The 211,959-nt window shown below is 57.6% G+C and carries 195 protein-coding genes and 1 pseudogene; 103 read left to right on the top strand and 93 right to left on the bottom strand.

The window, feature by feature from the left end; all coding sequences use genetic code 11:
• Positions 1-66: 66 nt before the first annotated feature.
• The 7 genes from C7H09_RS12300 (at position 67) to C7H09_RS12270 (ending at position 9,714) form a co-directional block, all read left to right on the top strand.
• Positions 67-1,485 carry an IS1380-like element ISPsp9 family transposase gene (locus C7H09_RS12300; protein WP_076611315.1) on the top strand — a complete coding sequence of 473 codons (1,419 nt, stop codon included), beginning with the start codon at positions 67-69 and terminating at the stop codon, positions 1,483-1,485.
• A 265-nt stretch (positions 1,486-1,750) separates the two neighbouring features.
• A complete protein-coding gene (locus C7H09_RS12295) occupies positions 1,751-2,602 on the top strand; it encodes an SIR2 family protein (protein WP_106763087.1) in 852 nt (283 codons plus the stop codon).
• A gap of 1 nt (position 2,603) precedes the next feature.
• Positions 2,604-4,352, top strand: a complete 1,749-nt coding sequence (locus C7H09_RS12290) for an ATP-binding protein (RefSeq protein WP_106763084.1) — start codon at positions 2,604-2,606, stop codon at positions 4,350-4,352.
• Positions 4,353-4,500: 148 nt separating this feature from the next.
• On the top strand, positions 4,501-4,905 hold the full coding sequence (gene rhuM / locus C7H09_RS12285) for a RhuM family protein (protein WP_240616576.1): 405 nt from the start codon (positions 4,501-4,503) through the stop codon (positions 4,903-4,905).
• Positions 4,906-5,101: 196 nt separating this feature from the next.
• The gene (locus C7H09_RS12280) at positions 5,102-5,467 is read left to right on the top strand and encodes an RNA-binding domain-containing protein (protein ID WP_240616575.1); all 366 of its coding nucleotides are present in this window, start codon (positions 5,102-5,104) and stop codon (positions 5,465-5,467) included.
• A gap of 147 nt (positions 5,468-5,614) precedes the next feature.
• Positions 5,615-8,938, top strand: coding sequence for a type I restriction endonuclease subunit R (locus C7H09_RS12275; RefSeq protein WP_106763081.1), 3,324 nt, complete (start codon positions 5,615-5,617; stop codon positions 8,936-8,938).
• Positions 8,939-8,997: 59 nt separating this feature from the next.
• Positions 8,998-9,714, top strand: coding sequence for a M48 family metallopeptidase (locus C7H09_RS12270; protein ID WP_206074318.1), 717 nt, complete (start codon positions 8,998-9,000; stop codon positions 9,712-9,714).
• Between the two features lie 58 nt (positions 9,715-9,772).
• Here the strand turns inward: C7H09_RS12270 and C7H09_RS12265 are convergent, their stop codons facing one another.
• On the bottom strand, positions 9,773-10,051 hold the full coding sequence (locus C7H09_RS12265) for a peptidylprolyl isomerase (RefSeq protein WP_106763117.1): 279 nt from the start codon (positions 10,049-10,051) through the stop codon (positions 9,773-9,775).
• A 181-nt stretch (positions 10,052-10,232) separates the two neighbouring features.
• On the opposite strand from C7H09_RS12265, the gene C7H09_RS12260 reads away from it, so the two are divergent.
• The 3 genes from C7H09_RS12260 to C7H09_RS12250 all read left to right on the top strand — a co-directional run bounded on the left by C7H09_RS12260 (position 10,233) and on the right by C7H09_RS12250 (position 13,265).
• A complete protein-coding gene (locus tag C7H09_RS12260; protein WP_106763115.1) occupies positions 10,233-11,819 on the top strand; it encodes an ABC-F family ATPase in 1,587 nt (528 codons plus the stop codon).
• A gap of 61 nt (positions 11,820-11,880) precedes the next feature.
• Entirely contained in the window at positions 11,881-12,438 is a 558-nt protein-coding gene (locus C7H09_RS12255) for a DUF1415 domain-containing protein (RefSeq protein ID WP_106763076.1), read from the top strand.
• 44 nt (positions 12,439-12,482) lie between these two features.
• Positions 12,483-13,265 (top strand): TSUP family transporter, encoded by a 783-nt coding sequence (locus C7H09_RS12250; protein ID WP_106763073.1) that lies wholly within the window; start codon positions 12,483-12,485, stop codon positions 13,263-13,265.
• Positions 13,266-13,305: 40 nt separating this feature from the next.
• Here C7H09_RS12250 and C7H09_RS12245 read toward each other — a convergent pair whose 3' ends face one another.
• Both C7H09_RS12245 and C7H09_RS12240 read right to left on the bottom strand, forming a co-directional pair.
• The gene (locus C7H09_RS12245) at positions 13,306-14,718 is read right to left on the bottom strand and encodes a sodium-dependent transporter (RefSeq protein WP_106763071.1); all 1,413 of its coding nucleotides are present in this window, start codon (positions 14,716-14,718) and stop codon (positions 13,306-13,308) included.
• 90 nt (positions 14,719-14,808) lie between these two features.
• Entirely contained in the window at positions 14,809-15,906 is a 1,098-nt protein-coding gene (locus C7H09_RS12240) for a Leu/Phe/Val dehydrogenase (RefSeq protein ID WP_106763068.1), read from the bottom strand.
• On the opposite strand from C7H09_RS12240, the gene C7H09_RS19770 reads away from it, so the two are divergent.
• From C7H09_RS19770 to C7H09_RS12220, 5 genes are all read left to right on the top strand, one after another.
• Positions 15,874-16,185, top strand: a complete 312-nt coding sequence (locus C7H09_RS19770) for a hypothetical protein (protein ID WP_133166231.1) — start codon at positions 15,874-15,876, stop codon at positions 16,183-16,185. The two genes, C7H09_RS12240 and C7H09_RS19770, sit on opposite strands and share 33 nt — an antisense overlap.
• A 9-nt stretch (positions 16,186-16,194) precedes the next feature.
• Complete coding sequence (locus C7H09_RS12235) at positions 16,195-16,938, top strand: AzlC family ABC transporter permease (RefSeq protein ID WP_106763065.1); 744 nt, start codon at positions 16,195-16,197, stop codon at positions 16,936-16,938.
• Positions 16,928-17,239, top strand: coding sequence for an AzlD family protein (locus tag C7H09_RS12230; RefSeq protein WP_106763062.1), 312 nt, complete (start codon positions 16,928-16,930; stop codon positions 17,237-17,239). The genes C7H09_RS12235 and C7H09_RS12230 overlap by 11 nt, the downstream gene beginning before the upstream one ends.
• An 80-nt stretch (positions 17,240-17,319) precedes the next feature.
• Complete coding sequence (locus C7H09_RS12225) at positions 17,320-18,630, top strand: hypothetical protein (RefSeq protein WP_106763060.1); 1,311 nt, start codon at positions 17,320-17,322, stop codon at positions 18,628-18,630.
• Between the two features lie 49 nt (positions 18,631-18,679).
• Positions 18,680-18,895 carry a dodecin gene (locus C7H09_RS12220; RefSeq protein ID WP_106763057.1) on the top strand — a complete coding sequence of 72 codons (216 nt, stop codon included), beginning with the start codon at positions 18,680-18,682 and terminating at the stop codon, positions 18,893-18,895.
• Here the strand turns inward: C7H09_RS12220 and C7H09_RS12215 are convergent.
• The 3 genes from C7H09_RS12215 to C7H09_RS12205 are packed head-to-tail and all read right to left on the bottom strand — an operon-like array spanning position 18,892 to position 21,181.
• The gene (locus C7H09_RS12215; RefSeq protein ID WP_106763055.1) at positions 18,892-19,551 is read right to left on the bottom strand and encodes a hypothetical protein; all 660 of its coding nucleotides are present in this window, start codon (positions 19,549-19,551) and stop codon (positions 18,892-18,894) included. The two genes, C7H09_RS12220 and C7H09_RS12215, sit on opposite strands and share 4 nt — an antisense overlap.
• A gap of 45 nt (positions 19,552-19,596) precedes the next feature.
• Positions 19,597-20,763 carry a GNAT family N-acetyltransferase gene (locus C7H09_RS12210; RefSeq protein ID WP_106763053.1) on the bottom strand — a complete coding sequence of 389 codons (1,167 nt, stop codon included), beginning with the start codon at positions 20,761-20,763 and terminating at the stop codon, positions 19,597-19,599.
• A gap of 58 nt (positions 20,764-20,821) precedes the next feature.
• Positions 20,822-21,181 (bottom strand): hypothetical protein, encoded by a 360-nt coding sequence (locus tag C7H09_RS12205; protein ID WP_106763050.1) that lies wholly within the window; start codon positions 21,179-21,181, stop codon positions 20,822-20,824.
• Positions 21,182-21,345: 164 nt separating this feature from the next.
• On the opposite strand from C7H09_RS12205, the gene C7H09_RS12200 reads away from it, so the two are divergent.
• The 5 genes from C7H09_RS12200 to C7H09_RS12180 all read left to right on the top strand — a co-directional run bounded on the left by C7H09_RS12200 (position 21,346) and on the right by C7H09_RS12180 (position 25,744).
• On the top strand, positions 21,346-22,035 hold the full coding sequence (locus C7H09_RS12200; protein ID WP_106763047.1) for a response regulator transcription factor: 690 nt from the start codon (positions 21,346-21,348) through the stop codon (positions 22,033-22,035).
• A complete protein-coding gene (locus tag C7H09_RS12195; RefSeq protein ID WP_106763044.1) occupies positions 22,032-23,348 on the top strand; it encodes a sensor histidine kinase in 1,317 nt (438 codons plus the stop codon). The genes C7H09_RS12200 and C7H09_RS12195 overlap by 4 nt, the downstream gene beginning before the upstream one ends.
• A gap of 29 nt (positions 23,349-23,377) precedes the next feature.
• Positions 23,378-23,983, top strand: a complete 606-nt coding sequence (locus C7H09_RS12190) for a YigZ family protein (RefSeq protein WP_106763041.1) — start codon at positions 23,378-23,380, stop codon at positions 23,981-23,983.
• 102 nt (positions 23,984-24,085) lie between these two features.
• On the top strand, positions 24,086-24,445 hold the full coding sequence (locus C7H09_RS12185) for a translation initiation factor Sui1 (RefSeq protein ID WP_106763038.1): 360 nt from the start codon (positions 24,086-24,088) through the stop codon (positions 24,443-24,445).
• Positions 24,446-24,490: 45 nt separating this feature from the next.
• Positions 24,491-25,744, top strand: coding sequence for a D-amino acid dehydrogenase (locus C7H09_RS12180; RefSeq protein ID WP_106763035.1), 1,254 nt, complete (start codon positions 24,491-24,493; stop codon positions 25,742-25,744).
• 63 nt (positions 25,745-25,807) lie between these two features.
• On the opposite strand, the gene C7H09_RS12175 is transcribed toward C7H09_RS12180, so the two are convergent.
• The 15 genes from C7H09_RS12175 to C7H09_RS19890 form a co-directional block, all read right to left on the bottom strand.
• Entirely contained in the window at positions 25,808-27,454 is a 1,647-nt protein-coding gene (locus C7H09_RS12175; protein ID WP_106763033.1) for a fatty acid--CoA ligase, read from the bottom strand.
• A 182-nt stretch (positions 27,455-27,636) separates the two neighbouring features.
• Positions 27,637-28,005, bottom strand: a complete 369-nt coding sequence (gene mnhG / locus C7H09_RS12170; RefSeq protein WP_106763030.1) for a monovalent cation/H(+) antiporter subunit G — start codon at positions 28,003-28,005, stop codon at positions 27,637-27,639.
• Positions 27,998-28,270, bottom strand: a complete 273-nt coding sequence (locus C7H09_RS12165) for an MrpF/PhaF family protein (RefSeq protein ID WP_106763028.1) — start codon at positions 28,268-28,270, stop codon at positions 27,998-28,000. The genes mnhG and C7H09_RS12165 overlap by 8 nt, the downstream gene beginning before the upstream one ends.
• A 10-nt stretch (positions 28,271-28,280) precedes the next feature.
• Positions 28,281-28,754, bottom strand: a complete 474-nt coding sequence (locus C7H09_RS12160) for a Na+/H+ antiporter subunit E (RefSeq protein WP_106763025.1) — start codon at positions 28,752-28,754, stop codon at positions 28,281-28,283.
• The gene (locus C7H09_RS12155) at positions 28,751-30,265 is read right to left on the bottom strand and encodes a Na+/H+ antiporter subunit D (protein ID WP_106763023.1); all 1,515 of its coding nucleotides are present in this window, start codon (positions 30,263-30,265) and stop codon (positions 28,751-28,753) included. Before C7H09_RS12155 ends, C7H09_RS12160 begins: the two co-directional genes overlap by 4 nt.
• Positions 30,262-30,609 (bottom strand): Na+/H+ antiporter subunit C, encoded by a 348-nt coding sequence (locus tag C7H09_RS12150; RefSeq protein WP_106763021.1) that lies wholly within the window; start codon positions 30,607-30,609, stop codon positions 30,262-30,264. The genes C7H09_RS12155 and C7H09_RS12150 overlap by 4 nt, the downstream gene beginning before the upstream one ends.
• A 35-nt stretch (positions 30,610-30,644) precedes the next feature.
• Complete coding sequence (locus C7H09_RS12145; RefSeq protein WP_106763019.1) at positions 30,645-31,070, bottom strand: Na+/H+ antiporter subunit B; 426 nt, start codon at positions 31,068-31,070, stop codon at positions 30,645-30,647.
• Positions 31,067-33,376 carry a putative monovalent cation/H+ antiporter subunit A gene (locus C7H09_RS12140; protein ID WP_106763017.1) on the bottom strand — a complete coding sequence of 770 codons (2,310 nt, stop codon included), beginning with the start codon at positions 33,374-33,376 and terminating at the stop codon, positions 31,067-31,069. Before C7H09_RS12140 ends, C7H09_RS12145 begins: the two co-directional genes overlap by 4 nt.
• A gap of 123 nt (positions 33,377-33,499) precedes the next feature.
• Entirely contained in the window at positions 33,500-33,832 is a 333-nt protein-coding gene (locus tag C7H09_RS12135) for a Na+/H+ antiporter subunit G (RefSeq protein WP_106763014.1), read from the bottom strand.
• A gap of 14 nt (positions 33,833-33,846) precedes the next feature.
• Positions 33,847-34,116 (bottom strand): K+/H+ antiporter subunit F, encoded by a 270-nt coding sequence (locus C7H09_RS12130; protein WP_106763011.1) that lies wholly within the window; start codon positions 34,114-34,116, stop codon positions 33,847-33,849.
• Positions 34,113-34,601 carry a Na+/H+ antiporter subunit E gene (locus C7H09_RS12125; protein WP_106763009.1) on the bottom strand — a complete coding sequence of 163 codons (489 nt, stop codon included), beginning with the start codon at positions 34,599-34,601 and terminating at the stop codon, positions 34,113-34,115. Before C7H09_RS12125 ends, C7H09_RS12130 begins: the two co-directional genes overlap by 4 nt.
• Positions 34,601-36,118, bottom strand: coding sequence for a monovalent cation/H+ antiporter subunit D (locus tag C7H09_RS12120; RefSeq protein WP_106763006.1), 1,518 nt, complete (start codon positions 36,116-36,118; stop codon positions 34,601-34,603). The genes C7H09_RS12125 and C7H09_RS12120 overlap by 1 nt, the downstream gene beginning before the upstream one ends.
• Positions 36,115-36,483, bottom strand: coding sequence for a Na+/H+ antiporter subunit C (locus C7H09_RS12115; RefSeq protein WP_106763004.1), 369 nt, complete (start codon positions 36,481-36,483; stop codon positions 36,115-36,117). Before C7H09_RS12115 ends, C7H09_RS12120 begins: the two co-directional genes overlap by 4 nt.
• Positions 36,483-39,284: a monovalent cation/H+ antiporter subunit A gene (locus C7H09_RS12110; protein ID WP_106763001.1), complete on the bottom strand. Its 2,802-nt coding sequence runs from the start codon at positions 39,282-39,284 to the stop codon at positions 36,483-36,485. The genes C7H09_RS12115 and C7H09_RS12110 overlap by 1 nt, the downstream gene beginning before the upstream one ends.
• A 380-nt stretch (positions 39,285-39,664) precedes the next feature.
• Positions 39,665-39,817, bottom strand: a complete 153-nt coding sequence (locus C7H09_RS19890) for a hypothetical protein (RefSeq protein WP_165794819.1) — start codon at positions 39,815-39,817, stop codon at positions 39,665-39,667.
• Between the two features lie 249 nt (positions 39,818-40,066).
• Between C7H09_RS19890 and C7H09_RS12105 the strand changes: the two genes are divergently transcribed.
• The 5 genes from C7H09_RS12105 to C7H09_RS12085 all read left to right on the top strand — a co-directional run bounded on the left by C7H09_RS12105 (position 40,067) and on the right by C7H09_RS12085 (position 44,879).
• The gene (locus C7H09_RS12105; RefSeq protein ID WP_106762999.1) at positions 40,067-41,869 is read left to right on the top strand and encodes an acyl-CoA dehydrogenase; all 1,803 of its coding nucleotides are present in this window, start codon (positions 40,067-40,069) and stop codon (positions 41,867-41,869) included.
• Positions 41,870-41,981: 112 nt separating this feature from the next.
• Positions 41,982-42,233 carry a hypothetical protein gene (locus C7H09_RS12100; protein WP_106762996.1) on the top strand — a complete coding sequence of 84 codons (252 nt, stop codon included), beginning with the start codon at positions 41,982-41,984 and terminating at the stop codon, positions 42,231-42,233.
• 79 nt (positions 42,234-42,312) lie between these two features.
• Positions 42,313-42,603 (top strand): hypothetical protein, encoded by a 291-nt coding sequence (locus tag C7H09_RS12095; RefSeq protein WP_106762994.1) that lies wholly within the window; start codon positions 42,313-42,315, stop codon positions 42,601-42,603.
• 224 nt (positions 42,604-42,827) lie between these two features.
• A complete protein-coding gene (locus tag C7H09_RS12090) occupies positions 42,828-44,468 on the top strand; it encodes a methyl-accepting chemotaxis protein (RefSeq protein WP_106762991.1) in 1,641 nt (546 codons plus the stop codon).
• A gap of 51 nt (positions 44,469-44,519) precedes the next feature.
• Complete coding sequence (locus C7H09_RS12085; RefSeq protein WP_106762988.1) at positions 44,520-44,879, top strand: DUF4870 family protein; 360 nt, start codon at positions 44,520-44,522, stop codon at positions 44,877-44,879.
• A gap of 9 nt (positions 44,880-44,888) precedes the next feature.
• On the opposite strand, the gene C7H09_RS12080 is transcribed toward C7H09_RS12085, so the two are convergent.
• The 5 genes from C7H09_RS12080 to C7H09_RS12060 all read right to left on the bottom strand — a co-directional run bounded on the left by C7H09_RS12080 (position 44,889) and on the right by C7H09_RS12060 (position 51,268).
• Positions 44,889-46,202: an MFS transporter gene (locus C7H09_RS12080; protein WP_106762986.1), complete on the bottom strand. Its 1,314-nt coding sequence runs from the start codon at positions 46,200-46,202 to the stop codon at positions 44,889-44,891.
• Between the two features lie 79 nt (positions 46,203-46,281).
• Entirely contained in the window at positions 46,282-47,376 is a 1,095-nt protein-coding gene (locus C7H09_RS12075; RefSeq protein ID WP_106762984.1) for a DUF1513 domain-containing protein, read from the bottom strand.
• A gap of 11 nt (positions 47,377-47,387) precedes the next feature.
• Positions 47,388-48,422: an imelysin family protein gene (locus C7H09_RS12070; RefSeq protein WP_106762982.1), complete on the bottom strand. Its 1,035-nt coding sequence runs from the start codon at positions 48,420-48,422 to the stop codon at positions 47,388-47,390.
• A gap of 9 nt (positions 48,423-48,431) precedes the next feature.
• A complete protein-coding gene (locus C7H09_RS12065; RefSeq protein ID WP_106763113.1) occupies positions 48,432-49,841 on the bottom strand; it encodes a di-heme oxidoreductase family protein in 1,410 nt (469 codons plus the stop codon).
• Between the two features lie 131 nt (positions 49,842-49,972).
• Positions 49,973-51,268, bottom strand: coding sequence for an imelysin family protein (locus C7H09_RS12060; protein ID WP_106762980.1), 1,296 nt, complete (start codon positions 51,266-51,268; stop codon positions 49,973-49,975).
• Positions 51,269-51,452: 184 nt separating this feature from the next.
• On the opposite strand from C7H09_RS12060, the gene C7H09_RS12055 reads away from it, so the two are divergent.
• The 5 genes from C7H09_RS12055 to C7H09_RS12035 are packed head-to-tail and all read left to right on the top strand — an operon-like array spanning position 51,453 to position 55,553.
• A complete protein-coding gene (locus C7H09_RS12055) occupies positions 51,453-52,301 on the top strand; it encodes a 23S rRNA (adenine(2030)-N(6))-methyltransferase RlmJ (protein ID WP_106762978.1) in 849 nt (282 codons plus the stop codon).
• Between the two features lie 15 nt (positions 52,302-52,316).
• Positions 52,317-53,525, top strand: a complete 1,209-nt coding sequence (locus C7H09_RS12050; protein WP_106762975.1) for a hypothetical protein — start codon at positions 52,317-52,319, stop codon at positions 53,523-53,525.
• Positions 53,526-53,537: 12 nt separating this feature from the next.
• Positions 53,538-54,338, top strand: a complete 801-nt coding sequence (locus tag C7H09_RS12045) for a mechanosensitive ion channel family protein (RefSeq protein ID WP_106763110.1) — start codon at positions 53,538-53,540, stop codon at positions 54,336-54,338.
• Positions 54,339-54,376: 38 nt separating this feature from the next.
• On the top strand, positions 54,377-55,282 hold the full coding sequence (locus C7H09_RS12040; RefSeq protein ID WP_106762973.1) for a DMT family transporter: 906 nt from the start codon (positions 54,377-54,379) through the stop codon (positions 55,280-55,282).
• A complete protein-coding gene (locus C7H09_RS12035; RefSeq protein WP_165794822.1) occupies positions 55,269-55,553 on the top strand; it encodes a GIY-YIG nuclease family protein in 285 nt (94 codons plus the stop codon). The genes C7H09_RS12040 and C7H09_RS12035 overlap by 14 nt, the downstream gene beginning before the upstream one ends.
• On the opposite strand, the gene C7H09_RS12030 is transcribed toward C7H09_RS12035, so the two are convergent.
• Positions 55,531-56,424, bottom strand: a complete 894-nt coding sequence (locus tag C7H09_RS12030) for an alpha/beta hydrolase (RefSeq protein ID WP_106762971.1) — start codon at positions 56,422-56,424, stop codon at positions 55,531-55,533. The genes C7H09_RS12035 and C7H09_RS12030 overlap by 23 nt on opposite strands.
• Positions 56,425-56,494: 70 nt before the next feature.
• On the opposite strand from C7H09_RS12030, the gene C7H09_RS12025 reads away from it, so the two are divergent.
• Entirely contained in the window at positions 56,495-57,484 is a 990-nt protein-coding gene (locus tag C7H09_RS12025; RefSeq protein ID WP_106762968.1) for an alpha/beta hydrolase, read from the top strand.
• Between the two features lie 55 nt (positions 57,485-57,539).
• The gene (locus C7H09_RS12020) at positions 57,540-58,199 is read left to right on the top strand and encodes a YiaD family glycine zipper/OmpA-like lipoprotein (protein WP_106762965.1); all 660 of its coding nucleotides are present in this window, start codon (positions 57,540-57,542) and stop codon (positions 58,197-58,199) included.
• A 76-nt stretch (positions 58,200-58,275) separates the two neighbouring features.
• Here the strand turns inward: C7H09_RS12020 and serA are convergent, their stop codons facing one another.
• Positions 58,276-59,505 carry a phosphoglycerate dehydrogenase gene (serA, locus tag C7H09_RS12015; RefSeq protein WP_106762963.1) on the bottom strand — a complete coding sequence of 410 codons (1,230 nt, stop codon included), beginning with the start codon at positions 59,503-59,505 and terminating at the stop codon, positions 58,276-58,278.
• Positions 59,506-59,697: 192 nt separating this feature from the next.
• On the opposite strand from serA, the gene C7H09_RS12010 reads away from it, so the two are divergent.
• Both C7H09_RS12010 and C7H09_RS12005 read left to right on the top strand, forming a co-directional pair.
• Positions 59,698-61,101: an FAD-binding oxidoreductase gene (locus C7H09_RS12010; RefSeq protein WP_106762961.1), complete on the top strand. Its 1,404-nt coding sequence runs from the start codon at positions 59,698-59,700 to the stop codon at positions 61,099-61,101.
• Positions 61,101-61,778 (top strand): SIR2 family NAD-dependent protein deacylase, encoded by a 678-nt coding sequence (locus tag C7H09_RS12005; protein ID WP_106762958.1) that lies wholly within the window; start codon positions 61,101-61,103, stop codon positions 61,776-61,778. The genes C7H09_RS12010 and C7H09_RS12005 overlap by 1 nt, the downstream gene beginning before the upstream one ends.
• A gap of 141 nt (positions 61,779-61,919) precedes the next feature.
• Here C7H09_RS12005 and C7H09_RS12000 read toward each other — a convergent pair whose 3' ends face one another.
• The 5 genes from C7H09_RS12000 to C7H09_RS11980 form a co-directional block, all read right to left on the bottom strand.
• Positions 61,920-63,224, bottom strand: coding sequence for an ABC1 kinase family protein (locus C7H09_RS12000; RefSeq protein WP_106762956.1), 1,305 nt, complete (start codon positions 63,222-63,224; stop codon positions 61,920-61,922).
• Between the two features lie 60 nt (positions 63,225-63,284).
• Complete coding sequence (locus tag C7H09_RS11995; protein ID WP_106762954.1) at positions 63,285-63,947, bottom strand: fumarylacetoacetate hydrolase family protein; 663 nt, start codon at positions 63,945-63,947, stop codon at positions 63,285-63,287.
• A 14-nt stretch (positions 63,948-63,961) separates the two neighbouring features.
• Positions 63,962-64,504, bottom strand: coding sequence for an adenine phosphoribosyltransferase (locus C7H09_RS11990; RefSeq protein WP_106762952.1), 543 nt, complete (start codon positions 64,502-64,504; stop codon positions 63,962-63,964).
• A 30-nt stretch (positions 64,505-64,534) separates the two neighbouring features.
• Entirely contained in the window at positions 64,535-65,833 is a 1,299-nt protein-coding gene (locus tag C7H09_RS11985) for an NCS2 family permease (protein ID WP_106762949.1), read from the bottom strand.
• Between the two features lie 131 nt (positions 65,834-65,964).
• Positions 65,965-66,582, bottom strand: a complete 618-nt coding sequence (locus tag C7H09_RS11980) for a trimeric intracellular cation channel family protein (RefSeq protein ID WP_106762947.1) — start codon at positions 66,580-66,582, stop codon at positions 65,965-65,967.
• 334 nt (positions 66,583-66,916) lie between these two features.
• Between C7H09_RS11980 and C7H09_RS11975 the strand changes: the two genes are divergently transcribed.
• From C7H09_RS11975 to C7H09_RS11930, 10 genes are all read left to right on the top strand, one after another.
• Positions 66,917-67,537: a TetR/AcrR family transcriptional regulator gene (locus tag C7H09_RS11975; RefSeq protein WP_106762945.1), complete on the top strand. Its 621-nt coding sequence runs from the start codon at positions 66,917-66,919 to the stop codon at positions 67,535-67,537.
• A 207-nt stretch (positions 67,538-67,744) separates the two neighbouring features.
• Entirely contained in the window at positions 67,745-68,809 is a 1,065-nt protein-coding gene (locus tag C7H09_RS11970; RefSeq protein ID WP_106762943.1) for a hypothetical protein, read from the top strand.
• A gap of 74 nt (positions 68,810-68,883) precedes the next feature.
• Positions 68,884-69,894, top strand: a complete 1,011-nt coding sequence (locus C7H09_RS11965; protein WP_106762941.1) for a putative solute-binding protein — start codon at positions 68,884-68,886, stop codon at positions 69,892-69,894.
• Between the two features lie 12 nt (positions 69,895-69,906).
• Positions 69,907-71,958: a TRAP transporter large permease subunit gene (locus C7H09_RS11960; protein ID WP_106762939.1), complete on the top strand. Its 2,052-nt coding sequence runs from the start codon at positions 69,907-69,909 to the stop codon at positions 71,956-71,958.
• A 91-nt stretch (positions 71,959-72,049) separates the two neighbouring features.
• Positions 72,050-74,668 carry a S8 family serine peptidase gene (locus tag C7H09_RS11955; protein ID WP_106763106.1) on the top strand — a complete coding sequence of 873 codons (2,619 nt, stop codon included), beginning with the start codon at positions 72,050-72,052 and terminating at the stop codon, positions 74,666-74,668.
• Positions 74,665-75,162, top strand: a complete 498-nt coding sequence (locus tag C7H09_RS11950; RefSeq protein ID WP_106762936.1) for a protease complex subunit PrcB family protein — start codon at positions 74,665-74,667, stop codon at positions 75,160-75,162. Before C7H09_RS11955 ends, C7H09_RS11950 begins: the two co-directional genes overlap by 4 nt.
• Before the next feature lie 94 nt (positions 75,163-75,256).
• Positions 75,257-77,152: a DNA topoisomerase IV subunit B gene (gene parE / locus C7H09_RS11945; RefSeq protein WP_106762934.1), complete on the top strand. Its 1,896-nt coding sequence runs from the start codon at positions 75,257-75,259 to the stop codon at positions 77,150-77,152.
• Between the two features lie 96 nt (positions 77,153-77,248).
• Positions 77,249-79,015 (top strand): SLC13 family permease, encoded by a 1,767-nt coding sequence (locus tag C7H09_RS11940; RefSeq protein WP_106762931.1) that lies wholly within the window; start codon positions 77,249-77,251, stop codon positions 79,013-79,015.
• A gap of 356 nt (positions 79,016-79,371) precedes the next feature.
• A complete protein-coding gene (locus tag C7H09_RS11935) occupies positions 79,372-79,920 on the top strand; it encodes a cytochrome b (RefSeq protein WP_106762928.1) in 549 nt (182 codons plus the stop codon).
• A 55-nt stretch (positions 79,921-79,975) separates the two neighbouring features.
• Positions 79,976-80,557, top strand: a complete 582-nt coding sequence (locus C7H09_RS11930) for a YceI family protein (protein ID WP_106762925.1) — start codon at positions 79,976-79,978, stop codon at positions 80,555-80,557.
• 148 nt (positions 80,558-80,705) lie between these two features.
• On the opposite strand, the gene C7H09_RS11925 is transcribed toward C7H09_RS11930, so the two are convergent.
• Positions 80,706-80,960, bottom strand: a complete 255-nt coding sequence (locus C7H09_RS11925) for a hypothetical protein (RefSeq protein ID WP_106762922.1) — start codon at positions 80,958-80,960, stop codon at positions 80,706-80,708.
• A 173-nt stretch (positions 80,961-81,133) separates the two neighbouring features.
• Between C7H09_RS11925 and parC the strand changes: the two genes are divergently transcribed.
• Complete coding sequence (parC, locus tag C7H09_RS11920; RefSeq protein ID WP_106762920.1) at positions 81,134-83,428, top strand: DNA topoisomerase IV subunit A; 2,295 nt, start codon at positions 81,134-81,136, stop codon at positions 83,426-83,428.
• Positions 83,421-84,653, top strand: coding sequence for a phosphoserine phosphatase SerB (gene serB, locus C7H09_RS11915; protein ID WP_106762917.1), 1,233 nt, complete (start codon positions 83,421-83,423; stop codon positions 84,651-84,653). Before parC ends, serB begins: the two co-directional genes overlap by 8 nt.
• Before the next feature lie 71 nt (positions 84,654-84,724).
• Here serB and C7H09_RS11910 read toward each other — a convergent pair whose 3' ends face one another.
• The 3 genes from C7H09_RS11910 to epmB form a co-directional block, all read right to left on the bottom strand.
• A complete protein-coding gene (locus tag C7H09_RS11910; RefSeq protein ID WP_106762914.1) occupies positions 84,725-86,809 on the bottom strand; it encodes an EAL domain-containing response regulator in 2,085 nt (694 codons plus the stop codon).
• 124 nt (positions 86,810-86,933) lie between these two features.
• Positions 86,934-88,745, bottom strand: coding sequence for a GTPase (locus tag C7H09_RS11905; protein WP_106762911.1), 1,812 nt, complete (start codon positions 88,743-88,745; stop codon positions 86,934-86,936).
• 165 nt (positions 88,746-88,910) lie between these two features.
• Complete coding sequence (gene epmB, locus C7H09_RS11900; RefSeq protein WP_106762908.1) at positions 88,911-89,981, bottom strand: EF-P beta-lysylation protein EpmB; 1,071 nt, start codon at positions 89,979-89,981, stop codon at positions 88,911-88,913.
• Between the two features lie 45 nt (positions 89,982-90,026).
• Here epmB and efp point away from each other — a divergent pair, with 45 nt between their 5' ends.
• Both efp and epmA read left to right on the top strand, forming a co-directional pair.
• A complete protein-coding gene (efp, locus tag C7H09_RS11895) occupies positions 90,027-90,602 on the top strand; it encodes an elongation factor P (RefSeq protein WP_106762905.1) in 576 nt (191 codons plus the stop codon).
• A 6-nt stretch (positions 90,603-90,608) separates the two neighbouring features.
• Entirely contained in the window at positions 90,609-91,580 is a 972-nt protein-coding gene (gene epmA, locus C7H09_RS11890; RefSeq protein ID WP_240616574.1) for an EF-P lysine aminoacylase EpmA, read from the top strand.
• Here epmA and asd read toward each other — a convergent pair.
• On the bottom strand, positions 91,544-92,458 hold the full coding sequence (gene asd / locus C7H09_RS11885; protein WP_106762903.1) for an archaetidylserine decarboxylase: 915 nt from the start codon (positions 92,456-92,458) through the stop codon (positions 91,544-91,546). The genes epmA and asd overlap by 37 nt on opposite strands.
• A gap of 180 nt (positions 92,459-92,638) precedes the next feature.
• Between asd and motA the strand changes: the two genes are divergently transcribed.
• Positions 92,639-93,490, top strand: coding sequence for a flagellar motor stator protein MotA (gene motA, locus C7H09_RS11880; RefSeq protein WP_106762901.1), 852 nt, complete (start codon positions 92,639-92,641; stop codon positions 93,488-93,490).
• A gap of 30 nt (positions 93,491-93,520) precedes the next feature.
• The gene (gene motB / locus C7H09_RS11875) at positions 93,521-94,480 is read left to right on the top strand and encodes a flagellar motor protein MotB (RefSeq protein WP_106762899.1); all 960 of its coding nucleotides are present in this window, start codon (positions 93,521-93,523) and stop codon (positions 94,478-94,480) included.
• Between the two features lie 17 nt (positions 94,481-94,497).
• Here motB and rsgA read toward each other — a convergent pair whose 3' ends face one another.
• On the bottom strand, positions 94,498-95,553 hold the full coding sequence (gene rsgA, locus C7H09_RS11870; protein ID WP_106762897.1) for a small ribosomal subunit biogenesis GTPase RsgA: 1,056 nt from the start codon (positions 95,551-95,553) through the stop codon (positions 94,498-94,500).
• A 110-nt stretch (positions 95,554-95,663) separates the two neighbouring features.
• Between rsgA and orn the strand changes: the two genes are divergently transcribed.
• Positions 95,664-96,206, top strand: coding sequence for an oligoribonuclease (orn, locus tag C7H09_RS11865; RefSeq protein ID WP_106762895.1), 543 nt, complete (start codon positions 95,664-95,666; stop codon positions 96,204-96,206).
• Here the strand turns inward: orn and queG are convergent.
• Entirely contained in the window at positions 96,201-97,289 is a 1,089-nt protein-coding gene (gene queG / locus C7H09_RS11860; RefSeq protein ID WP_106762893.1) for a tRNA epoxyqueuosine(34) reductase QueG, read from the bottom strand. The two genes, orn and queG, sit on opposite strands and share 6 nt — an antisense overlap.
• A gap of 135 nt (positions 97,290-97,424) precedes the next feature.
• Here queG and C7H09_RS11855 point away from each other — a divergent pair, with 135 nt between their 5' ends.
• The 11 genes from C7H09_RS11855 to C7H09_RS11805 all read left to right on the top strand — a co-directional run bounded on the left by C7H09_RS11855 (position 97,425) and on the right by C7H09_RS11805 (position 110,349).
• A complete protein-coding gene (locus C7H09_RS11855) occupies positions 97,425-98,987 on the top strand; it encodes an NAD(P)H-hydrate dehydratase (RefSeq protein WP_106762890.1) in 1,563 nt (520 codons plus the stop codon).
• Entirely contained in the window at positions 98,984-99,481 is a 498-nt protein-coding gene (gene tsaE, locus C7H09_RS11850) for a tRNA (adenosine(37)-N6)-threonylcarbamoyltransferase complex ATPase subunit type 1 TsaE (protein ID WP_106762888.1), read from the top strand. Before C7H09_RS11855 ends, tsaE begins: the two co-directional genes overlap by 4 nt.
• Entirely contained in the window at positions 99,478-100,812 is a 1,335-nt protein-coding gene (locus C7H09_RS11845; protein ID WP_106762886.1) for an N-acetylmuramoyl-L-alanine amidase, read from the top strand. The genes tsaE and C7H09_RS11845 overlap by 4 nt, the downstream gene beginning before the upstream one ends.
• A 21-nt stretch (positions 100,813-100,833) precedes the next feature.
• Positions 100,834-102,717: a DNA mismatch repair endonuclease MutL gene (gene mutL, locus C7H09_RS11840; protein WP_106762883.1), complete on the top strand. Its 1,884-nt coding sequence runs from the start codon at positions 100,834-100,836 to the stop codon at positions 102,715-102,717.
• Between the two features lie 6 nt (positions 102,718-102,723).
• Entirely contained in the window at positions 102,724-103,767 is a 1,044-nt protein-coding gene (gene miaA / locus C7H09_RS11835; protein ID WP_106762880.1) for a tRNA (adenosine(37)-N6)-dimethylallyltransferase MiaA, read from the top strand.
• A 32-nt stretch (positions 103,768-103,799) separates the two neighbouring features.
• Entirely contained in the window at positions 103,800-104,051 is a 252-nt protein-coding gene (gene hfq / locus C7H09_RS11830) for an RNA chaperone Hfq (RefSeq protein ID WP_106762878.1), read from the top strand.
• 93 nt (positions 104,052-104,144) lie between these two features.
• Positions 104,145-105,446, top strand: coding sequence for a ribosome rescue GTPase HflX (gene hflX, locus C7H09_RS11825; protein ID WP_240616577.1), 1,302 nt, complete (start codon positions 104,145-104,147; stop codon positions 105,444-105,446).
• Positions 105,447-105,523: 77 nt separating this feature from the next.
• Positions 105,524-106,708, top strand: a complete 1,185-nt coding sequence (gene hflK / locus C7H09_RS11820; protein WP_106762872.1) for an FtsH protease activity modulator HflK — start codon at positions 105,524-105,526, stop codon at positions 106,706-106,708.
• A gap of 2 nt (positions 106,709-106,710) precedes the next feature.
• Positions 106,711-107,589, top strand: a complete 879-nt coding sequence (gene hflC / locus C7H09_RS11815) for a protease modulator HflC (RefSeq protein ID WP_106762870.1) — start codon at positions 106,711-106,713, stop codon at positions 107,587-107,589.
• 212 nt (positions 107,590-107,801) lie between these two features.
• On the top strand, positions 107,802-108,983 hold the full coding sequence (locus tag C7H09_RS11810; protein ID WP_106762867.1) for an ATP phosphoribosyltransferase regulatory subunit: 1,182 nt from the start codon (positions 107,802-107,804) through the stop codon (positions 108,981-108,983).
• 70 nt (positions 108,984-109,053) lie between these two features.
• Complete coding sequence (locus C7H09_RS11805) at positions 109,054-110,349, top strand: adenylosuccinate synthase (RefSeq protein ID WP_106762865.1); 1,296 nt, start codon at positions 109,054-109,056, stop codon at positions 110,347-110,349.
• Positions 110,350-110,437: 88 nt separating this feature from the next.
• Here C7H09_RS11805 and cmoB read toward each other — a convergent pair whose 3' ends face one another.
• The 5 genes from cmoB to C7H09_RS11780 are packed head-to-tail and all read right to left on the bottom strand — an operon-like array spanning position 110,438 to position 114,056.
• Positions 110,438-111,430 carry a tRNA 5-methoxyuridine(34)/uridine 5-oxyacetic acid(34) synthase CmoB gene (gene cmoB, locus C7H09_RS11800; RefSeq protein WP_106762863.1) on the bottom strand — a complete coding sequence of 331 codons (993 nt, stop codon included), beginning with the start codon at positions 111,428-111,430 and terminating at the stop codon, positions 110,438-110,440.
• Positions 111,431-111,460: 30 nt separating this feature from the next.
• Positions 111,461-112,219 carry a carboxy-S-adenosyl-L-methionine synthase CmoA gene (gene cmoA, locus C7H09_RS11795; protein ID WP_106762861.1) on the bottom strand — a complete coding sequence of 253 codons (759 nt, stop codon included), beginning with the start codon at positions 112,217-112,219 and terminating at the stop codon, positions 111,461-111,463.
• A complete protein-coding gene (locus C7H09_RS11790) occupies positions 112,212-112,592 on the bottom strand; it encodes a PA3694 family proteiin (protein WP_106762859.1) in 381 nt (126 codons plus the stop codon). Before C7H09_RS11790 ends, cmoA begins: the two co-directional genes overlap by 8 nt.
• An 18-nt stretch (positions 112,593-112,610) precedes the next feature.
• Positions 112,611-113,627 carry a serine/threonine protein kinase gene (locus C7H09_RS11785; RefSeq protein ID WP_106762857.1) on the bottom strand — a complete coding sequence of 339 codons (1,017 nt, stop codon included), beginning with the start codon at positions 113,625-113,627 and terminating at the stop codon, positions 112,611-112,613.
• Positions 113,628-113,633: 6 nt separating this feature from the next.
• Entirely contained in the window at positions 113,634-114,056 is a 423-nt protein-coding gene (locus C7H09_RS11780; protein WP_106763101.1) for a hypothetical protein, read from the bottom strand.
• Positions 114,057-114,180: 124 nt separating this feature from the next.
• On the opposite strand from C7H09_RS11780, the gene C7H09_RS11775 reads away from it, so the two are divergent.
• Positions 114,181-115,290 (top strand): NAD(P)/FAD-dependent oxidoreductase, encoded by a 1,110-nt coding sequence (locus C7H09_RS11775; protein ID WP_106762855.1) that lies wholly within the window; start codon positions 114,181-114,183, stop codon positions 115,288-115,290.
• Positions 115,291-115,329: 39 nt separating this feature from the next.
• Here the strand turns inward: C7H09_RS11775 and C7H09_RS20255 are convergent, their stop codons facing one another.
• The gene (locus C7H09_RS20255; protein ID WP_240616573.1) at positions 115,330-115,779 is read right to left on the bottom strand and encodes a ComF family protein; all 450 of its coding nucleotides are present in this window, start codon (positions 115,777-115,779) and stop codon (positions 115,330-115,332) included.
• Positions 115,780-116,109: 330 nt separating this feature from the next.
• Between C7H09_RS20255 and bioB the strand changes: the two genes are divergently transcribed.
• The 8 genes from bioB to C7H09_RS11730 all read left to right on the top strand — a co-directional run bounded on the left by bioB (position 116,110) and on the right by C7H09_RS11730 (position 125,338).
• A complete protein-coding gene (gene bioB / locus C7H09_RS11765) occupies positions 116,110-117,168 on the top strand; it encodes a biotin synthase BioB (protein WP_106762850.1) in 1,059 nt (352 codons plus the stop codon).
• A gap of 175 nt (positions 117,169-117,343) precedes the next feature.
• Positions 117,344-118,528 (top strand): 8-amino-7-oxononanoate synthase, encoded by a 1,185-nt coding sequence (gene bioF / locus C7H09_RS11760; RefSeq protein WP_106762848.1) that lies wholly within the window; start codon positions 117,344-117,346, stop codon positions 118,526-118,528.
• Positions 118,525-119,349 (top strand): malonyl-ACP O-methyltransferase BioC, encoded by an 825-nt coding sequence (gene bioC / locus C7H09_RS11755; RefSeq protein ID WP_106762846.1) that lies wholly within the window; start codon positions 118,525-118,527, stop codon positions 119,347-119,349. Before bioF ends, bioC begins: the two co-directional genes overlap by 4 nt.
• Positions 119,350-119,547: 198 nt before the next feature.
• Positions 119,548-120,252, top strand: coding sequence for a dethiobiotin synthase (bioD, locus tag C7H09_RS11750; protein WP_106762843.1), 705 nt, complete (start codon positions 119,548-119,550; stop codon positions 120,250-120,252).
• A 51-nt stretch (positions 120,253-120,303) separates the two neighbouring features.
• A complete protein-coding gene (locus C7H09_RS11745; protein WP_106762840.1) occupies positions 120,304-120,549 on the top strand; it encodes a flagellar biosynthesis protein FlgE in 246 nt (81 codons plus the stop codon).
• Positions 120,550-120,560: 11 nt separating this feature from the next.
• The gene (locus tag C7H09_RS11740) at positions 120,561-121,307 is read left to right on the top strand and encodes a putative metalloprotease CJM1_0395 family protein (protein ID WP_240616572.1); all 747 of its coding nucleotides are present in this window, start codon (positions 120,561-120,563) and stop codon (positions 121,305-121,307) included.
• Positions 121,308-121,525: 218 nt separating this feature from the next.
• Positions 121,526-123,325 (top strand): acyl-CoA dehydrogenase C-terminal domain-containing protein, encoded by a 1,800-nt coding sequence (locus C7H09_RS11735; RefSeq protein ID WP_106762837.1) that lies wholly within the window; start codon positions 121,526-121,528, stop codon positions 123,323-123,325.
• Positions 123,326-123,547: 222 nt separating this feature from the next.
• Positions 123,548-125,338: an acyl-CoA dehydrogenase C-terminal domain-containing protein gene (locus C7H09_RS11730; RefSeq protein WP_106762834.1), complete on the top strand. Its 1,791-nt coding sequence runs from the start codon at positions 123,548-123,550 to the stop codon at positions 125,336-125,338.
• Between the two features lie 78 nt (positions 125,339-125,416).
• Here the strand turns inward: C7H09_RS11730 and C7H09_RS11725 are convergent, their stop codons facing one another.
• From C7H09_RS11725 to leuS, 4 genes are all read right to left on the bottom strand, one after another.
• Complete coding sequence (locus C7H09_RS11725; RefSeq protein WP_106762832.1) at positions 125,417-125,680, bottom strand: hypothetical protein; 264 nt, start codon at positions 125,678-125,680, stop codon at positions 125,417-125,419.
• Between the two features lie 147 nt (positions 125,681-125,827).
• Positions 125,828-126,832 (bottom strand): DNA polymerase III subunit delta, encoded by a 1,005-nt coding sequence (gene holA / locus C7H09_RS11720; protein WP_106762830.1) that lies wholly within the window; start codon positions 126,830-126,832, stop codon positions 125,828-125,830.
• Positions 126,829-127,407: an LPS-assembly lipoprotein LptE gene (locus C7H09_RS11715; protein ID WP_106762828.1), complete on the bottom strand. Its 579-nt coding sequence runs from the start codon at positions 127,405-127,407 to the stop codon at positions 126,829-126,831. The genes holA and C7H09_RS11715 overlap by 4 nt, the downstream gene beginning before the upstream one ends.
• 2 nt (positions 127,408-127,409) lie before the next feature.
• Positions 127,410-129,998, bottom strand: coding sequence for a leucine--tRNA ligase (gene leuS, locus C7H09_RS11710; protein WP_106763097.1), 2,589 nt, complete (start codon positions 129,996-129,998; stop codon positions 127,410-127,412).
• Positions 129,999-130,420: 422 nt separating this feature from the next.
• Here leuS and C7H09_RS11705 point away from each other — a divergent pair, with 422 nt between their 5' ends.
• Positions 130,421-130,969, top strand: a complete 549-nt coding sequence (locus C7H09_RS11705) for a zinc ribbon-containing protein (RefSeq protein WP_106762826.1) — start codon at positions 130,421-130,423, stop codon at positions 130,967-130,969.
• A gap of 14 nt (positions 130,970-130,983) precedes the next feature.
• Here C7H09_RS11705 and lnt read toward each other — a convergent pair whose 3' ends face one another.
• The 5 genes from lnt to miaB are packed head-to-tail and all read right to left on the bottom strand — an operon-like array spanning position 130,984 to position 136,179.
• Positions 130,984-132,528 (bottom strand): apolipoprotein N-acyltransferase, encoded by a 1,545-nt coding sequence (gene lnt / locus C7H09_RS11700; RefSeq protein WP_106762824.1) that lies wholly within the window; start codon positions 132,526-132,528, stop codon positions 130,984-130,986.
• Positions 132,518-133,363 carry an HlyC/CorC family transporter gene (locus C7H09_RS11695; protein WP_106762822.1) on the bottom strand — a complete coding sequence of 282 codons (846 nt, stop codon included), beginning with the start codon at positions 133,361-133,363 and terminating at the stop codon, positions 132,518-132,520. The genes lnt and C7H09_RS11695 overlap by 11 nt, the downstream gene beginning before the upstream one ends.
• The gene (ybeY, locus tag C7H09_RS11690; RefSeq protein WP_106762819.1) at positions 133,360-133,833 is read right to left on the bottom strand and encodes an rRNA maturation RNase YbeY; all 474 of its coding nucleotides are present in this window, start codon (positions 133,831-133,833) and stop codon (positions 133,360-133,362) included. The genes C7H09_RS11695 and ybeY overlap by 4 nt, the downstream gene beginning before the upstream one ends.
• Positions 133,830-134,810: a PhoH family protein gene (locus C7H09_RS11685; protein ID WP_106762817.1), complete on the bottom strand. Its 981-nt coding sequence runs from the start codon at positions 134,808-134,810 to the stop codon at positions 133,830-133,832. Before C7H09_RS11685 ends, ybeY begins: the two co-directional genes overlap by 4 nt.
• Before the next feature lie 22 nt (positions 134,811-134,832).
• Positions 134,833-136,179 carry a tRNA (N6-isopentenyl adenosine(37)-C2)-methylthiotransferase MiaB gene (gene miaB, locus C7H09_RS11680; protein WP_106762814.1) on the bottom strand — a complete coding sequence of 449 codons (1,347 nt, stop codon included), beginning with the start codon at positions 136,177-136,179 and terminating at the stop codon, positions 134,833-134,835.
• Positions 136,180-136,518: 339 nt separating this feature from the next.
• On the opposite strand from miaB, the gene trmH reads away from it, so the two are divergent.
• Complete coding sequence (gene trmH, locus C7H09_RS11670) at positions 136,519-137,253, top strand: tRNA (guanosine(18)-2'-O)-methyltransferase TrmH (protein WP_106762809.1); 735 nt, start codon at positions 136,519-136,521, stop codon at positions 137,251-137,253.
• A 49-nt stretch (positions 137,254-137,302) separates the two neighbouring features.
• Here the strand turns inward: trmH and C7H09_RS11665 are convergent, their stop codons facing one another.
• The gene (locus C7H09_RS11665) at positions 137,303-137,554 is read right to left on the bottom strand and encodes an ankyrin repeat domain-containing protein (RefSeq protein ID WP_165794821.1); all 252 of its coding nucleotides are present in this window, start codon (positions 137,552-137,554) and stop codon (positions 137,303-137,305) included.
• A gap of 81 nt (positions 137,555-137,635) precedes the next feature.
• Between C7H09_RS11665 and C7H09_RS11660 the strand changes: the two genes are divergently transcribed.
• The 5 genes from C7H09_RS11660 (at position 137,636) to C7H09_RS11640 (ending at position 144,301) form a co-directional block, all read left to right on the top strand.
• Positions 137,636-139,798 carry an McrB family protein gene (locus C7H09_RS11660; RefSeq protein WP_106762804.1) on the top strand — a complete coding sequence of 721 codons (2,163 nt, stop codon included), beginning with the start codon at positions 137,636-137,638 and terminating at the stop codon, positions 139,796-139,798.
• Positions 139,798-142,371: a DUF2357 domain-containing protein gene (locus tag C7H09_RS11655; protein WP_106762801.1), complete on the top strand. Its 2,574-nt coding sequence runs from the start codon at positions 139,798-139,800 to the stop codon at positions 142,369-142,371. The genes C7H09_RS11660 and C7H09_RS11655 overlap by 1 nt, the downstream gene beginning before the upstream one ends.
• Positions 142,372-142,920: 549 nt before the next feature.
• On the top strand, positions 142,921-143,598 hold the full coding sequence (locus tag C7H09_RS11650; RefSeq protein ID WP_106762799.1) for a hypothetical protein: 678 nt from the start codon (positions 142,921-142,923) through the stop codon (positions 143,596-143,598).
• Positions 143,598-143,879, top strand: coding sequence for a hypothetical protein (locus C7H09_RS11645; RefSeq protein WP_106762796.1), 282 nt, complete (start codon positions 143,598-143,600; stop codon positions 143,877-143,879). The genes C7H09_RS11650 and C7H09_RS11645 overlap by 1 nt, the downstream gene beginning before the upstream one ends.
• Entirely contained in the window at positions 143,876-144,301 is a 426-nt protein-coding gene (locus C7H09_RS11640; RefSeq protein WP_106762794.1) for a hypothetical protein, read from the top strand. Before C7H09_RS11645 ends, C7H09_RS11640 begins: the two co-directional genes overlap by 4 nt.
• Positions 144,302-144,586: 285 nt before the next feature.
• Here the strand turns inward: C7H09_RS11640 and C7H09_RS11630 are convergent, their stop codons facing one another.
• From C7H09_RS11630 to C7H09_RS11615, 4 genes are all read right to left on the bottom strand, one after another.
• The gene (locus C7H09_RS11630) at positions 144,587-145,606 is read right to left on the bottom strand and encodes a nucleoid-associated protein (protein WP_106762789.1); all 1,020 of its coding nucleotides are present in this window, start codon (positions 145,604-145,606) and stop codon (positions 144,587-144,589) included.
• A 124-nt stretch (positions 145,607-145,730) separates the two neighbouring features.
• Complete coding sequence (gene cysN, locus C7H09_RS11625; protein ID WP_106762786.1) at positions 145,731-147,389, bottom strand: sulfate adenylyltransferase subunit CysN; 1,659 nt, start codon at positions 147,387-147,389, stop codon at positions 145,731-145,733.
• A gap of 1 nt (position 147,390) precedes the next feature.
• Positions 147,391-148,305 (bottom strand): sulfate adenylyltransferase subunit CysD, encoded by a 915-nt coding sequence (cysD, locus tag C7H09_RS11620; protein WP_338064041.1) that lies wholly within the window; start codon positions 148,303-148,305, stop codon positions 147,391-147,393.
• A 163-nt stretch (positions 148,306-148,468) separates the two neighbouring features.
• Positions 148,469-148,891, bottom strand: coding sequence for a PilZ domain-containing protein (locus tag C7H09_RS11615; RefSeq protein WP_106762784.1), 423 nt, complete (start codon positions 148,889-148,891; stop codon positions 148,469-148,471).
• Between the two features lie 303 nt (positions 148,892-149,194).
• Here C7H09_RS11615 and rimO point away from each other — a divergent pair, with 303 nt between their 5' ends.
• Complete coding sequence (gene rimO, locus C7H09_RS11610; RefSeq protein ID WP_106762782.1) at positions 149,195-150,535, top strand: 30S ribosomal protein S12 methylthiotransferase RimO; 1,341 nt, start codon at positions 149,195-149,197, stop codon at positions 150,533-150,535.
• 68 nt (positions 150,536-150,603) lie between these two features.
• Here the strand turns inward: rimO and C7H09_RS11605 are convergent, their stop codons facing one another.
• From C7H09_RS11605 to C7H09_RS11595, 3 genes are read right to left on the bottom strand one after another with little or no spacing between them, the layout of a single operon-like run.
• Positions 150,604-151,275 carry a carbonic anhydrase gene (locus tag C7H09_RS11605; RefSeq protein WP_106762779.1) on the bottom strand — a complete coding sequence of 224 codons (672 nt, stop codon included), beginning with the start codon at positions 151,273-151,275 and terminating at the stop codon, positions 150,604-150,606.
• Between the two features lie 19 nt (positions 151,276-151,294).
• Positions 151,295-153,103, bottom strand: a complete 1,809-nt coding sequence (gene oadA, locus C7H09_RS11600; protein ID WP_106762777.1) for a sodium-extruding oxaloacetate decarboxylase subunit alpha — start codon at positions 153,101-153,103, stop codon at positions 151,295-151,297.
• Positions 153,104-153,121: 18 nt separating this feature from the next.
• Positions 153,122-154,537, bottom strand: a complete 1,416-nt coding sequence (locus C7H09_RS11595; protein ID WP_106762774.1) for an acetyl-CoA carboxylase biotin carboxylase subunit — start codon at positions 154,535-154,537, stop codon at positions 153,122-153,124.
• Positions 154,538-154,671: 134 nt separating this feature from the next.
• Between C7H09_RS11595 and C7H09_RS11590 the strand changes: the two genes are divergently transcribed.
• Positions 154,672-155,619, top strand: a complete 948-nt coding sequence (locus C7H09_RS11590; protein ID WP_106762771.1) for a LysR family transcriptional regulator — start codon at positions 154,672-154,674, stop codon at positions 155,617-155,619.
• A 392-nt stretch (positions 155,620-156,011) separates the two neighbouring features.
• Here the strand turns inward: C7H09_RS11590 and gatB are convergent, their stop codons facing one another.
• From gatB to gatC, 3 genes are read right to left on the bottom strand one after another with little or no spacing between them, the layout of a single operon-like run.
• The gene (gene gatB / locus C7H09_RS11585; protein ID WP_106762768.1) at positions 156,012-157,463 is read right to left on the bottom strand and encodes an Asp-tRNA(Asn)/Glu-tRNA(Gln) amidotransferase subunit GatB; all 1,452 of its coding nucleotides are present in this window, start codon (positions 157,461-157,463) and stop codon (positions 156,012-156,014) included.
• Between the two features lie 22 nt (positions 157,464-157,485).
• Positions 157,486-158,943: an Asp-tRNA(Asn)/Glu-tRNA(Gln) amidotransferase subunit GatA gene (gatA, locus tag C7H09_RS11580; RefSeq protein WP_106762766.1), complete on the bottom strand. Its 1,458-nt coding sequence runs from the start codon at positions 158,941-158,943 to the stop codon at positions 157,486-157,488.
• Between the two features lie 33 nt (positions 158,944-158,976).
• Positions 158,977-159,264, bottom strand: a complete 288-nt coding sequence (gene gatC / locus C7H09_RS11575) for an Asp-tRNA(Asn)/Glu-tRNA(Gln) amidotransferase subunit GatC (protein WP_106762763.1) — start codon at positions 159,262-159,264, stop codon at positions 158,977-158,979.
• Positions 159,265-159,621: 357 nt separating this feature from the next.
• On the opposite strand from gatC, the gene C7H09_RS11570 reads away from it, so the two are divergent.
• The 7 genes and pseudogenes from C7H09_RS11570 to C7H09_RS20535 form a co-directional block, all read left to right on the top strand.
• Complete coding sequence (locus tag C7H09_RS11570; protein ID WP_106762761.1) at positions 159,622-160,665, top strand: rod shape-determining protein; 1,044 nt, start codon at positions 159,622-159,624, stop codon at positions 160,663-160,665.
• Positions 160,666-160,695: 30 nt separating this feature from the next.
• Positions 160,696-161,574, top strand: coding sequence for a rod shape-determining protein MreC (gene mreC, locus C7H09_RS11565; RefSeq protein WP_106762758.1), 879 nt, complete (start codon positions 160,696-160,698; stop codon positions 161,572-161,574).
• The gene (gene mreD / locus C7H09_RS11560) at positions 161,574-162,059 is read left to right on the top strand and encodes a rod shape-determining protein MreD (protein WP_106762755.1); all 486 of its coding nucleotides are present in this window, start codon (positions 161,574-161,576) and stop codon (positions 162,057-162,059) included. The genes mreC and mreD overlap by 1 nt, the downstream gene beginning before the upstream one ends.
• Positions 162,056-162,661: a Maf family protein gene (locus C7H09_RS11555; RefSeq protein WP_106762753.1), complete on the top strand. Its 606-nt coding sequence runs from the start codon at positions 162,056-162,058 to the stop codon at positions 162,659-162,661. Before mreD ends, C7H09_RS11555 begins: the two co-directional genes overlap by 4 nt.
• Positions 162,658-164,142 (top strand): ribonuclease G, encoded by a 1,485-nt coding sequence (gene rng / locus C7H09_RS11550; protein ID WP_106762749.1) that lies wholly within the window; start codon positions 162,658-162,660, stop codon positions 164,140-164,142. The genes C7H09_RS11555 and rng overlap by 4 nt, the downstream gene beginning before the upstream one ends.
• Before the next feature lie 33 nt (positions 164,143-164,175).
• Complete coding sequence (locus C7H09_RS20540; protein WP_106762747.1) at positions 164,176-167,901, top strand: YhdP family phospholipid transporter; 3,726 nt, start codon at positions 164,176-164,178, stop codon at positions 167,899-167,901.
• A 3-nt stretch (positions 167,902-167,904) separates the two neighbouring features.
• Positions 167,905-168,024 (top strand): annotated as a pseudogene (locus C7H09_RS20535) (carbon-nitrogen hydrolase family protein); the annotation flags it as partial.
• A 41-nt stretch (positions 168,025-168,065) separates the two neighbouring features.
• Here C7H09_RS20535 and yjgA read toward each other — a convergent pair.
• The 12 genes from yjgA to C7H09_RS11480 all read right to left on the bottom strand — a co-directional run bounded on the left by yjgA (position 168,066) and on the right by C7H09_RS11480 (position 177,308).
• The gene (yjgA, locus tag C7H09_RS11535; protein WP_106762745.1) at positions 168,066-168,593 is read right to left on the bottom strand and encodes a ribosome biogenesis factor YjgA; all 528 of its coding nucleotides are present in this window, start codon (positions 168,591-168,593) and stop codon (positions 168,066-168,068) included.
• Positions 168,594-168,602: 9 nt separating this feature from the next.
• Complete coding sequence (mgtE, locus tag C7H09_RS11530) at positions 168,603-169,964, bottom strand: magnesium transporter (protein WP_106762743.1); 1,362 nt, start codon at positions 169,962-169,964, stop codon at positions 168,603-168,605.
• Between the two features lie 89 nt (positions 169,965-170,053).
• Entirely contained in the window at positions 170,054-170,323 is a 270-nt protein-coding gene (locus C7H09_RS11525; protein WP_106762740.1) for an HPr family phosphocarrier protein, read from the bottom strand.
• Between the two features lie 5 nt (positions 170,324-170,328).
• Positions 170,329-171,213 carry an RNase adapter RapZ gene (gene rapZ / locus C7H09_RS11520; RefSeq protein WP_106762738.1) on the bottom strand — a complete coding sequence of 295 codons (885 nt, stop codon included), beginning with the start codon at positions 171,211-171,213 and terminating at the stop codon, positions 170,329-170,331.
• 25 nt (positions 171,214-171,238) lie between these two features.
• A complete protein-coding gene (gene ptsN, locus C7H09_RS11515; RefSeq protein ID WP_106762735.1) occupies positions 171,239-171,709 on the bottom strand; it encodes a PTS IIA-like nitrogen regulatory protein PtsN in 471 nt (156 codons plus the stop codon).
• Positions 171,710-171,800: 91 nt separating this feature from the next.
• A complete protein-coding gene (gene hpf / locus C7H09_RS11510) occupies positions 171,801-172,109 on the bottom strand; it encodes a ribosome hibernation promoting factor (protein WP_106762732.1) in 309 nt (102 codons plus the stop codon).
• A 70-nt stretch (positions 172,110-172,179) separates the two neighbouring features.
• Positions 172,180-173,712 carry an RNA polymerase factor sigma-54 gene (locus tag C7H09_RS11505; RefSeq protein ID WP_240616570.1) on the bottom strand — a complete coding sequence of 511 codons (1,533 nt, stop codon included), beginning with the start codon at positions 173,710-173,712 and terminating at the stop codon, positions 172,180-172,182.
• A gap of 185 nt (positions 173,713-173,897) precedes the next feature.
• Complete coding sequence (gene lptB / locus C7H09_RS11500; RefSeq protein ID WP_106762729.1) at positions 173,898-174,623, bottom strand: LPS export ABC transporter ATP-binding protein; 726 nt, start codon at positions 174,621-174,623, stop codon at positions 173,898-173,900.
• A complete protein-coding gene (gene lptA, locus C7H09_RS11495) occupies positions 174,601-175,167 on the bottom strand; it encodes a lipopolysaccharide transport periplasmic protein LptA (protein WP_106762726.1) in 567 nt (188 codons plus the stop codon). The genes lptB and lptA overlap by 23 nt, the downstream gene beginning before the upstream one ends.
• A complete protein-coding gene (lptC, locus tag C7H09_RS11490; protein ID WP_106762723.1) occupies positions 175,151-175,750 on the bottom strand; it encodes an LPS export ABC transporter periplasmic protein LptC in 600 nt (199 codons plus the stop codon). The genes lptA and lptC overlap by 17 nt, the downstream gene beginning before the upstream one ends.
• Positions 175,747-176,319: a KdsC family phosphatase gene (locus C7H09_RS11485; RefSeq protein WP_106762721.1), complete on the bottom strand. Its 573-nt coding sequence runs from the start codon at positions 176,317-176,319 to the stop codon at positions 175,747-175,749. Before C7H09_RS11485 ends, lptC begins: the two co-directional genes overlap by 4 nt.
• The gene (locus C7H09_RS11480) at positions 176,319-177,308 is read right to left on the bottom strand and encodes a KpsF/GutQ family sugar-phosphate isomerase (protein WP_106762718.1); all 990 of its coding nucleotides are present in this window, start codon (positions 177,306-177,308) and stop codon (positions 176,319-176,321) included. Before C7H09_RS11480 ends, C7H09_RS11485 begins: the two co-directional genes overlap by 1 nt.
• 216 nt (positions 177,309-177,524) lie before the next feature.
• Between C7H09_RS11480 and C7H09_RS11475 the strand changes: the two genes are divergently transcribed.
• From C7H09_RS11475 to C7H09_RS11425, 11 genes are all read left to right on the top strand, one after another.
• On the top strand, positions 177,525-178,337 hold the full coding sequence (locus C7H09_RS11475) for an ATP-binding cassette domain-containing protein (RefSeq protein ID WP_106762716.1): 813 nt from the start codon (positions 177,525-177,527) through the stop codon (positions 178,335-178,337).
• The gene (gene mlaE, locus C7H09_RS11470; protein WP_106762713.1) at positions 178,334-179,116 is read left to right on the top strand and encodes a lipid asymmetry maintenance ABC transporter permease subunit MlaE; all 783 of its coding nucleotides are present in this window, start codon (positions 178,334-178,336) and stop codon (positions 179,114-179,116) included. The genes C7H09_RS11475 and mlaE overlap by 4 nt, the downstream gene beginning before the upstream one ends.
• Before the next feature lie 19 nt (positions 179,117-179,135).
• A complete protein-coding gene (gene mlaD / locus C7H09_RS11465; protein WP_106762711.1) occupies positions 179,136-179,585 on the top strand; it encodes an outer membrane lipid asymmetry maintenance protein MlaD in 450 nt (149 codons plus the stop codon).
• A 25-nt stretch (positions 179,586-179,610) separates the two neighbouring features.
• Entirely contained in the window at positions 179,611-180,264 is a 654-nt protein-coding gene (locus C7H09_RS11460) for an MlaC/ttg2D family ABC transporter substrate-binding protein (protein ID WP_106762708.1), read from the top strand.
• Positions 180,261-180,578: an STAS domain-containing protein gene (locus C7H09_RS11455; RefSeq protein WP_106762705.1), complete on the top strand. Its 318-nt coding sequence runs from the start codon at positions 180,261-180,263 to the stop codon at positions 180,576-180,578. The genes C7H09_RS11460 and C7H09_RS11455 overlap by 4 nt, the downstream gene beginning before the upstream one ends.
• 61 nt (positions 180,579-180,639) lie before the next feature.
• The gene (locus C7H09_RS11450; protein WP_106762703.1) at positions 180,640-180,882 is read left to right on the top strand and encodes a BolA family protein; all 243 of its coding nucleotides are present in this window, start codon (positions 180,640-180,642) and stop codon (positions 180,880-180,882) included.
• Positions 180,883-180,913: 31 nt separating this feature from the next.
• Positions 180,914-182,176: a UDP-N-acetylglucosamine 1-carboxyvinyltransferase gene (gene murA / locus C7H09_RS11445; protein WP_106762701.1), complete on the top strand. Its 1,263-nt coding sequence runs from the start codon at positions 180,914-180,916 to the stop codon at positions 182,174-182,176.
• A 27-nt stretch (positions 182,177-182,203) separates the two neighbouring features.
• A complete protein-coding gene (gene hisG, locus C7H09_RS11440) occupies positions 182,204-182,842 on the top strand; it encodes an ATP phosphoribosyltransferase (protein WP_106762698.1) in 639 nt (212 codons plus the stop codon).
• A gap of 255 nt (positions 182,843-183,097) precedes the next feature.
• Positions 183,098-184,402: a histidinol dehydrogenase gene (hisD, locus tag C7H09_RS11435; protein ID WP_106762696.1), complete on the top strand. Its 1,305-nt coding sequence runs from the start codon at positions 183,098-183,100 to the stop codon at positions 184,400-184,402.
• Positions 184,395-185,465 carry a histidinol-phosphate transaminase gene (hisC, locus tag C7H09_RS11430; protein ID WP_106762694.1) on the top strand — a complete coding sequence of 357 codons (1,071 nt, stop codon included), beginning with the start codon at positions 184,395-184,397 and terminating at the stop codon, positions 185,463-185,465. The genes hisD and hisC overlap by 8 nt, the downstream gene beginning before the upstream one ends.
• A 1-nt stretch (position 185,466) precedes the next feature.
• Positions 185,467-186,210 carry a Nif3-like dinuclear metal center hexameric protein gene (locus tag C7H09_RS11425; protein WP_106762691.1) on the top strand — a complete coding sequence of 248 codons (744 nt, stop codon included), beginning with the start codon at positions 185,467-185,469 and terminating at the stop codon, positions 186,208-186,210.
• A gap of 29 nt (positions 186,211-186,239) precedes the next feature.
• On the opposite strand, the gene C7H09_RS11420 is transcribed toward C7H09_RS11425, so the two are convergent.
• The gene (locus C7H09_RS11420; protein WP_106762689.1) at positions 186,240-186,677 is read right to left on the bottom strand and encodes a Z-ring associated ZapG family protein; all 438 of its coding nucleotides are present in this window, start codon (positions 186,675-186,677) and stop codon (positions 186,240-186,242) included.
• A gap of 200 nt (positions 186,678-186,877) precedes the next feature.
• Between C7H09_RS11420 and zapE the strand changes: the two genes are divergently transcribed.
• The 5 genes from zapE to C7H09_RS11395 all read left to right on the top strand — a co-directional run bounded on the left by zapE (position 186,878) and on the right by C7H09_RS11395 (position 195,769).
• Entirely contained in the window at positions 186,878-188,011 is a 1,134-nt protein-coding gene (gene zapE, locus C7H09_RS11415; protein WP_106762686.1) for a cell division protein ZapE, read from the top strand.
• Between the two features lie 80 nt (positions 188,012-188,091).
• The gene (locus tag C7H09_RS11410; protein WP_106762683.1) at positions 188,092-189,276 is read left to right on the top strand and encodes a thiolase family protein; all 1,185 of its coding nucleotides are present in this window, start codon (positions 188,092-188,094) and stop codon (positions 189,274-189,276) included.
• Positions 189,277-189,495: 219 nt separating this feature from the next.
• Positions 189,496-191,391 carry a DUF1302 domain-containing protein gene (locus tag C7H09_RS11405; RefSeq protein ID WP_106762681.1) on the top strand — a complete coding sequence of 632 codons (1,896 nt, stop codon included), beginning with the start codon at positions 189,496-189,498 and terminating at the stop codon, positions 191,389-191,391.
• A gap of 33 nt (positions 191,392-191,424) precedes the next feature.
• A complete protein-coding gene (locus C7H09_RS11400) occupies positions 191,425-192,786 on the top strand; it encodes a DUF1329 domain-containing protein (protein WP_106762679.1) in 1,362 nt (453 codons plus the stop codon).
• Between the two features lie 307 nt (positions 192,787-193,093).
• Positions 193,094-195,769: a LuxR C-terminal-related transcriptional regulator gene (locus tag C7H09_RS11395; RefSeq protein WP_106762676.1), complete on the top strand. Its 2,676-nt coding sequence runs from the start codon at positions 193,094-193,096 to the stop codon at positions 195,767-195,769.
• A 35-nt stretch (positions 195,770-195,804) separates the two neighbouring features.
• Here the strand turns inward: C7H09_RS11395 and C7H09_RS11390 are convergent, their stop codons facing one another.
• The 14 genes from C7H09_RS11390 to C7H09_RS11325 all read right to left on the bottom strand — a co-directional run bounded on the left by C7H09_RS11390 (position 195,805) and on the right by C7H09_RS11325 (position 211,801).
• Positions 195,805-196,701, bottom strand: a complete 897-nt coding sequence (locus C7H09_RS11390; RefSeq protein WP_106762674.1) for an acyltransferase — start codon at positions 196,699-196,701, stop codon at positions 195,805-195,807.
• A 31-nt stretch (positions 196,702-196,732) separates the two neighbouring features.
• Positions 196,733-197,665 (bottom strand): glucosaminidase domain-containing protein, encoded by a 933-nt coding sequence (locus C7H09_RS11385; RefSeq protein WP_106762672.1) that lies wholly within the window; start codon positions 197,663-197,665, stop codon positions 196,733-196,735.
• Positions 197,666-197,731: 66 nt separating this feature from the next.
• Positions 197,732-199,966, bottom strand: a complete 2,235-nt coding sequence (locus C7H09_RS11380) for a hypothetical protein (RefSeq protein WP_106762670.1) — start codon at positions 199,964-199,966, stop codon at positions 197,732-197,734.
• Between the two features lie 131 nt (positions 199,967-200,097).
• On the bottom strand, positions 200,098-200,658 hold the full coding sequence (locus tag C7H09_RS11375) for a YfaZ family outer membrane protein (protein WP_106762668.1): 561 nt from the start codon (positions 200,656-200,658) through the stop codon (positions 200,098-200,100).
• 163 nt (positions 200,659-200,821) lie between these two features.
• A complete protein-coding gene (gene yacG / locus C7H09_RS11370; protein WP_106762665.1) occupies positions 200,822-201,010 on the bottom strand; it encodes a DNA gyrase inhibitor YacG in 189 nt (62 codons plus the stop codon).
• A gap of 31 nt (positions 201,011-201,041) precedes the next feature.
• On the bottom strand, positions 201,042-203,399 hold the full coding sequence (locus C7H09_RS11365; protein ID WP_106762663.1) for a response regulator: 2,358 nt from the start codon (positions 203,397-203,399) through the stop codon (positions 201,042-201,044).
• A gap of 54 nt (positions 203,400-203,453) precedes the next feature.
• Complete coding sequence (tsaA, locus tag C7H09_RS11360; RefSeq protein WP_106762661.1) at positions 203,454-204,200, bottom strand: tRNA (N6-threonylcarbamoyladenosine(37)-N6)-methyltransferase TrmO; 747 nt, start codon at positions 204,198-204,200, stop codon at positions 203,454-203,456.
• A gap of 67 nt (positions 204,201-204,267) precedes the next feature.
• Entirely contained in the window at positions 204,268-205,356 is a 1,089-nt protein-coding gene (locus C7H09_RS11355) for a hypothetical protein (RefSeq protein ID WP_106762659.1), read from the bottom strand.
• Positions 205,357-205,405: 49 nt separating this feature from the next.
• On the bottom strand, positions 205,406-206,068 hold the full coding sequence (coaE, locus tag C7H09_RS11350) for a dephospho-CoA kinase (protein WP_106762656.1): 663 nt from the start codon (positions 206,066-206,068) through the stop codon (positions 205,406-205,408).
• Between the two features lies 1 nt (position 206,069).
• Positions 206,070-206,951 carry a prepilin peptidase gene (locus C7H09_RS11345; RefSeq protein ID WP_106762654.1) on the bottom strand — a complete coding sequence of 294 codons (882 nt, stop codon included), beginning with the start codon at positions 206,949-206,951 and terminating at the stop codon, positions 206,070-206,072.
• A 101-nt stretch (positions 206,952-207,052) separates the two neighbouring features.
• Positions 207,053-208,273, bottom strand: coding sequence for a type II secretion system F family protein (locus C7H09_RS11340; protein ID WP_106762652.1), 1,221 nt, complete (start codon positions 208,271-208,273; stop codon positions 207,053-207,055).
• 2 nt (positions 208,274-208,275) lie between these two features.
• Positions 208,276-209,991 (bottom strand): type IV-A pilus assembly ATPase PilB, encoded by a 1,716-nt coding sequence (pilB, locus tag C7H09_RS11335; RefSeq protein ID WP_106762650.1) that lies wholly within the window; start codon positions 209,989-209,991, stop codon positions 208,276-208,278.
• A 235-nt stretch (positions 209,992-210,226) separates the two neighbouring features.
• Complete coding sequence (locus tag C7H09_RS20415; protein ID WP_420844191.1) at positions 210,227-210,649, bottom strand: pilin; 423 nt, start codon at positions 210,647-210,649, stop codon at positions 210,227-210,229.
• A 609-nt stretch (positions 210,650-211,258) separates the two neighbouring features.
• Positions 211,259-211,801: a hypothetical protein gene (locus C7H09_RS11325; RefSeq protein WP_240616569.1), complete on the bottom strand. Its 543-nt coding sequence runs from the start codon at positions 211,799-211,801 to the stop codon at positions 211,259-211,261.
• Between the last annotated feature and the right edge of the window lie 158 nt (positions 211,802-211,959).

The raw sequence follows: 211,959 nt of genomic DNA, 5'->3' as shown, positions 1-211,959 counted from the left end.
CCCGGCTTATTCATGAGGCCGACCTGAAAACGAAGATGGCGAGAGGTTTTCTCTTGTAGAATCAGGATGTTCCTGCCAGAACACGATTCAAGAGGACCACTCGCCATGGGTGAAAGCCTATCCACCTGGACGCCCTCATGCAACGGCTCTGTCCGTGTTGAGCTGAGCGGCCAGCGCACCACCAGCGACAGCGGCGCCCTGCTGCTGCGTGAAGCCCTCGACAACAGCGGCGTGATCGAGGCGCTGGAAGACAATCTGGTCGATCGACGCCACCCGCTGCGCATCCGTCATTCGCTGGCCAGCCAGTTGCGTACCTTGGTGCTGCAGCGTGCGATGGGCTGGATCGATCTCAGCGATACCGACACGCTGCGCCGTGACCCGCTTTGGCAGTTGGCCTGCAGCGATGCACGCGGCATGACACCCCTGGTCCAGGACCGGCCGTCTCAAGCCACGCTGTCGCGGCTGCTGAGCTGCCTCGGTCGTAACGACAATATCGATGCCGTGCACGAAGGCCTGTTGCGGCTGGTGGTCTGGCGCCTGACCTCGCTGCAGAACGGTGAACGTCCCAAACAGCTGACGCTGGACATCGATGGCCTGCCGATCGAGGTGCATGGCCATCAGGGCGGGTCGGCCTATCATGGCCTTTACGGGGCCCGCATCTACTCGCCGCTGGTCGCATCGTTGGCGGAGACCGGCGACATGGTGGGCGGCCTGCTGCGCGAGGGCAACGCCGGCCCGGCAGAGAACGCCGACACCTGGATCCCGCATCTGGTACGACGACTCAACGAGAGCACCGGGGCACAGGTTCGTGTGCGCATCGACGCCGGTTTTACCGATAACGCGACGCTGGAGGCCCTGGAGGATCGGGAGATCGAATACCTGGGCCGGTTGCGCAGTCACACCGGTCTACAGAAGCTGGCAGCACCGCTCCTGAAGCGGCCACCCGGCCGGCCACCCGAGCAGCCTCGCGAGTGGTGCCACGATCTGGAGTACCAAGCCGGCTCCTGGTCGGCACCGCGGCGCGTAGTGCTGGTGGTGCAGGAACGCCCCGATGACCTGCTGCTGCATGCCTTCTTCCTGGTCACCAACCTCAGCAAGTTCGACTGGCCGCCAGAGAAGGTCCTAGCACTCTATCGCAAGCGCGGCAGCGCCGAGGCGCACATGGGCGAGGTGAAATCAGCACTCGACGTGCATCTCTCCTCGACCGACCGCGGCGCTTCCACCGTTCAAGAGGTGATGGCCCGCAACGAAGTGAGTCTGCTACTGAGTCTCTACGCCTACCAGGTCCTGCATGGCCTGCGCTGCCTGCTGGAGCGGCAGACCCGGCAAGGCTGGAGCCTCAGCCGGATGCGCGAGCAGGTGCTGAAGGTCGCCGCCACGCTGAGGCTGCACGCTCGGCGAATCACCGTTCATCTGGGGGCCGCCGCCGACAAGTGGTGGCCGACGCTGCTGAAGGGGCTGCCGAAGCTGACCGCACTGAGCTGACGCTCCTGCGAGACCACCACAGCATCAGAAAGCGAGCGACCGGAGCGGCGGTCGGCGATCACGGCTGCTTGGACGGTCGCAATTGATTCCAAAGAGCTATAAGTAAGTAGGAAAAGGGCTGCGTTCTGGCATTACTCAACAGCCACTCGCGCTGAAGATGCGAATCCTGATAAGCAATGCCAACAGCCAGTACCTTCAGACCGCTCAATCAGCGCCCTCGTGAATAAGGCGGGTTAATGTTGGTAGTCATGATTTTGAATCTGCAATGGACTTCATCAAAGATGAGGTTCTGACCAACCAAATAGTCGAACTTACTGCCAGCTTTGTTGCGTACCACGATAATGCTTACGCCCACTCAATTATGTCTGGCTCATGCGATTGGCCTGCTGGCTCGCTATTGAAAAAGCTGGTTGAAGCTTTGCCGCAGGCTGATAAACAACTTCACGTCGCTACGCCAAATTACGATTTGCTGGCTGAATACGCCTTAATTCGGCACAAGATTCCCTACATTACCGGATTTCACGGTGGGTTCCTTCGTCGCTACGATTGGGGTGAAGCAAAAAAGTCAGTTCAATCCATTCAGAAAGGTCTTGGCAGACCGAGGCAGCCACCAAGAGTTGTTGAATGTAAACATGTTCGCTTACACAAGCCGCACGGTTCGTTAAATACATTTGAATGGGAAGCCCAGCTTATTGAATGTAACAGCTGGATACTCAACAAACCTAGTGGCGTTGTTCGAGCCATGATCACTCCAGGTACGGCCAAATATCAACGATTACACAAGGACAGAGCACAGTTAGCCGAGTACGACATAGCTGTCGGAAACCATACTAGCTTCCTATTTTTAGGGTTTGGCTTTAACGATTCCCAGCTTGTTAACAACGCATTTAGGCAAAAGCTTGAACAAGACCAATGCCGTGCTTTGGTGATTACTCGGGATTCAAACCCGAGAATTGAAGAGTGGCTAGGCAAATGTCCGAACATGTGGCTCATCTGCAAACAGGCTGACTCAGACAAAAGTAGGATCTACAACTCAAAGTATGAAAACTGGCTACATATTGATGATAAGGAATTATGGCGTTTTGACGCTTTTACCAACGAATTTTTAGGGGGGTAACATGGCACTTTTTACTTTCAATGATGACAGCTACACACTTGGCAACATCCGTGAAGTTGACACCCGAAAAGTAACCATTCTGGTTAACAGTGATAAAGATCTACGTAAAGCCAGAGTTGGACAACTTGTAACCGTACAACTTAGCGGTGCAACTGAATGTTGGCTGATTGGCATGATTGATAAAGTCATCAAAGCGGTAGTCACTCAGCCACTTACACAGGAAATAGCTGAAGATGATTTTGACGAGATAGACGCTTTTGAAGATAGCGTAGTCAATACAGTTAAGATCACGCTGATGGGTGCAGCCCGCTGGGATGCAATCGTTCAAAAATATAAGTTTTCACGATCACTTGATCACGTCCCTGAAATTGACTCAACCTGTTACGTGCTTAAAGACGCTCATCTAGAAGAATTCATGCGTGTGATTTCTGAGTGTGGTGATGGAGAACACTCACTGGAACTGGGCTCTTATAAGCTTAATGAAAAAGCACGGGCTTATGTCGATGGCAATAAGCTTTTCCAGCGGCATGCCGCTTTGCTTGGCAGTACCGGCTCTGGTAAATCATGGACGGTTGCCTCTATTTTGGAAAGAAGCTCACAGCTACCTTCTTCAAACCTTGTTGTATTCGACCTGCATGGTGAGTACAAGGAACTTTCTTATGCTAAGCAGCTGAGAGTACCTGGGCCGGATGAGGTTGACGCAGATGATGACTCACTGCTCTTTCTGCCGTACTGGTTGCTTAATTCGGAAGAGATTCAATCATTATTCGTTGATCGCAGCGAGTTCAGTGCACATAACCAAGTGGTGGTTGTGCAAGATGCAATTACGGAAAATAAGAAAGCATTTTTAGAGGAAAATGGACGCAATGATTTATTAAAGTCATTCACGTTAGATAGTCCGATCCCTTTTTCAATTGAAGATGTTGTAGAAAAACTAAGGTTTCTCAATGAAGACCATAGAGTGCCTCGCGCTGATGGCAAGGGGGACAAAAGCGGGCCATTCAATGGTGAATTTTCGCGACTTTTGGTGAGAATTAGAAGCCGGCTAAGTGATCGGCGTTACGGATTCCTTTTCAAAAGCCCTCAAAAATTCAATCAATACGGTTCGTTGAGCATGATTGCTGAAAAACTGATGGGTTTTGGCAATCAAAAGCAAAGCATAAAAGTAATCGACTTCTCAGAGGTTCCTGCTGACATACTGCCAGTCATCATTGGACTGGTTGCTCGTATTATCTATCAGGTTCAATTCTGGACTGATCCGAATAGCCGCAGACCAGTTGCTTTTGTCTGCGATGAAGCTCACCTATATCTGCCAAGAAAAGAAGGTAACCCAGTTGAACGCAGAGCGGTCGAAGCATTTGAGAAGATAGCTAAGGAAGGTCGAAAATACGGCGTTGCACTCATGATTGTGAGCCAACGGCCTTCAGATGTAAGTGCCACCATTCTAAGCCAGTGTAACAACATCATTTCATTGCGTTTAACAAACGCGGATGACCAAGCAACTGTTCGAAAATTACTACCAGAAAGCCTAGAAAGCCTCTTAGAAGCATTACCCATCATGGATGTTGGCGAAGCCATGGTTGTAGGAGACTCGGTACTACTGCCGAGTAGAATAAAAATTGATCCTCCTGCTGAAAAGCCACTGAGCGCAACAATTGATTTCTGGTCTCGTTGGCAAGAAGACGCTACCAATGCCGATTTTGCATTGGCTGTAGAAAACATGCGCCGACAAAATAGAACGAAACCCTAACCTGAAGCTGCACCTCGGGTATCAGGCGTTGAAGAGAGATAACGAATGACACAATACACACCCAAATTTCAGGAAGAATGTAGTGCCAAGTGACCAGTGCTGAGGTTCCTGCTCAGACAGGGTGATAGGTACCGGCATAAAAAATGACGTGATCCTCTACACCACCGACGATGGCCAATCTCAGTTCGTACTACGCGAGCTGGGTGGCCAGGTATGGCTGACCCAGCTGGAAATGGCGGAGCTGTACCAGACCAGAAAACAGAACATCAGCAAGCATGTGAAGGGCGTTTTGTCAGACGGGGGGCTGGCTGAAGCGGCAGTTGTCAACTCCAGGTTTACAACTGCCGCTGATGGCAAAGAGTATCTGACACAGCTCTACGCGCTGCCCCTGATTATTGCCATGGGCTACTGGGTTCGCTCGACCTGTGGTACCCAATTTCGGCAGTGGGCAACACGCACCTTGGGCGATTATCTGACAAAAGGCTTTGCGATTGACGACGCGCGCCTGAAAAATCTACCTGTGGCTGCCTCAGCGGTAACGGACTATTTTTGACGAATTGCTCGAACGCATCCGAGATATCCGGGCGAGTGAGCGATGAGCGACATGCGCCTTCGGGTGCGGAAATTTTTGCACTGGCAGCCACCAAAGAAATAAAGGGCCGGAATGACTATCCAAACAGCCCCCGGATGTCAGGAAAAATACAGTGCCAGGCTTCTGGCAGTACCTATTCAGAACACAGGGGCCAGTTATGCCAAACGACTTCTCTGCGGAATCCTTACTGGAACAATTGCGCCAACTGGATGAATGCCCGCGCATTGAAGCCAAACGTGGTAGCGAGATAGGTAGCTCGGTGATGCAGACTGTGTGTGCTTTTGCTAACGAGCCCGGGCTGGGTGGTGGTTATTTGCTGCTGGGTGTAAGTGAGCCGGATGCACAGCACAACCAGTTTTATGTTTCGGGTGTTGATAACACCGATAAGCTGCTTGGTAACTTACAGGCCAACTGCAGTGAGCACGTTGAACAAACGGTACCATCTGAGGCGCTGGACGCTCTGGCCGTCCGCCACGGAAAGGGGATCTCCCCTATTTGCAGCGGAAAGCTCGAATACAGGTGACCTTGGCGCAAATACAGGTGACCCTTCTGTAAATACAGGTGAGCTGCATTCAGATACACGGGAGCTGCCAGCCGGGCCGGATTACGGCAAGCTCTGAAGGAGCTCTCTCTCAAAGCCCGCAATAGAAACAACAAGGAATTGATATTGATGGCTGAACCCCATGCCCCGAAGTTTCAGGAAGAATACAGCGCCAAGTTACCGGCGCTGACGTTGTTGACCAACCTCGGGTGGTCGTTCCTCTCCCCTGAACTCGCGTTAGCTGCCCGTGGTGGTAAAGCCGATGAAGTGGTTTTACGCCAGGTGCTGCGCGGTGAGCTTCAAAAGCGCACGTTTACCTTTGCCGGTAACAGCTACCCGCTGTCTGAAAAGGCTATCGACAACCTGATTGCCGAGGTGTGCAGCCCTGCACTTAACGAAGGCTTGTTAACGGCCAACGAACGCCTGTACAACCACCTGCTGTATGGCATCTCCGTCACTGAGTTTGTGGATGGTAAAAAGGCCAGCCCGACGGTTGCGCTGATTGATTGGCAGAACCCGGCCAACAACAGCTTTGTGTTTACCGAAGAGTTTACCGTTACCCGCTCGGGCGGCGTCGGCTCTTCATTTCAAGACAAGCGAAGACCCGATATTGTCTGCTTTGTAAACGGTATTCCTCTGGTTGTGATTGAGGCGAAGCGCCCGGATGGCAAGGCCCGGTCTGGAAAAGGGGGAGGCCCCACCATTGACGAGGGCATTTCGCAAAGCCTGCGTAACCAGCGCCATGATGAAATCCCGCTACTGTTCGCCTATAGCCAAATGCTGCTGTCCATAAACGGCAACGAAGGCCGTTATGGTACCTGCGGCACGCCCGCTAAATTCTGGGCTGCCTGGCGTGAAGAAGACATCGCAGATAGCCAGATGTACGCCATCAAAAATACAAAACTCAAAGATGAGCAGCTGGCAGGCTTATTCAGCCACCGCCCGGCAAAAGATCTGGATTGGTATCAGAGCCTGACCGCTGCGGGGGAGCTTGCGGTTACTGGCCAGGATCAAATGCTGATCAGCTTGTTAAGCCCTGCCCGGTTGCTGGAGATGACCCGTTACTTCACCTTGTTCGATAAAAAGGCTGGCAAAATCGTCGCCCGTTATCAGCAGGTATTTGGTATCAAGCGGCTGATTGAGCGCATCAATACCCGCAGCAGCACCGGAGGGCGTGAGGGCGGTGTGATTTGGCATACCACGGGTTCGGGCAAGTCATTCACGATGGTGTTTTTAAGTAAGGCACTGATCCTTCACGAGAGCCTGAAGCAATGCCGCATTGTGGTGGTGACTGACCGGGTAGACCTGGAAACCCAGCTGAGCAAAACCTTTGCCTCTGGCGGTGAGCTGGCCGGTAGGAAAGACAAAGAAGCGGCGATGGCCACCTCTGGCAAACGCCTGGCTGAACAGATTGGCAAAGGCACTGAGCGGATTATCTTCTCGCTGATCCAGAAGTTTAATACCGCCACCAAAATGCCGGAGTGTGTAAACCACAGTTCTGACATCATTGTGCTGATTGATGAAGGCCACCGCAGCCAGGGTGGTGAAAACCATATCCGCATGAAGCAGGCGCTGCCCAATGCTGCCTTTGTCGCCTTCACCGGCACACCACTGTTAAAAGACGACAAGACCACCAATAAGTTTGGCCCCATTGTGCACGCTTACACCATGCAGCGCGCCGTAGAAGACCAGACGGTGACACCACTGCTGTACGAAGAACGCATTCCCGATCTGGATGTGAATGAACGCGCCATCGACAGTTGGTTTGAGCGCATTACCGAAGGTCTTTCAGACGAGCAAAAAGCTGACTTAAAGCGCAAGTTTGCCAAAAAAGGCCAGGTATACGGTGCGGATGACCGCATTCGCTTGGTGGCACTGGATATTGCCAACCACTTCGTAAAGAACATCGACGAAGGTTTGAAAGGCCAATTGGCCTGCGACAGCAAGGCCTCTGCTATCAAGTACAAAAAGTATCTGGACGAGGCAGGCTTGTTTGAATCTGCGGTGGTGATGAGCCCGCCGGATAGCCGTGAAGGTAATACCGCTGTCGATGAGGCCACCACACCGGAAGTGACCCAGTGGTGGAAAGACAACGTGGGCGCTCTCTTTGGTTCTGGGGATGAACAGGCCTACACCAAACATATTATCGAACGCTTCGACAAAGATGATTCACTGAAGATTGTGATCGTGGTCGATAAGTTGCTCACCGGCTTCGATGAGCCGAAAAACACGGTACTGTACATCGACAAGCCACTGAAAGAGCACAATCTGATTCAGGCCATTGCGCGGGTAAATCGCCTGCACCCGAAGAAGAAATTTGGCTTGCTCATCGACTATCGCGGCATTCTGGCCGAACTGGATACCACCATTCAGAAATATCAGGATCTGGCCTCCCGTACTCAGGGCGGTTACGACATTAATGATATTGCTGGCCTCTATAACCAGATGAGTACCGAGTACAAGCGCCTGCCACAGCTCTATAAGCAGCTGTGGGCCATATTCGATGGCGTGAAAAACAAGAACGATATTGAGCAATTGCGTCAGGTGCTGGTGCCGAAGATTGAAGACAGAGAGGGCGAGCTGGTGGATGTGCACCTGAAAGTACGTGAGGACTTCTACGAAGCCCTCACGGCCTTCGCCAGCTGTTTGAAGATTGCGCTGCAATCGGCCACCTTCTTTGAAGACAAGAGCTTTAGCGACCAGGATCGTCGCCACTACAAAGAAACGGTGAAGCAGTTTTCCAGTCTGCGCCAACTGGTGCAACAAGATGCGGGCGAGAAGATTGACTACGACGAATACGCCGAACAGGTGAAAAAGCTGCTGGATAAGCATGTGGTGGGAGTTGAGGTTAAAGAGCCCGGTGGCGTGTATGAAGTAGGCAAGATGGGGCAAAAGCAACAGCCAGAAGACTGGAGCGAAGATAAAACCCGCAACGAAACCGACATTATCAAAACCCGCGTAACGCGTATGATTGAGCAGGAGCTGCGGGACGATCCCTATGCACAGGAAGCGTTTTCCAAGCTGCTGCGCCAGGCCATTGAAGAGGCCGAAAAGCTATTCGACCACCCACTGAAGCAGTACATGCTGTTCCGTGAATTTGAAGAGCAAGTTCAAGACAGGCGCTTAAACGACATACCTGATGCCTTTGCCGGTAACCGCCATGCTCAGGCCTATTTTGGTGTATTCAAAAAGGTATTGCCGGAAGCTCTTTCTGTGCTCGACCAGCAAGTTCAAGATAAGTGGGTCAAAGTGGCCTTTGACATTGACCAGGCGGTAGAAACCTCTGTCGCGGAAAACTCCATCAATCCGCAAAACATCGAAGCCGATATTCGCAAAAAGCTACTGCCGCGCATGTTCCAGGAATGCAAAGCCATTGGCGGCGGCATGGATCAGGCCAAGAAGGTTGTTGAGATGATTGTTCAGATCACTCGAGTGGGGTTAAACGGTGCTTGAACGGGTATAACCAGATGAATGTGCCGATTAAACGCCGTCCCGAAAAAACAGGCCAGACCATGAGCTTTTGCTACGGTGACGAGCAGATTACGTTTGAGCGCGTTAAGCGCCCGCAAGCCACTGGCAAGGTATTGATCAAGGTTCATCCGGACTGTCGGGTAATCGCATCCGCTCCCGAAGATGCGGACAGCGAGGCGGTTCTATCGGCTGTTAAAAAGCGTGGACGTTGGATATACGAGCAACTCAGGGACTTTCGAAAACAGCTTGAGTTCATTACACCGCGCCAGTACATCAGTGGCGAAAGCCATTACTACCTTGGGAAACGGTACCTGCTGAAAGTGATTGAAACCCCTGAGCAGGTTCAAGGCGTGAAACTGCTGCGCGGCAAGCTGGAAGTGTCAGTTCGAGTAAAGTCTACCGACAAGGTGAAAGAACGGTTGACCGACTGGTACAAAGAGCGGGCCAAAGAAACCTTTGCCAAGCGCCTTGATGCCATGCTGGAGCAGGCCCTTTGGGTGGATGAGCGCCCACCTCTGCGCATACTGACCATGCAAACCCAATGGGGCAGTTGCTCACCCAGTGGTCGAATCACTCTGAACCCGCACCTGGTTAAAGCGCCTCGTGAGTGCATTGACTATGTGATATTGCATGAGCTTTGCCACATCGCCGAGCATAATCACAGCGAACGCTTCTATCGGCTGATGAACCGGGTGATGCCCAAGTGGGAAAAGACCAAAGAGAAGCTGGACGGTATGGCGATGGCGATTACAAATTAAAGACACCTGCAAGCAAACACCGGCAAAGCCTCCCGGCCTTGCCAGTGTGTACAGGTGATCAGCTGCGGCTGGTCACTTCCAGCAGGTGATAACCGAACTGGGTCTGGATCGGGCCGATCACGGTGTTCAGTTCACCGCTGAATACGGCTTTGTCGAACTCGGGTACCATCTGGCCCGGGCCGAAGGAGCCCAGGTCGCCGCCGTTGCGGCCAGACGGGCAGCTGGAGTGCTGTTTGGCGACTTCGGCGAAGTCCTGGCCACCTTCGATGGCTTTTTTCAGTTCTTCACATTTTGCTTCGCTGTCGACCAGAATGTGGCGTGCGGTTGCTTGTGCCATGGTTTCAATCCTGTGTTGCATGAGTGGAACTTCCTGAACGGGAATGCTGCCCGCACCGCGCCCGGAGGGCAAGTGCTTTTTGTCGGTGTTTTTCCGGTCTGACAGTGTGGCGGGCAAACCTGTACAATGCCGCGTTTCTTTTGCCGGTGGCCACCGGCCTTCACTTTTGCAGGTTTCTTCCTTGATCTCTACAGCTAATCTGACCATGCAATTCGGGGTAAAGCCCCTGTTTGAAAATGTTTCTGCCAAGTTCGGCAACGGCAACCGTTACGGCCTGATCGGCGCCAATGGTTGTGGCAAATCCACGCTGATGAAAATTCTCGGGGGCGATCTGGAGCCCTCGGCTGGCCAGGTGATGCTGGAGCCCAATACCCGCTTGGGTAAGCTGCGCCAGGATCAGTTTGCCTATGAGAACTGCACGGTGATGGACACCGTGATCATGGGCCACGAGGAACTCTGGCAGGTGAAGAAAGAGCGTGACCGCATCTATTCACTGCCGGAAATGAGTGAAGAAGACGGCATGGCGGTGGCGGATCTGGAGGTACAGTTTGCCGAGATGGACGGCTACACCGCGGAATCCCGTGCCGGTGAATTGCTGCTGGGGCTGGATATCCCGCTGGAGCAGCACGAGGGGCCCATGAGTGCTCTGGCGCCGGGCTGGAAACTGCGTGTGTTGCTGGCCCAGGCGCTGTTCTCAGATCCGGACGTGTTGCTGCTGGACGAGCCCACCAACCACCTGGACATCAACACCATCCGCTGGTTGGAGAATATCCTGGTGGCCCGCAACAGCACCATGATCATCATCTCTCACGACCGGCACTTTCTGAACAGTGTCTGCACGCACATGGCCGACCTGGATTATGGCGAGCTGCGTCTGTTCCCGGGCAACTACGATGAGTATATGACCGCCGCCACCCAGGCCCGTGAGCGTATGATGGCGGACAACGCCAAGAAGAAGGCGCAGATTGCCGAACTGCAGCAGTTTGTCAGCCGCTTCTCGGCCAACGCCTCCAAGGCCAAGCAGGCGACGTCCCGGGCCCGGCAGATCGACAAGATTCAGCTGGAAGAGGTGAAGCCGTCGAGCCGGGTCAGCCCGTTTATCCGCTTCGAGCAGGGTAAAAAGCTGCACCGTCAGGCGGTGACGCTGGAGAAGCTGACCAAAGGCTTTGACGAAGGCCCCTTGTTCCGCAACCTGGATTTGCAGATTGAAGCGGGGGAGCGGGTGGCGATCATCGGGCCGAACGGGATTGGTAAAACCACGCTGCTGCAGTGTCTGGCAGGCGCGTTCACACCGGACAGCGGGCAGGTGAAGTGGACGGACAGTGCCGAGGTGGGGTATTTCGCCCAGGACCATACGGCGGATTTTGCCGCCGATGACACGCTGACCGAGTGGATGGCCCAGTGGACGACCGGCGGTGATCAGTTGGTGCGTGGCACGCTGGGGCGCATGTTGTTTTCCAGTGATGATATTGGCAAGTCGGTGAAGGTGTTGTCTGGTGGCGAGCAGGGGCGGATGCTGTTCGGCAAGCTGATTCTGCAGAAGCCGAATGTGATGCTGCTGGATGAGCCGACCAACCACCTGGATATGGAGTCGATTGAGGCGTTGAACCTGGCGCTGGAAAATTACCCGGGGACGCTGATTTTTGTCAGCCATGACCGGGAGTTTGTGTCTTCGCTGGCGACGCGGATTATTGAGTTGGGGGCGGATGGGGTGACGGATTTCAGTGGCTCCTATGATGACTATTTGCGGAGTCAGGGGTATTTGTAACCCTTGACCCGCTCCTGCGCATCAAGCCTTGGCGTGGGTTTTTGAGAGCAAGGATTAATCATTGAACGAGCATGAAGTTATTAACGCCACCCGGCACTGGGTGGAGGACGTTGTTGTAGGCTACAACCTGTGTCCCTTTGCCAAGCGTGAGTTGGTGAAGGATCGGGTGCGGTTTGTGGTGACCGGGGCCGCGACGGAGGAAGCCTTGTTGCAGGCGCTGCAGGATGAGTTGCTGCATTTGCAAGAGGCGCCGGAGGTGGAGACCACGCTGTTGATTCATCCCGGGGTGCTGCAGGATTTCGGCGCCTATAACGAGTTTCTGGATGTGGCGGATGGTTTGCTGGTCTTTCTGGATCTGGAAGGGGTGTTCCAGGTGGCGAGCTTTCATCCGGATTATCAGTTTGCCGGAACCGGGCCGGAGTCGGCGGAGAATTATACCAATCGGTCGCCATTTCCCATGCTGCATCTGCTGCGGGAGTCGAGCCTGGAGGCGGCGATTGATAATTATCCCGATGTGGACGGGATTCCGGACAGGAATATTGAGCTGATGGAGCGCCTGGGTGCCGATAAGATGCGTGCGGTGCTGGCGGGCTGTTTTCGTTCCGGCGGGGATGACTGAGCAGGGTTCCCGCCTGTTTTCTGATTTTCGATGATGTTGGTGTTATGTCTGATCTGTCTCTGATTCAGTATGTGCTGATTGCCCTGGTGTTTGTTTGGAGCGGGTTTGTGCGTTCCGGGCTGGCGTTCGGGGGAGCGGTGCTGGCGTTGCCGTTTCTGTTGCTGATTCACAACGATCCGTTGGTGTACTTGCCGATTATTTCGGTGCATTTGTTGATTTTTTCTTCGCTGACCATCTGGATGAATCATCGCAAGCAGGCGGCCCAGGCTGGCGGTGGCGACGTGTCGGGCACGGTGGACTGGCGTTATCTGGGCAAGATACTGGGCATTATGATTGTGCCCAAGATCATCGGGGTGTTCGGGTTGATTACCTTTCCTGCGGTGGTGATGAGCTCGATCATTTTCGTGATCGTGTCGGTGTATGCCATGTCGTACATTCTCAACAAGCCGTTCCGCAGTAAAAGTCCGTTTGTGGATACGGTGTTCCTGATGCTGGGAGGGTACATCAGCGGTACGTCGCTGATCGGTGCGCCGCTGGTGATTGCCGTGGTGGCTCAGCACCTGCCCCGGGAGCGGCTGCGGGATACCCTGTTCGCGCTCTGGTTTATTCTGGTGACCATCAAGATGGGCGCGTTTGTCTGGGCCGGTATTGATCTGCAGCTTGTCCACCATCTGTGGTTGCTGCCCTGTGCGGCGGTGGGCCACGTCATCGGGCTGTGGTTTCACGAGCGTATGCTTAAATCGGAGCCGACGGTGTTTTTCCGGTTTCTGGGGGTGGTTTTGCTGGTGGTGAGTTCGCTGGGGTTGTGGCGGGGGATTACCGGTTGAATGAATGCCCCGGCCTTGGCCGGGGCATTGCACAGGTGGATCAGATCAGGTTGTAGATAAACACAATGCCGACCGCCACCGGGGTAATAAACCGCACGGTGACAAACCACAGGTTGAACAAGCCCGGCGACAGCGCCAGTTCCTTTTCCATGGCCGGTCTGGACATAATCCAGCCTGCCATCACCGCCACCAGCAGGCCACCCAGTGGCAGCAGGATGTTGGCGGTGAAGAAGTCCAGCAAATCAAAGATGGTTTTGCCTTCCAGCTTCGGAATGAAGCTCAGCGGTGCCACGTCGGCCCACAGGTTGAGCGACAGGATTGAGGCGATGCCCAGCGCCCAGCAGACAATGCCGGCACCCAGGGTACTGATGGAGCGATTCAGGCCTTTTTGTTCTTCCAGCCATTCCACAATGGGTTCCAGCAGGGAAATGCCGGACGTCCAGGCGGCGAAGATCAGCAGCACGAAAAACAGGGTACCGAACAGCGAGCCCATGGGCATCTGGCCGAAGGCCAGTGGCAGGGTCTGGAAGATCAGCCCGGGGCCTGCGCCTGGCTCCAGCCCGTTGGCAAAGACAATCGGGAAGATGGCAAGGCCAGCCAACAGCGCCACGCCAGTATCGATCACCGAGACGGTGATGGAGGTCTTGGCAATGGAGATTTTCTTCGGCAGATAGGAGCCGTAGGCCATCATCACCGCCATGCCCAGGCTCAGGGTAAAGAAGGCGTGGCCGAGCGCAACCAGCACACCGGAGGTGGTGAGTTTGGAAAAGTCTGGCTGGAACAGAAAGGCGGCCGCCTGGCCGAAGTGGCCGGTGGTCATAGAGTAGCCGACCACCACCAGCAACAGCACGAACAGAGCGGGCATCAGAATACTGACGGCGCGCTCAAGGCCGGAGCGCACGCCCCGCGCCACCACCAGCATTACCATGGCCATAAACAGGGTGTGCCACAGCAGCAGGGTGCCGGGATTGCTGAGCAGGCCGGAGAAAATCTCACCCACCGCATCGGCGGTTTGCCCGGTCAACTGGCCACTGGCGGTGGTGCCCACGTAGGAAATGGCCCAGCCGCCAATCACCGAATAGAACGACAAAATCAGAAAGCCTGCCAATACACCAACAGCGCCCACCAGTTTCCAGGCCGGGTTCAGGCCATCCTGCCGGGCAATCAGGCGGATACTGTTCACCGGGCTGTGGCCGCCCCGGCGGCCGATCATTACTTCTGCCATCATGATCGGGATGCCGATGATGGCAATGCACAGCAGGTACACCAGCACAAAGGCACCGCCGCCGTTTTCACCGGTGACGTAGGGGAATTTCCAGATGTTGCCCAGGCCCACGGCGGAGCCGGTGGCGGCCAGGATGAATGCCAGCCGTGAAGACCAGAGCCCCCGCTGGGCATTGGCGCCTTCCAGGGTGCCGGAATAGGTGGCAGAGCTGTTTGATGAAACAGACATGGTTGTCTCCCGAGAGTGTTGTTTTTGTTTCAGGGGTTAAGCGCGGGAGCGCAGTCGCTGCGCTCCCTTAACAGTGTCGGCGTACCCGAATCAGTGGGTGCCAGTCGCCCGCTCTGGAGCGGGAGCACTGGCCGCCGCGTGCTTTTTGAAGCGTTCTTCCGCCAGTTGGTTGGCGATGGCGCCGGTTGGCGTGCCGGATTCATCGGAGCGGCGGAAGATTTCGGTGAGCGTGTCGCCGATGGTTTCCACGTGCTGGCGCACGGTTTGTGGGGTGGCACCGGAGCGCTCATAGAACACGTCGATAATGCCACCGGCGTTGATGGCAAAGTCCGGTGCGTAGAGGATGCCGCGCTCTTTCAGGGCGGCGTCGTGTTCCGGGCGATCCAACAGGTTATTGGCGGCTCCGGCAATAACCGCCGCCTTGATGGTAGGAATGCTGCGGTCGTTGAGAATGGCGCCCATGGCGCAGGGGGCCAGCACATCCACCGGCAGGGTGAGAATTTCCTCCGGCGCCACCGCGGTGGCGCCCAGTTCGTCCACCGCGCGCTGCAGGTTGTCCTGATGAATGTCGGTAACCCAGAGTTCGGCCCCCGCCTCTTTCAGGTGCTGCGCCAGGCGAAAGCCGACATTACCCAGGCCTTGCACGGCGACTTTCAGCCCGGTCAGATCGCCGCGACCAAGCTTGTGACGGACGGCGGCCTGCAGGCCAACGAAGGTGCCATAAGCGGTGGTGGGCGAGGGGTCGCCGTTGCTGGGTTTACCGTTAAAGGCGATGTGATCGGTAATGCCCGCCACGTGTTGGGTGTGGCGGCCCATGATTTTCAGGTCGGGTACGCTGGTGCCCGAGTCTTCGGCGCCAATGTAGCGGCCACCGAGGCTTTCCAGATGGCGGCCCATGGCTTCCAGCAGCGCTTCGGTCTTGTGTTGGCGCGGGTCGCCGATAATCACCGACTTGCCACCGCCCAGATCCAGATTGGCGAGGGCGGATTTGTAGGTCATGCCCCGGGACAGGCGCAACACATCCCGCAGGGCTTCTTCATCGTTGGCGTAGGGGAACATTCGACAGCCGCCCAGTGCCGGGCCCCGGGACGTATTATGGATGGCAACAATGGCCTTCAGGCCGGTCTCGGCATCGCAGAAAAACGACAGGTGCTCGTGATTATCAAATTCCGGGTGATTGAACAGCATGGTCAAATCCTCTCCATTGCGGCCGGATGGCGGCGGCAGGTGGTATTGTTTTTGTCCTCCGGCTTGTGGCCGGGATTTCGGTATCCGCCCGAAGGAGTGGTCGGGTTGCCCTTTTGGGGCTGGACAAAATTCAAGCTAAATGAAGTTTACGTGAACGTCAACCTCAAGTTCGGGAATTTCCGAAACCCGGGCGAAACCGTCCGGACTCTGGCAGGTGAACTCGTATTCTCGGCGATGTGGTGGTTATTACCTATTCGTGTTTGTCTCTATCCCGATTAGTTTCTGTCGATGTCTGAGACCTCTTACACCTACTCGTTTGACGCCCGCAAGGCGCGCACCGAATTCTTCCGCCTGATGCCGATATCACTGTTTGTATTGGCATTTGGGGCGGCCTTTGGTCTGGCCGCCATCCAGGAAGGCCTGTCACCCCTGCAAGCCATTTTGATGAGCACCACGGTATTTGCCGGTGCCTCTCAGTTTGCGGCGGTGGATATCTGGGGTGCGGAAGTCTCCGTGCTGCCGCTGATTGCGGTGGTGTTTGCCATTAATTCCCGGCACCTGCTGATGGGGGCCTCGCTGTACCCGATGCTGAAAACTGTGCCGCCGGGCCAGCGTTACGCCATGCTGCTGGTATTGACTGATGCCAACTGGGCGGTGTCGGCTCAGGAATACCAGGCCGGGCGACACAATCTGGAGGTGATTGTGGGGGGCGGCCTGGTGTTGTGGCTGGCGTGGATTGCCGGAACGGCGCTGGGTGTCTATTTCGGGGGGCTGCTACAAAACCCGAAAACCCTGGGGCTGGATATGGTGTTGGGATGCTTCCTGTTGGCCATGGCCCTGGGCGGTAAGAAAACACCCCGGGTATTGATGGCCTGGCTGGTGGCAGGGGCTGCCTCGCTGGCGGCCTGGAGGTGGCTGCCTCCGAATATGCACGTGGTGGCCGGTGCCATTGCCGGTGGCCTGGTGGGGCTGTTCTGGCTGGAGCCGGAAGTCAGGGCCCGAACCGCCGGGGAGGGTACTGATGACCATTGAAACTTCCACACTGGGGGTGCTGGCGCTGATTGCCATTATGGCGGTGGTTACCCTCATTACCCGTTTCGGTGGCGTGTTCGTGATGTCGTTTATTCGCATCAATGCGCGCACCGAAAGCTTTATTAACACCATGGCCAGTTCGGTGCTGATTGCTATTATTGTGCCCATGGCGGTCAGTGGCGATGCCGGGGCATTGGCGGCTCTGGTGGCCACGGCTGCGGCTATGCTGGCCATCCGTAAACCCCTGCCCGCCATTGCCATCGGGTTGATGGCGGCGGCATCGGTGCGTTATCTGGTCTGAATTGTCAAAGCTGGTTAAATCCCGCTCAAGTTTGCCGGGGGTGTGCCGTTACGTGAGGCAATGTCACGGAGGGGTGCCCGATGATTTTGTCCAGCAATATTTCTTTCGTTCAGAACAGCAGCCGTCATGAGTCGGCGTTTGACAGCTCCCAGCTGAGAATCCGCCAAAGTGGTGCTTCTTTGCCGGGCGAAGGTCAGCAACTGGATGGGCGCGAACTCTCGGTGGTTCGCCAGGCAACCTATCGCTACACCAGTCAGGAGCAGCTGGGTTTCACCAGCTCCAGTCAGGTCAGTGGTGGCGACCGAAACGGCACCTTCACCAGCGCTGAAATGCTTGAGAAATCTTCTGAAGTTTTTTTGATGGGGCAGCAGGCGCTCACGGTAAGCCGGGCCGCACTGGGTGGCGGTGCGGCTGGAGAGAGCTCCGGCAGCCTGTCGGTGTCGGCGGGCCGTTACATGTTTTATTCGCAAAGCCAGTCCCGCAGTTTTGCCTCCACCGGCAGCATTACCCTGGATAACGGCGAAACCATTGATTTTACCCTGTCGTTGCGCCAATCCCAGTCCCACAGTTACGAGTATTCCGAGTCTATCCAGATTCGTGAGCGGCCGATGACCGATCCGTTGGTGATCAATTTTGGAACCTCCACTGCGCGCCTGACCGATACCCTGTTTGAATTCGACATGACCGGCAACGGCGACACCGCGGAATTTGCCAGTCTGGGTTCCGGCAGCGGTTATCTGGTGTTCGATCGTAATGGTAACGGCACGGTGGATGATGGCTCAGAACTTTTTGGGCCCGCCAGTGGTTCCGGTTTCAGTGAACTGGCGGCCTACGATGACGATGGTAACCTGTGGATTGATGAGAACGACGCCGTGTTCGATTCCCTGTCGGTCTGGGTACAGTCGGCCGATGGCAAGCAGGAATTGAAATCCCTGAGCGAGGTGGGGGTGAAAGCCCTGTATGTCGACAATGCCGACGACCGCTTTACCATGACCAACAGCCAGGGTGTGCCATTGGGGCAGATCAAAGGCACCGGGATTTATCTGACCACCGACGGCGAGGTACGAACGCTCGAAGAGCTGGAGCTGGCGGAACAGAACACAGAAACGGTGCCACCGCTAGAAAGCTCCCTCGGGCAGAGCGGCGACGATAACGAGGTGGGTGGCGCCCTGGGCGCACGCATTGATGCCATTCGTAATGCCCTGGCAAAGCTCAACGAACTCCGGGAGAAGCAGCAGGAGTTCATTGAAGAGTCGAAGAAGCTGGGTGAACAGAAGTCGCCTCTGGATGACTACCTGAGCGTGATTGATCGGCTGCGGCTGGAGCTGCTGAACAGCCAGGACGAGAAAAAGCAGGCGGCCAGCCGCTATCTGGAATTTGCCCGGGACTGATCGGGCTTCTAGGCTGAGGGTCAGGCAAACCGAAAAAAGGAAGAGGTGTATGTCTGACCATCACGTTTACAAGAAAGTGGAAATTGTCGGCTCCTCCCGCAAGAGTGTGGAAGATGCCATCGATAACGCCATTGCCGAATGCGGCAAGAGTGTCAGCAACATGGAATGGTTTGAGGTGGTGGAAACCCGGGGCCACATTGCCAATGGTCAGGTCGGCCATTATCAGGTGGTGCTGAAGATCGGATTCCGTATCGAAAACAGTTAAGGCTTGATGGCCCGGTGGCGGATAGAGGTGACCAGCTGGTTCATCAGCTCCCGGGCTTCGCCCTCGTGCAGGCCGTGGTATTTCTCATGCAGTACCCGCCGGTCGTGGTTCGATGGTGCGGTGGCGGCGTCTTTCAGTAAGTCCAGATACTGGCAGGCGGCCAGGTGCGCCTTGATTTCGACATCAATGAATCGGGTAAGCAGCTCATCCACCAGCTCGTTGCAGAACGGCCGGTGCCGGTTCAGCAGGTTGCGGGCTTCCAGCGCGGCATTGCGGGCTTCGAGCCGCAGCTCCCCGGCGGCATCGCCCGCCTCCACGGTTCTCAGAAACATGCCCAGGCGTTCGTGCAGATGCCAGATTTGAGGCCAGATGTGGTTGTAGGCCTCCATTTCGGTCTGGTAGCGGGACTGGTCGAGAGAGCCCGTGGCCTGGGAAGGTGTTGCGTCCGAGTGATTGAACTGGGAAACCCTCAGATCGTCTACCTCCCGCCAGAGGGTTTCTGACCGCTCCCTGAGCACGGCCAGTTCGTTCTGCTGACTTTGACGGCTGCGGCCAGCCTGCCACAGCGCCATCAACGCCAGCAGCAGAGCGCCTGCGGCGAGCAGCAAGGGCAGGTCGACAGTGGCGAGCAGAGCTCCGGGCAGGCCTGAGTCCATGGTGATTGCCTGTTGATTGTCAGAATGCCACTTTCAGTATAGAAGCTAATCTCCGGTTTGCTGGCGAAATGGCAGGGCCGTTACCGCCTGTTTGAAATACCCCTGCACGTGGTCGGCCTCCTCCCGGGTAAAGTCAGCAATGGCATCGCGAAATCCCGGGTGCTGAATGCCGTGCCAGGAGTGGGTAATTACCGGTTCAAACCCACGCACCAGTTTGTGTTCGCCCTGGGCACCGGCGTCGATATGATCCAGCCCGAGCGTCAGGGCCAGTTCAATACCCTGGTAATAGCAGGTTTCAAAGTGCAGATGATCGTATTCATCAAGACATCCCCAGTAGCGCCCATACAGGGTGCTCTGGCCAGCCAGGAAAAGGGCCCCGGCAATCATTTTGCCGTCGCGCATAGCCATCACCAGATGCAGGTGTTCGGGTAGGGTGTCTCGGAGCCGGGCGAAAAAGGCGTGGTTCAGGTAGGGTTGCTGGCCCCGTTTGAAGTAGGTGGCCTGATAGAACACGAAGAAGGTGTCCAGCACCTCATCGGGCAACTGGTGGCCATCAAACCACTGGAAACTGATGCCCTGTTCGGCTACCTGGCGCCGTTCCCGGCGAATGGATTTGCGTTTGCGGGAATTGAGTGCCGCCAGGAAATCGTCAAACTGCCGGTAACCGTGGTTGTGCCAGTGAAACTGGCAGCCAATCCGGTGCAACGCCTGCGGGTGGTTTAGCAGAGCCTGGTCTCGGGCATCCGGGAACAGCAGGTGCCAGGAATGGGCGCCCTGTTGTTGCGCCAGGGTATCCAGCAAGTCTTGCAGGTGCTCGGCTGTAAGCGCGTGGCGAAGTTCGGGCTCGAGCAGCAGCCTTGGCCCTGCCGAGGGTGTGAAGGGGATCGCCATCAGCAGTTTCGGGTAGTAGGGCAAACCATAGCGCTGATAGGCCTCAGCCCACGACCAGTCGAACACATATTCGCCCCGGGAGTGGCTTTTCAGGTAAGCGGGTGCCACCCCCGCCACCCGGCCGTTCTGCACAAACACCAGGTGGCGGGGCGTCCAACCGGTCTGCGCCGAGGTACAACCGGATTCTTCCAGTGCCAGCAAAAATTCGTATCGGAGAAACGGGTTGGCTTCCCCGGCCAGTCGCTGCCAGTCCGCTTTGGCGATACGGGCGATGGACGGCCGGGTTTCCAGGGTCAGGTTGTGCAGAGCGGGTTCTGGCATGAAGCGTATCTGGTCAGTGGGTGGATTCCCCTACCATACGCCAGACACCCGCTTCTGATCACTTTTGTTTGTCGTTCTTGCGGCTTTCGCAGCGCTCCTGCATTTTTTTCTGCCACTTGTCCATGCGTTCCTGATGCCGCGCCTGCCGCTCCTGGTGGATGTCGGCCCAGATCTCGCGCTGCTCAGCCGTCAGTTGCAGGCGGTCAGCCATCTCAGCCCGCTGCTTTTCCATCTCTGCCCGGCGTTCTTCCCGGTTGAACGGGCCTTTGCCATCTCGGGCTTGTTCGCAGAGTTCCTGCTTATCCCACTTGCCACCCTGGTGATGTTTGCCATGGCGGTCGGCCAGCGCTGTGGAGCTGGCCATCAGCATGGCAGATGTCATAACGCCGGCGACAATCAGGGAAGTAGTTTTTTTCATAGTGTTGTCCTCGTTGGGTTGTTCAGTGTGAGGACCATCATAACGCTGGCAATGTCAGGTGCCGTCAGCGCAGTGTAAAGGTTCGGTAAAGGCCGGAGTCAGTTCCCGGGCGAGCGGCCGGGGCCATGCTAGACTGACGCCGGATAACCGCAGAGGGCAGACGTATGCAGAACCGGGTGTTGCTGATTGAAGATGATGACGAACTTCGGATGCTGCTGGCACGCTATCTGACCAGTCAGGGTTTTCAGGTGCGTGAGGCGGCGAATGGGCGCGATGGTCTTGCGTTGGCAACCGGGCAGGATTGCGACATTGTGGTGCTCGATATCATGCTGCCCGACATCAATGGTCTGGATGTGCTGCGGGAGTTGCGTTCCCGGGCTCACCTGCCGGTGATTTTGCTGACCGCCCGGGGAGAAGAGACCGACCGAATTGTTGGCTTTGAAGTCGGCGCCGATGACTATATCCCCAAACCCTGCAATCCCCGGGAGCTGGTGGCGCGGTTACAGGCTCTGTTGCGGCGGATTGCCTGGGATCAGCAAACCGGGGTTGAGGCGGGCCGTTGCTATGGCGATTTGAGGGTGGAGCCGGGCCAGCGCCGAATCTATCAGAATGATCAGCCACTGGATCTGACCGGTACCGAATACGAGGTGTTACAGGTGTTGCTGGCCCACGCTGGCGGCGTGGTGCGAAAAACCGACCTGATGCAGTGGGCCCTCGGCCGGCGGCTGGAAGCCCACGATCGCACTCTGGATATGCACATCAGTAACCTGCGTAAAAAGTTGGGTAATGAGCCGTCGCCGCGCATCGAGACGGTACGGGGGCTGGGCTACAGCTATCGGGTGCCGGAATCATGAAAGACTTCCGATTCCCGCTGTTCTGGCGGGTGTTCCTGTCGATCTGGCTGGCCATGGCGGTGACTCTGGTGGCCAGCAACCTGGCCTCCCGTTGGTTGCTGGATCGGGAGCGCCAGGCCATTGAGCGCGAACTCGGCCTGCAGGAGCTGGCCCGGGAGGCCTTGGCTATTCGGGAGCGGGACGGCCGTGGCCCGGCCTGGCGCTTTCTGCGGGCGGAAAGCGAACGGTTGGGTTTGCACCTGATGCTGATTGAACGGGAGGAAGGGCGCCATCGGTTGCCCCGTGTGATTCGGGAGCGCATCCAGTCTGGCTGGTATCCGCACAAACCGGCGGTGATTGAGCTGGAGCAGGGCTACCAGTTAATCGCCTGGCCCAGAATGGGCGGAGATGGCTGGCTGAACCCCCACCTGTTCCGGTTTCTGGAATGGGGTTTGGCGTTTCTTTTGATTTCGCTGGCCTGTTGGTGGCTGGCGCGGATGATTTCCCGTCCGCTCCGGCATATGGAAAGCACTGCCCGGGCGATTGCCGAGGGCAAGACCGACCTGCGGGTGGTGGCTACTATTGCCCGGCGGCGCGATGAAATTGGCCAGATGGCAACGGCTTTTAACGGCATGACCGATCGCCTGTGCCAGTTACTGGATCGCCAGCAGCAACTGCTGCGTGACATCTCCCACGATTTGCGCACCCCCCTGGCCCGGCAGCGGGTGGCCATAGAACTGGCCGCCGACAGTGGCGCCGATGCCGACTTGATGGCAAGTATCCAACGCCAGAATGAGCGGCTGGATGAAATGACCGGGCAGATTTTGCTGCTGTACCGGGTGCTGGAGCAAGGTGGCGATATCGATCGTGAACCTGTGCAATTGCGGTTGCTGTTGAACCGGGTGTTGCAGGATGCCGCCACATACGCCGAGGATCGAGGCGTGGATTGCAAACTGGTGGTGGCGGAAGGTAGCCAGGTGGTATCGGTACTGGGGGATGAGGGCCTGCTGCAACGGGCTTTTGACAATGTGCTGCAGAATGCCTTGGATCACACGCCACCCGGGCAATCGGTGTCTCTGTCGCTTGCCCTGTCCGGCCGCGACATTCTGGTGACTATTACCGATCAGGGTCCGGGCGTGCCAGCGCCCCTGTTAACCCGGATGTTCGAGCCCTTCTTCCGGGGTGATCAGTCCCGGGGCGGCCAGGGCTGGGGGCTCGGGCTGGCGATTGCCCGTGATATTATCGCCGCCCACGATGGCCGTATTCGTGCCTGCAACGGTGCCGACGGCGGCTTGGAGGTGACCATCAGTTTACCGGTATTTGTCGCTGGCTGATGCCCTGATGACAGACAACAGGAATGGCTATGAGTAAGGATTATCCGGTGCCCGCCGGGTTTCTGGAGCGGGAAACGGAAGTGAAAAAAAGCCGCTTCATTGCCCGGGTGTACCCGGTCAGCGACCGGGAGCAGGTGCGGGCTTATGTAGACCAGGCTCACCGGGATTTCCCCGATGCCCGGCATGTGTGTTGGGGTTATCAGATCGGTCGGCCGGGTTCGGCCGCCGAGGCCGCCATGAACGACGACGGTGAGCCCTCGGGTACGGCGGGCAAACCCATTCTCGGGGTGATTCAGCACAAGGATATGGGCGATGTGCTGGTGATTGTAATCCGCTATTTTGGTGGCATTAAACTGGGCGCCGGTGGCCTGGTTCGGGCCTATGCCGGGGCGGCTGAAAGTGTGCTGTCCAGTGTGGAGCGGGTGGTGCAACAGTTACGTGCCAGTGTCGAGGTAATCTGCGGGTTTGCCGATGAACAGCCTTTGCGGCACTGGTGTGAGGGCCACGAGGGACAGATCGAAGCGATCGCGTATAGCCAGCATGTCACGGTAACGGTGTCCCTGCCAGAAGCACAACTCGCCGAATTCACTCGCTTTTGCGAGGCCCACAAACTGGATTACCGTTTAGACACATAGCGGTACCAGACAAGCCGAGCGCAAGTGCGATGCGTATACTTTGACCAGAGCGTATTCGGGAGTAATAACCACGCGTGTACTGATGGTTGCAGGGGTTACATGATGGGGATGAACAAGCGTAAGGGTGGACTGGTATTTTCCACCGATCAGGGGCGGATGTGCCCCGGCTGTCGGCAGCCGGTTGACCAGTGCGAATGCGCATCAGCCAAGCGCCCGGAAGGCGATGGCGTTGTTCGTGTCAGCCGTGAAACCAAAGGCCGTAAAGGCAAGGGTGTTACTCTGGTGACCGGCATCCCGATGGATGACAAGGCACTCAAGGCCTACGCCAAGGAGCTCAAGGCCAAGTGCGGCACCGGCGGCACGGTCAAGGATGGCGTGGTGGAAATTCAGGGGGATCAGCGGGATATTCTGGTGCCATTGCTGGAACAAAAAGGCTGGACGGTCAAGCGCGCCGGTGGCTGAGCCCTGCCGAGAGGCATAACAACAAGACAGAATACAGGAGATATTATGCATATAGCGGTACTGGGTGCCGGCGTCGTGGGGGTCACTACGGCCTGGTTTCTGCAGAAACAGGGGCACCAGGTAACCGTTATCGACCGACAGAATCAGGCCGGGTTGGAAACCAGTTATGCCAACGGCGGCCAGGTGTCGGTATCCCATGCCGAGCCCTGGGCCAACCCTTCGGCACCGTTGAAGCTGGCAAAGTGGCTGCTGCGCCCCGATGCGCCCCTGTTGTACCGGCCGCGTCTTGATCCCTACCAGTGGCGCTGGGCGTTATCTTTCCTGGCCCAGTGCACATCGGCCAAGGCCGCGCATAATATCCGCCAGATGGTGAATCTGGGTACCTACAGCCGGGGCCAACTGCAACAGTTGCGAGATGAGCTGGGCCTGGACTACGATCAACAGAAACGCGGTATTCTGCACTTTTACACCAATCCCGAGGAGTTTGATGGCGCACTGGAACCCGCCAGACTGATGCGGGATCTGGGGTGTGATCGCCAGGTAATTGATGCCACCCGGGCGGTCGAGCTGGAACCGGCCCTGTCGCCGATTCGCCATCGTATCGCCGGAGCCACCTACACCGCCGACGACGAGAGTGGCGATGCCCGAAAGTTCACGCAACTGCTGGCGGAACAGTGTCGGAGCGCCGGTGTTGAGTTCCGCTACGGCACTGAAATTCTGGATTTTGAACGGGCGGGTGATCGCCTTCTCGGCGCGCTGGCGCTGACTGACGGCCAGCATCACACCATTCGGGCGGATCGCTTTGTGTTGAGTCTGGGAAGTTTCAGTGCGGTGTTGGCTCGAAGGCTGGGGCTGTTTTTGAATATCTATCCGGCCAAGGGTTACTCCATAACGGTGCCGGTGAAAGACCCGCAGGCGGCGTTCAAAGTGAGCCTGACCGATGATGAATACAAGCTGGTTTACTCCCGTTTGGGTGATCGCATCCGGGTTGCCGGTACCGCCGAGCTGAACGGTTACAGCCGGAATCTGAACTTCACCCGTTGCCGCGCGATTGTTCGCCGGGCGGCGGAGGTAATGCCCAACGCCGGTGATTGGGACAGGGCGGAGTTCTGGACAGGCCTGCGCCCGGCGACGCCCTCCAATGTCCCCTACATTGGCAGAAGCCACTTCAGTAATCTGTACCTGAACACCGGCCATGGCACCCTGGGCTGGACGCATGCCTGTGGCTCGGCGGCGGCTCTGGCAGATATTGTCGATGGTCGCAAACCCGAGGTGGATTTCGCGTTTTCGGGGGTTTAAACCCGTACAACCGACACAAAAAAGCCGACGCGTGCGCGTCGGCTTCTTCAGGTTCCGGGACGATCAGTCCTGAATCTGATCCCGTATCAGTTTTTTGTTGATCTTGCCAACACTGGTCTTGGGAATGTCCTCAACAAAGCGCATCTGGCTCGGAATGGCCCACTTGTTGATGTCCCCGCTGTCGACGAACGCCTGCAGGTGCTTCTGAATGTCTTCTTCAGAGGCGTTTTCGCCTGGCTTCAGGGTAATCAGGGCGTAAGGGCGCTCGCCCCACTTCTCATCCGGAATACCCACCACGGCAGCACCCGCAACGGCGGGATGTTGACTGATCATGTTTTCCAGGTCCAGCGATGACAGCCACTCGCCGCCGGTCTTGATCACATCCTTGATGCGATCCTTGATGGTGAGCGTGTGGTTGGGCTCCATAGAAGCCACGTCACCGGTATGCAGCCAGCCACCTTGCCACAGCTCCTCGCCCTTATCCGGTTGCTTGAAGTAGCTCTGGGTCAGCCAGGGGGCGCGGGCCACCACTTCGCCCTTGCTTTCGCCATCGTGGGGCACCGGTTTGCCGTCAGGGTCGACGATTTCCAAATCCACCATGGGCACGGCTACCCCGGTTTTTACCCGGATCGGTGTTTGTTGCTCCAGCGGCAACGTCACGTCTTGCGGAGTGAGGTGGGTCATGCTCAACAGCGGGCAGGTTTCCGACATGCCGTAACCGGTGTACAGGCGGATGCCCAGTTTAGCAGCGGCATCGCATAAGCCTTTGGTCATGGCGCTGCCGCCAATCAGGACGTGCCAGTTGCTCAGGTCGGCCGTTTTGATGGACTCGGTAGCCATCATCATCTGCATGATGGTGGGCACACAGTGTGAAAAACTGACCTTGTGGTGCTTGAGCAGATCCACCAGAAGTTCCGGTTCATACCGGCCCGGATAGACCTGCTTGATACCCAGCAAGGTGGCTGTATAGGGCACGCCCCAGGCATGTACATGGAACATGGGAGTTACCGGCATATAGACCGACGATGATCGCAACAGAGGCATTTCATCGAAGTGGCCGATGCTGCCAGCCATCGACAAAGTGTGCAGCACCAGTTGGCGGTGGCTGAAATAGACCCCTTTAGGGTTACCGGTTGTACCGGTGGTGTAAAAGGTGGTGGCGACGCTGTTTTCGTCGAAGTCCGGGAACTCGAAATGATCATCCGCTTTGGCCAGCAATGCCTCGTACTCGCCGTGGGTGTCGAACGAGACTTCACCGGCCTGGTTGGCATCGGTCAGCTGAATCCAGGTCTTGACGGTACTGACCTGATCCTTGATGCCCTCGATGATGGGCAAGAAGTCGTCGTGCACCAACACCACATCGTCTTCTGCGTGGTTCATGGTGTAGAGGATCTGTTCCGGAGACAGCCGCACGTTAACCGTATGCAGAACCGCACCCAACATGGGCACCGCAAAGAAGCATTCCAGATAGCGCGGCGTATCCCAGTCCATTACGGCGACGGTATCGCCGGGCTTCACTCCGGCGTCGGTCAGCGCATTGGCCAGGCGGTGAATGCGCTTCACCAGGTCTTTGTAGGTGTACTTGCTGCGGTTGGCATAAACAATTTCCTGCTCCGGGTTGTAACGGGGGCCGGACATGAGCAGTTGTTTGATCAGCAGTGGGTATTGGTGGGCGTTTTCAGCGGGCTTGAGAATTTTGGTATTCGCCATAACGTATCTTCTCACTGTGCTTTTGTTTGTTGTGACTTCAAGAAAGATTCGGTTGACTTGAAATCGGCCTGCTGAAGGCTGAGATGATTTGCTTGTCAACCCATCCACTATACGCAAAATTTGCAATGAGCCAATAGTAAGCCATTGGTTTTAGTCTTTTTTATCGCCAGTTTTCCGGCCGATCAGGGGCGTTTGTCATCGCGGCTTGCCAGACGTTGGCTGATCGGGCCGTAGCGTTCTCGCAGCTCATCTTTGACGGTGCCTTCCCAGAGCGTTACGCCGGTAAAGTAGCCCGCTCTGCCAATAACATGGGCGGCAATGGGGGCGGTCAGCAGGATGAACACTACGATGGCGATGGCTCTGGCAGACACCGCACTGTCGGCAAAGTAGATTGCCACCCCGCCCATGGTCAGCATTGCGCCCAGTGCGCCGGCCTTGGTAGTGGCGTGCATACGGGTGGGCAGATCCGGTAGGCGTACCACGCCGATGGCCGCCAGCAGCATGAACGACGCACCGGCCAACAGCAGTGTGCAAACAAGAAGCTCAGTCATTGCGCACGCCTCCCCTTTGGACGAAGCGGCCGAAGCCAATGGCCGCGAGAAAGCCAGTCAGGGCAATCACTATGGCCACATCCAGAAAGCTGGATACACCGGTATCGATGGCGTGTACGCCCACGTAACCCACAATCACCGAGGCGATCAACTCCAGCGCGACAACCCTGTCGGGCAGGGTCGGGCCACGGGTCAGGCGGATGAAGGCAAACAACAGCGCCAGCGACAGCATGAAGTAGACGACATCGATCACGATACTGAGCATGGCAACACTCCTAGTGGAATACCTTGAGAATCCGACGTTCCAGCTCCCGCAGTTCCGCCCGCAACTGTTCTTCATCCTGAAGAAACATGGCATGAATGAACAGAGTCTTTCTGTCATCGGAGATATCCAGGCTCAGAGTGCCCGGAGTCAGAGAAATCACACTGCTGACAAAGAGAATTTCCATGTCTGTTCTGGCCACCAGCGGAAACGCAATCACGCCAGGCTTCATATGCCAGACCGGCGTGGCGATGTCATAGGCCACTTTCAGGTTCGACTTGATCAGTTCCTTCAGGAAGTACACCAGGAACGCCGCGAACCGTGGAATTTTCCGCGAATAGCCATGCAGCGCAGGTACGTGGCGTTGCAACACCATAAGCGCCAGATAGCCAAAGGCCAGGCCTGCCAGAAGGTTCATGGCGGTAACGCTGCCAGTGAGTGTTACCCAGGCAAGGGCCAGCAGCAAATTCCAGAACAGACCGATCATTGTGGCGCTCCTCCGAGTACGGCATTGATGTACCTTTGAGGATCGAGTAACTGGGCGGCTGCGGTTTCGGCCAGCACGTAAATGGGCTGGCCATAGAGCCCGATTGCCAGGGTGCAGGCCGCCAGGCCCACCACCGGGGTATAGCAGGCCCAGGCCCCGGAGTCTTTCACATCGCTGTTCAGGCGGCTGGCATCGGTGACGTGCTCCGGCAGTTTCTTCCAGAACACTTCGGCCCATATCTTGATCATGGAATAGAGGGTCAGAAGCCCTACCAGCAGCGCGATGGCGGCCACCAGATATTCGTTGGCCTCCAGGGTTGCACGCACCACGATGAACTTGGCAAAGAAGCCGGACAGCGGCGGAATGCCCGCCAGGGACAGGGCCGGGATCAGGAATAGCAGCGCCAGCCAGGGGCGTTGGCGATAAACACCGCCGAGATCTTTCAGCTGATAGCTGCCCAGCAAGCGAAAGGTAATGCCACTGATCAGGAACAGATTGGTCTTCACGATGATGTGGTGCATGATGTAAAACACGCCGCCGATCAGGGCCAGGGGCGTGAACAGAGCCAACCCCAGCAGCATGTAGCCGATCTGGCTGACAATGTGAAACGACAGAATCCGCCGGAACTCGAACTGGGCCGCCGCCCCCAGTACGCCGGTGAGCATGGTCAGCGCGGCCACCCAGAGCAGCAGGGTGTGGGTGTAGCCAACATCCTGGGTGAACACCAGGGTGAATACCCGAAACAGCGCGTATACCCCGACTTTGGTGAGCAAGCCTGCGAACAGGGCGGAAACCGCAACCTGCGGAGTGTGGTACGAGGCAGGCAACCAGAAAAACAGCGGGAAAGCCGCCGCCTTGATGCCGAAAGACACCATGAACATCAGCGATACCACGGTAATCATGCCCGGGTCATCGATGCTGCGCACTTTCTGGGCAATATCGGCCAGATTCAGCGTGCCCACCATGCCATACAGCAAGCCCACGGCCGACAGGAAAATCGCCGAGGAAAACAGGTTCAGGGTCACGTACTTGATAGCACCTTCCATCTGGGCACGCTCACCACCCAGGGTGAGCAAGGCAAAGGACGCCAGCAGCATCACTTCGAACCAGACAAACAGATTGAAGATGTCGCCGGTCAGAAATGCCCCGGCGACGCCCGCCAGCAGCAGATGCATCAGTGGGTAATAGCCAAAGGTCTCGTGGCCGGGCGGGGTGCTGGCAAGAGAGTAGAGGGCAATGGCCAGCCCGATAATGCCAGTGAGTACAATCATGATGGCTGCCAGCATGTCCGCCACCAGTACAATGCCAAAGGGGGCAGGCCAGTTGCCCATCTCGACCACCACGAAGCCCTGGGTCAGGGTGGTATCCATCAGCCAGAGCCCGGCGATCAACAGCAGCAGAGTCGCCAACACAGCCAGGTATCGCTGCAACCTGACCGAGCGCCACAGCGCCAGTGACAGGGCGCCAGCCGTCAGTGGAATCAGAATTGGCAGAACGAGTTCCAGGTTCAAGTATCGGTATCCTTCATTTGATCCAGGTCGTCAGTACCCACTACTTCATAGGCCCGGCGGATCAGAACCACCGCAAAGGCGAGCACACTGAATGCAATAACAATGGCTGTGAGAATCAGGGCCTGTGGCAGGGGGTCGGCCACTGCGCCAGCCACGGCCTTGGCGTTGTCCGGTATCAGCGGTGGCGCACCCCGGGTCAGCCCTGATACCACAAAGATCAGCAGGTTCGCGGCGTTACTCAGTATGATCAGGCCAATCACCAGTTTGACGATGGAGCGCCTGAGCATCATGTAAATGCTGGCGGCAAACAGAATGCCCACCACCAGTGCCATCAGAGTTGCCATGGCTGGTCTTCCTCCCTATGCAGCCAGTGTCTGGATTATTGCTCGACCTCCATCAGCCCGATCACAAAGGTCATCAGGGTGCCAAGAACCGCAAGGTAAACACCGATGTCGAATATCAGCACGGTGGATAATTTCAGATAGCCTTCGCCGGGCAGTGGTAACTGCCACCAGTGCGCGGTGAGCATCGGCTGGCCCGCTATCAAGGCTGGTATGGTTGACGCCAGGCCGAGTAGCAGGCCTGCCGCCAGTAAATCCTGTGGCTTGGCACGCAGTAGCTTGCGGGTGGAGTCGGCGCCGAAGGTGAAGGCGTAGAGCACAAAGGCACTGGCGGCCACCAGCCCGCCAATAAAGCCGCCGCCGGGTTCATTGTGGCCCCGCAGCAGCAGGAATGCCGAGAACATAAGTTGCAGTGGCATGATGGCCAGGGCTGCGGTTTGCAGAATCAGGGTGCTGGTTCTCATGGCTTCTGTTGATCCTCCGCCCTCAGTTTGAGCATGGAATAAACCCCAATCGCAGCCAGCCCGAGTACAAAGATCTCTCCCAGAGTATCCAGTTGCCGGAAGTCCACCAGAATCACGTTCACGATGTTGCGGCCCTGGGCCAGGGCGTAGCTGTTCTCGATAAAGAATGTGGAAATGCTCTCAAAATACCGGACGTCCAGCACCGCAAGCATCAGCAAGGCCATCACGCTACCGGCAAAGACGGCAACCGCCAGATCGCGATAGCGTTCCCAGGGTGTGGAGAGGTTCACGAACGGTGGCAGCTTGAACAGCACCAGAACCAGCAGGATCACGGTCAGGGTTTCCACCAGTAACTGGGTAATGCCCAGATCCGGCGCACTGAAATGGATAAAGGTAAGTGCTACGCCAAACCCCAGTACACCGACGGAAGCAACCGATGCCAGGCGGGATTGGGTGATGCAGGCAAATACTGTGGCAGCCACCACCAGCAAAGCGATGCCCCACTCGTAGAAGTAGCTGTCGGCAAGATCGAAGGCCAGGTCGATGTCGTATCGAAAGAGCAGGGTGTACCCCGTCAGGCCGAAGGTCACCAGCACCAAAATCAGCAGGTAGGTGCCCAGTACCCCGTTCTGCAGGCGCCGGGTTTGCCAACTGGCAAACTGTGCCAGCCCTTGCATAAAACCGAAGTACCCGGCCTCTGGCCCGCGCCGGGCCATGGTGCTGTTGAGCCGGTGCAGCCGGGGTTGCAGTTTAGGCCACTGATGAACCAGAACAGCACCCACAACCAGGCTGGCGGCAGACAGCATCAAAGGCACGTTAATTCCGTGCCAGAGTGCCAGCTTCGTCGCCACCGGGCTGCCGACACTGGCGGAGATGGCGGCATCAAGAATAAGGCTGGCGGGCAGGGCGGGCGCAACGCCGAAAATCAACGCCAGCAGGGCCAGGACTGCAGGGCCTGCAAGCATGGCCATGGGCGCCTCGTGAGGTTGTTTAGGCATTTTAACGGTAGCGCCGAAAAATGGTTTGATTACCAGCAGGCCTGCCACCGCGACCACCAGCATGGCGGAGAACAGTGTGGCCATTAGCAGCCCGGCAGACCACAGCGGCGACTGCAACAGAGCTTCCAGTAAAAGCTCTTTGGCAACGAAGCCGAACAGTGGTGGCAAACCCGCCAGGGATAAGGTGGCAAGCCCGGTGATGGCCGCGGTTAGGGGCATACTGTGCCGCAGGCCCCCCATGCGGGTGATGTCTTTGGTGCCGGTGGCGTGATCCAGAGCTCCGGCGAGCATGAACAGTGCGCCCTTGTAGAGCGAATGGGCCACCAGGAAGCAGACAAACGCAGTCAGCGCCAGTTCGGTGCCCACGCCGATCAGCAGGGTGAGGGTACCCAGTGCCATCACCGTGGAGTAGGCCAGCAGCTTTTTGATGCCGGTGTTGCTGTAGGCCAGATAGGCGCCGGTGATCATGGTCATGGTGCCAAACGCCATCAGAGTCCCGCTCCAGAGCAGGGTGTCGCCCATGGGTTCGTTGAGCCTGGCCAGCAGATAAACGCCCGCTTTTACCATAGTGGCAGAATGCAGGTAGGCAGAGACCGGTGTGGGCGCTGCCATGGCATTGGGCAGCCAGAAGTGGAATGGCCATTGGGCCGATTTGGTGAAGGCTCCAATCAAAATGCACACCAGCGCTGCGGTGTAATAGGGATGCTGGCTGATTAGGGTGCCGGACTCCAGAAGGCCAGAGAACGAATATTCGCCGGTAATTGTGCCCAGGAGAATCAGGCCTGCCAGCAGTGCAAGCCCACCGCCAGCGGTGACAAATAAGCCCTGCAGTGCGAATTTGCGGGCGTCGGCGTCTTCGTGGTGAAAGCCGATCAACAGGTAAGAGGTAATGCTGGTCAACTCCCAGAAGACGAAAAAGGTGATCAGGTTGTCGGCCAGCACCAGGCCCAGCATGGAGGCCATGAATGACAGCAGAATGACATAGAACCGGCCGAGATCCTTGTGGCCTTTCAGGTACGCGCCCGCATAAATCAGAATGAAAACGCCGATGCCGCTGATCAGCAGTGCGAAAACCAGCGACAAACCATCTACCAGGAAGTCGAGGGAGATATTCAGCCCGGGCATCCAGGGGTATTCGAGCAATAGCCGACCGCCGTTGCTAACCTCTGGCACCAGAGAGGCGAAATAGGCGGCAAGAAGTGCGGGAACCAGAGCCAGTACCCAGCCGATGTAGCTGCCCGCTAAACGGTTCAGTAACGGCACCAGGGCCGTGACCAGAAAACCGGATAGCACAGCCAATAGCATCATGGGCGCTGGCTCCTTTCAGGTTCGACTTGATGGGTTCTAAAAATCTTCGGTGTTATCGTGTCCCGTTTGTTTATGTACGGTTTTTTCTAAAAGTAGGCTCATTCAGCCGGAAACGCGAACCGCCTATTGATCCCAGGATTGTCCCCGGGTGTTCTTCGCGGTTTTTACCTGAAGGTGCATGGCGGCCTTGGCCAGAAAGTTGGCGCTGACCGGCGCAGTCATGAACAGAAACGCGGTAATCAGGATTTCTTCGATACCGATGTCCTGGCCCAGAGTGCTGAAATACAGTACCGAGCTGATCACGATGGCACCCACGCCCACGGTGGTGGCTTTGGTGGGGCCATGGAGCCGGGTGTAGAAGTCCGGCAGGCGGGCCAGCCCGATGGCGCCGATCAGGGTAAAAACACCGCCGACAATCAGCAGGGCAGAAATGGCGTATTCGGTGAAAGGGGTCATATCGATACTCCGGATTATTCGATCACACTGCCGCGTTTGAGGTATTTCGCCATGGCGACCGTGCCCACGAATCCCATCACGGCAATCAGCAACGCTGATTCCAGGTACATACGGGTTTTCAGTGCAATACCGAGCAGAATAATCAGGGCAATGGCGTTGATGTAGAGGGTGTCGAGCGCCAGTACCCGGTCGGGAGAATCGGGGCCTTTCACCAGGCTGTACACGTTCAGCACGGTGGCCAGCGTTACCATGGCGATGGTCAGGTAGAGCGCAGTCTGCATCATTGAAACATCTCCAGCAAAGGCTTCTCGTAGCGGTTGCGAATGGCGTCGATCACCTCCTGATCGTTCTCCGCATCCAGCGCGTGAATCAGCAGCAGTTTGTTGTCATCGCTTACGTCGGCACTTACGGTGCCGGGGGTCAGAGAGATGGTACTGGCCAGAATACTGATGGCGAGTGGGTGTTCCAGCTCCAGTGGATAGCAAATGAATGCCGGGCGTGGCTGCCCCGGGCTGAGAATCAGTTTGGCCACCTCTACGCTCGCCACCACAATGTCCCAGAGCACCCTGAGTACGAATGCAGGCGCGCGCCAAGCTTTAATGAAGGCTGGCGGGTCGGGCCAGAAGCTCCGGGTCATCTGGGGTATGCCCCAGGCCAGAATCAGGCCCAGAACCAGACTGCCGCCGCTGATGCCGTCACTCAAAAACTGCCAGGTAACGAACAGGGTAAGGCTCAGCCAGGGTTGTGGAAAACGCAGTCGATCCAGCATCAGTTATCCTCCCCGATCATGGGGGTCTGCAAGATTTCAATGTAGGCGTTGGTGTTGTGAAGCTGCGCCGCTGTGGCATCGGTATAACGTGTGATCGGGCCTGCGAATGCCACAATCAGCACGGTCATGGCGGTCAGGCCACCGGCCGCCACGGAAATCCGGCCAGTCAGAGGCTCCGGGGTTTGCAGGTGGCCATCCACCGTACGCCAGAACACAATGCTGCCAGCACGACTGTACGCCACCAGGGTCAGGAAACTCCCGGTGAGCAGCACCGACCACAGCCAGGCCATGTCGGCGCCGGACTCTACGGATTTCAGAATCAGCACCTTGCCGAAAAAGCCGCTGAGTGGCGGCAAACCGGCGGCGGCTACCGCTCCTACCATGAACAGTACACTCAGGAAGGTACGATTGCGCATTTTCGGTGCGGTAATGATCCGGTCGTCGGCGGTGCCCCGTTGGTGCGCCACCAGTTCCGACGCCAGAAACAGCCCGCCCACCGTCCAGGTGGTGCTGAGTAGATAGAACAGGGCAGCCGACAGGCCCGCTTCTGAGCCCAGCGCGATGGGGGCAAGCAGTGTTCCGACCGAGATAATCACTTGCCAGGCCACCAGTGTTTTCAGGCTGCCTGCACCCAGTGCCCCGATGACGCCCATGGACAGGGTGGCCAGGGCGATGGGGAACAGCCAGTCCATGCCGAGAAAGGCCAGGGCACCCGCACTTTCCCCAAACACCAGCAGATAGACCCGCAAAATGGCGTAAATACCCACTTTGGTCATAACCGCAAACAGGGCCGCCACCGGCGCAGTGGCTTTGGCATAGGCCCGGGGCAGCCAGAAACACAGAGGCAGAATGGCAGCCTTGAGGCCGAACACCACCAGCAGCATCATGCCACCCGCCTTCACAATATTGAGGTTGTCTCCGCTGACCTGTGCCACCTTCACTGCCAGATCGGCCATGTTGAGGGTACCGGTCACGCTGTAAATCATGCCGACACTGATCAGGAACACCGCCGAGCCAATCAGGTTGAGTACCACATAGTGAAGGCCGGGAACGGTTCTGACGGTACCACCGCCATGCATCAGCAGGCCATAGGAGGCAATCAGCAGCACCTCGAAGGCGACGAACAGGTTGAACAGATCGCCGGTCAGGAAGGCAATGTTCAGGCCCATCAGCTGGAACAGGAACAGGGCATGGAACTGCCGGTTGCCCTCATCGGCGCCACCAATGGCGAACAGGTGGCAGAACAGCGCAAGCACCGCCGTCAGAATCAGCATCAGGGCAGCCAGGCGATCCAGTACCAGCACGATGCCGAACGGTGGTTGCCAGTTACCAAACGCGTAGATCCGGTAGCTGCCGTCGTCTGCCAGTATCAGCAGCACAATGGTAGACACCAGCATAAGTACGGTGGTTGCCAGGGCCAGGGTGCGGCGCAGGCTGATTGGGGCGTAACCCATCAGGGCCTGCAGAATGCCACCCAGTAGGGGGATCAGAATCGGAGCGGTAAGCCAATGGTTCATTTACCGGTAACCTCCTCTTCGTGCTCCGGTGCTGGCGATTTGTAGGGCTTTTTCCCATCCACATGGTCATCTTCGTTGTCGGCGAGGTTTCTCAGCGACATCACCACCAGGAACGCGGTCATGGCAAAGCCGATAACGATAGCAGTCAGCACCAGTGCCTGGGGCAGGGGGTCGGCATAGCCGGCAGAGCTGCCGATAATCGGTTGCTGGCCGGTGGACAGGCGGCCAGTCGCGAACAGAAACAGGTTTACTCCGTAAGACAGCAGGGTAAGCCCTACCACCACGGGAAAGGTTCGGGCCCGCAACAGCAGGTAAACGCCAGAGGCCGTCAGGGAACCTATGATCAGTGCAAAAACAAGTTCCATTATGCTGCCCCTCGTTTGCTCTTGATGGCTGAATGCGGAGACACCCGGCCGATACTGACCAGTGCCAGCAAAGTGGCACCGATGACGGTCAGATAAACGCCCAGGTCAAAGACCAGCGCTGAGGCCACCTCGAATTTGCCCACCACCGGCCAGGTCAGATATCCGAACGTGGAGGTCAGGAAGGGGTAGCCAAATGCCAGGCTGCCCGCACCGGCTACGGTTGCGAACAGCAGGCCCAGGCCAATGAGGTTATGATATTTGAACGGCACCCGATCCTGAGTCCACTCCATGCCGCTGGCGATGTACTGCAGAATCAGCGCAACCGAGGTGATCAGCCCGGCAATAAAGCCGCCGCCGGGCAGGTTGTGCCCCCGCAGGAAAATAAAGGCCGACACCATCAGGGCCAGGGGCAACATGGGCCGGGCAATCAGGCGCAGCATCAGCGGATAGGCGTCTCGCGACCAGGCATGGCCCTCGCCATCACTGGGTGGCGGAGTCAGCGGCGTATTCTTCAAAAGGGCATAGATGCCCAGCGCCGCAATGGCCAGAACCGTGATTTCGCCCAGGGTATCGAAGCCACGGAAATCCACCAGAATGACGTTAACCACGTTGGTGCCGCCACCGCCGGGTTTGCTGTTCGCCAGGAAAAACTCGGAAATGGAGCTAAATGGCTGGGTCAGCATCGCCAGGGTGATCAGTGTCATGCCGGCACCGGCGACCAGCGATAGGCTGATGTCCCGCAGTCGGCGGCGCAGTGGCGTTTCGATGGGCGTCCAGGAGGGCATGTAATACAGTGCCAGCATCAACAGAACAATAGTGACAACCTCCACCGACAACTGAGTCATCGCCAGATCCGGTGCCGAGAAGCGAGCAAACGCCAGAGCCACAATCAGCCCCACCACACTTAGCAGCACCAGCGCATAGAAGCGCTCTCGGTGCACCACAGCAGTGGCCAGCGCGCAGGCCACCAGTACCACTGCGGCGATGGCCGTGGGCCAATCCACCGGGCTAAGCCCGCGCTCACCCACAAAAATGCCAAGATCCAGCAAGGGCATGGCGGCGACCGCCAAGACACTCACCACCAGCAACATGACGTAGCGCTGTAACGAGCCGTTTTCGATCTGCGAGGTAAAGCTGTTGGCTTTCTCGACAATGCGCAGCACCACAGCCTCGAACACGGCCTTTTCATCGATTTCGCGGAACCGGGCGTGAAACGCAAAGAACTTCTTGCGCTGGCTGTACATGACCAGGCCGCCTGCAAAGGCCACGAAGCTCATAATCAGAGGCAGGTTGAAGCCATGGATGACTGCCAGCTGGAAGTCCGGCAACTCGCCCCCGAGGGTAGCGCCCGCGGCTGCATTGAGCAGGGGGCCGACGGAAATAGCCGGGAACATACCTACCATCACACAGGCAAACACCAGTATTTCCACCGGAATCTTCATGTACCGTGGCGGTTCATGGGGCGGATAGATCGGCAGGTTCTTGGGTTTGCCGTTAAAAAAGACGTCGTGAATAAACCGGGCCGAATAGGCCACCGCAAAGATACCGGCCAGAGTCGCCACAATCGGTGGCAGCCAGGCCCAGAGCCCTGGCAGGTTCAGCTCGAGCGACTCGGCAAAGAACATTTCTTTACTGAGGAAGCCGTTCAGCAGCGGTACCCCCGCCATGGACGAAGCCGCCACCATGGCCAGAGTGGCGGTATGGGGCATGTAACGCCAGAGGCCATTGATCCGGCGCATATCCCGGGTGCCGGTCTCGTGGTCGATGATCCCTGCCGCCATAAACAGCGAAGCTTTAAAGGTGGCGTGGTTAATTACATGGAACACCGCTGCCACCGCTGCCAGCTCTGTACCCATGCCAAACAGCAGGGTGATCAGCCCCAGATGACTGACCGTAGAATGCGCCAGCAGGCCTTTGAGGTCGTGCTTGAACATGGCCGTGTAGGCGCCGATCAGCAGGGTGGCCATGCCGGTAAAGCTGACCATGTAGAACCACTGCTCGGTACCCGCCAGCGCCGGGTACAAGCGGGCCATCAGGAACACGCCTGCCTTGACCATGGTGGCCGAGTGCAGGTACGCCGAGACCGGCGTAGGCGCCTGCATGGCATGGGGCAGCCAGAAATGGAACGGGAACTGGGCGGATTTGGTAAAGGCCCCCAGCAGAATCAATGACAATGCCACCGGGTACATACTGTGATTCTTGATCAGGTCACCGGCCGCCAGCACGTCGTCCAGCTCAAAACTGCCCACGATGTTGCCAACAATAAGAATGCCCGCCAGCAGCGCCAGCCCCCCACCGCCGGTAACCGCCAGTGCCATCCGGGCGCCCCGCCGGGCGTCCTGTTTATGGTTCCAGAAGCTGATCAGCAGGAAGGAGGTCAGGCTGGTGAGTTCCCAGAAAATCAGCATTAGCAGCAGGTTGCCAGACAGCACGATACCGAGCATGGAACCCTTGAAGCACAGCAGCAGGGCGTAAAATTTTCCGATGTTTTCGGCCGGTTTCAGGTAATAGCGGGCATACAGAATAATCAGCAGGCCGATCACCAGAATCAGCAGGGCAAACAACAGTGCCAGGCCGTCCAGGCGGAAGCTGAAAGAGATGCCAATGGCTGGCAGCCATTCGTAGCTGTGCAGAACGGTGCCGCCTGTGGCCAGGGTTTCCCAATGGGGGAACAGGGCGGCCAGAGCCACCAGCGCAGGCACAGACGACGCGATGGCGATGGCCGTGCGCCCACCCTGAGCGAACAGGGGCGCCGCAATAGCCCCTAAAAATGGCAGAAATACAACCAGCGGTAGCGACATCGCAACCTCGTTATCGGTGTTCTTACGGGTGATGGGTAAAGATGTTTACCCGTCAGAGTCTAGCTGTCGGACAGGGTCCGTGCATGGAACCTTTCTATGGCGAACTTGCCATGGCAGAAATGCCGGGCATCAGCCTGGGAAAGGAGGATCCGGGAAATAGGGGAGTCGCCCCCGCTGCAAGCAGATGTCAGCGGTCTGGGGCCTTGTTGGCGAGTCTTTGCAGCCGTGGGACCTTGCGGTCATGGTTGCTCCGTCAGTCAAACTTGAGAAATGATAATACGTGGCCTTCTGGCAAGGTCAAGTCAACTGGCCGATTCTGTTATCAAAAAAGTCACCCGGATGCGCGTTTTGTCACTTCCGGGCGTTGTTGTTCACTACCCTTAACGGGCGGACTTTATGGCGCTGAAAATGGCCCTAGCTTCCGCCTCCAGAACCTGGCAATGCAGGCTGTTACCCTGTTGATTGGCCTGGGCCAGCTGCTTCAGCTTCATGTTGTACAGCCGGTTCAGCATTTCTGCCTGATTCGATTTCATGGGCGCTTTCATCGAAACTACCTCCCCGAAGGGCTAAAACTGTCAATGGTTTTTACGTACTGCGGCAAAAAAACGCCTTCATAACAGTTTGATGCATAAGCCGGGCCATAGGAACGATACCAAAGGTGGAGATCAATCCCTCTTTGGATGGAATAGGGCAAAAAGAGATCCGGATCAGAAAGTTCGCAAGGGCAATTTCAACCGCCCCGCTGCTTGTGAGACGCTTGCGACAGACACAGGAGAGAATCAATGACAGACACGCTGATTGACCGCCGGGATCTCGCGTTCCAGCTTTACGAAGTGATGAATACCCAAGCTCTGATTGAACGTGCGCGTTTTAGTGAACACAGTAAAGAGACCTTTGATGCGGTGATTGAAACGGCTGACAAGATGGCTAGAGAAAAATTTGCCAGCCACAACAGTGCCGCCGACAAGAACGAGCCAGCGTTTGTCGATGGCCAGGTGGAAATGTTGCCAGAAGTCAAAGAGGCTTTTGAAGCCTACGCCGGGGCGGGCTTTCTGGCGGGCCGTTTCGATTACGAACTGGGCGGCATGCAATTGCCGGAGTCGGTGATGGCGGCCTGCAACGGCTTCTTTACCGCCGCCAATCCGGGCACAGCCGGATATCCGTTTCTTACCACCGCCGCCGCCAACCTGATCCGCGTGTTCGGCAGTGACGAGCAGCGTAACCGTTTTCTGCCGCACATGCTTAGCGGCCGTTACACCGGCACCATGGCGCTGACCGAGCCCCATGCCGGTTCCAGCCTGGCGGATATCCGCACCTCGGCGACGCCCACCGATGACGGCCATTATCTGATCAAGGGCGCGAAAATCTATATTTCCGGTGGTGAGCAGAGCATCACGGAGAACATTGTGCACATGGTACTGGCCAAGATTAAAGGTGCACCGCCCGGTGTTAAAGGTATCTCTCTGTTTATCGTTCCCAAATTCCGGGTGGACGACGAAGGCAATCCCGGTGATCGCAATGGCGTAAGCCTGGCCGGACTGATTCATAAATTGGGTTACCGGGGCACCACCAGTACCGCCCTGAGTTTTGGCGACGACGCGCCATGCCATGGCTTTCTGGTGGGCGAGCCTCATCAGGGGCTGAAATACATGTTCCAGATGATGAACGAAGCCCGCGTGGGGGTGGGTTTTGGCGCGGCGGTGATCGGCTACCGCGGCTATATGCACAGCCTGGAGTATGCCAAAGACCGGCTGCAGGGGCGTAAAACCAGCGAAAAAGACCCTGAAAGCCCGCAAGTGCCCATTATTGACCATGCCGATGTCCGTCGGATGCTGCTGGCCCAGAAAGCCTACAGCGAGGGCGGGCTGGCGCTGTGCCTGTTTGGTGCCCGGCTGATGGATGACCAGCACACTCACCCGGATGCCCAGAAGCGTTTGGAGGCGGGTAAATTGCTGGATCTGTTGACCCCGGTGATCAAGGCCTGGCCGTCCGACTATGGCACCCGGGCCAACGATCTGGCGATTCAGGTTTACGGTGGCGCAGGCTATACCAGGGAGTACCCTGTGGAGCAGTGCTGGCGGGACAATCGCCTGAATCCGATTCATGAGGGCACCAACGGCATACAGGCGCTGGATTTGCTGGGGCGCAAGATCTGGCAGGATCAGAGCCATGGTCTGCAGCTGTTGTTGCAGGAGATGCAGGCGGATTTGCAGGCGGCGAATACCGAGCGCTGCCAGCAATGGGCGCTGTCGCTGAGTGAAACCTTGCAGCAGGCGGTGAAAGTGACCCAGAGCCTTGGCAAATCGCTGATGGCCGGAAAGGCCGACGAAACCCTGGCCAATGCCAGCTGCTATTTGCACCTGTTCGGTCATATTGTGGTGGCTTGGATGTGGCTGCGGCAGGCGAATGTGGCAGCGGGGGCGCTGGTGTCTGCGAACAGTGATGCCGAGCGGAATTTCTATCAGGGCAAGTTGCAGGCGGCCCAGTACTTCTTCCATTGGGAGCTGCCCACGGTTGCGCAGGATCTGGTACTGCTGCGAAACCAGGATGACACTTGCCTGAAAATGAAGCCCGAGTGGTTTTAAGTGCGGCGTTTGTGCGGTTGTTCGTGGTCAGTGGCGAATTTCCGATCACTGGTCCAGACTTCCTGCTGACACCAGAAGCAGTCACCAACAACAAGAACAGGGAAGCGCTGCCATGAACGCCTCACATTCATCTCCGGCCACCATGCCGTGGCATCTACAGAAACGTCTGCAGGAATACGCCAGAAGCCTGAAACTCGCGGAGATTATTTACACCGATGCCACCGGGCAGGTGTGTGTTGTACATGGCATTGTGCGAGAAGTATTAAGCCGGGCCGGGCGGGATTTTCTGATACTGGAAAAGGGGCAAATGGTGGCGGCGGACCATATCATCATGATCGACGGAGAACGGCTAACAAAAGCGTAATCGCCGGGTAATTGCTATTAAACACCCGGGACTTTTATCCTGAACGTGTTCTGAAACTTAATCGACAAAGGGACACGTTATGAATAAGTTTACGTTGAGTGCGCTTGCGCTGGTCATGTCGCTTGGGCTTGCGGCCTGCAGCTCCGAGGATGAGGGTGTGGATTTCGAGCAGGCGGGTGAGAACGCGGGCGAAATCGTTGATGACGCGGCTAACGCAACCGAGGAAACCTGGGAGGAAGCCACCGGACAGGATGAAGGGGTGATGGGCGAACTCCGTGAAGGGGCTGAAAATGCCGGAGAGGAGTTGAACGATGCTGCCGAAGCCGCCGGTGATTCCATTGAAGAAGGCTACGACGAAGTAACCAAATAAGGTAACCCACGACCTCCGTGAACGGTTGCCATTTGCATCCAGGCTGACCATACATCAAAGCCCGCTCCGGTTGTTCCCGGGCGGGCTTTTTTCGATTCAGGTTTCAGGTTTGGGGCCGATAACCCACTAAAGTACAGGTTCCTAACCCGTCGTATTTCTTTACTCTCTTGATTGGCCTGAGTTAACAAGATGTATGTGTCAGAAATAATAATGATGAGGGCACCATGGGGTTACTCGATCGAAAGGTCCTGTTGTGGGGCGCAGGTATTTCCGTTGTTGCTTGCCTGTTGGGCGTTGCGATGTCGATGATCACGGGGCTGGATACGGCCGCGCTGTTGATAGGGTTAATATTAGGGCTGGCGATAGCCACCGGGTTTCTGGTGGTACGCGTGCTCGCGCCATTTGAACGGAGCCTTTCCGCTCTTGAAGACCGCTCGCTGCCGGAACACGATCCGTTACAAACCCGCTGTTCGGGGATACTTGCAGATGCCAGGGCTGGGCGGGCCTTGATCGATACCCTGTCGGAAAGTGCTGACCTCAATGCGATTTCGGCGGCGGAGGTGTCTTTTGCAGCTGACCAGGTGAAGCGTCGGCTGGATCAACAGGTCGCTGAGACTGCACAGATGGCAGACCACGCCCGGCAGATTCTGGATACCGTTCGGGAATCTTCGGAGCAGGCCACCGACGCGGCCACGATGGCGCTGCAGAATCGGGAAGTCAGCGTTGAAGGCCGTCAGGCGTTGCTGGCTGCGATTGAAAGTGTTCGCCTGGTACACCAGCAGTCCTCAGAGAACCTCGCATTGATTCAGGCGCTGAATGAAAAATCCGGCAGGATTCAGGGCGTGACCAGCACGATTCATGGCATCGCTGAACAAACCAACCTGTTGGCACTGAACGCGGCCATTGAGGCAGCACGGGCAGGGGAGCAGGGCCGGGGGTTTGCAGTGGTTGCCGATGAAGTGCGGCAGCTGGCGGGAAGGACCGCCCAGGCCACCAGCGAGGCCGCACAGACACTGGATGAAATCCAGAGCGACACCCGCCTGATCGTGACCCGTATTGAAGACCTGGCGCAAACAGTAGAGGCCGGCCTGGCCTCGGTCGAGAGCGTTGGCGGCCAGCTCGATCAGATTCGGGATCAGTCCGACCGGGTGCAGCAGCAGGTGGCCCGAATTGCTGAGATCGATCAGGCGAACGAGCACAGTCTGGCACAGGTATTCACCGGCATTGAGGCAGTGCGGGATCACATCTCGGAGAGCGAGCACAGTGTGGCATCGCTGGCCCGTCAGGCGGCGACACTGATGGAGCTTGCCGAGGTGGCCAATGCGGCTTTCGCTCTTAACAGTGAAGAAAGTTACCATCGCCGCTTTTACGATAAGGCCCGGGAGGGCGCCGCCCGGATTGGCCAGTTATTCGAGCAGGCTCTCCGTGAGCAGGCGCTGACCGACGCTGCTTTGTTCGACAAACAGCGCAAACCTGTTCCGGGTACAGACCCTCAGCAGTATGCCAGCAGTTTCGACCGCTTCACTGACCGTGCGCTGCCTGCCATTCAGGAGCCGATCAACAAGTCGGACGATGCGATCGTATTTGCCATCGCCTGTGCTCCTGATGGCTACGTGCCAACCCATAACCAGGCCTTCGCCCATCCGCCCACCGGTAATCGTGAGGTGGATCTGGTGAAAAGCCGCAGTAAGCGCCTGTTCAATGACCGCACGGGTATTCGCTGTGGCAGCCATACGGAATCGATGCTGTTGCAAACCTATCGGCGGGACACCGGCGAAATCATGCACGATGTCTCGGTGCCGATTTTCGTGAACGGCAAGCATTGGGGGGGCTTCCGGATCGGCTATCAGCCCGCAGGACATTAGCCACCGGCTGTGTTGTAATTATCCGGCTATCACACTTTTGGGGAGTGCAGGATGCAAGATTCCGAATTTATTCCGGCAGATCGCGACCAGCGGCAGTCCAGCCCCGCCAGAAACCTGGCGGTGGTGGTCTACATTCTGCAGGGACTGTCGTTTTTCCTGGGTGGCATCACCGCCCTGGTGGGCGTGATCATTAACTATGTCAAGCTGGACGAGGTGCGGGGCAGCTGGATAGAACCTCACTTCCGCTGGCAGATACGCACGTTTTGGATAGGCTTGTTATGGACGGTGATCGGGATCCTGACCACCATGCTGATTGTGGGTTGGTTCATCCTGTTGGGCATCGCGATCTGGGTCATCTACCGCATCGTCAAAGGGGCGCTGGCCCTGAACGACGGCAAAACACCGGAGTGATGGCTCCGGTCAGTCTTCCGTAACCTCTTCCAGCCGGAGTGCGCTCAGCATTCCGGCGAAGCCCATCAATCCCAGCACCAGAATCACCGCTATATCTGAAATCAGTGAAATCGCTGCGGTAAGCGCACCGGTTACCAGCAACAACAGCCCGATGACGGTGTTGCTGACCGCGGTGTAGTCGGTGCGTTTGTTGCCTCCCGCCATATCCACCAGATAGGTTTTCCGGCCCAGGCGCACGCCCGCGTGGGCAATACTCAGTACGAAAAATGCGATTGGGTAGAACCAGGCGCCACCAAAGCCGGGCCCAAGTGTTAACGCAAGCAGGCCTACCACCAGGCAGATACCGCTGGCCATAGCGGCGCCGCGAATAATAACCCGGCGGCTGGAGGTGTCGGCGGCCCATCCCCAGAAGCTGGCGCTGAGGGAACTGGCAAGGCTGCTGGCGAGCAGGAATACTCCGAGCATCCAGCCAATATCGGCTTCCTGCTGTGCCAGCACGACAAAGTAGGGTGAGGCCAGAGCGGAGCAGAGTAACAGCGCCCGGGTGATGACAAAATGCCGGAACGGAGGGTCGTCCCGCAACAGCGACAGGCTGCGGAAGGCCTCGTTGATGGCGTTGCCGCCGCCTCCGGTTTCGCCGGGATACTCTTCAACATTGGCAAAGAGAAAGCCGGCAATCAGCCAGAGGCCCGCTGCCAATAACAGCAGGGTGGTGTAAAACGCCAGGCTCGGATCGCCGCGATCCCAGAACAACAGGCCGGTGAGTACCACGGTTGCCGTGCCGCCGATGGTGGAGGCAAGCCCGGACAAGCGGCCACGGCGGGTTTTCGGAATGCATTTGCCCTGAACGTCTTTCATGGCCACCGAGCAGAACCCCCGGGACAGCGAAAACACGATCAGAGCGATGACGATACCGCTGCCAGCCGCGTAACCGTCCAGGAACCAGACGCTGGCGGCCATGGCTGCTACGCTGATGGCCTGGCCGAAGCTGCCCAGCGTCCAGAACCATTTGCGAACGGCTTTGCGGCGCACCCAGGCGGCAATCACCATCTGCGGCACCATCGACCCGGATTCGCGGATCGGCACTAGCCAGGCCACCAGCGCCGGTGCCCCTACTGCGCTCATCAGCCAGGCCAGCACCGTTTTCGGGCTGATCAGCAGATCTCCCAGCTTGGTGAGTACGTTACTGAACAGAATCAGGAAGAAGTTGCGGGGTACCTCCTGGCAGGCTTCTTCCGGGATGTCCTTGCAGACCCGGGCATCTTCCTCGTTTGCGATCAGGCCGTAAAGCTGTTCGATGGTGTCCCGTCTGGTTGCTGACAAAGCGCCGTCCTCTGGAAAGTTTTGCCAAGCATACCAGCAAGCACGGCTGCCATTAACCCGGTTGATAAGGGCCGGGGGATCAGACCAGATGGTGATCCCAGTAAACCGGCAGGCTGGCAAGCTTTCGGGCAGGTTGTGCGGCGCCCAGCTGAACCAGTTGGCCCTGGCCGGAGGAGATTAGAAAGTCACCGCCCGCCAAAGCCTGAATACCGGCACAATCGGTGATACTGGCGCGGTTGACCAGTTCCCCGGTACTGCCCCGGAAAATGATGGCGGTGCCGCCCACCGGTGAGGCCGCGGCCACCAGGTCGTTATCCGGATGAGCAATCACGCTGGCGATGTAGTTGGCGAGGGCGGCCTGGGTGTCATCATCAAACCGGTATTCCCGCAATGCCCCGTTTTCCAGCCTTGCCAGCAGCGCCGGGCGTTCGTACAACGGGCCCTGATATTGATAGGCCACGTAGACTTTGCCTGAAGGGCTGACATCAACATGGCGCGCACTCTGCTGATGATGGCGCGGCGCCAGGCGAGCCAGTACCTGGCCATTGTGCCGATCCAGCAGCAACAGGGCCGGTTTCATGGTGCTGAGATTGAGTTTGATGCGGTCGTAGTCCGGGTGGGTAAGGATGCCCCCCAGGCCGACCACCAGTGTGTGTCCGTCCGGGTGCAGGGTAATCTGATGGGGCCCGGTGCCTCCAAGATCGAAGGTGTTCACCCGCCGATAATCCCGCTCGGCGTCGTACACGGCAACCATGCCCTGGCCTTGCTCGTAGCGGCTCGCGGTGGCGTACAGCCAGCGGCCATCGGGTGAGAACACACCGTGGCCAACGAAGTGTTCTCCTTCGTCAGCTTTGATCTGATAAAGGCGCTTACCGGTGTTGCCGTCAAATACGTAAAACGACCAGCCGGGGCGGCGCTCGAAAAACAGAATGTCGCCGTGAGCCGGCCGGTTGCAGCCGCTGTGGCAACGGGTGGCAACCGGAGATTGCCAGAGTATCTGGCCGGAGCGGCCGAACGCGCTTACGCCAAAACTGCCATCGGGCAGGCCCACGGCACCGGAATACCGGGCAGGTTGCGGGCCGGATTTTTGCGGCAGCAGGGAGCAGCCACTCAGAGTAATACCCAGGCCCCCGGCCAGGGTTGCCTGTAAAAATTGCCTGCGATCAAGCGCCATGATTTGTGCCCTTAGTCGCCGTCACTGGAGTTAAACCCTCGCACCACACCCAGTGCCACGGCGGCTTCGTTGTTCACCATGGTTGCCAACTGCGACACATCCACATACAGGCTCTGAATCACCCGGAACTGATCGTCCTGCTGGATGGCGGTGGTCATGGGCAGGTCAGCAACCGGGAAATTTTCCAGTACCTCGTCAAACTGTTTTTGGATGCGGCCAGCCAGGGCGGCGTGTTCCTCGGCGGTCAGCAGAGTCGTCAGCCCCGGCAGGAATCGTTGCTTGAGGCCGGTAACGGTGGCTTCGACGGCTTTCATGCTCTGGCCGCTGCGCCAGGCATCGGTGATGTAGGCATTGCGTTTGCCATTGCCCCGTAACCCCATGGGCTGGGCCAAACGACGTTCTTCCAGAATCTCCAGTGCCCCCATGCCTGCCCGGATGGTGGCATCCCGATAGGCGTCGGTGTCCAGATAGCGGGATTCGAAGCTGCGCCAGTTTGCCGCAAGGGTTTCACTATTACTGCGAAGGTGTTGGGAAACGGCCTGGAGCAGGTTGCAAGCACCGCTGGCGGGGAGTGCATGGTCAGAGTTGAGATGCCGGGTGTCGTACAACAGGTATTCCAGCATCGGGAAACCCTGAACCGCGACCCCGGACTGCGCAACCTGTTCGGTGGTGACGGGCTGTTCCATACCCATCAGGGCATTCGCTTTTTTGGCAATCAGGTTCTTCGGGTCTGGCCAGAACTGGAATTGCCAGGACAGATTGTTCTGTTCCACCGGCCCGAAATCCACGAAGCGAACCTGCTGCCAGGCCAGAAAGGCCCGCTGCCAGGCCTTGTTCAGCGTGGTTCGGTTGCTGTCGTTGGCGGTAGTGCAATAGTCATCGGCTGCGGATTGCAGTTGCCCGGATGCCACTGCCAGGGCCTGATACCCCTCGCCAATGGCCTGATGCCATTGCTGCCTGGCCTGTCGGTCGGCGGTGCCTGCAAGCGCCAGGGAGCTGCAAAGGGCGAGGGCCGATGCGCAAAGGATTCGGGTCATCGTGTGCATGGCGTGTCCTCAGAGTGAGTTAAGGAATTCGATCAGCGCATGGCGGTCTTGCGCGGACATCTGGCGATAGCGGTCGGCGGCCGGTTGGGCTTCGCCACCGTGCCAGAGCACGGCTTCTTCCAGCGTGCGGGCGCGGCCATCGTGCAGAAAACCGGCTTGCGGGTTGACGACCTGGGTCAGGCCAATACCCCACAGTGGCGGTGTACGCCATTCGTTACCATCGGCCAGGAACTCATCGCGGCCATCGGCCAGGCCAGGCCCCATGTCGTGCAGCAACAGGTCGGTGTAAGGCCAGATGGTCTGATTGCTCAAATCCGGGCGTTCCGCTACTTCGCCGGTCTGGTGCCTGGGGGTATGACAGGCGGCACATCCGGTTTCGTTGAACAGTCGGGCGCCGGTCTGCACGGCCTCGTCTGCCATATTGCGCCGGGCAGGCACGGCCAGACTGCGGGCGTAGAAGGAAACAAAGTTGGCGACCTTGTCGCTGACTTCCGGCTCACCACCATGGGCAAAACGCTCGCAGTATTGCTCCGGGGTGCAGTCGGTGGTGGGTTTGAGCGATGACGTCAGCCCCATATCCCCTGCGAACGCGCCCATGCTCTGCTGATGTACGTTCGGCTCAGCGGCTTTCAGGCCGAACCGGCCGGGTACGGTGGTTTCTGTGGCCAGATCCCATACCTGATTCAGCTTGCCGGAAATGCCGTCGTTGTTGTTGTCATCCGGGTCGGCCAGAGATTCCAGGCGGGCAATGGGAATGGCTTCGAGCAGGCCCATGCCAATCATCGGTGGCGCCACCCGGGGAGAGACCAGCAGGTCTTCCGGTAACGGGCCGTAATTCGGGTTCTCGATGCGGTACACCGGCTTGCGCAATTCCACCTCGGTGCCATCGGCGAGCGTGTGTGTCAGGGCTTTCCAGTCAGTCACCAACTCGGCTTCGGGTTTGGCGGCGGGCAGGGCGGCGGTCTGTAGCTGACTGCCATACATCGGTGCCGGTTTAAAACCATGTTTGCGAAGTATCTCGGCATCCTGCTCCGGATCTGCCGGTACTGCCAGGCGCAGAAATAGTGACACCGGGGGTTCGTCGACACCGGGCGGGTGCCCCCGGCCGTCCTTCACGTGGCAACCCTGGCAGGAGTTGGTGTTAAACAAAGGGCCCAGGCCGTCCCGGGCATCGGTGCTGGCGGGCGCTTCCACCCAGGGGTTGCGGAAAAAACTGTTGCCGACGCTGAAATCCAGCCGTTTGGTCATCGACAGATTGCCCTGGGGCAAGGAATAGGCATTGCTGTCGGCTTGCTGAACGGTACCGTCGCCGCCGGTGTGTGGTGTGGTTTGCAAAGGGTAGCCAGCGTGACTTGCTGCGCTCAGGGCCGGAGTACCGAAGGCTAACGGCAACAGTAAAGAGAAAATTGCTCGTTTCATAAAGACTCGCGTTTCAGAATGGAAGAAGCCATGGAAAAACATCCCGCAGGAGCAGGAGGGCTTTCCATGGCTTGTTCTTGTTTTTCAGGCAGCGGGGAAGCCCCCGCTGCCTGCGTGTTGGCGCCTACGGATCAGAAAGCGTGGCCGGCATCGTCTGGAGACAGTGCTTCAATGCCAAGCTCCCGGGCCGCCTGCTCGATGGAGCCGGTCTGTTCAACCAGCGCCATGATAGCGCCATTCACAATGCGGCTGCCTTCGGCATTGGCCGGGGCGATCATGCTATCAAAAGCCATGGGGTTCTGGCTGCTTTCCGCGCGGGCCTTCATCACCGCCAACGCCTTCATGGAGGCATCGAGTTGTGCGGTCAGGCGAGCGTTCAGCTCCGGATTGTTCTGCTCAACCAGGTCTGACAGGGACGGGCCGGTGACCACAGAGCCGTCCACGCGGCGGTAAGTGCCGGTGTAAACGTTCTGGATGCCTTTGCCGTTGTAGTAGTGTGAGTTATGGGTGTTGTCGCTGAAGCAATCGTGCTCGTCCTCGTAGGAGTTAGCTTCCAGCGCCACTTTCATGCGCTCACCGGCCAGCTCGCCCAGCGACAGTGAACCCATGCCGAACAGCATTTTCTGGATGCCCTCATCGGCGCTGGCGTTGGTCAGCAGGGCGCGGTAGTTGCCGCTGGTTTCCGGGGCCCACTGGGCCACCATCCATTCCAGATCCGAGATCAGCAGATCGGTAACCGCATCCAGGTACTGGGCGCGACGGTCGCAGTTGCCGTTAGTGCAGTCGCCGCCTTTGGCAAAGTCCGTCACCGGGCGCTCGCCTGCACCGCTTTCAAAACCGTGCAGATCCTGGCCCCAGAGCAGGAACTCAACGGCGTGATAGCCGGTTGCCACGTTGGCTTCGGAACCGCCAATCTCGTTCAGGTTGGCCAGTAGCTCGGGGGTCAGGCGGGACACATCCAGATCCTGGCCGCCGACGGTAATGTTGTTGCTGGCGATGATGTTGGCGGTGGCGCCGGCGTTACCCAGCTCGTACTGATAGTCGTCGGCATTCACGTAGTCGATCAGGCCTTCGTCCAGCGGCCAGGCATTCAGCTGGCCTTCCCAATCGTCCACAATGGCGTTGCCGAACCGGAACACTTCAGACTGCTGGTAGGGCACGCGGGCCTCTAGCCAGGCGTCTTTGGCTGCGGCCAGGTTGGCTTCGGTGGGGTTGGCGATCAGCCGGTCAGTGGCTTTGTCCAGAGCGCGAGCGGTAATCAGAGCATCTTCGTACGTGGCGTGCGCAACGTCGGCGTAGTGGGAAACAACCGAGGCCTTGGTCGCCGGTTCAGCCTGATCGCTGGACCACGGAGCGTTCGCACACCCGGCAGTCAGAGTTGCGGCAATGGTCAGCGCGAGCGGTGCTGGGCGAAATAGTCGGGTCATAGAGGCTCCATGCAATGTGGGACTGGTAATAAGATTAATTAGCGTTCAGATTATGAGGTTGGAAAGGCAGTGAATCAAGGCCGATTTGACATTGAGCAAGCCATTGAAGAGCAAGGTGGCCCGAGCATCGCTTGCACCACAACAGTGACTGCGGCTTAATGACGCCAGATTTCGGGAGCCCTATATGCTGAGTTATCTTCACGCCTTCCACGCAGGCAATTTTGCCGACGTACAGAAACACGCTGCCCTGGCGCTTGTTCTGACCATGATGCACGCCAAGAAAACGGCCATTGCCTGCTTTGACACCCATGCGGGCAGTGCTATCTATGACCTGGAGAGTGAGCGGGCCCGAAAGACAGCTGAAGCCGATGAGGGTGTGCGCAAACTCTGGCCGTTGCGTTCGCAGTTGGCGGCGAGTGACTGGGCGCCATTCATTGAGGTGATTGCCGATGCCAACCAAGGCCGAGCCCCGAAGACGTTGCAGGTCTACCCGGGGTCACCGGCCTGGTTTGCCGCTTTCAGCCGCCCCGGCGATTCGGTGACGGCGTTTGAGCTGCATCCCTCGGAAGAGCAGCAGTTGGCTCGTTGGGGGCAACAGGCGGGTATCCGGGTGCGCCATGAAGATGGCTTGAAGGGCCTGCTGAAAAGCCTGCCGCCCCCTCAGCCACGCCTGCTGGCTTTGATTGACCCGTCTTACGAAGTCAAGAGTGATTACGAGTCCGTTGCCCAGGCGTTGACCAAAGCCTGGAAAAAGTGCCGGCATGGGGTCTTTCTTGTCTGGTACCCGATACTGACCAGCGGTTTGGAACAGCGCCTGCTAAGTGCTCTGAAAAGCGAAGCGGCGGTGCGCAAGACCCTGCGCAATGAGGTACGGCTACAGGCTCCCCCGGAGCGAGGCATGATGGGTTCAGGCATGCTGGTGGTTAATCCGCCCTGGGGCTTTGAGCAGCGCATGGCGGCCATGATGGAGGATTTACAGGGTGCTGAACGGCTTGGCCTGAACCATACTCTGGACTGGTTGGTGCCGGAATAGCCAGGAGAGGGATTCTTGACTGAACAAGCCGAAAGCAAACACCCCTGTCTGGCAGGTGGCCTGATTCACCCTGATCAGTGGCAGTTGCCGGAAACATCGGTGCGTAAAACCCTTCGTGCGGGTATCCGCGATATTCTGCTGCAACTGAAAGCCGATTTCAGCATGGCGGATCAGGCCTATCAATCGCTGGACGACCTGCCATCCCTGTCGAGCGCCCGCCTTCAACGCTACGCCCCGTTACCGGACTTTGCACCACTGGGCTCGGCCTTGCTCAGTGCTCTGGACGAATTGCGCCAATCGGGAGCCCATACCCGCAAGGCCTGCTTTCTGGTGTCTCAGCCATTCAGTGGTCTCCCCGAAGCCCTTGAAACCTTGGATCTTCGCGTTATTAGTCCGCCTGCCAATCTGTTAATGGCAGACGCTGATATAGCGGCCTGGTGGGACGAGCAGTTGATGACCGATGACTGGGTAATACCGGAGCTTGCTGATTTCTGGCTCCGCCACAGATCCGGCCTGGGGTTGATCCGGGAACTGATGGCGCGTCTGGCAGTTGATCAGGCCGGGAACGGGGTGGTCGGGTGTTCCAGTTGGTGCTGGCAGTTCTGGTGCCAGTACTTACCGGATCTGTATGTAGCGCCCTGGATGCCTGCGCCTCTGACCGGAGAATGCCTGGTTGACTGGTTCGGGCAGCTGGCCATGCCTGACACCGGGCAGGGGCTGACCGCCCGCATGACCAACGATGGCCGGTTTGTGTTGCCCGCGCCCTCAGAGAGCCGGGAATCCCGAAAACACAGCCTGTTTCCAAAAGACCTGGCGACGCTGGCACGGGGCAATCCCGGGGTGGCACTGGCAGTCTGGCGGCGGGCCTTGCGGGCCAAACCTGAGGAGTCTGAATCCGGCGATGTCGACGCACCGGATGCCACAGAACACTGCTGGGTTGCCCCCCTGGATCGCCTGAGCCTGCCCAAAGTACCGCCCTCGACGACGGTCTCAACGGGCCATGTTCTGCATTCGCTTCTGTTACACAACGGCCTGGATCTCGAGCGCCTGGCGCAGGTGACCGGGCTGCCGGAACAGGAACTGCAAATCACGCTTGGCCGACTGCAGCGGGCTGATGTCATCGCATTCTCCAGGGATAGTCATCGCTACAGAGTGCAGCCGTTGGGCTATCCGGATGTGCGTCGCTATCTGCAAGCCCGGGGCTATCCGGTGGATCGATTTTAGGGAGCCATGGAAATGGATACATCCGGCATCAAGAGTGCGTTGTCTTCGATAACCGTTGATGCGTTGCTCAGCGCTTTGCTGTTGGTGGTGGCCGCGTCACTGCTGATTTTTCTGATCCAGAAACTGGTTCCGGTGATTGCCGACCGGTTGTCTGGCAAGCCCAGGTTGTACCTGCTGGCTTCCGTGCCCCTGTTGCGGCTACTGATTATTATTTTGACCATTATCCTGGTCGTGCCGATGCTGGTGGAGCCGTCATTCGAGAACATGGTGGCGGTGTTCGGTGCTGTGGGCCTGGCGCTTGGCTTTGCGTTCAAGGATTATGCCACCAGCCTGGTGGCCGGTATTGTCACCCTGTATGAAATGCCGTATCGCCCGGGGGACTGGATTGAGGTAAACGGCCACTATGGTGAAGTGCGTTCTATCGGCACCCGCACCGTGGATATGGTGACGCTCGACGATTCGGTCGTTGTTATTCCCCACGGCGTACTGTGGAACAGCCTGATGGCTAACGGCAACGATGGTACCGACAATCTGATGTGTGTTGCCGAGGTGTTCATCGACCCCAATCACGATGTTGATCGAATGCTGAACTTGTTCCGCAATGCGATTTTTACCAGCCCGCTGACCCGCACCTACCAGCCGGTTCGTGTTACCGTGTCGGCGCAGAAAGCCGGTATGCAATACCGGCTCAAGGCCTATCCGATCGAGCCCCGGGAGCAGGTTCCGTTCGTTTCTGACCTGACCGCGAGGGCGGTTGCCATTTGCCGTGAAGAAGGGGTGCCGTTAATAGCGCTTCCCTGGCAGAACTCCTAGCTATTGCCAAGTCTTAGTTTTTTTCGGATGTGTTGTGAATGAAAAATCAGAAGCAGGCCATGATCTACGGTTTGGCCACCGTGCTGTTGTGGTCGACGGTGGCCACCGCGTTCAAGTTGTCGCTGGCCGATCTGGCGCCGGTACAGATGCTGCTGGTGGCAAGCAGTGCTTCCATACTGGTGATGGCGGTTATTCTGGTAGTGCAGGGGAAGTGGCAGCAGGTATTTCAGCTGCGGCGCGGGCAGTATCTGCAATCGATGGGTATGGGGCTGATCAACCCTTGTCTTTACTATTTTCTATTGTTCGGGGCCTTTGACCGGTTGCCAGCCCAGGAGGCTCAACCGTTAAATTACACTTGGGCGCTGGTGCTGGCTTATTTGTCGGTGCCGTTTCTGGGCCAGAAATTACGCCGTATCGATATACTGGCGGGCCTGGTGTGTTACGCCGGGGTGGTGGTAATCGCCACCCGGGGTGCGGTGATGTCGCTGTCGTTTTCTGATCCCTTGGGGGTGTCGCTGGCCCTGGGCAGTACGCTGGTGTGGGCGTCTTATTGGATCATCGCCACCCGGGACAGCCGGGATCCGGTGGTGGGCCTGTTCCTTAATTTTGTGTTCGGCTTGCCGGTTATCATTATGGTTTGCTGGCAAACCGCGGGGCTGGTTCTGCCCCTTGGTAAATCGGCAGTCGCGGCTCTGTATGTGGGGGTGTTCGAGATGGGTATCGCCTTTGTGCTCTGGTCCCAGGCCATGAAAAAGGCAGAAAATACCTCACGGGTGAGTAACCTGATCTTTATCTCGCCGTTTTTGTCTCTGGTGTTTATCTACTTCATTCTCGGGGAAGTCATTCTGTCATCCACCTACGTTGGCCTGGTACTGATCCTCAGCGGTTTGTGGCTACAGCAGCTGAAGTTGCGCAAGCGGGAGCAGGCCCTTGGCCAAGGCTGATAGCTGGTATCTGTATCTGGTGCGTACTGCGGCTGGCAGCCTCTATACCGGCATTGCCACCGATGTGCCCCGGCGCTTTGCCGAGCATCAGGCCGGAGCGCCGAAGGGCGCCCGCAGTTTGCGGGGCAAGGGGCCTTTGACGCTGGAGTTCCAGATGCCCGCTGGTGATCGAAGCCGGGCGTCACGGCTGGAGTGGCAGGTTAAGCGCTGGCCCAAGGCTCGCAAAGAAGCGCTGGTAAAAGGCCTGGTCAGTCTGGAAAGTTGCTCCTGATATGTTGCCCGGCGATGGCCAGAGCTTCTCTGGCACGACGCAGCTGTGGTGCATGCACCTGAAACACATGCCAGAGGTTGTTGTAGATCTCCAGCGTGGCGTCCACCTGGTGCTGCCTGGCCAGATCCGCCAGGCGACGGGCGTCATTTAACAGCATTTCCTGGCTGCCGACCTGGATCAGCAGCGGTGGCAGGCCGGTCAGGTCGCCGTAAACTGGCGAAATGAGCGGGTGGGCCAGGGGCATGCCGTTGGCATAATAACGCGCCGCCCGATAAGTCCAGCCCGCGTGCAGCACGGGCTCAATATCCGGCGCGAACAACGCCTGTTCGGTCAGGTCTGTCCAGGGCGAAAAGCAAGTAATGGAGGATGGCAGGGGCTGATTACGATCCCGTAATCGCATGGCCAATACCACCGCCAGGCCGCCACCGGCCGAGTCCCCGGCGATTGCAAGGGATTCCGGAGCGGTGCCCTCGTCAAGCAAGGCGGTGTACACTGCTTGTGCATCGTCCGGTGCGGCGGGAAAAGGGTGCTCCGGAGCCAGTCGGTAGTCGGGCAGGACAACCTCACAGTCGGTATGCCTGGCCAGATAGCCTGCCAGGCCTTTATGGGTGCTTGCCGAACCCATCACATACCCGCCACCATGCAGGTAAAGCAGGGTTCCGCGCGGCGATTGGGAAGGCGTCAGCCGGATAGCCGGAACCCCGCCCAGAGTGGTTTTTGACAGCCGGATGCCGCCGGGCAGAAATGATGTCCGGTAGGCCTGGCGAATATAGCGACGCTGCACGCCAAGAGGAAAGGATTTCGACAGTACCGGCCGCACCAGGTGTTGCATGGTTCGTCGTAAACCGGCTTCGAACAGCGGCTGGAACATCTGTGCTCTCCTTTGTGATTGCGATAGGATGACCGGCAAATATGGATTCATGACAGGCGTTTAACTCTACGTGTACTGGAAAACAGATACCATAGAAATACCGAACTGGGACAGGCACTCCTTACTGGACCGTCTTGAACCCTTCGAGCCGACCGTTCACCGGGAACTCAGCGCCGAAATGGAGGCCTACTGCCGGTTTTACGGGTTGGATCTCTGGGTAGAACATCCGGAAGTGGTGTATCACCAGGGCTACATCAAGGCGGTACGGCATGAAGTGATGGTGCATTACTTCCGCCAGCCAGACAATGTGCCCTGCCGTGGCACCGTGTTCATTCTGCACGGGTATTTCGACCACGTTGGTTTGTATACTCAGCTGATTGACCGGTGTCTGGGCGCAGGGTTTGATGTGCTGGCTTATGATCAGCCCGGGCACGGGCTGTCCAGTGGAACGCCCGCGGCCATCGGCAGCTTTCTGGAATATCAGGCGGTTCTGTCGGAAGTGATGGCCAGGGTACGGGATAAGATCCGCGGGCCGTGGTTTGCCGTCGGCCAGAGTACAGGTGGTGCGATTCTGATTGACTACCTGTTATCGAATCACCACAACCAGAACAGCTCGGCGTTCCGGCGCGTGGTGCTGCTGGCGCCCCTGATAAGGCCCATGGGCTGGCTGGGGGCAAAGGTGTTGCATAGCCTGTTCAAGCCGTTCCTGAACCGATGGAAGCGTGCGTTCAGCCGTAACAGCGGCAACACCCGTTTTCTGCGGTTTTTACGGGAGCATGATCCGCTTCAGGCCCGGGCGGTTCACGTGGACTGGGTAACGGCTCTGCGCAAGTGGGTGCCGCATATCGAGTCGGCCCGGCCGGTGGATTTTCCGGTGACGGTAGTTCAGGGTGAAAAAGACCTGACAGTGGACTGGCAGCACAATCTGAGAATTATCAGAAACAAGTTTGCGTCAGTGAAGGAACGGAAAATTCCGGATGGCCGCCACCATCTGGTGAACGAAGCGAAGGATCTGCAGGCGACGGTATTCAACACGATAATAGATACGTTCATGGAGTGAGGCATGCCGCTGGCGGCAATGTTGTGCTTCGGTAAGGTTCAGACAGGAGATAGCAGTGAAAAAGACCATTCTTGCTTTTGCAGTAGCAACGGTTGGCCTGAGCGGCTGTATGACATACGACCCTTACACGGGTGAAGAGAAGACCTCCAATGCGACCAAGGGTAGCATTATTGGCGCCATAGGTGGTGCTGCCATCGGTGCTGCCACTTCCAGCAAGAGTGACCGCGGCAAGGGTGCGCTGATTGGCGCAGCCGGTGGTGCCGCTGTCGGTGGAGGTATTGGTTACTACATGGATCGTCAGGAGGCCCAGTTGCGCCATCGCCTGGAAGGCACCGGTGTGCGGGTGGTTCGTAATGGCGACCAGATCGACCTGATTATGCCGGGTAACATCACGTTTAATACCGACCAGTCGAGCATCCGCTCCGGCTTCACCGGTACTCTGGAATCTGTGGCTCTGGTGTTGAAAGAGTTTGATAAAACCATTATCCAGATCGAAGGCCACACTGACAGTACCGGTTCTGACAGCTACAACCAGTTGCTGAGTGAGCGCCGTGCGTCTTCAGTTCGCGATTTTCTGCTGAACCAGGGCATCGAGTCCCGTCGTACCCGTGCAACCGGCTACGGCGAGCGATATCCGGTAGCGTCTAATGATTCTGCCGCAGGCCGAGAGCAGAACCGCCGGGTTGAGCTGACGCTGGTGCCAATGCAGCAGTAACAGGTTGTCCGGTGAATAAAAAAAGCCCCTGAACTCAGGGGCTTTTTCGTATTCAGGCGTGGCAGCTGTCTGCCGCTTAGAACAGCACGCGACAGCGAATCGTACCTTTTACCTGACGCAGCTTCTCAAGCGCCAGCTCGCCGTAGGCCTTATCGACATCGACCACCACGTAACCAATGTCTTCCTTGGTTTGCAGGTACTGACCACACACGTTGATGCCGTTCTCGGAGAACACCTGGTTGATCTCGGACATCACGCCCGGCACGTTCTCGTGGATGTGCAGCAGGCGGTGCTGATCAGGGTGTGAGGGCAGGGCGACTTCCGGGAAGTTGACGGACGACACGGAGGTGCCGTTGTCACTGTACATGGCCAGCTTCTCGGCCACTTCGCGGCCGATGTTTTCCTGGGCCTCGATGGTGGAGCCGCCTACGTGCGGTGTCAGGATGCAGTTGTCGAACTCGCGCAGCGGAGAAACAAACTCTTCATCGTTAGACTTGGGCTCAACCGGGAAAACGTCGACGGCTGCGCCCAGCAGTTTGCCGGAACTCAGCGCTTCGGCCAGGGCGTCAATATCGACAACGGTGCCCCGGGAGGCATTCATAAAAATCGAGCCGGGTTTCATCTGGGCAAACTGCTCGGCCTTGAACATGTACTTGGTAGCTGGTGTTTCCGGTACGTGCAGGGAAACCACGTCGGCCATATTGAGCAGCTCTTGCATGCTGCCAACCTGTGTGGCGTTGCCGATCGGCAGCTTGGAGACTACGTCGTAGAAATAAACGTCCATACCCAGGCTTTCGGCCAGTACGCTGAACTGGGTACCGATGTTGCCGTAACCGATAATGCCCAGCTTCTTACCACGGATTTCATAGCTGTTCTTGGCAGATTTCAGCCACTCACCGCGATGGGCCTTGGCGCTCTTCTCGGGTACGCCGCGCAGCAGCAAAATAGCCTGAGCCAGAACCAGCTCCGCCACGGAGCGGGTGTTAGAGAAAGGCGCGTTGAACACAGCGATACCACGGCGGGTGGCCGCCTGCAGGTTGACCTGATTGGTACCGATACAGAAACAGCCCACCGCGACCAGCTTTTTGGCCGCTTCAAATACTTTCTCGGTCAGCTGGGTGCGGGAACGAATACCGACGAAGTGCGCATCGGCAATCTTCTCGATCAGCTCTTCCTCACCCAGTGAATGGGTCAGATACTCGATGTTGGTATAACCTGCAGCGTTGAGGGTATCAATCGCAGACTGATGCACACCTTCCAGCAGCAGGATACGGATTTTGCTCTTTTCGAGAGACGTATTTGACATGGGCTTGCTTCCGAACCTTTCGTCACGTGAAATGACCCGTGGCCGGGGATCCTGGTTGGCCCGGCTCACAGAACAGGGCCGGTATGATACCATAAACCGAGATTTTCACAGTGCGCCGGTTAACCTGAGTCAATTCTTTTTCGTTGTCAGGTTAGTCGGTTCTGGATCAACCCAGATGAGACCCTAGCATCCATGAGTTCCGAACAGATCGTTGCTTCCCTGAAACAGCTGGTTGCCACTCCGGAGAACCCGGGCAAAGTCCTGACTGACCCGTCAGACCTGGAAAATTACGGTAAAGACTGGACCAAGATCTACCCGCCGAAGCCCCTGGCTATCGTGCTGCCGAAAACCACTGAGCAGGTTCAGGCGTTGGTGAGGTTTGCCAACGAGAACCAGGTGGCACTGGTGCCGTCGGGCGGAAGAACCGGCCTCAGCGCTGGCGCCGTGGCGGCCAATGGTGAAGTGGTTGTTGCCTTCGACAACATGAACCAGATTCTGGAATTTAATGCCAGCGACCGAACCGTGCGCTGCCAGGCGGGTGTGGTCACTGAGCAGTTGCAGACGTTTGCGGACGACAACGATCTTTATTACCCGGTGGATTTCGCCTCGGCAGGGTCCAGTCAGTTGGGTGGCAACCTGTCGACCAACGCCGGTGGCATCAAGGTGATTCGTTGGGGCATGAGCCGGGATTGGGTAGCTGGTTTGAAGGTGGTTACCGGAAAGGGGGACATTCTTGACCTGAACAAGGATCTGGCCAAGAACAACACCGGTTACGATCTTCGCCACCTGTTTATCGGCGCCGAAGGTACCCTGGGGTTCATCACCGAAGCCACCATGAAGCTTACCCGTAAGCCGGATGATCTGACGGTGCTGGTTCTGGGGCTCAATGACCTGTCCAACACCATGGACGTTTTGCAGACGTTCCAGAAGACCCTGGACCTCACCGCCTACGAGTTCTTCTCTCATCAGGCCATGGGGCACGTGCTGGCGCACGGCCAGGTGCAGGCACCGTTCGAGACCGAAGCGCCTTATTACGCCCTGCTGGAGTTCGAGGCGGTCTCCGACCAGGTGATGGACGATGCCATGAACCTGTTTGAGCACTGCGTGGAGCAGGGCTGGGTGCTGGACGGCGTGATCAGCCAGAGCGAGACTCAGGCGCAGAACCTGTGGCAGTTACGGGAGCGGATTTCTGAATCCATTGCGCCCCGTATCCCCTACAAGAATGACATTTCGGTGGTGGTGTCCAGGGTGCCCGGTTTCCTTGAAGAAATCGACAGCGTGGTTGCCGAGCACTACCCGGACTTCGAGATCATCTGGTTTGGCCACATCGGCGACGGCAACCTGCACCTGAACATTTTGAAACCGGAAGACATGGATAAAGAAGAGTTCTTCGCCAAGTGCGAGCAGGTGAACAAGTGGGTGTTCGAAATCGTCGAGCGGTACCAGGGCAGTGTGTCGGCCGAACATGGCGTTGGCATGACCAAAAAGCCCTATCTGCAGTACACCCGGAGTGAGGCGGAGATTGCCTACCTGCGCGGTATCAAGCAGGTGTTCGACCCCAACAACATCATGAACCCGGGGAAGATCTTCGACTGATGAAGGAGCATATTGTTGTTCTCACCGGCGCTGGCATCAGCGCCGAAAGCGGCCTCTCCACCTTCCGTGACAACGATGGGCTCTGGGAGCAACACAGTGTCTATGATGTGGCCACCCCGGAGGCGTTCCAGCGCAACCGGGATCTGGTGCTGCGTTTTTACAATGAGCGCCGCCGCCAGCTGCAGTCGGTACAGCCTAACCCCGCCCATCGATTGCTGGCAGAACTCGAACTCCGGTATCAGGTTACCGTGGTCACCCAAAACGTCGATGATCTGCATGAGCGTGGAGGCTCGAGCAACGTGCTGCATCTGCACGGTGAACTCACCAAGGCCCGCAGTTCGGTCGACCCCGGCTTGGTCTACGATATTGGCTATCGCGACATAAACCCGGGTGATACCTGTGACCACGGCGAACAGTTGCGCCCGCACATTGTCTGGTTCGGTGAAGAAGTGCCGATGCTGGAGGCTGCCGCCGACGTGGTGCGCACCGCCGATCAGTTGCTGATTGTGGGCACTTCGTTGCAGGTATACCCGGCGGCCGGGCTGGTGTATGAGGTGGGTATTGATGTGCCGATTACCGTGATCGATCCCGGTGAGCCAGCCTCGGTTTCCCGTGCCCGGGTGATTCGCAAAGGCGCCTCCGAAGGGGTGCAGGAGTGGGTTTCCCGCTTTTTGTGATCATCCGTATACGTTCGAAGCCCGGTCGGGGAGTGCCTTCCAAAACTGTGTGGAGCCATGGATGGCGGAACTCAAGCGCCACATGGATGTGCCGAAGGAGTGTGTTTTGGAAGGCACTCCCCGACCGGGCTGGGCTGCCATCTAGCCCCGGAGGTACTTCTCCAGTTCACTCCGGAATGCCGCCTGCACCCCCAGTCGTTTCAGCATCCAGTAGTGCCCGGCAATCATCCGGTCGATAAAGATGCTTTCCACCGGCGGCTTGAAGTAGTCGAGGTATTTGAACACGGTGCTGGTTTTGGCGGCCACGTGTTTGTGGATATCCGCCTCGGCAAAATCGTAGGGCTCGTCGTTCAGGAACGGAATAATCAGAATGTCCCGCCACATGGCGTAATAGGCTTCATCCACCGCAGGCTGGTGATCAACCCGGGCGCCCAGGTCGATCAGGTACTGGTCCAGCGCCTCATAGTCTTCTTCCAGTGCCGCGATCAGGGCTTTACGGTAGGCCTCGACAATTTCCGGCTTGAGCTTTTTCACGCAGCCGAAGTCGTACATGACGATGGTGCCATCAGGCCGGTAGGCGAAGTTGCCCGCATGGGGGTCGCCGTGGATGCACTGAAAGCGGAACAGCTGATCCGCCATGATGGTAAAAATGCGATGCCCGATCAGATTCAGGGTGTCCTGGCTGTAGCGATCTGGTGTTACCTTGCTGACGTGATCCCCCTCCACCAGCTCCAGGGTTAGAACCCGGCGGGTGGAGTGGCTGTCAACCACCTCCGGAATCACCACCCAGGGTTGATCCTGATGGAACTCGTGGAACAGTTTCAGATTGCGCGCTTCGTTCTCGTAATCCAGTTCCTCTTTCAGCCGCACCCGGATTTCGCCGAACAACTGGTCGACCGTTTCTTTCGGCATCTTCAGAAGCCCGCCCATTTTCAGAGCCAGGCGCAGCTGTTTCAGGTCTGAGTCACAGGACTCGTCCACTCCGGGGTACTGTACCTTCACAATCACGTCGGTGCCGTCGTGCAGGCGTGCCCGGTGCACCTGGCCGATAGATGCCGAGGCGTAAGGTGTTTCCTGCAGGTACTCGAACAGCTCCCCCACCGGCTTGCCCAGCTCGGCTTCAACCTGTTCCAGGATCACCTCGAAGGGCATGGGTGGGGCTTCTTTTTGCAGTTTTTCCAGAGCGTCCGAGAATTCCTTGGGGAGAAAATCCTGGGTCTGCGAGGCAATCTGGCCGACTTTCATCACCGCACCTTTCAACTCACCCAGGGTGTCGGCAATCTGGCCCGCCATTCGGGTGTAGCTTTCGCTCTGAGCGCCTTCGTCGTTTTCGGTGCGGAACACCCGGCGGGCGCGTTGGCCAGCGTACTGGCCCGCAACCGATGCGGTCATGCCTGCGAGTTTGAGAAAGCGCCCAGTGCGCGAGGTTACCGGTTTTTTCGCCATGATCTGCCCGAGTCTCCCTGAACCAGATGGTGTGCCTGAATATGCGTAACCTTGGCGGCTTCAGACCACTGTGGTTTCCACAAATAACACATCTTCCAGCTCAAGGGACAGGGTTTGCCCGGAGTTTAACGGGCCAACACCTTTAGGTGTGCCGGTGAGCACCACATCGCCGGGCATCAGGGAAAACTGTCTGCTGATGTGGGCAATCAGTGGCACCACCGGATTGAGCATATCGGCAGTGTCTCCGGTTTGCTGGCGCTGGCCGTCGATGTCGAGGGTAAAGTGCAGATTGCCCCTGGGTAGTTTCTCGGCCGCCACAAACGGTGACAGCGGGCAGGCACCGTCGAAGGCTTTGGCCCGCTCCCACGGATGGCCTTTGTCTTTCAACTGGCTCTGCACATCCCGCAAGGTCAGATCCAGAGCAAGGCCATAACCGAGAATGGCGGCCTCAGCCTCACTGGCGGAGGCGTGGGTCAGAGGCTTGCCGATCAGAACCGCGAGCTCGGTCTCGAAGTGAACCGAGCCCTGATCCTTGGGGTACGACAGTGGGCGGGTGAGATGCACCGCCGAGGTGGCCGGTTTGATGAACAGCAGGGGCTGATCGGGTACCGGGTTGTTCAGCTCTCTGGCGTGTTCGGCGTAGTTGCGCCCCACGCAAACGATTTTACCAAGGGGAAGATGAACCGGTGTGCCATCTTTCCAGTGATGTTGATAATCGCCCATGGTGGCGCCTCCGCTCAGTCTCCGTCGAATGAGCAGACAGTATAAACCTGCAACCCCTCTTCCTGCAGCTTGCTTGAACCGCCCAGGTCTGGCAGGTCAATCATCGCCGCCACTTCAACAATCTCGGCGCCGATCCGGCGAATCAGGCGGGTGGCTGCCAGCATGGTGCCGCCAGTGGCAATCAGGTCGTCGACCAGCACCACCTTGTCGCCGGGTTTGAAGGCATCTTTGTGCAGCTCCACGGAGGCTGTGCCGTACTCCAGTTCGTAGTCTTCCACCAGAGTGTCGAACGGCAGCTTGCCCTTCTTACGCACCAGAACCAGAGAAGCATTCAGCTCGTAGGCAAGTGCGGAGCCGATGATAAAGCCCCGGGCGTCGACGGCGGCCACCGCATCAATATGCTGGCCATGATAGCGATGAACAAAGGCATCGATCAGCTTGCGAAAGGCTGTTTTGTCCTGCAGCACTGTGGTGATGTCACGAAATGACACGCCGGGCTTGGGCCAGTCCGGCACTGTGCGGATGGCTTGTTTGATGCTTTGGGAAAAGTAGTCCATGAATAATCCGGTTACGATACCGGATGCCGCTCAGGCGGCATCCAGGAAGATGAATTTCAGAATGAAAACCACAGCAATGGTCACCACACTGGCGTTCAGGTCGGCCCAGCGCCCGGACAGCAGTTTGATCACGCCGTAGGTGATGAAGCCCAGGGCAATACCGTTGGCAATGGAGAAGGTCAGTGGCATGGCCAGCGCTGTCACGATTGCCGGCGCGGCATCGGTAATGTCATCCCACTCGATCAGCTTCAGGCCACCGGCCATCAGAACGGCAACGTACAGCAGAGCGGGGGCGGTGGCGTAGGGCGGAATAATGCTGGCCAGCGGCGACAGGAACAGGCAAGCCAGGAACAGACCGGCAACCACCACGGCGGTAAGTCCGGTACGCCCACCGGCAGCAATACCGGCAGTCGATTCAATGTAACTGGTAGTGGTGGAAGTACCCAGTGCCGCACCAGACATGGTGGCTACGGAATCTGACATCAGGGCCTTACCCAGGCGGGGCAGTTTGCCGTCTTTGTCCAGTAAGCCGCCACGCTGGGCCGCACCGATCAGTGTGCCGGAGGTGTCAAACAGGTCTACAAACAGGAAGGCGAAAATCACACTGATCATGCCGACGTTCAGGGCGCCCGCCAGATCCAGCTGCATAAACGTAGGGGCAAGACTGGGCGGGGCGGATACCAGCCCCTTGAACTCTACCAGCCCAAGCATCATCGCGACGGCGGTCACCGCCAGGATGCCGATCATCACTGCCCCGGTAATCTGGCGGAATGACAGGGCACAAATCAGCACAAAACCACCAAAGAACAACAGGGCTTCTGCCGCTTTGATATCGCCCATGCCGACCATGGTGGCCGGGTTATCCACCACAATACCGGCGTTTTGCAGGGCGATCAGGGCCAGAAAGAAGCCGATGCCGGCGGAAATGCCGAAGCGGAGCGACATCGGGATGCTGTTGATGATCCATTCACGCACTTTCAGAATGCTGAGAATGAAGAAAATAAAGCCAGAGAGGAAGACCGCACCCAGCGCGACCTGCCAGCTGTAGCCCATGCCGCCAACAACGGTAAAAGCGAAAAAGGCGTTGAGCCCCATGCCGGGCGCCAGAGCAATCGGGTAGTTGGCCCAGAGACCCATGATCAGTGTGCCAATGGCCGCAGCGACACAGGTGGCGACAAACACGGCACCGTAATCCATGCCGACCGCCGACAGTATGTCGGGGTTGACCACGATGATGTAAGCCATGGTCAGGAAGGTGGTGATGCCCGCTACCACTTCTTTACGAACGGTGGTGCCGTGGGCCTGGAGTTGGAACAGTCGTTCAAGCATGACGGGGGTCTGCCTCTCGGGATGCTTTGGGTTGGGAGTTTGAAATCTGTTCAGTGGGGAGAATAGGAGCTGCGTGAAAAAACGGCAATGTTACCGGCTATGTCTCGCGGCGCCAAGGGATGATTCTGTGATCAATTGTGTACCTGGTCTCGTTGCAGGCGGATGTCGAAGCGCACAGCCAGCATGCGGACGATGACGATAAACAGCAGACCAATGGTCAACGCGGTGGATTCGCTTTCCAGTAACCATTGGCAGACAAAGTAGAGCCAGCAGCCTGCGAACGAGATGGATGCGTAGATCTGGTCTTTTCGGAAGATGAAGGGTACTTCGTTGCACAGGGTATCTCGCAGGGCGCCACCGAAGCAGCCGGTCATAACGCCGAGCATGGAGGCAATAAACCAGGAGTGGCCGAGATCCAGTGCCAGCTGGGCGCCCAGTATGGAGAAGATACCCAGGCCAATGGCGTCGGGGAAGACGATGCGGGACTCTTTCAGGGAGTGGGCCCGGCTCCAGTAGCTGAACACGATGGCCATGGCCAGTATCAGGATGGGTTGTTCCTGGTGTTTGATCCAGTACAGCGGGTGGTTGTTCATCATCAGATCCCGCAGGGTGCCGCCACCGAGTGCGGTGATAAAGCCGATGGCGAAGACGCCCACCGGATCCATGTTCTTGGAGCGGGCGACGATCATGCCGGAGATGGCAAAGGCGACGATGCCTATCATCTCCAGAGTATAGATTATGTCGAACATGGGCGGCTCTGGTTATCGGAAGTCTGGTTGCAAGGGCAGCTCGAGTGCGCGAAGCATAACCGAAATCGGCACCCGGTTCATCTGGTACACAGCAAGGCGCTTGCTGGCAATACAGATGTGTGGGTTATGCGATAGGTGTCCATTATTAGCAGTGTTTATCGGCTTGAATAAGGTGGGCCTAATTGATTTATGGGAGGGTCAGTGAGGTTTTCCCGTTTGAGGTTTATGCCGAGGTGGCAAGCAAGCGCTTGGTTTGTAAACGGGCCAGACTCGGGTAACATGTCGCAGGTAACAATCGACCCGAAATGACACCAGCCACGCTCGAGCCAGAACCGTGCCCCAAAACCCTATTGTGAAAGCGCTGATTGCCGAACAACTCGTGTCAGACCCCGCCAGTGCCCGGGGTCGCCTGCTGCACGAGGCCGCCCGACTGTTCCGGGAGAAAGGTTATGAGCGCACCACCGTGCGTGACCTGGCCGCGGCAGTCGGTATTCAGTCTGGCAGCCTGTTTCATCACTTCCGCAGTAAAGAAGATATTCTCAAGGCGGTGATGGTTGAAACCATTCGCCTGAATACTGCCCTGATGCGGGCCGCAGCCGAACAGTGTGCGACGCCTTTGGACAAACTCCGGGCCCTGGTACGGGCAGAGCTGGAGTCGATTAATGGCCAGACCGGCGAGGCCATGGCGGTGTTGGTGTACGAATGGCGCAGTCTGTCGCAAGCCGCGCAGACAGAAGTACTGGAGTTGCGGGACATTTACGAGGCCTTGTGGCTCTCGGTATTGCAACAGTTGGCCGCGCAGGGTCAGCTCACGGCTGATCCCTTCATTACCCGCAGAATGCTGACCGGCGCGCTCAGTTGGACAGTAACCTGGTACCGCCCTGAAAGGGGCGGGCTCACGCTTGACGGCCTGACCGATGAAGTCTTAAGAATGTTGGGTCTCAACGCGGAATAGACCTTCTGTTGCCCTGAAGACTGCGGGCTTGTTGCACTCGCTGTGCGGCCGTCAGCTCACTCCTTTCTGAACTGGGTCACACCAGGTTTCTTTACTCTTGCGATAGCGCTTCATTAAGGGCGCTGGTTCACGGAATGGGTGGGGAAATCTGTGTAAAAACTGTCTGCGATCCCTTACGCACAAAAATAATGTCAGACAGGTCGAACTATGATCTCTTCACTGGTCACATCGGGGCGCAGGCTGTTTGCTTGTGTCCGCGCCACCCTGCTCAGTGTTTTCGTACTGCTTTTAACAGGCTGTTCTGCCAACCCGATATACAGCACCACCGGTAGGGTGCTGTCCGGCTATTCGGAATCTGAGGCCACGCCCTATGTTATGCAGATGTCCGACCCCGAGATGGCATGTGCGCTGGGTGAAGGCACTGATCCCCTGATGTATTCGTTTTCCCGGGTTACCGATGCGCCCGAGTCGACGGGCTCTCTGTTAATGATGCTGGCTGCCAATTGTACCGAGTACCGGGCCTGGGAAGACGAGTTGGCTTATCTGAGGGCGGGTTACCGCAGCGATGTGCCCGCAGCCAAAGACGCTCGCGAGCGATCCAAACGCCATTACGCCCAGACCGCAGAGCGCCGGTACATTGCGTTTCAGCGCGCGATGGCGGCCTACCGATTTGATCCGGCGGCAGAGCCATTGGCGTGCCCGGATCTGGTTGATGACCAGCAGGAACTGACATTCCTGCTGGGTCTCCTTACTGGCATGCAGGCCATCGTCAACGATTCCAATTCCGGCGCTATGGCGGGTGTGCCCCGCAGCATTGCTCCCCAGGCCGAACGGGCGGCTCAATGCCTGGATAACGGGAAGTGGGGCGGTTTACCCAACGCGGTTCGGGCTCTGGTTTGGCTATTGCTGCCAGATACCCGCCCGGCCCAGGCAACTGATGCCTGGCAAGTTCTGAATGAAAGCGCGCAGCAGGGTGTGCAGGCCGGTATTCGGGCGTCTTATGCGGTGCAGGTGGTGGCGGCTGAAACGTTCGGCCGCCCCCGGGTGCTCGCGCAGGCTATTGAGGGGTTTGCCGGGGCGGATGCCAGGATTGAGGTCTGGGACGAGTTTCGGCTGGTGGACGAAGTGGCCCGTGATGTGGTGATGTTTGCCTCTGACAAGCACTGGAGTGCGAATTATGGCCACCGTACTCCGCCCGGCTTTTTCGGCAGGATGAGTTTCGAGCGTAATACCGATACCACTGAAACCATGGCTTTGGACGACCTGCTTTAGCAGGCCGTGCCCGCCCGTATCCTCTGGTTTACCCAGGATTCCCTTACCACCACAAGAATGACCCGGAGGTCATCATGATTCGCAAATCCATTGCCGCCCTGTCTTTCACGGTTGCTGCTCCGATGGCGGCTGCCCAGCCCGTGTCCATGTGCGTGTTCGATGTCATCGGCGCCAACGGTGATGTGTACAACATGGTCAAGGACTACGCTCTGGAAATGAAAGCTCACGGTGTGGAGTTTCAGCTCAAGCCCTACACCGACGAGGGCGTAGCGGTCGGTGATTTCAACGCTGGCCAGTGCGATGTGGTGGCGGCCACGGACATTCGTATTCGTCCGTTTAACCGGTTTACCGGAAGTATTGGCGCGGTGGGTGCACTACCTACCTATGATGACCTGAAAACCCTGCTGGCAACACTGGCTCAAGCCAAGGCCGCGCCACTGATGAAAGACAACGGCTATGAGGTGCTGGGTATTGTCCCGGCCGGTGCCGGCTATCTGTTTGTTAACGACCGCAGTATCGATACCGCGGGCGAGCTGGCGGGTAAACGTATTGCCACTCTGGATTACCAGAAAGACGCTATCCATATGGTGAACTTCGTCAAGGCCACCGTGGTGCCGTCAGACATCACCAACTTTGCCGGCAAGTTCAATAATGGGTCGGTAGACACGGCATACGCACCGGCCTTCGCCTATCAGGCTCTGGAACTCTACAAAGGGATTGGTGAACAGGGTGGTATTGTCGATTATCCGCTGGCACAGCTGACCATACAGATCATCGCGCGGGACAGTGTGCTGGACGATAGTCTGGCCCAGACCTCCCGTGAGGTGGCCTGGGGAATGTACCCGCAGGCCATGAGTCTTATCGAAAACCAGGAGCAGGCGATCCCGGAGAAAGAGTGGATTCGGATTCCCCGCCAGGACGTGGTTGGCTATCAGGAAATGTTCCGTGAGAACCGGCTGGAAATGCGTGATGGCGTGGCCGGAGCGCCGTCGGTATACCACCCGAAAATGCTGACCTTGCTGAGTAAAATCCGCTGCGCCAGCAATCCGGGCGCCTCGGAGTGTACCGCGGATAACCGGGAATAAGCGGGGCCCGATATGAGCTGGCGCGCAATGACGGCTTCTGGTGTGAAAACGCTATATCCCGTGCATCGGTTGCACGGACTGGTGCTTTTGTTGCTGCTCCTGGCAACCCTTGCTCTGGGTATGGGGAACTCGCTGCACTCCCGTATGTTATGGGTAGGCGAACAGATCTGGCCTGGTTACTACTTGCTGAACCCGGACGCCAAAGCGCCTGCCTGCAACCTTGAATTGGATGTTGATCGGGAAGTGCAGGCCCGGCTGCAAGCTTACAAGCCGGATCCGGATGACCTGTTCAGCTCACCGCCGGATCCCTCGGCGCTTCGGCAGTCCCTGCAGAGCAACCTGGTGCTCTGTGCACAGCGCCATCAGCAGTTTGCCGAAAACCAGAAGCGCGCCACGGTTGCGTTGGGTCTGTACAAAGCTCTGGAGCAAGGCCTGGCGAACTTCCTGCTTGAAAATATCGAGCTGACCAAACTCCTGTTTATCGGCATGTTTGCGCTGGCGGCGGTGGTCTCTGCATTCGACGCAGACCACATTGCCTTGCGCTTGCCACGAAATCGGGCTGAGTGGCGGCTAAGCCAGGGGGTTCAGTTTGTTGTTAACGGCCTGATGGTGCTGTCGCTGAACGCCTATATGGGCCGCCTGGCGCAGTCACCCGGTACCGAGAGCACCAGCCTGCTGCAATATGCCTGGGCAGGCGTGTTCGGGCTGTTTATGGTTATCAATGCGGTGCGGTTTCTGTATGTACCCGCCCGGATTCGGGCGGGCAGTCTGGTTTTTACCTCCGGGCTGGTAGTGCCGTTGTATTGCGCCATGGGGCTGATTGCCATGTCCTACTTCTTTTTTGTTGATGGCTATTCCTCCGGGCTGGCCATCTATTTCGGCATGATGTCCAACCTGTCCTCCATGTTTATCAACATCGGGCTGTATGTGCTGGTGGGCATGATGTTGAAGCAAACCCGGGTGCCGGAATTGTTGCTGAACCTGGTCAAGCCGTTCAATTTGCCCGCGCCCATGCTGGCCTCGGTGATTATCTTTACCACCGCCTTTCCGACGGCCTTTACCGGTGCGTCTGGTATTTTCATTCTGGCGGTGGGGGGCGTGGTTTACGACGAGTTGCGCAGGGCCGGGGCCGGGCGCCAGCTGTCGTTGGCAACGACTGCGATGTCCGGTAGCCTTGGCGTGGTACTTAACCCCTGTTTGCTTATCGTGGTGGTTGCGGCGTTGAACAAGGAAGTCACCACCTCGGAAATGTATGATTGGGGGTTCTGGGTGTTCCTCCTTTCGGCCACTCTGTTCTCTTTCATCGTCTGTAAAACGGAAGGTAATTGGCGCCCTCGACCGGCGCCGGGGGCGCTGGGCAAAGCCATTGCTGAATTGCGCCCGCTCTTTCCCTACGTATTGACGGCCGCGCTGGTAATTGCCGCAATATGGGGTGTTATGGGCTTGCGCTTCAATGAATACAGCGCGCCCCTGATTCTGCCTTTGGTTATGCTCGCGTTGGTGTTGCTGGATGCGGGTGTAAACCCGGGCGAAAACGGTGCAACCCGAACCCGCACTTTTATTGCACGTAGCACAGCCGCCGCCAGCGATTCGGCAGTGCACATCGGGGCGCTGCTGGCGTTGATCGGGTTCTCGATCTGCCTGGGAGGGATTCTGGAGCGCTCCGACATCGTTCACGCACTGTTCCCGGAAGACCTGACCAGTCCCTGGCTGGCGATGCTGGTGATCGTGGTGATGCTGACCGTAATCGGTATGGTGATGGATCCGTTTGGTGCAGTGATCCTGGTATCTGCCACCATTGCTCAGCCAGCGTTGCAGATTGGTATTGATCCCTTGCACTTCTGGATTGTTTGCCTGGTGGCATTTGAGCTGGGTTATCTCAGCCCGCCCGTTGCCTTGAATCACCTGCTGACCCGGCAAGTGGTGGGCGAAACAGAAGTGGTGGCCGCAGAGCGCACGGGCTCGCTCTGGCATCGTTATGAGCGCCTGCTATTGCCCCTGGCGGTGATGGTGCCCACGCTGCTGTCGGTGGCCTTTGTGCCGATGCTGTTCTATGCCCGTTGAGCAGGGTTGATTTCCGGTGAAGGTCGAACATCGTTGTCGAGCCGTATACTCTGCATGAATGGTTTTCACCGGTTGTGGGAAGAACGACGCCGTGAAGTTTTCAACGTTTGCTTTTGCGCTGTTGCCGGCAGTAGTGCTGTCGGGCTGTGGCAGCGATTCTGAAAATGGGAATGCCGCACCGGATACAGAACCCTTATCCGGAGTGATCCGCATCGAAGCAAACAGCCGGATTGACCAGGACACCATGGAACAGTTGGCCAGGGCGGGCAGTCAGCCTGCCACCGGTGTTCAGGTAATGCCTGCGAACTTTGTGCTGGCGGGTTATGTCAGCGGCGACAGCGGCTTCTTCACGACTATTCAGGGCGACACCTTTGACTACCGTACGGATCGTCGGGACGACTACATAGTGCCTATGGCACCGGGCGAATCCATCGCCCTGCAGAGTTTCGGCAGTCGGGCCGGTAATCCGGAACTGCGGTTGTCTTTTCCGGATTCGACCGGTGCGGTGCGGAGTACGGATCGGGATCAGGCGCCCGCCACCCTGAGCTGGAACGGGAGTAACACCGAGCCCGCGAATGTGAGGGTGTCGGTAACAGCCAGTGGCCCGGGGGCGGCCCGGTATATCCTGTCGAAAGTGGCTGGTGAGCAGGCGGAACAGAAGGATTTCTACTGGCCGGAGCACAGGTTTATTCCGGGCCAGGCGGTGGTATCGACAGCTGCAGATGAAGAGCCCGTACCGCAGGGTATTCTGATGAACGCATCTGCAGCCCAGGCAGAGCGCCTGGGCCCCAACCGCTGGCTAATGACCATGCCCCAGTTACGGGCTGCCAGTGCCGCATCCGCTGATGCCACACTTCGATGGATTGAATCGCTTCGCAGTGCACCGGGCATCGTCTCTGCTGCGCCGAATTATCAGATGACTGCGTTTCAGTCCATGGCGTCAGCGCCAACCGCAGAAGAACTGTACCCGCTTCAGTGGCATTACGACCTGATCAACGGGCCGGTGGCCTGGCAACTTGCCCCGGACGGTGGAGAGGGAGTTACCGTTGCGGTGCTGGACAGCGGGCTGTTCAGGGATTCCGGGGCCTCGGTCTGGCACCCGGATCTGGATGCCAATGTTTTGCCCGGCCGGGATTTTGTGGACAACGACAGTCTTCCCCAGGACCCGGGCAGCCAGATTGGAACCAGTGTGTTCCATGGCACCCATGTGGCGGGAATCATAGCGGCGAACCTGGGCAACAGCTCAGGATCTGATCCGGATTACGGCATGGCCGGAGTTGCTTTCAATGCGGGAATTTTGCCGGTGCGGGTTCTGGGGGAGGGCGGAACCGGCTCTTCCTTGGATCTGATCAATGCGATCCGTTGGGTTACCGGCGAAAATCCGGCCGGGCCGCCCCGTGCGGATATCGTGAATATGAGCCTGGGCGGACTACCGGAGATTCCCGATCTGGAAGCGGCTATACAGTTTGGTGTCGACCGGGGCCTGCTGTTTGTCGGGGCGGCAGGGAATTCGTCTACCTCCGTGCGCTCGTTTCCGGCGGCTTCACCGAATGTGCTTGCTGTCAGTGCGGTGGATGCAGCGGGTAACCTGGCCTCCTATTCCAATTTCGGATCCTGGATCGATCTGGCCGCCCCCGGTGGTGATGCCAGCCGGGATGGGGATAACGACGGCCGGGCTGATGTGGTCTGGAGTACCAGTGCGGTGTTGAATGGGGGCGTGTTTCAGCCCGATCATATCGGCCTGCAGGGCACGTCTATGGCGGCGCCCCATGTTGCCGGAGTTCTCGCATTGATGAAGGCCCGGAACGGCTTGCTTGATACTTCCGGCCTGAGGGCCTTGCTGGTTGCCGGAGAGTTGACCGACTCGCAGGGTTTGAATGGCAATACCCACGGTTACGGAATCCTTGATGCCTCGAAGGCGTTGCAGGCCGGTGAGAGCGGTATTGCGACAGTGCTGTCGCCATCGCCGTCGTTTGTGGCGCTGAGTAATGAATCCGCAACACGTAAAACCATTCGACTGACCCGGATAGGGCCAGGCCAGATAACACTGCCCGTTGTGACCAGATCACCGGGCTGGCTGACCATTGCCGAGCCCCAAGCCCAGGGCAGTGATTTCCTGCTTTCCATCTCCTTGAATCTGTCAGCGATTGAACCGGATGTTGCCTACCGGTCGGACGTGGTGGTCAGTTATCAGGGCGGCAATCAGCAAAGAACCCTCAGTATTCCGGTAAGCGCCCAGGTATTTTCCGATGAGCAGGCCCGGGATGCCGGTGAACACTTCGTCCTGCTGGTGGAAACACAACCGAACAGTGACGGCTTCTACAATGCCGTGTCTCAGGTTTCGGCAACGGCAGATAAGGGGCAGTATGTGTTTCGTTTCCGGGCGGAAGACGGTGAAGAGCCCTGGGCGCTGGATGAGGTGGTGCCGGGAGACTACTTTCTGGTTGCAGGTTCGGACACAGATGGTGATGGCCTGATTTGCCAGCCGGGCGAGGCTTGCGCAGAATACCCGGTCACCGGCCTGAGGGAAGTTATATCGATTCGGGAGGGTGATCCGCTGAACAGCCTGCGGCTGACCACCAGCTATTCCCGGTCGTCGATTACGGCAGAAACACCGGATGTTCTACCCCGGCCAGGTTTTAAAGGTTACCGGCTGATGAATTCCGGCTCTGAAGGAGCCCAACGAACAGGAGCAAAAGCAATTCAATGACCCGTCTATTGTCCAGGGGCCTGGCGGTCAGCCTGATACTGGCCACAGCAGCGGCCTGCACCACCACTGGCTCGGGAAGCGAAATCAGGCCGCCTCTGATCCGCCAGATAACCCAGTCGGCCCATTGTGGCCTCAGTGGGCCGGGTGTTGCTGTGGTTAAAAGCCTGAATCAGCGTGATGTTTTGCTGGATGTCCCTGGGCAGAATATGGCGACAGATGCGGTGCGCAGGGTCGTTCTGGCCAATGAACACCTGATCTTCGTTACCCTGGGCCAGAAGCCGACCGCCGGATACAGCCTGGGGCTTTCGTCGTCGGAGATTGAAAACTCAACCCTGGTGCTTGAGATGGCTCTGAAAGAGCCGGCTCCGGGCATGATCGTGGCTCAGGTGATCACTTCCCCTTGCGTGGTGCTGGCGGCGGAGCCCGGCCAGTGGCAGTCTGTTCAGGTAAACGGGCTTGGCGAGCAGCCGATAATGTCGAAACCGGGAAACTGAACCGGGCACACGCCAGCACAAAACAACCGTTGATCTTTCAGCTTGAATCCCTAAGCTATGGCGCAACGATCACTTGCGGAGCCATGCCACACCTATGAGCCAGCAACAGTACAACGCCGATGCCATTGAAGTTCTGAGCGGACTGGACCCGGTGCGCAAGCGCCCCGGCATGTATACCGATACCTCCCGCCCCAACCATCTGGCTCAGGAAGTCATCGACAACAGTGTTGACGAAGCGCTGGCGGGTCACGCCCGAAAAATCGAGGTTATCCTGCACAGCGACAACTCGCTAAGTGTCGAGGATGACGGCCGGGGTATGCCCGTGGATATCCACAAGGAAGAAGGCCTGCCCGGCGTTGAGCTGATCCTTTCCCGACTGCATGCCGGCGGCAAGTTTTCCCAGGGTAATTACAACTTCTCTGGTGGTTTGCACGGTGTCGGCGTTTCTGTTGTGAATGCCTTGTCGACCCACCTGGAAGTCACCATAAAGCGCGACGGCCAGATGCACCGGATGACCTTCGCTGACGGCGAAAAGGCCAGTGAGCTTGAGGTCGTCGACACGGTGGGCAAGCGCAACACCGGCACCCGGCTGAAGTTCTCGCCGGATCCGAAATACTTTGACAGTCCGAACTTCTCGGTCAGTCGTTTGCGCCACAACTTGCGCGCCAAGGCGGTACTTTGCCCGGGGCTGACGGTGGTTTTCACTCAGGAAAAAACCGGCGAAAAAGACGAGTGGTGCTACGAGGACGGCCTTCGGGATTACCTGCGTACCGCCCTGGCCGACATTGAAGCCATTCCCCTTGAGCCGTTCACTGGCAGCTTTTCCGGCAACAAGGAAGCTGTCGACTGGGCTATCCAGTGGTTGCCCGAGGGCGGCGACGCAGTGATGGAAAGCTACGTTAACCTGATCCCCACGGCCCAGGGCGGCACCCATGTGAACGGGCTGCGCACCGGATTGCTGGAAGCCATGCGGGAATTTTGCGAGTTCCGCAATCTACTGCCCCGGGGCGTCAAGTTGTCACCGGAGGATGTCTGGGAACGGGTGGCCTATGTCTTGTCGTTCAAGATGCAGGAGCCCCAGTTCTCTGGCCAGACCAAAGAGCGGTTGTCGTCGCGGGAGGCGGCTGCGTTTGTCTCTGGCGTGGTGAAAGATGCGTTCAGTCTGTGGCTGAACCAGCACACCGACATTGCCGAGGCTCTGGCGGAGCTGTTCATCAGCAACGCCCAGCGCCGTTTACGTGCCAGCAAAAAAGTGGCCCGGAAGAAGGTCACCTCCGGCCCGGCATTGCCCGGAAAACTGGCGGATTGCTCGGGTGGCGACACCAAGCGCTCGGAACTCTTTCTGGTGGAAGGGGATTCCGCGGGTGGTTCCGCCAAACAGGCCCGGGATCGGGAGTTTCAGGCGGTGATGCCGCTGCGGGGCAAGATTTTGAACACCTGGGAAGTGGACTCCGGTGAGATTCTGGCGTCCCAGGAAGTGCACGACATTGCAGTTGCCATTGGCGTGGATCCGGGCTCTGAAGACTTGTCCGGATTGCGTTACAACAAGGTGTGTATCCTGGCCGATGCCGACTCGGATGGCCTGCACATTGCCACGTTGTTGTGTGCCCTGTTCGTCAAACACTTTCGGCCGCTGGTCGCGGCGGGCCATGTCTTTGTGGCCATGCCGCCTTTGTACCGTGTAGACCTCGGCAAAGAGACGTTCTATGCCCTCGACGAGCACGAGAAGCAGGGCATTATCGACCGGATTGCCGCAGAAAAGCGCAAAGGCAAGATTCAGGTTACCCGCTTCAAAGGGCTGGGCGAAATGAACCCGCTGCAGTTGCGTGAAACCACCATGGCGCCAGATACCCGCCGCCTGGTGATGCTGACGCTGGAAGAGGGCGACGACACCGACGAGTGTATGGATATGCTGCTGGGCAAAAAACGGGCGTCGGATCGCCGTGCCTGGCTGGAGGCTTACGGGAATATGGCAGATGTTGCCGTTTGATATTCCATTCGAATCTATAAAAATCGAAAGGTATTCTTTTTAAGCTTTTAAAAAAACCACTATCCTGCCAGTTTTCGTACCGGAAAGGGTCGGCGGATGGACTGGCAAGGATGGTTTTCACTGGGGCTGGCGGCTGTGGCCCTGTTGGCAATGAGTTCCGGCCGCTTTGCACCCCATCAGGTGATGCTGGCCGTTCTGGTGATTCTCAGTGCCAGTGGCATCATCAGTGCCGACCAGGCCCTGGCCGGGTTCAGTAACCCGGGCCTGATTACCGTGGTGGCCCTGTTTGTGGTGGCGGCGGGGGTTCATCATTCCGGTGGTGTGGATTTGCTGGTGCATACTATTCTGGGCCGCCCCAAGTCCGTGCGCAGTGCCCAGGCGCGGATTGCCCTGCCAGTGACACTTCTCAGCGGTTTCCTCAACAATACCCCGGTGGTTGCCACCATGATTCCGGCGGTGCATGCCTGGTCCCGAAAAATCGGTATTGCCCCCTCCAAACTGATGATGCCGCTGAGTTATTCCGCCATTCTGGGGGGCACGCTTACCTTGATGGGAACCAGCACTAATCTGGTGGTCAACGGCCAGTATCAACAACTGACCGGCAGTGACGGATTTTCCGTGTTCTCGCTGACACTGGTGGGTTTGCCGGTCGCGGTGGTGGGGGTGGCGGCCATGCTGCTGGTACTGCCAAGACTGTTGCCAGACCGAAAAGATCAGCAGAAATTCGGCTCGGTGAACGAGTTCACCCTGGAGGTGGCGGTGGCCGCCGACGGCCCTCTGGTTGGCAAGAGTGTCGGGGAGGCGGGGTTACGGGAGTTGGAGCAACTGTACCTGGTCGAGATTGAAAGGGACGGCAGTGTGGTGACGGCAGTGCCCTCTGAGGAGCGGCTGAGGGGCGGTGACCGACTGGTGTTTGCCGGAGACACCCAGGCGATTTCGGATCTGCTGCGCATACACGGCATAGTACCCTCGGTACACGAAGATGAGCCGGCACTGAGCAAAGACCGGGCCGAGCGCTGTCTGGTGGAGGCCTTATTGTCGCCCCAGTCGGATGTGCTGGGCCAGACCATACGGGATGCCCGGTTTCGCGATCGTTATGGAGCCGTGGTGCTGGCGGTGGCCCGGGGCGGCGAGCGGGTGCCGGGAAACCTGGGCAATATCCGTCTTCGCCCCGGCGACGTTCTGTTGCTTGAGGCACGCCCGGCGTTTGTCAGCCGGCAACGCTACAACAAGGATTTTCTGTTAATCAACGATCTGGAAACCGAGGCGCCCCGTCACGACCGGGCCAGGCTATCCTGGGGCATTTTACTGGTACTGGTGGCGCTGGCGGCCTGCGGTGTAACCACCATGCTTAATGCTGCCATGGTCGGCGCCTTCTTGATGGTTCTCAGCGGCTGTTGCTCGCCGGGGCAGGCCCGTCGGGCGGTGGATGTGCCGGTAGTGCTCACCATCGGTGCGTCTTTCGCCCTTGGTGGCGCACTGGAGCACACCGGGGCTGCCAACGTTATTTCCGGGTTGGTATTAGGGTTCAGCGATGGCAATGCCTTGCTGGCACTGATTCTGGTATACCTGATGGTGTCGTTACTGACGGAAGTGATCACCAACAATGCCGCTGCCGTGCTCACCGTACCTGTGGTGTTGTCTCTGGCCAGCGCCATGGGGCTGCCTGCGGAACCCTTCATTATTGGTATCATGATGGCGGCCTCTGCCAGCTTCGCGACCCCGCTGGGCTACCAGACCAACATGATGGTGTTTGGCCCCGGCGGCTACCGGTTTTCGGACTTCGTGAAGGTCGGTGTGCCCCTGAACCTGCTGGTGGGTGCTGTGGCCGTCCTGACCATTGCCTGGCTCTATGGCTTTTGAGGTCCCTGCAACGTAAAAACCCGGCTGTTGCCGGGTTTTGTTGATCAGTTGTTGCTAGGGACAACCACAGATTCGTCGAATTCAATTTCCATGTCGATTCCTCATTGCTTTTGCCCGTGTCCGGACGATTTAAAGTATGGGTAAAGTTTATCGTTGCTATAAATTTGAACAATCCGTAAAACCGCATACGACAAAGGTGGTTATTGTCAATAGGCTGGCCATTCCGTCAAAAAAACTGATGCATGTCAGCAAATCATTCAGTTTTTCTTTTCTGTGACAGGCCTCTACACTTTACGCATGACTGATTCACATCCATGGAACATGGATATTCATTGTTTTTGAGGGAAGTTTTTTGCATGTCGGCTCGAAATTCGGAAGTGACTTACGGCTGGGTGGCTATTCTTCTGCACTGGACGGTGGCTGTGGCTATCGTCGGGTTGTTTGTTCTCGGGTTCTGGATGGTCGACTTGTCCTACTACGATCCCTGGTACCGCCAGGGGCCCGATATTCATCGAAGCGTTGGCATTATTTTGTTCCTGGTGATGCTGTTCAGGATCGGCTGGCGTGTTGTCAGCCCGGCCCCCCGGCCTCTTGCCAATCACCGCCGCTGGGAAATTCTGGCAGCACACGCAGCCCATTGGCTGTTGTACCTGTTGATCTTTGTCGCAATGGTCAGTGGTTACCTGATTTCCACGGCTGATGGATCTTCTATTCATGTTTTTGGTGTTTTCGAAGTGCCTTCGGTGACGGGCCAGATCAAAGGTATGGAAGACACGGCGGGGCTGGTGCACTACTGGAGTACCTGGGCGCTGGTGGTCCTGGCGGGAATCCATGCCTTGGGCGCGCTCAAGCACCACCTGATCGATCGGGACAAAACGCTTCGCCGCATGATCGGATTGTCATGAACCTGATTCTCATTGCTGATAACGTACTGAAATCTGATAACCAAAGGAGTCTGTTATGAAGAAGCTTTTACTTGCGACGGCCATGTCGGCTGCGATCATTGGCTCGGTGCAGGCCAATGAGCACAGCGGCACTTATGCGTTTGATAACAAGGATACCCACCAGTTTATCACCTTCAAAATTTCCCACTTGGGCTACAGCTGGCTGTACGGCCGGTTCAATGATTTTGATGGCCAGTTCACCTACGACGCCGATAACCCGGAAAACAGTTCTGTCACCGTCACCATCGACACGTCCAGCGTTGACAGCAACCACGCCGAGCGAGACAAGCACCTGCGCAGTGAAGATTTCCTGCACGTGGGTGATTTCCCCGAGGCTACCTTCAAGAGTAAGCGGGTGGTTGTTGATGGCGATGGCGAAGCCGAAATTATCGGCGATCTCACGCTCCGTGGTGTAACCCGGGAAATCACGCTGGACGCCGAAATGCTGGGCCATGGCAAGGACCCCTGGGGCGGCTACCGCATGGGCTTTGAAGCGGAGACCGAGCTGCGGCTGAAGGACTTCGGCATCCCCATGGATCTGGGGCCCGCCTCAGAAACGGTCGAGCTGGAAATCTCCGTGGAGGGAATCCGACAGTAACGTTCGTCCTCCGAGTTGGGCGGTTCTGCTTCTGGCAGAGCCGCTCTTACTCCCGGTCATGTTGAGGGGGGGGGGGAGAGGTTTAACAGGTGGAGGTATTTGTGGGCGTCTGTGGCTATGGATGAAAGCTACGCCCGCACTGGGTAGGTCAGGATTTGCTGGCCGACTCTGGATGCCGGGACTGGCCGCATTCTTCGTCCACCCGGCACAGATGCCGACGACGCAGAAATTGAGCGGCGAAAATCACAGTCCAGATCACCGCGCCTGCCCAGATATAGGGAACAGGAATCTGAAACGTTCCGCTGATGGCAAACTCCACCAAAAGCATCAGAGCGACTGCCAGAACCGCATTTACCAAGGCCGTAACCATGGCCTGCCCGCAGGCTTTAAGATTTGGTTTCATAGTTGTCCGCTTGGTCAGAGAGTGAACAGCTTTCTGATTACCGTGAGAGAATACGGTTCACCTTACAGACTCTCCATTCGGGAATTCCGCTATTGGAATTGGTGTATCCGGGCCCGGCTCCATATAATGTGCGCCACATCTTTTTCAGGCATTCACGGTAAATAGAGGCATACATGCCAGAGTTTCAGACGACGGATGAAGGTTTCGAGCGGGTCTCCCTCAGGGACTACACCGAGAAGGCGTACCTGGATTATTCCATGTACGTTATTCTGGACAGGGCTCTGCCCAATGTGGGCGATGGCCTCAAGCCGGTACAGCGGCGCATCGTTTACGCCATGTCGGAACTGGGACTGAAATCGACCTCAAAATATAAGAAATCTGCCCGTACCGTGGGCGACGTGCTGGGTAAATTCCATCCCCATGGCGACAGTGCCTGTTACGAAGCCATGGTGTTGATGGCCCAGCCCTTTTCCTACCGCTACCCATTGGTGGACGGGCAGGGTAACTGGGGCTCTCCCGATGATCCAAAATCCTTCGCTGCCATGCGTTATACCGAATCCCGGCTGGCACCGTTCGCTGAAGTACTGCTCAGCGAGCTGGGGCAGGGCACGGTTGATTGGGTGCCCAACTTTGATGGCACCATGGAAGAGCCTTCGGTGCTGCCAGCGCGGCTGCCCCATGTGTTGCTCAATGGCACGACCGGCATTGCCGTGGGTATGGCCACGGATATCCCGCCGCACAACGTACGTGAGGTCACCGCGGCTTGCATACGCCTTCTTGATCAGCCAGATGCCTCTGTGGATGAGCTGTGTGAGCACGTCAAGGGGCCGGATTTTCCAACCACCGCGGAAATTATTACGCCCCGCAAGGATCTTCGGCAGATGTATCAGACTGGCCGGGGATCGCTGCGAATGCGTGCCCGATGGATTCGGGAAAACGGTGAAGTGGTGGTTACCGATCTGCCTCATCAGGTGTCCGGTAACCGGGTACTGGAGCAGATTGCTCAGCAGATGCAGACCAAAAAGCTGCCCATGGTGGCGGACCTTCGGGATGAATCCGACCATGAAAACCCGACCCGCCTGGTGATTGTGCCCCGATCTAACCGTGTGGATCTGGATGGTTTGATGGCGCACCTGTTTGCCAGCACCGATCTGGAGAAAACCTACCGGGTGAACATGAATGTGATCGGCAACGACGGTCGTCCCGGTGTTAAAGGGTTGCATCAGATTCTGACCGAGTGGCTGGCGTTCCGTAAAACCACGGTCACCCGCCGTTTGCAGCATCGTCTGGACAAAGTTCTGGCCAGGCTGCACTTGCTGGAAGGCTTGTTGATTGCCTACCTCAACATTGATGAAGTAATCGAGATTATTCGTACCGAAGACAAGCCGAAGGCGGAGCTGATGGCCCGGTTCGGGTTGTCTCCGGAGCAGGCAGAAGCCATTCTGGAATTGAAGCTGCGCCATCTCGCCAAGCTTGAGGAAATGAAGATCCGCGGTGAGCAGGATGAGCTGTCGGCGGAGCGTGTTGAGTTGCAGGCCATTCTGGGTTCGGAAGACCGCTTGCGTGAACTGATCAAAACCGAACTGGAGCAGGATGCGGAAACCTATGGCGATGAGCGCCGTTCCCCCATTGTGGAGCGGGGCGAGGCCAAAGCCTTCAGTGAGACCGATCTGGTCTCCAACGATCCGGTAACCGTGGTGTTGTCCGAGAAGGGCTGGGTGCGTGCCGCCAAGGGCCATGATATTGACCCGGGTGGGCTGAGTTACAAGGCTGGTGACAAGTTTGCCCTCGCGGCCCGGGGCCGTAACAACCAGCAGAGCATCTTTGTTGATTCGACCGGCCGGGCTTATTCGCTGATGGCCCATTCCCTGCCATCTGCCCGGGGCCAGGGTGAGCCGTTAACCGGCCGAATCAATCCGCCCTCCGGTGCCACCTTTGCGGGCCTGTTAATGGGCAACCCGGAGCGCAAGACCCTGCTGGTAACGGATGGTGGTTACGGTTTTGTCACTTCTCTGAACGACATGATCAGCAAAAACCGGGCGGGCAAGGCTGTGGTCAGCGTGCCTAAAGGGGCGAAGATCATGCCGCCGGTGATGATTCCGGAAACCGCCACTACTCTATATCTGGCTGCCATTTCCAATGAAGGGCGGATGCTGGTGTTCCCGCTCAGTGAGTTGCCGGAGTTGGCCAAGGGCAAGGGCAACAAGATCATCAGCATTCCTTCGGCCCGGGTTCAGAACCGGGAAGAGTATGTCGTCGCAATTGCAGTGTTTGGTGAGGAAGATCAGTTGGAAATTCTGGCGGGTAAACGCAAGCTGGGCCTGAAATTCAGTGATCTGGAACATTATCTGGGCGAGCGGGGACGCCGCGGCCACAAGCTGCCCCGGGGCTTACAGCGGGTGGACGGCATTGATGTTATCCCGTCCGCAGCCCGGGCGCAGGAAGAGGAGTCTGCAGACAGTGAGTGAACTGGTACTGATAAACGTATCCGGGCGCGACAAGCCGGGCCTGACGTCGGAAATTACCGGCATCATGGGCAAGTATGATGTGCGGATTCTGGATATTGGCCAGGCCGTGATTCACGACCATCTGACCTGGGGCATTCTGGTGCAGATCCCGGACGCCTCGCAATCGTCGCCGGTCATTCGGGATTTGCTGTTTCGCCTGCACGCACTGGATCTTCAGGTGCATTTTGCGCCCATTACCGAGCAGGAATACCTGACCTGGGCCGAAGGGCGAAATCGTGCCTGTTACATCGTTACCTTGTTGTCCCGGGATATCAAGGCTGAACAGATTGCCCGGGTGTCTGCCATCACCGCTCGCCATGGCCTGAACATTGACAACATTACCCGGCTCTCGGCCCGGCCGTCGCTGAACGTGACTGACAATCGCATTGCCTGTGTGGAGTTCTCGGTGCGCGGAAAGCCCTCTGATCCTGAGCAGTTACGCTCGGACTTCCTGCACATCGCGGGGGAGATGAACGTGGACATAGCCTTTCAGGAGGATTCCATTTTCCGTCGCAACCGCCGCCTGGTGGTGTTTGATATGGACTCAACCTTGATTGAGGCAGAAGTGATCGACGAACTGGCCCATGAAGCCGGGGTGGGTGAGCAGGTAGCGGAGATTACCGAGCGTGCCATGCAGGGCGAGCTGGACTTCAGCGAGAGTTTTGCAGAGCGACTGGCGTTGCTGAAGGGGCTGGATGAGTCGGTTCTGGAGCGCATTGCCAGCCGCTTGCGCATGACTGAGGGCGCCGAGCACCTGATTCGAAGCCTGAAGGCACTGGGCTACCGAACCGCCATTCTGTCTGGCGGCTTCACCTATTTTGCCCGGCATTTGCAGAGCAAGCTCGGCATCGACTATGTGTATGCCAATGGGCTGGAAATCGTCGATGGCAAAGTCACCGGGCGGGTTCAGGGGCAGATTGTGGATGGTAAACGCAAGGCAGAGCTATTGCTCGAGATTGCTGAAAAGGAGCATATCGCCCGTGAGCAGGTGATCGCTGTGGGGGACGGCGCCAACGACCTTCCCATGCTCAGCCAGGCAGGCCTGGGTGTGGCGTTCAGAGCCAAGCCTTTGGTGAAGGAGTCGGCCCGGCATTCCATTTCCACTCTGGGGCTGGATGCGATTCTGTACCTGATTGGCTTCAGAGAAAGTGAAACCAACCAGACCTTGCAGCAAACCAAGCTCTGATGCCATGCCGGTAGGTTAAGTAATAAAAAAGGCGGGGATTCCCCGCCTTTTTTGACTCAACCTGGTGGGGCTCAGTTATCGCCAAAGTCGTAGTTCATTTCCGGTACCGGCGCCTGCAGGTAGTAGCCCTGAATGTAATTCACCCCGGCCTGCCACAGCGTTGCCAGCACACTGGCATTTTCCACCAGTGGAATGATGGTCAGCTTGCCGGCGTTCTGCAGGCTCTTCACCAACTCCTTGACCTCTTCCTTGGCTTCGTCGTTCTTCTGGATCTCTTCGGTGAACGAGCCGTCGATTTTCACATAGTCGGTATCGATGTGTTTCAGGGTGTTGAAAGGATCGAGCGCACAACCGAATTGCGAAATGGAAACCTTGCTGTGTAGCTCATGAACCGCCTTGGTAAAGTCCTTGGCCTGCTTCATGTATTTGTTGGCGTCGCCTTCGCGGATCTGGAAAATCAGCGAATCGCCCGGTAAACGTGCCGCTTTCAGGGCTACGCTCAGCCAGGGGGTAAAAGTCTTGTCCTGCAGGGTTTCCGCGGTGATGTTCAGGAACAGCCGGGTATCGTGGCCACGGGAGCGGTGGCTTGAAAGCTGTTTGATGGTCTGCAGAATTACCCAGCGGTCGATCTTGATGGCGGTGTCGCTTGGGCCCATGGGTGGCAGGAAGTCGTACGGGGAAACTTCCTCATCGTCCTTGGTCAGCATCCGCACAAAGGCCTCGTAGTGTTCTTCGCCTTCACCCCGCAGGTTGATAATCGGCTGGAACAGCAGGCGGAAGCGGTTGTCGTCCAGGGCCTTGAGAATCGCCTCAACGGAATTAGTCTCATCCAGTGTTTCATAGTCTGCCGGGTTGTAGACCAGGATACCGTTGCCGTTCTCGTGTCCCTTTTGCTTGCGCACGTCGGCCGAGGCGATATGAGCCCGGCCCATCAGTTCTTCGGCTTTGGGCGAATTTTCGGTGATGGCGGCGATGCCGATGGATACGGTCAGAGGGACGGTGAGCCCGTTAATGTCGAACAGATGATCGTCAACGGCTTTGCGAACATCCTCTGCGAGGCTGATCATTTTGTTCTCGTCGCAAGGTAGACACAGAGCACAGAAGGCATCATCGCCCAGGCGTGCCAGCGTAACCGTGTCTCCGGCATGTTCCTTCAAAAGGTTGGCCATGTCGCCCAGGAGCAGATCCGCGCCGGAAATTCCCACCTGGCTTCGGGCGCTCTGGAAATTGTCCAGGGCGATGTAGGCGAGTGCGCCGGTCTGATTTTCTTTGCCCGCGGCGGATATGGCCCCGGCCAGCTCCGCCATCAGGTGTTGACGGTTGTACAGGCCAGTCAGCAAATCCTGGCTACTGATCTGTTTCAGCTTTTCTTCCAGCTCGGCATCACTGTGTTCGGGCAGAAGCACGATCTGTGTGCAGCTCTCGCCATCATAGGTGGCAGCAGAAACCGACATAGTGACGTTTAGTTCGTGATCATCGCTCCGGCGGGTTGTGAAGTTCATGGTCATGCCATCTTTGCGCTCTTCGGCAAAGGCTTTCATGAACTCTTTGTATTTCTCCTGACTGTCCGGAGTCAGGGTGTCCAAAACCGGAATACAGATCAGATCATCAATGTCGTCGTAGCCAAGGAATTCCATGTAGGACTGGTTGGCGTATATGTGCATACCATCGTTGATGTAGGCGATGGCGTCTTTGGAGCTTTCCAGAAGTAGCTGGCAACGTTGCTCGGCCTCACGCAGGTGAGATTCCAGTGCACGCCGCTTGCGCCGCTCGTCCAGGGCCGCCAGCTCACGTTTTACAACCAGAACCAGGTGGTCGGTGTGCTCGAACGGAATCGCATCCTGGGCGCCAGCGCGCAAAATGTTGACGCTGCGCTCGCGGCTGTGTTCGTCGGTCAGCAGAATGAAGGGAATGTCCTTGTCGAGCCGTTTGACCGTTGCCAGAACGTCGTCGGGTGTAAACTCCTGCTCAAGATCCCGAGCGAGCAACAGATCCCAGTTGGAGGCTTTGAGCGCTTCCTCAAGATCTTCTTCCGAGGTTATCCGGTGCGCTCGGGTGGCTTTTCCCGAATTCCGAAGCAGGCTGATCAGCGTCTCTGCATCGTTTTGTGACGGGTCAAGAATCAGAAGATGGACAGTCGAGTTCTTTTTCTGCATTCGATACTTATCTCACGGTGCCTGTTGCTCACGCAGGGATGATGCAAGGGTTGGAGGGCAATAACAACCTTATCATGTTTCCGCTTTGTTCGCCGGGCACTTTCGAGTGATTACAGGCGAGTGATTACAGTGAGGGCCACAAAGAATCGAACTCGTCTCCGGTCGTTCCGTGTGTCGGAGATTTCTGGTCGCTGTCGCGGGTTCCGTCAACCGGGCTCTGAAGCTTCAGTTCGAACTGGCTGACGCTGCCGGTTGCCGAGACCTTTTTCAGCAGTTGCCCCTGACTCTCCCGGCCATCATGCAGCATGGAAATCCGGCTGCCCGTCTGGAACGGCAGTCGCGGCGTGATCAGCGTGGCAGGCTGATTCACTGCACCGATCTCCGGTAACAGCAGGGCGCGCAGATATTCGCTGCTGTTGCCGACTTTCTGAAGCAGGCGAAGCGCGCAGGGTGATGCGCTCGGAGCCAGCAATTCAATACCTACCTGGGTTCCCTGGTTGCGAATTTGCCGTAGCCAGCGTACCACGGCGATGCTCCATGGATGCCCTGGCTGTTCACGAACGCCAAGGATTTCACCTGCCTGCAACGACGTGGGTATGTTGTTTTCCCAGGCAACACAGTAACCCCCAGGGCTGGTATTGACCAGTTGGGCATGGTGAGACCTGGGTCTTGCACGATCCTGACCCGAAGCGGTTTGGCTGCCATCGCTGGCGCGAAAGTTGATCGGGGTATCGGCCGAATACAGCCGTTCATCACTGGGGCCGGCATCATGAGCCCCGGACCAGGCGTCCGGGTTGCGATTAGCATTCTTGATAAAGCGGTTTCCCGTTTCGTCCGATCCACTTTCGTTGCCGTTGACGAATTCCGGGAAAAGTCGTTGTCCGGCAACGAAATAGTGGGCGGCACTGAGGCCGACGCAGACCTCTAAAGTACCTTGGCTGGCGATACGGTTGAAATTGCGCTTGGCCAGAATGCCAAGAGCCTGGCTAAGGTGCGTGAGCAGGGAGTCGCTGGTTTGGCCTGTCGCAGGCGCTACTTGTTTGCCGCGATCGGGTGAGCGTCGGCTTTCAAGTAAGTCGATCAAATGCTGCGACAGATCACGGGTGTCAAAACCAAAGCTTTCTGTACCCGGCGTATGATCAAGCAGGCTTCGGTATACCGGTGCACAATCCCGCTCCATGTTGATAACAAACAGGGTGTCGGAAGTTTTGTCCGGGTTGCATTGACACATCGATGTCCAGGTTTCCGACATCTCGTAGACCTGGGCCAGCTCGGGTTGGCGCAGTTGGTTGGGCCGCGAGCAGCCGAGCAGTAAAATTCGCTTGTAACTGTCTGCAAGAGTGCTGGAGCGGTGCACCGTCAGTGTGTCGTCGTCTACCTCCCAGTCTGCGAGTTTGTTGCGGTAGGCGAAGCGGAACATGCGGTGGCATTCCAGCCAGCTCTCGGAGGGGCTGGGGCAGTAAAGCTGGTGTGACCGGAGAATGGTGGCGGCCAATTCGGAAATGGCGCGGTGGATTGACGTGGCTATCTGCCGCCGGTTTTTCTCGACACCACCATTATCAATGTATTCCAGAACACAGAGTTTGTAACCTGCGGCCAGGTGCAGTTGCAGGGCCTGAGCAAGATTAGCAATTTTTCTCTGTTTCTCCGGCAGCGCCACGGACAAGCCCAGAAAGTGCCGGGACAGTTCGTTGCAGACAAAATGAACTTTTTCCCGGATAGCTTCGAGGAACTGCATACGTTGCAGTGGCGGAGCAAACAGCTGATTCAACTCGATGATGGCGTGATACAGCTGGCGGGATGATTCGCCCACGTTGGCCATGGGCAGATGCTCTGCCCACGCACGAAAGGCTCGCGGTGTGGTTTCGCAAAACGACAGGCTCGCTGTTTTTTGCTCTGGAACCTTGAGTTCCGGTTTCAGGATTTTGCCTTCCATGTTATTCCGCCAGTATCCGGATTGCTTGGGTTGTATTCCCACAAAAAGGATGAAAATACAGCTCTTTATTGTTCAGGGATATTGCACTTTAAGATAGCAAAGTAGTGGCGGAAAGCGAGAAATGCAGCTGTTTACAATGTTTAACATGTGAACTGGGGCCAATTTCTACCGGCGGCCCAGATCCAGTGTGGTTTTGCTGGCCTGGCCGGGCAGTTCCCGAACCAGTTTGGGCACCAGAAAGCCCGGTAGCTGCCCCTGCATTTCTCTGACCAGTTCGGTGGCCCGCTGATCGCTGACATCAAAATGGTGGGCGCCGGTTACCGGGTCGAAGGCATGCAGGTAATAGGGCATGATACCAGCGTCAAAGAGGGCTTCGCTCAGGTTGCACAGGGCAGTGGTGTTGTCGTTAACACCACGAAGAATCACACTCTGGTTGAGCAGCGTAACACCTGCCTTCGCTAGCCTGGCCATAGCAGTGCGTGTGGCGCTGTCGATTTCGGCGGCGTGGTTGATGTGCACAACCAGCACCTTTTGCAGGCGGCTTGCCGACAGCCAGTCGGTTAGTTCGCTACAGACGCGCCCTGGAATGACCACCGGCAACCGGGAGTGAATGCGCAGGCGACGCAGGTGCGGCACCGAATCCAGCAAGCTGGCCCACTGCGCCAGCAAGCGGTCATTTGCCGCCAGGGGGTCCCCCCCGCTCAGGATGATTTCGTTGATCTCGGGGCTGGCCATGAGTGTGTCGACCACTTTTTCACGGTCTTCTCTGCCCAGGCGGTGCTCCTGATAGGGAAAGTGCCGCCGGAAGCAGTACCGGCAATTGATGGCGCACTGCCCGGTAACCATCAGCAGGGCACGGCTTTTGTATTTCCGGATCAGCCCGGGGGCAGCTATTGCAGCATCTTCCTGCAGCGGATCCGATACGAAGCCCGGTGCTGCCTGCGCCTCACTGTCGATGGGCAAAACCTGCCGTAACAGCGGGTCGTGCGGATTGCCGTATTCGATCCGATCCAGATAGGGTTCAGGCACCCGGATGGGGAACAGGGCATGGCCTGCATCAGCCCCGGCTTTCCAGTCATCCACCGATAGCCCCAGGCGTGAAAGCAACTGCGACGGGGTGGTGATCGAGCGGCTGAGAATTTCCTGCCAGCCGGGCTCTGCCGGAGTCACCGGTACAAGCTTTGGCTCACTGCAGGTATTGCGGGCTTCAATACAGGAGGGGGTTCGCTGTATCATAGCGGCCTTTGAAATTTTAACGACAATGTGTCAGGTGGACATTTCATGGCTTCATATTCTACCAACGAATTCCGCGGCGGTCTCAAGGTTTTGCTGGATGGCGACCCTTGTATCATTCTCGAGAACGAATTCGTTAAGCCGGGCAAAGGCCAGGCGTTCAACCGCGTTAAGCTGCGCAATCTGATGAGCAACCGGGTGTGGGAGCGGACCTTCAAGTCCGGTGAATCCCTGGAAGCGGCAGACGTGATGGAACAGGACATGGAATACCTCTACACCGACGGTGAGTTCTGGCACTTCATGCTGACAGACGGCTCCTTTGAGCAGTTTGCCGCCGATGCGAAAGCGGTGGGTGACTGCGTTAAATGGTTGAAAGAGCAGGATGTGTACACCGTTGTCCTTTATAACGGTGCCCCCCTGACGGTTGCTCCGCCCAACTTCGTTGAGCTGGAAGTGGTTGATACCGACCCTGGCATGAAGGGCGATACCGCCCAGGGCGGCTCCAAGCCTGCGACGCTGTCGACCGGTGCCGTCGTGAGTGTGCCTCTGTTCATCACCATTGGCGAGGTGCTGAAAGTAGACACCCGCTCCGGTGAATACGTTAGCCGCGTAAAAAGCAGTTAACGGCCCGTGAAGCCCGATATCCCCGCATGGCAGCCGACTGCCACGCGGGAGACTCTGAAAAGCCGTGCACAGCTTCTGGCCTATGTGCGCGGCTTTTTTGCACAGCGTGATGTGCTTGAAGTGGAAACTCCGGTACTCGGGCGCCACGGTGTGACCGACCTTAACCTGGAAGGTATTCCTGCGGCAGTAACCGCTGCCGGTGTACAGGGCGGATGGTTGCAGACGTCTCCCGAGTATCATATGAAGCGCCTGCTGGCGGCTGGCTCCGGTTCGATTTTCCAGGTGGCTCGAGTGTTCCGTAACGGCGAGCGGGGCCGGCGGCACAATCCGGAGTTTTCCATGCTCGAGTGGTATCGCACCGGTTTTGATGATGCCGCGCTGATGCAGGAAGTGGCAGATCTGGTGTGTGGCTGGCTGGCGTGCCCGGCACCCGTTACCCTGAGCTACCGGGATGCGGTTCGGGATCTGGCAGGCTTTGATCCCATGACCATCACCGATTTGGAACTGAGCCGCTACTGTGAGCGTTGGCTGGAGCCGGGGCAGTTGGCAGACATGGAGCGTGATGCCTGCCTGGATCTGGTGATGAGTTTTGTGGTGGAGCCGGAGCTTGGCCGGGACAGGCCGGTGTTTATTACCCGCTACCCGTCATCTCAGGCAGCGCTGGCCCGCACTTCAGACGATCAGGGGTTTGCAGTGGCGCATCGTTTCGAGCTCTATGTTGGTGGCCTGGAGCTGTGCAATGGCTATTGGGAGCTGACAGATCCGGAGGAGCAGCGGGAGCGCTTTGCAAATGATAACCGGCTCCGGACAGCGGCGGGAAAGCCGGAAATGGCCATAGATGCCGCCTTGTTGGCCGCGCTGGATAGGGGCTTGCCGGAATGTGCCGGTGTGGCGTTGGGCCTGGATCGTCTGCTGATGCTGAAAACCGGTGCGGCTGACATTCAGGATGTGATCGCGTTTCCGATTGAGCGGGCCTGACTGGTTTCCGGCCCGCGCCCACTACTTTTGATTTTGCCGAAGGCTTCACCCATCCGGACTGTTTTGCCTGCCACTTGATTTGGGTTCCAGGTGACATCGTTTTTGGGCATCACCAGAATGACGGTTGAGCCTAAACGAAACCGGCCCATTTCTTCGCCTTTGGCAAAGGTCGGGGCATCGTCGCCCTGGTATTGCCAGCAGGAAACCTGGCCGGTGTTCGGCGCCACCACGCCTGCCCAGGTGGTTTCGACACTGCCGACGATCATGGCGCCCACAAGAATCATAGCCATCGGGCCTGCTTCGGTATCAAACAGGCAGGCCACCCGCTCGTTTCGGGCGAACAGATTGGGCACGTTTTCGGCGGTTACCGGATTCACTGAAAACAGTTTGCCCGGCACGTACACCATCTCTTTCAGGGTTCCCGCCAGAGGCATGTGAATGCGGTGGTAATCTCTGGGCGAGAGATAAATGGTAGAGAATTCCCCGCTGCGGAAAGCCCGGGCCCGTTCTTCATCGCCGCCCAGCAGTTCGGTCAGGCTGAACGATTGGCCTTTGGCCTGGAAAACCCGGTCTGTACTGACCTGCCCAATCTGGCTGATGGCGCCATCTACCGGGCTGACAAGCGTATCTGCTGTGGCATCAACGGTGCGGGCACCGTCCTTGAGAGCCCGGGTGAAAAAAGCATTGAACGAGGGGTAAGCAGTAATATCCGGTTCGGCCGCTTCGCTCATGTCGACACCATAGCGACTGACAAACCATTTGATCACCCGGTTTTTCAGAGCGGGTGCGCTGTCTTTGTCGGCCAGTCGGCCTGCAATTCGGGACACCGCCAGCTGTGGCGTGATGTATTGGCTCAGAACAAACAGTTTATCAAGCATTCGAAAACGGCTCTTGGGGAAAGGACGCTAGTCTATCAAAACCGGCGCAAAGTATAGAAATTGTTTCACAATTTCGCCGTAAAGCCTGATGCTTGCTATTATCAGGTCATTCTCTGCGAGTGGCGGCCGGGGAAATCCTGCCGTCGGGGGCTAATTGGCGATAAGGCGTATTCAGTCACTATGCTATTGATTATTGGTGCTCTGGTTGTTATTGCGAGCGTTCTGGGCGGTTATGTCCTGCATGGTGGCAATCTGGCGGTATTGTGGCAGCCTACCGAGGTGCTGATTATCGGCGGTGCGGCTGTTGGCTCGTTTGTTATTGCCAATCCTCTGCATACCATCAAGGAGGTGTTTCAGGCGGTATTGCGCTTACTGACCGGCTCGCCCTTCAACAAGTCCTTTTACACAGACCTGCTCAGCCTGCTGTACGAGATTTTTGATAAATCCCGTAAGCAGGGCGTGATGGCCATAGAAGAAGACATCGATAACCCGGAGGCCAGTCAGATTTTCAGTCGCTATCCGGCGATCATGAAATCAAAACACCTGCTCGATTTTATTACCGACTATCTACGTATTATCAGCTCCGGCAATATGGCGCCCCATGAACTTGAGGGCATGATGGAAAACGAGATTGAGAGCCGCCAGCACGAGCTTGAAGAACCGGCCCACGCAGTAAACAAGATTGCCGATGCCTTACCCGGACTGGGTATTGTTGCCGCGGTGCTGGGCATCGTTATCACCATGAATTTTCTCAGTGAAGGGCCGGAGCGGATCGGTCTCAGCGTCGCTGCGGCTCTGGTTGGTACGTTTCTGGGTATCTGGATGGGCTATGGTTTCATCGGCCCCACATCCATTGCTCTGGAGCACTCGGCGAAGTACGAACTCAAGGCCTATGAATGTGTAAAGTCGGCCATTGTGGCAACGGTGTCGGGCCAGGCTCCCCAGATGGCGATCGAGTTTGGCCGTAAGGCCTTGCCTACCGATAAGCGCCCCGGGTTCCAGGAACTGAACGACCATGTTCGTTCCAAGTAACCGTCGCTTCAGGTAACACCGGGAGTTCGCGTGGAAGAACAGCCGATCATCATCAAACGCAAGAAAAAGGTGGTTTCCGGGCACCATGGCGGTTCCTGGAAAGTGGCCTTTGCCGACTTTGCGACGGCCATGATGGCCTTTTTTCTGGTGCTGTGGCTCACGGCGACGGCGTCTCCGGAACAGATCAGAGCTGTTGAGGGCTATTTTAAAGATCCAGTCGGGTTTACCGAGGGCGGTTCACCGAACCCGGTTGATCTTGAAGGCAGTGCTTCTGTTATTGAAGAGGCCACTCAGGATCAGGAGGCCAGTACGATCCAGATCAAGGATGAGGTGGTGGATGAGCTGGCTGATACCTTGGAGCAGCGCCGGATGCAGCAGCTGTTCCAGGAATTGCAGGAGCGTATCGACCAGAGTGAAACCCTGCAGGAGTTTAAGGATCAGCTGTTGATTGACATTACTGATGAGGGTTTGCGGATTCAGATTGTGGATCGTTCAGGGCGGCCGATGTTCGACAGTGGCCGTGCCGAGCTCAAGTATTATTCCCAGGATGTCCTGTTTGAACTGGCCAAAACCCTCGGGTCGGTGAACAACAAGCTGAGCATTACCGGCCATACCGATGCCACGCCGTTTGGCGGGCGCCCGGGCTATACCAACTGGGAGTTGTCGGCAGACCGGGCGAACACTGCCCGGCGGGCACTGGTGGCAGGCGGCGTACGTTTGCAGCAGATTGCGCGGGTGATCGGTTTAAGTGATTCCTTGCTGTTCGACCGGGAAAACCCCATGGCGCCGGTAAACCGGCGTATCTCGATTATCGTGCTGAACAAGAAGGCGGCCAGCAGTATCGAGAGCGGTGCCGGCCGCCCGGATCAACCGCTGATCGATCTGACTGCGCCTGGCGGCGACGAGGAGCAGCAGGCACGTGACCAGCTGGAGAGCGGAGATTGGTTCCAGCCGAAGGAGGAACCGGCACCCGGTGAGTTGAACTGGTAGCCCGGCCCGTTTTGGCATCAGGTTAGTTTCAGCCCCCGGGCTTGCTGCTCGGTCATATCCTGCAGGATGCGGTGAAAACTTTTCAGTCGTTCCGGTGAAATGTCTCCTGCAGCGGCAGCTGTTTCCAGAGCGCATCCCGGGTCGCCCAGGTGTCTGCAGTTACGGAACTTGCACCGGCCGATGAGTGGCTGGATTTCCCGAAACCCGTACTCCAGTTCCTGTGGCGTCATGTGCCAGAGGCCAAACTCCCGTATGCCCGGTGAGTCAATCAGATCCCCGCCGCCGTCCAGGTGGAAAAGTTTGGCCGTCGTGGTGGTGTGCACGCCTTTGCCCGTGCTTTCAGATACCGCGCCCACACGCAGAGATTCATCCGGCAGCAACGTCTGGATGATCGAGGATTTACCAACGCCGGACTGGCCGACAAATACGCTGGTCTTTCCCCGAACCAGTGCCTCGACCTCTGGCGCGGATTGGCCCGCGGCACGGGCGGCTGAGGTTTGTTCTATCTGGTAGCCGAGGGATTTATAACGGGCCAGCAGCGTTTCGATTCGCTCCCGGTTCCCGTCGTTGATCAGGTCGGTCTTGTTCAGCAGGATCACCGCCGGAATATCGGTACTCTCGGAGGCCACCAGATACCGATCGATCAGGTTGTCATGGGGCTCGGGCTCCGGGGCGATTACCAGGATAATATGGTCGATGTTGGCGGCCACCGGCTTCAGCGCACCGAAATTGTCCGGGCGCTGCAGCAGGTTTTCCCGTTCGCAACGGGCCACAATCACGCCGGTAGCACTCTTGCCCGGGCGCCAGACCACCCGGTCTCCGGTGACCAGACTGTCGATATTGGCACGAACAAAGCACCGAAATACCTTGCCGGTGTCTTCGCCTTCGAGGGCTTCAATGTCCAGTTGCTGGCCATAATGGGCGATCACAAGGCCGTTCTGCTCCGGCCCCAGTTCGCCTGCGGCAGCCTGATCCTCGACCGCCTTTTCTTTTCGGGCGGCGCGCGCGGTGCGTTCGTTCTGTATCTTTTCAATGCGCCATTGCTGGCGTTTGTTCAAGCGTCTTTTTGCCATTGGAGCCCAGGTGGTTGCCGGTGTTCGGGTATCACATCATACGTGAATCATGGACAATACAGCGAATTTCATGCACCCGTTTTTTCGTCAATAGTTAAGAGGTATTCACCATGAGTAACAGTGATCGTCTGGTCTGGATCGATCTGGAAATGACCGGGCTGGATCCCGAGCAGGAGCGAATCATCGAGATGGCGACGATTGTTACCGATTCGCAGTTGAATGTGGTTGCAGAGGGGCCGGTCATTGCAATTCATCAGCCGGACAGCCTGCTGGATAGTATGGACGAGTGGTGTACCAAAACCCACGGCGCCAGCGGCCTTACCCAGAGGGTAAAAGACAGCACCATCAGCGAGGTCGAGGCTGAGCAACAGACCCTGGCGTTTCTTGCAGGCCATCTGGAGCCTGGTCAGTCGCCCCTGTGTGGCAACAGCATCGGGCAGGATCGCCGTTTTCTGGTGAAATACATGCCGGAGCTGGAAGCCTTCTTCCATTACCGCAATCTGGATGTCTCAACGGTGAAAGAGCTGGCCCGGCGCTGGCGCCCGGATGTACTGGCGGGGGTGAAAAAACAGGGCAGCCATCTGGCTCTGGACGATATTCGTGACTCCATCAACGAGCTCCGTCATTACCAGGCCCACTTCTTCAAGCTATAAACCGTGTTGCTGAAGGGCCCAGGCAACATGCTCCCGAACCAGCTCTGAAGGATGCTCTGCCCGGGCTTTCAGCGCTTCGACAACCGGTATGGTTGTGGGGGCATTTCCCAGTCCGACCGCCAGGTTCCTGAGCCAGTTTTCGTAACCGGTTCGGCGAATGGCCGAGCCTTCAGTGCGCTTCAGAAACTCCGACTCTGTCCATAAAAACAGCTCTGCCAGCGAGGCATTGTCCAGACGGTGCCGGGGTTGAAAATCATCCTCCATCGTCGGTTTGCTGAATTTGTTCCACGGGCAGACAAGCTGGCAGTCGTCGCAGCCGAACACCCGGTTGCCCATCATGGGGCGGAGCTCTTCCGGAATCGAACCCTTGAGTTCAATCGTGAGGTAACTGATGCAGCGCCGGGCATCCAGTAAGTGAGGGCCGACAAACGCATTGGTGGGGCACACCTCCAGGCAGGCGGAGCAGGAGCCACAATGCTGACTTTCGAAAGGCGCGTCCAGTGGCAACGGTGCATTGGTGAAAATTTCACCCAGAAAGAAAAACGAACCGGCTTTGGGGTGAATCAGCATGTTGTTCTTGCCGATCCAGCCAAGGCCAGCGCGCTGGGCCAGCCCGCGCTCAAGTACCGGTGCGCTATCGACAAATGCCCGGTAGTCGAATCCGCTGATGGCGTTGTCTATGCGCGCCGCCAGGGTGGCGAGTCTTTTGCGCATCAGTTTGTGATAGTCCCTGCCGAGAGCGTAGCGGGTGATATAGGCCTGATCCCGGTTAGTGAGCACTTGTTTCGGGTTGTCAGGGGCGGGCAGGTATTCCAGTCTTACCGAGATAACCCGGGTGGTGCCGGGCACCAGAGAATCCGGTGTGTAGCGCTTGTCACCATGGTCGGCCATGTACGCCATGTCGCCATGGTAGCCAGCCTTCAGCCATTGTTGCAGGCGCTCTGCATGGGGGCCGGTGTCGGCCCGGGTTATTCCGGCATCGGCAAACCCGAGCTCTTTGGCCCATGCACGAATCCGGTCAGGAAGCGCTTCCAGGCTCGGGGTTCGGGTGTCGGTCTTAGAGTGCTGTGACGGCTGGCTCATAATGGCTGGGCTGACTTCGGATGCTGCGAAACTTTAATTTGATTAAGTTATGACCTTCTTTCCTGTTTTGCTATTCTTTACAGGTATCTGGCCAGTCTTCTTAAACTGCTTTCTTCCTCGGGGAGTGCCCGGAGCATGTCCATTGTATCAACGAACAGTCTAACAGAACCCCTCTATTCCGCCGACTCCGTGCGGGCGATGGATCGGTATCTGATTGATCGTAAAGGCGTGGACGGTTTCGAACTGATGCAATCTGCCGCCAGTGCCGCGTTTCGCCAGTTGATGTCAGTCTGGCCGGGACAGCCCTCTTTGCTGGTGTTTTGTGGTGCTGGCAACAACGGTGGCGACGGTTACCTGATCGCCGCCAGTGCCCGTCGCCACGGGCTTAAAGCTGTGTGTGTGGCGGTGGCTCCTGCAGAGAAACTCGCTGGCGATGCGCTTCTGGCCTACAACAAGGCTTGCGCTGATGGCGTAACCCTGCTGGATTTGCGGCAGTTATCCGAAGACGAGACCGAGCAATTGGCAGCGGGCGCCGATGTTCTTGTCGATGCGATGCTGGGTACCGGTTTTGCGGGCTCGCCCCGAGAGCCTTTTGCCAGTGCCATACGGCTGCTAAACCGGAGCGGTAAGCCGGTACTTGCGGTTGATGTGCCTTCCGGCCTGGATGCCACCACCGGCGCGGCGATAGGAGAAGTGGTTCGTGCGGATATCACGGTGACCTTTATTGGTGCCAAGTTGGGGCTGTATACCGGGGCGGGCGCCGGAGTCTGCGGCCGTGTGATTTTTGAACCTCTGGTGGATACCGCTACTGCGCAGGCAAGTGGCGAGCAGGCCCTGGCGGAGCTTTGTCGCTGGCAGCAGTACCGTAGCAGGTTGCCCAGGCGGGCGCCCGATGCCCACAAAGGTGATTTTGGCCATGTTCTGGTGGTCGCAGGCGATCACGGATTCGGCGGAGCCGGTATTCTGGCGGCGGAGGCGGCATCCCGCGCCGGAGCAGGCCTGGTTTCGCTGGCCACCCGGCCGGAATACGTGACCGCCGCGCTGGCGCGATGCCCTTCGGTAATGGTTCGGGGTGTTACCCACGGCTCTGAATTGCCTGCGCTGCTGCTGAAAGCGGATGTGGTTGTCTGCGGGCCGGGGCTGGGGCAGTCCTCCTGGGGCCACCAGATGTTACAGCAGGTTGTCGAATCCGGTAAGCCGCGGGTGCTGGATGCCGATGCGCTCAATATTATGGCAGGCCGCGCGCCTGCGCCGTCAAGGCATCACGTACTGACACCCCACCCGGGTGAGGCTGCGCGCCTGCTGGGTTGTACGGTACAAGAGGTAGAGGCGAACCGCCTGGCCGCCGCGACCAGCTTGCAGAAGCAATGGCGGGGTATTGTGCTGCTCAAAGGCGCTGGTACGGTTATTGCGGCTGAAAGCAGCCTGCCCAGGATTATTCCAGGTGGGAATCCGGGCATGGCAACCGGTGGCATGGGCGATGTGCTTTCCGGCATTCTGGGCGCTTTGCTGGCTCAGGTTACTGTACCCGAATCGGCCGTTACACTGGCTGCAAGCTTGCATCTGGCGGCCGCGAATGCGGCCGTGAAAACGCAAGGCTACATGGGGTTGCTGCCCACAGATGTGATTACCTGCTTGCCGGAAGCGCTCCGCCTGGCGGAAGCAGACGTGAATTCTGAGAACCGGGAGAACGGATGAGTATTTTTGGAAACGAGCGCCGGTTGTTCCTGGAGGGTGAGGCAGAAACGGAAAAACTGGGGCAGGAGCTGGCCCGGCTGGCGGCTGCCTCAGACACTGGCCTGACGATCTTTCTTGATGGTGACCTGGGCATGGGGAAGACCACCCTCAGTCGCGGCGTTCTGAGGGGGCTGAATCATCAGGGGTCTGTGAAAAGTCCGACATACACCCTGGTGGAGCCCTATGAGGAGCTTGAGCCGCCCGTCTACCACTTCGACCTGTACCGTCTGGGAGATCCGGAAGAGCTGGAGTACATGGGGATACGGGATTATTTCGACAACCGGAGCATTCGCCTGATCGAATGGCCCGAGCGGGGCGAGGGCGTGCTGGCCGAGCCGGATCTGGAAATCCATCTGGAGCGGGAAAAGCAGGGGCGCTCGGTGGTCTTACGTGCCCGCTCGGAGCTGGGCGCCCGGATTCTTAACGACATTGAACTGGTAGGGCCGGACGTATGAGACTCTGCATTCTTTTTTTCCTGGCGATGCTTGTTTCTGTTGCCGCGCAGGCCGGTACCCGGGTCGAAGGTGCCCGCTTGTGGCCTGCGCCCGATCACACCCGGCTGGTGCTCGATACCGCAGGGCTGGTTGAGCACAATGTGTTTTCTCTGTCGTCGCCACCACGGTTGGTGATTGATCTGAAAAATACCGCGTTACAAACGGATTTTGGTGCTGTGGATCTTACCGGTAGTCCGATCCGGAGTATCCGGAGTGCCCCGCGTAATGGCAGCGACTTACGGGTGGTGCTTGATCTTGCCAGTGACATCAAGCCCCGCAGCTTTGTTCTGGAGCCAAACCAGCAGTATGGCCACCGGCTGGTCATTGACCTGATTGATGAAGAAGGCAGTCGCCTGGAGCGTGCAACCAGCCCAACCGTTACCCAGGATTCTGCCGGCAAGCGGGACATAATCGTGGTGATCGATGCGGGCCACGGCGGCGAAGATCCCGGAGCTATTGGCCCAAAAGGCACACGGGAGAAAGACGTTGTGCTCCGGATGGCGAAGCGGTTGGCCGACCTGATCAACAGTAAGCCGGGCTTTACCGCCAAACTGACCCGTACCGGCGATTACTACGTGGGTTTGCGTAACCGTACCCTGCTGGCGCGTAAATATAACGCCGATCTTTTTGTGTCAGTTCATGCGGATGCCTTCCGCACGCCCCAACCCCGGGGGGCCTCTGTGTTTGCGCTGTCCCAGCGTGGGGCCACCAGTGAAACGGCCAGGTGGCTTGCCCAGAGCGAAAACCGATCCGACCTAATTGGTGGTGCCGGCGGGGTGTCGCTGGATGGGCGTGACGATATGCTGGCAGGGGTGCTGCTGGACTTGTCCATGACCGCCAGCATCAACGCCAGTCTTGGCGTGGGCGGCTCTATTCTTGGCCGATTGGGTAAGGTGGCGAAGCTGCACAAAAGCGGGGTGGAGCAGGCCGCGTTTGTGGTTCTGAAGTCGCCTGATATTCCCTCAATTCTCGTTGAAGCGGGCTTTATTTCGAACCCTACGGAAGAAAAGAACCTGGCATCCGAGTGGTACCGTGACAAGCTGGCAAAAGCGATTATGGAAGGTATCGAGTCCTATTTCGAGCAGACACCACCGCCGGGTACATTGCTGGCCTGGCAAAAAAACCAGGGTCGTGGTGGGCATGACGTTAGCCACTACCGTATCCAGCGAGGCGATACCCTGTCTGCGGTAGCCCGGGAAAACCGGACGACCGTGGGAGAGTTGATGCGCTTTAACGGGATGAATGATGATCGTGTTATGGTAGGGCAAACCATTCGCATCCCCTCATCCTGATTTAAGAGGTAGTCCCCGGATATGCCCCACATCCAGTTACTGTCGCCCCGGCTTGCCAACCAGATTGCCGCTGGGGAGGTGGTGGAGCGCCCCGCATCGGTTGTTAAAGAGCTGGTTGAGAACGCCCTGGATGCCGGGGCAGACCGAATCGACGTGGAAATTGAGCAGGGTGGCGCCAAGCTGATTCGTGTTCGGGATGACGGTTCCGGAATAGCTGAAGAGGACCTGCCTCTGGCACTGAGTCGCCATGCCACCAGTAAAGTATTTACGCTCGATGACCTTGAAGCGGTGGCGTCGCTGGGGTTTCGGGGTGAAGCCCTTGCCAGTATCAGTTCTGTGTCACGGCTGACGCTCACCTCCCGGACTGAAGCCCAGGAAGCTGCCGCCCGGGTTGAGGTGGAGGGCCGGGATATGGATGCCCGGATAGCGCCCGCCGCCCACCCTGTCGGCACCACGGTGGAAGTGCGTGATCTTTTTTTCAATACGCCGGCCCGCCGGAAGTTCCTGCGCACTGAAAAAACCGAGTTCAACCATGTGGAGGAATGCGTCCGCCGCCAGGCACTGAGTCGGTTTGATACCGGTTTTACCTTGCGCCATAACCAGCGGGTAATGCAAAGCCTGCGCCCGGCAGAGTCAGCGCTCGATAAGGAGCGTCGTATTGGTGCTCTGTGCGGCCAGCAATTTATTGACAACGCTGTTGTGATTGATGCCGAGGCCACCGGCCTGCGTCTCTGGGGCTGGGTGGCGCTGCCAACGTTTTCCCGCAGCCAGGCCGATTTACAGTATTTCTTTGTTAACGGTCGGGTGATTCGCGACAAACTGGTGGCCCACGCTGTTCGCCAGGCCTACCGGGATGTGCTTTACAACAACCGGCATCCTGCCTTTGTGTTATACCTCGAGGTGGATCCGGCAACGGTGGATGTGAACGTTCACCCTACCAAGCACGAAGTGCGTTTTCGTGATGGGCGCCTGGTGCACGACTTCATTTTCCGGACGTTGCATCGCGCCCTGGCCGATGTCCGGCCCGATGACCAATTGCGAGGCGCCGTTGCCCAGTCGATAGTCCGTGAGGCTGATGTTAGCCCTCAGCCCCAGGTACAGCCCTCTATAGGTGGCGCTTCGACACCCTGGCCGGGATCGCCCGGCCGTCCTGGATTTTCTACCCCGGAGAAGGCTCAGGTCCAGCAGGAATGGAAGGCCAGCGACCAACTTGGCTTTTACCAGTCCCTGAACGAGGGAGGTGGTGTTGCAACTCCGGGCAGGAGCGGGCCTGGCGGGCAGCCTGCTGCAGAAATTACGCCACCGAGAGATGGCGGAGAGGAACCGCCTCTGGGCTACGCGATTGCCCAGTTGCACGGGATCTACATCCTGGCGCAGAGCCGTTCCGGGTTGATTGTGGTGGATATGCACGCGGCTCATGAGCGCATTACCTACGAGCGCATGAAGCATGCGCTGGCGGAGCAGGATCTGAAAAGTCAGCCGCTGCTGGTGCCGTTGTCGCTCGCGGTCAGCCAGAAAGAGGCTTCGCTGGCAGACAGTCATGGCGAAGAGCTGCAGCGACTAGGGCTGCAGGTTGAGCGTATTGGTCCGGAAACGCTCGCAGTCCGGCAAATACCCGCGCTGCTGCGGGGCGCAGACAGCGAACAGCTGGTGCGGGACGTGCTGGCAGATCTGATCGAGCATGGCCAGAGTGATCGGGTAGAGGCTGTTACCCACGAACTGCTTGGTACTATGGCTTGTCATGGTTCGGTGAGAGCCAACCGGCAGCTGACCATACCGGAAATGAATTCCCTGTTGCGGGATATGGAAGCTACCGAACGCAGTGGCCAGTGCAATCACGGTCGCCCGACCTGGACGCTGGTTACTCTGTCCGAGCTTGATAAGCTGTTTTTGCGGGGACGTTGACAACCTATGACTCACCAGCAGGATCCGTTACTGGCCCGCCCGCCCGCTATTTTTTTGATGGGGCCGACCGCGTCGGGCAAAACCGATATGGCGATTGAACTCTGCCGCCAGTTGCCCTGTGAAATCATCAGCGTTGATTCCGCCCTGATTTATCGTGGTATGGATATTGGCACTGCCAAACCAACGTTGCAGGAACTTGCCCAGGCGCCTCACCGGCTGATCGATATCTGTGATCCGGGCGAGACTTATTCTGCCGCCGATTTTCGCCGTGACGCGCTGGCAGCCATGGCGGATATCACGGCCAGAGGGCGTATTCCCCTGCTTGTGGGTGGAACCATGATGTACTTCAAGGCCTTGCTACAGGGTATGTCGGGCCTGCCTGCGGCAAACCCCGCGCTGCGGGAGCAGATTGAGCAGGAGGCGGCCGATCAGGGCTGGCAGCACCTGCACGGCGAACTGCTGGAAAAAGATCCGGAAGCAGCCAGGCTTATCCACCCGAACAACCGGCAGCGACTTACCCGGGCGATTGAAGTTATCCGTTTAACCGGTAAGCCTATCTCGTCGTTCTGGCAGGCAGGCCCGGAAACAGAGTTAGAGCAGGACAGTACGGATATCAAGGATTACACGTATTTCACCCGTTGGCAGGCAGACGAAAGCACAGACCTGCCGTATACTGTTTTTCAGTTTGCCCTGGTGCCGGTGGAGCGTTCTGTGCTGCATCATCGAATCGAGAAGCGTTTTCTGGCGATGCTGGAAGCCGGTTTTCTTGATGAAGTCCGGGCGCTGATGGCTCGCGGGGATCTTGGCCCGGATTTGCCCTCGATGCGTTGCGTGGGCTACCGACAGGCCTGGGAGTACCTTTCCGGTGACAGTGACTACGATGCCTTTGTCGCCCAGGGCGTTGCGGCAACCCGCCAACTGGCGAAGCGGCAACTGACCTGGTTGCGGAAATGGCGGGATGTTTGTCTGCTGAATACCCCTGATCCCCGACCGGTGCTTGAGACCTTGAAAAATGCCGGGGTTGGCACCACATTTAACTCAAATTTATAACGATCTGCACTTAAATAAACAGGAGAATACTCATGTCAAAAGGGCACTCTTTACAAGACCCTTACCTCAATGCTCTGCGCAAGGAGCGCATTCCGGTTTCCATCTTTCTGGTAAACGGTATCAAATTGCAGGGCCAGATCGAATCGTTTGACCAGTTCGTGATTCTGCTGAAAAACACCGTAAGCCAAATGGTTTACAAGCATGCGATTTCAACCGTGGTTCCCGCTCGCAATGTTCGGCTGCCGCAGCAGAATCCAGCAGGTGAAGGCGAGACTGAAGACTGATTGCCAGCGCCTTCTTTAGTAATTCACACCCGCGCCCCAGGACAGCCACTGTGCTTGAATGGCCGCGGGTGTTTGTGTTCATGGAGTCGATAAATCTTGTTTGAGCGTCCAGATGTCGGAGAGCGGGCGGTTCTCGTTCATATTGATTTCACTGCCCACGACGATGCTGAAGATCCCGGCGAATTTCGGGAGCTGGTTACCTCTGCGGGGGTTGAGCCGGTGGCCACCGTAACCGGCAATCGTAAACAGCCCAGCCCCCGGTTCTTTGTCGGCGAGGGTAAGCTTGATGAAATCCGCGATACCGTGGCCGCTGCTGAGGCCGATGTGGTGCTGTTCAATCATGCGCTCAGTCCCAGCCAGGAACGCAACATCGAACGCGAATTGCAATGCCGTGTGCTTGACCGTACTGGTGTCATTCTCGATATCTTTGCTCAGCGTGCCCGGACCCATGAGGGTAAACTTCAGGTAGAGCTGGCCCAGCTGGAGCACATGTCTACCCGGCTTGTCCGGGGCTGGACGCACCTTGAGCGGCAAAAAGGCGGTATCGGGCTGCGGGGGCCTGGTGAAACCCAGCTGGAAACCGACCGCCGGTTATTGCGCGAACGCATCAAGTCTATTCATAAAAGGCTTGAGAAGGTGCGCAAGCAGCGGAATCAGGGCAGGCGTGCCCGCCGCCGGGCTGACATACCAACCCTGTCGTTGGTAGGCTACACCAACGCCGGAAAATCGACATTATTCAACCGTATCACCACTTCCAGCGTATATGCAGCAGACCAGCTGTTTGCGACTCTGGATCCGACCCTGAGGCGGTTGGAACTTCCAGATGTGGGGCCGGTCGTAATGGCCGATACCGTAGGGTTCATCCGGCACCTACCGCACAAGCTGGTTGAGGCCTTCCGGGCAACGCTGGAAGAGACCACCGAAGCCAACTTGCTGCTGCATGTTGTGGATGCCGTCGACGAGCGCCGCGATGACAATATCGAACAGGTTGAAAGTGTCCTGGCAGAGATAGGTGCGGATGAAATTCCGATGCTGCAGGTGTTCAACAAGATTGATCTGATGGACGATTTCGAGCCACGCATCGATCGCAACGGCGAAGGCGTGCCGGTGCGGGCCTGGGTCTCTGCAGTGACCGGCGAAGGACTGGAGTTGTTGTTCGACGCGATTGTCGAGCGCCTGGCGGAAGATGTGGTGCATCACTTTGTGCGCCTGGGACCGGTAGACGGAAAGCTTCGCGCCCTGTTGCATCAGGCGGATTCGGTGCTTAGTGAGCACTATTGCGAAAACGGCGATACGCTATTGGAAGTGCGGCTGCAAAATCGTGACTGGTTGCAGCTTTTGAGTCGTGCGGGCGTAGCCGAAGACAGTCTCAGGTTTGAAGCGCCAGGCCTTTGAAGCGCCCCGCTATTGCCGGAGACTTGATAAAACCCTAGTATTTGCAGCCATTCGAATAAACGGGAACGGAGAAAACTATGGCCTGGAACGAACCGGGTGGTAACCGTAACGACAACGACCCCTGGGGAACCGGTGGTGGTCGTCGCGGCAATGATCAGGGTCCGCCAGACCTGGACGAAGCGCTGAAAAAGGGGCTCGATAAACTGAATCGCATGCTCGGCGGCAAAAAAAGCGGTGGTTCCGGCAGTGGCAGCAGCAACTCCGGTAGCGGTGGCTTTGGCGCCATTCTGGCGATTGCCGCCATTCTGGTGGTTGGCTACGTGCTCTACCAGTCTTTCTATACCGTGGATGAACAGGAGCGCGCGGTAGTGCTCAGATTTGGCGAGTACAACCGTACCGAAAGCCCGGGTCTGCGCTTCAAAGTGCCCCTGATCGATACCGTATACAAGGTTCGGGTAACCAGCATTCGTACCGCCGAGTCATCGGGCCAGATGCTGACCCAGGACGAAAACCTGGTGACCGTAGACCTTCAGGTACAGTACAGGGTGTCTGATGCACAGGCCTACGTTCTGAATGTTCGGGACTCTAACCAGGCCCTGGCTTTTGCCACCGACAGTGCGTTACGTCACGAAGTGGGCAGCTCATCGTTGGATGACGTGCTGACTGAGGGGCGTGCCGAGCTGGCCGTTCGTGTGGAGCAGCGGTTGCAGAGCTTTTTGCGCGAGTATGGTGCCGGTCTTGAAATCGTTCGGGTGAACGTGGAAAGCACCCAGCCGCCGGCGGCGGTTCAGGATGCCTTCCGTGAGGTTCAGAGGGCCCGTGAAGACGAGCAGCGCCTGAAAGAGGAAGCCGAGACCTACCGTAACAAGATTGTTCCGGAAGCCCGTGGTCAGGCCCAGCGCATGATTGAGGAAGCGAGCGCCTACAAGGAAGAAGTGATCGAGCGTGCCCGCGGTGAAACCGCGCGCTTTAACCAGTTGCTGGCCGTGTACGAGCAGGCTCCCCGGGTAACCCGTGAGCGTATGTACCTCCAGGCAATGGAACAGGTGCTGTCTAACAGCAGCAAGATCTTTGTCGATACCGAAAGCAGCGGCAACATGATGTACCTGCCTCTGGATCGCCTGACCCAGGGCGCCATGTCGTCCTCCGGTAGTCGGTCGCTTGACAGCCGCAGCCAGCAGGTGGATATCCAGAATCTGACCGACCAGGTTTTGCAGGAATTGCGCACCCGTCAGGATACCAATAGCCGGAGGAGCAGATAATTATGGGAGCTAAAGGTGTAGTGGGCCTGGCAGGCGCCCTTATCGTTGTTCTGCTTGTGCTTTCCAGCGTGTTTATCATTCCGGAGACCCATCGGGGCGTGAAGCTGCGTTTCGGTGAGCTGGTGGAAACCAATATTCAGGCAGGCCTGCACTTCAAAGTGCCGGTGATTGACCAGATTCGTGAATTCGATATCCGGGTACTCACCATGGATCTGCCGTCCCGCCAGTATCTGACGGTGGAGAAAAAGCCGCTGGATGTAGACTCTTATGTGGCCTGGAAAATTCGTGATGTGGATCAGTTCTACCGGGCCACGGGTGGTGACGAGTACCGGGCGCAAACGCTGATCCTGTCCCGTGTGGACAACGGCCTGCGTGACGAGTTCGGTGTGCGCACCATGCATGAGGTTGTGTCGGGTCAGCGGGATGAGCTGATGCACACGCTGCGTGATCGGGTGAACGAAACATCGGTAACTGAATTCGGCATCGAAGTCATGGACATCCGGGTGAAGGCCATCGAACTGCCCGGGCAGGTGAGTGAGAACGTGTATCGCCGTATGGCGACTGAGCGCCACAAGCTGGCCCAGGAATTCCGCTCGCGCGGTCAGGAGCTTGCGGAAGGTATTCGTGCCGACGCAGATCGTCAGCAAACGGTGATTCTGGCCAACGCTTTCGCCGAGGCCGAGAAAACGCGTGGTGAGGGGGACGGTGAGTCTGCCGCGATCTATGCAGATGCTTATGGCGCGAACGAAGAGTTTTACAGCTTCTATCGCAGCTTGCAGGCTTACCAGAATACCTTCGCCAATAAAGGCGATATTATGGTGATTGATTCTGACAGTGACTTCATGAAGTTTCTGAAGAATCCGGCTGGCGCTACCAACTGATCTAACCGGTACCAGCCAACCGGAATTCCGGAGAGAATTTAACCTTCTCCGGGATTCCGGTTTTTTTGTGTCTGCCAACCGTGTAGAATCCCAGCGGTTTTGTGTGGGGTTTTTGTGATGTTTGTCGCGAAGCACAGTACGCCCCAACACGCCTAAATTCTGAGTCACGCTGCGGGCCTTGCCCGGGCGGGAGAAACGGACAACAGAATCTCATGACTGTATCTGATCGCTGGTTACTGCCTGACGGGGTGGAAGATATTCTGCCGCCACTGGCCGGGCGCATTGAGTCCCTGCGCCGGGACGTTATGGACACCTGCCAACGCTGGGGCTACCAGCTGGTTATCCCTCCGCTGATTGAATATCTTGAATCGCTGTTTACCGGAACTGGCCACGATCTGGAGCTTCAGACCTTCAAGCTGACGGATCAGCTGACCGGTCGCATGATGGGTTTGCGGGCAGATATGACGCCCCAGGCGGCCCGTATAGATGCGCACACTCTGGGCCAGGAAGGTATCACGCGCCTGTGTTATGCCGGTCACGTTCTGCATACCCGCCCCAGGCACATGCTCACCGGGCGCACGCCCATCCAGGCCGGTTGTGAACTGTTTGGTAGCGGCTCTGAAGCGGCAGATCTTGAAATTATCAGCCTTATGCTGGAGACCCTGCGAGTGGCCGGGCTGCCGCGGGTGCATCTGGATCTTGCCCATGTGTCGATTTATGAAAGCCTGATCAAAGACGCCGGATTTGATCGGGATACCGAAGCCGCTGTGTTTGACGCCATGGGCCGCAAATCCGTACCGGAGCTGGATGATCTGCTGGGTGATTGCGCAGAGGGCTCGGCCGGTGCGCGCCTTAAGGATCTGGCCCGGGTGAACGGTGGCATAAATGCCCTCGCGGATGCCCGCCAGGTTCTTGCCGGTGCTTCTCCGGCGGTGGATGTGGCCCTGGATCAATTGGGCCGTGTGGCAGACCTGCTGGCCCGGGATTTCCCGGAAGTGAGCCTGGGTTTCGATTTCTGCGAACTGCGTGGTTATAACTATCACACCGGTCTGGTGTTTGCGGTGTATGTGCCGGGTTATGGCGATGCTGTTGCCAAGGGTGGCCGATACGATGCCATTGGCAGTGATTTCGGCCGGGCCCGGCCTGCGACCGGGTTCAGCCTGGATATCCGGGCGCTGGTTGCTTTGGGGCAGCGCCCCTTCCGGCAGAGCGGTGCAATCTGGGCTCCGGCTGATGAAGACAATGCTTTGGAAGGCGTTATTTCCGGTCTGAGAATGACCGAGACGGTCATCCGGGCTTTGCCGGGAGATGAGGTAACCAGTCCTCTTGCCCGCGGCTGCGACCGACAACTGGTGAATCGTGGTGGTGAATGGGTAGTGGAAGCTATCCAGTAAGCCGGTATGTGTGTTTTGGGGTAAATCATCAGGGTGTGAGCTTCTGGCCCGCCCGAATTGAGAGAGAATCATGGGTAAAAACGTTGTTGTGCTGGGCACCCAGTGGGGTGATGAAGGCAAAGGCAAGATTGTTGACCTTCTGACAGACAAGGTGGCAGCTGTTGTCCGCTTCCAGGGCGGTCACAATGCCGGCCATACGCTGGTGATTGAGGGCAAGAAGACCGCTTTGCACCTGATCCCGTCCGGCATCCTGCGCAAAGACGTCCAGTGCCTGATCGGTAACGGTGTTGTATTGTCACCGGAAGCGCTGCTGAAAGAAGTGCGGGAACTCGAAGCCAATGGTGTTGCGGTGCGTGATCGGCTGAAGATCAGCCTGGCCTGCCCCATTATCCTGCGCACCCATGTTCGTATTGACCAGGCCCGTGAGCGTGCCCGTGGCAACGACAAAATCGGTACGACTGGCCGAGGTATCGGTCCGGCCTACGAGGACAAAGTGTCCCGGCGTGGTATTCGCCTTGAGGATCTGGGCAACAAACGCGAGTTTGAAGCCAAGCTGCGTGAAATCATGTCGTATCACAACTTTGTCCTGACCGAGTATTACAAGGAAGAGGCCGAGGATATCGACCAGGCTCTGGCGGAGCTGCACCAGATGGCAGAAGAGATTCTGCCGATGGCCGCTGATGTAACCGATATCCTGCATGACTACCGCAAGCGCGGCGAACACATCCTGTTCGAAGGTGCTCAGGGTTCGCTGCTGGACATCGATCTGGGTACCTATCCCTACGTCACCTCCTCCAATACCACGGCTGGTGGCACGGCGACGGGCTCTGGTTTTGGCCCGCTGTTCCTCGACTATGTGCTGGGTATCACCAAGGCTTATACCACTCGTGTAGGCTCTGGCCCATTCCCCACAGAACTGTTTGATAGCATGGGTGAGCACCTTGCGGTGAAAGGTAACGAAGTGGGTACCACCACCGGCCGTTCACGCCGTTGTGGCTGGTTTGATGCCGTTGCTCTGCGGCATGCCATCCAGATTAACAGTGTGTCCGGCATCTGCCTGACCAAGCTGGACGTTCTGGATGGCCTGGAAACCGTAAAGGTATGTGTCGGTTACAAAACACCCAATGGTGAAATCAACCGTCCGCCGATCGGTTGTGACGGTTTTGCCGAAATTGAGCCGGTTTACGCCGAACTGCCGGGCTGGAGTGAAAGCACGTTCGGGTTAACCAGTGTTGAACAGCTGCCGGAAAACGCCAAAGCCTATATCCGCTTCCTTGAAGAGCAGATTGAGGCGCCGATCGACATTATTTCCACCGGGCCAGACCGGGTAGAGACCATTACTCTGCGTCATCCGTTCGGGGAATAAGTCCCGGAAATAAAAAAACCGCCCGCGGCCGTTGCCCCGGGCGGTTTTTTGTTTCTGGCAGTCTGGTTATTCGTGGAGGGGCGGGGCCTCACGGCTTCCGGGCGATGATGGTTGCGCGTTTGGGGCCCGGGTAGCCCTCAATGGTTTTTGTCGGGTCGTGCGGGTCAAGAAAATCGCTCAGCGAGTTGAACCGCATCCAGTCCGTCTGCCGTTGCTCTTCGGTGGTGGTCACGCTGACATCCACAACCCGGGCATCGGTAAACCCGGCCCGGTCGAGCCAGCGCAGCAGGGTGGGGCAGCTCGGCAGAAACCAGACGTTGCGCATCTGACCATAGCGATCCTCCGGCATCAGGCTGTAGCCCTCAGGGCCGTCCACGACTAAGGTTTCCAGAACCAGCTCGCCACCTCTGCGCAGCGTACCTTTCAGCTCCAGCAGGTGGTCCAGCGGTGAGCGCCGGTGGTAGAGAACGCCCATGGAAAAGGTGGTGTCGAACAGCTCCAGGTTCTCTGGCAAGTCTTCCATGCGAACCGGCAGAAGATCCACCGGGGCGTGCATCACATAGCCTTTGACGGCGAGAAACTGGAACATGAACAGCAGGCCCGGATCGATTCCGATCACCCGTTTTGCGCCAGCGCCAGCCATGCGCCAGCAGTGGTAGCCCGAGCCGCAACCGACATCCAGAATGGTGCGGCCAGACAGATCCGACAAGTGGGGGGCCACCCGATCCCATTTCCAGTCTGAACGCCATTCGGTATCGATGCGGGTATCGAAAAACGTGAACGGGCCTTTACGCCATGGCATCAGCCCACGCAGTCCCGACTCAAGCGCTTCCAGCCCGCTGGCTGAAAGGGCTGCAGGGGACGCTACGGTAATGGCAGAGCGGTTAAGGTCAACCCGGGCTTGGGGAACATCAGGCAGTTGCTCAAGGGCTGCCTGCCAGCGTGCCACGTCGCCGTGGGGTTGCTGCTCAAAACGGTGAATCAGTTGGCTCGTTAACTGTTCATGCCAGGCGTTCCGGTTTTCGGATTCAAGATACTGCAATACGTCGGTGAAATGCGGGCGCCAGTCAAATTGGGTCATGGATTGTCTTTCGGTTTCGGATTCAGGGGGTCAGGCCTTCTTGATGGCCAGCATGGAGACGAAGTTGAAGCATTGGTACCACACCAGTACTTCGTCAAAACCGACAGCCTGCAAGCGGCTGCGGTGTTTGGCCAGAGTCTCGGGAATCATGATGTTTTCAATAGCCGCGCGTTTCTGGCTGATTTCCAGATCCGAGTAGCCGTTGGCCCGTTTGAACTCGTGATGAAGACAGGTTTGCGTGTCCTGTTCAAAATCGGTTTCGAAGCGGATCTTTTCGGAGAGGATCAGCACCCCGCCAGGCAGTGTGGCGTCTGCAATTCTCTGCAAAAGTGCTTCACGTTGGGGTGGTTCTACAAACTGCAGCGTGAAGTTCAGTGTGGTCACGGAGGCCTTGCTGAGCTCGGTGGTTTGCACATCCTCACAGCGCAGGGTAACCGGCAGCTCATGGTCATCCAGAGCAATGTGATGCTGGCACCGTTCCAGCATGTCACTGGAGTTATCCACACCCACCAGCGTGCAGTCCCGGTAGGGAATGCCGTGACGCATTGCAAGGGTGGAGGCACCCAGTGAACAGCCCAGATCGTAGCAATTGGAACCGGGCTGGACATATTGCTCGGTGATCACTTCGATCATCGGAATAATGGTGGTGTAACCGGGAACGGAGCGTCGGATCATGTCCGGAAAAACTCTGGCCACAGAGGCGTCAAACCGGAAATCCTCCGGGTTGCGTTCGGTGGCAAACAGGCGGTCGGTCATTGGTTGGCCGGAGTCTTCTGTCCGATTACTCATCCTGCTCTCCCGGAACGGCCTGCCGGGGATCTGGTGTGGCCAGATCCCGGTCGGTGGGTGATGGCCGTGTGCAGCGCACACCCCGGTTTTTGTAGTCTACCAGAATGCCCCGGAACGAAGGATCAACATCGGCAGCGATAGCCAGGTAGCCGTTTTCGCAAACTGCATGGAGTTCCGAGGATTTGCGCGACATCCGGAAGGTCTCGCCGGGGTTTACATGAACCGCAGTGAACTCTCCAATCGGGGCAAAATCCTTGTTCTCAGAGTGTTCGATTTTGCCTGCAGCCTCCAAGACTATTACGGTTCCTGCAATAGCGGCAATACCGGTGAAAATGAGGGCTTTGGCGGTGAATCGCCTTTCGTTGTCGCTCATGGGTACCTCTAGTGATATTCAGAATTGGCCGGGCAGGCTGATGGCCGGTTGCTGCAGGTCGGCCAGCTGCTCCCGCAGAGACAAAATCTGGTCTGACCAGAAACGTGGTTGTGCAAACCAGGGGAAAAAGCGCGGGAAAGCAGGGTCTTCCCAGCGCCGAGCCAGCCAGGCGCAGTGGGCAATCTGCCGATAACAACGCAGGGGCTCGATCAGGTGTCGTTCACGACGATTGAAATCCCGGAACATTTCGTACCCTTCAAGGAGTTCGCCAAGCTGCGCGCCCCTTTCGGCAGGCTCTCCATTAAGCAGTAACCACATGTCCTGCACGGCCGGGCCGGTGCGGCAGTCGTCAAGATCAACGAACAGCATGCTGTCGTCGCGGCACAGGATATTGCCTGCGTGGCAGTCGCCATGAATGCGTAGCGTCTTTACGTCTCCTGCCTCGGAAATCCGGGCCCGGCAGGCCGTCATAAGATCCGGTATCAGGCTGTCCCAGGCAGGCTTCAGGTCGTCCGGGATCCAGCCCCCTTCACGCAGGGACAGGTGGTTTTGCTCCAGCCCGTTGAGCAAATCGAAGGCCGGGCGGTGCTCGAAGTTTTTCAGTTCGCCCAGGTTGTGGATCTGTCCGAGCCACTGCCCGAGTCGATACAAGGTGTCAGCAACGCTGGTGTCGGGTGCCTGGCCACCGCGCTGCGGGAATACAGCAAAACGAAAGTTGTGATAGTGGCCCAGGGATTGGCCGTCGGGTAGTACCAGAGGGGCGACCACCGGCACGCCAGCCTCCACCAGCGCCAGGCTGAACTCGTGCTCTTCCAGAATTGCGGCATCGGACCAGCGGCCGGGCCGGTAAAACTTGGCAATTACCGGCGGCTGGTCTTCCAGCCCAACCTGGTAGACCCGGTTTTCGTAACTGTTCAGCGCAAACAGTCGGCCGCTGACGTCAAACCCAGCGGCTTCGATGGCATCAAGAATAACGTCAGGCGACAGGAGGTCGTAGGGATGAGATGAGGCTGTTTCGGACAGATCGGTTGGCATAGAGACTCAAAGGGCTGTGTCGTATCGGGCTTTCATGGTTTGCAAATGATACCAGTTTTCGTCTAATTCCCAACGAATACGATTAACCCGACCACTCGCCAGTACCACATCGCCCGCTCTGGCCTGCACCTGTGCCAGCTCCCTTTCGGCTTTTTGCCACTCCCGGTTGGTATCAGCCAGGTGGCGCATACCCGGGAAAACCGCAATCAGGGCGCGCTGGGTCGACACGGTATGGGATCTCAGCGAGCTGATGATTGCGGTATCCCCTTCTACCCGCAGTACGCGGTGATGATACGGGTAAGACGAGACAATCTGATCGCTTTTCAGTTCCGCGTTCAGGGAGATCACTTCAAATCCACGCCAGCCTATCCAGCCAACAAAGAGTGCGGCGACAATCATCACGGTAATGAACTGCTTTTTGTCCGACATGCTCAAGTCCATTGCTGCACAGGGTTCCCTGCAGCAGTATAGCGTGTCTGGCGTAACAGGTAATGCATACGGGGTCGGAGTAAGGTAATTTCAGAATTTTCTATCCATTGAGCGGGCCAGTATTGTGACAGAGGAACACTACAGCGTTGAAACAGTGGTTATCGGTGCCGGCGTGGTCGGCCTGGCAACGGCCCGTGCCCTTGCGCAGGCCGGGCAAGAGGTGCTGGTGCTGGAGTCGGGTGCCGCGATTGGTGAAGGTACATCCTCCCGTAACAGTGAGGTAGTGCATGCCGGTATCTATTATCCGGAGGGGTCATTCAAGGCCGGGTTGTGTGTGCGGGGGCGGCAACTGCTGTATGACTATTGCCAGGCCCGCAATGTCCGGTTTCGCAAGTGCGGAAAGTGGATTGTCGCCACTGACAGTACGCAACTTGCCGGGCTGGAAAAGGTGCAGGCTCAGGCTGCGTGCAATGGCGTGAAACTGGTCGCCATTGACGGCCGAATGCTGAAGGCCCGCCAGCCTGGTCTGCAGGCGTTTGCGGGGCTCTGGTCTCCGGAAACCGGCATCATCGATAGTCACGGATTGATGCTCTCGCTGCAGGGAGAGCTGGAAGACGCCGGGGGCCAACTGGTTTTGCACAGCGAGGTTCTGTCGGCGGAGTCGGTGGCCGGAGAGCACCGTTTGGTTGTGGCCGGGGATGCACCGGTGATCCTGCGGGCGCGCCGGGTTGTTAATGCCGCCGGGCTTGGGGCGCCCGGGCTGGCCCGGCGCTGGGGCGGCTTGCCGGATACGTGTCAGCCCCGACAATGGCTGGCAAAAGGGGTTTACTTCAGTTATAGCGGCCACCACCCGTTTGAATCCCTTATCTATCCTTTGCCGGAACCCGGGGGGCTGGGTGTGCATCTGACGCTGGATCTTGCCGGGCAGGCCCGTTTCGGCCCCGATGTTGAGTGGGTTGAGCAGGAAGATTATCAGGTTGCTCCGGAACGGGCGGCCGCTTTTGCCCGGGCTATTCGCCAGTGGTGGCCAGGGTTTGAAGCCGACCGGTTACAACCGGCTTATGCAGGTATACGGCCCAAATTGAGCGGGCCGGGCGCTGCTTCAGCTGACTTCAGGATAGACGGGCCGGAAACTCACGGTATTCCCGGCCTGGTGCATTTGTTTGGTATTGAGTCGCCGGGGCTGACATCTTGTCTGGCCATCGCCGACAAAGTTGTCGGGTTGCTGGAATGAGCGTGCTCCGGCGGCTATCAATCAGGCGATATGCGCACATCAGCCAGGGGTGCGGGCCAGTGCCCACAGTTGAATTTCTGAGGCGCCTGCCCGTTCAAGAGCCGCCGCCAGAGCTCTGGCAGTTGCCCCGGTAGTGACAACGTCGTCAACGATGGCGATGCGTGCCGGAACCGGAGCGCAAACCTCGAAAACGCCCTTCAGGTTTTTTAGCCGCCGATTGCGATCCAGATTTCTCTGGGCTCTGACTCGTTTCCTGCGCCGAACCAGTCGGCCTGCCACAGGCACCCCCAGTTGTGCCCCTGCGAACTCGGCGATCTCCTGAGCCTGATTGAAGCCTCGCTGCCAGCGCCTGGCCCAGTGCATCGGTGCCGGTATGATCAGCTCAGGCAGCTCATCGTCGGTCAGCGATTGTTCGAGAAACCCGACAAAACCATTCAGCAGTGGCCGGATAAATTTCCGTTGCCCGTGATATTTGTAGCGCCCGATCATTCCGTCAACCGGAAATTGGTAGCGCCAGGGAATCAGGCTGCTCCTGAAGGGTGGTGGTGTGGCCAGACATTCTCCGCAACAACCGGTTGACACCGGAAACGCCAACGGTAACGCGCACATACGGCAACACCATTGATTAAGCGGGAGGTCTTCCCGGCATCCTTCGCAGAGCCCGTGGATGGCCTCCGCTGCGAGGCAGGTGACACAGTGTCCTTTTGTGGCTTCGCTGTTAACCATAAAGTTAAATGTGGTTGACAGGAATGTCAGTCTGTTTATCATCTCGGTTCATCCGTAAACCAAATAATCTGGAAAGGTTAACAGGACTTTTTTATGACCGCTAGCACAACCCGTCACGACTGGACGCTGCAGGAAGCCCGGGCACTTTTTAATCTTCCGTTCAACGATCTTCTGTTCCGTGCCCAGACGGTCCACCGGGAGCATTTCGACCCGAACGAGGTGCAGGTCAGTACCCTGTTATCCATCAAGACCGGTGCCTGCCCGGAAGACTGCAAATACTGCCCCCAGAGCGGGCATTACAACACCGGGCTGGAGAAGGAAAAACTGCTGGAAATCGAGAAGGTGATTGCGGAAGCCCGGGTGGCCAAAGATAAAGGCGCCTCTCGCTTTTGCATGGGGGCGGCCTGGCGTAGCCCGTCGAAGAAAGACATGCCTTACGTGCTGGATATGGTTCGGCAGGTGAAGTCCCTGGGGCTGGAGACCTGTATGACCCTGGGCATGCTCAAGGAAGACGAGGCCCGGGAATTGGCGGACGCCGGTCTGGATTACTATAACCACAACCTCGATACCTCCGAGAAATTTTACAATCACATCATCACCACCCGAACCTATCAGGATCGCCTGGATACTTTGGATAACGTGCGCCGGGCGGGCATGAAGGTGTGTTGTGGCGGCATTATGGGCATGGGTGAGGATGAGGATGACCGTGTCGGGCTGCTGGTTCAGTTGGCCAATCTGCCGCAGCATCCCGAGAGTGTGCCGGTGAATATGCTGGTGAAGGTGAAGGGGACGCCGCTGGAAGGTGTGGAGGATCTGGATCCATTTGATTTTGTGCGGATTATTGCGGTGGCCAGGATCATGATGCCGGAATCCCATGTGCGCCTTTCGGCGGGTCGGGAGCAGATGAACGAGCAGATGCAGGCGCTGTGTTTCATGGCTGGTGCCAATTCCATTTTCTATGGCGAGAAGTTGCTGACGACATCGAATCCGGAGGCGGATGCGGATATGCAGTTGTTCCGTAAGCTGGGGATTCGCCCAGAGCAGCGGGAGCAGTGCGCGACCGAGGCGCAGGAGGAAGAGGCGATTGCCGAGGCGGTGGAGTATGAGGCTACCCGGCATCTGTTTTATGACGCGAGTCGGGAGTCAGCTTAAGTTTTGGAGCAAGACGAAGGGTGGGGGTGGCTTTCCGAGACACGCTACGAGCACATCCCTGTGCGCTTGTTTCAGGCCATCCCTGGCCTTCAACAGTCTCGGAAAGCCACCCCCACCCTTCGCCCCATAAGTGGTATCAATTAACGAAAGGTTTACTATTGATCTTGGCCACCTGATGCGAAATTTTGCGCGAGAAATCCAACAACGAAAGCAGGCCGGGCTATACCGAACCCGTCGCTTGGTGTCGGGCCCTCAGCGGCCGGAACTGGTTGCAGACGGCGAGCAGCTCCTGTCGTTCTGCAGCAACGATTACCTTGGGCTGGCCAGCCATGGGGGAAATATCACGACATTAAAAGATGCGCTGTCAGAGGTCGGGTTGGGCGGTGCGGCATCGCACCTGGTGTGTGGCCATCATGAAGCCCATCATCGCCTGGAGCAGCGACTGGCGGCGTTCACCGAGCGTGATGACGCGTTGTTTTTCTCTACCGGCTATATGGCCAATCTGGGTGTGATCTCGGCGCTGGCCGGGCGGGGCGATACCATCTTTTCCGACCGGTTAAATCATGCCTCGATCATTGACGGCTGCATTCTCAGCCGCGCGCGGGTGAGGCGCTACGCTCATGGTGATGTTGCCGCGCTGGATACCCTGCTTTCCGAAACGTCCGGACACAAACTGGTGGTGACCGACGGTGTGTTCAGCATGGATGGCGATATCGCACCGCTCAGGGAGCTGGCGCGGGCTTGCAAGGCCCGGGATGCGTTGTTGGTGGTGGATGACGCCCATGGCATTGGCGTACTGGGGCCGCAGGGGCGAGGCAGTGTGCTGGAGGCCGGGTTGTCCCAGGATGAGGTGCCGGTATTGATCGGTACCCTGGGCAAAGGAGTAGGCACATCCGGTGCCTTTGTGGCTGGTTCTGAGGTGTTGATCGATTATCTGGTGCAGAAAGCCCGAACTTACATTTACACCACCGCCATGCCACCGGCCCTGGCATTGGCCACCTGTGCCAGCCTGGATGTGGTAGAGCGGGAAGAGCAGAGGCGGGGTCATCTCGATGCGCTGATCCGACGTTTCCGGGCCGGTGCCCGGGCGCTGGGGTATGAACTGATGCCATCGCGCACGCCCATTCAGCCGATTATGATCAGGGATAACTTTTCGGCGCTGGCGCTGAGCCAGGCGCTGGAAGAGCAGGGCATTCTGGTCACGGCCATCCGGCCCCCGACGGTGCCGGAAGGTGAAGCCCGCTTGCGGGTGACGTTCAGTGCCGCGCACACCGAGGAAGATGTTGAGTGTTTGTTGCAGGCTTTGGCGAACAGCCGGGCGCTGGTCGATGAGCTTGCCAGCCACCAGGTGTCGCCATGACCATCTACACCCGAATTGAGCCAGCGCCCCTTGCTGAAGGCGGAACCGGCAGCAAGCAATCCATCGCGCGCGGTTTTGGCAGTGCCAGTGGTACCTACGACGGCGCATCCAGGCTGCAAAAGGTGATGGGCGATGCCATGATGGCGGAGTTTACCGGTAAATTTGCTCCGGAAACCATACTTGATCTGGGCTGCGGCACCGGCTGGTTTACCCGAAAACTGGCGCAACACTACCCCCGGGCAAGAGTCACCGGGGCAGATCTGGCACCAGGAATGCTGGCCGAGGCGTCCCGCCTGAGCCCGAAAGGGCTGAGATGGCTGCAGGCCGATGCCGAGCAGCTGCCGTTACCGGATAACAGTACAGACCTGGTGTTCAGCAACCTGATGATTCAGTGGAGCAACCGGCCCGATGCCATTCTGGCGGAATGTCGCCGGGTGTTGAAACCGGGTGGCCGGTTGATGGTTTCCACCTTGCTCGACGGCACCCTGGCGGAGCTCAAGCAAGCCTGGGCCGAGGCCGACCCGGGGCAGCCCCATGTAAACCGATTCACCCGCTGTGCCGACTGGCAACAGTTATCCAGTCAGCAACTTTTTGGCTCCACCCTGAAGACCGCCACCTTGACCTTGCCTTACGACTCGCCGATGGCTCTGAATAGGGAACTCAAGCAGTTGGGCGCTGTGTTCAAAGGCGAGGAGCGTCGCAGAACCATCACCGCCCCCGGGAGATTCAAGGCAATGGCTGCCGCTTATCCGGAAACCGGGAATGGCCAGATTATCGCCAGCTACCAGGCAGGCTGGTTGTACTGGTTAAAGTGTACGTAAACGAGAAAGGCAGTGGTTTCTTCCGGCGGGCTAGCGCAAAGGTTTGAAGAGAGGGTGCGGGACGGCTTTCCGGGACTATCTTTCGCCATGGATGGCGAAAGCTAAGCGCACAGGGAAGTCTTGAGCGTGTCCCGGAAAGCCGTCCCGCACCCTCGACCGCACCGCCGTTAATTTCAAAGCACCAGTCAGAGACCAACAATGGCCAAAAAAACCTACTTCATAACCGGCACCGACACCGGCGTCGGCAAAACCATCGTCTCCGCCGCCATTCTGGAAGCGGCCAAAGCCGCAGGCAAACGCACCCTGGCCATGAAGCCGATCGCCTCCGGCTGCGACAACACCTCCGAGGGTCTCCGAAACGAAGATGCGCTCATGCTGCAGGCGGCCATCACCGAAACACTGCCTTACGACACCATCAACCCCATTGCCCTGGAACCCGCCATCGCGCCCCATGTGGCGGCGCACCAAGCCGGACGGCAAATCAGCGCCCAGCGACTGGTTGGCTTCTGCCGTGGCATGCAGATTCGCCCCGCAGACCTGCTGCTGATTGAAGGGGCCGGTGGCTGGCGGGTGCCGCTGAATGACCGGGAAACCTACGCAGCCGTGCCTGCAGAGCTGAAACTGCCGGTGATCCTGGTGGTGCCCTTGAAGCTTGGCTGCATCAATCACGCGATGCTCAGCGCCGAAGCTGTGCGGGCTGACGGCCTGACCCTTGCCGGATGGGTAGCCAATCGCCCCGAGCAGCAGGTTATGAGCTGCGAGCAGGATACTCTGGATTACCTTACGGCCCACCTGGGCGCGCCGTGCCTGGGCGTATTGCCCTGGATAGAAGAGGCAGAAACGGTCGCGTTGCCGGGGCTCCTGTCACGCTACCTTAATATCACACCGCTGATTGAAAAGTGACCAGGTTTGTGCGTTAATTGTGTCAAATGTCTGTCACAGGAACGGCCACCCATGATCAACAACACGCTATCTATCGGAATACAGGGTATTCAGGACGGTATGATGGGCATGGAGGGTGCCGCCAGAAAAATCGCCAGGGGCGGTGACGATGGCCCGAAAGGTTCCGCCGAGGGTGCCGGTGGGTTGATCGAACCCATTATGGATCTCAAACTCTATGAGCGCAGCGTCGAGGCATCTGCCCAGGTTGTTAAAACGGCCGATGAAACCCTCGGAACCCTGCTTGATATTCGTGCCTGAAACTGTTTCCGGTGAACGCTCTCTCCTCCCTGTCGCCGGTCTTTCCCGGCTATAGTTCAGGCACCCTGGGCTCTGCAGTGCCGGGTACAGAGTCGGGTGCCCGGCGTGCAGACGCCGCTTCCGGCTTTACCTCCGGTGCCGGATCTGCGGATGCCCCGCCGTCTTCCACCCAAAGCCGTGACGCCGAAAGTCGCGACACGGAGGGCGCTGGCAAGGCCAGCAGGCCTGAAGCCGATAACCCCCAGGCCTTGTCCGAGGCCGAACTGAAACAACTGGCGGATCTCAAAGCGAGGGATCGTGAAGTTCGTACTCACGAGGCTGCGCATCAAGCGGTTGGTGGACAATATTCAGGTGCAATCTCCTATACTTACCAGCGGGGGCCAGATGGTGCCCAGTATGCGGTGGGAGGTGAGGTTCCGATTGATGTGGCCCCTGTGGCGGGGGATCCCCAGGCCACCATAGAGAAAATGCGGATTGTGCGCGCAGCCGCCATGGCGCCCGCTCAACCTTCGGCCCAGGATCGGGCGGTGGCCGCCCAGGCCATGCAAACCATGTTGCAGGCCCAGGCCGAGCTTGCCGGCAACAATGGCGCCCGCGCTGCGACCCCGTCCGAAACCGAAGACCCGTCGAAGACCACCACCTCCGCATCGGAAAGCCGGGACAGCCGCGCCAGTGATGCCGCCGAACGCTACCGCAGCGTTTATGCCATTGGCACTGACCGCCGGGAGTCCGGCTCCCTCACCTCTGTTTTTGCCTGAAATACCCACCGTTTCTTTTCTGCAGAAAACTTCTCGAATCGACACACAAAGCAACAGAATTTTCTGTCAGGGCTATTGACAATTCCGTGCCTCAAAACGTATGTTTCAAACAAGTGTTTTATTGAGGCTGTGGTGCGGTGCACCGGAGCATCTGATCAAACCCAAGGCGAAAGGCTGAGACCAGGGTCCAGCCAAGCGCGAAAACCGAGGTGGATTCCATGCCTGAATACAAAGCCCCCCTGCGTGACATCAAATTCGTAATGAACGAGCTGCTGAACAGCGAGCAGCACTACGCCAATCTGGAAGGTGCCGAGGATGCAACTCCGGATATGGTGGACGCCATCATCCAGGAAGGTGCCAAATTCTGTGAGCAGGTACTGTCTCCGCTGAACCAGGTGGGCGACCAGGAAGGCTGTACCTGGAGCGAAGACGGCGTGAAGACACCGACGGGTTTCAAAGAAGCCTACCAGCAGTATGTGGAAGGCGGCTGGCCGTCCATGACTGCCCACCCGAACTACGGTGGCCAGGGTCTGCCACACTCCATTGGTCTGGTTGTCAGCGAAATGGTCGGTACCTCCAACTGGTCCTGGGGTATGTACCCGGGCCTGAGCCACGGTGCTACCAACACCGTTGAAGAGCACGGTACTGAAGAACAGAAGCAGGTCTACCTGACCAAGCTGATCAGCGGCGAATGGACCGGCACCATGTGTCTGACCGAGCCGCACTGTGGCTCGGATCTGGGCACCCTGCGCACCAAGGCCGAGCCGAACGCTGACGGCAGCTACAGCATCACCGGCACCAAGATCTTTATCTCTGCCGGCGAACACGACATGGCCGAGAACATCGTCCACATCGTACTGGCTCGTCTGCCGGGCGCACCGGAAGGCACCAAAGGCATCTCTCTGTTCATCGTACCCAAGCAGCTGCCGAACGAAGACGGCTCTGCCGGTGAGCGCAACGCGGTGTCCTGTGGTTCCCTGGAGCACAAGATGGGTATCCACGGCAACGCCACCTGCGTGATGAACTTCGATGGCGCCAAAGGCTGGCTGATCGGGCCGGAGAACAAAGGCCTTAACTGCATGTTCACCTTTATGAACACCGCCCGTATCGGTACTGCAATCCAGGGACTCGGCGCATCCGAGCTGGGCTTCCAGGGCTCGCTGGCGTACGCCAAGGATCGTCTGGCCATGCGTTCTCTGAGTGGTGCGAAAAACCCGGAAGGCATCGCCGATCCGATCATTGTTCACCCGGATGTCCGCCGCATGCTGCTGACCCAGAAAGTGGTTGCAGAAGGCGCCCGTGCCCTGATCTACCTGGCAGGTCAGCAGGTCGACGTGGTTCATTCCGGCAAGACTGAAGAAGAGCGTAAGCACGCTGATGCGCTGCTGGGCTTCCTGACGCCGATTGCCAAGGCCTTCCTGACCGAAATCGGCTACGAAGCAGCCAACCTGGGCATGCAGGTTTTCGGTGGCCACGGCTTTATTTCCGAGTGGGGCATGGAGCAGAACGTTCGTGATGCCCGCATCGGCATGATCTACGAAGGCACCACCGGCATCCAGGCGCTCGATCTGCTGGGCCGTAAGGTTCTGATGACCCAGGGCGAGGCGCTCAAGGTCTTCACCAAGGAAGTGCACGTTTTCTGCAAGGAAAACGCCGACAACGAACAGCTGAAAGAGTTCATCGAACCGCTGGCGGCAATCAACAAGGAATGGGGCGACCTGACCATGAAGGTGGGTATGGCTGCCATGAAGAACCGCGAAGAAGTCGGCGCGGCCTCTGTTGATTACTTGATGTACTCCGGCTATGCCGTATTCGCCTACCTCTGGGCGCGCATGGCCAAGGTGGCGCTGGACAAGATGGCTGACGGCACTTCTGAAGAAATGTTCTACAACGCCAAGGTTCAGTCTGCGCGCTTCTACTTCAAGCGCCTGCTGCCGCGCACCCGTACCCACGCAGAAACCATGCTGGCCGGTGCAGATAGCCTGCTGGACATGCCGGAAGAAGCCTTCGCTATCTAAGGCGGGATCGCTATCTGGTTGATGGCAGAGAAAAAGCCCGTTCTCCTACAGGAGGCGGGCTTTTTTCATGAGTCGCCGGGGCGTTTTAAGGTAGAATAACGCCTCATAGAACAACAACCCTGTTTCGGACACATAGCCGAGCGGGTGGGCACTGACCTCCACAAGAAGAGGCGTTTATTCAGGCCCACCGAGAGACTGACTGTTTTTTTTGGAGAGTTTTACATGGCTGATTATCAGGCACCCCTTCGTGACATGCGGTTCGTTCTGAACGAAGTTTTTGATGCGCCTTCCCTCTGGGCATCCCTGCCGAAAATCGCAGAAAACGTAGACCCGGACACCGCAGACGCGATTCTGGAAGAAGCGGGCAAGATTGCTAGTGGCGTGCTGGCTCCGTTGAACCGTGAGGCAGACGAGCAGGGCTGCAAGTGGAACGAGGGCGAAGTGACCAGCCCCGAAGGTTTCAAAGAAGCCTACCAGACCATCGTGGAAGGCGGCTGGAATGGCCTGGGTGGTAACCCGGAGTTTGGTGGCATGGGTATGCCCAAGACACTGGTGGCCCAGTTTGAAGAAATGATGCAGGGCGCCAATATGGCGTTCGGTCTGGCACCCATGCTGACTGCCGGCGCCTGCCTGGCCTTGGATGCACACGGCAGCCAGGAGCTGAAAGAAAAGTACCTGCCCAATATGTATTCGGGTGTCTGGTCTGGCGCCATGGACCTGACCGAGCCCCACGCCGGTACTGATCTTGGCATTATCCGCACCAAGGCCGAGCCTAACGGCGATGGCTCTTTCAACGTGACGGGCACCAAGATCTTCATCACCTGGGGCGAGCACGACATGGCGGAGAACATCATCCACCTGGTGCTGGCCAAGCTGCCGGATGCCCCCAAAGGTCCAAAGGGTATTTCCCTGTTCCTGGTGCCCAAGTTCCTGGTGAACGACGACGGCTCCCTGGGTGAGCGCAACCAGTTCAGCTGTGGTTCCATCGAGAAGAAAATGGGTATCAAGGGCTCTGCCACCTGCGTGATGAACTTTGACGGCGCTAAAGGCTGGCTGGTCGGTGAGGAAAACAAAGGCCTGGCCGCCATGTTCACCATGATGAACTACGAGCGTCTGGGTGTCGGTATCCAGGGTATTGGTGCTGCCGAGGCCTCGCTGCAGAGCGCCCGTGAGTACGCCAACGAGCGTATTCAGAGCCGCGCACCCACCGGTGCCCAGCAGCCGGAAAAAGCGGCCGATCCGATTCTGGTGCACCCGGACGTTCGCCGGATGCTGATGACCATGAAAGGTTACGTGGAAGGTGGTCGCGCCTTCTCTACCTACGTGGCCCAGTGGCTGGATATCTCCAAGTACGCGGAAGACGACGAGCGTCGCAAGCACGCCGAGGGTATGGTGGCGCTGCTGACCCCGGTTGCCAAAGCTTTCCTGACCGATCGCGGCCTGGACACCACCATCATCGGCCAGCAGGTCTTTGGTGGCCACGGGTTTATCCGTGAATGGGGCCAGGAGCAACTGGTTCGGGACTGCCGGATTACCCAGATCTATGAGGGCACCAACGGTATCCAGGCGATGGACCTGATGGGGCGCAAGGTGGTTGGCAGTCAGGGCAAGCTGTATGAACTGTTTGCAGCCGATGTTGCAGCCTTCATTGAAGAGAACAGCAGCGATGAGGTGCTTCGCCCGTACCTTGAACAGCTCTCTGCGTCGCTGGAGCGGCTGTCTGATGTAACCGAGCATGTGGTGAACCAGGCTGCGGAAAATCCCGAAGCAATTGGTGCCGCAGCGGTCGATTATCTCGACATGTTTGGCTACACAGCGTTGGCCTATATGTGGGCGAAAGTGGTGAAAGCCGCGGCTTCGAAGGCAGAGGGTGATACCTCCGGTTTTTACACCGGCAAGGTAAAGGCGGCCCGTTTCTACTTTGACCGCCTGTTGCCAAAGGCGGTTTCACTGGCTGAGAGTATCCGCAGTGGCAGCGATGCCATGATGGCGCCCGCAGCCAACGAGATCTGAGGGTTTCGTTAAGCCAACAAAAAAGCAGGCCCGGAGGCCTGCTTTTTTGTGTCTGTCTGACTGAAACTTGTTGACCGTTTATTTCAGCTTGTCACGAATGTTCTGGTAACCGGTTTTCAGGTCTTCACCAAGTTTTTTGGCGGTATCCCGCGCTTCCTGGCCTGCGCCTTCGGCATCGTGCAGAATCCGGTCAAGTCTGGCCCGGAACTTATCCCAGTTCTGCTCCAGGTCGTCCCATTCATCTTTCACGTCTTCCCGGGCCAGATGCAGCTGAAGCTTGGCTTCATCCCGATACTGCCGGATCTTGTCTGAAAGTTTGTTGAAGTCGTCTTGAAAGCTCATGTCATTCTCCTTCCTGGAAATATTTGAGACTTTACAATGCGCCTAAAGGTGAAAACCTGTCAAGTGTCTGATAATACACTCTTCGGTAACCCGGGTTCCCCGGCTTGGGAGCGCGCATTCTTAACGGAGAGTGAGTTGGGCGGAGTCTTAACGGGTGGCGAGCAGCACCGATAAATCCCGCAGATGGTGCCAGGGCGTAAAGGCGTCGTAGCCTTTGGCGGCGCGATCGGTCAGGCTGCAGATATCGATGGCCTCGAGAAGGCTGGCGACGGACAGCCGGCGTGCAGCCTGCTGCACGGCGGCCGCACGCTTGGGCTGAAAAACGCCCCGCTTTTTCAGGAATGCCGCCGGATTGTCACCGCGGGGTAGGGACGTTTTGAGCTCAATAATCAGGTTCAGATCCCGAGCCAGAACCGTCAGCAGGCCCAGCGGGTTCTCGCCTTCCTGTTCCAGTACGCCGATGATCCGGCAGGCATGGGCCGCCTTGCCTGAAAGGAGTTCTGTAACCAGTTCAAAGCCATTGAAGCGGGCGCTGTCCTGGACAGCCTGTTCCACCGTGTCTTCATCAATGGTCTTGCCATTGGTCAGCAGCGATAGCCGATCCAGCTCCTGACTGGCCGCCAACAGATTGCCCTCAAGGCGCTCGGCCAGAATGTCCAGCGCGCCGCGTGTCAGCTCCAGGCCTTTGGCGTTCGCCCGCTGTTGCAGCCACCCCGGGAATTTGTCTGCCTCTACCGGCCATACCGGTACATGCACGCCGTGGCTCTGCAACTCCTTGTACCACTTGCGTTTGGTCTCCGCGGCATCCAGCTTTGCGCTGATCAGTAAAAGAATGACGTCTTCCGGTGGCGACGGCAGAATCTGTTCCAGCACACGCCGGCCATCCCCCAGCTTTCCCGTGGGCAGGTGAATCTCGATCCGGCGTTTTTCTGCAAACAGGGACAGTGCGTTGCATTCATCTGCCACGGTATTCCAGTCAAGCTGGTTGTCGGCATGGAAGGTCAGCCGATCCAGGTACCCGGCCTCTCGGGCAGCAGCCCGCACCTGATCACAGCATTCCTGAACCAGCAACGGCTCGTCGCCGGAAATCAGATACACCGGGGCCAGGCCTTTCTTCAGCAGTTGCGGGAGTTGGCCGGGCTGGGTCTTCATGGCAGCTCTGTGCCCGGCTGGTTTGAGCGGTAGTCCTTCACAAGAGCGTTGATGCGCTCTCCGGACATGGGCGCCAGGCGGAAGATAACCTGCCTGGCGAGATCCTTGCTGAGCTGCTGCTGCAGTTCATCTTCTTCACGCTGCTTGGCGAGCACGTTGTCCTCATCGTACCTGTAGCTCTCGCTGGTATGGATGTCGGTGCGTGCTATCAGGGGAATCCGGTCGCGGGTGCTCAGCTCCAGAGCCACGGTGTGGCGCAGAATGTATTCGGCAGCAGACGCCCGAGGTGTGATGGCAGATGCCCGCCGATCCTGACGGTAGTCTGACAAGGCAAGCAGGTAGTCTGCCTGCTCTGCGCTGGCCAGTGCGACGCCGCCAAGCCGAAGCTGCTCCCTCAGCGACTGGCAGAAGTCCCGGGGCATTGAGCCACGGCACTCTACTGCCAGAGGCTGCACAGCGGCAGGCACCGGCGAGGTGCCCCGCAACTGAAAGCCACAGCCCGCTAGTGCACCGCTCAGAACGCCGAGCAGAAGGAGCAGGCGGGAACTGCGCGGCAGCAAGGCAGCAAATGGCATAATCAGTTGGCGACCACGTTAACCAGCTTTCCGGGCACCACGATCACCTTGCGAACGGTTTTGCCATCGGTAAAGCGCATTACGTTTTCGTTTTCCAGGGCCAGCTTTTCGAGATCGGCCTTGCCAATATCGGCGGGCACGTTTTCCTTGCCCCGGACTTTGCCGTTCACCTGAAGCACCACCTCTATTTCACTGCGCACCATGGCACTTTCATCGGCCACCGGCCAGGAGGCATCCACCACAGGTTCACCGTGACCGAGCCCGTACCACAACTGGTGACAGATGTGCGGGGCAATGGGAGACAGAACCAGCACCGCCGTGTTCAGGGCTTCCTGGCGAACCGCGCGGGTTTGTGCTTCGTCATCGTTCAGGCGGCCGACTTCGTTTAACAGTTCCATCACCGCGGCGATGGCAGTATTGAACGTCAGACGACGGCTGATGTCATCGCTGACCTTGGCAATGGTTTCATGGGTTTTACGGCGCACATCTTTCTGGGCCTGATTCAGGCTGTCGATGTCCAGTGCCGGGGCGGCACCGGCAGCAATGTGCTCGTTCACCATACGCCACAGCCGCTTGAGGAAACGATGCGCCCCTTCCACGCCGCTGTCCGACCATTCCAGGGACTGCTCTGGCGGCGCGGCAAACATCATGAACAAACGCACTGTATCGGCGCCGTGCTGGTCAATGATGGCCTGGGGGTCGATGCCATTGTTCTTGGACTTCGACATCTTGGTGACACCGCCGATTTCCACCGGTTGACCATCGGATGCCAGAACCGCGCGCACCACCTGGCCTTTACCGTCCCGCTCTACGGTCACCTCAGCCGGGTTGTACCAGGTCTTGGCGCCGTTATCTTCGTTCCGGTAGTAGGTCTCTGCCAGAACCATGCCCTGGGTGAGCAGGCGCTTGAACGGCTCGGAGCTGGTCACCAGGCCCACGTCGCGCAGCAGCTTGTGGAAGAAGCGGGCGTACAGCAGATGCAGAATCGCGTGCTCGATACCGCCGATATACTGATCGACCGGCAGCCAGTAGTTGGCGGCAGCCGGGTCCAGCATGCCCTTGTCATAATTCGGGCTGCAGAAACGGGCGTAATACCAGGACGACTCCATAAAGGTGTCAAAGGTGTCGGTTTCCAGAGTCGCGGCCTGGCCGTTGTACTGGGTCTTGCACCACTCCGGATCGGCCTTGATGGGCGACTGAACGCCATCCATCTCAACGTCCTCCGGCAGGCGAACCGGCAGTTGGTCATCCGGTACCGGCATTTCTGTGCCGTCTTCCAGAGTCATCATGGGAATGGGAGCGCCCCAGTAACGCTGGCGGGAGACGCCCCAGTCGCGCAGGCGGTAATTGACCGTGCGCTTGCCGATGTTCTCGGCTTCCAGATGATTGGCAATTTCTTCAAAGGCCTCATCACTAGTCAGCCCGCTGTATTTGCCGGAGGACACCAGAACGCCTTTCTCAGTGAACGCCTGTTCCTGAATGTCGATGTCGTCGCGACTGTCGTTAGGCGCAATAACCTGTTTGATCGGCAAGCGATACTTGACGGCAAACTCGTGGTCTCGCTCATCGTGGCCGGGCACCGCCATCAGGGCGCCGGTGCCGTAATCCATCAACACGAAATTGGCGACCCATACCGGAATTTCTTCCTGAGTCAGCGGATGAATGGCTTTGAAGCCGGTGTCGATGCCTTTCTTTTCCATGGTGGCCATTTCGGCTTCGGCCACTTTGCTGTTGCGGCAGTCTTCCACAAATTCAGCAACGTCACGATGGCGCTCAGCGGCCGCCTTCGCCAGCGGGTGTTCCGCGGCAACGGCCATGTAGCTCACGCCCATCAGGGTGTCGGGGCGGGTGGTGTATACCGTCAAGCCGCCGTCATGGTCTTTCAGCGGGAAGGTGAGCTCCGTACCCACCGATTTGCCGATCCAGTTGCGCTGCATGGTCTTGACCTGTTCCGGCCAGCCTTCCATGTCTTCAAGATCGCTCAGCAGTTCTTCCGCATAGTCGGTAATGCGAATAAACCACTGGGGAATTTTTTTCTGTTCTACCAGGGCACCGGAACGCCAGCCGCGGCCGTCGACCACCTGCTCGTTGGCCAGTACGGTCTGATCGACCGGGTCCCAGTTAACGGTGGACATCTTTTTATACACCAGACCCTTTTCGTACAGGCGGGCAAAGAACCACTGCTCCCAGCGATAGTAATCCGGGTCGCAGGTGGCCAGCTCGCGGCTCCAGTCGTAACCGAAGCCCAGTTGCTTGAGCTGTTTTTTCATGTAGTCGATGTTGGAGCGGGTCCAGGTAGCCGGTGCCGACTTGTTGGCAATGGCGGCGTTTTCCGCGGGCAGGCCGAAGGCGTCCCAGCCCATGGGCTGCATCACGTTTTTACCCTGCATCCGCTGATAACGGGAGATAACGTCGCCAATGGTGTAGTTGCGGACGTGCCCCATGTGTAGCTTGCCGCTGGGGTAGGGGAACATGGACAGGCAGTAGTACTTGGGCTTGCCCGGCTCTTCCGTCACCTTGAAGGTTTCGTTGGTTTCCCAGAAATCGCGGGCGGTTTGTTCTACATCACGCGGATTGTATTGTTCGTCCATTCCTGCCATTGCCAAAATTACCCTGTGTCAGACTGGTGTTCAAAAAGGGCAGATATTCTAACGCACACGGGGCTATACAGGTAGTCTGCCAAAATGCTGGAGTTGTGCCAGACTTGAAGGTGTGTGGATCTTGCCGGAATGGGGTGGTGCCGGTTGCTGGTGCGGGATCGTTTTCCGGGACACGCCGTGAACCCATCCGTGGGGGCTTGAGCGCAGCTTCCCTGCTGCGCTCAAGCGTACAGGGATGGGTTCACAGCGTGTCTCACCAAACCCTGTCAGACCCTGGCACTTGCACCATAGCTACCCCGGTACTTGCATCAAGGCATGACGAAGAGGGTTGGCAATAAATAAGCAGGCAGCGTGTTCAGGGGTTTACCACGGCACACGGGCTTGCATAACCGAGGCATGAGTAGAGGCAAACTATGACAGAGCCAGAACGCAGTCACCTGTCCGGCAAAGCCCTTGAGGTGTACGACCGGATGTTGGAGCGGGTGCAAGCGCGCCTGCGGGATCTTCAGGAAACCTCATTGCAAACCCTGGAGGAAGAGGTACAGAAAGCCGTTGAAGTGGAATACGAGCTTGAGGAAATGACCCGGGAAGAGGCCGATCTTCTGGGCGCCTACCTGCAGAGAGACCTTCAACACCTGCTGCACTTTGTGGAAGAAACCGGTGAAGGCCTGAAAGAGTGGTTGCAGCTGGATTTGTCGTTGCTGGAACAGACCCTTGCCGATCGGCTGCTGTCGGTGGCAGACCAGACTCTGGTCGGCACTCTGGAGTTGAACCAGAAGCTCGAAAACCAGAATGTCAGCCACTACATCTCCGGCGAAGTGGCGACGGCAGGCATGTTCCGTTGCCTGAACTGCAGCCATATGCTGTGCCTGACCAAGACCAGCCATCTGCACCCCTGTGAAGCCTGCGGCTCCCACTACTTCGAGCGAGTGACCAGCCGCTGGCCTTTGAAAGACGAGTGACTTGGTAGGGATTGTTAGTTTTTCGGAATCTCCCGCTCGCGCACAAACACAATAAGAATAGCCGCGAGGGTCAGCACCGGCCAGGAGCCGGTCTGCATATAAGGCGTGCTGCCTTCGGCTGTGCGGGCTTCGCCCGTAAGCACCGCACGTTCGAACTGCGGGATGCGTTCGGTAATCCGGCCCTTGTGGTCGATGATCGCGGTAACGCCGTTGTTGGTGCCACGCAGCATATAGCGGCTGGTTTCCAGGGCGCGCATGCGGGCGATCTGCAAATGCTGAAGCGGGCCGATTGAATCGCCGAACCAGCCGTCGTTGCTGATGGTCAGTAGCAGGCCAGTGTTGCGGGCATTCACTGCCACGAAGTCCGGGTAGGCCACTTCGTAGCAGACATAGGGCATTACCCGGGTGTCGTTGGCGGTCAGCGGTGACTGGTATTTGGGCCCGGGTGAAAAGCTGCTCATGGGCAGGTCAAAAAAGCCGATCAGACCCCGCAACAAACCTTGCAGTGGCACATACTCACCAAAAGGCACCAGCTTTTGCTTGTGGTAGGTGCCCTCGCCATTACCAATTACCGTGATGCTGTTGTGGAAAGTGTAGTCTTCCAGCTTGTCGCTGTAGCCGTACCAGGGAATGCCGGAGATCAGTGTGCTGTTTTCGCCCAGCTCTTCCCGGATATGCTCGATGATTTTACCGGCCTGGTTCTGGGGCAGGGGGATGGCCGTTTCCGGCCAGAGAATCAGGTCTTTGTCCCAGTGCTCTTCCGTCATGCCCAGATAGGTCACGATCTGATCCCGCAGGAAGTCCGGATCCCATTTGATCTGCTGAGGGATGTTGCCCTGCATGGCGGCAAAGCTGATGGGCTCCTCACTCAGCTGTGTCCATTCCAGCCGGTTCAGCAGGGGCGCGGTGAGCCAGGGGATCAGTGCGATAACCAGCGTAGCCGCAGCGGCTGTTCTTCGGGCTGTCAGCAGCAGCCACCAGGCGCCATAGGCGGCCACGGCGGTGACGGTAATCCAGAGCGTGAGGCCGTGCACGCCGGTTAGCGGCGCCAGGCCTGCCAGCGGGCCGTCGGTGTGGGCGGTACCCAGGTAGAGCCAGGGGAAGCCGGTTAACAGCCAGCCTCTTAGCCAGTCGCCCAGCACCCAGACGGCGGGGAATAGCAGCAATCGGCGGATGGCGCTGTTTCTGGCCAGTTTGCCCCAGAACCAGAACGCCAGGGCGGGAAACAGTGCCAGACCGGCAATAAACAGCACCATGAGAATAATGGCAATGGGAATCGGCGTATTGCCGTGCTCGCTGATGCTGATATACACCCAGCTGGCGCCGGAGCCGAACAAGCCGAGCCCCACCAGCCAGCCACTGCGGAACAGCTGTGTTGACGGCAGATGCACCGTGGCCCAGAGCACAAGAAAAACAGAGACCGGGCCCAGAAACCAGAGGTGGAAGGGAGAAAAGGTCAGCGTTTGCAGAGCGCCGGCAATCACAAGGATTGCCGCGCTCAGCCAGTTTCTGGTGGGAAGCTTCGGGGTCAGCGGGTGTACGTTGGCTTCATGGCTCACTACGGGTTACCTGCAGCAGACGGATGACTCGGTTATCAGCGTTCGCAATAGTAAACTGCAAGCCGCCAAATTCAACCGTTTCGCCCCGTCTGGGCAGGTGACCGAACTCTTTCAACACCAGGCCGCCGATGGTGTCGAATTCTTCCTCGTCCATGCGGGTATCGAAGAACTCGTTGAAATCATCAACCGGTGTTACCGCTTTGACCGCAAAGGTGCCATCACCGCGGGCCTTGATGTGGGTTTCTTCGTCGAAATCGTGCTCGTCTTCGATTTCGCCGACAATCTGCTCCAGCACATCCTCAATGGTGATCAGGCCAGCGGTGCCGCCGTACTCGTCCACCACCATGGCCATGTGATTGCGGTTTTCCTTGAACTCCTTGAGCAGCTGGTTCAAGCGCTTGCTCTCGGGCACAAACGTCGGCGGCCGCAGGATTTCGCGGATGCGTGTCCAGTTCAGGTCGTTGTTCAGGGCCAGTGGCAGCAGGTCTTTGGCCAGCAATACGCCAATCACGTCGTCCTGGCTCTCACCGATGACCGGGAAGCGGCTGTGGGCGGAGGCGATGATTTCAGGCAGGAATTCTTTCGGATCCTGGGAGGCCTTGACGGTGATCATCTGGGAGCGCGGGATCATGATTTCATCCACCCGCATATCGATCACCTGCATGGCACCTTCGATGATGCTCATGGCGTCGACATCAATGATGTCCTGGGATTCTGCATCCCGAAGGATCTCCAGCACGTCCTCAACGGACTCAGGCCCGCTGGAGAAGGCCTGTGATATACGTTCCAGCCAGGACTTGTTGCCCTGGCTGCGACTCGACGGGTCGTCGCTCATGAGTCTGGTTCCGTTTCCTCTGCTACGTAGGGATTGGCGAAGCCCAGTTGCGACAGCAACCGGATTTCAATCGCTTCCATTATCCCGGCCTCATCGTCGTTAATGTGGTCGTGACCCTGGAGATGCAACATACCGTGAATAACCATATGAGCCCAGTGGGCAGGGGCACTTTTGCCTTGCTCGCGGGCTTCTTGTTCAACCACTGGCGCGCAGATCACAAGATCCCCGGCCAGTGGAACCGTTATACCTTCTGGTGCTTCAAATGGAAAGGACAACACATTGGTCGGTTTGTCCTTGCCACGATACTGATGGTTCAGTGCGCGGCTTTCGTCTTCATCAACAACACGAACAGTAACTTCGGACTCCACATCCTCAAGCCAGGCCAGCTGCGCCCATTGCTCGAATTGTTCGAGCGCCGGGAGCGGCTGGTGCCCGCAAGCCAGCTGCAGGTCAACGGTCAGCAAGTTCATTGGCCGCTGCCATCGTCAAAGGCATCGTAGGCTTCGACAATGCGCTGTACCAGCGGGTGGCGCACCACGTCTTTGGCTTCGAAGCGGGTGAACCCGATGCCCGGCACCTTGCTGAGCACACCGGCGGCATGAATCAGCCCGGAGTTCTGCCCCCGGGGCAGGTCCACCTGGGTGGTATCCCCGGTAATCACGGCGGTTGAGCCAAAGCCGATCCGGGTCAGGAACATTTTCATCTGCTCCCGGGTGGTGTTCTGGCTTTCGTCGAGAATGATGAACGAGTTGTTCAGCGTTCGGCCACGCATGAAGGCCAGAGGTGCGATTTCAATCACGCTTTTTTCGATCAGTCGGGTAACCTGATCAAAGCCCAGCATTTCGTAAAGGGCATCGTACAGGGGCCGCAGGTACGGGTCGACTTTCTGGGCCAGGTCGCCTGGCAGAAAGCCGAGCTTTTCGCCTGCTTCCACTGCCGGGCGCACCAGCAGGATGCGCTTGACCTGCTCGTCTTTCAGGGCTTCCACCGCACAGGCAACCGCCAGCCAGGTTTTGCCGGTACCGGCCGGGCCAATGCCAAAGTTAATGTCGTGGGTGCGGATGCTCTGCACGTATTTCTGCTGGTTGCGGCCCCGGGGCTTGGCGGTCAGTTTTGGCGTCTTGATGACGGTAACCTGACCTTCATCATAGGGCACGTCGTCCGGCAGGCGCTCGAGCCCGGTCTCGCGGATGTACAGGTGCACGGTGCCTGGTGCGATATCGCTGGTGGCTTCGGTTTCCCGGTACATGTGGCGAATGACTTCCACCGCGGCCGCTACATTTTCGGTGGCGCCCTCCACCCGAAAATGGTGGCCACGGCGGCCTACTTTTACCTGTAGGCGCTGTTCAATCATCTTCAGGTGTTCGTCAAACTGGCCACAGAGTGTGGCCAGTCGGCGCTGATCTACAGGGTGCAGATCAAACTGTCTGGAATCTTGATTAGTCAATCTTGCTCCGCCGGGTTTCGGCTCAGTAGAGTTGGCTTCCCGCAGGAACGCCTCTCAGGGAATTCGGGTAGGCTTCAACAATCTCGACATCGATAAAGTGCCCGACAACCTCGGGGTTGTCGTGGCGGAAGTTAACGATGCGATTGTTCTCGGTACGCCCGGCGTATTCGCCCGGATCCTTTTTTGACAGGCCGGTTACGAGGATGCGCTGGGTGCTGCCTACCATCTTGCGGCTGATGTCCATGACATTCTGGTTCAGTCGGTCTTGCAGAATGTTCAGTCGCTGCTTTTTCACGTCCATGGGCGTGTCATCCGGCAGGTCCGAAGCCGGTGTGCCCGGTCGGGCGCTGTAAATGAAGCTGAATGACATGTCAAAACCGATGTCGTTGATCAGTTTCATGGTGTCCTCGAAGTCTTTGTCGGTTTCGCCGGGGAAGCCGATGATGAAATCGGAGGAAAAACTGATGTCCGGGCGGATTTTCCGCAGCCGGCGCAGTTTGGATTTGTACTCCAGGGCGGTGTGGCCCCGCTTCATGGCCGCGAGAATGCGATCGGAACCGCTCTGTACCGGCAGATGCAGATGGCTGACCAGTTCGGGCACACGCTCGTAGACATCGATCAGCGCATCGCTGAATTCCACCGGATGGGAGGTGGTGTAGCGGATGCGGTCGATCCCATCAATGGTGGCGATCAGTTCGATCAGTTCTGCCAGGTCCATCATGTCGCCGTCGTGGGTCTCGCCCCGGTAGGCGTTGACGTTCTGGCCCAGCAGGTTGACTTCGCGCACACCGAGGGTGGCCAGGTGGGCGACTTCGGCGATCACATCATCCGCCGGGCGGCTGACTTCTTCACCACGGGTGTAGGGCACTACGCAGAAGGTGCAGTATTTGCTGCAGCCTTCCATGATGGAGACGAAGGCAGAGGGGCCGTCGGCGCCGGGCTCGGGCAGGTTGTCGAATTTTTCGATTTCCGGAAAACTGACGTCGACGACGCCGACTCCGTCACCTTTGGTGCGGATTTCGGTGATCATGTCGGGCAGTCGGTGCAGGGTTTGCGGGCCGAACACCATGTCTACGTAGGGCGCCCGGTTTATGATGGCCTGGCCTTCCTGGCTGGCGACGCAGCCGCCCACGCCGATGATGAGGTCGGGCTTTTTGGTTTTGAGACGTTTCCAGCGGCCGAGCTGGTGGAACACTTTTTCCTGGGCTTTTTCGCGGATGGAGCAGGTGTTCAGTAGCAGGATGTCGGCGTCGTCCGGGCTGTCGGTCATTTCGACCGCTTCGCCGGTTTTGAGCAGGTCTGCCATGCGGGCAGAGTCGTACTCGTTCATCTGGCAGCCGTGGGTTTTGATGTACAGCTTTTTGGCCATGGGTCTCACGTTTTCTGGTGTATGGGCGCCGGGGTGGAGTGGGGCGCTGGCAAAAATGGACTGCGTATTATAACGGGGTGCTTAATCTTCAACCACCGTTGTCTCGGTATTCCTCATTTTGCTGTGTGCTATCATCCTGGCCTTGGTGCTCGAAGGCTTTCGGGGTTGGCTTTCCAAAAACCGCTACGAGCACATCCATGTGCGCTTCTCTCAGGCCATCCTTGGCCTTCGAAATTTTTGGAAAGCCAACCCCGAAACCCTTCCTGTGTGTTGGCGTGGGATTTCTCACAAGCCTTGAGGTTGGCAGAAATTTCACCGTAACTTGAATGACTCGCAAACATGACTCCAGAACGCCTCGCCCGAATCAAGCAGATCCTGAACACCCGCCAACCCGACCTGCGGGTGCTTACCGATCAGGTGCATAAGCCCCGAAATCTTTCGGCAATCATCCGCTCCTGCGATGCCTTTGGGCTGGCCAATATGCACGTGGTCTGGCCCAAAGAGGGCTTTCGGGCGTTTCGTAAGACCGCCGGGGGCAGTTTTCACTGGGTGACGACCCACACTCATCCCACCATGGACGCAGCGGTGGCTGAGTTGAAGGCCCAGGGGCATAAACTCTATGCGGCGCAGTTGTCGAACCGGGCGGTGGATTTCCGCGAGGTGGATTACACCGTGCCCTGTACCATCATCATGGGTAATGAGGTGGATGGGGTGAATCCGGTCACTGCCGAGCAGGCGGATGAGCACATTGTGGTGCCGATGATGGGGATGGTGGAGTCGCTGAATGTGTCGGCGGCCTGTTCCATTATTTTGTCCGAGGCGCAGCGGCAGCGTCAGTTGGCGGGGATGTTTGATCAGCGCCGGATGCCGGATGAGGAGTACGAGCGGTTGTTATTCTGCTGGTGTCAGCCCACGGTGAAGCGCTACTGCGATGACCGGAATCTGCCGTATCCGCCGCTGGATCCGGAAACCGGGGATCTGCTGGATGGTGTGGGCTGGATGCAAGAGGTGCGCAAGCTGCGGGCTGATCGTCCGCGATGGGACGAGCAGCCGGAGAATGTAGTAGAGGGCTAGCCCGGATCAGCTTTTTGGGGCAGGTGCCTCCGTAGATGTATGCAGATTTTTAATTTTTTATTTGTAATTCAATCGCCTTCATATTGAGGTGCGGGTTTTGCTCGATTATGGCTGAGAGCAGGTCGGCGGCTGTCCGGCCTTGGTTTCTATCTTTTATACCGGGATTGGCACCCAAGGATATCAGGATTTCAACAAGTTCAGGCTCGTTGATAAGGACTGCTTCGTGTAATGCGGTATATCCGGTGATTAATGAGAACCCATTGATGTCTGCACCAGAGGAAAGCGCGGCCTTAATAACCAATATGGCTCGCTCAGGATGTGTAGGATAAGCATTAATAACGCAGACGTATGAACTCCACACAGAAACAATGGGACTGATGTAATGCAGGGAACTGGCGCGGAAGGGTTTTTCGCCTCTGATTTAGAGGGCTTAACCGAGGCGGAGCTTGTTAGCTTACTAAAAAGTCAGTGGGGCTATGCCAAAGAACAGCCTTTTGATGCGATTGGTCGCCTAAAAGGAATTACTACCAATAGCGGTGCCACTTTTTTTATTCTGGAAGAGCTACACAGCATCCATGATGGCGCCGCTTTACTTTACCCTTTAAACGAACCGGACGTTCGCCACACGGTGTTTGTTGGCGCGATTAACAAAACCCAGTTGAGTGTGGAACCGACCGACGGGCTTTGGGTAAAAGCCAGAATGGAGCTTTCGCCCAAACAGGAACGGACGAAGCATAAGAATCCGTTTGCGCTAAAAGTGGTTAATGGCGGTTTGGAGCGGCTCGAAGCAATTCCCGAAGAAGCAGCCAATACTGACATTGTTATCGATGGCGAGAGTTACATTGAAAGTTGGGTGCTTGAGTTTTACCGGCAAAAGCACCAAGAGCAAATAAACAAAGAAGGTGAACAGCTACGGGTAGAGCTGCAGCAACAGCGCGCCAATGAAGAGCAGCGTGTTGAGGCGTTACAGAGTGCAGTGGAAAAACTGGACAACCAGGTAAAGAGTCAAACCGATGCTCTGCACAAGACTGCAGAAGAGCTTGCTACCACCCGCGATCTGCGAGACAAAACTGAGATCGAACTTGGTCAGCGCAAGAAAAACATGGAGTATCAATTGAGTAGATTAAATAGTTTTATTGAGCAAAAAGCGAAGATGCTGTTGGAGCTGGACTTAATCAGTGAGGATGACGCTGACAACTTGCTTGGACAGCCCGGTACTGAGTCAAAGCGGAAAGGGCACGATTTTTCGGGTGTGTTTGCATCAGACTTAGGGCAGGCAATTAGCTATGTGCAGGCCTTTATGCAGCATAGAGGAATTATATACCGCCGCAAAGTACTGGAAGACTTTTTTGCTCTGCTGACCACTAATGATTTGATTATTTTGGCTGGAGACTCTGGGGCGGGTAAGACGAACTTGGTTAAGTCGTTTGCCGAAGCAATCGGTGGAAAGTCCATTATCGTGCCAGTCAAACCTAACTGGACCAGTGCTGAGGACTTGTTGGGCTACTACAACCCGCTGGAACAGAAATACCTGTCAACGCCGTTTTTGGATGCGCTGTTCGAGGCCGCACGCAACCCAGACGTACCATATTTAATTTGTCTGGATGAGATGAATCTGGCGCGGGTCGAGTATTACTTTGCGGATTTCCTCAGTCTCCTGGAAGAGCGGGGACAGGTACCGGAAATTTATCTGTATTCCGATTCTGAAGCTGAACACTTACTTAGCGAAACTCGGAACTTTATAGCGCTAATTGATGAAGCGAAGATTAAGGTGGATAAACCAAATTTGGTGAGCTTTTTAGACCTTCTTCGTGACGAAAGCTTGAATATGAAGTTGCATGAGCTATGCGGCTTTCGAGAAGGGGATTCTCTGCTTAAGTACCATGCTCAGTTACGCAAGCTAATGAGCAGTTATTTGAATACCCCTTCGTCTATTAAGTTGCCACCGAATGTCAGAATTATTGGCGCTATCAATGTAGACGAAACCACGCACTACCTTTCTCCCAAGATTCTCGACCGAGCACATATCCTGCGATTCACGAGCCCTCTGCTGACCGACTGGTCAGTGGCAGAAGATGAGGTGGAGGAGTTCGACCTAGATATGAATTTGCCCGTGCTTTTTGATGCGGAGGTACTGGGAGCGAGAGAACACTACCCTGAGTTTGATCGTAATGATCCTTTAGTACAGACCCTGATTTACGTGGTTCGAGAGTTCCTTGAGCCGTTGGGGATAGAGTTTGGCTTGCGGACGGTTAGGCAGGCGCGTCAATACAGTGCTGCGTTACAACCCTTCGATGCTGATGATGATCTCATTCTGAACAACATTGTACTGCACAAAATTTTGCCCAAATTGATGTTTGATGGTGAAAAACAGGTGGATGGGGATCTTGCTAGAAAGGACATTCTGGTGGCAATGAGAGATTACCTCGACCAACAGTTAACGGCATTGGACAAAGATGGCACCGATTCTTGCATCGAAGAATTTGACCGGGTAATTCGCAATGCGAAAGCGAACGACTGGGTAGTGAATTACTGGTCGCGCTGATGCTACCTGCAGAAGTCAGATACCTTGATGTTTTTTGGAGCGATCCCGAGACCGTCATAAAGTTAGTGTCGAGTCGGGATGCCATCGAGTTCGAACAAACACCGTCTGGTTGGAAAGGAGAAACAACCACCTTTCCTAGCACTCATCATTTCATCGGGGTGCGGGTCACGGATGCAAAGGTCGAGCATACCCCTTACATTCTGGCTCCAAATGGAAACCGTCAAGAGTTGAGGGCGGTTAAACAGCCAGGCGGCGATGAAGTATGGTGGATACAAAGCGATGTCTGGGATCAAGAAAATAAACGTTGGCTGAGTGAGCTCTATCGAACTGCCGGTAGAGTGGAGTTAATCGTGCAAGGGCAACCGTTAATTCTAGAAAATAATACTTTTAATTTTACGGTTGCCGAGCTGGAGTACTACTTAGCTGACTTTAAAAATAGTTTGTGGATGTTGATTCTTGATAATAACAGCCCAGCAAAGGCGGGTATCAACAAAGAAGCCCCTGATGTTTTTGATAACGAGGTGTTAGGGCTACTCAACAGTTTTATCGAAAGCGTGGAGAAAATCGTAAAAAAACCAGGAATGGTTTTGTCTGAGACGCAGCAAAAATTGCCGCTACGCGCTGTCAGGCCCGTACCGCGAACGTTTAGAGAGTATGCGACCCAGCCAAGTACCAAACTGCTTTCGAGTCGCTCTTTCTATGAGAGTTACGATACCTCTGAAAACCGCTTCATTCATTATTGTATTCAACGCGTACTCTACGTTATCCGGAGCTTATCAAAGGTTGCAGCAGCACAAGAGCGTTCCTACGCGCAGAGAATTCAGCAAGAGATAGAGTGGCGAGATAAGTTACAGGCGACAGATACCAAGAAAGTCGATTCGCGAGTTTACGATAATGAAATCGCCAAAATCGAAGCAGATTTAGATGAGCTAAATCAAAATTTATCAAAAACTGTTTCTAAACGCTGTCAAAAGCCTTTCGAAAGGCGCGCTGAAAGGCATGGAACCTACTCAATTCAACTTGGGGCTTCTTACCGGAGTTCAAAGACGAGTTTTTTCGCGAATCGACTAAATGGCGATGATTTTCGTGAACGCTATGGTACATATCTTGTAGTTAACTTCCCCTGCTTTGATGATTTCTCGCTAATAAACAGCAAGCTGGGCGGCGCAGAGTTGTCGGTGACAGGGATTTATGGGAAACACCGAAGTTTCAATAGTAATGGAAGCGAATACTTTGAGCTTACATTCTATGAGGTGGAATCCGTATCAATAGTAAAGCATCCTTTGCTAGCGAAACTTTCCGAATTAATCGAGCACAGAGAGGAGCTAGAGAAACAAGCTTGGATCGTCCCCCTAACATGGGAAGAGGCTAAGGATCGGCGGATAGAACGTGATGTCTCGACTAAAAAGACTCTTTTTTATGAGAGCCTGCAAAATAAAATGTCGGATTTCTTGGCATCGATACCCACGATACAGAAGCGTTTGACGAAAGTTTGTTCATTTTTTCAGGGTCACAAAGTAAAGGTCCGATCGGACTGCCCGAATACTATGGTATTTGTCCAAAACCCTTCATATGCATCTGCAAAGGCTTTATTTAATAGAGTTACAACACTCAATGGTCTGGACGAATCTGTATTAAATTCATTGATGGTGATCGATGAAGTCGGGTTGGTGAACGTTGCAAGTCTCTATGAGAAATGGTGTCTTATTCAGATAATTAAGGTGTTACATCAAATCTACAACTTTGATATTGCTGACGGGTGGGAGCGGATTCTCGTCAAGGCGGTTTTAGAAAATAGTTATAATGTTGAAGTTAAATTGAGTTCATCCGGTCGCCAGCAAAGTATAGTGCTTACATACGAGAAAGTTTTGGAGTCAGGTAAAAGGCCTGACTTTGTTATAGACCTGATTTCCAAAAGGTATGTGGAACCTACCAAAGAGAAGCCTCAATGGTCATTCGAGGGAGAGCATCAGAGTCGCATAGTGCTTGACGCAAAGTTTCGGGGTGATATCAGCGAGCAGCACCTTAGCCGGTTGGTTGATGAGTTATATTATGATAAGAATTATAGTGAAGATAACAATAATCAAGTTTTTGTAATTCATCCAAGTCCTAATGTTATCGAAGATCGAACTTCTCCATTAATTTGGGGAACACAGTGTGACTATGGGCAAAGTAATGAGAAGAACCATAACATAGGTAGTATTTTTGTTAGCCCTTCATTGACGCACAGCCAATCGATTGAAAATCTTCAGCGCCTTATTGGTCTATTTTTGCAGAATAATACCGCAATTCTCTATGACAAAAGCACGCATATTTTGTCATGGCATAACAGCGCGTGCATATCCTGTGGTAATGGTGATTTTAGTGCGATTGATATGCAGTATAGTCCAACAGCCGGTGGAAACGAACGATGGGCGATAACGTGTAAAGTTTGCTCTTTAATTACTGTTAAAACGGTTTGTGCAACCTGCAGGAAATCTCTGTTCAAAAATGGACCTAAGTGGACATACCACCGGACTATGGCCGAACAAACCTCAAATGTAGTTTGTCCGAACTGTGATACTTTTTTATAGAGTTGTGCATTATAGCGAGCGATCTAAATTAATCGGAATCCGTGCTTTTAAAAGGAATTGGTATGAGCAACGTCGGTCAGCGAGAGCGAGTAACACAAAGTCGGGTGGTTAGCCCGGATTTCTCATAGCTACTCAGCCCTCTGCATACTCATCAGTATTTGGGGACTATTTGCTCTCTACACGTCGGAGACGATGCCGGAGCTTTTCAAGCTCTCTACTTTCAGCGTTGTAGGTCTCGGATTATAGAAGGTGCTGACCTCGATTTTTTGTTCGCCTTTTCAGCAGCCTGTCGAACTTGAGTTTATAGGTAGTCGTTTTCGAAGAATGAATGGAAGCAGGAGAGGTTCGTAAGGCTGGGGTCTTATGTGTATCTCTTGGGGGCTTGTATAAAGGAGAGTAGCTTTGTTAGTTTCGCAACTGATCTCCCTTATGGAGGGGAAAGTTGGGCTGAGTGCGCTCGTATTGGCAGTAGTGCGATTTGAGTTACGCCTAGCGAAGGGAGATTTTTGAACGAAGCCACGTCAATCATTCATGCAAGGATGCAGTATTATGCAATCAAATTCCGCAATTACTCGTTACACCACCAGTGACTTTCAATCGGCACCAGTATTGGCATTGGCCGATCTGATGGGTTTGGATTCAGGGCACAAGCAGCAAATAGCTTCGAATACGGGCTTTTATGGTGGCCTGCTATGTGGAATAGCAGTGCATCGTCATTTGGATCGACAGAACCACATGGAGGTTAACCGCCGCATAATCGAAGAAGTTCCCGTAGGAAGACTGCAAGCGAAACTGCGTGAGCTCGTGGTTATGCAGCGGGTTCAGCCATACTGGTTTATGTGGTCTTTGAGTGATGAGGAACTCCAGGGTTTTTTCGAGCTTAATAACGCCGTTGAGACAGTGACGGGGCACCTCGTGCCCTCAGGACTCGATGGCATATTGGGAGGCCTAACGGTTGCCGCTTTAGCTACAACGGCTTACGAGGTTGCGACATCTGGTGGTAAGGCGCTTGTTAAAGATAGAGTTCGGGCTGTTGCAGGCAGTCAACTAGTCGAAGCTGTTGCGAGGAGGCTTGGTGCTAATCCTGCAATAGTTGTGCAAGCCGGTTACATTGTGATTCCGGTAGCCATAGTTATCGCTGGCTTGAATATAATGGCAAAACACAGCTCTGAGAGGGCGCGCCGGGAGCTTTCCGCCCGAGGGTTGCTTGCGTATAAGGATCTCTGATGGTTGGATTGTCAATTGGCGCTGGAATTGCCGCATGGTACGTTGCTTTGACGTTGTTGCGGCGCGTCATGATGCAGCCGGAGCTGGCTCGAAACGCCAGGCTATGGTTGTTCTTGTCAGTTGGCCTCGTCGCTATGCTGTTTGCTCTGGTCTTCTCTTTGGCTCTGGCAGCGGTCGGTTATCAACTTTTTGATGTCAAGACCTTCGCGTTTGCATTTATGCTTTTCGCGCTACTCAGTTTTATTACGGGAGTCTTTTGCATCAGGAAGGTGCTGCCATGATCCCGCTCAGTAGTAGATTTGCATTTGAGATGTGGTGGTTTTTAGCCGCTCTGATTCTTCTTTTCAGCCTTTATGACGATGCTCAGGCGAACAAAGGGATAAGTGAAAACCTGGCTCCTGAATTGATCCGTTATTCCAAGGCTTCACTGAACCTGAGTTTATGTGCTGTGGTCTTCGAAGAGGAGGTCAGAGATTTTGAGGGTGCCGAGCGGTATGGGGCGGGCGTTGTTCATACTGAACGATTGATACGTCAGGGTAGTTGGACGGATAAAGAGGTTTTGTCAGCGAGCGTTTCAGCTATGGAGCAGGACTATTCATTCAGACTAACACCAGAGAAGACTTGGGCGGACTTTCGGCGCGAGAAATTTACTCGCGAATTTTGCGACAACGTGCTTGATGAGTTACCGGGCCAGAGTGATTAAATGATGATAATCCTCTTGGCTGTGGGCTTGTTTTTTGCAGGAGCGGTTTGTCATTGCAGAATTCTACGGGCCAGCGCGGCTGGTTCCAGGCTTCCCCTGAGAATTCTATTTGCTTTGTTCAGTGCAAGCTCGCTGGCGATCTCCACGGCAATCTTGATGGGAGAGTTCTTAAGTCTTCCCATCAGTTTCTGGACTGCGATAGCGACTACGCCAGTATTTTTTTTGTTTACTGATTCCTTGAGCTCGGCTCTGCGGTTTTACGCCGAGGATTCAAAGCACTGAATATTATTCATTATTTCGTCCCTCCAGATATCGCTGCAGTTGTTCACGCAGGGCTTTGGGCAGGCGGGTGATGGTCAGGGCGTCTTTGTCCCGGTCGTAGTACACCGCCTGGTTGACCAGGTCGGAGGAGAAGGACACGCTCATGCCACCGCCGGAGCCCGCGATGCGGACGAGTTTTTTCACTTTTCGGTGGTCCGGGTGCAGTACGCCGGTTTCCGGTAGTTCGGCGTTCTGGCTGGCGAATTCCTTGAAGCGCTCGGGTTGGCTTTCGTCCAGGTAGTTGGACAGGGCTTCGATTTCCACCGGCTCGCCCAGGGCGTGCTGGTCTTTGCAGAATTCGTAGGCTTTGGCGCGTACCTCGCCCGCTTTTTCCGGCTCGCTGGTTTTGGCGAAGGCTTCGACGGCGTCGAGGAAGGTCATGGTTTCTTTTTCCACGTCGACGCTGTTGGTGAAGCCGCACAGGCGGATAAAGAGTTCGCCCGGGTCGCCGGTGCCGCGGCCGTGGATGAGGGTGATGTAGTTTTCGCTGCCTTTGCCCTCGCGCCAGTCGTCCAGCTCAATTCGAGCGGCCAGGTTCAGGCGGGACAGGCTGAGCACATCGGTGGCATCCAGTTTCTGGCTGCCGTCAAAGCGCATGGCGCTGTCGGTTTCCAGCACGTACAGGTACACCACCTCGGCGTCGGCCAGGGCGTCGTGGACGATCACCAGGTGGCCGTCGAACTCTTCCTGGCTGCCGTTCAGCAATTCCTGCCACTGGCCGAACAGGCGGTCGGTCATGGCGGCAAAGCTTTGTTTGTCTTCCAGGTAGTCTTTCAGCCAGGCGCTGAACGGACTTTCGCCAAGGTCTTCGGAGAAGCGGCCGTATTTTTTGCCGGGTTTGCTGTTGAACAGGCGCTTCATTTGCTTGTGCAGGGCTTCGTAATCGCCACCGGGCTCCTGCTGGGCTTCGCCACTTACAAGGCGGGCGGGCTGGCCCGGCTGGTATTGACTGGCGAAAGCGGTGCGCAGGTGTTTGATGGCCATGGGCTGCTCCTGTCTGATGTAGTCGGCTGCGGGGCGTGATTGTGCCACGGATGGCGCAGAAAGAAACCCCGATCCCCTGCTAATGAGCGGGATCGGGGCAGGGGTCTGCGGAAGGAACCAGTACTCAGATTCGCTTGCTGCGAGTCAGCTCCTGTACCAGTGTCGATACGGCTTCGGGGATCTCGGCGCCGGTCTCGGCGCTGCCGCTGACATGGGCAACATCGGAACCCAAATTGATAACAATCGCTATCAAACCGTTGGCACTCAGCAGTTGCGCGGTGCGGCGGCGGTGGTCGGCGTCTCCGGTGTTTTCTTCAGAGACCACCACGGCGGTTTTACCCTGATCAAACAACGCGCGTTCCACTGCCAGAGCCAGTTGCGATGCCTGCTTACCGTTACAGCCAATAATGGCTGGCTTCTGGGCCAGGCGGCGTTCCCGTTCTTCGGTGGTGACCGGATCCTGGGAAGCCAGGCCGTCGGCCAGGCCGTCAATCATGCCAGCGCCGATGGTGACGTTGGTCAGTCGGTCAATCACGATAAAGCTGCCGGTGGCGTGGTTGCGCTGATAGGCGTCGAAGGCCACGGGCTGGCTCAGGGTCAGTTCGCACAGGCCGATTTCGTTAAGTGCCAGTTGCGCCGGGTTGTCCTGCTGTTCCAGGGTGTTGACATCGGTCTGGTGGTGAATCCGTTTGACGGTGCCCGAAGTAAACGTCGGCCCCAGTTTGATATCGTAAAGGCGGCCGGTTTGAAGGGGGGAGTCGGTCATCCAGACGATGTGAGCGTTAAACCGGTTGTGTACTTCCGGCTCATCATCCACTTTAACCAGCATGTCACCGCGGCTAATGTCGATCTCGTCTTCGAGGGTCAGGGTAATGGCCTGGTCGATGTAGGCTTCATCCAGGTTGCCGTCGAAGGTCACGATGTCTTTGACCTTGCTGGTGCGGCGCGAAGGCAGTGCCATCACCGCATCACCGGGACGAACCACGCCAGAGGCAATGGTGCCGCAGAAGCCCCGGAAATTCAGGTTGGGGCGGGTAACGTACTGCACCGGAAAGCGGAAGTGCGCCAGGTTCTTATCCCGGGAGACTTCCACATTTTCCAGAATGTCCATCAGTGGCTGGCCGGTGAACCAGGGTGTGTTGTCACTCCGGTTGACCACGTTGTCGCCATCCAGTGCCGAGATTGGCACAAAGCGAATGTCTTTCAGGCCCAGCTGGTTGGCAAAGGCCAGATATTCTTCGCGGATTTCGTTGAAGCGGTCTTCGCTGAAATTCACCAGATCCATTTTGTTGACCGCCACCACGATGTGGCGAATGCCCAAAAGAGACGCGATGAACGAGTGGCGCCGGGTCTGGGTGAGTACGCCGTGGCGGGCGTCGATCATCAGGATAGCCAGTTGCGCGGTGGAGGCACCGGTGGCCATGTTGCGTGTGTATTGCTCATGGCCCGGGGTGTCGGCGATGATGAACTTGCGCTTGTCGGTGCTGAAGTAGCGGTAGGCCACATCGATGGTGATGCCCTGTTCCCGCTCGGCCTGCAGGCCGTCCACCAGCAACGCCAGATCCAGCTTTTCACCGGTAGTGCCCATTTTGGCGCTGTCGGTTTTCAGACTGGCCATATGATCTTCATAGATCATTTTGGTGTCGTGTAGCAGGCGGCCAATCAGGGTGCTTTTGCCGTCGTCGACGCTGCCGCAGGTAAGCAGGCGCAGCAGCTCCTTGTTTTCATGTTGTTTCAGGTACGCCTGAATATCGTCGGCGATCAGATCAGACTGGTGTGACATCTTAGAAGTACCCTTCCCGCTTTTTCTGTTCCATGGAGCCCGCTGAATCATGATCGATCACGCGGCCTTGTCGTTCCGAACTGGTGGCCAGCAGCATTTCCTGGATGATGTCCGGTAGGGTGTTGGCCTCCGATTCAATCGCACCGGTGAGCGGATAACAGCCCAGAGTGCGGAAGCGCACGGATTTCATCATCGGCTTCTCGCCCTCTTTCAGGGGCATGCGATCATCGTCCACCATAATCAGGGTGCCGTCCCGCTCAACCACCGGGCGCACCGCCGAGTAGTACAGTGGCACTATGTCGATGTTCTCCAGATAGATGTATTGCCAGATATCCAGCTCCGTCCAGTTGGACAGTGGGAACACCCGAATGCTTTCGCCTTTGTTGACCTTGCCGTTGTAGGTATTCCACAGCTCCGGGCGCTGGTTCTTCGGATCCCAGCGGTGGTATTCGTCGCGGAATGAGTACACCCGCTCCTTGGCCCGGGATTTTTCTTCATCCCGGCGGGCACCGCCAAAGGCGGCATCAAACTTGTATTTGTCCAAGGCCTGCTTGAGCGCCAGGGTTTTCATAACGTCTGTATGTTTGGCGCTGCCGTGGCTGAAGGGGCCGATGCCCTGCTTCACGCCGTCCTCATTGGTGTGCACCAGCAGATCCAGGCCAAACTTTTCCGCCACCTGATCCCGGAAGGTGATCATGTCGCGGAATTTCCAGGTAGTGTCTACGTGCAGCAGCGGGAAAGGCAGTTTGCCAGGATAGAAGGCTTTCAGCGCCAGATGCAGCATCACAGCGGAGTCTTTGCCGATGGAGTAGAGCATGACCGGGTTATCAAATTCGGCGGCGACTTCCCGGATTATGTGGATGCTTTCGGCTTCCAGCTGCTTGAGATGCGTGAGGTTGTATGTGGTCATGATCATCCATTGCCCTGAGGGCAGAGTGTTGCCAGAAAATAGGATTTACCACTATAACAGAGCCGGTAAGGGCATAAGAAGCCTTCGATTTAGAATTTAAGCGCATTAGAATATGGTGCTGCTGTGAGCACTGCGCGGGTGAGGTGCTGCCGGTGCGTTCAGAATCCGGTTAGTGTGTACTGCCGGGCAGGGTGCGTGCGTCTGACAACAGCTTGGCGACGTAGCGGTCGACATATTCAAAGCCATTGTCTTCGAATTCCGTAAACTGAATGCCTACCTGGAACTCGTTGCGGGCAATACGGCGCATGTGCACGATGTTTCCACTGGCCAGCACGGTAACGGGTTGAGTGGGCACTACCGGTACGGTGAAGCAGGTATTTACGCCAATCCAGAAGCCGGGGGAGGGCGCCCGCATACCAGGCACCAGCGCCTGAACGGTATGTTGATCGCAGGAAATCATGACACCGGAGCGCGAAAGATTGGAGACCTTGCAGGTCAGGCAGCAGCCGTCTGGTTTTTCGATGCTGATGTCCGTCGAGACGTCGACCCGTTGCTGGTTTCGCAGATTGATTTTGGCGGCGTTAGATCTCATGAGCATTCTTCTGGCAGATAATGTCTTTAAAGAAATAACCGGTTTCGTACCGCTGCCACACAGCGGGATTGACAAACGATATCAAGATTAGCTGTTTACAAAGTGATCAACAAGCGATCCATAGGGTATTATGTCAGGATTGCAGGGTGTTTCTGAACACGATGTCACAAATTGTGCCTGAAAGTTGATGCGGGTCAGTATGTATACTGAAGCCGGTGCGCACCTGTAAGGCTGCGTTGAACCACGCCCTGCGGTAAGATTGCGCTCCTTATTCATTGGGATAATACAACCCCGCAGGTTTTTATGGTCGATAAAGCAGAAAACGCCGCTGCAGGCGGCAAAGTCGGATTCATCAGTCTGGGGTGCCCGAAAGCCCTGGTGGACTCCGAAAGAATCCTGACCCAGCTTCGGCTGGACGGTTACGACGTTGTGCCCACCTACGACGACGCCGATATTGTGGTGGTGAACACCTGCGGTTTTATTGATGCCGCCAAGCAGGAGTCATTGGATGCCATTGGAGAGGCCATCAGCGAGAACGGCAAGGTAATCGTTACCGGCTGCATGGGCGTTGAAGCGGAAAAAATTCGCGAAACCCATCCGGGCGTGCTGGCAGTCTCCGGCCCTCATGCGTATGAGGAAGTGGTCGGAGCGGTACACCAGTATGTGCCGCCCAAGAAAGAACACGATCCGTTTGTTGATCTGGTGCCGCCCCAGGGTATCCGGCTGACGCCCAGGCACTACGCCTATCTGAAAATTTCCGAAGGCTGCAATCACCGTTGTACCTTCTGCATTATTCCCTCCATGCGGGGCGATCTGGTCAGTCGGCCGATTGGCGATGTGATGGACGAGGCTCAGCGCCTGGTGGATGCTGGGGTTAAGGAAATCCTGGTAATTTCCCAGGATACCTCGGCCTATGGTGTCGACATCAAATACCGCACCGGCTTCTGGCAGGGCCGCCCGCTGAAAACCCGGATGCAGGCGCTGTGCGAGGCGCTTGGTGAAATGGGCGTGTGGGTGCGGCTGCATTATGTCTACCCCTATCCCCATGTGGATGATGTGATTCCGCTGATGGCCGAGGGCAAAATCCTGCCTTACCTGGATATCCCGTTCCAGCACGCCAGCCCGAAAGTGCTCAAGGCGATGAAGCGCCCGGCCCACGACAGCAAGACCCTGGAGCGCATCCGCAAGTGGCGGGAGATCTGCCCGGAGCTGACCATTCGCTCTACCTTTATCGTTGGCTTCCCCGGTGAAACCGAGGAAGACTTCCAGTACCTGCTGGACTGGCTGGATGAAGCGCAGCTTGATCGGGTGGGTGCTTTCACCTACAGCCCGGTGGAAGGCGCGCCAGCCAATGAGCTGGAAGGAGCGGTGCCGGAAGAGGTGAAGGAAGAGCGCCTGGCCCGGTTTATGGAAAAGCAGGCGGCCATCTCCGCTGCCCGCTTGCAGGCCAAAATCGGCAAGACCATTGAAGTGCTGATCGACGAAGTGGACGAAGAGGGTGCCATTGGCCGATCCAAAGCGGATGCGCCGGAAATCGACGGTATGGTGTACCTGAACGGTGAAACCGGGCTACAGCCGGGGCAGGTGGTGCTGGCCGTGGTGGAAGAGGCCGACGAGCACGACTTGTGGGCGTCACTCGCCTGAGCGCGATAAGCCGCCAATGAAACGAATCAGCCCCGGCCTTCCGGGGCTGATTCGTTTTAGCTTGGAGTTCAGGCCGGGCTGTTCTGTACGCGGGCAATGGTATCGGTGTAATAGTCGTCGAAATTCTTGAAGTCGACGCTGTTCCGTCCGCAACACCGGATGTTGCCGGATTTTATGTCATACACCCAACCGTGGACTTCAATTTTGCCGGTGGCCAGCTTGGCGGCCACCACCGGGTGGGTGCGCAGGTGCTGTACCTGCTGGGACACATTTTCCTCAATGGCTTCGTTCAGATACTTGACGTCCAGCGCCTGTTCGCCATCAATGCCGTGGCGTTCCCGGACAATTTCCATGGCCGACCGGCAATGCCCGAGCCACTCCTTCACGTGAGGCAGCCCCTTCAGGGCCGGAATGTCCAGAGCGCCTTTGATGGCGCCGCAATCGGTATGGCCGCAGACAATAATATGTCGAACCTTCAAAACCGCCACCGCGTATTCAATGGAGGCGGTCATACTGCCGGTTTCATTGCTGTGTGGAGGGATCACGTTGCCGGCATTGCGGCAGATAAACAGATCCCCCGGAACGGAGCCGGTCATCAGGTTCGGGTCGATGCGTGAGTCCGAACAGGTGATAAAGAGAATGTCCGGGTTCTGGCTGTCGGCCAGCGATCGGAACAGATCCTTGCGTTCCGGGTAAACGTTTTTGCGGAAATCCAGTACTCCGCGAACAATATGATCCATGGGTTATCCTCAATGCCGGTCAGGCAACTTCAATCAATACTTCGCCCGGTGTTACCCGGTCGCCTTTGGTTACGTGAACCGCTTTTACAGTGCCATCCACGCTGGTGTGGACTTCGGTTTCCATTTTCATGGCCTCGGTAATCAGAACCGCCTGACCTGCCGAAACGCTGTCGCCTTCGCTGACCAGAACATCCACCACATTGCCGGGCATGGTGGTGGTAATGTGGCCAGGGTCTGTCGCCTGCTTGCGCCCACTGCTACCGGCTCCCGCTTGATACTCATTAAGTGATTCGAACACCACTTCCTGCGGCATGCCGTCCAGCGACAGATAGAGCTTGCGCTTGCCGGGGCCGGAGGCGCCCACGCCAGTTACGGCCACCTCGTAGGTTTCGCCGTGGACATCAATACGAAACTCGGTGGCTACCGCCCCGCCCAGGCGATCACGGCCTTTTTGCTCGGCCGGCAGCAATTCCTCGGGCTGCAAAGTGCCGTCTTTCCGCTGCTGCAAAAACTCACGGCCCAGATCCGGGAACATGGCGTATGTGAGCACATCTTCCTCGCTCTGCGCCAGACTACCAATGTCTTCTCGCAACTTGGCCACCTCCGGGCTCAACAAATCGGCCGGGCGCCCCTCATTCACGTCTTCGTTACCGATGGCCTTTTTCTGGACTTCCGCATTAACCGACGCTGGCGGATGGCCATAGCCGCCCTGCAGGTAACGTTTTACTTCATTGGTAATGGTTTTGTAGCGTTGCCCCGCCAACACATTATAGACGGCCTGGGTGCCGACGATCTGCGACGTGGGCGTAACCAGAGGAGGATAGCCAAGGTCTTCACGGACCTTAGGGATTTCATTGAACACCTCCCGGATCTTGTCGAGGGCATTCTGTTCTTTCAGCTGGTTGGCCAGGTTGGACATCATGCCGCCTGGTACCTGGTTGATCTGCACCGACACGTCTTCCCGGGTGAACTCGCTTTCAAACTGGTGATACTTTTTGCGCACTTCGCGGAAGTAATCGGCGATTTCGCTCAACAGTACCAGATCGAGGCCGGTGTCATAGTCGGTGCCTTTCAGGGCGGCCACCTGGGATTCCGTTGCCGGGTGGCTGGTGCCATTGGCAAAAGCGGAAATGGCGGTATCGATACGGTCAGCGCCAGCTTCCACCGCCTTGAGCTGACACATGGCAGCCAGGCCAGCAGTGGCGTGGCTGTGAATCACCAGCGGCAGATCCACCGCGGATTTGATGGCCTTGACCAACTCGTAGGTGGCATAGGGTGTTAGCAGCCCCGCCATGTCCTTGATGGCAATGGAGTCAGCGCCCATGGCCTGAAGCTCTTTTGCCTGCTTCACGAACAGTTCCGGGGTGTGTACCGGGCTGGTGGTGTAGCAGATGGTGCCCTGAGCGTGTTTGCCTGCTTTCTTCACCGCCTTCATGGCGGTTTCCAGATTGCGCAGGTCGTTCAGGGCGTCGAAAATGCGGAACACATCAATGCCGTTGTCCGCCGCTTTCTGGACAAACGCCTCCACCACGTCATCCGCATAGTGCCGGTAGCCCAGCAGGTTCTGGCCTCGCAGCAGCATTTGCAGGCGGGTGTTGGGCAATGCTGCGCGCAACTGGCGCAGCCGCTCCCAGGGGTCTTCTTTCAGAAATCGTACGCAGGCATCAAACGTGGCGCCGCCCCAGACTTCCAGAGACCAGTAGCCAACCTGGTCGAGCTTGTCGCAGATAGGCAGCATATCCTCGGTGCGCATGCGCGTTGCGATCAGGGACTGGTGTGCGTCGCGAAGGATCAGATCCGTTACTTCAATTTTCTTTGTCTTGCTCATATTCAATGCTCCTTCGAATTACCAGCCAGCGTGGGCCGCAATGGTGGCGGCAATGGCCAGTGCAACTTCACTGGGGTGACGTTTGGTGGAGTAGTTCAGCAATTCCGGGTGGCTGGGCACAAAGCTGGTGTCGAACTTGCCCGCCCGGAAATCCGGGTGATCCAGAATCTGCTGGTAATAGTTGGCGGTGGTGGTTATGCCGTGCAGTCGCATATCATCCAGCGCCCGCTTGCCCCGGGCGATCACTTCCTCCCAGGTGAGTGCCCAGACCACCAGTTTCAGGCACATGGAGTCGTAGTAGGGCGGGATTTCATAGCCGGTGTAGATGGCCGTATCCACCCGCACACCCGGGCCGCCGGGGGCGTAATAATGAGTAATGCGCCCAAAGCTGGGCAGAAAATCGTTTTTCGGATCTTCCGCGTTAATCCGGAATTGCAACGCAAAACCCCGGTAGGAAATATCTTCCTGCCGGTAACTCAGCGGCAGCCCAGCGGCGATCCGCAACTGTTCCCGGACAATATCCACCCCGGTAATCGCTTCGGTGATGGTGTGCTCTACCTGCACCCGGGTGTTCATTTCCATGAAATAGACTTCATTACCAGACAGCAAAAACTCCACCGTACCGGCATTTTCATAACCCACGGCCTTGGCCGCTTTCACTGCCAGGTTGCCGATGTACTGGCGCTGCTCCGGGGTCAGTTGAGGGCTGGGGGCGATTTCGATCAACTTCTGATTGCGCCGCTGGATGGAACAATCCCGCTCAAACAGGTGAATGGCGTCGCCCTGGCTGTCGGCCAGCACCTGCACCTCAATGTGGCGGGGGTTGACTATGCATTTCTCCATGAACACTTCGGCCGAACCAAAAGCTTTGGTTGCTTCCGAGATCACCCGCGGGTACTGGGTTTTTAGCTCATCGGGGGTGTCGCACCGGCGAATGCCCCGGCCACCACCACCGGAGGTGGCTTTCAGCATCACCGGATAGCCAATCTCGTTGGCCAGTTTAAGGGCCTCGTCCAGATCGGCCAGGTTGCCTTCAGAACCTGGCGTAATCGGCACCCCGGCGGCGCGCATGCTGTCCCGGGCCTGGGTTTTGTCACCCATTTTGTGGATAACGTCGGATTTCGGGCCAATAAAGGTCAGGCCTTTTTGTTCGCACAGTTGGGCAAAGCGGGCGTTCTCCGACAAAAAGCCATACCCGGGGTGGATGGCGTCACAGCCAATCTCCGCCGCCAGGTTCACAATCCGGGCCGGATCCAGATACCCGGCGATGGGGTCTTCGCCGAGAGAGTAGGCTTCGTCCGCTCGCTTTACATGCAGGCCATAGCGGTCGGGCTCTGTGTAAATGGCCACCGAACGAACCCCCATCTCGGCGCAGGCGCGCACAATGCGCACCGCAATTTCGCCCCGGTTGGCGATAAGCACTTTCTTCAGCATGGGCGATTCCTCGTTTCGTCGTCCCGATTGAAGGTGAAAAAAGCTTAAATGCGATGATGGATGAGGAAAAATTGATATTATTTCGGTTATCTATAAGTGATAACTTATAAATAAAGTCGATTCGGGAAAAGCCTATGCCGCTCAGCATCCAGAAACTCGCCAGCCGCCTGACCTTCCGGCAGCTTCAGGTATTCAAGGCTGTGTACGATCTGAAAAGCTACAGCCGGGCTGGCGAGCTGCTTGGCCTTACCCAGCCCGCCGTCAGCAGTCAGATGCGCCATCTCGAACAGGCGCTGGGCACGCCTGTGTTCGAGTATGTCGGGCGCCAGCTATACTGCACCGCTGCTGGTGAGGAAATGGCCTTGTGCGTGAGCGCGGTTTTCCAGGAATTGGCGCAAATGCAGGATCGCCTCGCTGCACTGGAAGGGCGGGTGGCGGGTGATCTCAAACTGGTGGCGGTAAGCACGGCCCAGTATGTGGTGCCGTACCTTCTGGGGGCGTTTCTGCAATTGAATCCGCAAGTGAATGTCTCGGTAGCCGTGGTTAACCGCGCCACTGCCCTGCAGCGCCTGAACGACAATAGCGATGACCTGGCCATTATGGGGATGGTGCCCACGGAGCGGCCCTTGTCCTCACTGCCGTTTCTGGACAACGAACTGGTGCCGGTGGTGCCGGCGGGGCACCCGCTATTGCAGAAGGGTAGAGTAACCGCGCAGCATTTTCTCGACAGCCAGTTGCTGGTGCGCGAGCCGGGGTCGGGCAGTCGGCTGGCGCTGGAGCTTTATTGCCAGCAGCACCGGTTGAAGTTGTCGCCGTCCATGGAGTTGGGGTCGAATGATGCGGTGAAGCATGGCGTGTTGGCGGAGTTGGGGGTAGCGGTGATTCCGCGTTTGAGTGTGGTGTCGGAGTTGAAGCTGGGGACGTTGCAGGTGCCGCCGATTGTCGGGTTTCCCTTGCGGCGCAGTTGGTGCGTGGTCTATCCCCAGGCTCGGCACCCTACGCCAGCGATGCGGGCGTTTATCGACTATATCCAGCAAAATATTGCTCAATTTGAGCGGGTGTTTCGGCGGCTGGCTTCTTAGTGTTGGTGTTCGCCTTCGCCCAGCCTTCTGAATCTGGAGTTAGCCACAGCGGGAGACGCCTCCCAAAAAACGCTCTTGTTTTTGCGAGCGTGCTGCACACACGTTTAATCGGCAGGGTTTGGGCTTCCTTCCCAAAAATTTCGGAGGCCATGGATGGCCGGAGAGAAGCGCACATGGGTGAGGCAAGCGTTTATGAAGCGAAGCTTCATGCGCAGCCGAACGACAGCAATCTATGATTGCTGGCCGGGCCCGCTTGCGGGTGCTTGTAGCGGTTTTTGGGAAGGAAGCCCAAAGCCTGCCTGCACCAAAACCGGCAGGCTAGGGCCCAGATAGCGGGCCTGTCCCAAGGTCAAGAAAACCGGGGCCCTGGTCAGAGCCCCGGAGGCCGGTGATTAGCCACCCAGCTTGCGGACAAGAATCTCGTTGAATAGCTTGGGGTTGCCCTGGCCCTTGGAGGCCTTCATCAGCGGCCCCATGAAGCCACCCAGCATCTTCTTGCGCTTCTTCGGGTCTTCCTCGCCCTGGTATTGGGCCACCTGATCCGGCATACCAGCCAGAACCTCATCCACCATGGCTTCCAGGGCACCGGTATCGGACACCTGTTTCAGCCCCTTGGCCTCGATAATGGCGTCCACGTTGTCGTTTTCGCCGGTCCATAGGGCCTCGAACACCTTCTTGGCGCCGGAGGAGGAGAGCGTGTTGTCGGCGATGCGCACCACCAGATCACCGAGTTGGGCACCGGTGATGGGCGATTCGGCAACGGACTTCTCCTCGGCATTCAGGCGCGCTGAGAACTCGCCCTGAATCCAGTTGGCGGCCAGTTTGGCGTCTTTGCCGTGGGCCACAGTTTCTTCGAAGAAGGTGGCCAGTTTGGCGTCGGCAGACAGAATGCCCGCGTCGTAGTCGTTCAGGCCGTACTGCTCCTTGAAGCGGGCGCGGCGGGCGTCGGGCAGTTCCGGCAGGCGGGCGCGGGCGTCTTCGATGAAGGCGTCGTCGATTTCCACTGGCAGCAGATCCGGGCAGGGGAAGTAGCGGTAATCATTGGCTTCTTCCTTGCTGCGCATGGAGCGGGATTCGTCCCGGTCGCCGTTGTACAGGCGGGTTTCCTGGGTGATGCTGCCGCCGTCTTCCAGAATGTCCATCTGCCGCTCGACTTCGTGGGCGATGGCCTGTTCCATGAACCGGAACGAGTTCAGGTTCTTGGTCTCGGTGCGGGTGCCCAGAGTATCGCTGCCCTTGGGTTTCAGGGAGATGTTCACGTCAAAGCGCATGGAGCCCTGAGACATATCGCCGTCGCAGATGCCCAGCGAGGTCACCAGGCTGTGTAGCTTCTTGGCAAAGGCCACGGCTTCTTCGGCGCTATTCATGTCCGGTTCGGTGACCACCTCAATCAGCGGCGTGCCCGCCCGGTTCAGGTCGATGCCGGTCATGCCGTGGTAATCCTCGTGCAGGGATTTTCCGGCGTCTTCTTCCAGGTGGGCGTGGTGAATACGCACCCGCTTGCTGCTGCCATCGGCCAGGTCGATGTCGACATAACCGGGGCCGACGATGGGCTTGTCCAGTTGCGTGGTCTGGTAGCCCTTGGGCAGATCCGGGTAGAAGTAGTTTTTGCGCTCGAACACCGAGCGGCGGCCGATCTCGGCGTTGGTGGCCAGGCCGAACATTACGGCATAGCGGAACGCCTGTTCGTTAGGCACCGGCAGGGTGCCGGGCATGGCCAGGTCAACGGCGCTGGCCTGGGTGTTAGGCTCGGCACCGAAGGCGGTGCTGGAGCCGGAGAAAATCTTGGTCTGGGTGGCGAGCTGAACATGAATTTCCAGCCCGATCACGATATCCCACTGCATGTGTTGGTCTCCTCGTCCGGGCTTATTTTGGTTCACGCTGGTGCCAGTCGGTCACCTGCTGGAATTGATGGGCGGCATTCAGCAAACGTGCTTCCGAGAAATAATCCCCGATCATCTGCAGCCCCACCGGCAAGCCATCGACAAAACCTGCCGGTACCGACATGGCTGGAATACCCGCCAGGTTGATGGCGATGGTGAACACGTCTTCCAGGTACATAGACACCGGGTCGGTGGTTTTTTCACCCTGGATAAAGGCCGGTGAAGGCGTCACCGGGCTCATCAGGATGTCCACCTCTTTAAAAGCGTTAATGAAATCCTGCTGAATCAGGCGGCGTACCTTCTGGGCCTTCAGGTAATAGGCATCGAAATAACCGGCAGACAGGGCATAGGTACCCACCAGAATCCGCCGCTTCACCTCGTTGCCAAAGCCCTCGGCCCGGGTACGGGTGTACATATCCATCAGGTCTTTTGGCTGTTCACAGCGATAGCCGTAACGGGCACCGTCGAACCGGGACAGGTTGGCCGAGGCCTCCGCCGGAGCGATGACGTAATAGGCGGCGATGGCCAGTTTGGCGTTTGGCAGCGACACCTCTTTTACCGTCGCGCCCAGCTTCTCATATTCACGAATGGCGTTACGAACCTGTTCTTCCATCGCAGGCGACAGCTGATCGCTGAAATACTCCTTTGGCAGGCCAATCTTCAGGCCCTTTAGCGGTTCGTTCAGCGTCGCGGTGTAATCCGGCACGTCCCGGTCGATGCAGGTGGAATCCTTCGGATCGTGGCCCGCCATTACATTCAGCATCAACGCGGCGTCTTCCGCCGTGCGCGCCATCGGCCCACCCTGATCCAAAGACGACGCAAACGCAATCATCCCGTAACGGGACACCCGGCCGTAGGTTGGTTTTAACCCGGTAATGCCGCACAAGGCTGCCGGCTGGCGTATAGACCCGCCGGTATCGGTACCGGTTGCTGCCGGCACAAGCCGTGCCGCCACCGCCGCCGCCGAACCTCCGGACGAACCACCCGGCACCCGCTTGTCGCCGTTTGCCAGGCCCCAGGGATTAGTGACCGGGCCATAAAAACTGGACTCGTTGGACGACCCCATGGCGAACTCATCCATGTTGGTCTTGCCCAGACACACTGCGCCCGCCTGCTTGAACTTTGCGGTTACCGTGGCGTCGTAGGGCGGCACAAAATTATCCAGCATCTTCGAGCCGCAAGACGTGCGCACACCACTGGTGCAGAAAATATCCTTGTGGGCAAACGGCACCCCGGTCCACACCGTGGCCTTGCCAGCGGCCCGCATCTCATCGGCAGCCCTGGCCTCGGCCAGCGCCTGCTCATCGGAAACGGTAATAAAGCTGTTGTACTTGCCGTCTTCACTCTTAAGACGGTCCAGGAACTGTTGAGTCAGCTCCACACTCGACATCTTGCCGCTCTCCAGCTCTCTGGAAAGCTCTGCTACGGACTTGTTATGCATGATAAATCCCGAAATAACTGATGGACGACCAAATCACTCAATAACCCTGGGCACCAGATACAGCCCATCCTCGGTAGCGGGCGCAATAGCCTGGAAAGCCTCCCGCTGACTGGTCTCGGAAACCACATCCGGCCGTAGCTTCTGCACCGCATCCAGAGGGTGCGCCATGGGCTCCACCGAATCAGTGTCGGCGGCACTCAACTGATCCACCAAATCCAGAATATTGCCCAGATCTTTCTCCAAAGCCGAAACCTGCTCGCTGTCCACTTTGATGCGGGCGAGCACGGCAACTTTCTCAATGTCCGCGCGGGAAATGCTCACGTTGCCTCCAAAAGCGTGTGTGAAAACAATGTAATAAATTAATCCAGAACTGCACCGTTGGTTTGGTATGAATCCGCGTTGCGTGGCAAAAGGCCTGCACCAGCGCCTGAAAATCTCCTCGGAAACAGCATTCTCGAGGGGGTTCCGGCACCACCTATCGGACAGCGTGCTACTCAAACTTTAAAATAAGGCGCACATATTAGCAGAATCACTTGCAACATTGGCCCCGTGTAAAACGGTAAAATGTGAGAATGGTAAGCCCCAAGGCCCCGATGGCGCCTTGCCTGAGTAGGTGCTCACTGCTAAAGTTGCCGCATTCTTTACTGCAACCGCAACTCTCAGGTTGAAACAACACGAATGTTAATCAAAAGACTCCGAGGTTTATTCTCCAGCGACTTGTCCATCGACCTGGGCACCGCCAACACCCTCATCTTCGTGCGCGAACGCGGCATCGTCCTCAACGAACCCTCAGTCGTTGCCATTCGCACCAACAACTCCCAGAAAATGGTTGCTGCCGTTGGCTCCGAGGCCAAACGAATGCTCGGGCGCACCCCGGGCAACATCACCGCCATCCGCCCCATGAAAGACGGTGTTATCGCAGATTTCGTTGTTACCGAAAAAATGCTGCAGCACTTTATCCACAAAGTCCACGAAAACAGCTTCATTACCCCGAGCCCCCGCGTACTGGTGTGTGTGCCCAGCAAATCCACCCAGGTAGAGCGCAAAGCTATTCGCGAATCCGCTTTGGGTGCCGGAGCCCGGGAAGTATTTCTGATTGAAGAGCCCATGGCGGCCGCTATCGGCGCCGGACTGCCGGTTGAAGAGGCCAGTGGCTCTATGATCGTTGATATCGGTGGCGGCACCACCGAAATCGCCATTATTTCTTTGAATGGTATCGTCTACGCCGAATCAGTGCGGGTGGGCGGCGATAAATTCGACGAAGCCATCGTGACTTACGTCCGCCGCAATTACGGCAGCCTGATCGGTGACACCACCGCCGAGCGTATCAAGCACGAAGTCGGTTGCGCTTATGAAGGGCTGGATATCCGCGAGATCGACGTTCGTGGCCGCAACCTTGCCGAGGGTGTTCCCCGTGCCTTCACACTGAACAGCGAAGAAATCCTGGATGCACTGCAGGAATCCCTGGCACAGATCGTACAGACGGTAAAAAGTGCTCTGGAGCAGTCGCCGCCCGAGCTGGCGTCTGATATTGCCGAGCGGGGCATTGTGCTGACGGGTGGCGGCGCACTCCTGCGCGGTCTGGACAAACTGCTCAGTGAAGAAACCGGCCTGCCGGTCATCATTGCCGAAGACCCGCTTACCTGTGTGGCTCGCGGTGGCGGTAAAGCCCTCGAAGTCATTGATCGTGCTGGTATCGGAATGTTCTCCCAGGAGGGTTGATGCCCGTGGGGGGACTGAGCCATTAAGACCATCTTCGCCCAGGGGCCGGTACCCGGTTTCCGGCTCCTGCTCGTCTTGTTGATATCGGCAGCGTTAATCGTTGCCGATGCTCGTTTTGATAAGCTGGCACCTCTGCGCAGCACCCTGGCGACCGGCTTGGCACCGGTGTACTGGCTTGGTAATGCCCCCTATTCATTTTCTGACTGGTTTTCCGGGCTCTTCGTCAGCCGTGATGATTTGCAGCGGGAAAACGAAGAGCTGAAAACCCGAATGCTGATTTTGGAGCGCCGGGCCCTGAAGTACGCCGCGCTGGCCTCTGAAAACAACGAGCTTCGGCGCCTGCTCAACTCCTCTGAAGCTCTTGATGACCGGGTGATTGTTGGCGAAATCGTTGCGGTCTCCCCGGACCCCTATTCCCACGAAATTGTTATTAACAAAGGCGAAAGCGACGGCGTCAAGCCCGGCCAGGCCATTCTGGATGCCGAAGGTCTGATGGGGCAGGTGGTGCAGTCCAGCCAGTTTACCGCCCGGGTATTGCTGGTGTCGGACAGCAGCCATGCGGTGCCCGTAGAAGTGGTAAGAAACGGGCTGCGGGCTATTCTGCTGGGCACCGGAGATCCACGCGAACTCGATGTTCTGCATGTACCCAGTACGGCCGATATCCGCGAGGGTGACATGCTGGTCAGCTCCGGGCTGGGCGGGCGTTTCCCCCGTGGGTATCCGGTTGCCGAAGTGGAAAGTATCACCAAAGAAGCGGGCGAGCCCTTCGTCACCATCCGGGCGCTTCCGAAAGCACGGTTAAGTGAGAGCCGGCTGGTTCTGGTGGTTTTCCAGCCTGAACAGCACCCGGTTCCGGCAGAGAATTCCGATACTGCGGGTGACCGCCCAGGCAGTGAGGACGCTGGCTGATGCTCTCGGTAATAAGTTATCCGTTATTTTTTGTCACTGTGGTGCTCTCTCTGGTTATGAGCATCTCGCTGTTTCCCGCCGAGTGGTTCGCCTATCGGCCTGAATGGCTTGGCCTGATTGTATTCTATTGGACCTTCCGGGCGCCGGGGCAGTTCGGGGTGATGGTGGCCTGGTGCCTCGGTTTGCTGCTGGATGTTCTGGAGTCCACCCCGTTGGGCGTGAATGCCATGGGCATGGCGCTGATAGCCTTCCTGGTAATGACCGTGCATCAGAGGTTGCGTATGTATCCGCTGCCACAACAATGCGTGATGGTGTTTCTGCTGTTGGGCATCGACCAGATGCTGGTGCATTTCGTCAAGCAACTGCTGGGGGCGGAAGACATTGGTTTCAGTTACCTGTGGCCGGCGGCAACCAGCGCTCTTGCCTGGCCGGTGGTCAGTGCCGTGCTGGACCGGTTGAATCGCAAGCTGGGGTGGGTGCTGTGAGCCGCCTTATTCTCGCCTCTGCATCGCCGCGCCGTGCCGAACTTTTGGCACAGATAGGCGTGCCCTTCGAGGTGGTACCGGCCGATATCGACGAAACTCCGAAACCCGGTGAAGCACCGGAAGCCTATGTTGAGCGTCTGGCCCGGGAGAAGGCGCTGGCGGTTGCCGGGGCTGAAAGCCGCCTGCCGGTGCTGGGCTCCGATACTTCGGTGGTCATCGGTGGCGATATCCTGGGGAAGCCGGATTCACCGGCCAGCGCCCGAAGCATGTTGCAGCGCCTGTCGGGGTCTACCCACCAGGTGATCACCGCGGTGGCGGTGGCCGTCGCAGGCCGCTGTCATTGCCGGGTGGTGACCACGAACGTGACCTTCCGGCCGCTGAGCCAGGCAGAAATACACGCCTACGTGGCCAGCGGCGAGCCCTTTGACAAGGCCGGAGGCTACGGTATTCAGGGTCTTGGTGGTATCTTTGTCTGTGAATTGAAGGGTAGTTACAGTGCGGTGGTCGGGTTGCCACTGTGTGAAACCGCAGAATTACTGGCAGAGGCAGGCTATACCGTCTGTGACAACTGGCCGGGCAGTGGTAAGGAGAGCCAGCCATGAGTGAAGAAATCCTGATCAACGTGACACCGGTGGAAACACGGGTGGCTCTGGTTGAAAACGGTATGTTGCAGGAAGCCTACATCGAGCGCACCAGTCGCAAAGGCATCGTCGGCAATATCTACAAGGGTAAAGTGGTTCGGGTCCTGCCCGGTATGGAAGCGGCCTTCGTGGATATCGGGCTGGAGCGGGCTGCCTTCATTCATGCGTCTGACGTTATTGTGAGCCAGTCGGGTAATGAGGAGCAGCCCAGCGAGTCGCCCAAAACGGTGCCGGATATCCGTACCCTGCTGCGCGAAGGCCAGTCGCTGGTGGTTCAGGTAACCAAAGACCCCATCGGCACCAAAGGTGCCCGGCTAACTACCCAGTTATCCATACCGTCCCGTTATCTGGTTTTTATGCCCGGCGTCGGGCATATCGGTGTCTCCCAGCGAATCGAAGACGATACCGAGCGGGCAAGGTTGAAAGGCCTGGTTGAGGCCGGAGCCGCAGAGCACGACGATGTCCGGGGCGGCTATATTATTCGAACCGCCGCCGAGGCCGCGTCATCTGAAGAACTGATTGCCGATATGCAGTACCTGCACCGGCTCAGCCAGTCGATCCACGAGCGCATCTCCACGGCAGCCACGCCGTCTGTGGTCTATCAGGATCTGCCCCTGTTTATCCGCACTATCCGCGATCTGATCCGACCGCAAACAGAAAAAGTCCGGATAGACAGCCGTGAAAGCTATCAGCGCGTCATGGGGTTTGTCCGTGAGTTTGTTACCGAATTCGCCGACAAGGTTGAGTACTATCCGGGGGAGCGGCCAATCTTCGACCTTTACTCCGTGGAGGATGAAATCCAGAAAGCCCTGAGCAGAAAGGTTCAGCTTAAATCCGGCGGTTACGTGATTATCGACCAGACCGAAGCCATGACCACCATCGACATCAATACCGGTGCCTTCGTTGGTCATCGCAATCTGGAAGAAACCATTTTCAAAACCAATCTCGAAGCCGCCAGAGCCATAAGCCGACAGCTCCGGTTACGTAATCTGGGTGGTATTATCATCATCGACTTTATCGACATGGAAGATACCGAGCATCAGCGGCAGGTTCACCGCATGCTCGAGAAGATGCTGGAGCGGGATCACGCCAAAACCAAGATTACCGGGGTGTCGGAGTTGGGGCTGGTGGAAATGACCCGCAAACGCACCACCGAAAGCCTGGGCCAGGTGCTGTGTGAGCCGTGCCCGATTTGTGATGGCCGGGGCTTCCTGAAAACCGCTGAAACCGTGTGCTACGAGATCTTCCGCGAGATCCTCCGGGTGAATCGGGCTTACGAGGCCGAAAACTATCTGGTTATGGCATCCCAGAAGGTCGTGGATCGTCTGCTGGACGAAGAGTCCGACAACGTGGCCGATCTGGAAACCTTTATCAGCAAAACCATACGCTTCCAGGTGGAGCCCTTCTACAGTCAGGAACAATACGATGTTGTTCTGCTCTGATAGCTGATAACGGGCGTTGCAGGGAGCCGAAGTATGCCGAGCCGCGAGCAGGGTAGCCCGGGGTCAGATGAAGTCAGGTGTGGAATCCTGGCGCGATGCCTGGGTGTTTTCTCCAGCCTGATCTGGTGGTCGTTGCTGGTCGTTCTGGTGCTGTTTGCCCTGTACGCCGGAATCGGTCGCCAGTTAACCGCAAACATAGACCGCTTTACCGATGACCTCGAAGTAGCGCTGTCAGAGGCTTCCGGGCTGGACATTACCGTCGGCAGCCTGTCTTCCCGATGGTTCTGGCTGGATCCTGCCGTAACCGCCAAAGACATCCGCATCCGTTCCCGCGATTCCGACCGCCTGTCGGCGGAGTTGGAGCACCTGGGTGTCCGGCTGGACTTTATCGCAAGTCTGTTTCGCATGCGCCTGGTGTTCAGGAACTTTGATGCCGACGGCCTGGAGCTCACATTGATCCGCCCGCCCGGAGATGAACACATCAATCCGGTTGAGGAAATGGCAGATCTGGCAGGCCCTGCAACCCCCAAATGGCAGGAATGGCTCCGGCTGGCAGGGCACTGGCTTTCCAACCCCGAGGCGCGGGTCACCCGCGTGAGCATGGCGCTCGGGCCCAGTCGGGAGGATCTGAGATTTCTGGATATTCCGCAGCTGGATCTGTCGTACCGGAGTGGTTTGTTCCAGGCGGCAGGGCGAGCGATGCAAAGCGGCACCGCCACCCAGCTTGCCAGCTTTGCTCTGGTTGGTCAGCGCTTTTTCCGGGGTGAGTTTACCGGCCAGCTCTATCTGGATGTGGATTCGGGCCGCCTGTTCGACGGCCTGATTGATGACCTGAGCTGGAAAGGTATCCGGGTAGAGGGCTTTGATATTGGCGGCAACCTCTGGCTGACCTTCGACCGTGGCACCTTGCATCAGGTTCAGGGGGAAGTGCGCACACCCTATCTGCAGCTGGGGGTGAACCAGCAATCCCTCGCACCTCTGGAGAATATTCAGGCCCGGTTCGGCTGGCGTGACGGCGAAGCCCTGACGTTACAGGGCCTGCAGTGGCAGTGGCTTGACAGCGACATCAGCCCGTTTAGCATTCGCCTTCAGCCCCACCCCAGGGGTGCCGCACTGGTGGCCGACTCCTTGCCGCTCAAACCGCTGCGGCGCCTGGTCCGGGCACTGAGGATTCTGCCCCAGGAGGCAGATAAGGCGCTGGCGGATTATCTGCCTTCCGGGTATCTGGATGACCTTCTGCTGATACTGCCGGAGCAGCCTGCTGATTTTTCTCTGACGTCCCGATTCCGGGAGCTTGGGGTGCGTGCGGCGTCTGGTGCGCCCGGGGCAACGGGGCTTAACGGGTGGTTACAGCTGGATGCGCACAGTGGCGCGGTCACCCTGGACACCCGTACGCCTTCAACTCTGGGCTTTCCCGAGCTGTTCAACACCCGCTGGAACCTGAATCGCCTGGCCGGAACGGTTACCTGGCTGATAGATGGTGAGGTTATCCGGGTGGTGTCCAACGATCTCGACATTGATTACGCCGACAACACCCGGATTACCGGAGCCTTTGATCTGCGCCTGCAGACAGCGGGCGAGGACAACCTTGGTCTGCGGGTCTCCGTGGAAGGCGGCAGCGCCGACATGGTGGCGGATTTTGTGCCTGCGCATGTGGTGGATGAGAGCCTGTATCAATGGCTCAGTACCAGCATTCGGGAGGCAGAGGTGGCCGGGGCGTATTACGGCCACGGCCGCATTGATTCACAGGCTCCACCCGGCTCCTTTGTTTCCTCTATGTGGTTTGATTTCGAACAGGGCAGGGTTCAGTACGACCCGAACTGGCCATTGGTGGAACAGGCCAGTGGCCGGGTGGAAGTGCAGAATACCGATACCAGAGTCACCCTGAGCGGCGGTCGCACTGCCGGGCTGACCATAACCGGCGCTTCGGTAACCACCATACCGGATGAACGGGGCCAGGGCAGGATAACCGGCCTGAAGGTGGATGCCAGTGCGCGGGTGCCGGGAACGGCCATTCCCTGGTGGTTGGAAAACACGCCTTTAAGCGGATTGCTGGGCTACGACGGCCTTGATGCGGTGTACGGAGGAGATTTTCGCCTGGGGCTCGGATTGGAGCTGCCATTGGATAGCGGTGGGCAGAAAACCCGTGTCATCGCCAATGTTAAAACCGAAAACGGAGAGTTCGAGTTGCCCGGGGCAGGGCTTGCCTGGACGCAGATAAGCACAGACCTGACCTTTGATACTCGGGAAGGGTTCAGTGGAGATGGCCTGGCGGCGGAGTTTTTTGGCCAGCCGGTGCGGGTGGATTTTCAGATGATGGGAGAGACCGGCCTGGCCATTCGCCAGCAGGGTCGCCTGGCTGTCCCGGAATTTCCGGCATCGGTCGGCTTGTCCGAGGCCCTGTTTACCGGCTTGTCCGGAATGCTGGATTACAGCGCCGGAATCGTGCTGGGGGCAGGCGAGGCTGACCCGGTGATCACGGTAACCAGCGATCTGGCCGGGCTGGCGGTTGATTGGCCTGGTGCCCTGGCAAAAGAGCCGGAAGCCTCTGCTCCTCTGGAAGTAAGTATCGATCCCTTTGCCGAAGGCGGTATACGGGTCTTAGCAGACTGGCAGGAGCGATTGAAAGCCGTATACCAGTGGCGGGAGACCGGTTTTGACCTGACCTTTGATGAAGTTCGTCTGGGCACCCAAACCCTGACCGGAATCGAGATTGAAGCGTTGAACCTGGATACTGCCTGGGTGGTGCATACCCGCTCTGAGCGGGCTGCTGGCAGAGTTTCTTTACCAAAGTCCGGCGGCACCATCATTGCTGACTTTGAACACCTGAGCCTGATCCGCGAAGACCAGGTGTCCGCCTCTGGCGATACGCCTCATCTGTTGACTCTGGAGGAGCAGTTGCAGGCATTCCGCGAACTGGATATCGGCAACTGGCCCGATGTGGATGCGTCTATTGATGATCTTCGGCTGGGCAACGAATCCGCGGGTAGCTGGCGGTTCCGGCTGCGGCCAGCGCCAGAGAAACTGAACGTGCGCGGTTTGGAAGGGCGTCTTGGCTCTCTGGTACTGGCAGGTGACATGGCCTGGAGCATTGTCGGCGACCGGGAAACCACCCGCTTTACCGGCACCCTTGAGGGCGGAGCCCTGAAAGATCTTGAGGCGCTGACCGGCTCTGTGATCCCCATGACCAACGCACAAACCGCCGTTGAACTGGACCTGAGCTGGCCGGGCAGCCCCGACGAAATTGCCCCGGGCAAACTCAGTGGAACGGTGAGTGCCCGGCTGGATGATGGAGTGATCATGCAGGAGAGCAATTCCGCCCAGCTCTTCCGTATTTTCAACCTGTTGAATACCGATACGCTCTGGCGGCGCCTGCGGCTGGATTTTTCCGATCTGTATGAACGGGGTGTTGCGTTTGACGCCATTTCCGGCAAAGCCAATGTCACCGATGGCTTGGTGACAATGGATCCGGAACTCCAGCTGGTGGGGCCGTCGGGAGCATTCAAGCTCAGCGGCAGCACCAACATGGTGAACGAAACTCTGGATATGCGTCTGGTACTGGTGCTCCCCATCACCCAGAACCTGCCATTGGCGGCCATTCTGATGGGAGCCGGAGCGCCTATCGGTGGGGCCCTGTTTGTGCTCGACAAGATTCTTGGCGACCCGTTAAGCAGGCTCACCAGCGCCACCTACACTGTATCAGGTACCTGGGCCGAGCCGAATGTGGAGCTTCGGGGGGTATTTGATACCGGCCCCTAGGGTTTGCGTTTTCCCGAACTGTTCCGGGCGTTGCGGGAGCAAGGTGCGGAATGGGTGTGTCTGCCCAGCGCGTTTACCTGGCAAACAGGCGACGCCCACTGGCACCCGCTTATCCGGGCCAGGTGCGCCAGAGCATGCCGGTGTGGCAGCACCGGCGGCTCTGATTACTGTTCGGCGTCGTCGATCCATTCCCGCAGGGCCCGGAACAGTTTCCGGGCCTGGCCGGTGTTTTTGCCTTTTTCCACTTCCTTGCGAGCGTTGCGGACCAGATTACGCAGGTGCTGTACGTCTGCAGAGGCGCAGTAATCAACAAACTCACCCACCACCTTGTCGCCTTCAGAGATCATCCGGTCGCGCCAGCGTTCTGCCAGATGGTGGCGACGGGTGTGTTCTTCGCTGCCGGCATAGAAGGCATCAATGGCCCGTCCCAGCGCTTCCGGGTCGTCTTCCTGGCGAATGATCTTGCCAATGTATTGCAAGTGCCTGCGTCGGGCCTCCCGCTGGTTGATCCGGCGGGATTCCAGTATCGCGGCTTCCAGCGAGTCGCTGATGTTCAGAGACGCCAGCTGCTCGTCGTTAAGCTCCAGCATCCGTTTGCCCAGATCCTGCAGCGCGTGCATCTCCCGCTTGAGCTGGGATTTGCTGGGGCCAAAGTCTTCATCAAATTCGTTGTGCTCTTCATGCGGGCTCATAGGGCCTCCTTATGCGTAAAAGTAGGTGGCCAACCCGAGAAATGACAGAAAACCGACCACGTCGGTTGTGGTCAGCAGGATGACACCCCCGGCCAGCGCCGGGTCTATATTCAGTTTTTTCAGTACCAGCGGCAGCAGGGTGCCCACCACCGATGCCAGGGTAAGGTTGATCACCAGAGCCAGCGCAATCACCAGGCCTATCGTCAGATCCCCGAACCAGGCAACCGCCGCTCCGGACACCACCAGCGCAAACAGTACACCGTTCATCGCGGTGGCCAGGAATTCCCGGTTCAGCAGCCATTTAATGTTATCGCCACTGACCTGGCCGACGGCAATACCCCGAATCATCAGGGTGAGGGTCTGGCTGCCAGCAATCCCGCCCATGCTGGCGACAATGGGCATCAGCACTGCCAGGGCGACGACCTGCTGGATGGTCTCCTCGAACATGCCGATTACCGAGGCGGAGGTAAACGCGGTTACTACATTGATGCCCAGCCAGACTGCCCGGCGACGGGTGGTCTTCCAGACCGGGGCAAAGGTGTCTTCGTCTTCGTCCAGGCCAGCCATGCTCATCAGGGAGTGGTCGGCGTCATCGCGGATAACGTCGACCACGTCATCGATGGTAATCCGGCCCAGCAGTTTGCCCTGTTCGTCCACCACCGGTGCAGAGATCAGGTCGTAGCGTTCGAACAGCGTGGCCACTTTGGTATCAGGCAAGCCCACGGGAATAGGCTCTATTTCGGTATCCATCACCTCCCGCACCGTAGCAGTCGGATTGGACACCAGCAGTCGGGTAATGGGTAGGGTACCGATAAATTCGTCCCGCCGGTTAACCACAATCAGGGAATCGGTCATGGTGGGCAGGTTCCGGTGGCGCCGCAAATAACGCAGAACCACGTCAATACTGATGTCCGGCCGCACCGTAATGGTGTCGGTGTTCATCAGGCCGCCGGCGGTATCTTCCGGGTAAGACAGTACTTCTTCTACCCGCTGCCGATCCTGGTCGTCCATGGTGTTCAGGACTTCCTGGATCACGGTATCCGGCAGCTGCTGCAGCAAGTCGGCCAGATCGTCCGACTCGAAGTCCTCAAGAATATGGGCCAGCTCCTGGGCATTCAGCTGGCTCAGGAAGTAGGCCCGGATATCATCGCCCAGATACTGGAGGACATCCCCCTCGTATTTCTTGTCGACCAGGTTCCACAGCAGGGTACGTTGCCGGGGTGGCGAGGACTCCAGCAGGTGGGCAATATCACTGGGGCTCAGGCCGCCGTTGAGGATGCGGGAAACCTGCTTGAGCGCGCCACTGTCCAGCGCCTCGCTGAGTGAGCGAAGTCGCTGGCGGGCCTGGCTTTTTTCCAGAATATCGGTCATTGAACCACCTGCAATCAGAAAACTCTCGTATTATAGCGGAGTTAGCAGGTACAGGAGAGGGGAGATTGTAGGTGAATGGCGAAGATTTGCTATTCGCCTTCACCAAAGTAATCGTTGATCAGGCCTGTAAGGGCTTCGATGGCGGCGGCTTCGTCCGGGCCTTCTGCCAGCAGTTCCACTTCCGTGCCCTGGCTGGCGGCCAGCATCATTACCTGCATGATGTTCTTGGCATCGACCTCCCGCCCTTTGCCACGAATCCGTACTTTGCTGTCAAAGTCCGCAGCCGTAGCTACCAGCTTGGCGGTCGCCCGGGCATGCAGGCCGAGTTTGTTGATGATGGTGACGGGTTGAGAAATCATCCAGATTACACCTCGCCACGGGCCTGAAGGTGGGGCAGCTCTGTGTGGCGCACCTGCACATTCCGGTAATGGCTGCGGAAATGCTCACCCAGTCGTTCACATACATACACCGAGCGGTGCTGGCCGCCGGTGCAGCCGATCGAAATGGTCATGTAGCTCCGGTTGCTGTCGGCGAACGAGGGCAACCAGGTGCCGAGAAAACCGATCAGGTCGTCAACCATCTGGCGGCTCGAGGGCTCCTTTTCCAGAAAATCAATGACTGGCTGATCCAGCCCGGTATGCTTGCGCAGACTGGTGTCCCAGTAAGGATTGGGCAGGCAGCGAACATCAAACACGTAATCCGAATCAACCGGAACACCATGCTTGAACCCGAAGGACTGCACCAGCAGGGCCAGTTCCTGATCCTTCCGGCCTGCCACTCGCTGTTTGACCATGTCACGGAGTTCATAGATCGATAGGCCGGTGGTGTTCACATACAGGTCGGCCAGACGGGAAAGCGGTTCCAGCAGGTGTTTTTCGCTACTGATGGCCTCCCGCAGGGAGGTCTTGTCATCACTGAGCGGGTGTTTGCGCCGGGTGGCATGAAAGCGCTGCAACAACGACTGTTCATCGGCATCCAGAAAAATGATTTCAATGTCTGCGCCGGTCTGCTTCAGCTGCTGGTAAATATCCTCGAAGTTTGCCAGCTCGCCGGACAAGTTGCGGGCATCGATACTGACGGCCATCTTTTTCAGGCGGTGGGTTGCAATCTGGCTGGTGGCCTCCTGGCTCAGCGGGAACAGCAGGCCAATGGGGAGGTTATCAATACAGTAGAACCCGAGGTCCTCAAGCACGTGCAGGGCGGTACTCTTGCCGGAGCCGGACCGTCCACTGACGATGATGAGTTTCATAGTGCTGGATCTCCTACACTCTGCCTCAATGGTGTGTGTCGGCCATTTTCCGGAACAGTCCGGAAGGGTCTTCGCACTGGCGAAGGCGCTCGCAGAAAGCGCTGTCGTTGAATCGCTCGGCCAGCTGGCTCAGCAGTTCAAGGTGTTCGCTGGTGGCTTCTTTTGGCACGATCAGGGCAAACACCAGATCCACCGGCTGATTGTCGATGGCGTCGAAATCCACCGGCTGCTCCAGTGTCATCATTACGCCAATGACCCGGTCCAGGCCTTCCAGCCTGCAGTGTGGAATGGCAATGCCTTCCCCGATACCGGTGCTACCAAGCCGTTCACGGGCGACCAGGTTGTTGAAGATATCGGTATCATTCAGGGTTTCATCCTGATAGTGAATCCGTTCCGCGATGAACTCCAGTACGCGCTTCTTGCTGGAGGCAGGCACCCGGCAGAGTGTCAGCTCCGGAGCAAGAATCTTGTCGATGGTCAGGGATGATTCGCTCATGGATTGGTTATCGGTCCGTAAAAAAAAGGCTGCGGACGGATGACTCCGCCGCAGCTCGTTTCCAGAAACACCGGGATCGGTTTCCGCTAGCCTAGCGGCTGGCGCTGCCGTGCATCCGGTCGACGTTCTTTTCCTTGTACTTGAGGATCTGGCGGTCCAGCTTGTCCACCAGGCCGTCGATGGCGGCGTACATATCCTCGTTTTCAGCCTTAGCATGAATTTCACCGCCACTCACGTGCAGAGTGGCTTCTGCCATCTGGCGCAATTTTTCGACCTGCAGGATCACCTGGCAATTGGTGATGTGGTCAAAATGACGCTCCAGCTTTTCAAACTTGGTATTAACGTAATCCTTCAGTGCGGGAGTCAGTTCTACGTGATGGCCTGAAATATTGAGTTGCATAGGCGTCTCCTGTTGTCATCCGGCTGGCTAGGCTGCCAGCGTGTATGTCGGCGCTTCATGCACCGAAAAGTTAAACCAGTCGTTTGCGTTCGTTCGAGGGAGGAATGTTCATGGCCTCCCGGTATTTGGCAACGGTACGCCGTGCCACATTGATTCCCTGTTCTCCTAGCATGGCCGCAATCTTGCTGTCGCTCAATGGCTTTTTCGGAGTTTCTTCCGCAATCAGCTTTTTGATCATGGCGCGGATGGCTGTGGAATAACATTCACCGCCCTCAGCGGTGCTGACGTGGCTGGAGAAAAAGTATTTCAGCTCAAAAATACCCCGTGGGGTGTGCATGTACTTTTGCGTGGTCACCCGGGAGATGGTGGATTCGTGCATCTCGACGGCCTGAGCGATGTCCGACAGGATCAGCGGCTTCATGGCTTCTTCGCCGTGATCGAGAAAGCCCTGCTGGTGCTCCACAATACGGGTTGACACTTTCAGCAGGGTTTCGTTCCGGCTTTGCAGGCTCTTGATAAACCATTTGGCTTCCTGCAGCTGGTCGCGCATGTACGTGTTGTCTGCGCTGCTGTCGGCCCGGCGAATCAGCGAGGCATAGCTGGCATTCACCCGGATGCGGGGGGCGATTTCCGGGTTCAGCTCTACCCGCCAGCGGCCCTCGTGTTTGCGCACAATCACGTCTGGAATCACGTAGTCTGGTTCGGCCCGGTCGATCAGATCGCCCGGCTGAGGGTTCAGGCTGGTAATCAGTGCCAGAACCTGCTTCAGCTGGTCTTCTTTCAGGCGGCTACGGCGCAGCAACTGGGCGTAGTCCCGGTTGCCCAGCAGGTGCAAAAACTGGCTGACCACCAGCCTTGCCTGGCGCAGCCAGGGCGTGTCATCCGGCAGCTGGTTCAGCTGAATCAGCAGGCATTCCTGAAGATCCCGGGCAAACACACCGGGCGGGTCGAAATGCTGCAACCTGCGCAGCACGGCCTCGACTTCATCCTGCTCCAGCGGATCTTCATCCGAATCGTCCCTCAGCCCGGAAAGAATATCTTCCACGGAGGATGTCAGATAGCCCCGTTCATCAACGGCGTCCAGCAGAGCATGGGCGATGGCCTGATCCCGGTCACTCATCGGGGTCAGGTTAAGTTGCCATTCCAGGTGATCCTGCAGGGTTTCTGCCGGGGAATTGCGGGTCTCGAAGTCGGAATCGTTTTCGTCGTCGCCTTTGCTGGCCGGGGCCGGGGCAGACTGGTAGATGTCATCCCAGGCGGTGTCTACCGGGAGGTCATCGGGGATATTGTCGGGGATATCGTTTTCGGTAGACCAGTCGGGGCCGTTTTCAGCTTCGTCCCAGTCGGTTGTCTCCGGGGGGCTGTCTTCCTGGCTGTTGTCGGTATCCGGAGTCTCGTTTCCGGGCGACTCATTGCGCTCTTCGTCGTCCTGCTGGTCGTCGTTTTCTGCCGTCTCCAGCATAGGGTTGGATTCGAGTGCCTGCTGGATTTCCTGCTGCAGATCCAGAGTAGAGAGCTGCAGCAACCGGATGGCCTGCTGCAGCTGCGGCGTCATGGTAAGGCTCTGGCCCAGCTTAAGCTGTAATGAAGCTTTCATAACCATGGCTCAAAATCCATAACTCACGGGTGTCCTGATGGCTGCCCGGCCTGGTGAAAGGCCGAAAAAAGTGTTTAGTGCTGGTTACTTGCCGTTGCCTGAAACCAGTATAAGCAATTTTTCTGCCGAGTTTACTTGCTACAGATCAGCAAAACAATCAGACCTCGGTGAAACACCGTTACCGGGCTCTGCTACAGGCGGAATTCGTTGCCCAGATAAACTTCCTTAACCTGCTGATTTGCCAGAATCGCATCGGAATTACCCGAGGCAATGATATGGCCGCCGGAGACGATGTAGGCGTTCTCGCAGATATCCAGCGTTTCCCGCACATTGTGATCGGTGATCAGCACGCCGATGCCCTTGTCCCGCAGGTGCCGGATGATGTGTTTGATGTCACTCACCGAAATCGGATCCACGCCGGCAAAGGGCTCGTCCAGCAGGATGAAGGCCGGCTCCATGGCCAGTGCCCGGGCAATCTCAACACGTCGCCTCTCGCCTCCGGATAGTGCCATGCCCACACTGTCACGGATATGGGTGATATGGAACTCTTCCAGCAGTTCTTCCAGTTTGGCTTCCCGGTCGGCCCGTTTCATGCCTTTTCGGGTTTCCAGAATCGCCATGATGTTGTCACGCACGGTCAGTTTGCGAAACACCGAGGCTTCCTGTGGCAGGTAGCCAATGCCCTTGCGGGCCCGCCCGTGCATCGGCAGGGCGGTAATGTCCTGGCTGTCGATGGTGATGCGGCCCCGGTCAGCGGTTACCAGCCCGACGATCATGTAAAAACAGGTGGTTTTACCGGCGCCATTGGGGCCGAGCAGGCCGACGATCTCTCCGGAGCGGATTTCCAGCGACACATCGAGAACGACTTTCTTTTGCTTGTAACTCTTTGCCAGGTTACTGGCTCTCAGTACTGCCATCCGAAGCATTCCCGTTGCTGGGTTGAGTGGGGGTACGCGGCTGGATCACCATTTCCACACGGCCGGAGCCGTTGTCTGTGGCGTTACCACCTTCAGCGGTAACCACCCGCTGCTCTGTGTCATAGCGGATGATGTCGCCCCGGAATACGTTGCCGTCCTGCTCGATCACAGCCTGGCGTTCAAAGATAACCTGATTATCCTCACCGGACCAGGTAATGGTGAGTGCGCGGGCATCTGTTGAGCCGGGGCCGGTCTGGTTGGGCTGAACAAAGTGTGCGGGCATGCCAGAGGCCTCAATCCGGCTGATCCCTCGGGCGTTCCGCTGCAGAACCACCCGCTCGGCTTCCAGCCGGGTGTCGCCCTGAACCAGTTCCACCGCACCGCTGTAAACGGCTGTTCCGGCGGTATCATCCAGCCGGGCAGAGTCTGCGCTCACCCTGATGGGGGTATCGGAATTCAGGTCGAAGGCGGCTGCGGGGCCTGCCAGCAAGCTGGCAGCCAGCAGCGCTGCGCGCAAGAAAAGGGGATTATCTGGCCGTTTCATAGTGTCCTTCTACCCGCGAATGGAGCTCCAGTATGCGTTCATCAATCCAGGCCTTCATACCGGTAGACCGGGTAACGCCATGGGGTTCGGTGATCACCACCGGTTGGTCGGTGGCAATGGTGCCCGCCTGGTTATCCAGGGTCAGAGCTTCGGTTTCCAGCCGGGCCTGCTGATCGCCAAGCTGGTGAATCAGCTGAACGTTGCCGGTCAGTTCGAGCCGTTCGGTGGCTTGCTGCAGGCTACCTTCGTCGGCTTCGATGAGCCACGGATCCGCGTTTTTCTGGCCGCTAAGCCGGGCTCTGGGTTGTACAATCCGGGCCACGCCGGAGTGGTCAAACTGCTCGATTCTCGGGCTGTTCAGTTGAATGGCCAGTTTGCCCTGCTCATTCCAGGAACGATACTGGCCGTTGATTACAAAACCATCGGGTTCTGCGGAGCCCCGCAGATCGCTGCCATCGTCCCGCAGGCTTACCGGCGCATCGCTTTGCCACATCAGGAATACGGTGGCTGCCAGCGTGCCCGCCAAAGCCAGCATCCGCAACCGGGGCTTGCCATTGTGGCCGGTCAGCAGATCGCGGATCATGCAGGGTTGTCCAGGTAGGGCGCCAGTGCCTGGCCCAGGCCGCCCCGGGCGGTCAGGATCAAATCGCAGGCTTCGCGCACCGCGCCCCGGCCACCGCGGGCCTGAGTGCAATAGTCGGCGTGTTGCTGCACCAGCCAGTAGCCATTGGGCACACTGATGCCCAGGCCCGCGTATTGCAGGGCAGGCAGGTCGGGCAGGTCGTCGCCCATGTAGGCGATCTGTTCGGGGGGCAGGTTCATGGTCTCGGTCAGTTCGAGCAGCGCGGTTTTCTTGTCTTCGCGGCCCTGCATCAGGTGCGGGATGCCAAGATCCGACATACGCTTTTCAGTGAGCGGAGACTGGCGGCCGGTAATGACGGCCACGGTAATCCCCGCCTGCATCAGCTGCTTCAGGCCCAGGCCATCCAGAATATTGAACGCCTTGAGTTCATCGCCCGAAGCACTGAAATACACGCTGCCGTCGCTCATGATACCGTCTACGTCCAGGGCAATCAGCTGCACTTGGCGGGCTTTTTCCAGCAGGGGCTCAGGCCAGAGCGCGATGAGTGGGTGGGTGCGCGAAGCTGGCATCAGAGAACCCCCGCGCGCAGAAGATCGTGCATGTTAATGGCGCCCACAAGACCACCGGCGGCGTCGGTGACCGGCAGTGCGTTGATCTTCATTTCTTCCATGATATTAAGGGCTTCGGCCGCCAGATTATCGGCCTGTATGGTTTTGCCGTTGCGGGTCATCACATCGCAAATCCGCGTGGTGTGTACATCGACGGACTTGTCGAGTGTCCGCCGCAGGTCGCCGTCTGTGAACACGCCGGTCATAATGCCTTTGTCATTGACGACCGTGGTCATGCCCAGGCCCTTCTGGCTGATTTCAAGCAGGGCCCCGCTGAGGGGGGTGTCCTCAGCCACCCGGGGAATCTGGTCGCCGGTATGCATGATGTCGGACACCCGCAGCAACAGGCGCCGCCCCAGATTGCCTCCCGGGTGGGAAAAGGCGAAATCTTCGGTACTGAAGCCCCGGGCTTCAAGCAGGGCAACAGCAAGGGCATCGCCCATCACCAGCGTTACCGTGGTGCTGGAGGTGGGTGCCAGCCCCAGAGGGCAGGCCTCAATGGCAACGCTGACATCCAGGTTGACGGCGGCCTCCCGGGCCAGCACCGAGTCGTTTTTTCCGGTCATGCTGATAAGGGGAATGCCCATGCGTTTGATCAGCGGCAGAATGGTAATGACCTCGCTGGTGCTGCCACTGTTGGATATTGCGATAACGACATCCTGGGGCGTGATCATGCCCAGGTCGCCATGGCTGGCTTCACCGGGGTGGACGAAGAACGCCGGTGTGCCGGTGCTGGCCAGTGTGGCGGCAATTTTGCTGCCAATATGCCCGGATTTACCCATTCCGGTAACAATCACGCGGCCTTTGCAGGCCATGATAATCTCGCAGGCTCTGCTGAAATCGCCGTTTATCCGGCCCTCAAGGGCTTCGATGGCCTCCCGTTCGATACGGATGGCCCGGAGTGCCGAAGTGGCATAATCCTGGCTGGCAGGTGCGTGTGAGTCTGTCATCAGTGCTCGGAGTCCGCTCATTCAGAATGAAGGCCGCAGTATATCATTTCTCAACCGTCTGGCCTGCCCGGCGTACCGTATCTCTGGATAATCACCAACGATGTCACGGTTCGTATACCGTGAACAGGCTTCGTATCAGCAATACAATTTACCTTGCTGTAATTGAGCTTGGGAAGCGCTTCGAATAAGGTACACGCTTCGCGAAAAGGATGGATTATGGAGACATCTGCTTATATATCGCTTCGGAACGTGGTTTTTTCCCGCTCGGGACGGCGGATTTTTGATGGTGTCACTCTGGATGTGCCCAGGGGCAAGATAACCGCCATCATGGGGCCCAGTGGCACCGGTAAAACCACTTTGTTGCGATTGATCGGTGGCCAGCTGCGCCCGGAGTCCGGCGAGATAGTGGTGGCAGGCCAGAACGTGCCCGCTCTGCGTCGCAAAGCACTGTATCGGCTTCGCGAAACCATGGGCATGCTGTTCCAGAGCGGGGCCCTGTTCACCGATCTGAGCGTGTACGAAAACGTGGCATTTCCATTGCGGGTACATACGAAACTACCGGAAGACATGATCCGCGATATCGTGCTGATGAAGCTTGAAGCCGTTGGCCTGCGCGGCGCGCGGGAGCTGATGCCTTCGGAGCTGTCCGGCGGCATGACCCGCCGGGTGGCGCTGGCCCGAAGCATTGCCCTGGACCCAGAGCTGATCATGTACGACGAACCCTTTGCCGGGCAGGATCCCATCGCCATGGGCGTTCTGGTAAAGCTGATCCGTGATCTGAACAGCTCCATGGGCCTGACCAGCGTGCTGGTCTCTCACGATGTGCCTGAATCCCTCAGCATTTGCCACCATGCCTGCATTCTTGCCGATGGCAAAGTGATCGGCCAGGGCACACCGGAAGAGCTTCGGGCCCACCCCTCGGAACAGGTTCAGCAGTTCCTGGGCGGCAAGCCCGACGGCCCGGTGCCGTTTCACTACCCGGCTGGCGCGGTGGCAGGTGATTTTGGCGTGGCCGGAGGCGGCGTATGATTGATCGCATTGCACTGTTCGGCCGCCGGGGCCTGAACCTGGTTGCATCGCTCGGGCGTGCCGGGCAGTTTCTTTTTGGCGTGCTGGCCGGGGTGCCCAGGCCTGCGACCGGGTTTCCGTTACTGGTCAAACAGCTCTATGCTGTGGGCGTACTGTCGCTGGCGATTGTGGTGGTGTCGGGATTGTTTATTGGTATGGTGCTCGGGCTTCAGGGGTATACCATACTCAGTGACTACGGCTCCGAATCGGCTGTCGGCCAGATGATCGCTCTCACCCTGGTGCGGGAGCTGGGGCCGGTGGTCACCGCGCTGCTGTTTGCCGGGCGGGCAGGTTCTGCGCTGACTGCAGAAATCGGCCTGATGAAAGCCACGGAGCAGCTCTCCAGCATGGAGATGATGGGTGTCGACCCTCTGCGCCGGGTGATTGCGCCCCGTTTATGGGCTGGGTTTCTTGCCATGCCGATGCTGGCGATGATTTTCTCGGTGGTTGGCATCTGGGGCGGTATGCTGATCGGTGTCGAATGGCTGGGTGTGTTCGAGGGGTCTTTCTGGGGCAATATGCAGTCGTCGGTAGAGTTTGTGGACGACGTGCTCAATGGCCTCATTAAAAGCGTGGTGTTCGGCTTTGTATGTGCCTGGATTGCGGTCTACCAGGGTTACGACTGCGTACCCACCTCTGCGGGCATCAGTTCTGCCACTACCAAAACCGTTGTTTATTCATCGCTGGCGGTACTTGGCCTGGACTTTGTGCTGACCGCCGTCATGTTTGGTGATTTTTAACAGTTTCAGGGAGCCTTTCATGGCACAGAGAAGTCTAGAAGTGATTGTTGGCCTGTTCATGCTCGCGGGGCTTGGGGCGCTCTTGTTCCTGGCGCTGCAGGTAAGTGGGTTGTCGCCAAAATCGGCGGAACAGACCTACACACTGTATGCCGATTTCAACGATACCGGCGGGCTCGCCCCCCGGGGCAAAGTGTCTATGGCGGGCGTCAAGATCGGTTCTATCGAGTCGATCAGCCTGAACAAGGACACCTTTCAGGCCCGGGTAACCATGTCCATCAACGGCGATATCGACAACATCCCGGCCGACAGTGCCGCTGTTATCCGGACATCCGGTTTGCTGGGCGAACAGTACATAGACATATCCATTGGCGGAGATATGGATTCGCTGGCAGCGGGCGATACCTTTTACGCCACACAGTCTGCCATGAATATTGAAAGGCTGATCAGTAACTTTGCGTCTGGCAAATAGTGCCTCAACGCTTACAGGAGGGTTTATGAATCACCTCACACAAGGTTTTGTTGTTCTGGTTGCCGGGCTGTTTTTCCTGGCAGGTCAGGCGGTTGCCGGGCCGGAAGAAGAACTGGTGCGCTATGTAGACGAGAACACCCAAAAGCTGGTGCAGAAGCTGAACGAAGAAAAGGGTCTTTACGAAAAAGACCCGGAAGCCTTCTACACCAGCATGGACAATACCCTGCAGGAGTTTGTCGACTTCCGCCGGATTGCCGCCCGCGTAATGGGCCGGTATGCGCGCCAGACCACCCCGCAGCAGCGGGATGTGTTTGTCGAAAAGTTCAAGCGCAGCCTGTTCGACAGTTACGCCCAGGCGCTGGTGTCGTCTGAGGATTTCCGGATCAACGTAAAGGGTGCCACCATTCTGGCCAACAACGACGACCGGGCTTCTGTAGACATGGAGCTGGTGAGCGCTTCCGGCAACCGCTATCAGATTATCTACTCCATGTACAAAAACAGCGAGCAGCGCTGGATGATGGAGAACGTCATCGTGGAAGGGGTGAACATCGGCATTTCTTTCCGTGACCGCTTCGCACAGGAAATGGAAGCCAACCGTGGCCAGGTGCAGGCCGTTATTGACAACTGGAGTGATGCTGTCGAGTCTCTGAATCTGGATGAGCAGGTGGACAACTCATGACCGCAGAGGGCCGGATTGAACGGCACGAAGGCGTGTTGCGATTGCTGGGCGAGGTGGATGCCACCTCCGTGCTGGAGCTGCGCAAGCAGGGCGAGCAGTTTATCCAGCAGGCAGGCCAGCAACCCCTGATCATAGACCTTTCAGGCCTTTCAACTGCCCACACGGTCGTGCTTTCACTGCTTCTGTGCTGGCATCGTCTGGCCTTGTCCCTGCAGGGGCAGCTCAGCTTTACCGGCGCCAGCGACCGGCTTGTCTCCCTGGCTGCGTTGAGCAGCCTGCAAAACCAGCTGCCCGGATTTTCGCCTCAAAGCTGACCGGCGCCCGGGAATTGGTTACAATTCCGCCCCTGATTTTTAACTTAATCGAGGAATCCCTATGGACGCCGCCCAGGTTACCGAACTTGTCAAAGAAGCCCTGCCCGATTGCGAGGTTCAGGTACAGGTTGATGGCAACCATTATCTGGTGGTTGCAGTGGGTGACGTTTTCGAAGGTCTGCCGACCATAAAGCGTCAACAGATGATCAACAAGGTACTGTTCCAGCACATTATGGATGGCACCATTCACGCCCTTCACCCGAAAGCCTACACCCCGAGCGAGTGGGCCGAGCGTCAGGCCTGAGCCTGAGCGGAACAGAACAGGACAATTCATTTTGGATAAACTTCTGATCAGGGGCCGCAAGCCTCTCGATGGCGAAATCCGTATTTCCGGTGCCAAAAATGCGGCCCTGCCCATTCTGGCCGCCACGCTGCTGGCCGACGAGCCGGTCACGGTTGGCAACCTGCCACACCTGAACGACATCACCACCATGATCGAGCTGCTCGGTCGTATGGGGGTGGAGCTGATGATTGATGAAAAGATGAGTGTTGAAATCCACGCCAACACCATCAAACATTTTCATGCGCCCTATGAGCTGGTGAAAACCATGCGTGCCTCTATTCTGGTGCTGGGGCCGCTGGTGGCACACTTTGGTGAGGCCGAGGTTTCCTTGCCCGGTGGTTGCGCCATTGGCTCACGCCCTGTAAATCTGCACATCCAGGGGCTGGAGCAGATGGGTGCCGATATCAAGGTCGAAAACGGTTACATCAAGGCCAAAACCAATGGCCGTTTGAAAGGGGCTCATATTTTCCTCGATACGGTGACCGTAACCGGAACCGAAAATCTGCTGATGGCGGCGGCCCTGGCCGAGGGTAAAACCATTCTCGAGAATGCTGCCCGCGAGCCGGAGGTGGTTGATCTTGCCGAGTGCCTGATTGCCATGGGGGCGGATATTACCGGCCACGGTACCTCGACCATCGAGATCAACGGAGTCGAGCGTTTGCACGGCTGCCATTACGATGTCTTGCCGGACCGGATCGAGACCGGCACCTACCTGGTGGCGGCTGCGGCCACTTCCGGCCGGGTGAAACTGAAGGACACCCGTGCCGATATCATGGAAGCGGTGCTGCTGAAGCTGGAAGAGGCCGGAGCCCATATCACCACCGGGCCGGACTGGATTGAGCTGGATATGAAGGGCAAGCGACCGAAGGCGGTGAGCCTGCGGACGGCACCTTACCCGGCGTTCCCAACCGACATGCAGGCCCAGTTTGCGGCTATGAATGCGGTGGCGGAGGGCTCAGGTACCATCATCGAAACCGTGTTCGAAAACCGCTTTATGCATCTTCAGGAATTGATTCGCATGGGCGCGGATATCACGCTTGAAGGTAATGCGGCGATCATTAAAGGGGTTGAGTACCTGACCGGGGCGCCGGTAATGGCCACGGATTTGCGGGCCTCCGCCAGCCTGGTGATTGCCGGGCTGATGGCCGAGGGCGACACCATTGTGGATCGTATTTACCACATTGACCGCGGTTACGAGTGCATTGAAGAGAAACTGCAGTTGCTGGGCGCGAGCATTCGCCGTTTGCCAGCCTGATACCCATTACGGAAGCCGGAAGGATACATGACAGATTCCATCACCATCGCCTTGTCGAAGGGAAGAATCCTTGAAGAAACCCTGCCATTGCTGGCAGAAGCCGGCATCGAGCTGATCGATGACGTGAAGAAGTCCCGCAAGCTGGTATTTCCGACCACCGATCCTTCGGTGCGGATTCTGGTTATCCGTGCGACGGATGTGCCAACCTATGTGCAGTACGGTGGCGCAGATCTCGGGGTGACCGGCAAGGATGTGCTGATGGAGCATGGCGGCGAAGGGTTGTACGAGCCGTTGGACCTGAACATTTCCCGTTGCCGGTTGATGACCGCGGGTAAGGCAGGGGAGCAGCCGCCTGCCGGCCGGATTCGGGTGGCGACCAAGTTTGTGAATCTGGCCCGGCGCTATTATGCGGCCCAGGGGCGGCAGGCGGATATCATCAAGCTTTACGGGGCGATGGAGCTGGCGCCGATTCTGGATCTGGCGGATGAGATTGTCGACATTGTAGATACGGGGAATACGCTGAAGGCCAATGGTCTGGAGCCCCGGGAGTTGATTGATCATATCAGCAGCCGGTTGGTGGTGAATCGGGCGTCTATGAAGATGAAGCATGGGCAGATTAATCCGATCATTGAGAAGATGGCGCTGGCTGTTGAGCGGGGGCGTTAGGCGGAATAGGGCCGCTTTACCTTGAGCGGTTGCCTTGGAGACTGTCAGCCGTTGGGGTGGCCTTTCCAAAAACCGCTACGAGCACATCCATGTGCGCTTCTCTCAGGCCATCCATGGCCTTCGAAATTTTTGGAAAGGCCACCCCAACGGCTTTCGCTAACCTTTTGGGTAGCCTTCCGCAATGAGTTTTATCCCGTTGCTGCTGGCGGGTAATTCAGCAGATACGTGTTTTCCACTAAAAGCAGGGTTAGAACGATGACCGATAGCATCACCCGATTGAGTACTTCCCAGAGCGATTTTGACAGCGCGCTGGCCAGTTTGCTGGCGTGGGATGACAGTGTGGATCATCAGGTGAATGAGTCGGTGCGGCATATCCTGCATGAGGTGAAAACCCGGGGCGATGCGGCGGTTCTGGAGTTCACCGGCAAGTTTGACAGGCTCTCTGTGGCGTCCATGGCGGAGCTGGAGTTAAGTGAAGTGCGTTTGCAGGAAGCGCTGGCGCGGATTCCGGAGGATCAGCGGGTGGCGCTGGAGCAGGCGGCGGCCAGGGTGCGGGATTATCACGAGCGTCAGAATCAGGCGTCCTGGCGTTATGAAGACGAAGACGGCACAGTGCTGGGGCAGAAGGTGACACCGCTGGATCGGGCCGGGTTGTATGTGCCCGGTGGTAAGGCGGCGTATCCGTCGTCGGTGTTGATGAATGCGATTCCGGCCAAGGTGGCCGGGGTGGCCGAGGTGGTTATGGTGGTGCCCACGCCGGATGGTGTGGTGAACGACATGGTGCTGGCGGCTGCGGCGATTGCCGGGGTGGACCGGGTGTTCACCATTGGCGGTGCCCAGGCGGTGGCGGCCTTGGCCTATGGTACGGAAACGGTGCCTGCGGTGGACAAGATAGTCGGCCCCGGGAATATTTACGTTGCCACGGCCAAGCGCGAGGTGTTCGGCGTGGTGGGTATCGATATGATCGCCGGGCCGTCGGAGATTCTGGTGATTTGTGATGGCAACACAAATCCCGACTGGATTGCCATGGATCTGTTTTCCCAGGCGGAGCACGACGAGCAGGCCCAGAGTATTCTGGTAAGCCCGGATGGTGCGTTTCTGGATGCGGTGGAAGCCAGTATTGCCAAGCTGTTGCCCACTATGGAGCGGGAGGAAATTATCCGGGCGTCTCTGGCCGGTCGCGGAGCGTTGATTCAGGTGGCGGATCTGAAAGAAGCCGCGCAGGTGAGCAACCGGATCGCCCCGGAGCACCTGGAACTTTCGGTTGAAGATCCGGAGGCTATGCTGGGGGATATTCGCCATGCCGGTGCCATTTTCATGGGGCGTTACACCGCCGAGGCGCTGGGAGATTACTGCGCGGGCCCCAACCATGTGTTGCCCACCAGTGGTACCGCGCGTTTCAGCTCGCCGCTGGGGGTTTATGATTTCCAGAAGCGCTCGTCGCTGATCGGTTTCAGCGCTTCCGGGGCAGACCGGATGGGCCGTGTGGCGTCGGTGCTGGCTCGGGGAGAAGGGCTGACGGCCCACGCACGTTCTGCGGAGTATCGTATCAATGAGTAAGTTCTGGAGCCCTCTGGTTAGTGAATTGCAGCCTTATGTGCCGGGCGAGCAGCCGAAAATGGCTAATCTGATCAAGCTGAACACCAATGAAAATCCGTTCGGGCCTTCCCCTCAGGTGATCGAGGCCATTGAGCGTGAACTGAATGACAACCTGCGGCTGTACCCGGACCCGGAAGGCCAGGCGTTGAAAGAAGCGATTGCCAGCTTTCACGACGAGATTGGCATCAAGCCGTCTCAGGTGTTTGTGGGCAATGGGTCAGATGAAGTGCTGGCGCACATTTTCCAGGGCCTTCTGAAGCACGAACGGCCCATTTTGTTCCCGGATATCAGCTATAGCTTTTACCCGGTTTATTGCGGCCTGTTCCAGATCGAGAGCAAGGTGATTCCGCTGACCGATAGCTTCGAGATCAATCCGGAGGATTACCGGCAGCCCAATGGCGGCATCATTTTCCCGAACCCGAATGCGCCGACCGGGCGTTATCTGGGGCTGGAGCACGTAGAGGCGATTCTTCAGGCCAATCCGGACACTGTGGTGGTGGTCGACGAAGCGTATGTCGATTTTGGCGGCACCAGCGCCATTACCCTGGTGCACCGCTATCCCAACCTGTTGGTGTGTCAGACCCTGTCCAAGGCGCGTTCCCTGGCGGGCTTGCGGGTGGGTTTTGCCGTGGGTAATGAAGAGCTGATCGAGGCGCTGAACCGGGTCAAAGACAGCTTCAACTCCTACCCGTTGGATCGCCTGGCGCTGGCCGGGGCAGTGGCTGCGTTTGAAGACAAACAGTGGTTTGAGGACTCCTGCAACGGTGTCATCCGTGAGCGCGAGCGGGTTAGCAAAGGCCTGGAGAACCTGGGTTTTGAAGTGCTGCCTTCGAAAGCAAACTTTGTGTTTGCCCGCCACCCCCGGCGCACCGGAGAAGACCTGGCGGCCCACCTTCGGCAGCAGGGGATTATTGTCCGGCATTTCAAAAAACCGAGAATCAGCGAGTTTTTGCGAATAACCATCGGTACACCAGACCAGAACGGAGCCCTGCTGAAAGGGCTCGGGAAGATACTGGAGGCGTGATATGGCAACCCGGGACGAGATACTGCGTACCATCGACGAATGGCTGCAGCCAGGCAATTTTCAGGATTACTGCCCGAACGGATTGCAGGTAGAAGGCCGCGCCAGCGTTGATTCTATTGTCTCCGGGGTGACCGCCTCCCGTGCGCTGATCGAGGCCGCCATAGAGCAGCAGGCCGATCTTATTCTGGTGCACCATGGGTATTTCTGGAAGGGTGAAGAGCAGGCCATCCGGGGTATCAAGCGGCAGCGTATCAAGCAGTTGCTCGCTCATGACCTGAATATGGCGGCCTATCACCTGCCGCTGGATGACCACCCGGATTACGGCAACAACCGGCAGTTGGCCGAGGTGCTTGGAATCCGGAATCCCCGGCCGCTGGGCGGGCTGGTGTGGCAGGGTGAATTAGCCGAGCCTCTGCCTGCGGGCGAGTTCGCCCAGAGCATTGCCAGGGCTCTGAACCGGGAGCCTCTGCTGGTGGCTGCCGGTGATCATCCGGTGCGCACGGTGGGCTGGTGTACTGGCGGTGCTCAGGGCTACATCAACCTGGCGCTTGAAGCCGGCCTGGATGCGTACATCAGTGGCGAGATTTCAGAGCCTACGGCCCATACGGCCCGTGAAGGTGGTATTCATTACTACGCGGCAGGGCATCATGCGACCGAGCGTTACGGTGTGAAGGCTTTAGGGGCTGCACTGGCGGCGGAGTTTGGTATCCGCCACCAGTTCATAGATTGCGATAATCCGGCCTGACTTTTTTTGAATGCCACAGCCCGGCGGCATTACGCCGGGCGTTTCTCTTCCTTGTCCAGGCCGTAGTCTTCGGCCAGAGTTCCCTTGTCTTCGGGGTCATTCCGGGGTGCGTAGTCGCGGGGCGGTTCGGCGGCGTCAGAATCCTTGCCATGCTCCAGCCGGCTTGACGATGCCTGGGCGAGTTCTTCCGGCCAGTCATCATCGTTGCACAGGCGGTTGGCGCCCCGTGCCATATGCTGGTTTACATCCCGATAGGCATCGTTAAAACGACGCAGCAGGTGGGCAGACTCCATAAAGTGCTCGTTTACCTGAGCCTGGTAACGAGTGAACTCGCTGCGGAGCTCTTCAATTTGTTGCTCGGAGCGACGCTGCCTCAGGGTGGCGCCCTGGCCGGAACGGCCTACAAGCACCCCGATGACAAGGCCAGCCACCAATGCGGCAACAGCCGCCAGAATCAGGTTTGTCATTAAAAATCGTCCTTTCGTTGCCTGGAAATAAGCTCGTTCCCACTTCTCTGAGTATACCCCTCCGGACCAGTGGTTCCCATGATCAAATACTGCGCCAATCGTCGTATTGCCGCAGGCGGCGCCTGGCGTGGCGAAAAAAAGCGAAATAAGCGACAATATTGCGCCGAATTTTTCATGACTTACATTTTTCAGGAAGCCTGATGACAGTTGCAGCAGCCACCGGAACAGAGGTTAACCTTACTCCCTGGGAGCGTTACCAGAAGGATCTCGAGCGGCCGGATTTTCACAAAGATCCTGCGCAGGAAGATGCCGTAAAACGGTTACAGGCACTTTACGACAAGCTGGTGGCTGCGGAAAGCGAGCGCCCCAAAGGCCTGACCAAACTGCGCCGCAAGCTCAAAAAAGGTAAGCAGGAGCCGGTTAAAGGGTTGTACTTCTGGGGTGGCGTTGGCCGGGGTAAAACCTACCTGATGGACACCTTTTTCGAAGCCCTGCCATTTGAGCGGAAAATGCGGGTGCATTTCCATCGCTTCATGCAGCGCGTACACAATGAGTTGAAGGCACTGAAAGGCGAGAAAAACCCGCTGGATATCGTGGCGAAAAAGTTTGCCGACGAAACCCGGGTGATCTGCTTCGATGAGTTTTTTGTTTCGGATATCGGCGATGCCATGATTCTGGCCACCCTGATGGATGGCCTGTTTGGTCGCGGGGTTACCCTGGTGTGTACGTCGAACATTGTGCCGGACGGCCTGTATAAAGATGGCCTGCAACGCGCTCGCTTTATGCCCGCCATTGCTCTGGTGAAACAACACACCGATGTGGTGAATGTGGACGGCGGCGTGGACTACCGCCTGCGAACCCTGGAGCAGGCCGAGCTTTACCACTGCCCGCTAGACGAGCAGGCCGACATCAGCCTGCGCACCAGCTTTGACGCGCTGGCGGTTGAGGCGGCAAAGCACAGCAAGAGCATGGAAATCAACGGCCGAAAAATCCCGGCCCAGGCCCACGCAGACGACGTGGTCTGGTTTGATTTTCCGGATGTCTGTGATGGCCCGCGAAGCCAGAACGACTACATCGAAATCGCCCGCCAGTTCCACGCCATCATCATCAGCAACGTGCCGGTGCTGGGCAACGACAAAGACGACCAGGCCCGCCGGTTTATCAACATGATCGACGAATTTTACGACCGCAACGTAAAAGTCATCATCTCCGCCGCCGCCCCCATCACCAAACTCTACGCCGGCGGCCGCCTGAGCTTCGAATTCGAACGCACAGAATCCCGCTTGCTGGAAATGCAATCCAGAGAATACCTGGAAGCACCCCACAAGCCTTGACCAAATCAATGTGGGGTTTGAATGTGGGGTCTGACAGCGAGTGTCAGACCCCAAAAAAAGCACCAACGAGAGATCACAGCATGAGTCAGGACAACGTAGTTATCGTCAGCGGCGTACGCACCCCTATGGGCGGCTTTATGGGCAGTCTGGCGCCAGTATCCGCGCCGGAGCTGGGCGCGATCGCTATTGCCGAAGCGGTCAAGCGCGCAGGCCTTCAGCCTGCGGATATCCAGGAAGTCATCATGGGCAACGTGCTGCCCGCCGGTCTGAAGCAGGGGCCTGCACGCCAGGCCATGCGCAAGGCAGGGCTGCCCGACAGCACCGGTGCTACCACTATCAACAAACTCTGCGGCTCCGGCATGAAAGCCGCCATGTTCGCCCACGACCTGATCAAGGCCGGCACCAACGACATCATGGTTGCCGGTGGCATGGAAAGCATGTCGAACGCGCCTCATATCCTGCTGGGCGCGCGCCAGGGATACCGCATGGGCCCCGGGCAGGCGCCGCAGGATCATATGTTCCTGGACGGCCTTGAAGATGCCGAAACCGGCCGCCTGATGGGCTCGTTCGCACAGGAAATGGCCGACCAGAAAGGCTACACCCGTGAAGACATGGACAACTACGCCATCTCCTCCCTCAATCGCGCCAAAAAGGCCATTGAAGACGGCGTGTTGAAAGAAGAAATCATCCCGGTTTCGGTAAAGACCCGCAAAGGTGAAGTACTGGTTGAAGACGACGAGCAGCCACACAACGCCAACATCGAAAAGATCCCGAGCCTGCGCCCGGCCTTCGCCAAAGACGGCACGGTTACCGCCGCCAATGCGTCTTCGATTTCCGATGGATCTTCAGCCCTGGTGCTGATGCGCGAATCTGAAGCACAAAAGCGTGGCCTGAAACCCATGGCACGCATCGTGGCCCACAGCACCCATTCCCAGCACCCCAGTGAATTCACCTGTGCTCCGGTGGGCGCCATCAAGACCCTGTTCGAGAAAACCGGCTGGTCCGGCGACGATGTTGACCTGTATGAAATCAACGAAGCCTTCGCCATGGTTGCCATGATGCCGATCCGCGAACTGGGGCTGGACCCCGAAAAAGTAAACATCTACGGCGGTGCCTGTGCCCAGGGCCATCCGGTGGGTTCTACCGGCTCTCGCCTGCTGGTAACCCTGATGCACGCACTCAAACGCAATGGCAAGAGCAAAGGCGTGGCTGCCCTGTGCATCGGCGGGGGTGAAGCGACCGCCATGGCCATCGAAATGCTGTAAAACCAACAAGCTGGTTGCACTCCCGAATCTTGTCTATAGTGTGGGAGTGCGAACCCCGGCCGGGCGGAGAGTGACAGCAAAATCATACTTTTGACTGATCAAAGCCGCCACAGGCGTTAGCTATAGTGCAACCATCACGGCACTGTATGCACAGCCGTCAGGACATCAAAACCAGAACAATCGAGCAGCGACTCAGAACAACAACGGAGTAGCCTTCCAATGACAAGAAAAATTCAGCCTTGGCAGCGTTGGGCCAAGTTACCACTTGCTGTAGCCATTGCCGCTGGCGCATCCGGCCAGGCCTCTGCATTGTCCTATTATCTGGGGGATGTCGAGGTACAGGTGAACACCACCTTGTCTGCAGGTGTGGGCTGGCGTGTTGAAGATCCGGATCAGCGGCTGATTGCGCAGGGTAACCTGGGGCCGAGTTACGCGTTCACCCAGAACGGCGCGTCAACCAACAACTACGACGACGGTAACCTGAACTTCGAAAAAGGCGACACCTACTCGAAGATTGTCAAAGGCAACACCGAGCTGTTCCTTGATTACGCCGTCGACAGCCAGTACCTCACCCGGGTGGGCGGCCTGCTCCGTGGTCGCTACTGGTACGATTTCGAACTCAAGGATGAAAACCGCGCCATCGACCCGGTGGGCAATCGCCGTGAGCTGAACTCCTTCGCCAAGGGCAACGCCTCGGGCGGAGAACTGCTGGATGCCTATATCTTCACCGACTGGTATTTCGGCAATGTGCCGGTCAGTGCCCGATATGGCAAACAGGTGGTGTCCTGGGGCGAGAGCACCTTCATCCAGGGCGGTATCAACACCATCAACCCGGTTGACGTACCCGCCTTCCGCGCTCCCGGCTCCGAGCTGAAAGATGCGCTGCTACCCGTTGAAATGTTCTATGTGTCTGCCGGTATTACCGAAAACGTTTCGGTAGAAGCCTTCGTTCAGGCCGACTGGGAGCCGGTACGCCCGGACGACTGCGGCACCTTCTTCTCCACCAACGACTTCGCTGCAGACGGTTGTGGCCCGGTATTGCTGGCGGGGCAGCTCTCGGACCTGCAGGCCGAGCAGCAGGGCTTTATCGCCCCCCGTGGCGGCGATGTGGAAGCCGACTCCAAGGATCAGTTCGGTGTGGCCATGCGTTGGTACGTGCCGCAATTGAACGACTCGGAACTGGGCTTTTACTACATCAAGTACAACAGCCGCCTGCCATACGTTAGCGGCTTCGCCAACAACCCGGCGGGCAGTGTTAACCAGGATTACGATCCCAGCCTGCCGTCCAGCCGGTTCCCGACCTACGTTATGGAATACCCGGAGAACATCAATCTGTACGGCATCAGCATCAACACCACCACACCGGGTGGCTGGTCACTGGGTGCCGAGTACAGCTTCCGGGATAACGTACCCCTTCAGTGGAACGCGTTTGAGCTGATTTTCGTCGGCCTGCAGAAGCGTGGTCCCAACGGTGAAATTCTCAGCCTGCTGGAACAGCAGCGCCGTGAAGAGCAGGGCAATGGAGCCAATATCGGCGGTAAGGGCTTCGAAGGCTACGACCGCTTCAAGGTGTCCCAGGCCCAGTTCACCCTGGTCAAGTTCTTCGATCAGGTTATGGGTGCCAGCCGCCTGTCACTGATCAGTGAATTTGGTGCAACCTACATTCACGGCCTGCCCAGCTTGTCAGAAGCCCGCTATGGCCGCTCCGGTACCTTTGGTATTGGCACCATTCCGACCGTGAATGGCGATCTGTGTGCAGAGTCTGTGGGTGGCAACGCGCCGGAGAACATCAACACCAGCAATTGCACCAACGACGGATACACAACCGACTTCTCCTGGGGTTATCGTGCCCGTCTGGTATGGGATTACCCGAACGTCTTTGCAGGTGTAAACCTGTCTCCGCAGCTGGCCTGGAGCCACGATGTGAAGGGCTACTCCCCGCAACCGGGCGGCGCCTTCAACGAGGGTAGCAAAGCGGTTGGCCTGTCGGTACAGGCGGTTTACCAGAACAAGATCACCGGCAACATCGGTTACACCAACTTCTTCGGTGGCAAGCCCTACAACGAGTTGACCGACCGTGATTTCGTGAGTGCAAGCGTCTCTTACTCATTCTGAGCCGGATCGAATTCGTTTAACGAGGTACTTTAAATGAAATTGAACAAGAAACTACTGGCCACTGGCGTATTGGCTGCAAGTCTTTTCACCGGCCAGGCTCTGGGCGCGGTGTCTGCAGACGAAGCGGCCAAGCTGGGTGACTCCCTCACCCCGATGGGTGCGGAAAAAGCAGGTAACGGCGGCGCTATTCCCGCCTGGACAGGCGGCATGACCACGCCGCCAGCCGGTTACAAGGGCGACGGCATCTATGTAAACCCGTTCCCCAACGAGCAGGCTGAATTCGTTATCGACCAGAGCAACGTTGATCAGTATGCCGACAAACTGTCCCCGGGGCAGGTGGCCATGATCAAGCAGTACCCGGATTACAAAATCCCGGTTTATCCCACTCACCGCACGGCGGTTTACCCGAAGGCAGTGATGGACGAAACCGTCGCAAACGCCACCAAGGTAGACTTGATCCAGAACGGCAACGGCCTGGGCAACTACGAGAGCGCCACGCCGTTCCCCATTCCGCAGAATGGCCTGGAGGCAATCTGGAACCACATTACCCGCTACCGGGGTGGTTCGGTGCAGCGTAACGTGGGCCAGGTAACGCCGACGGCAAACGGAGCCTACTCGGTGGTCAAATTCCAGGATGAACTTACCTGGAGAACCTACCTGTCGGATTACAAGCCGGGTGAAGACGACAACGTGCTCTTCTACTTCAAGCAGGCCATCACTGCGCCTGCTCGCCTGGCCGGTAACGTACTGCTGGTTCATGAAACCATCGACCAGGTGAAAGAGCCGCGTCGGGCGTGGATTTACAACGCCGGTCAGCGCCGTGTTCGCCGTGCGCCCCAGGTGGCCTACGACGGCCCGGGTACCGCAGCCGACGGTATGCGTACCTCAGATAACTTCGATATGTTCAACGGCGCACCGGACCGTTACAACTGGGAGCTGCTGGGCAAGAAAGAGATGTACATCCCGTACAACTCCTACAAGCTGGTGGATCGCAGCCTGAGCTATGACAAGATCGTCAAGGCGGGCCACATCAATCAGGATCTTACCCGTTATGAACTGCACCGGGTGTGGCACGTACGCGCAACCCTGAAAGATGGCGAGCGCCATGTGTATGCCCAGCGTGATTTCTACATCGACGAGGACTCCTGGCAGGCGGCAATCATCGATCACTACGATGGCCGCGGCGAACTCTGGCGCGTGGCAGAAGCCCACGGCATGCAGTTCTACGATCAGGATGTGCCCTGGTACGCGCTTGAAACCCTGTACGATCTGCTCTCGGGTCGCTACCTGGCCCTGGGCCTGACCAACGAGGAGAACAACCCGTACTCCTTTGGTGTTGAGCGTCAATCCCGGGACTACACACCGGCGGCCTTGCGCCGGGCGGGTACGCGCTAAGCGCAGCGCCCACCTGCAGTACCTGAAAAGCGGCGGCCCCTGGGTCGCCGCTTTTTTGTGAGTGCTTTACTGACTTCGGTTGCCTCTGTGATGAAAATCCGCCTTTAAGCCGTTTTATTTCCGCCAATTTTTTGCAGCGTTACCGCCTTTCGTTTAACCTCACAATCAATAGTCATACTAAAGGCGTACCCGAAGCAGGTCGCCATGCCGATTGCGGCGATAGCTACACGTTTTTTTGTCCGATAGCTACACGTTTTTTTGTCCGATTGCGGCGTTTGTGCCTGGTCGGTTCTGAGTGGGGCAGTGCGTGAACAACCTGAAAGACGGCCGTGCGGCCAACGACGAGTTCCAGACCGCCAACAGCGGGTTCCAGAGCGGAGAACAGGTGCGCGATCTGATCGAACACCGCCTGCGGGTACCTGCTATTGCTGAGGCCGATCTGCCTCGGCCCCGGCTGGATGCCACCATTCTCAACGCTCTGAAACCCGGGCGCCTGCTCCAGCTTGAAGCACCCAACGGTTACGGCAAAACCCACGCCCTGGTGCGGGCACTGGCGGCGGATTCCACCCTGCAGGTTCGCTGGATATCCCTGAACAGCGGCGATAATGCGCCTTCCCGGTTCCTGTCGATTCTGGCGGCGGCAATGGATCTGGCGGAAGGGCTGCCGGCCAGAGGCGGCACCTTTGAAGATCATCTGGCCCTGATGCTGAACGCCCGGGACCGTTACCGGCCCGCTGGCAATGAAGTGCTGGTGCTCGACAATGTCCATCACCTTACCAACCCCTCGGTAACTGGCCTGTTACACCAGCTGGTGACTCACCTGCCGGGCGGGCTCTCTGTCGCCATGGCCTCGCGCCTATCGCTGCCTTTCGAAAGCCACACGCTGGAGTTGCAGGGAAATTACACCCGGCTTGGCCCGGAGACACTGGAATTTACCCGCACAGAAACCTTCGATTTTTTTCAGACAGCGGCTTCGGAAAGCCCGATTACCAGCGTGGCGCTGGATCACCTGTACAGCCTCACGGAGGGCTGGCCTACGCCGCTGGCGCTGTACCGGCGGGAGCTGGCCCTGGGCACCGAGCGCCACGCGCTATACGAAACACCCTCGGTAGAACGCTTTCTCCGCGACACCGTGTTGCTGCCGCTGTCTGCACCCCGGGTGAAATCCCTGCGTGCCATGGCCGAACTGGACACCTGCTGCGACGAGCTGTTTTTTGCCGTGGAGCCTTCGGTGGCGGATTCCGGGATGGCACCCTCGGAAGCCGCCGAACGCGGATTGCCCATCAAAGCCATTCCGGGCCGGGGCCGCTGGTTCCGTTTAAACCCGCTGCTGCAGGCCTGGCTGAGTACTCCGGTGATGGGCGGCTACGTCACCCGAATGCTGATTGCCAGCCAGTGGTTTGAGCAGCGCCGGCAGATTCCTGAAGCTCTCAAATACGCCGTACTGGCGGGCAGCCACGATGAAGTGGTGCGGATTGCCTCGGAAAGTACTGAAGCCCTGCTGCTCGGGCAGGATACCGCCTCGTTGTTGTCGCTGCGCAAAAACCTGCCGCCGGAACTGCTGGAGCAAAGTGCCCGGTTGCGAATTGTTTATGGCTGGGTACACGCCATTGGTGGCCAGTTCCGCCAGGCCCGGCAACTGCTGGAGAATTTTCCGGTGGCGGACCGGGAGGCCCAGCAGGCCAGAATTCAGGCGCTGGAAGCCTTTATCCTGCGCGGTGAAGGCTATGTCCAGTCCGCACTCGATACCGCCGAACAGGCACTGGCCAACAATACCCTCTCTACCCAGGCGCAACTGGTTACCCAGATTGTCCGTTCCAGCGCCCTGTGTGCCGCCGGGCGCTTTGCTGAAGCCCGCGATGCCAACCGGGCGGCTGCCAGGCTGGCCAGAGAAGCCGGAGATGCCGGTTCCGAGGCCCTGTCGGTATACGCTCACGCTCGCATAGAGCTGGGCAAAGGCGCATTACGCCACGCCGAACAGCTGCTGCGCACCGGCCTGGATACCGCCACGCAGGAACTCAGCCGGCCCGCCAGAGTGGGCGAAACCCGGTTGCAACTGGATTTGGTACTGGTGCTCTGGCACCAGGGGCGGCTTGAAGAGGCAGACCGGCTACTGGTGAACTATACCCGGCACGCAGAACAGGCCCGGGATATCGGCTTGCTGCTGGCCATGGCGCTGCGGGTACTCAAGTGCCGGGCCCAGGGGCGGCTGGACGATGCGTTTGTCTGGATAGGCCGGGCCGAGCGAACCATGCATGCCTGGCAGGTAGACGAAGCCCTGTATCTGCCGGTACTGGATGCCCTGAAAGCCAGTTGCTGGCTGCTGCAGGGGCAGTTCGACAGCGCCGAACAGGCCATCCGGCGGCTTGAGCCCTACCTGCAGCAGGGCCGGGTGCCGGAGCTTTTTCCGATGATGCCGGGGTTGCTGGATTGTCTGCTGGTACGGGCAGATATCGCCAGAGGCGACTTGCTGAGGGCGCGTAAGCGCCTGGACGAGGTTATCCAGCGGCACGAAGGCTCCATGCGCTGGGGCCTGCAATTGCACATTGGGTTACTGGACGCCCTGCTGCTGGAGTCTGAGAAAGGCTTGCCAGCCGCCCAAAAACAACTGGAAACCATGGTTGCCAAAGCGGGGCAGGAGCATTTCATCAGCCCCTTTGCCGAGCTGGCGACCGAACTTGCCCCACTCATTCGCAAGAGCTTTCACCAACTGCCGCCATCGGATTTTGTGGCTGCTCTGGGTGAGCTGTTTCAGTGCCAGGCCGCACCGGAGCCGGTAGCTGCACTGGCAGAACCCATCAGCGACCGGGAGCAGGGCGTTCTGGAACTGATTGCCAGTGGCCTGTCGAACCAGGAAATTGCAGACCGGCTGCATATCTCACTGCACACGGTAAAAACCCACGCCCGGCGCATCAACGCCAAACTGGATGTGAAATCCCGCACCCAGGCCATCGTGCGCGCCCGGGAACTGGGGCTGCTTTGATTCGGGCCGGATTGCTACGGCCCGGGGCTCCGGTATCAGGAGCCCTGGCTTAATTCCTCAATGCGCTGGTCTTTCTCGGCCCACAAGCTGCTTACCCAGCGCTGGAACTCCACCCGGATTGCCCGGTCGTTCTCATAGTCCATGCCCAGAAACTGCTGCGGTACCTCGCGGGTGCGAATGTCGATAATAATGTGCCGTACCCGGCCGCACAGGTAATCCCAAATGCCCGGCCTGCCGCCGGGGTAGACAATGGTTACGTCCAGCATGGTGTGGATCATCTCGCCCATGGCACCAAACACAAAGGCGGTGCCACCGGCCCGGGGTTTGAGCAGGTGTTTGTAGGGTGAGTTCTGGCGCTGGTGCTTGGCCGGGGTGAAGCGGGTGCCTTCCATAAAGTTGAAAATGGTAACCGGGGTATAACGGAACTTCTCGCAGGCCGCTTGGGTGGCGGCAATGTCCTTGCCCTTCAGCTCCGGGCGCCGGGCCAGCTGCTCTTTTGTGTGCCGGTGCATAAACGGAAAATCCAGAGCCCACCAGGCAACGCCCAGCAACGGCACCCAAATAAGCTGCTTCTTCAGGAAGAACTTCAGCAGCGGAATGCGGCTGTTCAGCACATACTGGATGGCGGGAATATCGGCCCAGCTCTGGTGGTTACAGGTAACGAAGTACCAGTGCTTTTTGCTCAGGGTTTCGGCCCCGCGAACATCCCACTTGACCCGGTGCAGCACCCGCACCAGGGTGTTGTTGAACCCTATCCAGTACCAGGCAATGGTGTTCAGAATAACCGTACAGACTTTGCGAAAACCGGTAACCGGAACCACCAGCTTGATCAGCGCCACCGCCAGCAGCAGCGGCAGAAACAACACGGTGTTCAACAGAATCATCAGCGCGGCCAGAGTGCCTTTGACCGGTGCGGGCAAAAAATCAAGCATGGGGCTATCCCTGTCTCTTCAATTATCAGAATCAGCTTTCAAAGGGTGTTCCGGGGGCACCGCCACTGCCGGGCGGCAGCAAGGACTCCGGCATGGCAGAGGCCAGGCGCTGGAACTGCTCGGCGGATCGCTCACCCAGCAGCGCCCGGAACTCCCGGTCGTAAAATTCCAGATTGTTATACCGGATCATGGCGCGGATTTCCTGCACGTATTCTTCTCCGCGCTCGGAATAGTCCCGCAGGCCTTCCGCCAGCTCGTGGCCAGAGAGCGGGTTTTGTGCTTTGCGGTCTGCCAGCCGGATGTCCCGGACGGTCTGATAGGCCGGATGGCGATTCAGATTCTGGATGTAGGACCGTACCGAATAGTAGGGCGACGCGAACTTTGCCACCTCATGATCCGCACCTTCAACCCGGCTTTGGGGCACCAGGCCGCAGCCCTGGGTGAAGCACCACTGGCCGAACAGGTTGTTACCTTTTCGGGCGAAGCGGGAGGTGCCCCAGGCGGATTCGTTGGCAGCCTGGGCCAGGATCAGTGAGGGGGGAATTACGTCCAGGCGTTTGCGCAGGCGGGCGAACTGCTCGGCACTGCCCGTTTCTGCGTTTACACGCAACCGCTCGCCTTGCCGGGTGAGCCAGGCTTTGTCGGTGGCATCCAGCCGGGCTTTCCCGGCCAGATGATCAAGGTATTCCCGCTCCAGAAGAATGCGGGAATTGGCCAGCACAATGCGCGGATACAAAAACGAGAAGAAGGCGACCTTTTTTTCGGTGGTGTCGCGATACACGGAAAAATCCGGCAGCCGCTCATTGGCCCAGGCGGGTAAGGGGGGAAGGCCTGCCAGCTGAACTTCACCGGCGTCATCACCTGGCAGCTGCCCGTTGATGGCGGGAGGCTGGTACCAGGCACCGCCAAGTGCAAAGGCAACCACGGGAACGGCGAACATCAGCGCTCGGAAACTGGCTGTCATAAACCCCTCGTATTCATCGATATAGCCTGAATTATAACAGGTAATACGAGCCGGTTGCCGCTTGGGTCAGGGGCGTTGGGTTTCCTCCACCAGCGTGGCCAGTAACAGCCCAGCTCGCTGTTCCGGGCCGGTGTCGTCTCGCACTGCCAGAAACAGCTGGTCTCCGGATTCGGTATAGAAGCCCGACAACGTGATGTCAGCGCCTGTTATAGAGACGCTGCCGCTGGGGTTGCTGATGTAACCGGCGGTCACCGAAAGCCCGGTGGCGGCAGGCGCAGTAACGCGGTTCTGCCGGATACTGTGCTGCACCAGCATGGCGTTGCCCTCAAGGCGGGCCGTGCCGCCAGACAAAAGCAGCTCGGCCCCGGCAAGGTGATACAGCCGGTTATCATCGGGCGTTACGCCCACAAACGCGCCCTGAAGGCGATAACGGCCAGGCTTGAGCTCACCCTGGGTGAGCTTCTTACCGGCAATCATCAGGCCGCTGCCCAGCACCTCATCGTTCAGGTTGAACGCCAGTAGGTTCTGGTTCGGGGTGGTGGCGCCGATGCCCAGATCTGGTTGTCCGAAGTTCGGGTCGTTCTGCGCCGGGCGACGGTCGGCCTGAGTGCGGAACAGCCCCAGCCTGCCCATATAGCGATCGCCGTTGCTCAGGCGGGACTGGCGGTTCAGCAGGTTCCAGGTATCGGTGCTCTGGCGGCTTGCGCCGGTAGCACCGGAGCCATCCCGGGCCAGGGTGAAGCTGTTCAGGCTGGCCTCGCCGCCCAGGCTCTGATTGCCATAGCTACCCAGGCGCCACTGGCCATGGCCGGATTCAAAGGCCGCAGGCTGGCCGTTGCCGAACCTGGCAGCCAGATACACATGGTGAAATTCCTCGCCCGCCAGCGGCTCCAGGTCGGTTTCGGCCTCACCCGGGCGCTGCAGGTTCAGCTCGAACACCGATACATAGTGATCCTCAAGGGTTTGGCCGCGGGTTAACTGGTTTTCACTCTCCGACAGAGCAATGGCTTTGCCCGCAGTAAAGTAACTGGCCAGAACCCGATCCGGCCCGGCCTGAGGGTTCAGGGGCTGCGAGGTGTAGGCATCCAGAAAGTAGGGATTTCGGGTCCAGCCGTTGATAACGCCGCTTTCCCGGCCGGTAATGGTCTGGTAAAGCGTACGCCCGGCCAGCAGGCGGGCCGGAGCTTGCGTGGTCAGCGTGGCAGCCCCGGGGGCGCTGGAATGGTTATTCAGGCCCCAGTCGCCGGCGTTGCGGGCAAAAAAGGCAGCCTCCGGAGAGCCGGTGCCGGACACATCGTGAAAACCATGAATCAGGGTTTGGCGGCCATAGGGGATATCAGACGCCAAAGAGGTGATGTTCAGGTTAAACGCATCGAATGAGGTCAAGGTCAACGCCGGGTACAGGAAGGCTGCGTTATCTGCGGCCAGCGGTTTTTCCTGGGCAAAACGAACGCCCCATTGCCCGGCCCCAGACACCCGTGATTCCCGCCAGGTCTGCCCCAGTTCCAGGCCGAAGAACACCGAATTGTAGTCGGCAGCACTGGCGCTGATACGGCCCGAGGAATCGGCATCCAGCAAGGCATAGCTGGCCATACTCTGCACAAACTGCCGGAAGTCGGCCCGCGCCTCCAGCGCGTCCAGGGCCTGATTCAGGCTGGCGCCCGTGGCAATATCAATCTCGAAATCGTGCACCTGGTCTGCCAGTGTGCCCCACACATACTTGTTCAGGCAGTTGGGGTTATCCACGCAGGCCTGCACGGTTTGCAAGTCCAGCGTGGAGTAGTCTTGCCACAGAATGCGATCCACCAGATAGTGGGAAAACGGATTCACCTTCACATTCCGGTCTGCGTCGGCAGCCAGGGCTTTCAATATATAGCTGCCGTAACGGGCCTCCACAATCACATCGGGGCCCAGCGGTACGCCGTCGGCAAAGGTAATCACCCGGGAGCCGTCGCTGGCCGGGGTTTGCCGGTAGTCCACATCGTCGAACACCTGGCCGCTGGTGTTGGTGCGATACACCCGCACGTCATCGGCGGTTACGATGTTCAGGTTGCGCCGGGTTGCCTCGCCGCCGGGTGCCATTGCCCGGGGAAGTTCCAGCGATACACGAATCTGGTTTGGCTCCAGGCCGTTGGCACTGCCGGAATCGCCGGTACTGCCAGAGCTGAAATCGTCAAAGGCGTTCTGGTTGTCGCCGAACCGGTTGGGAATCTCTTTGGCGCCGTCCACCGCGCTCTCGCCGCCACCGCAGCCAGCGAGCAGAACACCAAGAGTAAGCAGAGCAACAGAAGAATACTTCATGCCAGGCGATCCGTTTGCAAATGTTTACAGAGCCTAACAGTAATGCCGAAGGGGGAGCGTGAATGGCAGCACGAAACCGGCAGCCCGGCGATCTTCCCTAAAGACCGGGTACTGCGGCTATTCAGAGGGCGTTAGAAGAAAATTTTAATACCGGCCATCACGCCTTCGTCCAGATTCACATCCGGGGAGCCGCTCAAATCCAGTTCCGTGTTCACGTACCGGTAACCGGCAAAGATTTCCGCGTTGCGAATCACCCGGTAGCTGCCCCGCAGCTCCAGGCTGGTCATGTCGTCGGAATCGCCGAATGAAAGAATGCTGGGGGCGTAGTGCAGGCTGCCGCCAAATGACAGGCCCGGGACCGAGGGTACGTTCAGGGTAGTAAAACCACCAATGCCGACCGCACCGCCGTCCAGCCGGTCGTCATCCCACCCGGTTGCCCGCAAGCCGATGCCAGCCGTGGCGGGCAGGTTGCCTATGGCCGTTCTGCCCTGGGCATGAAAATCGATATTGGCAATGTGTCGGCTGCCCTCGTGGTAGGTGTAGCCTGCACCAAGCTGTATGTCGTTATTGCTGCCGAAGAAGTTCACCTGGCCTTTTACCGAATCGTTGGTCAGGCTGAAATCCAGATCACTTGCCCAAACCGGTGCTGCCACAAGGGCAAGCGCCAGAGCAGAAATGCGGGTTATCTTCATGAATACACCTTGGTTTACTGTCTGATAGACACAGACTCCGGGCGCGCGGGCCTGGAGTTGCGGTAATGCCGATAAGCGTGGATGGTAAACACCTGATTGCGGGTTCACAACTTAAAAGGCGTTAAGCCCTTGCGGCGCAGGCAAGCCCGTACCGCCAACGCGTTCAGTGGCGTGTGGTCTCGCCGCCCTGGTCCAGGTCGTCTGGCGATGCGGTTTCAGCCGGTACCCGGTATTCCTCGTTGGCCCAGGCGCCCAGGTCGATCAGTTTGCAGCGCTCGCAACAGAACGGGCGCCAGGGGTTAGACTCGCTCCATTCCACGGACTTTTTGCAGTTCGGGCAGTTTACGTTCATGGTTATAATCCGGGCTGGTGATTGAGGGTGGTCAGGGCGTACCTGCCGTTGCTTCGCAGTATTGTTCCAGCACTGCCCGCAGTATTTCAAGGCTCACCGGTTTGGCAATAAACGAATCCATGCCCGCCTTGCGACAACGTTCTTCGTCTTCTTCCATGGCGTTTGCGGTTAGCGCCACCACCGGAGTGGGCGCGCGGCCATGGGTGATTTCCCACTGGCGCAGCTGCCGGGTGGCTTCAAAACCGTCCATTCTGGGCATCAGGCAATCCATAAAAATCACATCAAACGGATGCCACTGCCACAGGGTGCAGGCGGCTTGGCCGTCGTTGGCGGTCATCACCTCGCAGCCCAGCTTTTCCAGCAAACGCCGGGTAAGCGTGCGGTTTACCGGGTTGTCTTCCACCAGCAACACCCGCATTCGCCCGCAGGCCAGCTCCGGCTTGCGGTTGTCGGTGTCGTCCAGGGTTTTCAGCGAAAACCGGGTGAGGAACCGGCGCTCCTGATAGACATCGCTTGAGAACAGTTGGTTCAGAATAGGAATCAGGTAAGACTCCCGCAGCGATTTACTCAAAAAGGCATCAGCGCCGGACTGGCGGAAGTGCTCGGCATCGCCCCGCTGGGGGTTGGACGACAGAATCAACAGGCGCATACCGGCCCACTGCGGGTTACTGCGAATCTGCCGGCACAGCAGATCCACGTCCATATCGGGCACAAACCCGTCCAGAATGGTGGCATCGTAGGCGCTGCCATTGTCGAAGGCCTGGCGCAGGCTACCCAGCGCCTCGGCGGCCGAGCGCACGGCTTCAATATGCACGTCGTAGCGAGACAACATCTCCAGGGTGATCTTGCGGGACAACTCGTAGGAATCCACCACCAGAATCCTGCGCCCGCGCACTTCCCGGGAGTCTGGCCGAATCATGGCCGCGCCTTCGCTGGCCTCTTCCAGAACCAGGTCCAACCAGAAGGTGGAGCCTTCACCGGTACGGCTTTCGATATCCATTGAGCCGCCCATCAGATTCACCAGCTGCTGGCAAATGGTCAGGCCAAGGCCCGCGCCCGGCAACTGGCGCTGAAACTGTTGCCCCAGCTGCATGTAAGGCTCGTACACCAGCGGAATCTCATCCGGGTTGATACCCACACCGGTATCCTCCACGGCCATTCGCAGCCGAACGCCCCCTTTGCGGCGGCCCAGCACCTCAATGCTGATCAGCACATGGCCAGAATCGGTAAACTTGATGGCGTTGGAGACCAGGTTCAGAAGAATCTGGCGAATGCGTACCGGGTCCGCCCGGAGTGCCCAGGGCAGGTTCTCATCAATGCGTACTTCCAGCGCCAGCCCCTTCTCCCGGGCTCTGGAGCCCAGCATGTGAACCAGATCGTTCACCACTTCCCGCAGATTGAACGGAATACGCTCCAGATCCAGTCGGCCTGCTTCTATGCTGGAGATGTCCAACAAATCGTTGATGATGGAAGACAGGCTTTCTGAGGCATTGAGCAGAGTGTGTACATACTCCTTCTGCTCCTGATCCAGCGGGGTATCCGACAGCAGGTTGGCGTAGCCCAGCACCGATTGCAGGGGAATGCGCAATTCATGGCTGACATTGGCCAGAAACTGGTTCTTGGCGCGGTTGGCCCGCACCGCATCGTCGCGCTCGCCCTGGGTTTGTTTGTGGTCGTGCCGGAGCGAGCGGGTGTCTTCCAGAATCTGTAGCCGCATCTTGTTCAGCGCCTGCTCCAGCTCCGACAGCTCATCCGGCACCGCCGGTTTACGGCGGCGCAGCTGCAAGGGCTCCATCAGCGCGTCCAGGTTCAGCCGGGTGGCGTAATCGGCCATGGCCTCCAGGTGCCGGGACAGGGTAAGGCGCACAATCAGCACCAGCCCCAGAGTACCCAGCATCACAATCATCGACTGGAACAGCAGGTTCACCAGTGCCCGGTCCAGCAAATCCTCATAGAGCTGGTCTATGGAGGTTACAATGGTGAGCTGACCCACCAGTTCCGGTTTGGTAAAGGTGGAACGGTTGAACTCCAGCGGGAAGGTCTGGGCGATCACCCGGCCCTCGGGGTAGGTGCCGGTGGAAAACTGCTCGCCGGTGGTGGTGTTCAGATAGGCGTAGGAGATAAAGGGCAGGGTGCGCATGTCGTCCAGGCTGTTGGCCGCCTCGCTGAAGTTCATCACCCACAGGTTGCTGGCCATGCCACCGGCAATCAGCCCGGCGGTGCGCTCCTGGTTGTTGCGCAGGTCGGTTTTCTGCCGTTCCACCTCGCCAATCATCTGCACGCCCGTCGCCACCAGCGACAGTACCAGACTATAGAGCAGCACCCAGCCCAGCAGGCGCAAAGCCAGCGGGCGCAAGCCCAGACGTTTGAACAACCGATTTGCAGGCAAGGCACCTATTCCCTGTGTCAAAGACCAATTCACCGTGCGGCACGGAGGAGTTTATCAGACCGACAGCACTTCCACACGCAACCCCTGGCCAAAGTGGTGAAAGCGAAAGCGCACATTCAGATCGTACAGATTGGCGCCGTAGGTGCGGTCTTCATCCCGGCCCCGGCGGAACGAGGGCCGGGGGTCGTAGGCCAGTACATCTTCAATCAGCGCGCGGATATCCGGGTAGTCGGCGGGCGGCAGCGCCTGCAACTGTGCGTTGGCGTGTTCGCTGAACACCACCGCCAGCCGCTCGGTGGGGGCGGAATCCGCCCAGCCCAGAGACGCCTCCGGCACGGAATCGGAAAACGGCAGATAGGGTTTGATATCCAGAATCGGCGTGCCTTCAATGAGATCGTGATTGCGAATGCGCAATACCAGTTGCCCGCCTTTTCTGGCCAGCCCTTCGTTTTCCACCACCGACAAGCCCAGGCTGTTGGGCCGGAACGGCGAGCGGCTGGCAAACACGCCCATCTTCTGGTTGCCCCCCAGCCGTGGCGGCCGCACCACCGGCCGCCATTCCGCCCGCACCGCCTCGTGAAACTGAAACACCAGCCAAAGATGACTGGCCGACTCCAGCCCCCGGAACGCGTCTTCCCGGTCGAACGGGCTCTGGATAACCAGCTCGCCGTGGGCATGGCGGGTAAGCCCGGGCTGGCGGGGCACGCCGAACTTGTCTTTGAAACAGGAGCGGGTAATGGCAACCGGCGTAAGGGTAAGCGCCTCCGCCGCCGGGCGGCTCTTGTGTTTTGGTCTGGTCATAATGTCTGTGTTGGTTGGTATTGCGTTTGGCACTTGTATAAAAAGTATCGTTGCCTTGCGAACGGCGTTAGCGACGGTCGATGGTGCCGGAGAAATACATTTCTATCCGGAAAATAAACGAAGGCTGATCGCCGAAACTGCGATCCCTTGGGAACTCCAGCGCCGGAATCAGTTCCGCATACAGCCAGTCATCATACATCCGATAGCGCCAGGTCAGGTCGACAAAATAGGCCGTGGTGCGCCACGAGGGCTTGCTCTCGCCCAAAACGCCCAACCGGGGCGTAAGCACCGAGCGATCGTCCAGCCGTTTGCGCAGGCTGTGAATATGGGCCAGTTCAAACCGGCGCTGCCGGTGAATCCATTCCAGTTCTGTAGTGTTCGAATAGTACCAACCATCAACAAACGGCCTGCCCGCCCCAAACCAGGTGCGGCCGCCGTAGCCTTTGGTGTGATAATAGTAGAGCCGCTGTTTCGCCTGTAGATTCCAGTTGTTGCCGGCCTCCCAGCGTTTCTGGGCGGTGGTGCGCCAGAACAGCTCCGGTGGCAGGCGCAAGCGGCCACCGATATCCGTAGACAGGTTAATGGCATCGCCAATGGCGGTTAAAAACCGCAGGGCACCGGTGGTGTTGGTGTCTGTGCGCTCCGGCTCTGTCAGTTGCCGGTCCCGCTCACGCTCCGCCAGGGGCACCAGTTCTTCGCTTTCACTCTCCACCACCAGGCGCAGCTTTTTCTCGGCGGTTGGCACATCCAGCCGAAACCGCATTTCCGGCTCAAACTGGGCCAGATCGCTGTATTCAGACTCGGCCGCAAAGCCCAGCCGCAGGTAACTCTGGTTGGCTGGCAGCGCCGTAGATGAACCCGACACGGTTTGATCGGCCCAGGCACCAAACGACTGAACCGTAGGACCGTGGCGCCGCTCCTGATGAATTACCCAGGTACTGAACTCCATCCACCAGGAATCTTCCGGCTCTGCCCAGAATTCGTCTGGCTGAAAGTTGTAGAAGGTTATCGGCAACTTTTCCGGCGCCAGCACAGACGCCGCCGACATATCCTTGATGCGGAACACCGGCTCTGCACTCTGTGCGGGGCCGGTAAACAGAAGCAGGGCGGCAAACAGTGCCGGAACAAGGCCGCAAAGCCAGGAAGGCCCGGGCAAGCAGCGAGCACCACCCGATAGAAACCCCAGGGGCTTTCGTGTGTTCAGATCACGCCCCCGGGCTGAACTGTGACATGAAATTCTGGTGCAACTGGCTGACAACCACGGCAACGTCATCGAGGGACTGTGTATTATCAATCACCACATCGGCCTTGCTGCACCGCTCCTGCCGCGCCATCTGCGCCGCCAGAATGCGCTCCACTTGCTCCCGGGTATTGTTATCCCGCGCCATGGTACGGACAATCTGGGTCTCCTCCGGAACATCCACCACCACCACGCGCTCCGCTAGCTGATGCTGATCGGTTTCCAGAAGCAGGGGAGAAACCATAATCACATAAGGCAGGGCATAGCCCTCCGGCGCCAGCTGGCGAATCAGCTCCTGCCGGATAACCGGGTGCAATAGCTGCTCCAGCCAGCGCCGCTCAGATTCATCCGCAAACACCCGCTGCCGCAACGCCGCCCGATCCAACCCGCCATCGGCCTGCAACACCCCAGCACCAAAATGCGCCACAATCGCCGCAAGCCCCTCCGTACCCGGCTCCACCACCTCCCGGGCCACATCATCCGCATCCACCCAATGCACCCCCAGCGCCCCAAACAACCGCGCCACCGAAGACTTACCAGACCCAATCCCCCCGGTAAGCCCCACGATCGAAGGCGAGGTTTGAGCCTGGCGTTTGCTGTCAGACCCCAATGGCACCACCTCAGCCATCTCAGATACCCCCACCCAGGTACCCAAACCAAACCGCCTGAATCTCCCCCCCAAACCAAAGCGCCAACAACCCCGCCGCCGCCAGATACGGCCCAAACGGAATCGGCACCTCACGCCCATGCTTACGAAACACCATTAAACCAATCCCAACCACAGCCCCCACCAGCGAAGACAACAAAATAATCGCCGGCAACAATTGCCACCCCAGCCAGGCCCCAAGCGCCGCCAGCAGCTTGAAATCCCCATGCCCCATGCCTTCCTTGCCAGTGGCCAGCTTGAACAGCCAGTACACACTCCAGAGCGACAGGTACCCGGCAACAGCACCCCAGAATGCACTGGAAAAATCCGTCAACACGCCGAAGTAATTCAGCACAAGGCCAAGCCACATCAGCGGCAGGGTAATGTTGTCTGGCAGCAGCTGAGTATCGAAATCGATCATGGTCAGAGCGATCAATGCCCACACCAGCAACAAAGCCCATAAGGCGGCTTCCGTTGGCCCCAGCAGCATAACAGTGACCACTGAAGACGCGGCCGTTAGCGCTTCAATGACCGGATAGCGGGGAGAAATGTTCGTTTTGCAAGAAGAGCATTTGCCCCCGAGCACTAACCAGCTCACCACAGGAATATTCTCCCAGGCCCGAATCCGGTGCCCGCAAGAGGGGCAGGTAGACGCAGGCTTTGAGAGGGTTACCGGTGAGTCCTCGGTGCGGTCCCCTTCCGGTACTTCCAGAAACTCCTCGCACTGGCAGCGCCATTCCTGTTGCATCATCTTCGGCAGGCGCAGGATAACCACATTCAGGAAACTGCCTATGCAGAGGGAAACGAGGGTAACGGAGGTGTAGAGCAGCCAGGGGGTTGAGAGGAAGATTTCTAGTGTGGGCATTGAGTTGCTCGGTTGGTTTTGCGGTGGAGGTTGGGGCGGTTTAGGCCCCTCCGTGGGTGTGGCGGGAGGGGCTTCGAAAACCGTAACGTCGAGGTAGGTGATTAGCCGATTACAGAGCCGATCTGGAAGATTGGCAAATACATTGCGACGATCAACCCTCCTACCAGAACGCCCAGTACAGCCATAATCATGGGTTCCATCAGGGTGGTCAGGTTGTCCACCATATCGTCAACCATGCTTTCGTAATGTATGGCAACCTTCTCCAGCATTTCATCCAGGTTGCCGGATTCCTCGCCAATGGCGGTTAACTGCACAGCCATTACCGGAAATATATCCTGCTGCTTCATGGTGGCCTGCAACTGGGTACCGCTGGACACATCGTTCTTGATGTTCATGATGGCATCCCGGTACACCGCATTGCCGGTAGCCCCGGCGACCGAGTCCAGAGCATCCACCAGGGGCACGCCCGCCGCAAAGGTGGTGGAGAGTACCCGGCCAAACTTGGCCACGGCAGACTTGTCCAGAATCTCCCCGACAACCGGTAGCTTGAGTATGTATTTGTCCACTGCATCCGAGAATTTTCGTGATCGATGCTTGAACTCCTTAAACAGGTAGACGCTACCAATAATCCCCAGTAATACCACAAACCACCAGCTTTGCAGCCACTCGGATATTCTTATGACCAGTTGGGTGAAAACGGGGAGTTCGGCGCCGAATCCTGAGAAAAGGTCCTCAAACTGGGGTACGACCTTTACCAGCAGTATGCCCGTTACGATAATCGCAACTACGATTACCGCAGCCGGGTAGGTCATCGCCTTTTTTACTTTCTTCTTGAGCAGTTCTGTTTTCTCAAGATAGGTGGCAATTCGGGCCAGCATTTCTTCCAAGGCGCCAGCCTTTTCGCCAGAGTCCACCAGGTTGCAGTAGAGTTCATCGAAATGCCGGGGGTGCTTGCGCAGGGCAGTGGCAAAACCAACACCGGAAGCAATGTCATTCCGTATCGTCATGACCAGCTCCTGCAGCCCCTTGTTCTCCAGGCCGTCGGCCACAATATCGAAGCTTTGTACCAATGGTACCCCGGCCTTCATCATGGTGGCCAGCTGGCGTGTGAGCATGGCAATATCAAAGGGGGTGATTTTCTTGCTGCCACCAAACAAGGGCTTGGGTTTTTTCTTTACCTTGTCGGGAATAATGCCCTGCTTGCGTAACTGCGCCTTTACCAGTGCCAGGTTGGCTCCATTCAGCTCGCCTTTGGTCTTGTTGCCCTTACGGTCTTTGCCTTCCCAGACGTAAGACTCCAACTTCTGCGCTTTCTCTGCCATGGTTAATCCTTCGTCACACGGTTGGCTTCTTCCAGGCTGGTTATACCTTGAATGACTTTCAGCAGCGCGGACTGCCTCAGGTTGCGGAAGCCTTCTGCCTGAGCCTGCTTCGCAATTTTTATCGAACTGGCCTCTTCCATAATCATGCTGGCCAGCGCCTCGGTAATCCTGACCACCTCGTACATGCCCACGCGGCCCTTATACCCATTAGTGCATTTATCACAGCCCTTGGGCCGGTACAACGTGAAACCGGTATCAATTTGTTCCTGTGTGAACCCTTCCTTCAAAAGCACGTCATTGGGTATGGTTATTTTTTGTTTGCAACTGCTGCACAAACGCCGGGCCAGCCGCTGGGCAATAATCAGGCTGACCGAAGTGGCAATATTGAAGGCCGGCACCCCCATGTTCATCATCCGGGTCAGGGTTTCGGCGGCACTGTTGGTGTGCAGGGTGGAAAGCACCAGGTGGCCTGTCTGGGCCGCCTTGATGGCAATATTGGCGGTTTCCAGGTCCCGGATCTCCCCCACCATGATCACATCCGGATCTTGCCGCAGGAAGGCCCGCAGGGCTTCTGCAAAGCCAAGGCCCACCCGGTTGTTTACGTTCACCTGGTTGATACCTTCCAGGTTGATCTCGGCCGGGTCTTCCGCGGTGGAGATGTTAATATCCGTGGTGTTCAGAATGTTCAGGCCGGTATAGAGTGACACCGTTTTGCCGGAACCTGTCGGGCCGGTTACCAGAATCATGCCCTGGGGCTGGGCCAGGGCGCCCAGATACATTTGTTTCTGGTCTTCTTCGTAGCCCAGCACATCAATACCCAGTTTTGCCTGGCTGGGGTCCAGAATCCGCAACACAATCTTTTCGCCCCAGAGCGTAGGCAGGGTGTTCACCCGGAAGTCGATGGCTTTGGTTTTCGAAAGCTTCATCTTGATCCGGCCATCCTGGGGTACCCGGCGCTCAGAGATATCCAGCTGCGCCATAATCTTGACCCGGGCGGAAATCTTCGGCGCCAGTTTGATGGAAGGCCGGGAAACTTCCTTCAGAATGCCGTCTGTGCGGTAGCGAACCCTGTAGGTTTTTTCGTAGGGCTCAAAGTGAACATCAGAAGCACCGCCACGAATGGCATCCAGCAGCATCTTGTTGACGTATTTTACAATGGGCGCATCATCAACGTCTGTTGAGCCCGTGGCACCCTCTTCATCCTGGTCACCGCCCTCGGTTTCCACGCCATCAAGGTCTGCATCTTCCAGGTCGCCCATGGTGGTGTCCTGGGATTCCAGGTATTTGTCTATGGCGGCGTGCAGTTTGGCGTCGTCTACCAGAATGGCGTCTGTGCTCAGGCCGGTGTTGAACTTGATCTCATCCAGCGCCTGAATATTGGTGGGGTCTGAAACCGCGATAAACAGCCGGTTGCCGCGCTTGTACAGCGGCAGAGCGTTGTGCTTGCGAATCAGCTTTTCGTCTACCACCTTCTCCGGCATGGTTTCAGTGGCGATGGCATCCAGATTCAGCACCGAAACCCCGAACTCCATGGCGGCCGAGAAAGCCAGTTTGGAGCTGTCTGCCAGCTGATTCTGGGTAAGGTAGGTGATCAGAGGGATGCGATTCTGCGAAGCCTGAATAAAGGCATCTTTGGCGGCTTCTTCGTCCAGAAGGCCGTCATCCACAAAACGGCGCGCCAGGCCTGTGAGGGTTACGTTGCGGTTGCTGGTTGCCATAGGTGCTCTGGGAAGGTTTTGATTTTCCGAAGATCGGCAATGAGATGTTAATTCACTTTACGTGTTTAGTGTAGGCGTGGTTGGCTGTTTTGAAAAGCGCTAATCAGAATTCGGTTGGGCGCAGCGATTTGAGTGTTTTGCTTTAAATCAGAAATCAGTGACATAATAGGTCACTGATTTCTGATTGTTTTTCTGCCCGGTTTGATACTTCAGGTTATCAACGCAGAGCGATACTTTATGGGATGATAGAGCAAGATGCGCTTGCGGCGTTACAAGTAGTGTTTTTTGTTCCGCGAGAGGTAACCGTAAAGGTAATGTCGTCCTCGGCGTTGTAGTTTGCGACCGTCGGCACACCGGAGATTGAAGCACAAGCGCTTGGAGTATAAGCAGGTGCAGCTCTTCCCATTGCGAGTTCTGAAACAGCAGATCCCATGTAGGCTCTGGCTTCGTTGAGACATCCAGTGTTAGCGGCGTCTTGGGTATAGGTGCGATATGCCGGCAGTGCTACGGCTGCCAGTATGCCAATGATGGCGATTACGATCATCAATTCGATCAGAGTAAAACCCTGTTGCGTATTTTTCTTCATTTCATGTTCTCCAGTCAGCATCACAGCATTTTCGAAGGTTAGCCCGCGTTGCAGGTTATTAGGTATATGCATGGTGTGTGCCAGTATTCTAAAAGTGCTGTATTTTGTGGCTCCGCTTGGTTTGAAGGAGGCGCTTGGTGCTTATCGGAGCTGGCCTGTCTGCGATTTTTTGCGCACTATTGGTCATGATGTGACGTTTTGGGGCGCATCGACTGATCATGGAGACTGATCAAGACTGATTATGGACAGGCACTCACAGAATGATCATGGACAAACAGAATGATCATGGACAGGCACTAGCCTGACCAGATCCCCAAAGGCTCGGAGGTTTCGCCCCCGGGCCTTTGCCAAACAGAATGATCATGGACAGGCACTAGCCTGACCTGATCCCCAAAGCGACACCATGATGGACAGGCACTAGTGATTGATCGGCACTAGTGATTGATCATGGACATAACTGATCATGGACAGGCACTAGCCTGACCAGATCCCCAAAGGCCCGGAGGTTTCGCCCCCGGGCCTTTGCCGTTTCCGGCCCTCGGTTTTATTGCGTCTGTTTCGCGGTTATGACAAAGCAGCGGCGACCTTCCACCGTGAATTCTGGAAATCTGCCGATTTCAGGCGAGCGAAATTCTCGGCGGGAACACCGATAAAGGGATTGGAGTAATTGGGGGTGGTTGTCTAAGCCGCTTGTCGTCGCCGTCCAGGATTTCGGTAATCCTGATAGCTATCTTCAAAGGCAGTCGCCCGGTGGCACCATCGTTCCGGGTCCAGATTCAGCCGTTCCAGAATCGGCAGCGCGCTTTCGTCAATACAGCCACGTTTGTCGCTCCGGCTGATGCGCCCGGTGCAATCCACCAGTTCCAGGTAATCTTCAAAGCTGAACAGGATGCCTCGCTGGAAGCCGTTTCGAATGACGCCTTCAAAACCCAGTAGTGGTTTTAACGGTACCGAAAACTCATTCAGTGCCTGCTGTTCTGTTTGCCGGGCAATGGCTCCTGCCAGATCAAAGGTGGGATGAATTCGCTCCTTGATGCTGGTGTGTTCGGAGGTTTCTGGCGTCTCCGCCATGGCGGCCCGGATGGGGTTCAGGTCTACATAGGCCATGCAGGAAAGGAGTGCCTCTTCGGTATCCAGAGCCTGGGATTTAAATCGACTCTCCCACCAATTTGACGGGATCAAATTGGAACAGCCGAAGGCTGGCCCCGCAGGGGTGATGGCCATGGATGGCCATCATAAAAGTGGCCGGTGCACTTATCTTCCTTGTTGGCCTGCCTCGCAATTGGCTCATTCAGGCATTTCATAAACCAGCTCAAGTCCGCCAATCGCTGCCGGAAGGTTTCTGCGTACTCCTCCACTCGACGAAGCTCGGCCGCACACAA

The sequence above is a fragment of the Marinobacter fuscus genome (genome assembly GCF_003007675.1).
Lineage (GTDB): Bacteria > Pseudomonadota > Gammaproteobacteria > Pseudomonadales > Oleiphilaceae > Marinobacter > Marinobacter fuscus.
Note: the sequence above shows the minus strand (reverse complement) of the source record. Positions and strands in the feature narration are given on the sequence as shown.

Excerpts from the sequence above, each read along its gene's own strand:
- C7H09_RS12300 (WP_076611315.1), top strand. The coding sequence starts at position 67 with ATGTTCCTGCCAGAACACGATTCAAGAGGACCACTCGCCATGGGTGAA.
- C7H09_RS12295 (WP_106763087.1), top strand. The coding sequence starts at position 1,751 with ATGGACTTCATCAAAGATGAGGTTCTGACCAACCAAATAGTCGAACTT.
- C7H09_RS12290 (WP_106763084.1), top strand. The coding sequence starts at position 2,604 with ATGGCACTTTTTACTTTCAATGATGACAGCTACACACTTGGCAACATC.
- C7H09_RS12280 (WP_240616575.1), top strand. The coding sequence starts at position 5,102 with ATGCCAAACGACTTCTCTGCGGAATCCTTACTGGAACAATTGCGCCAA.
- C7H09_RS12275 (WP_106763081.1), top strand. The coding sequence starts at position 5,615 with ATGGCTGAACCCCATGCCCCGAAGTTTCAGGAAGAATACAGCGCCAAG.
- C7H09_RS12270 (WP_206074318.1), top strand. The coding sequence starts at position 8,998 with ATGAGCTTTTGCTACGGTGACGAGCAGATTACGTTTGAGCGCGTTAAG.
- C7H09_RS12265 (WP_106763117.1), bottom strand. The coding sequence starts at position 10,051 with ATGGCACAAGCAACCGCACGCCACATTCTGGTCGACAGCGAAGCAAAA.
- C7H09_RS12250 (WP_106763073.1), top strand. The coding sequence starts at position 12,483 with ATGTCTGATCTGTCTCTGATTCAGTATGTGCTGATTGCCCTGGTGTTT.
- C7H09_RS12245 (WP_106763071.1), bottom strand. The coding sequence starts at position 14,718 with ATGTCTGTTTCATCAAACAGCTCTGCCACCTATTCCGGCACCCTGGAA.
- C7H09_RS12240 (WP_106763068.1), bottom strand. The coding sequence starts at position 15,906 with ATGCTGTTCAATCACCCGGAATTTGATAATCACGAGCACCTGTCGTTT.
- C7H09_RS12235 (WP_106763065.1), top strand. The coding sequence starts at position 16,195 with ATGTCTGAGACCTCTTACACCTACTCGTTTGACGCCCGCAAGGCGCGC.
- C7H09_RS12230 (WP_106763062.1), top strand. The coding sequence starts at position 16,928 with ATGACCATTGAAACTTCCACACTGGGGGTGCTGGCGCTGATTGCCATT.
- C7H09_RS12225 (WP_106763060.1), top strand. The coding sequence starts at position 17,320 with ATGATTTTGTCCAGCAATATTTCTTTCGTTCAGAACAGCAGCCGTCAT.
- C7H09_RS12220 (WP_106763057.1), top strand. The coding sequence starts at position 18,680 with ATGTCTGACCATCACGTTTACAAGAAAGTGGAAATTGTCGGCTCCTCC.
- C7H09_RS12215 (WP_106763055.1), bottom strand. The coding sequence starts at position 19,551 with ATGGACTCAGGCCTGCCCGGAGCTCTGCTCGCCACTGTCGACCTGCCC.
- C7H09_RS12210 (WP_106763053.1), bottom strand. The coding sequence starts at position 20,763 with ATGCCAGAACCCGCTCTGCACAACCTGACCCTGGAAACCCGGCCGTCC.
- C7H09_RS12205 (WP_106763050.1), bottom strand. The coding sequence starts at position 21,181 with ATGAAAAAAACTACTTCCCTGATTGTCGCCGGCGTTATGACATCTGCC.
- C7H09_RS12200 (WP_106763047.1), top strand. The coding sequence starts at position 21,346 with ATGCAGAACCGGGTGTTGCTGATTGAAGATGATGACGAACTTCGGATG.
- C7H09_RS12195 (WP_106763044.1), top strand. The coding sequence starts at position 22,032 with ATGAAAGACTTCCGATTCCCGCTGTTCTGGCGGGTGTTCCTGTCGATC.
- C7H09_RS12190 (WP_106763041.1), top strand. The coding sequence starts at position 23,378 with ATGAGTAAGGATTATCCGGTGCCCGCCGGGTTTCTGGAGCGGGAAACG.
- C7H09_RS12185 (WP_106763038.1), top strand. The coding sequence starts at position 24,086 with ATGGGGATGAACAAGCGTAAGGGTGGACTGGTATTTTCCACCGATCAG.
- C7H09_RS12180 (WP_106763035.1), top strand. The coding sequence starts at position 24,491 with ATGCATATAGCGGTACTGGGTGCCGGCGTCGTGGGGGTCACTACGGCC.
- C7H09_RS12175 (WP_106763033.1), bottom strand. The coding sequence starts at position 27,454 with ATGGCGAATACCAAAATTCTCAAGCCCGCTGAAAACGCCCACCAATAC.
- mnhG (WP_106763030.1), bottom strand. The coding sequence starts at position 28,005 with ATGACTGAGCTTCTTGTTTGCACACTGCTGTTGGCCGGTGCGTCGTTC.
- C7H09_RS12165 (WP_106763028.1), bottom strand. The coding sequence starts at position 28,270 with ATGCTCAGTATCGTGATCGATGTCGTCTACTTCATGCTGTCGCTGGCG.
- C7H09_RS12160 (WP_106763025.1), bottom strand. The coding sequence starts at position 28,754 with ATGATCGGTCTGTTCTGGAATTTGCTGCTGGCCCTTGCCTGGGTAACA.
- C7H09_RS12150 (WP_106763021.1), bottom strand. The coding sequence starts at position 30,609 with ATGGCAACTCTGATGGCACTGGTGGTGGGCATTCTGTTTGCCGCCAGC.
- C7H09_RS12145 (WP_106763019.1), bottom strand. The coding sequence starts at position 31,070 with ATGAGAACCAGCACCCTGATTCTGCAAACCGCAGCCCTGGCCATCATG.
- C7H09_RS12140 (WP_106763017.1), bottom strand. The coding sequence starts at position 33,376 with ATGATGCTATTGGCTGTGCTATCCGGTTTTCTGGTCACGGCCCTGGTG.
- C7H09_RS12135 (WP_106763014.1), bottom strand. The coding sequence starts at position 33,832 with ATGACCCCTTTCACCGAATACGCCATTTCTGCCCTGCTGATTGTCGGC.
- C7H09_RS12130 (WP_106763011.1), bottom strand. The coding sequence starts at position 34,116 with ATGATGCAGACTGCGCTCTACCTGACCATCGCCATGGTAACGCTGGCC.
- C7H09_RS12125 (WP_106763009.1), bottom strand. The coding sequence starts at position 34,601 with ATGCTGGATCGACTGCGTTTTCCACAACCCTGGCTGAGCCTTACCCTG.
- C7H09_RS12120 (WP_106763006.1), bottom strand. The coding sequence starts at position 36,118 with ATGAACCATTGGCTTACCGCTCCGATTCTGATCCCCCTACTGGGTGGC.
- C7H09_RS12115 (WP_106763004.1), bottom strand. The coding sequence starts at position 36,483 with ATGGAACTTGTTTTTGCACTGATCATAGGTTCCCTGACGGCCTCTGGC.
- C7H09_RS12110 (WP_106763001.1), bottom strand. The coding sequence starts at position 39,284 with ATGTCGCTACCGCTGGTTGTATTTCTGCCATTTTTAGGGGCTATTGCG.
- C7H09_RS19890 (WP_165794819.1), bottom strand. The coding sequence starts at position 39,817 with ATGAAATCGAATCAGGCAGAAATGCTGAACCGGCTGTACAACATGAAG.
- C7H09_RS12105 (WP_106762999.1), top strand. The coding sequence starts at position 40,067 with ATGACAGACACGCTGATTGACCGCCGGGATCTCGCGTTCCAGCTTTAC.
- C7H09_RS12100 (WP_106762996.1), top strand. The coding sequence starts at position 41,982 with ATGAACGCCTCACATTCATCTCCGGCCACCATGCCGTGGCATCTACAG.
- C7H09_RS12095 (WP_106762994.1), top strand. The coding sequence starts at position 42,313 with ATGAATAAGTTTACGTTGAGTGCGCTTGCGCTGGTCATGTCGCTTGGG.
- C7H09_RS12090 (WP_106762991.1), top strand. The coding sequence starts at position 42,828 with ATGGGGTTACTCGATCGAAAGGTCCTGTTGTGGGGCGCAGGTATTTCC.
- C7H09_RS12085 (WP_106762988.1), top strand. The coding sequence starts at position 44,520 with ATGCAAGATTCCGAATTTATTCCGGCAGATCGCGACCAGCGGCAGTCC.
- C7H09_RS12075 (WP_106762984.1), bottom strand. The coding sequence starts at position 47,376 with ATGGCGCTTGATCGCAGGCAATTTTTACAGGCAACCCTGGCCGGGGGC.
- C7H09_RS12070 (WP_106762982.1), bottom strand. The coding sequence starts at position 48,422 with ATGCACACGATGACCCGAATCCTTTGCGCATCGGCCCTCGCCCTTTGC.
- C7H09_RS12065 (WP_106763113.1), bottom strand. The coding sequence starts at position 49,841 with ATGAAACGAGCAATTTTCTCTTTACTGTTGCCGTTAGCCTTCGGTACT.
- C7H09_RS12060 (WP_106762980.1), bottom strand. The coding sequence starts at position 51,268 with ATGACCCGACTATTTCGCCCAGCACCGCTCGCGCTGACCATTGCCGCA.
- C7H09_RS12055 (WP_106762978.1), top strand. The coding sequence starts at position 51,453 with ATGCTGAGTTATCTTCACGCCTTCCACGCAGGCAATTTTGCCGACGTA.
- C7H09_RS12045 (WP_106763110.1), top strand. The coding sequence starts at position 53,538 with ATGGATACATCCGGCATCAAGAGTGCGTTGTCTTCGATAACCGTTGAT.
- C7H09_RS12040 (WP_106762973.1), top strand. The coding sequence starts at position 54,377 with ATGAAAAATCAGAAGCAGGCCATGATCTACGGTTTGGCCACCGTGCTG.
- C7H09_RS12030 (WP_106762971.1), bottom strand. The coding sequence starts at position 56,424 with ATGTTCCAGCCGCTGTTCGAAGCCGGTTTACGACGAACCATGCAACAC.
- serA (WP_106762963.1), bottom strand. The coding sequence starts at position 59,505 with ATGTCAAATACGTCTCTCGAAAAGAGCAAAATCCGTATCCTGCTGCTG.
- C7H09_RS12010 (WP_106762961.1), top strand. The coding sequence starts at position 59,698 with ATGAGTTCCGAACAGATCGTTGCTTCCCTGAAACAGCTGGTTGCCACT.
- C7H09_RS12005 (WP_106762958.1), top strand. The coding sequence starts at position 61,101 with ATGAAGGAGCATATTGTTGTTCTCACCGGCGCTGGCATCAGCGCCGAA.
- C7H09_RS12000 (WP_106762956.1), bottom strand. The coding sequence starts at position 63,224 with ATGGCGAAAAAACCGGTAACCTCGCGCACTGGGCGCTTTCTCAAACTC.
- C7H09_RS11995 (WP_106762954.1), bottom strand. The coding sequence starts at position 63,947 with ATGGGCGATTATCAACATCACTGGAAAGATGGCACACCGGTTCATCTT.
- C7H09_RS11990 (WP_106762952.1), bottom strand. The coding sequence starts at position 64,504 with ATGGACTACTTTTCCCAAAGCATCAAACAAGCCATCCGCACAGTGCCG.
- C7H09_RS11985 (WP_106762949.1), bottom strand. The coding sequence starts at position 65,833 with ATGCTTGAACGACTGTTCCAACTCCAGGCCCACGGCACCACCGTTCGT.
- C7H09_RS11980 (WP_106762947.1), bottom strand. The coding sequence starts at position 66,582 with ATGTTCGACATAATCTATACTCTGGAGATGATAGGCATCGTCGCCTTT.
- C7H09_RS11970 (WP_106762943.1), top strand. The coding sequence starts at position 67,745 with ATGATCTCTTCACTGGTCACATCGGGGCGCAGGCTGTTTGCTTGTGTC.
- C7H09_RS11965 (WP_106762941.1), top strand. The coding sequence starts at position 68,884 with ATGATTCGCAAATCCATTGCCGCCCTGTCTTTCACGGTTGCTGCTCCG.
- C7H09_RS11960 (WP_106762939.1), top strand. The coding sequence starts at position 69,907 with ATGAGCTGGCGCGCAATGACGGCTTCTGGTGTGAAAACGCTATATCCC.
- C7H09_RS11950 (WP_106762936.1), top strand. The coding sequence starts at position 74,665 with ATGACCCGTCTATTGTCCAGGGGCCTGGCGGTCAGCCTGATACTGGCC.
- parE (WP_106762934.1), top strand. The coding sequence starts at position 75,257 with ATGAGCCAGCAACAGTACAACGCCGATGCCATTGAAGTTCTGAGCGGA.
- C7H09_RS11940 (WP_106762931.1), top strand. The coding sequence starts at position 77,249 with ATGGACTGGCAAGGATGGTTTTCACTGGGGCTGGCGGCTGTGGCCCTG.
- C7H09_RS11935 (WP_106762928.1), top strand. The coding sequence starts at position 79,372 with ATGTCGGCTCGAAATTCGGAAGTGACTTACGGCTGGGTGGCTATTCTT.
- C7H09_RS11930 (WP_106762925.1), top strand. The coding sequence starts at position 79,976 with ATGAAGAAGCTTTTACTTGCGACGGCCATGTCGGCTGCGATCATTGGC.
- C7H09_RS11925 (WP_106762922.1), bottom strand. The coding sequence starts at position 80,960 with ATGAAACCAAATCTTAAAGCCTGCGGGCAGGCCATGGTTACGGCCTTG.
- parC (WP_106762920.1), top strand. The coding sequence starts at position 81,134 with ATGCCAGAGTTTCAGACGACGGATGAAGGTTTCGAGCGGGTCTCCCTC.
- C7H09_RS11910 (WP_106762914.1), bottom strand. The coding sequence starts at position 86,809 with ATGCAGAAAAAGAACTCGACTGTCCATCTTCTGATTCTTGACCCGTCA.
- C7H09_RS11905 (WP_106762911.1), bottom strand. The coding sequence starts at position 88,745 with ATGGAAGGCAAAATCCTGAAACCGGAACTCAAGGTTCCAGAGCAAAAA.
- epmB (WP_106762908.1), bottom strand. The coding sequence starts at position 89,981 with ATGATACAGCGAACCCCCTCCTGTATTGAAGCCCGCAATACCTGCAGT.
- efp (WP_106762905.1), top strand. The coding sequence starts at position 90,027 with ATGGCTTCATATTCTACCAACGAATTCCGCGGCGGTCTCAAGGTTTTG.
- asd (WP_106762903.1), bottom strand. The coding sequence starts at position 92,458 with ATGCTTGATAAACTGTTTGTTCTGAGCCAATACATCACGCCACAGCTG.
- motA (WP_106762901.1), top strand. The coding sequence starts at position 92,639 with ATGCTATTGATTATTGGTGCTCTGGTTGTTATTGCGAGCGTTCTGGGC.
- rsgA (WP_106762897.1), bottom strand. The coding sequence starts at position 95,553 with ATGGCAAAAAGACGCTTGAACAAACGCCAGCAATGGCGCATTGAAAAG.
- orn (WP_106762895.1), top strand. The coding sequence starts at position 95,664 with ATGAGTAACAGTGATCGTCTGGTCTGGATCGATCTGGAAATGACCGGG.
- queG (WP_106762893.1), bottom strand. The coding sequence starts at position 97,289 with ATGAGCCAGCCGTCACAGCACTCTAAGACCGACACCCGAACCCCGAGC.
- C7H09_RS11855 (WP_106762890.1), top strand. The coding sequence starts at position 97,425 with ATGTCCATTGTATCAACGAACAGTCTAACAGAACCCCTCTATTCCGCC.
- tsaE (WP_106762888.1), top strand. The coding sequence starts at position 98,984 with ATGAGTATTTTTGGAAACGAGCGCCGGTTGTTCCTGGAGGGTGAGGCA.
- C7H09_RS11845 (WP_106762886.1), top strand. The coding sequence starts at position 99,478 with ATGAGACTCTGCATTCTTTTTTTCCTGGCGATGCTTGTTTCTGTTGCC.
- mutL (WP_106762883.1), top strand. The coding sequence starts at position 100,834 with ATGCCCCACATCCAGTTACTGTCGCCCCGGCTTGCCAACCAGATTGCC.
- miaA (WP_106762880.1), top strand. The coding sequence starts at position 102,724 with ATGACTCACCAGCAGGATCCGTTACTGGCCCGCCCGCCCGCTATTTTT.
- hfq (WP_106762878.1), top strand. The coding sequence starts at position 103,800 with ATGTCAAAAGGGCACTCTTTACAAGACCCTTACCTCAATGCTCTGCGC.
- hflK (WP_106762872.1), top strand. The coding sequence starts at position 105,524 with ATGGCCTGGAACGAACCGGGTGGTAACCGTAACGACAACGACCCCTGG.
- hflC (WP_106762870.1), top strand. The coding sequence starts at position 106,711 with ATGGGAGCTAAAGGTGTAGTGGGCCTGGCAGGCGCCCTTATCGTTGTT.
- C7H09_RS11810 (WP_106762867.1), top strand. The coding sequence starts at position 107,802 with ATGACTGTATCTGATCGCTGGTTACTGCCTGACGGGGTGGAAGATATT.
- C7H09_RS11805 (WP_106762865.1), top strand. The coding sequence starts at position 109,054 with ATGGGTAAAAACGTTGTTGTGCTGGGCACCCAGTGGGGTGATGAAGGC.
- cmoB (WP_106762863.1), bottom strand. The coding sequence starts at position 111,430 with ATGACCCAATTTGACTGGCGCCCGCATTTCACCGACGTATTGCAGTAT.
- cmoA (WP_106762861.1), bottom strand. The coding sequence starts at position 112,219 with ATGAGTAATCGGACAGAAGACTCCGGCCAACCAATGACCGACCGCCTG.
- C7H09_RS11790 (WP_106762859.1), bottom strand. The coding sequence starts at position 112,592 with ATGAGCGACAACGAAAGGCGATTCACCGCCAAAGCCCTCATTTTCACC.
- C7H09_RS11785 (WP_106762857.1), bottom strand. The coding sequence starts at position 113,627 with ATGCCAACCGATCTGTCCGAAACAGCCTCATCTCATCCCTACGACCTC.
- C7H09_RS11780 (WP_106763101.1), bottom strand. The coding sequence starts at position 114,056 with ATGTCGGACAAAAAGCAGTTCATTACCGTGATGATTGTCGCCGCACTC.
- C7H09_RS20255 (WP_240616573.1), bottom strand. The coding sequence starts at position 115,779 with ATGATCGGGCGCTACAAATATCACGGGCAACGGAAATTTATCCGGCCA.
- bioB (WP_106762850.1), top strand. The coding sequence starts at position 116,110 with ATGACCGCTAGCACAACCCGTCACGACTGGACGCTGCAGGAAGCCCGG.
- bioF (WP_106762848.1), top strand. The coding sequence starts at position 117,344 with ATGCGAAATTTTGCGCGAGAAATCCAACAACGAAAGCAGGCCGGGCTA.
- bioC (WP_106762846.1), top strand. The coding sequence starts at position 118,525 with ATGACCATCTACACCCGAATTGAGCCAGCGCCCCTTGCTGAAGGCGGA.
- bioD (WP_106762843.1), top strand. The coding sequence starts at position 119,548 with ATGGCCAAAAAAACCTACTTCATAACCGGCACCGACACCGGCGTCGGC.
- C7H09_RS11745 (WP_106762840.1), top strand. The coding sequence starts at position 120,304 with ATGATCAACAACACGCTATCTATCGGAATACAGGGTATTCAGGACGGT.
- C7H09_RS11735 (WP_106762837.1), top strand. The coding sequence starts at position 121,526 with ATGCCTGAATACAAAGCCCCCCTGCGTGACATCAAATTCGTAATGAAC.
- C7H09_RS11730 (WP_106762834.1), top strand. The coding sequence starts at position 123,548 with ATGGCTGATTATCAGGCACCCCTTCGTGACATGCGGTTCGTTCTGAAC.
- C7H09_RS11725 (WP_106762832.1), bottom strand. The coding sequence starts at position 125,680 with ATGAGCTTTCAAGACGACTTCAACAAACTTTCAGACAAGATCCGGCAG.
- holA (WP_106762830.1), bottom strand. The coding sequence starts at position 126,832 with ATGAAGACCCAGCCCGGCCAACTCCCGCAACTGCTGAAGAAAGGCCTG.
- C7H09_RS11715 (WP_106762828.1), bottom strand. The coding sequence starts at position 127,407 with ATGCCATTTGCTGCCTTGCTGCCGCGCAGTTCCCGCCTGCTCCTTCTG.
- leuS (WP_106763097.1), bottom strand. The coding sequence starts at position 129,998 with ATGGACGAACAATACAATCCGCGTGATGTAGAACAAACCGCCCGCGAT.
- C7H09_RS11705 (WP_106762826.1), top strand. The coding sequence starts at position 130,421 with ATGACAGAGCCAGAACGCAGTCACCTGTCCGGCAAAGCCCTTGAGGTG.
- C7H09_RS11695 (WP_106762822.1), bottom strand. The coding sequence starts at position 133,363 with ATGAGCGACGACCCGTCGAGTCGCAGCCAGGGCAACAAGTCCTGGCTG.
- ybeY (WP_106762819.1), bottom strand. The coding sequence starts at position 133,833 with ATGAACTTGCTGACCGTTGACCTGCAGCTGGCTTGCGGGCACCAGCCG.
- miaB (WP_106762814.1), bottom strand. The coding sequence starts at position 136,179 with ATGGCCAAAAAGCTGTACATCAAAACCCACGGCTGCCAGATGAACGAG.
- trmH (WP_106762809.1), top strand. The coding sequence starts at position 136,519 with ATGACTCCAGAACGCCTCGCCCGAATCAAGCAGATCCTGAACACCCGC.
- C7H09_RS11660 (WP_106762804.1), top strand. The coding sequence starts at position 137,636 with ATGCAGGGAACTGGCGCGGAAGGGTTTTTCGCCTCTGATTTAGAGGGC.
- C7H09_RS11655 (WP_106762801.1), top strand. The coding sequence starts at position 139,798 with ATGCTACCTGCAGAAGTCAGATACCTTGATGTTTTTTGGAGCGATCCC.
- C7H09_RS11650 (WP_106762799.1), top strand. The coding sequence starts at position 142,921 with ATGCAATCAAATTCCGCAATTACTCGTTACACCACCAGTGACTTTCAA.
- C7H09_RS11645 (WP_106762796.1), top strand. The coding sequence starts at position 143,598 with ATGGTTGGATTGTCAATTGGCGCTGGAATTGCCGCATGGTACGTTGCT.
- C7H09_RS11640 (WP_106762794.1), top strand. The coding sequence starts at position 143,876 with ATGATCCCGCTCAGTAGTAGATTTGCATTTGAGATGTGGTGGTTTTTA.
- C7H09_RS11630 (WP_106762789.1), bottom strand. The coding sequence starts at position 145,606 with ATGGCCATCAAACACCTGCGCACCGCTTTCGCCAGTCAATACCAGCCG.
- cysN (WP_106762786.1), bottom strand. The coding sequence starts at position 147,389 with ATGTCACACCAGTCTGATCTGATCGCCGACGATATTCAGGCGTACCTG.
- cysD (WP_338064041.1), bottom strand. The coding sequence starts at position 148,305 with ATGATCATGACCACATACAACCTCACGCATCTCAAGCAGCTGGAAGCC.
- C7H09_RS11615 (WP_106762784.1), bottom strand. The coding sequence starts at position 148,891 with ATGAGATCTAACGCCGCCAAAATCAATCTGCGAAACCAGCAACGGGTC.
- rimO (WP_106762782.1), top strand. The coding sequence starts at position 149,195 with ATGGTCGATAAAGCAGAAAACGCCGCTGCAGGCGGCAAAGTCGGATTC.
- C7H09_RS11605 (WP_106762779.1), bottom strand. The coding sequence starts at position 151,275 with ATGGATCATATTGTTCGCGGAGTACTGGATTTCCGCAAAAACGTTTAC.
- oadA (WP_106762777.1), bottom strand. The coding sequence starts at position 153,103 with ATGAGCAAGACAAAGAAAATTGAAGTAACGGATCTGATCCTTCGCGAC.
- C7H09_RS11595 (WP_106762774.1), bottom strand. The coding sequence starts at position 154,537 with ATGCTGAAGAAAGTGCTTATCGCCAACCGGGGCGAAATTGCGGTGCGC.
- C7H09_RS11590 (WP_106762771.1), top strand. The coding sequence starts at position 154,672 with ATGCCGCTCAGCATCCAGAAACTCGCCAGCCGCCTGACCTTCCGGCAG.
- gatB (WP_106762768.1), bottom strand. The coding sequence starts at position 157,463 with ATGCAGTGGGATATCGTGATCGGGCTGGAAATTCATGTTCAGCTCGCC.
- gatA (WP_106762766.1), bottom strand. The coding sequence starts at position 158,943 with ATGCATAACAAGTCCGTAGCAGAGCTTTCCAGAGAGCTGGAGAGCGGC.
- C7H09_RS11570 (WP_106762761.1), top strand. The coding sequence starts at position 159,622 with ATGTTAATCAAAAGACTCCGAGGTTTATTCTCCAGCGACTTGTCCATC.
- mreD (WP_106762755.1), top strand. The coding sequence starts at position 161,574 with ATGCTCTCGGTAATAAGTTATCCGTTATTTTTTGTCACTGTGGTGCTC.
- rng (WP_106762749.1), top strand. The coding sequence starts at position 162,658 with ATGAGTGAAGAAATCCTGATCAACGTGACACCGGTGGAAACACGGGTG.
- C7H09_RS20540 (WP_106762747.1), top strand. The coding sequence starts at position 164,176 with ATGCCGAGCCGCGAGCAGGGTAGCCCGGGGTCAGATGAAGTCAGGTGT.
- yjgA (WP_106762745.1), bottom strand. The coding sequence starts at position 168,593 with ATGAGCCCGCATGAAGAGCACAACGAATTTGATGAAGACTTTGGCCCC.
- mgtE (WP_106762743.1), bottom strand. The coding sequence starts at position 169,964 with ATGACCGATATTCTGGAAAAAAGCCAGGCCCGCCAGCGACTTCGCTCA.
- C7H09_RS11525 (WP_106762740.1), bottom strand. The coding sequence starts at position 170,323 with ATGATTTCTCAACCCGTCACCATCATCAACAAACTCGGCCTGCATGCC.
- rapZ (WP_106762738.1), bottom strand. The coding sequence starts at position 171,213 with ATGAAACTCATCATCGTCAGTGGACGGTCCGGCTCCGGCAAGAGTACC.
- ptsN (WP_106762735.1), bottom strand. The coding sequence starts at position 171,709 with ATGAGCGAATCATCCCTGACCATCGACAAGATTCTTGCTCCGGAGCTG.
- hpf (WP_106762732.1), bottom strand. The coding sequence starts at position 172,109 with ATGCAACTCAATATTTCAGGCCATCACGTAGAACTGACTCCCGCACTG.
- C7H09_RS11505 (WP_240616570.1), bottom strand. The coding sequence starts at position 173,712 with ATGGTTATGAAAGCTTCATTACAGCTTAAGCTGGGCCAGAGCCTTACC.
- lptB (WP_106762729.1), bottom strand. The coding sequence starts at position 174,623 with ATGGCAGTACTGAGAGCCAGTAACCTGGCAAAGAGTTACAAGCAAAAG.
- lptA (WP_106762726.1), bottom strand. The coding sequence starts at position 175,167 with ATGAAACGGCCAGATAATCCCCTTTTCTTGCGCGCAGCGCTGCTGGCT.
- lptC (WP_106762723.1), bottom strand. The coding sequence starts at position 175,750 with ATGATCCGCGATCTGCTGACCGGCCACAATGGCAAGCCCCGGTTGCGG.
- C7H09_RS11485 (WP_106762721.1), bottom strand. The coding sequence starts at position 176,319 with ATGCCAGCTTCGCGCACCCACCCACTCATCGCGCTCTGGCCTGAGCCC.
- C7H09_RS11480 (WP_106762718.1), bottom strand. The coding sequence starts at position 177,308 with ATGACAGACTCACACGCACCTGCCAGCCAGGATTATGCCACTTCGGCA.
- C7H09_RS11475 (WP_106762716.1), top strand. The coding sequence starts at position 177,525 with ATGGAGACATCTGCTTATATATCGCTTCGGAACGTGGTTTTTTCCCGC.
- mlaE (WP_106762713.1), top strand. The coding sequence starts at position 178,334 with ATGATTGATCGCATTGCACTGTTCGGCCGCCGGGGCCTGAACCTGGTT.
- mlaD (WP_106762711.1), top strand. The coding sequence starts at position 179,136 with ATGGCACAGAGAAGTCTAGAAGTGATTGTTGGCCTGTTCATGCTCGCG.
- C7H09_RS11460 (WP_106762708.1), top strand. The coding sequence starts at position 179,611 with ATGAATCACCTCACACAAGGTTTTGTTGTTCTGGTTGCCGGGCTGTTT.
- C7H09_RS11455 (WP_106762705.1), top strand. The coding sequence starts at position 180,261 with ATGACCGCAGAGGGCCGGATTGAACGGCACGAAGGCGTGTTGCGATTG.
- C7H09_RS11450 (WP_106762703.1), top strand. The coding sequence starts at position 180,640 with ATGGACGCCGCCCAGGTTACCGAACTTGTCAAAGAAGCCCTGCCCGAT.
- hisG (WP_106762698.1), top strand. The coding sequence starts at position 182,204 with ATGACAGATTCCATCACCATCGCCTTGTCGAAGGGAAGAATCCTTGAA.
- hisD (WP_106762696.1), top strand. The coding sequence starts at position 183,098 with ATGACCGATAGCATCACCCGATTGAGTACTTCCCAGAGCGATTTTGAC.
- hisC (WP_106762694.1), top strand. The coding sequence starts at position 184,395 with ATGAGTAAGTTCTGGAGCCCTCTGGTTAGTGAATTGCAGCCTTATGTG.
- C7H09_RS11425 (WP_106762691.1), top strand. The coding sequence starts at position 185,467 with ATGGCAACCCGGGACGAGATACTGCGTACCATCGACGAATGGCTGCAG.
- C7H09_RS11420 (WP_106762689.1), bottom strand. The coding sequence starts at position 186,677 with ATGACAAACCTGATTCTGGCGGCTGTTGCCGCATTGGTGGCTGGCCTT.
- zapE (WP_106762686.1), top strand. The coding sequence starts at position 186,878 with ATGACAGTTGCAGCAGCCACCGGAACAGAGGTTAACCTTACTCCCTGG.
- C7H09_RS11410 (WP_106762683.1), top strand. The coding sequence starts at position 188,092 with ATGAGTCAGGACAACGTAGTTATCGTCAGCGGCGTACGCACCCCTATG.
- C7H09_RS11405 (WP_106762681.1), top strand. The coding sequence starts at position 189,496 with ATGACAAGAAAAATTCAGCCTTGGCAGCGTTGGGCCAAGTTACCACTT.
- C7H09_RS11400 (WP_106762679.1), top strand. The coding sequence starts at position 191,425 with ATGAAATTGAACAAGAAACTACTGGCCACTGGCGTATTGGCTGCAAGT.
- C7H09_RS11390 (WP_106762674.1), bottom strand. The coding sequence starts at position 196,701 with ATGCTTGATTTTTTGCCCGCACCGGTCAAAGGCACTCTGGCCGCGCTG.
- C7H09_RS11385 (WP_106762672.1), bottom strand. The coding sequence starts at position 197,665 with ATGACAGCCAGTTTCCGAGCGCTGATGTTCGCCGTTCCCGTGGTTGCC.
- C7H09_RS11380 (WP_106762670.1), bottom strand. The coding sequence starts at position 199,966 with ATGAAGTATTCTTCTGTTGCTCTGCTTACTCTTGGTGTTCTGCTCGCT.
- C7H09_RS11375 (WP_106762668.1), bottom strand. The coding sequence starts at position 200,658 with ATGAAGATAACCCGCATTTCTGCTCTGGCGCTTGCCCTTGTGGCAGCA.
- yacG (WP_106762665.1), bottom strand. The coding sequence starts at position 201,010 with ATGAACGTAAACTGCCCGAACTGCAAAAAGTCCGTGGAATGGAGCGAG.
- tsaA (WP_106762661.1), bottom strand. The coding sequence starts at position 204,200 with ATGACCAGACCAAAACACAAGAGCCGCCCGGCGGCGGAGGCGCTTACC.
- coaE (WP_106762656.1), bottom strand. The coding sequence starts at position 206,068 with ATGGCTGAGGTGGTGCCATTGGGGTCTGACAGCAAACGCCAGGCTCAA.
- C7H09_RS11345 (WP_106762654.1), bottom strand. The coding sequence starts at position 206,951 with ATGCCCACACTAGAAATCTTCCTCTCAACCCCCTGGCTGCTCTACACC.
- C7H09_RS11340 (WP_106762652.1), bottom strand. The coding sequence starts at position 208,273 with ATGGCAGAGAAAGCGCAGAAGTTGGAGTCTTACGTCTGGGAAGGCAAA.
- pilB (WP_106762650.1), bottom strand. The coding sequence starts at position 209,991 with ATGGCAACCAGCAACCGCAACGTAACCCTCACAGGCCTGGCGCGCCGT.
- C7H09_RS20415 (WP_420844191.1), bottom strand. The coding sequence starts at position 210,649 with ATGCATATACCTAATAACCTGCAACGCGGGCTAACCTTCGAAAATGCT.
- C7H09_RS11325 (WP_240616569.1), bottom strand. The coding sequence starts at position 211,801 with ATGGCCATCACCCCTGCGGGGCCAGCCTTCGGCTGTTCCAATTTGATC.